This window comes from Serinicoccus sediminis (assembly GCF_004153545.1).
GTDB lineage: Bacteria > Actinomycetota > Actinomycetes > Actinomycetales > Dermatophilaceae > Ornithinicoccus > Ornithinicoccus sediminis_A.
Genome location: NZ_SDVA01000006.1, coordinates 1 through 208894, shown reverse-complemented (window position 1 = coordinate 208894; position 208894 = coordinate 1). Strand labels below are relative to the sequence as shown.

At 73.8% G+C, this 208894-nt stretch carries 191 protein-coding genes, 6 tRNA genes and 1 riboswitch; of the genes, 57 read left to right on the top strand and 140 right to left on the bottom strand.

Annotated elements, in window-relative coordinates:
* Positions 1–226 (bottom strand): hypothetical protein (locus EUS26_RS07950; RefSeq protein ID WP_130012888.1); only part of this gene is annotated, 226 nt, incomplete at its 3' end.
* A gap of 197 nt (positions 227–423) precedes the next feature.
* Complete coding sequence (locus EUS26_RS07945; protein ID WP_130012886.1) at positions 424–1311, bottom strand: hypothetical protein; 888 nt, start codon at positions 1309–1311, stop codon at positions 424–426.
* 150 nt (positions 1312–1461) lie between these two features.
* On the opposite strand from EUS26_RS07945, the gene EUS26_RS07940 reads away from it, so the two are divergent.
* The 5 genes from EUS26_RS07940 to EUS26_RS07920 all read left to right on the top strand — a co-directional run bounded on the left by EUS26_RS07940 (position 1462) and on the right by EUS26_RS07920 (position 8852).
* The gene (locus EUS26_RS07940; RefSeq protein WP_202865084.1) at positions 1462–2484 is read left to right on the top strand and encodes a 3-oxoacyl-ACP synthase III; all 1023 of its coding nucleotides are present in this window, start codon (positions 1462–1464) and stop codon (positions 2482–2484) included.
* Positions 2485–2500: 16 nt separating this feature from the next.
* Positions 2501–5257, top strand: a complete 2757-nt coding sequence (locus EUS26_RS07935) for an alpha/beta fold hydrolase (RefSeq protein ID WP_238148858.1) — start codon at positions 2501–2503, stop codon at positions 5255–5257.
* The gene (locus tag EUS26_RS07930) at positions 5257–6240 is read left to right on the top strand and encodes an NAD-dependent epimerase/dehydratase family protein (RefSeq protein WP_165368547.1); all 984 of its coding nucleotides are present in this window, start codon (positions 5257–5259) and stop codon (positions 6238–6240) included. The genes EUS26_RS07935 and EUS26_RS07930 overlap by 1 nt, the downstream gene beginning before the upstream one ends.
* A 196-nt stretch (positions 6241–6436) precedes the next feature.
* Positions 6437–7660, top strand: coding sequence for an acetyl-CoA C-acetyltransferase (locus tag EUS26_RS07925; RefSeq protein WP_130012882.1), 1224 nt, complete (start codon positions 6437–6439; stop codon positions 7658–7660).
* 226 nt (positions 7661–7886) lie between these two features.
* Complete coding sequence (locus tag EUS26_RS07920; RefSeq protein ID WP_130012880.1) at positions 7887–8852, top strand: DUF808 domain-containing protein; 966 nt, start codon at positions 7887–7889, stop codon at positions 8850–8852.
* A 50-nt stretch (positions 8853–8902) separates the two neighbouring features.
* Here EUS26_RS07920 and EUS26_RS07915 read toward each other — a convergent pair whose 3' ends face one another.
* On the bottom strand, positions 8903–9229 hold the full coding sequence (locus tag EUS26_RS07915; protein WP_202865083.1) for a hypothetical protein: 327 nt from the start codon (positions 9227–9229) through the stop codon (positions 8903–8905).
* A 14-nt stretch (positions 9230–9243) separates the two neighbouring features.
* Positions 9244–10140 (bottom strand): Bax inhibitor-1/YccA family protein, encoded by an 897-nt coding sequence (locus EUS26_RS07910; protein WP_130012878.1) that lies wholly within the window; start codon positions 10138–10140, stop codon positions 9244–9246.
* Between the two features lie 160 nt (positions 10141–10300).
* Here EUS26_RS07910 and EUS26_RS07905 point away from each other — a divergent pair, with 160 nt between their 5' ends.
* The 3 genes from EUS26_RS07905 to EUS26_RS07895 all read left to right on the top strand — a co-directional run bounded on the left by EUS26_RS07905 (position 10301) and on the right by EUS26_RS07895 (position 13811).
* The gene (locus EUS26_RS07905) at positions 10301–12787 is read left to right on the top strand and encodes a M14 family zinc carboxypeptidase (RefSeq protein WP_130012876.1); all 2487 of its coding nucleotides are present in this window, start codon (positions 10301–10303) and stop codon (positions 12785–12787) included.
* An 11-nt stretch (positions 12788–12798) separates the two neighbouring features.
* Positions 12799–12872, top strand: a tRNA-Leu gene (locus EUS26_RS07900).
* A 72-nt stretch (positions 12873–12944) separates the two neighbouring features.
* Positions 12945–13811 (top strand): uracil-DNA glycosylase, encoded by an 867-nt coding sequence (locus EUS26_RS07895; protein ID WP_130012874.1) that lies wholly within the window; start codon positions 12945–12947, stop codon positions 13809–13811.
* Positions 13812–13836: 25 nt separating this feature from the next.
* Here the strand turns inward: EUS26_RS07895 and EUS26_RS07890 are convergent, their stop codons facing one another.
* The 8 genes from EUS26_RS07890 to mfd form a co-directional block, all read right to left on the bottom strand.
* Positions 13837–14997: a M14 family zinc carboxypeptidase gene (locus EUS26_RS07890; protein WP_130012872.1), complete on the bottom strand. Its 1161-nt coding sequence runs from the start codon at positions 14995–14997 to the stop codon at positions 13837–13839.
* Between the two features lie 145 nt (positions 14998–15142).
* Positions 15143–16105, bottom strand: coding sequence for a Ppx/GppA phosphatase family protein (locus EUS26_RS07885; RefSeq protein WP_130012870.1), 963 nt, complete (start codon positions 16103–16105; stop codon positions 15143–15145).
* Positions 16102–16725, bottom strand: a complete 624-nt coding sequence (locus EUS26_RS07880; protein ID WP_130012868.1) for a DUF501 domain-containing protein — start codon at positions 16723–16725, stop codon at positions 16102–16104. The genes EUS26_RS07885 and EUS26_RS07880 overlap by 4 nt, the downstream gene beginning before the upstream one ends.
* Before the next feature lie 23 nt (positions 16726–16748).
* The gene (locus EUS26_RS07875) at positions 16749–17288 is read right to left on the bottom strand and encodes an FtsB family cell division protein (protein ID WP_130012866.1); all 540 of its coding nucleotides are present in this window, start codon (positions 17286–17288) and stop codon (positions 16749–16751) included.
* A 157-nt stretch (positions 17289–17445) separates the two neighbouring features.
* A complete protein-coding gene (eno, locus tag EUS26_RS07870) occupies positions 17446–18726 on the bottom strand; it encodes a phosphopyruvate hydratase (protein ID WP_130012864.1) in 1281 nt (426 codons plus the stop codon).
* Positions 18727–18836: 110 nt separating this feature from the next.
* Complete coding sequence (locus tag EUS26_RS07865; protein ID WP_130012862.1) at positions 18837–19856, bottom strand: nucleoside triphosphate pyrophosphohydrolase; 1020 nt, start codon at positions 19854–19856, stop codon at positions 18837–18839.
* Complete coding sequence (locus EUS26_RS07860; protein WP_130012860.1) at positions 19832–20374, bottom strand: hypothetical protein; 543 nt, start codon at positions 20372–20374, stop codon at positions 19832–19834. Before EUS26_RS07860 ends, EUS26_RS07865 begins: the two co-directional genes overlap by 25 nt.
* Before the next feature lie 131 nt (positions 20375–20505).
* Positions 20506–24195, bottom strand: a complete 3690-nt coding sequence (mfd, locus tag EUS26_RS07855) for a transcription-repair coupling factor (protein WP_130012858.1) — start codon at positions 24193–24195, stop codon at positions 20506–20508.
* A 135-nt stretch (positions 24196–24330) separates the two neighbouring features.
* On the opposite strand from mfd, the gene EUS26_RS17530 reads away from it, so the two are divergent.
* Positions 24331–26406 (top strand): TPM domain-containing protein, encoded by a 2076-nt coding sequence (locus EUS26_RS17530; protein WP_165368546.1) that lies wholly within the window; start codon positions 24331–24333, stop codon positions 26404–26406.
* 116 nt (positions 26407–26522) lie between these two features.
* The gene (locus EUS26_RS07845) at positions 26523–27242 is read left to right on the top strand and encodes a PspA/IM30 family protein (RefSeq protein WP_130012854.1); all 720 of its coding nucleotides are present in this window, start codon (positions 26523–26525) and stop codon (positions 27240–27242) included.
* Between the two features lie 288 nt (positions 27243–27530).
* Here the strand turns inward: EUS26_RS07845 and pth are convergent, their stop codons facing one another.
* The 4 genes from pth to glmU all read right to left on the bottom strand — a co-directional run bounded on the left by pth (position 27531) and on the right by glmU (position 31685).
* Positions 27531–28130, bottom strand: coding sequence for an aminoacyl-tRNA hydrolase (gene pth, locus EUS26_RS07840; protein WP_130012852.1), 600 nt, complete (start codon positions 28128–28130; stop codon positions 27531–27533).
* Between the two features lie 95 nt (positions 28131–28225).
* Entirely contained in the window at positions 28226–28912 is a 687-nt protein-coding gene (locus EUS26_RS07835; protein ID WP_130012851.1) for a 50S ribosomal protein L25/general stress protein Ctc, read from the bottom strand.
* Between the two features lie 242 nt (positions 28913–29154).
* The gene (locus tag EUS26_RS07830; RefSeq protein WP_130012849.1) at positions 29155–30135 is read right to left on the bottom strand and encodes a ribose-phosphate diphosphokinase; all 981 of its coding nucleotides are present in this window, start codon (positions 30133–30135) and stop codon (positions 29155–29157) included.
* Positions 30135–31685 carry a bifunctional UDP-N-acetylglucosamine diphosphorylase/glucosamine-1-phosphate N-acetyltransferase GlmU gene (gene glmU / locus EUS26_RS07825; RefSeq protein ID WP_130012848.1) on the bottom strand — a complete coding sequence of 517 codons (1551 nt, stop codon included), beginning with the start codon at positions 31683–31685 and terminating at the stop codon, positions 30135–30137. Before glmU ends, EUS26_RS07830 begins: the two co-directional genes overlap by 1 nt.
* Positions 31686–31777: 92 nt before the next feature.
* Between glmU and EUS26_RS07820 the strand changes: the two genes are divergently transcribed.
* The 3 genes from EUS26_RS07820 (at position 31778) to EUS26_RS07810 (ending at position 33172) form a co-directional block, all read left to right on the top strand.
* Positions 31778–32386, top strand: a complete 609-nt coding sequence (locus EUS26_RS07820) for a TetR/AcrR family transcriptional regulator (protein WP_130012918.1) — start codon at positions 31778–31780, stop codon at positions 32384–32386.
* 60 nt (positions 32387–32446) lie between these two features.
* Positions 32447–32525, top strand: a tRNA-Gln gene (locus tag EUS26_RS07815).
* Between the two features lie 143 nt (positions 32526–32668).
* Entirely contained in the window at positions 32669–33172 is a 504-nt protein-coding gene (locus EUS26_RS07810; protein ID WP_130012847.1) for a MarR family winged helix-turn-helix transcriptional regulator, read from the top strand.
* A gap of 120 nt (positions 33173–33292) precedes the next feature.
* On the opposite strand, the gene EUS26_RS07805 is transcribed toward EUS26_RS07810, so the two are convergent.
* The 8 genes from EUS26_RS07805 to EUS26_RS07770 all read right to left on the bottom strand — a co-directional run bounded on the left by EUS26_RS07805 (position 33293) and on the right by EUS26_RS07770 (position 42937).
* Positions 33293–35179, bottom strand: coding sequence for an ABC-F family ATP-binding cassette domain-containing protein (locus tag EUS26_RS07805; RefSeq protein ID WP_130012844.1), 1887 nt, complete (start codon positions 35177–35179; stop codon positions 33293–33295).
* Positions 35179–36192, bottom strand: coding sequence for a 4-(cytidine 5'-diphospho)-2-C-methyl-D-erythritol kinase (locus EUS26_RS07800; protein ID WP_130012842.1), 1014 nt, complete (start codon positions 36190–36192; stop codon positions 35179–35181). Before EUS26_RS07800 ends, EUS26_RS07805 begins: the two co-directional genes overlap by 1 nt.
* Positions 36193–36235: 43 nt before the next feature.
* Entirely contained in the window at positions 36236–37147 is a 912-nt protein-coding gene (gene rsmA / locus EUS26_RS07795; RefSeq protein WP_130012840.1) for a 16S rRNA (adenine(1518)-N(6)/adenine(1519)-N(6))-dimethyltransferase RsmA, read from the bottom strand.
* Positions 37148–37181: 34 nt separating this feature from the next.
* Positions 37182–38027, bottom strand: coding sequence for a TatD family hydrolase (locus EUS26_RS07790; RefSeq protein ID WP_130012838.1), 846 nt, complete (start codon positions 38025–38027; stop codon positions 37182–37184).
* 19 nt (positions 38028–38046) lie between these two features.
* On the bottom strand, positions 38047–39876 hold the full coding sequence (gene metG / locus EUS26_RS07785; protein WP_130012836.1) for a methionine--tRNA ligase: 1830 nt from the start codon (positions 39874–39876) through the stop codon (positions 38047–38049).
* Between the two features lie 251 nt (positions 39877–40127).
* Positions 40128–41534: a hypothetical protein gene (locus tag EUS26_RS07780; protein ID WP_130012834.1), complete on the bottom strand. Its 1407-nt coding sequence runs from the start codon at positions 41532–41534 to the stop codon at positions 40128–40130.
* Positions 41527–42009, bottom strand: a complete 483-nt coding sequence (locus tag EUS26_RS07775; protein ID WP_165368545.1) for a SigE family RNA polymerase sigma factor — start codon at positions 42007–42009, stop codon at positions 41527–41529. Before EUS26_RS07775 ends, EUS26_RS07780 begins: the two co-directional genes overlap by 8 nt.
* 85 nt (positions 42010–42094) lie before the next feature.
* A complete protein-coding gene (locus tag EUS26_RS07770) occupies positions 42095–42937 on the bottom strand; it encodes a peptidoglycan-binding domain-containing protein (RefSeq protein WP_130012830.1) in 843 nt (280 codons plus the stop codon).
* A 216-nt stretch (positions 42938–43153) separates the two neighbouring features.
* On the opposite strand from EUS26_RS07770, the gene EUS26_RS07765 reads away from it, so the two are divergent.
* Complete coding sequence (locus tag EUS26_RS07765) at positions 43154–43765, top strand: DUF4126 domain-containing protein (protein ID WP_130012828.1); 612 nt, start codon at positions 43154–43156, stop codon at positions 43763–43765.
* 144 nt (positions 43766–43909) lie between these two features.
* Here EUS26_RS07765 and EUS26_RS07760 read toward each other — a convergent pair whose 3' ends face one another.
* From EUS26_RS07760 to EUS26_RS07740, 5 genes are all read right to left on the bottom strand, one after another.
* Positions 43910–44338 carry a hypothetical protein gene (locus tag EUS26_RS07760; RefSeq protein ID WP_130012826.1) on the bottom strand — a complete coding sequence of 143 codons (429 nt, stop codon included), beginning with the start codon at positions 44336–44338 and terminating at the stop codon, positions 43910–43912.
* Between the two features lie 117 nt (positions 44339–44455).
* On the bottom strand, positions 44456–45295 hold the full coding sequence (gene rsmI / locus EUS26_RS07755) for a 16S rRNA (cytidine(1402)-2'-O)-methyltransferase (RefSeq protein WP_130012824.1): 840 nt from the start codon (positions 45293–45295) through the stop codon (positions 44456–44458).
* Between the two features lie 20 nt (positions 45296–45315).
* Positions 45316–46062, bottom strand: coding sequence for a succinate dehydrogenase/fumarate reductase iron-sulfur subunit (locus EUS26_RS07750; protein WP_130012822.1), 747 nt, complete (start codon positions 46060–46062; stop codon positions 45316–45318).
* Entirely contained in the window at positions 46059–48047 is a 1989-nt protein-coding gene (locus EUS26_RS07745) for a fumarate reductase/succinate dehydrogenase flavoprotein subunit (RefSeq protein ID WP_130012820.1), read from the bottom strand. Before EUS26_RS07745 ends, EUS26_RS07750 begins: the two co-directional genes overlap by 4 nt.
* A 9-nt stretch (positions 48048–48056) precedes the next feature.
* Entirely contained in the window at positions 48057–48758 is a 702-nt protein-coding gene (locus EUS26_RS07740) for a succinate dehydrogenase cytochrome b subunit (protein ID WP_130012818.1), read from the bottom strand.
* Positions 48759–48854: 96 nt separating this feature from the next.
* On the opposite strand from EUS26_RS07740, the gene EUS26_RS07735 reads away from it, so the two are divergent.
* A complete protein-coding gene (locus EUS26_RS07735) occupies positions 48855–50465 on the top strand; it encodes a dolichyl-phosphate-mannose--protein mannosyltransferase (RefSeq protein WP_130012816.1) in 1611 nt (536 codons plus the stop codon).
* Between the two features lie 39 nt (positions 50466–50504).
* On the opposite strand, the gene EUS26_RS07730 is transcribed toward EUS26_RS07735, so the two are convergent.
* From EUS26_RS07730 to EUS26_RS07690, 9 genes are all read right to left on the bottom strand, one after another.
* Positions 50505–50855, bottom strand: a complete 351-nt coding sequence (locus EUS26_RS07730) for a tetratricopeptide repeat protein (protein ID WP_130012814.1) — start codon at positions 50853–50855, stop codon at positions 50505–50507.
* A gap of 8 nt (positions 50856–50863) precedes the next feature.
* On the bottom strand, positions 50864–52474 hold the full coding sequence (locus EUS26_RS07725) for a PH domain-containing protein (RefSeq protein ID WP_130012812.1): 1611 nt from the start codon (positions 52472–52474) through the stop codon (positions 50864–50866).
* A complete protein-coding gene (locus EUS26_RS07720) occupies positions 52471–52986 on the bottom strand; it encodes a PH domain-containing protein (protein ID WP_202865082.1) in 516 nt (171 codons plus the stop codon). Before EUS26_RS07720 ends, EUS26_RS07725 begins: the two co-directional genes overlap by 4 nt.
* Before the next feature lie 2 nt (positions 52987–52988).
* A complete protein-coding gene (gene argF / locus EUS26_RS07715) occupies positions 52989–53993 on the bottom strand; it encodes an ornithine carbamoyltransferase (protein ID WP_130012810.1) in 1005 nt (334 codons plus the stop codon).
* A gap of 141 nt (positions 53994–54134) precedes the next feature.
* Positions 54135–54207, bottom strand: a tRNA-Ala gene (locus EUS26_RS07710).
* Positions 54208–54269: 62 nt separating this feature from the next.
* Positions 54270–55304: a hypothetical protein gene (locus tag EUS26_RS07705; protein ID WP_130012808.1), complete on the bottom strand. Its 1035-nt coding sequence runs from the start codon at positions 55302–55304 to the stop codon at positions 54270–54272.
* Positions 55305–55506: 202 nt separating this feature from the next.
* Positions 55507–56109 (bottom strand): GNAT family N-acetyltransferase, encoded by a 603-nt coding sequence (locus tag EUS26_RS07700; RefSeq protein WP_238148856.1) that lies wholly within the window; start codon positions 56107–56109, stop codon positions 55507–55509.
* Between the two features lie 20 nt (positions 56110–56129).
* A complete protein-coding gene (gene moaC / locus EUS26_RS07695; RefSeq protein ID WP_130012805.1) occupies positions 56130–56606 on the bottom strand; it encodes a cyclic pyranopterin monophosphate synthase MoaC in 477 nt (158 codons plus the stop codon).
* Positions 56603–57910, bottom strand: coding sequence for a molybdopterin molybdotransferase MoeA (locus EUS26_RS07690; RefSeq protein ID WP_130012803.1), 1308 nt, complete (start codon positions 57908–57910; stop codon positions 56603–56605). The genes moaC and EUS26_RS07690 overlap by 4 nt, the downstream gene beginning before the upstream one ends.
* A 37-nt stretch (positions 57911–57947) precedes the next feature.
* Between EUS26_RS07690 and EUS26_RS07685 the strand changes: the two genes are divergently transcribed.
* Positions 57948–58577, top strand: coding sequence for a 5-formyltetrahydrofolate cyclo-ligase (locus EUS26_RS07685; RefSeq protein ID WP_130012801.1), 630 nt, complete (start codon positions 57948–57950; stop codon positions 58575–58577).
* On the opposite strand, the gene EUS26_RS07680 is transcribed toward EUS26_RS07685, so the two are convergent.
* On the bottom strand, positions 58578–61262 hold the full coding sequence (locus tag EUS26_RS07680) for a penicillin acylase family protein (RefSeq protein WP_130012799.1): 2685 nt from the start codon (positions 61260–61262) through the stop codon (positions 58578–58580).
* 60 nt (positions 61263–61322) lie between these two features.
* Between EUS26_RS07680 and EUS26_RS07675 the strand changes: the two genes are divergently transcribed.
* The 3 genes from EUS26_RS07675 to mscL all read left to right on the top strand — a co-directional run bounded on the left by EUS26_RS07675 (position 61323) and on the right by mscL (position 62993).
* On the top strand, positions 61323–61757 hold the full coding sequence (locus EUS26_RS07675) for an FmdB family zinc ribbon protein (protein WP_130012797.1): 435 nt from the start codon (positions 61323–61325) through the stop codon (positions 61755–61757).
* 40 nt (positions 61758–61797) lie between these two features.
* Entirely contained in the window at positions 61798–62433 is a 636-nt protein-coding gene (locus EUS26_RS07670; RefSeq protein ID WP_130012796.1) for an SAF domain-containing protein, read from the top strand.
* 134 nt (positions 62434–62567) lie between these two features.
* Entirely contained in the window at positions 62568–62993 is a 426-nt protein-coding gene (gene mscL, locus EUS26_RS07665) for a large conductance mechanosensitive channel protein MscL (RefSeq protein WP_130012794.1), read from the top strand.
* A 127-nt stretch (positions 62994–63120) separates the two neighbouring features.
* Here the strand turns inward: mscL and EUS26_RS17310 are convergent, their stop codons facing one another.
* From EUS26_RS17310 to EUS26_RS07645, 5 genes are all read right to left on the bottom strand, one after another.
* Entirely contained in the window at positions 63121–63288 is a 168-nt protein-coding gene (locus EUS26_RS17310; protein ID WP_238148855.1) for a hypothetical protein, read from the bottom strand.
* 77 nt (positions 63289–63365) lie between these two features.
* Entirely contained in the window at positions 63366–66941 is a 3576-nt protein-coding gene (locus EUS26_RS16915; RefSeq protein ID WP_165368544.1) for a DUF4011 domain-containing protein, read from the bottom strand.
* 59 nt (positions 66942–67000) lie between these two features.
* Positions 67001–68263: an MFS transporter gene (locus EUS26_RS07655; protein WP_130012792.1), complete on the bottom strand. Its 1263-nt coding sequence runs from the start codon at positions 68261–68263 to the stop codon at positions 67001–67003.
* Between the two features lie 57 nt (positions 68264–68320).
* Positions 68321–68665, bottom strand: a complete 345-nt coding sequence (locus EUS26_RS07650) for a UBP-type zinc finger domain-containing protein (protein ID WP_130012790.1) — start codon at positions 68663–68665, stop codon at positions 68321–68323.
* Positions 68666–68718: 53 nt separating this feature from the next.
* On the bottom strand, positions 68719–69780 hold the full coding sequence (locus EUS26_RS07645; RefSeq protein ID WP_165368543.1) for an FUSC family protein: 1062 nt from the start codon (positions 69778–69780) through the stop codon (positions 68719–68721).
* Positions 69781–69941: 161 nt separating this feature from the next.
* Between EUS26_RS07645 and EUS26_RS07640 the strand changes: the two genes are divergently transcribed.
* Positions 69942–70418: a GyrI-like domain-containing protein gene (locus EUS26_RS07640; protein WP_165368542.1), complete on the top strand. Its 477-nt coding sequence runs from the start codon at positions 69942–69944 to the stop codon at positions 70416–70418.
* Between the two features lie 56 nt (positions 70419–70474).
* On the opposite strand, the gene EUS26_RS07635 is transcribed toward EUS26_RS07640, so the two are convergent.
* The 3 genes from EUS26_RS07635 to EUS26_RS07625 all read right to left on the bottom strand — a co-directional run bounded on the left by EUS26_RS07635 (position 70475) and on the right by EUS26_RS07625 (position 71886).
* Positions 70475–71086, bottom strand: a complete 612-nt coding sequence (locus tag EUS26_RS07635) for a hypothetical protein (RefSeq protein ID WP_130012784.1) — start codon at positions 71084–71086, stop codon at positions 70475–70477.
* Positions 71087–71205: 119 nt separating this feature from the next.
* Positions 71206–71278, bottom strand: a tRNA-Arg gene (locus EUS26_RS07630).
* A gap of 143 nt (positions 71279–71421) precedes the next feature.
* A complete protein-coding gene (locus EUS26_RS07625) occupies positions 71422–71886 on the bottom strand; it encodes an SRPBCC family protein (RefSeq protein WP_130012782.1) in 465 nt (154 codons plus the stop codon).
* Positions 71887–71971: 85 nt separating this feature from the next.
* Between EUS26_RS07625 and EUS26_RS07620 the strand changes: the two genes are divergently transcribed.
* Positions 71972–72439, top strand: coding sequence for an OsmC family protein (locus tag EUS26_RS07620; RefSeq protein ID WP_130012780.1), 468 nt, complete (start codon positions 71972–71974; stop codon positions 72437–72439).
* A 3-nt stretch (positions 72440–72442) separates the two neighbouring features.
* Here the strand turns inward: EUS26_RS07620 and EUS26_RS07615 are convergent, their stop codons facing one another.
* The 4 genes from EUS26_RS07615 to EUS26_RS07600 form a co-directional block, all read right to left on the bottom strand.
* Positions 72443–75244: an AAA family ATPase gene (locus tag EUS26_RS07615; protein ID WP_130012778.1), complete on the bottom strand. Its 2802-nt coding sequence runs from the start codon at positions 75242–75244 to the stop codon at positions 72443–72445.
* Complete coding sequence (locus EUS26_RS07610; RefSeq protein ID WP_130012776.1) at positions 75241–76512, bottom strand: metallophosphoesterase family protein; 1272 nt, start codon at positions 76510–76512, stop codon at positions 75241–75243. The genes EUS26_RS07615 and EUS26_RS07610 overlap by 4 nt, the downstream gene beginning before the upstream one ends.
* 109 nt (positions 76513–76621) lie before the next feature.
* Positions 76622–76996 carry a fluoride efflux transporter FluC gene (locus EUS26_RS07605; protein WP_238148854.1) on the bottom strand — a complete coding sequence of 125 codons (375 nt, stop codon included), beginning with the start codon at positions 76994–76996 and terminating at the stop codon, positions 76622–76624.
* Positions 76993–77412 (bottom strand): fluoride efflux transporter FluC, encoded by a 420-nt coding sequence (locus EUS26_RS07600; protein ID WP_130012774.1) that lies wholly within the window; start codon positions 77410–77412, stop codon positions 76993–76995. Before EUS26_RS07600 ends, EUS26_RS07605 begins: the two co-directional genes overlap by 4 nt.
* 124 nt (positions 77413–77536) lie before the next feature.
* Between EUS26_RS07600 and EUS26_RS07595 the strand changes: the two genes are divergently transcribed.
* Complete coding sequence (locus EUS26_RS07595; RefSeq protein WP_130012772.1) at positions 77537–78982, top strand: hemolysin family protein; 1446 nt, start codon at positions 77537–77539, stop codon at positions 78980–78982.
* Complete coding sequence (locus EUS26_RS07590) at positions 78979–80079, top strand: hemolysin family protein (protein WP_130012770.1); 1101 nt, start codon at positions 78979–78981, stop codon at positions 80077–80079. The genes EUS26_RS07595 and EUS26_RS07590 overlap by 4 nt, the downstream gene beginning before the upstream one ends.
* 70 nt (positions 80080–80149) lie before the next feature.
* On the opposite strand, the gene EUS26_RS16910 is transcribed toward EUS26_RS07590, so the two are convergent.
* The 12 genes from EUS26_RS16910 to EUS26_RS07530 all read right to left on the bottom strand — a co-directional run bounded on the left by EUS26_RS16910 (position 80150) and on the right by EUS26_RS07530 (position 92578).
* Positions 80150–81010, bottom strand: coding sequence for an SDR family NAD(P)-dependent oxidoreductase (locus tag EUS26_RS16910; RefSeq protein ID WP_165368541.1), 861 nt, complete (start codon positions 81008–81010; stop codon positions 80150–80152).
* Positions 80998–81978 carry an SDR family NAD(P)-dependent oxidoreductase gene (locus EUS26_RS07580; protein WP_165368540.1) on the bottom strand — a complete coding sequence of 327 codons (981 nt, stop codon included), beginning with the start codon at positions 81976–81978 and terminating at the stop codon, positions 80998–81000. The genes EUS26_RS16910 and EUS26_RS07580 overlap by 13 nt, the downstream gene beginning before the upstream one ends.
* On the bottom strand, positions 81975–82739 hold the full coding sequence (locus tag EUS26_RS07575; protein ID WP_130012764.1) for an SDR family NAD(P)-dependent oxidoreductase: 765 nt from the start codon (positions 82737–82739) through the stop codon (positions 81975–81977). The genes EUS26_RS07580 and EUS26_RS07575 overlap by 4 nt, the downstream gene beginning before the upstream one ends.
* Before the next feature lie 180 nt (positions 82740–82919).
* The gene (locus tag EUS26_RS07570) at positions 82920–83804 is read right to left on the bottom strand and encodes a C40 family peptidase (RefSeq protein ID WP_130012762.1); all 885 of its coding nucleotides are present in this window, start codon (positions 83802–83804) and stop codon (positions 82920–82922) included.
* Positions 83802–83948, bottom strand: a riboswitch (cyclic di-AMP (ydaO/yuaA leader). It overlaps the preceding gene by 3 nt.
* Before the next feature lie 215 nt (positions 83949–84163).
* The gene (locus EUS26_RS07565) at positions 84164–84871 is read right to left on the bottom strand and encodes a metal-dependent transcriptional regulator (protein WP_130012760.1); all 708 of its coding nucleotides are present in this window, start codon (positions 84869–84871) and stop codon (positions 84164–84166) included.
* Between the two features lie 49 nt (positions 84872–84920).
* The gene (gene pdxH / locus EUS26_RS07560; protein WP_130012758.1) at positions 84921–85613 is read right to left on the bottom strand and encodes a pyridoxamine 5'-phosphate oxidase; all 693 of its coding nucleotides are present in this window, start codon (positions 85611–85613) and stop codon (positions 84921–84923) included.
* On the bottom strand, positions 85610–86005 hold the full coding sequence (locus EUS26_RS07555; RefSeq protein WP_130012756.1) for a hypothetical protein: 396 nt from the start codon (positions 86003–86005) through the stop codon (positions 85610–85612). Before EUS26_RS07555 ends, pdxH begins: the two co-directional genes overlap by 4 nt.
* Before the next feature lie 61 nt (positions 86006–86066).
* Positions 86067–87893: a gamma-glutamyltransferase family protein gene (locus tag EUS26_RS07550; protein ID WP_130012754.1), complete on the bottom strand. Its 1827-nt coding sequence runs from the start codon at positions 87891–87893 to the stop codon at positions 86067–86069.
* An 89-nt stretch (positions 87894–87982) separates the two neighbouring features.
* Positions 87983–89263: an MFS transporter gene (locus EUS26_RS07545; RefSeq protein WP_238148853.1), complete on the bottom strand. Its 1281-nt coding sequence runs from the start codon at positions 89261–89263 to the stop codon at positions 87983–87985.
* The gene (locus tag EUS26_RS07540; RefSeq protein ID WP_130012752.1) at positions 89260–89736 is read right to left on the bottom strand and encodes a MarR family winged helix-turn-helix transcriptional regulator; all 477 of its coding nucleotides are present in this window, start codon (positions 89734–89736) and stop codon (positions 89260–89262) included. Before EUS26_RS07540 ends, EUS26_RS07545 begins: the two co-directional genes overlap by 4 nt.
* A 231-nt stretch (positions 89737–89967) precedes the next feature.
* Complete coding sequence (locus tag EUS26_RS07535) at positions 89968–90918, bottom strand: hypothetical protein (protein WP_130012750.1); 951 nt, start codon at positions 90916–90918, stop codon at positions 89968–89970.
* 196 nt (positions 90919–91114) lie between these two features.
* Positions 91115–92578: an NCS2 family permease gene (locus EUS26_RS07530; protein ID WP_130012748.1), complete on the bottom strand. Its 1464-nt coding sequence runs from the start codon at positions 92576–92578 to the stop codon at positions 91115–91117.
* An 18-nt stretch (positions 92579–92596) separates the two neighbouring features.
* Between EUS26_RS07530 and EUS26_RS17115 the strand changes: the two genes are divergently transcribed.
* The gene (locus EUS26_RS17115; RefSeq protein WP_202865081.1) at positions 92597–92881 is read left to right on the top strand and encodes a DUF2530 domain-containing protein; all 285 of its coding nucleotides are present in this window, start codon (positions 92597–92599) and stop codon (positions 92879–92881) included.
* A gap of 1 nt (position 92882) precedes the next feature.
* On the opposite strand, the gene EUS26_RS07520 is transcribed toward EUS26_RS17115, so the two are convergent.
* From EUS26_RS07520 to EUS26_RS07505, 4 genes are all read right to left on the bottom strand, one after another.
* The gene (locus EUS26_RS07520; protein WP_130012746.1) at positions 92883–93665 is read right to left on the bottom strand and encodes a DUF3027 domain-containing protein; all 783 of its coding nucleotides are present in this window, start codon (positions 93663–93665) and stop codon (positions 92883–92885) included.
* A 5-nt stretch (positions 93666–93670) separates the two neighbouring features.
* On the bottom strand, positions 93671–94072 hold the full coding sequence (locus EUS26_RS07515) for a cold-shock protein (protein ID WP_130012744.1): 402 nt from the start codon (positions 94070–94072) through the stop codon (positions 93671–93673).
* Between the two features lie 159 nt (positions 94073–94231).
* Entirely contained in the window at positions 94232–95497 is a 1266-nt protein-coding gene (locus EUS26_RS07510; protein ID WP_130012742.1) for an ammonium transporter, read from the bottom strand.
* Positions 95498–95698: 201 nt separating this feature from the next.
* A complete protein-coding gene (locus EUS26_RS07505) occupies positions 95699–96724 on the bottom strand; it encodes an o-succinylbenzoate synthase (protein WP_130012740.1) in 1026 nt (341 codons plus the stop codon).
* A 93-nt stretch (positions 96725–96817) separates the two neighbouring features.
* Between EUS26_RS07505 and EUS26_RS07500 the strand changes: the two genes are divergently transcribed.
* Positions 96818–97228 (top strand): VOC family protein, encoded by a 411-nt coding sequence (locus tag EUS26_RS07500; protein ID WP_130012738.1) that lies wholly within the window; start codon positions 96818–96820, stop codon positions 97226–97228.
* 28 nt (positions 97229–97256) lie between these two features.
* Here EUS26_RS07500 and EUS26_RS07495 read toward each other — a convergent pair whose 3' ends face one another.
* Entirely contained in the window at positions 97257–98444 is a 1188-nt protein-coding gene (locus tag EUS26_RS07495) for a glycoside hydrolase family 26 protein (RefSeq protein ID WP_202865080.1), read from the bottom strand.
* A 69-nt stretch (positions 98445–98513) separates the two neighbouring features.
* Here EUS26_RS07495 and EUS26_RS07490 point away from each other — a divergent pair, with 69 nt between their 5' ends.
* From EUS26_RS07490 to EUS26_RS07470, 5 genes are all read left to right on the top strand, one after another.
* On the top strand, positions 98514–99455 hold the full coding sequence (locus EUS26_RS07490) for a 1,4-dihydroxy-2-naphthoyl-CoA synthase (RefSeq protein WP_130012736.1): 942 nt from the start codon (positions 98514–98516) through the stop codon (positions 99453–99455).
* 86 nt (positions 99456–99541) lie between these two features.
* Positions 99542–100177 (top strand): hypothetical protein, encoded by a 636-nt coding sequence (locus tag EUS26_RS07485; RefSeq protein ID WP_130012734.1) that lies wholly within the window; start codon positions 99542–99544, stop codon positions 100175–100177.
* Entirely contained in the window at positions 100161–101369 is a 1209-nt protein-coding gene (locus EUS26_RS07480; RefSeq protein ID WP_238148852.1) for an AMP-binding protein, read from the top strand. The genes EUS26_RS07485 and EUS26_RS07480 overlap by 17 nt, the downstream gene beginning before the upstream one ends.
* Positions 101370–101388: 19 nt before the next feature.
* Positions 101389–101667: a PLD nuclease N-terminal domain-containing protein gene (locus EUS26_RS07475; RefSeq protein WP_130012732.1), complete on the top strand. Its 279-nt coding sequence runs from the start codon at positions 101389–101391 to the stop codon at positions 101665–101667.
* 10 nt (positions 101668–101677) lie between these two features.
* On the top strand, positions 101678–102553 hold the full coding sequence (locus EUS26_RS07470; protein WP_130012730.1) for a 1,4-dihydroxy-2-naphthoate polyprenyltransferase: 876 nt from the start codon (positions 101678–101680) through the stop codon (positions 102551–102553).
* 218 nt (positions 102554–102771) lie between these two features.
* Here the strand turns inward: EUS26_RS07470 and EUS26_RS07465 are convergent, their stop codons facing one another.
* The 27 genes from EUS26_RS07465 to EUS26_RS07335 form a co-directional block, all read right to left on the bottom strand.
* Positions 102772–103020 carry a DUF4229 domain-containing protein gene (locus EUS26_RS07465; RefSeq protein ID WP_130012728.1) on the bottom strand — a complete coding sequence of 83 codons (249 nt, stop codon included), beginning with the start codon at positions 103018–103020 and terminating at the stop codon, positions 102772–102774.
* Positions 103017–104027 (bottom strand): c-type cytochrome biogenesis protein CcsB, encoded by a 1011-nt coding sequence (gene ccsB / locus EUS26_RS07460; protein ID WP_130012726.1) that lies wholly within the window; start codon positions 104025–104027, stop codon positions 103017–103019. The genes EUS26_RS07465 and ccsB overlap by 4 nt, the downstream gene beginning before the upstream one ends.
* A complete protein-coding gene (gene resB, locus EUS26_RS07455; protein WP_238148851.1) occupies positions 104024–105709 on the bottom strand; it encodes a cytochrome c biogenesis protein ResB in 1686 nt (561 codons plus the stop codon). Before resB ends, ccsB begins: the two co-directional genes overlap by 4 nt.
* Positions 105709–106470: a cytochrome c biogenesis CcdA family protein gene (locus EUS26_RS07450; RefSeq protein ID WP_130012724.1), complete on the bottom strand. Its 762-nt coding sequence runs from the start codon at positions 106468–106470 to the stop codon at positions 105709–105711. Before EUS26_RS07450 ends, resB begins: the two co-directional genes overlap by 1 nt.
* Entirely contained in the window at positions 106467–107120 is a 654-nt protein-coding gene (locus tag EUS26_RS07445) for a TlpA family protein disulfide reductase (protein WP_202865079.1), read from the bottom strand. The genes EUS26_RS07450 and EUS26_RS07445 overlap by 4 nt, the downstream gene beginning before the upstream one ends.
* On the bottom strand, positions 107117–107827 hold the full coding sequence (locus EUS26_RS07440) for a histidine phosphatase family protein (protein ID WP_130012722.1): 711 nt from the start codon (positions 107825–107827) through the stop codon (positions 107117–107119). The genes EUS26_RS07445 and EUS26_RS07440 overlap by 4 nt, the downstream gene beginning before the upstream one ends.
* A gap of 46 nt (positions 107828–107873) precedes the next feature.
* Complete coding sequence (locus tag EUS26_RS07435) at positions 107874–110372, bottom strand: polynucleotide kinase-phosphatase (RefSeq protein WP_130012720.1); 2499 nt, start codon at positions 110370–110372, stop codon at positions 107874–107876.
* Positions 110369–111784, bottom strand: a complete 1416-nt coding sequence (locus EUS26_RS07430; RefSeq protein ID WP_130012718.1) for a 3' terminal RNA ribose 2'-O-methyltransferase Hen1 — start codon at positions 111782–111784, stop codon at positions 110369–110371. Before EUS26_RS07430 ends, EUS26_RS07435 begins: the two co-directional genes overlap by 4 nt.
* A gap of 12 nt (positions 111785–111796) precedes the next feature.
* Positions 111797–113119 (bottom strand): glutamate-1-semialdehyde 2,1-aminomutase, encoded by a 1323-nt coding sequence (gene hemL, locus EUS26_RS07425; RefSeq protein ID WP_130012716.1) that lies wholly within the window; start codon positions 113117–113119, stop codon positions 111797–111799.
* 49 nt (positions 113120–113168) lie between these two features.
* Complete coding sequence (locus EUS26_RS07420) at positions 113169–113642, bottom strand: MarR family winged helix-turn-helix transcriptional regulator (protein WP_130012714.1); 474 nt, start codon at positions 113640–113642, stop codon at positions 113169–113171.
* Positions 113643–113647: 5 nt separating this feature from the next.
* Positions 113648–114640 (bottom strand): porphobilinogen synthase, encoded by a 993-nt coding sequence (hemB, locus tag EUS26_RS07415; protein WP_130012712.1) that lies wholly within the window; start codon positions 114638–114640, stop codon positions 113648–113650.
* Positions 114637–116277, bottom strand: a complete 1641-nt coding sequence (locus EUS26_RS07410) for a bifunctional uroporphyrinogen-III C-methyltransferase/uroporphyrinogen-III synthase (protein ID WP_130012710.1) — start codon at positions 116275–116277, stop codon at positions 114637–114639. The genes hemB and EUS26_RS07410 overlap by 4 nt, the downstream gene beginning before the upstream one ends.
* On the bottom strand, positions 116274–117293 hold the full coding sequence (hemC, locus tag EUS26_RS07405; RefSeq protein ID WP_130012708.1) for a hydroxymethylbilane synthase: 1020 nt from the start codon (positions 117291–117293) through the stop codon (positions 116274–116276). The genes EUS26_RS07410 and hemC overlap by 4 nt, the downstream gene beginning before the upstream one ends.
* Complete coding sequence (locus EUS26_RS07400; RefSeq protein WP_130012706.1) at positions 117286–118656, bottom strand: glutamyl-tRNA reductase; 1371 nt, start codon at positions 118654–118656, stop codon at positions 117286–117288. Before EUS26_RS07400 ends, hemC begins: the two co-directional genes overlap by 8 nt.
* Entirely contained in the window at positions 118653–119318 is a 666-nt protein-coding gene (locus EUS26_RS07395; RefSeq protein ID WP_130012704.1) for a redox-sensing transcriptional repressor Rex, read from the bottom strand. Before EUS26_RS07395 ends, EUS26_RS07400 begins: the two co-directional genes overlap by 4 nt.
* Before the next feature lie 154 nt (positions 119319–119472).
* Positions 119473–119754, bottom strand: coding sequence for a glutaredoxin family protein (locus EUS26_RS07390; protein WP_130012702.1), 282 nt, complete (start codon positions 119752–119754; stop codon positions 119473–119475).
* Positions 119755–119841: 87 nt separating this feature from the next.
* Positions 119842–119940 (bottom strand): 30S ribosomal protein bS22, encoded by a 99-nt coding sequence (locus EUS26_RS07385; RefSeq protein WP_003792170.1) that lies wholly within the window; start codon positions 119938–119940, stop codon positions 119842–119844.
* A 172-nt stretch (positions 119941–120112) separates the two neighbouring features.
* The gene (locus EUS26_RS07380; RefSeq protein WP_130012700.1) at positions 120113–120313 is read right to left on the bottom strand and encodes a helix-turn-helix domain-containing protein; all 201 of its coding nucleotides are present in this window, start codon (positions 120311–120313) and stop codon (positions 120113–120115) included.
* Between the two features lie 251 nt (positions 120314–120564).
* Positions 120565–121755 carry an acetoin utilization protein AcuC gene (locus EUS26_RS07375; RefSeq protein WP_130012698.1) on the bottom strand — a complete coding sequence of 397 codons (1191 nt, stop codon included), beginning with the start codon at positions 121753–121755 and terminating at the stop codon, positions 120565–120567.
* A gap of 30 nt (positions 121756–121785) precedes the next feature.
* The gene (locus tag EUS26_RS07370; RefSeq protein WP_165368539.1) at positions 121786–122325 is read right to left on the bottom strand and encodes a GNAT family N-acetyltransferase; all 540 of its coding nucleotides are present in this window, start codon (positions 122323–122325) and stop codon (positions 121786–121788) included.
* Between the two features lie 76 nt (positions 122326–122401).
* Positions 122402–123205: a pyrroline-5-carboxylate reductase gene (gene proC, locus EUS26_RS07365; protein ID WP_130012696.1), complete on the bottom strand. Its 804-nt coding sequence runs from the start codon at positions 123203–123205 to the stop codon at positions 122402–122404.
* A 5-nt stretch (positions 123206–123210) separates the two neighbouring features.
* Complete coding sequence (locus EUS26_RS07360; RefSeq protein ID WP_202865078.1) at positions 123211–124176, bottom strand: proline dehydrogenase family protein; 966 nt, start codon at positions 124174–124176, stop codon at positions 123211–123213.
* A 17-nt stretch (positions 124177–124193) separates the two neighbouring features.
* Entirely contained in the window at positions 124194–124928 is a 735-nt protein-coding gene (locus EUS26_RS07355; protein ID WP_130012694.1) for an ABC transporter permease, read from the bottom strand.
* Positions 124925–125686 carry an ABC transporter ATP-binding protein gene (locus EUS26_RS07350; protein WP_130012693.1) on the bottom strand — a complete coding sequence of 254 codons (762 nt, stop codon included), beginning with the start codon at positions 125684–125686 and terminating at the stop codon, positions 124925–124927. The genes EUS26_RS07355 and EUS26_RS07350 overlap by 4 nt, the downstream gene beginning before the upstream one ends.
* Before the next feature lie 70 nt (positions 125687–125756).
* Positions 125757–126359, bottom strand: coding sequence for a TetR/AcrR family transcriptional regulator (locus EUS26_RS07345; RefSeq protein WP_130012691.1), 603 nt, complete (start codon positions 126357–126359; stop codon positions 125757–125759).
* Between the two features lie 6 nt (positions 126360–126365).
* Positions 126366–127175, bottom strand: a complete 810-nt coding sequence (locus EUS26_RS07340) for a sugar phosphate isomerase/epimerase family protein (protein ID WP_130012689.1) — start codon at positions 127173–127175, stop codon at positions 126366–126368.
* Positions 127172–128098: a Ppx/GppA family phosphatase gene (locus tag EUS26_RS07335; RefSeq protein ID WP_130012687.1), complete on the bottom strand. Its 927-nt coding sequence runs from the start codon at positions 128096–128098 to the stop codon at positions 127172–127174. Before EUS26_RS07335 ends, EUS26_RS07340 begins: the two co-directional genes overlap by 4 nt.
* Before the next feature lie 125 nt (positions 128099–128223).
* Here EUS26_RS07335 and radA point away from each other — a divergent pair, with 125 nt between their 5' ends.
* From radA to EUS26_RS07320, 3 genes are all read left to right on the top strand, one after another.
* Entirely contained in the window at positions 128224–129639 is a 1416-nt protein-coding gene (gene radA / locus EUS26_RS07330) for a DNA repair protein RadA (RefSeq protein WP_130012685.1), read from the top strand.
* Between the two features lie 105 nt (positions 129640–129744).
* A complete protein-coding gene (gene disA / locus EUS26_RS07325; RefSeq protein WP_130012683.1) occupies positions 129745–130827 on the top strand; it encodes a DNA integrity scanning diadenylate cyclase DisA in 1083 nt (360 codons plus the stop codon).
* 1 nt (position 130828) lies between these two features.
* Positions 130829–131743: an A/G-specific adenine glycosylase gene (locus EUS26_RS07320; RefSeq protein ID WP_202865077.1), complete on the top strand. Its 915-nt coding sequence runs from the start codon at positions 130829–130831 to the stop codon at positions 131741–131743.
* A 9-nt stretch (positions 131744–131752) separates the two neighbouring features.
* Here the strand turns inward: EUS26_RS07320 and EUS26_RS07315 are convergent, their stop codons facing one another.
* On the bottom strand, positions 131753–132874 hold the full coding sequence (locus EUS26_RS07315; protein ID WP_130012681.1) for a lipid II:glycine glycyltransferase FemX: 1122 nt from the start codon (positions 132872–132874) through the stop codon (positions 131753–131755).
* 116 nt (positions 132875–132990) lie between these two features.
* Between EUS26_RS07315 and EUS26_RS07310 the strand changes: the two genes are divergently transcribed.
* A complete protein-coding gene (locus EUS26_RS07310; RefSeq protein ID WP_130012679.1) occupies positions 132991–134037 on the top strand; it encodes a lipid II:glycine glycyltransferase FemX in 1047 nt (348 codons plus the stop codon).
* A gap of 6 nt (positions 134038–134043) precedes the next feature.
* Here the strand turns inward: EUS26_RS07310 and EUS26_RS07305 are convergent, their stop codons facing one another.
* From EUS26_RS07305 to ku, 4 genes are all read right to left on the bottom strand, one after another.
* Positions 134044–135321, bottom strand: coding sequence for a carboxylate--amine ligase (locus EUS26_RS07305; protein ID WP_130012677.1), 1278 nt, complete (start codon positions 135319–135321; stop codon positions 134044–134046).
* A gap of 49 nt (positions 135322–135370) precedes the next feature.
* Positions 135371–136834, bottom strand: coding sequence for a C40 family peptidase (locus EUS26_RS17305; RefSeq protein ID WP_130012675.1), 1464 nt, complete (start codon positions 136832–136834; stop codon positions 135371–135373).
* A gap of 471 nt (positions 136835–137305) precedes the next feature.
* A complete protein-coding gene (locus tag EUS26_RS07295) occupies positions 137306–139831 on the bottom strand; it encodes an ATP-dependent Clp protease ATP-binding subunit (protein WP_130012673.1) in 2526 nt (841 codons plus the stop codon).
* Between the two features lie 245 nt (positions 139832–140076).
* Positions 140077–141021 carry a non-homologous end joining protein Ku gene (gene ku / locus EUS26_RS07290; protein ID WP_130012671.1) on the bottom strand — a complete coding sequence of 315 codons (945 nt, stop codon included), beginning with the start codon at positions 141019–141021 and terminating at the stop codon, positions 140077–140079.
* Positions 141022–141039: 18 nt separating this feature from the next.
* Between ku and ligD (EUS26_RS07285) the strand changes: the two genes are divergently transcribed.
* Both ligD (EUS26_RS07285) and ligD (EUS26_RS07280) read left to right on the top strand, forming a co-directional pair.
* Complete coding sequence (gene ligD, locus EUS26_RS07285; protein WP_130012669.1) at positions 141040–142035, top strand: non-homologous end-joining DNA ligase; 996 nt, start codon at positions 141040–141042, stop codon at positions 142033–142035.
* Positions 142032–142880, top strand: coding sequence for a non-homologous end-joining DNA ligase (gene ligD / locus EUS26_RS07280; protein ID WP_130012667.1), 849 nt, complete (start codon positions 142032–142034; stop codon positions 142878–142880). Before ligD (EUS26_RS07285) ends, ligD (EUS26_RS07280) begins: the two co-directional genes overlap by 4 nt.
* Positions 142881–142966: 86 nt before the next feature.
* On the opposite strand, the gene EUS26_RS07275 is transcribed toward ligD (EUS26_RS07280), so the two are convergent.
* The 6 genes from EUS26_RS07275 to EUS26_RS07250 form a co-directional block, all read right to left on the bottom strand.
* Positions 142967–143308 (bottom strand): histone-like nucleoid-structuring protein Lsr2, encoded by a 342-nt coding sequence (locus EUS26_RS07275; protein ID WP_130012665.1) that lies wholly within the window; start codon positions 143306–143308, stop codon positions 142967–142969.
* A gap of 149 nt (positions 143309–143457) precedes the next feature.
* Complete coding sequence (locus tag EUS26_RS07270) at positions 143458–143667, bottom strand: hypothetical protein (protein WP_238148859.1); 210 nt, start codon at positions 143665–143667, stop codon at positions 143458–143460.
* On the bottom strand, positions 143667–145169 hold the full coding sequence (lysS, locus tag EUS26_RS07265) for a lysine--tRNA ligase (protein ID WP_130012663.1): 1503 nt from the start codon (positions 145167–145169) through the stop codon (positions 143667–143669). Before lysS ends, EUS26_RS07270 begins: the two co-directional genes overlap by 1 nt.
* 70 nt (positions 145170–145239) lie before the next feature.
* Positions 145240–145743, bottom strand: a complete 504-nt coding sequence (locus EUS26_RS07260) for a methylated-DNA--[protein]-cysteine S-methyltransferase (protein WP_130012661.1) — start codon at positions 145741–145743, stop codon at positions 145240–145242.
* Complete coding sequence (locus EUS26_RS07255) at positions 145740–147335, bottom strand: DNA-3-methyladenine glycosylase 2 family protein (protein ID WP_130012659.1); 1596 nt, start codon at positions 147333–147335, stop codon at positions 145740–145742. The genes EUS26_RS07260 and EUS26_RS07255 overlap by 4 nt, the downstream gene beginning before the upstream one ends.
* A 49-nt stretch (positions 147336–147384) precedes the next feature.
* The gene (locus EUS26_RS07250) at positions 147385–148509 is read right to left on the bottom strand and encodes a calcium/sodium antiporter (RefSeq protein ID WP_130012657.1); all 1125 of its coding nucleotides are present in this window, start codon (positions 148507–148509) and stop codon (positions 147385–147387) included.
* A gap of 19 nt (positions 148510–148528) precedes the next feature.
* Here EUS26_RS07250 and EUS26_RS07245 point away from each other — a divergent pair, with 19 nt between their 5' ends.
* Complete coding sequence (locus EUS26_RS07245; RefSeq protein WP_130012655.1) at positions 148529–149578, top strand: SAM-dependent methyltransferase; 1050 nt, start codon at positions 148529–148531, stop codon at positions 149576–149578.
* 4 nt (positions 149579–149582) lie between these two features.
* On the top strand, positions 149583–150752 hold the full coding sequence (locus tag EUS26_RS07240; protein WP_130012653.1) for an NADH-quinone oxidoreductase subunit D: 1170 nt from the start codon (positions 149583–149585) through the stop codon (positions 150750–150752).
* A 109-nt stretch (positions 150753–150861) separates the two neighbouring features.
* Here the strand turns inward: EUS26_RS07240 and EUS26_RS07235 are convergent, their stop codons facing one another.
* The 5 genes from EUS26_RS07235 to ftsH are packed head-to-tail and all read right to left on the bottom strand — an operon-like array spanning position 150862 to position 155741.
* Positions 150862–151365 (bottom strand): DUF3180 domain-containing protein, encoded by a 504-nt coding sequence (locus EUS26_RS07235; protein WP_130012651.1) that lies wholly within the window; start codon positions 151363–151365, stop codon positions 150862–150864.
* Positions 151362–152261 (bottom strand): dihydroneopterin aldolase, encoded by a 900-nt coding sequence (folB, locus tag EUS26_RS07230; RefSeq protein WP_130012649.1) that lies wholly within the window; start codon positions 152259–152261, stop codon positions 151362–151364. Before folB ends, EUS26_RS07235 begins: the two co-directional genes overlap by 4 nt.
* Positions 152251–153093: a dihydropteroate synthase gene (gene folP / locus EUS26_RS07225; protein ID WP_238148850.1), complete on the bottom strand. Its 843-nt coding sequence runs from the start codon at positions 153091–153093 to the stop codon at positions 152251–152253. The genes folB and folP overlap by 11 nt, the downstream gene beginning before the upstream one ends.
* Positions 153094–153100: 7 nt before the next feature.
* Positions 153101–153718, bottom strand: coding sequence for a GTP cyclohydrolase I FolE (folE, locus tag EUS26_RS07220; RefSeq protein ID WP_130012647.1), 618 nt, complete (start codon positions 153716–153718; stop codon positions 153101–153103).
* Positions 153696–155741, bottom strand: coding sequence for an ATP-dependent zinc metalloprotease FtsH (gene ftsH, locus EUS26_RS07215; protein ID WP_420329996.1), 2046 nt, complete (start codon positions 155739–155741; stop codon positions 153696–153698). Before ftsH ends, folE begins: the two co-directional genes overlap by 23 nt.
* 233 nt (positions 155742–155974) lie before the next feature.
* On the opposite strand from ftsH, the gene EUS26_RS07210 reads away from it, so the two are divergent.
* Positions 155975–156796: an LLM class flavin-dependent oxidoreductase gene (locus EUS26_RS07210; protein ID WP_130012646.1), complete on the top strand. Its 822-nt coding sequence runs from the start codon at positions 155975–155977 to the stop codon at positions 156794–156796.
* 81 nt (positions 156797–156877) lie between these two features.
* Here EUS26_RS07210 and hpt read toward each other — a convergent pair whose 3' ends face one another.
* From hpt to EUS26_RS07190, 4 genes are all read right to left on the bottom strand, one after another.
* Entirely contained in the window at positions 156878–157429 is a 552-nt protein-coding gene (gene hpt / locus EUS26_RS07205; protein ID WP_058892107.1) for a hypoxanthine phosphoribosyltransferase, read from the bottom strand.
* Between the two features lie 70 nt (positions 157430–157499).
* On the bottom strand, positions 157500–158498 hold the full coding sequence (gene tilS, locus EUS26_RS07200) for a tRNA lysidine(34) synthetase TilS (protein WP_130012644.1): 999 nt from the start codon (positions 158496–158498) through the stop codon (positions 157500–157502).
* 4 nt (positions 158499–158502) lie between these two features.
* Complete coding sequence (locus tag EUS26_RS07195; RefSeq protein WP_130012642.1) at positions 158503–159648, bottom strand: zinc-dependent metalloprotease; 1146 nt, start codon at positions 159646–159648, stop codon at positions 158503–158505.
* A gap of 47 nt (positions 159649–159695) precedes the next feature.
* A complete protein-coding gene (locus EUS26_RS07190) occupies positions 159696–161234 on the bottom strand; it encodes a D-alanyl-D-alanine carboxypeptidase/D-alanyl-D-alanine-endopeptidase (RefSeq protein WP_130012640.1) in 1539 nt (512 codons plus the stop codon).
* A 91-nt stretch (positions 161235–161325) separates the two neighbouring features.
* Here EUS26_RS07190 and EUS26_RS07185 point away from each other — a divergent pair, with 91 nt between their 5' ends.
* The 3 genes from EUS26_RS07185 (at position 161326) to EUS26_RS07175 (ending at position 163808) form a co-directional block, all read left to right on the top strand.
* Positions 161326–161844 carry an inorganic diphosphatase gene (locus tag EUS26_RS07185; RefSeq protein WP_130012638.1) on the top strand — a complete coding sequence of 173 codons (519 nt, stop codon included), beginning with the start codon at positions 161326–161328 and terminating at the stop codon, positions 161842–161844.
* Positions 161845–162063: 219 nt separating this feature from the next.
* Positions 162064–163593: a DUF3352 domain-containing protein gene (locus EUS26_RS07180; RefSeq protein WP_130012636.1), complete on the top strand. Its 1530-nt coding sequence runs from the start codon at positions 162064–162066 to the stop codon at positions 163591–163593.
* Positions 163594–163734: 141 nt separating this feature from the next.
* Positions 163735–163808: transfer RNA gene (locus EUS26_RS07175), tRNA-Thr, on the top strand.
* Between the two features lie 122 nt (positions 163809–163930).
* Here EUS26_RS07175 and EUS26_RS07170 read toward each other — a convergent pair.
* The 5 genes from EUS26_RS07170 to EUS26_RS07150 are packed head-to-tail and all read right to left on the bottom strand — an operon-like array spanning position 163931 to position 168774.
* The gene (locus EUS26_RS07170) at positions 163931–165505 is read right to left on the bottom strand and encodes an alpha/beta hydrolase (protein WP_130012634.1); all 1575 of its coding nucleotides are present in this window, start codon (positions 165503–165505) and stop codon (positions 163931–163933) included.
* Positions 165506–165542: 37 nt separating this feature from the next.
* The gene (locus EUS26_RS07165) at positions 165543–166706 is read right to left on the bottom strand and encodes a DNA polymerase III subunit delta' (protein ID WP_130012632.1); all 1164 of its coding nucleotides are present in this window, start codon (positions 166704–166706) and stop codon (positions 165543–165545) included.
* The gene (tmk, locus tag EUS26_RS07160; protein ID WP_130012630.1) at positions 166703–167368 is read right to left on the bottom strand and encodes a dTMP kinase; all 666 of its coding nucleotides are present in this window, start codon (positions 167366–167368) and stop codon (positions 166703–166705) included. Before tmk ends, EUS26_RS07165 begins: the two co-directional genes overlap by 4 nt.
* Before the next feature lie 58 nt (positions 167369–167426).
* The gene (locus EUS26_RS07155) at positions 167427–168191 is read right to left on the bottom strand and encodes a MerR family transcriptional regulator (RefSeq protein ID WP_130012892.1); all 765 of its coding nucleotides are present in this window, start codon (positions 168189–168191) and stop codon (positions 167427–167429) included.
* Positions 168192–168234: 43 nt separating this feature from the next.
* Positions 168235–168774 (bottom strand): Lrp/AsnC family transcriptional regulator, encoded by a 540-nt coding sequence (locus tag EUS26_RS07150; RefSeq protein WP_130012628.1) that lies wholly within the window; start codon positions 168772–168774, stop codon positions 168235–168237.
* 173 nt (positions 168775–168947) lie between these two features.
* Between EUS26_RS07150 and EUS26_RS07145 the strand changes: the two genes are divergently transcribed.
* Complete coding sequence (locus tag EUS26_RS07145; protein WP_130012626.1) at positions 168948–170150, top strand: trans-sulfuration enzyme family protein; 1203 nt, start codon at positions 168948–168950, stop codon at positions 170148–170150.
* 13 nt (positions 170151–170163) lie between these two features.
* On the opposite strand, the gene topA is transcribed toward EUS26_RS07145, so the two are convergent.
* Entirely contained in the window at positions 170164–172890 is a 2727-nt protein-coding gene (topA, locus tag EUS26_RS07140; protein ID WP_130012624.1) for a type I DNA topoisomerase, read from the bottom strand.
* 103 nt (positions 172891–172993) lie between these two features.
* On the opposite strand from topA, the gene EUS26_RS16905 reads away from it, so the two are divergent.
* Positions 172994–173773, top strand: a complete 780-nt coding sequence (locus EUS26_RS16905) for a hypothetical protein (RefSeq protein ID WP_165368538.1) — start codon at positions 172994–172996, stop codon at positions 173771–173773.
* Between the two features lie 41 nt (positions 173774–173814).
* Here the strand turns inward: EUS26_RS16905 and EUS26_RS07125 are convergent, their stop codons facing one another.
* Both EUS26_RS07125 and EUS26_RS07120 read right to left on the bottom strand, forming a co-directional pair.
* Entirely contained in the window at positions 173815–175206 is a 1392-nt protein-coding gene (locus tag EUS26_RS07125; protein ID WP_238148849.1) for a DUF7059 domain-containing protein, read from the bottom strand.
* A 107-nt stretch (positions 175207–175313) separates the two neighbouring features.
* Positions 175314–177629: a sodium-translocating pyrophosphatase gene (locus EUS26_RS07120; RefSeq protein ID WP_130012616.1), complete on the bottom strand. Its 2316-nt coding sequence runs from the start codon at positions 177627–177629 to the stop codon at positions 175314–175316.
* Positions 177630–177794: 165 nt separating this feature from the next.
* On the opposite strand from EUS26_RS07120, the gene EUS26_RS07115 reads away from it, so the two are divergent.
* Positions 177795–180113 (top strand): DEAD/DEAH box helicase, encoded by a 2319-nt coding sequence (locus EUS26_RS07115; protein WP_130012614.1) that lies wholly within the window; start codon positions 177795–177797, stop codon positions 180111–180113.
* Between the two features lie 214 nt (positions 180114–180327).
* Positions 180328–180780, top strand: coding sequence for a hypothetical protein (locus tag EUS26_RS07110; protein ID WP_130012612.1), 453 nt, complete (start codon positions 180328–180330; stop codon positions 180778–180780).
* A 276-nt stretch (positions 180781–181056) separates the two neighbouring features.
* Here EUS26_RS07110 and EUS26_RS07105 read toward each other — a convergent pair whose 3' ends face one another.
* From EUS26_RS07105 to EUS26_RS07075, 7 genes are all read right to left on the bottom strand, one after another.
* A complete protein-coding gene (locus tag EUS26_RS07105) occupies positions 181057–181485 on the bottom strand; it encodes an Rv3654c family TadE-like protein (RefSeq protein ID WP_130012610.1) in 429 nt (142 codons plus the stop codon).
* A 221-nt stretch (positions 181486–181706) separates the two neighbouring features.
* Positions 181707–182036: a TadE family type IV pilus minor pilin gene (locus tag EUS26_RS07100; RefSeq protein ID WP_130012608.1), complete on the bottom strand. Its 330-nt coding sequence runs from the start codon at positions 182034–182036 to the stop codon at positions 181707–181709.
* A 32-nt stretch (positions 182037–182068) separates the two neighbouring features.
* Positions 182069–182275 carry a DUF4244 domain-containing protein gene (locus EUS26_RS07095; protein ID WP_130012606.1) on the bottom strand — a complete coding sequence of 69 codons (207 nt, stop codon included), beginning with the start codon at positions 182273–182275 and terminating at the stop codon, positions 182069–182071.
* An 81-nt stretch (positions 182276–182356) separates the two neighbouring features.
* Positions 182357–182836 carry a type II secretion system F family protein gene (locus EUS26_RS07090; RefSeq protein WP_165368536.1) on the bottom strand — a complete coding sequence of 160 codons (480 nt, stop codon included), beginning with the start codon at positions 182834–182836 and terminating at the stop codon, positions 182357–182359.
* 77 nt (positions 182837–182913) lie between these two features.
* A complete protein-coding gene (locus EUS26_RS07085; RefSeq protein ID WP_130012602.1) occupies positions 182914–183756 on the bottom strand; it encodes a type II secretion system F family protein in 843 nt (280 codons plus the stop codon).
* Positions 183753–184793, bottom strand: coding sequence for a TadA family conjugal transfer-associated ATPase (locus EUS26_RS07080; RefSeq protein ID WP_130012600.1), 1041 nt, complete (start codon positions 184791–184793; stop codon positions 183753–183755). The genes EUS26_RS07085 and EUS26_RS07080 overlap by 4 nt, the downstream gene beginning before the upstream one ends.
* A gap of 535 nt (positions 184794–185328) precedes the next feature.
* Positions 185329–186192 carry a Fic family protein gene (locus EUS26_RS07075; protein ID WP_130012598.1) on the bottom strand — a complete coding sequence of 288 codons (864 nt, stop codon included), beginning with the start codon at positions 186190–186192 and terminating at the stop codon, positions 185329–185331.
* Between the two features lie 359 nt (positions 186193–186551).
* Between EUS26_RS07075 and EUS26_RS07070 the strand changes: the two genes are divergently transcribed.
* Positions 186552–187016 carry a phage holin family protein gene (locus tag EUS26_RS07070; protein WP_130012596.1) on the top strand — a complete coding sequence of 155 codons (465 nt, stop codon included), beginning with the start codon at positions 186552–186554 and terminating at the stop codon, positions 187014–187016.
* Positions 187017–187031: 15 nt separating this feature from the next.
* Here the strand turns inward: EUS26_RS07070 and EUS26_RS07065 are convergent, their stop codons facing one another.
* On the bottom strand, positions 187032–187706 hold the full coding sequence (locus EUS26_RS07065; RefSeq protein WP_130012594.1) for an NUDIX hydrolase: 675 nt from the start codon (positions 187704–187706) through the stop codon (positions 187032–187034).
* On the bottom strand, positions 187703–188359 hold the full coding sequence (gene nth / locus EUS26_RS07060) for an endonuclease III (RefSeq protein ID WP_130012890.1): 657 nt from the start codon (positions 188357–188359) through the stop codon (positions 187703–187705). The genes EUS26_RS07065 and nth overlap by 4 nt, the downstream gene beginning before the upstream one ends.
* Positions 188360–188517: 158 nt before the next feature.
* Between nth and EUS26_RS07055 the strand changes: the two genes are divergently transcribed.
* Positions 188518–189195: a Crp/Fnr family transcriptional regulator gene (locus EUS26_RS07055; RefSeq protein ID WP_130012592.1), complete on the top strand. Its 678-nt coding sequence runs from the start codon at positions 188518–188520 to the stop codon at positions 189193–189195.
* Between the two features lie 58 nt (positions 189196–189253).
* Here EUS26_RS07055 and EUS26_RS07050 read toward each other — a convergent pair whose 3' ends face one another.
* From EUS26_RS07050 to EUS26_RS07035, 4 genes are read right to left on the bottom strand one after another with little or no spacing between them, the layout of a single operon-like run.
* A complete protein-coding gene (locus EUS26_RS07050; protein WP_420329995.1) occupies positions 189254–190081 on the bottom strand; it encodes an MBL fold metallo-hydrolase in 828 nt (275 codons plus the stop codon).
* A complete protein-coding gene (locus EUS26_RS07045) occupies positions 190078–190953 on the bottom strand; it encodes an NUDIX hydrolase (protein ID WP_130012588.1) in 876 nt (291 codons plus the stop codon). The genes EUS26_RS07050 and EUS26_RS07045 overlap by 4 nt, the downstream gene beginning before the upstream one ends.
* Position 190954: 1 nt before the next feature.
* Positions 190955–191443, bottom strand: coding sequence for a RidA family protein (locus tag EUS26_RS07040; protein ID WP_130012586.1), 489 nt, complete (start codon positions 191441–191443; stop codon positions 190955–190957).
* 10 nt (positions 191444–191453) lie between these two features.
* Complete coding sequence (locus EUS26_RS07035) at positions 191454–191621, bottom strand: Sp36 family protein (protein ID WP_083518953.1); 168 nt, start codon at positions 191619–191621, stop codon at positions 191454–191456.
* Positions 191622–191722: 101 nt separating this feature from the next.
* Here EUS26_RS07035 and EUS26_RS07030 point away from each other — a divergent pair, with 101 nt between their 5' ends.
* The 3 genes from EUS26_RS07030 (at position 191723) to EUS26_RS07020 (ending at position 196123) form a co-directional block, all read left to right on the top strand.
* Positions 191723–194452 carry a transglycosylase domain-containing protein gene (locus tag EUS26_RS07030; protein WP_130012584.1) on the top strand — a complete coding sequence of 910 codons (2730 nt, stop codon included), beginning with the start codon at positions 191723–191725 and terminating at the stop codon, positions 194450–194452.
* Between the two features lie 196 nt (positions 194453–194648).
* Complete coding sequence (locus tag EUS26_RS07025) at positions 194649–195113, top strand: GatB/YqeY domain-containing protein (RefSeq protein WP_130012582.1); 465 nt, start codon at positions 194649–194651, stop codon at positions 195111–195113.
* Positions 195114–195133: 20 nt separating this feature from the next.
* Positions 195134–196123 carry a metallophosphoesterase gene (locus tag EUS26_RS07020; protein WP_130012580.1) on the top strand — a complete coding sequence of 330 codons (990 nt, stop codon included), beginning with the start codon at positions 195134–195136 and terminating at the stop codon, positions 196121–196123.
* On the opposite strand, the gene EUS26_RS07015 is transcribed toward EUS26_RS07020, so the two are convergent.
* The gene (locus tag EUS26_RS07015) at positions 196114–197559 is read right to left on the bottom strand and encodes an AAA family ATPase (RefSeq protein WP_130012578.1); all 1446 of its coding nucleotides are present in this window, start codon (positions 197557–197559) and stop codon (positions 196114–196116) included. The two genes, EUS26_RS07020 and EUS26_RS07015, sit on opposite strands and share 10 nt — an antisense overlap.
* A 112-nt stretch (positions 197560–197671) precedes the next feature.
* Here EUS26_RS07015 and EUS26_RS07010 point away from each other — a divergent pair.
* Positions 197672–197748, top strand: a tRNA-Pro gene (locus tag EUS26_RS07010).
* Between the two features lie 135 nt (positions 197749–197883).
* On the opposite strand, the gene EUS26_RS07005 is transcribed toward EUS26_RS07010, so the two are convergent.
* Together EUS26_RS07005 and EUS26_RS07000 are read right to left on the bottom strand one after the other, a co-directional pair.
* Positions 197884–199443 (bottom strand): SulP family inorganic anion transporter, encoded by a 1560-nt coding sequence (locus EUS26_RS07005; RefSeq protein WP_130012576.1) that lies wholly within the window; start codon positions 199441–199443, stop codon positions 197884–197886.
* 136 nt (positions 199444–199579) lie between these two features.
* Positions 199580–199966 carry a hypothetical protein gene (locus tag EUS26_RS07000; protein ID WP_130012574.1) on the bottom strand — a complete coding sequence of 129 codons (387 nt, stop codon included), beginning with the start codon at positions 199964–199966 and terminating at the stop codon, positions 199580–199582.
* A 145-nt stretch (positions 199967–200111) separates the two neighbouring features.
* Between EUS26_RS07000 and EUS26_RS06995 the strand changes: the two genes are divergently transcribed.
* The 3 genes from EUS26_RS06995 to EUS26_RS06985 are packed head-to-tail and all read left to right on the top strand — an operon-like array spanning position 200112 to position 202422.
* Positions 200112–200402, top strand: coding sequence for a hypothetical protein (locus EUS26_RS06995; protein ID WP_130012572.1), 291 nt, complete (start codon positions 200112–200114; stop codon positions 200400–200402).
* Entirely contained in the window at positions 200399–202003 is a 1605-nt protein-coding gene (locus EUS26_RS06990) for a peptide chain release factor 3 (protein WP_130012570.1), read from the top strand. Before EUS26_RS06995 ends, EUS26_RS06990 begins: the two co-directional genes overlap by 4 nt.
* A complete protein-coding gene (locus tag EUS26_RS06985) occupies positions 202000–202422 on the top strand; it encodes a MerR family transcriptional regulator (RefSeq protein WP_130012568.1) in 423 nt (140 codons plus the stop codon). The genes EUS26_RS06990 and EUS26_RS06985 overlap by 4 nt, the downstream gene beginning before the upstream one ends.
* A gap of 37 nt (positions 202423–202459) precedes the next feature.
* On the opposite strand, the gene EUS26_RS06980 is transcribed toward EUS26_RS06985, so the two are convergent.
* On the bottom strand, positions 202460–203752 hold the full coding sequence (locus tag EUS26_RS06980) for an MFS transporter (protein ID WP_130012566.1): 1293 nt from the start codon (positions 203750–203752) through the stop codon (positions 202460–202462).
* Positions 203753–203963: 211 nt separating this feature from the next.
* Here EUS26_RS06980 and EUS26_RS06975 point away from each other — a divergent pair, with 211 nt between their 5' ends.
* A complete protein-coding gene (locus EUS26_RS06975; RefSeq protein ID WP_130012564.1) occupies positions 203964–204680 on the top strand; it encodes a polyamine aminopropyltransferase in 717 nt (238 codons plus the stop codon).
* Positions 204681–204888: 208 nt separating this feature from the next.
* Positions 204889–208719, top strand: a complete 3831-nt coding sequence (gene mobF, locus EUS26_RS06970; RefSeq protein WP_130012562.1) for a MobF family relaxase — start codon at positions 204889–204891, stop codon at positions 208717–208719.
* Positions 208720–208894: the final 175 nt, after the last annotated feature.

The window sequence follows — 208894 nt, the reverse complement described above, 5'->3', positions numbered from 1 at the left end:
GGGCGGCACGGACCGGGCCGCGCCAGGCGAGCTCGTCGACGGCGGCGGTGACGGCAGCCTCGTCCGCGGTGGCGGGCAGCACGGCCTCGGCCGGCCCGGGCTGCGGCGGCGCAGCACCCTCGGAGACCAGCAGCAGGCAGGGCAGGGCCCGCTGCGCGCACCACTCCCGGTCCTGCTGCTGCGCGGGCCAGCGGACGACCCGCACAGGCACCCACCCAGAGGTCATGACCACTCCTCGTCTCGACGTGCCGACACCGCCAGTCTGCCCCGGCCGAGGGCACCCCGAGCACCAGATCGGCCCGGATCGGCAAGGGTTCACACGTCGTTCACACGGCGGTCCACCAGACGTCGCGCACCGCTCCCCGGACGCACGACGGGCCGCCCCCGAGCAGGGGGCGGCCCGTCGTGCGGGGCGGGTCGTGGTCAGCCGTCGGTGCCCGGCGTGCCGCCCAGGTCGCCCATCTCCATGACCTGGTCGGCCGGGGGCGCCTCGATCTCCTGCGGCTCGCCCCAGTTGTCCATCATCATCTCCGCGGTCATGCCCTCGAGCTCGAAGCTCAGCTGCCGCATGAGGTTGTCGTCGTCCAGCCACACGTCGTAGACGACCGGCTCGTCCCCGACCGCCTGGGTCATCGCCGCGGCGTCCTCACCGCCGGCCTCGGCGATCGCCTGCGGGTCGACGGTGACCTGGTAGTGGCCCATCTCGGTGCCGTCCACGTCCTCGTCACCGAGGAAGACGACCTGCTGGGCGCCCTCCTCCCACGCCTCCCACTGCGTGGAGACATCGATGTCCTCCATCGCCGCGGCCTGGCCGAGGACGTCCTCCCCGGCCCGCATGTACATGCCCTCCGGCGTGACCCCCGGCATGGCGAGGTAGAGCTCGCCGTCGACGGTGATCATCTCCAGCTCCCCCATCTCCGGCATCGACATCATCATCTGCATGGCTGCCTCGTCCCCACCGAGGTCCACCGCGCCGTCGGCCTGGACGGCCTGTCCGTCGGCCTGCATGTCCATCGTCAGCGTGTAGCTCGAGAGGGTGTCCTCGCCGGGCTCCTGCAGCATCGCCAGGAAGTCCTCGACCGGGATCTCCTCGCCCTCGGCGGCCTCCCCGCCGTCGTCCTCGGACTCGGTCGCGGTGTCCTCGGCGGCCGCCTCGTCCTCGGTCTGCGCCGCCGAGTCCTGCGTGCTCTCCGCGGCCGTCTCCGGCGAGCTCGCCGCCCCCTCCTCCGCGTCCCCGGCGCACGCGGTGAGACCGAGACCCAGGATCCCTGCGCTGACGACCGCGCCCAGGCGCGTCCTCGTGGTGCCCATCTGTCCTCACCCTTCCTGCGATGCCGGCCCCAGCGACCGTCGTGGTAGCACCATCGTGGCACACGGCGCCCGTCGGTTCTGCCCAGCCCGCGGTGCTGTGGTCGAATGGTCGTCTGTCCAGACCCTCCAGCAGAATGCAGGAACCACCACGTGACCGGCAACGCCACCTTCCGGCACCGCGACACCGCCGTGCTGTCCGTCACCGCTGTCGATGCCCCGGTCGTCAAGACCTCGGCCGAGTTCGACGAGGTGATCGGTGACTCCTACACCCGCAACGGGCTGCGCCCCGGCATGCTGGCCAAGCTGGCCGGCATCTCGGAACGACGGTGGTGGCGCGAGGACCAGACCTTCGTCGACGGGGCCGTGCAGGCGGCGCAGGAGGCGATGCAGCAGGCCGGGGTCGACCCCGGCCGCGTCGGCCTCCTCATCAACACCTCGGTCAGCCGGGAGCACCTCGAGCCCTCGATCGCGGTCTCGATCCACCAGGCGCTGGGGCTGCCGACCGCCTGCCTCAACTTCGACCTCACCAACGCCTGCCTCGGCTTCGTCAACGGTATGCAGCTCGCCGCCACGATGATCGACGCCGGCCAGATCGACTACGCGCTGGTCGTGTGCGGCGAGGGTTCGCGGACGCCGCAGGAGCGGACGCTGGAGCGGCTGTCCGGCGAGGACGCCACGGCGCAGGACATCGTCAGCCAGTTCGCCACCCTGACCCTGGGATCCGGCGCCGCGGCCATGCTGCTCGGCCGGGCGAGCGAGCACCCCGAGGGCCACCGCGTCGTCGGGGGCGTCACCCGGGCCGCGACCGAGCACCACGAGCTGTGCATCGGCGACTTCACCGAGATGCGGACCGACGCGCAGGGCCTGCTCGTGGCCGGCATGGGCCTCGCCAAGGAGCTGTGGGCGGACGCCGCTCAGGAGTTCGACTGGAGCGACATGGACCGCTACATCGTCCACCAGGTCTCGCAGGTGCACACCAGCAAGACGGCCGAGTCGCTGGGGCTGGACCAGTCCCGCATCCCCCTGACCTTCCCCACCTACGGCAACGTCGGCCCGGCCGCGGTGGCGATCACCCTGGCCAAGGAGACCGCCTCCCTCGAGCGCGGGGACCGCGTCCTCATGATGGGCATCGGCTCCGGGCTCAACATGACGTGCGTCGAGATCGACTGGTGAGCTGAGGCAGGCAGCCGTGCCCACGCCCGCCCGCACCCCCCGCCTGTCCGCCCACGACCGGGCCCGCCGGTCGGCCCACGACCAGGTGGGGCTGCCCGGGACCGCGTTCCCGGGGGTGGACCCGCGCTGGTCCCGGGTGGTCCTCGCCCCGGACGCCGACGGGATGACCCGCCGTTGGCACGTGCTCGACAACGGCCCGCTGCTGGAGGCCGCCGGCACCCCGGTGCGCGGCACGGTGCTCGCGGTGCACGGCAACCCGACCTGGTCCTACCTGTGGCGCCGGGTCCTGGAGCAGGCCCCGCCGGGGTGGCGGGTGGTGGCCGTCGACCAGCTCGGGATGGGCTGGTCCGAGCGCCCGGGACGCCCGCGCACCCTGGCGCAGCGGGTGGACGACCTCGGCGGGCTCACCGACGCCCTCGGGCTCACCGGTCCGGTCGTCGCGCTCGTGCACGACTGGGGAGGGCCGGTCGGCCTCGGCTGGGCGCTGGCGCACCGCGACGACCTGGCGGCCGTGGTGCTGACCAACACCGCGGTCCACCAGCCGGTCGAGCACGCCGCGCCGGCGGTGATCCGGCTCGCCCGCGCCCCGATGCTCCTCGCCCGGGTCTGCCGCACCACGCCCGCCTTCGTCCGGGCCACCACGGCCCTGTCGCGGCCCGCGCTGCCCAGGGACGTCCGCGACGCCTTCGCCGCTCCCTACGCGAGCGCCCGCCGGCGGGACGCCGTCGCGGACTTCGTGCGCGACATACCGTTCGAGGACGACCACCCCAGCCGGCCCGCGCTCGACGCCGTCGCCGAGGGCGTGCGCGGGCTCGACGTGCCCGCGCTGCTCGTGTGGGGCCCGCGGGACCCGGTCTTCTCGCAGCGCTACCTCGAGGACCTCGTGCAGCGGCTGCCGCACGCCGACGTGCACGTGTGCCCCACCGCCTCGCACCTCGTGCTCGAGGACAGCCCCGAGGCCGTGGGGACGGTCTGGGAGTGGGCGCAGCAGCACGTCCCGGGGCCGGGTGAGGGCGCGGGAGGCACGCGGGACGACCGGTCGAGCCCCCGGCGCGAGGCGACCGGCGACCGGGACGGCTCGCCCCGCCCAGCAGGTGTGGCCACCGTGCCGGTGAGGGTGGACCGCAGCCGTCCGGACGAGACGGCGGTCGTCGAGCTCGGTGGCGCCCAGCCGCGGCGGGTGACCTTCGGTGAGCTCGGCGAGCGCGTGGAGGCCGTGGCACGCGGTCTCGCCGGGCGTGGCGTGCGCCCGGGTGACCGGGTGGCGGTGCTGGTGCCCCCGGGCATCGACCTGACCACCGTGGTGTATGCCGTGTGGCGCCTCGGCGCGGTCGTGGTCATCGCCGACGCCGGGCTCGGCCTGGGCCGCCTCGGGGCCGCGCTGCGCGGCGCCGGCCCGCGGCACGTCGTCGGGGTCGCACCCGCGCTCGCGCCGGCCGCGCCGACGCGGGTGCCGGGGCAGCGCATCCGGGTGGACGGTGCGGGCACCGCCCTCGCCGGGCTCGCCGCCGAGGGAGCCCGCAGCGACGGCCCCCTGCCGGAGGGTCTGGACGAGGACGCCGACGGCGCGGTCCTGTTCACCTCCGGCGCGACCGGGCCGCCCAAGGGCGTCGTCTACACGCGGCGGGCGCTCGGCGCCCAGGTGGCCCTGCTCCGCGACACCTTCGGCTTCGGCCCCGGGGAGCGCTTCGTCGCGGCGTTCGCCCCGTTCGCGCTCTACGGCCCGGCGCTCGGGCTGCCCAGCGCAGTGCCGGACATGGACGTCACCGCCCCGCACACCCTCACCGCCGCGGCGCTGGCCCGGGCCGTCGAGGCGGTCGGGGCCAGCATGGTCTTCGCGGCCCCGGCCGCGCTGCGCAACGTCGTCGCGACCGCGGGGTCGCTGACCGCCGCGGAGCGCGAGGTTCTCGCCCGCCCCCGGCTGGTGCTCTCCGCGGGCGCCCCGGTGCCCACCGACCTGCTGCACGAGGTGCGCGCGGTCCTGCCGGGCGCACAGACGCAGACCCCCTACGGCATGACCGAGGCGCTCCCGGTCGCGACCCACGACCCGACCGCACCGGGCCCCGCCGCGGGTCCGGGGGCCGGGACCGACGGTGAGCACCCGGGGGCCGGGGTCTGCGTGGGGCGCCCGGTGCCGGGTGTCGAGGTCGGGATCGCGGTCCTCGACCCCCTGGGCGTGCCGGCCGAGGACCTGCAGACCGCCCCGGGGGTGGCCGGGGAGATCGTGGTGCGTGGCCCGCACGTCAAGGACCGGTACGACCGGCGCTGGGGCGCGCAGCAGCGCAGCGCCCGGCCCGCGGGGTGGCACCGCACCGGCGACGTCGGCAGCCTGGACGACCAGGGCCGGCTCTGGGTGGAGGGCCGGCTCGCGCACGTCGTCACGACGCCTGCCGGGCCGGTGACGCCCTACCCCGTCGAGGAGCGCGTGCGCAGGCTCGACGGGGTAGCCGACGTGGCCGTGGTGGGCGTCGGGCCCGCCGGCACCCAGCTCGTCGTCCTCGTGCTGGTCCCCACCGAGCGGGGCGGGCCCCTGGCCCGCGCCACCGGGGCACCCCATGGGTCTGCCGCCCTGGCCGCGCCGGAGCTGGCGGCACGGGCCCGGGCCGCGGCCGGGGTCCCGGTGGCCGCCGTCCTGGTGCGCGAGTGGCTCCCGGTGGACGTGCGCCACGCGAGCAAGGTCGACCGCACCGCCCTGGCGGGCTGGGCCGAGGGTGTCCTGCACGGCGGGCGTCGCCGTCGGCGCGGCGGGGCCCCCCGCACGAGGAGCCGCTGATGAGCGGGCCGTCACCTGGCCGGGTGCTGGTGACCGGCGCCAGCGGCATGCTCGGCGGTGCCGTGGCCGACCTGCTGGCCGCGCGCGGCTGGGAGGTCACCGTCATGCAGCGCCGCCCGAGCGGCGGGCGGCACCGCGAGCTGCTCGGGGACATCCGGGACGCCGATGCCGTTTACCGTGCGGTCACCGGCCAGGACGCCGTGGTCCACCTCGCCGCGAAGGTGGACGTCGTGGGGGCGTGGCGCGACTTCGTCGACATCAACGTGCGGGGCACCCGCCGGGTCATCGAGGGGCTGCGGGCCCAGGGCGGCGGGCGGCTGGTGCAGGTCAGCTCCCCCTCGGTGGCGCACACCGGGCGGTCCCTCATCGGGGCCGGCGCCGGCCCGGCCACGCCGATGCGGGCGCGCGGGCACTACGCACGCACCAAGGCGGCGGCCGAGCTCTTCGCCCTGGAGGCGGACTCCGACGCGCTGCCGACCACCGCCGTCCGGCCGCACCTGGTCTGGGGACCGGGCGACACGCAGCTCGTGGGCCGCATCGCCGAGCGCGCCCGGCAGGGGCGGCTGGCCCTCGTGGGCACGGGGACCGCGCTGGTGGACACGACCTACGTCGACAACGCCGCCTCGGCCCTGGTGGCTGCTCTGGAGCGCATCGACGTCGCCCGCGGTCAGGCCCTGGTGGTCACCAACGGTGAGCCGCGGCCGATCGGTGAGCTCGTCGGGGACATCTGCCGGGCCGTGGGCGCCCCCGCCCCGCGTCTGCACCTGCCCACGCCCCTGGCCTGGGGGCTGGGTGCCGCCGTGGAGGGCGCGACCGCGCTGTCCGGACGGGTGCCCGGGGTGCCGACCATCACGCAGCCGCCGATGACCCGCTTCCTGGCGGAGCAGCTCTCGACGGCGCACTGGTTCGACCAGCGCCGCACCCGCGAGGTCCTCGACTGGCGGCCGACCGTGACCATCGACGAGGGCCTCAGTCGCCTCTGAGCCGCGCGCGACTGCAGCGGTCCTGTCGCCTCGTCGGCCGTGATCGGGGCACGACCGGTGCACTCGACGGCAACCACTCACGGCGCTCGGTGGGGCGTGCGCGGCACGGGGAGCGGCACGGCCCCGACCTCTCCCCCGGCGGCGCCGCAGCGCTCACCTAGACTCACGGCATACCGCTCGCGTCAAGGAGGACACCATGGCTGAGGCCGTCATCGTCGCCGCCGCCCGCACCCCCATCGGCCGCGCGTTCAAGGGGTCGCTGACCACCGTGCGCCCGGACGACCTCGCCGTCGGGGTGATCCGCGCGGCCCTGGAGCAGGTGCCCGCGCTCGACCCGACCACGGTGGACGACCTCTACCTCGGGTGCGCCGAGCCGTGGGGCGAGCACGGCTTCAACATGGCCCGGGTCGTGAGCGTGCTGCTCGGGCTGGACTCGGTGCCCGGCTCGACGGTGAACCGGTTCTGCGCCAGCTCGGTCCAGACCACGCGCCAGGCGATGCACGCCATCAAGGCCGGGGAGGGCGACGTCTTCATCAGCGCCGGGGTCGAGTGCGTCTCCCGGTACGCCGACTTCTCCGGCGCCGGAGGCGGCAAGGAGGCGTGGCGCAACCCGCTGTTCGCCGACGCGGTCGAGCGCACCCAGGCGATGGCCGCCTCCAACGAGACCTGGACCGACCCGCGCGAGGACGGCCTGCTGCCGGACGCCTACATCGCCATGGGCCAGACCGCCGAGAACGTCGCCACCTCCCTCGGAATCTCCCGCGAGCGCCAGGACAAGTGGGGGGTCCGCAGCCAGAACCGCGCCGAGCAGGCCATCGCCGACGGCGTCTTCGCCCGCGAGATCGCGCCGGTCACCCTGGCCGACGGCACCGTCGTCAGCACCGACGACGGGCCCCGCCCCGGGGTGACCCTGGAGAAGGTCAGCCAGCTGCAGCCCGTGTTCCGCGAGGGCGGCACCGTCACCGCGGGCAACTGCTGCCCGCTCAACGACGGCGCCGCGGCCCTCGTCGTCATGAGCGACACCCGCGCCGCCGAGCTGGGTCTCACCCCGCTGGCCCGCGTCGTCTCCACCGGGGTGTCGGCGCTGTCCCCCGAGATCATGGGGCTGGGGCCCGTCGAGGCCTCCCGGCAGGCGCTCGCCCGCGCCGGCATGAGCATCACCGACATGGACCTCTACGAGATCAACGAGGCGTTCGCGGTGCAGGTGCTCGGTTCCTCCGACGCGCTCGGCATGGACGAGGACCGGCTCAACGTCCACGGCGGCGCGATCGCCCTCGGCCACCCCTTCGGATCGACCGGCGCCCGCATCTCCACCACCCTCATCAACGCGTTGCAGACCCACGACGGGCAGTTCGGCCTGGAGACGATGTGCGTGGGCGGCGGCCAGGGCATGGCCATGGTCATCGAGCGGCTCTCCTGACGGCCCGACCGGCCCTCCTCGCCTCCTGAGCAGAGAAAGGCCGCCCAGGCAGTGGCTGCAACCCCCGACTCGGGCATCTTTCTCTGCTCAGGTTGCGTCGGGGCGCGGGTCGGCCGGCGTCGGGGGCGGGGTATGCAGCGTGCGCGCACGTCCACGTCGTGCGGCGTCGGGCACCGCCGTAGCGGTACCCTGACGCCGACCGACTCCTGCCCCGAAAGGTGACCTGATGGCCGCCGGCCTCGCCGCCCTGCTCGACGACATCGCGGCCCTCGCCCGCATCGCCGCCGCGTCCGTCGACGACATCAGCGGCGCCGCAGGCCGCGCGGGCGCCAAGGCCGCCGGGGTCATCGTCGACGACGCCGCGGTCACCCCGCGCTACGTCACCGGCGTCGACCCCAGCCGTGAGCTGCCGATGATCAAGACGATCGCCCTCGGGTCGGTCCGCAACAAGCTGCTCTTCATCGTCCCCGCGGTCCTGCTGCTCAGCATCTTCGTCCCCTGGTTGCTGACCCCGATCCTCATGCTGGGCGGCTGCTACCTCTCCTACGAGGGCGCCCACAAGGTGCTGGAGTGGCTCGGCGTCGGGCACGACTCCGCCCACGACGAGCCTGCGGTCGAGCAGGGCCCGGAGGCGGAGAAGAAGGTCACCTCGGGCGCCATCCGGACCGACTTCATCCTCTCCGCCGAGATCATGGTCATCGCGCTCAACGAGGTGACCGACGAGCCGGTGCTCAACCGGGCCATCATCCTCGTCGTCGTGGCCCTCGCCATCACCGCGCTCATCTACGGCGCGGTGGCACTCATCGTCAAGATGGACGACATCGGGCTGAGCCTGGCCCAGCGCGACTCAGAGGGGTCGCAACGGTTCGGTCGCGGCCTGGTGAAGGCGATGCCCATCGTGCTGCGGACGCTGTCGATCGTCGGGGTCGTCGCCATGCTCTGGGTCGGTGGCCACATCCTGCTCGTCGGGATCGACGAGCTCGGCTTCCACCCGATCTACGAGTTCGTCCACCACGCCGAGGAGGTCGTCGCCGGATGGATCCCGGCCGTCGCCGGCGCCCTGGCGTGGCTCACCAACACCTTCTTCTCCGCGATCCTCGGGCTCGTCGTCGGGCTGGTGATCGTCGGCGTCGTGGCCGTGCTGCCGATCGGCAAGAAGGACGACGACCACGCGGAGGCCGGGGCCCACTGAGGCTCCTGCCACCCTTCAGGTCAGGGCGGGCCGCCGCGCTGGGCGGTCCGTCAGGGCAGCCCGCGGCGCAGGGCGGTGAGCCTCTCGGCGAGGTCGGCCACGGGCAGGTCCGCCTGCCGCCAGTCGTAGACCATGACGCGCAGCTGGTCGACCACCACGCCCGGTCCCAGGTCGGGCACCGTCGCCCGCTCCTCACCCACCCGGTCGGCGACCGCGTCGGCGAGCTCCTGCACCACCCCCCGCACCCCGGGGTATGCCGCCTGCGCCCGGTCCAGCGGCAGCTGCTGCCAGCGCCGGACGACCCGCTCGGTCTCGGTGTCGACGACAGCGGACGGCCCGCCGGCAGACGAGCTGCCGGCGGGCCGCATACCGCTCACGTCGTGCGGGGTGCTCAGTCGCTGCTCTGCAGGATCGCGAAGAGCCGCAGGAACTCGATGTAGAGCCACACGAGGCTGGCGACGAGACCGTGGCCGAGGAGCCAGGAGTACTTCTCCGGGGCGCCACCGCCCACCGCGCGGTCGATCGAGTCGAAGTCGATCGCCAGGCTGTAGGAGGCCAGACCGACACCCAGCAGCGAGATCAGGATGCCCAGCGGGCCGCCGTAGAGGCCCCAGCCGTCACCGAAGCCGAGGAAGGAGGCACCCAGGTTGACCAGCAGGAAGACCAGGTAGCCCATCGCGAACATGCCGAAGATGCGCCGGGACTTGCTCGTCACCTTGATGAAGCCGGCCTTCCAGCCGATGAACATGCCGGCGAAGGTCGCCATGGTGGCCACGACGGCGGTCGTCACCACGCCCTCGTAGAGGGCCTCGAAGGTGACGCTGACCGCGCCGAGGAACAGACCCTGCAGCACGGCGTGCGTCACGATGAGGCCGACGTTGACCTTCTTGCTGAAGGCGATCGCGAAGCTCAGGCCGAGCGAGCCGAACATGCCCAGCAGCCAGACCGGCATGGCGAGCCCGGGCCGGGGCCCGACGGCGATCCACGTCGCCGCGGAGACGGCGAGCACGATGCCGAAGAGCATCAGGGACTTGACGACGACGTCGTCCAGCGTGAGACGGCCCGTCTGCGCGGGGCCGGCGGGCGGCTGGTCGTAGAGGTCGCGCAGCTGCTGGTCGGACATGCTCTCGCTCGGGCCGGGCTGGTAGCCGGCGGGGAACGTGGGCTGACCCTGGGGCGGGGCGTAGCCCTGCTGGGCGTAGCCGCCCTGCTGCTGGCTGCCGAAACCGGCATACCCGCCCTGGGCGGCCTCCTTGTCGATGCGGTTGAAGACCGGGTTGACGGCCATGGAACCTCCAAGTAGCTCGGCACCGGGCCCTGCGACCGCGGTGTCTGGTGTCACCAGGATAAACGTGCGAGCGCCCCGGGGGATTCCGGAGCACGAGGCGCGCCTGGTGCGGGTCGGTGACGGCGGCTATCCTGACGTGCGCCCCACGACGAGGAGACCCATGTCACACCGCACCGGCCCGGCCGCGACGACCGTCGCGCTGACCCTGGCCCTCAGCGCAGGCCTGGCCGCCGCACCGGCCCTGGCCGGCCCGTCCGCGCAGGTCACCACCGCCCCCGTGACCGCGCACCCGGTCAGCGACGCGGCCTACCCGCACCAGGACCCGCTGCCGGAGCCGCCGGTGGACGAGACCGACGCCGCCCTCAAGCCCGGTCTCACGGCATACCACGAGATCGCGCCGCGGCTGAACGCCGCGATGGCGAGCTCGGACCGCGTCTCCGCCCAGGTCCTCACCGAGACCCCCGGGGGCCGCCAGGTCTACCTCGTGACGCTCACCGCCAAGGAGAACGCCAACCAGGCGCGACGTCAGGCGGCCTACCGCGACCTCATCACCGAGGACCCGGCGGCCGCGGCGCGGGACCGGCGCCTCGCGCAGCAGTACAAGACCCCGATCTTCGTCAACGCCAACATCCACGGCAACGAGTTCGAGGGCACCGACGCCGCGCTGCGGCTCGTCGAGGAGTACGCCACGAGCAACGACGCCGCGGTGAAGCAGCTGCTCAAGCGCTCCCGCATCCACCTCGTCATCTCGATGAACCCCGACGGCCGGCACGACAACACCCGCCGCAACACCGCCGGCTTCGACCTCAACCGCGACTTCGTCACCGCGACCCAGCCGGAGACCGTCGCCGTGCGCGACGCCCTCATCGCCACCCAGCCGCTGCTCATGCTCGACCTGCACGGCTACGTCAACGGCACCCTCGTCGAGCCGACGACGCCCCCGCACGGGGAGAACTACGAGTACGACCTCTTCATCAAGCACGCCTACCCCAACGGGCTGGGCATGGAGGAGGCGATCAACGGTCTCGGCTACGACGAGAGCGACGGGGTGCGGCCGGTGCAGATCCCGCTGCGCGACTGGGACGAGGGCTGGGACGACTGGCCGCCCATCTTCACCCCGCAGTACGCCGCGCTGCACGGTGCGGTCGCCCACACCATCGAGATCCCGCTGCGCGTCAACAACGCGTCCTACGACCTGCCCGCCGAGGAGCTGCAGCGGCGTTCGGCGATCAACACCGACATCGCCTTCGCGGCCATCTCGGGGACGCTGGAGTATGCCGCGGACCACCGCGACGAGCTGCTCGCCGACCACATCGAGATCTTCCGGCGCGGCGAGGCCGGGGAGCCGCAGACGCCCGTGGAGGTGGGGCTCTTCGACGGCGTCATCGGGCCGGAGGACGTCTACACCACGTCCTACCCGCGCGCCTACGTCATCCCGGTGGGCGAGGGCCAGCGCTCGGCCCCCGCCGCGGCCCGGCTCGTCGACTTCCTCGTCGCCAACGACATCGAGGTGACCCGGCTCGAGCAGGACCGGCTGCTCGCCGGACGGTCCTACCCGGCCGGCAGCTACGTCGTCGACATGCACCAGGCCAAGCGCGGCATGGCCAACACGATCCTCGGGCGCGGCACCGACATCTCCGACCGCGTCGACGCGATGTACGACATCTCCGGGTGGAGCCACGCCCTGCTGTGGGGCGCGGACGTCGACACCGTGCCCGACGGTGACCCGCTGCGGATCAGCGGCGGCCTCGTCGAGGGCGCCGACCCCACCGGGTCCCTGGCGGACAGCGGCTCGGGCTGGCTGGTGCCCATGGAGGACCCGGCGGACGTGCAGGCCGCCAGCCTGCTGCTGGAGCAGGGCGTGCCGGTCGAGCTGCTGCCCGACGGCGCGCTGCTCGTGCCGGCGGACTACCCCTGGGCGGCGAACAACGTCGTGGAGACCTTCGGAGTCGAGCTGGCCGCCGCCCCCGAGGGGGCGTCCGGCGAGGTGCTGGAGGCCTCCGACCGCGTCGTCGGCTTCTCCGGCAGCGCCGAGGAGCGCTGGGCCCTCACCGAGATGGGCCTGACCGTCCAGGAGGTCAGCAGCGCGGCGCTCAACGACGGGCTGGATCTGTCCGACCTGGACGCGCTCTACGTCTCCAGCGGCCTCAGCTGGGCCGACCTGTCCGACGAGGCCCGCGCCGAGGTGCAGGACTTCCTCGCCGACGGCGGCGGCATCGTGGGGCGCGGCGTGGCCGGCGCCCGGCTCAACGACGCCGTGGACCTCGTCGAGGCCACCGCCGTGCGGGGCCGCAGCGACGCCAACGGCGTGGTGCACGTCGAGAACGACCCGGCGAGCCCGGTCTCGGCCGCGGCCACCCCGGAGACCTTCGTCTACTCCCCCGTCTGGTTCACCGGGCTCGGTGACGGCGTGCGCGTCGACCAGCGACTGGGCGAGGAGCCCCTGGTCAGCGGGCACTGGCGGGCCACGTCGGCCGGCGAGGGCGGTCCGGACGCCGCCGCCGGGCAGGCGGTGGTCGTCAGCGCTGAGACCGACGGCTCGCGCGGTGTGCTCTTCGGCACCGAGCCGATGTTCCGGGCGCACCCGAAGGGGCAGTTCGCCCTGGTCGCCCGGGCGCTGCTCTGGGTCGGCGCGGACGCCGGGTAGGCCGGGGCCCGGCCCTCGTAGCCCAATCGGCAGAGGCAGCCCACTTAAAATGGGTTCAGTGCGGGTTCGAGTCCCGCCGGGGGCACCCAGGACGGTCCGTGACCTCCGGCGCCGACCCCCGCTGTGCCGGCCGGTGGGCCCGGGCAGGATGGGGGGTATGCAGCACCGCCCCTCCCCGGACGAGGTCACCCCGGTCACCCCGCGTCCAGGCGACCCCCACCCGGTCACCGGTGAGCCGTTTCCCTCCCCCGTCCCGCCGGGGACGGGCTGGCCGCAGGACCCGGCGCCGGCGGGCACCCGTTCGGCCCGCAGCGAGGCCGGGGTGCGCCGGCTGGCGGCCGGCGCCCGGGACCTGGCCACCCTCGACGCCCGGGTCAGCGTCTGCTCGGCGTGCCCGCGGCTGGTGGCCTGGCGCGAGGAGGTGGCGGGCACCCGCCGCGCCGCCTACGCCGACCAGCCCTACTGGGGACGCCCGGCCCCGGGCCTCGGCGACCCCCACCCGGAGATCCTCGTCGTCGGGCTCGCCCCCGCCGCCCACGGGGCCAACCGCACGGGCCGCATCTTCACCGGGGACCGGTCCGGTGACTGGATCTACGCCGCGCTCCACCGCGCCGGCTACGCCAGCCAGGCCGGCTCCACGCACGCCGGGGACGGCCTGGAGCTGCGATCGGTGCGGATCACCGCCGCCGTGCACTGCGCGCCGCCGGGCAACGCGCCGACGGCGGGCGAACGGCATACCTGCGGGGGGTGGTTGGACCGCGAGCTGGCCCTCGTCGAGCCCACGCTGCGCTCGGTCCTCGCGCTGGGCGGCATCGGGTGGGACGCCTTCCTCACCGCGGCGCGGCGCGCGGGCTGGGAGGTGCCGCGCCCCCGCCCCCGCTTCGGGCACGGCGCCGAGGTGGGGCTGCGCAGCACCACGGGGCGCCCGGTGCGGCTGCTGGGCAGCTACCACGTCAGCCAGCAGAACACCTTCACCGGCCGGCTCACCGAGGCGATGCTGGACCAGGTCATCGCCCGGCTGTGAGCCGGCCGGCGGCGGTGCGGGTGGCTCAGTCGGCCGGCAGGAACACCCGGTTGGGGATCTGCTCGTAGTCGGCCGGGTCGATCTGGCTGATGCTGCCGTCGGCCACCGCCGTCATGAGCCCACGCAGGCCCACCTCCACCTGCTTGGTGAGGTAGCCGTTGCGCTTGTTGCCGTCGTACTGCGTCTGGCTGGAGGTCTCGAAGAGCACGGTCGCGCTCCCGCGCAGGGCGAAGGAGCCGAGCGCGGTGCCCGGCAGGTTGATGTCCTGCGGGTAGAGCGTGAGGTCGCCGAAGCCGGACTCTCCCCGGCCCTGCAGCGCGTCGTAGACCGCGACGTTGGCCCGGCGGGAGGCGTCGTAGTCGAACTCGGGCCAGTCACCGAACTCGCTGGGGTCGGAGATGAACCGTCCGGAGATCGACAGGTGGGACATGTTGTCGGTGCCCTCCTGCTTGTAGCAGGACCACTGGTTGTGCAGGTCCACGAAGTAGTCCACGGTGCCGAACTCCTGCTCCAGCCCGCGGTAGACGTCCCGGGACGTCTGCGCCTCGGGCGTGATGTACCACCCGGTGTCGGCGCTGTCGCCCGGGAAGTCCTCGGGCTGCGGCACGTAGTCGAGGTCAGGGTTGAAGTCGCGGTTCACGTCGAAGCCGGGCACCGAGTCGCGGTAGTTCCAGGCCGGCTCCACCCCCGCGAGCTGCGGGAAGTCCTCGACCACGTCGGCCCACGACATCTGGTTCTGCCGGGTGTCGTTCTCGCCGCCGTCGACGTTGAGCCGGGGGATGCCGACCAGCGTGATGTTCTCCCGCAGCTCGCGGGCCTCCGCGGTGTTGCCACCCATCTCGCGCAGCAGGTTGAGCAGCGCCTGGGTGCCGTGGTTCTCGTTGCCGTGGATCTGGGTCTGCACGTAGATGACGGTGTCACCCTCCCCCACCCGCGCCACGTAGATGTCCCGGCCCTGGTTGCTCTGCCCGGCCACCTCGACGTCCACCCGCCCCTGCGTGGTCCGCTCCAGCCGCTGGACCTCCCGGGTCAGCTGGGAGTAGTCGACGAACGCGGTGTTGTTGTCGCCGGCCTCGGTCCCGCAGTGCGAGTTCTCGGGGATGGCCTGGGCGCTCAGCGGCAGGGCTCCGCCGGCGACGAGCGCGACCAGCGCGGCGCCGGACAGGACGGGGGTGGACTTCCTCATGGTGTCTCCTTCGACGATGGGGGGTGATCCCCACCACATCTGCTACCCGGCGGTAGCACAACCGGAGAGCCCGGACTTGACCAAGTCCTTACCCGCGACCCCGCGGCGGGCGCTCGCGATGCCCCGGGGGCGGGTCCACCTCGCGTCAGGCCAGGGACAGGGCGATGCCGTCGAGGATGTCCGCCTCGGAGGCGCGCACCGTGCGCAGGCCGGAGTCGTGCGCGACCCGCTGGACGACCGTGCGCCAGACGAGGGCGCCGGCGCCGATGACGTCGACCCGCCCCTCGTGCATGTAGGGCAGCTCGCGACGCCGCGAGCGTGGGCTGAGCAGCAGGTCGGTGCAGGCGTCGACCACCTGGTCGACGTCCAGCTCGGCGCCGTGGATGCGGTCCCGCTGGTATGCCGGGAGGCCCAGGGCGTGCGCGGTCACCGTGGTGACCGACCCGGCGAGGCCGACGAGCGTGCCGACGCCGGAGAGGTCGACGGTCCGCGCCACGTCGTCGACGGCCCGGACGATGTCGGACAGGGCCGCCCACACCTGGTCCTCGGTCGGGGGGTCGTCGTGCAGGTGCCGTTCGGTGAGCCGCACGCACCCGATGTCGACCGAGCGGGCCGCCGCGACCCCGGTGCTGCCGGCGTCACCGAGCACGAGCTCGGTCGAGCCCCCGCCGATGTCGACGACGAGGTAGGGCCCCGGGGCGCCCCCGCCGCGGAGCGGACCGGTGGCCCCGGCGAAGGAGAGCGCGGCCTCCTCGTCCCCGGTCACGACCTCGGGCGTCACCCCGAACGACCCGAAGGCCTCCTGGACGCCCGCCACGAAGTCGGCGGCGTTGGACGCGTCCCGCGACGCCGAGGTCGCCACGAACCGCACCTGGTCGCAGCCCAGGTCGCGGCACCGCGCGGCATACCCCTCCGCGGCGGCGAGGGTGCGTGCCATCGCCGCCTCGCCGATCGCCCCGGTCGCGTCGATGCCCTCGCCCAGGCGGACGATCTGCATCTCCCGGGTGACCTCGCGCAGGCCGACCCCGACGCCGTCACCGGGCACGAGGTCGGCGACGAGCAGCCGGATGGAGTTGGTGCCGCAGTCGACGGCACCGACGCGCGTCACGCCGCGGACCCGCCCGCGTGCCCGTCGTCCTCGGCCTCGTCCTCGGCCTCGGGCAGCGGGTGGTGCTTGGGGCAGGAGTCGCACCGCTCGTCGTCGACGGCGGAGACGCCCGAGCAGCAGCCGCCCTCCCACCAGTCGGGCAGGGCCGCGATGGCCTCGTCACCGAGCGGGTTGACACCCGGGCCGGCGGCCAGGCTGTGGGCCACGAGCACGTGCAGGCACTTGACCCGGTTCGGCATGCCGCCCGCGCTGATGCCGGCGATCTCCGGCACGTGGGCCAGCTCCTCGCGCCGTCGCAGGTAGTCGTCGTGCGCCTGGGCGTACTCCCAGCGCAGCCCCTCGTTCTCGGCGAGCCGCTTCGACATGGACTTCATCAGCCCCTCGCTCTCCAGCGTCGAGATCGCGCCGGTGAGCTTGGGGCAGGTCGCGTAGAAGCTGGTCGGGAAGGGGGTGCCGTCCGGCAGTCGCGGCTCGGTGCGGATCACCGTGGGGCAGCCGCAGGGGCAGCGGTGCGCGATGGAGACGACCCCGCGCGGCGTGCGGCCGAGCTGACGGGCGATGACCTCGAGGTCCTCCTCGGTGGGAGGCTCGTCGAGCGTGGTGCGGTCGAGTTCGCTCATGTCCTTCTCTGCGAGCCGTACGCCTACGGCTCCATGGTCTCGGGGAGCCCCTCGTTCGCGATGGTGACCGACTCCCACACCTGGCCGTACCACGGGCTGTCGGCAATCACGTCATCGCTCACCGGGGCCATTCCTGGCAGCGCCTCAGTGTAGTCGCTCCCGGTGTCGTCGATGACCGTGAAGGCGGTCTCGCCCTCCTTGACGAAGCGCAGCCGCTCACGGGCCTGCTGCTCCACGTAGTCCTTGTCGTCCCACCGGGCCAGCTCCTGCTCCAGCGCGGCGATCTCCTCCTCCTCGGCCGCGATCTCCTGGTGCAGGGCGCCGATGTCGGCGCGCTGGCGCAGGTAGCCGGACAGCGCCGGCGCGAGGACGAGGGCCATGACGACGAGCAGCACGCCCAGGGTCAGCAGCCGACGCACGTGCACCGGCGCCTGCCGCTGCGTCGTCGTCGAGGCCGGGCGCGAGCGTCCGCCGGGGCGGGCGGGGGTGCGGCGCGCGGGGCCGGTGGGGCGGCTGCCGGCGCGGGACGTGCGCCGGTCGCGCGGGCCACGGGCCGTGCTCATCGGGCTCCTCGACGGTCGGGTGGGGTGGGTGGGACGGGTGAGGCCAGGGTATGCCTGCGGCCGGGTCGCGACCGGGACGCCGCGCCGCGCCGTGGGCCTCCGGGCATGGCGCGGCCGCCGGGGCGGGTCCGCCCCGGCGGCCGTCGGGTGGCGTCGCTCAGCCGCGGAAGCGCGGGAAGGCGCCGACGCCGGCATACACCGCGGCGTCGTCCAGCTCCTCCTCGATGCGGAGCAGCTGGTTGTACTTCGCGACCCGCTCGGAGCGGGCCGGGGCGCCGGTCTTGATCTGTCCGCAGTTGGTCGCCACCGCGAGGTCGGCGATGGTGACGTCCTCGGTCTCGCCGGAGCGGTGGCTCATCATGCAGCGGAAGCCGTTGCTCTGGGCCAGCGCGACGGCGTCGAGGGTCTCGGTGAGCGAGCCGATCTGGTTGACCTTGACCAGCAGCGCATTCGCGGCGCCGTCGGTGATCCCGCGCTGCAGGCGCTCGGGGTTGGTGACGAACAGGTCGTCACCCACCAGCTGCACCTTGTCGCCGAGCAGGGAGGTCATCTGGGCCCAGCCCTCCCAGTCGTCCTCGTCCAGCGGGTCCTCGATGGACACCAGCGGGTAGGCGTCGACGAGCTCGGCGTAGTACTTCACCATGTCGGCGGCCTTGCGCTTCTTGCCCTCGAAGGTGTACTTCCCCTTCTCGCAGAACTCGCTCGCCGCGACGTCCAGGGCCAGGGCGATGTCGGAGCCCGGGGTGTAGCCGGCCGCCGTGATGGCCTCGAGGATGAGGTCGAGCGCGGCCCGGTTCGACTCCAGGTCCGGCGCGAAGCCGCCCTCGTCGCCGAGACCGGTCGCGAGCCCGCGCTTCTTGAGCACGGCCTTGAGCGCGTGGTAGACCTCGGTGCCCCAGCGCAGCGCCTCGCGGAAGCTGGGGGCGCCGACGGGAGCGATCATGAACTCCTGGATGTCGACGTTGGAGTCGGCGTGCGAGCCGCCGTTGAGGATGTTCATCATCGGCACCGGCAGGACGTGCGCGTTGGGCCCGCCGACGTAGCGGAACAGCGGCAGCCCGGCGGAGTCGGCGGCGGCCTTGGCCACGGCGAGCGAGACGCCGAGGATCGCGTTGGCCCCGATCTCGCCCTTGTTGTCCGTGCCGTCGGCCGCCAGCATCTCGGCGTCGACGAGCCGCTGCTCGGAGGCGTCGAAGCCCAGCAGCCGCGGCTCCAGGTCGTCCATGACGGCGGTCACGGCGTTCTCCACGCCCTTGCCGAGGTAGCGGCTCTGGTCGCCGTCGCGGCGCTCGACCGCCTCGAAGGCGCCGGTGGAGGCGCCGGAGGGGACGGCGGCGCGGGCGACGGTGCCGTCGTCCAGGCCGACCTCCACCTCGACGGTGGGGTTGCCTCGGGAGTCGAGGATCTCGCGGGCGATGATGGCGTCGATGGCAGCCATGTGCGCTCCTTTCGATGGGGCGTCTCGGGTCGTCCGGCAGCACTGGCGGGCTCTGTCGCGGCTCAGCCTAGCGCCGTGGGCGGGGTCCGGCCCGCGCGCGCCCCGGAGCGTCAGCCGGCCCGGCCGCCGACGGCGGCCTCCACCGCCCGGAGGGTATGCCGCAGCGCCCGGTCGGGGTCGACGCCCCGCCCGCGCAGCGCGAGGACGGCGCGCAGCAGCACCGCACCGGCGTCGCCGTCGGCCTCGAGCCGCGCCGCGACGTCCTCGAGCCGCTCCCCCTGCCCGGCCCGGCCCATCCGGGAGGCGACCTTGGCCGCCCGCGCGAGGGACGGCATACCGGCCGGGATGCCGTCGAGCGGGTGCTCGCGCGCCGCCGCGCCCCCGTCGCGCCGCTCCTGCTCCTTGATCTGCTCCCAGCCGCGGGCGACGTCCTCCGCGCCCTCGACCTCCACCCCGCCGAAGACGTGCGGGTGCCGGCGCACCAGCTTGGCGACCAGCCCGGCCGCGACGTCGTCGACGTCGAACGGCTCCTCGTCGTGCTCGGCGGCGACCCGCGCGTGGAAGAGCACCTGCAGCAGCACGTCCCCCAGCTCCTCGACGGCGTGCTCGCGGTCCGGGCCGGTGGCCCCGTCGAGGTCGTCGAGAGCCTCGACGGCCTCGTGCGCCTCCTCGACGAGATAGGGGGTGAGGCTGGCGTGCGTCTGCTCGGCGTCCCAGGGGCAGCCGCCCGGCGAGCGCAGCCGGTCCATGACCGCGACGGCGTCCAGCAGCCGGGAGCCGGGGGTGTCCCAGGAGCCGACGAGCAGCTCCAGGGACGGCGGGTCCTCCTCGGGGAGATGCACCGCCAGCGCCTCGGCGAGACCGGGGTCGCCGTCCGGTGAGCCCACCCACACGACGCGGCCGGGCAGCCCGAGCAGCTCCTCGGCGCGCTGCGCCGGGGTGGCTCCCGTGAGCGCGGCGCGGACCTCGACGCCCGCCGCCGCGACCGCACCGGGGGTGGGGTCGGTCGGGTCGGCGGCCAGCACGTGGTCGGCGGCCCGCAGCGCGTCCCAGGCCGCCGCCGACAGCAGCCCCGGCGCCACCCGGGGAGAGGTCAGCAGCAGGCTCAGCTCTCGGGCTGGACGATCCACTCGGGCACCTGCGGCAGCACACCGTCACCGGCCGGGCTCCACGAGCCGAAGCGCGGGTTGACCTCCACCGGCAGCGCGCCCAGGTCCTCCTGGGTCAGCGTCTGCAGCTCGGCGACGACCGGCGCGAGCTCCTCGTCCGACATCGTGGCCTGGTCGTTGATGAGCGCCAGGTAGCGCTGGGAGCTGACCGCCTGCACGGTGAGGTCACCGGGCTCACCCTCGAGGCCGGCGTCGGCCAGCGAGCTGCTGACCTCGCTGTCGGTCACCTCATAGCTCGTCCCCTCGAACCAGCCGCTCAGCAGGGGGGCGATACCGGCCTGGTAGATCACCGTCGCGGTGTCCACCGGCTCCGGCGACACCTCGCTCAGCTGCTCGGTCGCCTCCTGCACCTCCTGGACGGAGTAGGCGGTGCCGTCGATCACGACACCCTCGGTCATGCCGACGCCGGTGCACCCGGCGACGACGACGACGAGCGCGGCGGTCGGGGCCGCGAGGGGAAGGGAGTATGCGCGCTTCACGGAGCCCATCATCGCACGCACCCCACGGACCACCGGTCGTGCCATGCTCCACCGCGATGGCGTGCACCGGTAGGGGTCCGGCTGGGCGTGCGTGCACGAGCTCCGCCTCCGCGCCGCTCCCGGGGTCGGGCTCAGCCGTTGACGGTGGCGAAGTCGTCGAGCAGGATGCCCCGGACCAGCTGGCTCGCCCAGTCGAGGATGTCCTGGTCGCGCAGCGGCTTGCCGCCCACCGCCGCGGTCTTGGGCATCGGCACGAGGATCTGCCGCAGCGCGGGCTTGATGATCGTCCCCTTGTAGACCCGGGTGAGCCGCAGCTGCTGGCTGTCCCGCAGGTTCTCCACGGGCGCGAACCGGACGAGCTGGCCCTGCACGGCGATGTCGCTGATGCCCGCGGCGCGGGCGACCGTCCGCAGCCGCGCCACCTCGAGCAGGGTCTGCACCGGAGGCGGCGGGGCACCGTAGCGGTCCACCAGCTCCTCGCGGATGAGCTCCAGCCCTTCCTCGTCGCCCACCTGGGCGAGCTTGCGGTAGGCCTCGAGCCGCAACCGCTCCCCCGGGACGTAGTCGTGCGGCAGGTGGGCGTCGACGGGGAGCTCGATCTTGACCTCGGCGGGGGGCGCCTGGCCCTCGCCCTTGAAGGCCGACACGGCCTCGCCGACGAGCCGGACGTAGAGGTCGAAGCCGACGCCCTCGATGTGCCCGGACTGCTCGCCACCGAGCAGGTTGCCGGCGCCGCGGATCTCGAGGTCCTTCATCGCCACCGCGATGCCGGCCCCGAGGTCGGTGTGCGCGGCGATCGTCTGCAGCCGGTCCACGGCCGTCTCGGTGAGCGGCTTCTCCGGGGGGTAGAGGAAGTAGGCGTAGGCCCGCTCCCGACCACGGCCGACCCGCCCGCGCAGCTGGTGCAGCTGGGAGAGGCCGAAGGAGTCCGCGCGGTCCACGATGAGGGTGTTGGCGTTGGAGATGTCCAGGCCGGTCTCGACGATGGTCGTGCAGACGAGGACGTCGAAGCGGCGCTCCCAGAAGTCGAGCACCACCTGCTCCAGCCGGTGCTCGCCCATCTGCCCGTGGGCCGTCTCGACGCGCGCCTCCGGCACGAGGTCCCGCAACCGGGAGGCGACCTTCTCGATCGAGCTCACCTTGTTGTGCACGAAGAACACCTGGCCCTCGCGCAGCAGCTCCCGGCGGACCGCCGCGGCGATCTGCTTCTCGTCGTAGCCCCCGACGAAGGTGAGCACCGGGTGGCGCTCCTCGGGCGGGGTCGCCAGGGTGGACATCTCCCGGATCCCGGTGATGGCCATCTCCAGCGTGCGCGGGATCGGCGTCGCCGACATGGCGAGCACGTCGACGTCCGTGCGCAGGGCTTTGAGCTGCTCCTTGTGCTCGACCCCGAAGCGCTGCTCCTCGTCGATGATGACGAGGCCGAGGTCCTTGAAGCGCACCGTCGAGCCGAGGATCCGGTGGGTCCCGATGACGAGGTCGACCGAGCCGTCCTTGATCCCGTCGACGACCTCCTTGGCCTGCTTGTCGCTCTGGAAGCGCGACAGCGCCCGCACGGTGACGGGGAACTGCGCATACCGCTCGGAGAAGGTCTGGAAGTGCTGCTGGACGAGCAGCGTCGTCGGCACGAGCACGGCGACCTGCTTGCCGTCCTGGATCGCCTTGAAGGCGGCGCGCACCGCGATCTCGGTCTTGCCGTAGCCGACGTCGCCGCTGATGAGGCGGTCCATGGGCACGGTCTTCTCCATGTCCGCCTTCACCTCCTCGATCGAGACCAGCTGGTCCGGGGTCTCGACGAAGGCGAAGGCGTCCTCCAGCTCGCGCTGCCAGGGGCTGTCCGGGCCGAAGGCGTGCCCCTGCGTCGCCTGGCGCGCGGAGTAGAGCCGGATGAGCTCGGCGGCGATCTGCCGGACGTGCTTGCGGGCGCGGGACTTGGTCTTCTGCCAGTCGGCCCCGCCGAGGCGGTGCAGCGTGGGCGCCTCGCCGCCGACGTACTTCGTCAGCTGGTCCAGCTGGTCGGTCGGTAGGTAGAGGCGGTCCCCGGGATGACCCCGCTTGGACGGGGCGTACTCCAGGACGACGTACTCGCGGGTCGCGCCCTGCACCTGACGCTGCGCCATCTCGACGAAGCGGCCCACGCCGTGCTGCTCGTGCACCACGTGGTCGCCCGGGCGCAGCTGCAGCGGGTCGACCTGCTGGCGACGGCGCGAGGGCATCCGGCGCATGTCCTTGGTGCTGCCGCCGGTGCCCTGCTGGCCGGTGAGGTCGGACTCCCCCAGCAGCACGAGCCCGTCCTCGCCGAGGAGGAAGCCGTGCCCCACCCGCCCGGTGCTCACGACGACCCGGTCGGTCGGCAGGGGGTCCTCCCCCAGCGCGTCGAGCCGCTCGAGCACCTGGTGGGCCACCTCGTGCTCGGTCAGCACCTCGCCGACCCGCCGGGCCAGACCGGGACCGTCCAGCGCGACGACGACCGGTCGGCCCCGGGCGAGCCACCCGCGGGCGTCCGCGACGATGGCGTCCACGTCGCTGCGGTAGGCCGTCGCCGGGGCCGAGGGCACGTCCAGGGTGTGCAGGGCCAGCTCGCCGTCGCCGCCGGACGGCTCGCCCGACGTCGCGTCCACGAACTCCTCGAGGGACTCGTCGGCGGCGAAGGCCGACAACGACCACCACGGGCGGCCGGAGCCCAGCGCGTGGCCGCGCATCTCGGCCAGCGACCAGGAGGAGGCCGTCCCGAGCACCTGCTGCAGGTCGATGGGGACGGCCGCGCCGCCCCCGGCCGCGGCGGCCCACCCGGCCTGCATGAACTCCTCGCTGGTGCGCACCAGGTCGTGGGCGCGGGTCCGCACCCGCTCCGGGTCCAGCACGACCACCCCGGCGCCGGCGGGCAGCACGTCGACGAGGGTCTCCATGCCGTCGACGAGCGCGGGCGCGAGCGACTCCATCCCCTCCACCGCGATGCCCTCGGCGATCTTGGCGAGCAGGTCCTCGGCCCCCGGCAGGACGTCGACGAGCTCGGCGGCGCGGGCGCGCACGGCGTCGGTGATGAGCACCTCCCGGCAGGGAGGGGCGTAGAGGCCGTGACCGGCGATCTCCAGGCTGCGCTGGTCGGCGACCTTGAACCAGCGCACCTCCTCGACGGTGTCGCCCCAGAACTCCACCCGCACCGGGTGCTCCTCGGTCGGCGGGAAGACGTCGAGGATGCCGCCGCGCACCGCGAACTCGCCGCGGCGCTCGACCATGTCGACCCGGGTGTACGCCGCCGCGGCCAGGGCCTCGACGACCTCGGTGAGCGGCCGGTCCTCCCCGGCGCGCAGCGCCACGGGGACGAGCTCGCCCAGGCCCCTGACCAGCGGCTGCAGCAGCGCACGGACGCTGGCGACGACCACCCGCACGGGCCCGGTGGCCGGGTCGTGACCGGTGAGGTCGGGGTGCGCGAGCCGGCGCAGCGTCGACAGACGGTGACCGACCGTGTCCGAGCGGGGGCTGAGCCGCTCGTGCGGCAGGGTCTCCCAGCTGGGGAAGCCGGCCACCACGTCGGGGCCGCCGGGCAGCAGCTCGCCCAGCATCGTCACCAGGTCGTCGGCCTCCCGGCCGGTGGCGGTGACCGCGAGCAGGGGCGCCGGGCGCAGGTCCGGGGCGTCCGACGCGGACCCCGCAGCCAGGCCCTCACCCTCTCCGGTCGCCAGCAGCGCCACCAGGGAGGGGTGCATCCCCGGGGCGGCGGACACCTCGACGGCCTGCTCGCCGCGGGCCCGCGCCTCCAGCACGGCGGCGACCTCCGTCTGGGTGCGCAGAGCGGCGAGGAGGGGGGCGAGCGGCATACGGGTGGACCTCACGGGAGAGTCGGGGGAGGACGACGGTCCAGTCTAGGTCCCGTCACCGACGGACCCGGTGCCAGCGGGAGCCGACCACCCCAGGGTGGCGGCCCGCACCCCCGTCGGGCAGGATCAGGAGGCGTGAGCCAGTCGACGCATCGCCCACGGACGCCGCGCCCGGGGGTGGCCGGGCTCCTCGCCGCGGGGGCCGCGCTCGCGCTCGTGCCGGTGGTGGCGGGCAGCGCCGCCGCGGAGCAGCCGAGCTATCTCGAGGAGGCGGTCACCGACTCCGCCGACGTGCTGAGCGACCAGGAGGAGGCCGAGGCCGCCGAGGAGGTCGAGGCGCTGCGCGAGGAGACCGGCCTGCAGCTCTTCGTCGCCTTCGTCGACACCTTCGAGGACGCCTCCGGCGCGACCGTCTCCGGCGAGGAGTGGGCGCGGCTGACGTCGGAGGAGTCGTCCATGGGGGCCGGTGACCTGGTGCTCGCGGTCGCCGTCGACCAGCGCGCCTACGGCGTCGGTGACGCCGGCGACAGCCTGTCGCCGGAGCAGGTCCAGACCGTCCAGCTGGAGGACATCGAGCCGCGGCTGGCGCAGGACGACTGGGCCGGAGCGGTCGAGGGCGCCACCGAGGGCTTCGCCCGGGAGTATGCCGGGGGCGCGTCCGGCGGCGGCGGTGGGACCGACGAGCCGGTGCAGTCGACCTCCTCGGGCGGGCTGGGCGGGGCCTTCCCGCTGCTCTTCTTCGCGCCGCTGGTCGTCGGCGGGGTCGCCATGGCGGTCACCAGCCGCCGACGGCAGCGACGCCCCGACCCCGGTGCCCCCGTGCCGCCCCGCGCGCAGGGACGCAGCCTCCCCGAGCTGCACCGCGAGGCCGCGGAGGCCCTGGTGGGCATGGACGACGCCGTGCGCTCGGCGGGCGAGGAGCTCGACTTCGCGCGGGCGCAGTTCGGCACCCAGCGCACGGAGGCCTTCGCCGCCACCCTGGAGCGGGCCCGCCGGGCGGCCCGCGAGGCCTTCAGCCTGCGTCAGCAGCTCGACGACGACACCGAGGAGCCGGAGAGCGTGCAGCGGGGCATGCTCGCCCGCATCCTGGACCTGACCGGGACCGCCCGGGCCGAGCTCGACGCGCGGACCGAGGAGTTCGCCCGGCTGCGAGCGCTGCAGGACCGGGCCCCGCAGTTCCTCGCCGAGCTGGCCGGGCGGGCGCGGGAGACGCGCGAGCGGCTGCCCGCCGCCGAGCAGGAGCTGCGCGGTCTGGCCGCCCGCCACCCGGCGAGGGCGCTGGCGACGGTGCGCGGCAGCCTCGACCAGGCGACCAACCTGCTGGACTCCGCCGACGGCTTCGTCACCGCGGGACGGCAGTCGCTGGAGCGGGACGACCGCGCCTCGGCCGTGGCCGCGGCCCGGGCCGCCGAGGAGTCCATCGGTCAGGCCTCGACCCTGCTCGACGAGATCACGACCGCCGACGCCGAGCTGCGCGGGGCCGGTGAGGCCATCACCGCCGGGATCGCGTCGCTCTCGGCCGACCTGCAGGACGCCCGTCGGCTGGCCGGCTCCGAGCCCACCGTGGCCCAGGCCGTGCACCGAGCCCGGGCCGCGATCGAGCAGGCCCAGGCCAGCCGCGAGGGCGGCGACCCGCTGCGGGCCCTGAGCGAGCTGGACGCCGCCGAGCACGACCTCGACGCGCTGCTGGAGCCGTTGCGCGAGGCGGACCGTCACCACGCCAAGCTGCGCGGCGACTTCGACGCCCGGGTCAGCCGGGTCGGGGCCCGGCTGCAGAGCATCGACCGGACCATCGCCACCCGGCGTGGTGCCGTCGGCAGCAGCCCCCGCACCCGCATCTCCGAGGCCCTGCGGCTCTACGACGACGCGGTCGCCCGGGCCGAGGAGTCGCCCACCGCGGCCATGCAGCTGCTCACCCGGGCCGAGCAGCTCGGCGAGCAGGCGCTCACCGAGGCGCAGCGGGACGCCGACCAGTGGGGTGGCCCGGGCGGGATCGGCGGGCCGTCCGGGCGCGGCCACCGCGGCATCGACCCCTGGTCGCTCGTGCTCGGCGGCATCCTCTCCGGGATGGGGAACTCGCACCGGCACCGCGGCGGCTGGGGCGGCGGCGGGTCGTTCGGCGGGGGCGGCGGTTTCGGCGGCGGCTCCTTCGGCGGTGGCTCCTTCGGTGGCGGCGGCGGAGGAGGGAGCTTCTCGGGCGGCCGCTTCTGAGCCGGCCCGTCCGCCCGCCGGGGCGAGCGCAACCACCGGCGCTGCGGGCACGTCATACCCTCGACATCTGACCAGCGAGACCCGCGACGTCGCGGGCGGAGAAAGGACGGTTCCACATGACCCAGAAGCAGACGATCCTCGGCCGGGTGGGGCAGCTCGCGCGGGCCAACATCAACGCGCTGCTGGACCGCGCGGAGGACCCGGAGAAGATGCTGGACCAGCTGGTCCGCGACTACACCAACTCCATCGCCGAGGCCGAGGAGGCGGTGGCGCAGACCATCGCCAACGTGCGGATGGCCGAGGGCGACCTGCAGACCGACCGCGAGGCGGCTGCGGAGTGGGGCCGTAAGGCGGCGGCGGCCTCGGCCAAGGCCGAGGAGATGCGCGCGGCCGGCGACCCCGACGGGGCGTACAAGTTCGACAACCTCGCCCGGGTGGCGCTGGGCCGGCAGATCCAGCACGAGGAGGACGTGCGCTCGGCCGAGCCCACCATCGCCCAGCAGAACCAGACCGTCGACCAGCTCAAGGCCGGCCTCGTCACCATGAAGACCAAGCTCGAGGACCTCAAGGCGCGGCGCAGCACGCTCGTGGCCCGGGCCCGCTCGGTCGAGGCGCAGGAGAAGGTGCAGGAGGCGATGTCGTCCATCGACGTCATGGACCCGAGCAGCGACCTGTCCCGCTGGGAGGAGAGCATCCGCAAGCAGGAGGCGATGGTCGCCGGGCGCGCGGAGGCGCAGTCGGCCAGCCTGGAGGACCAGTTCGCCGAGCTCGAGACCAGCAGCGGCGACGCCGAGATCGAGGCCCGGCTCGCGCAGCTGAAGAACCAGGGCGGCTGACGGACCAGGCGGCTGCCCCGGCACGGCTCAGCTCGATGAGCGCAGTGGTATGGCTCAGCCTCCCCACGGGCCCCACCGCTGACGAGCCTGACCTGCCCGCACCCGGATCGGACGGCCTGCACCTCGGGGCCCCGACCACGTATGCCTCGTCAGCCGCACGCGTCACAGCATGCGGGGACATGATCATCCGCACGGGATATCACCCGAGCAGATGGACATGTCCCCGCAGCCAGTGACGGAGGTGTCCAGCGGTGCCTGTGGGACGAGGGCCCCCGAAGGGTGGCCGGTTCAGCGGGCGTGGAAGCGCTGCTGCGTCGCCTCCAGACCCAGCTGGGCCAGGTCGACCACGGCGTCCGCGCCGTCACCGACGAGCAGCTCGGTCTCGACCCGGTCCCGGGCCGGGAAGTCGGAGAGGACCCAGTCGGCCGGGTCCTGACGCCCGGGGGGCCGGCCGATCCCGAGCCGCACCCGCAGGTAGTCCTTGCTGCCCAGCGACTGGCTGATGGAGCGCAAGCCGTTGTGCCCGCCCTCGCCGCCACCGCGCTTGAGCCGCACCTGGCCGGGCTCGATGTCGAGCTCGTCGTGCACGACGACGACCCGCTCGGTGGGCACCTTGTAGAAGGTCGCGAGGCCGGACACCGGCCCGCCAGAGACGTTCATGTAGGTCATCGGCCGGGCCAGGACGGCCCGCGGCCCCGGCAGCCCGCCCGGGGCCGTGCCCAGCCGCACCTCGGCCGCCCAGGCCCGTCCTGCCTTGTGCTGGCGCAGGCTCGTCCCCGCCTGCCGCGCCAGCTCCTCGACGACCATGGCGCCCACGTTGTGGCGGTTGCCGGCATACCTGCTGCCGGGGTTGCCCAGACCGACCACGAGCCACGGGGCCTCAGACATGCTTCCTCGTTCCTGTGCCGACATGGCGCGGCCGCGCCCGGAGGACACCGGGCGCGGCCACGATCACGCTGGGGCGGGCTGCTGCCCGCGGTGGGTCACTCGGAGTCGGACTCGGAGCCCTCGCCGCCCGCGGCGGACTCGCCCTCGTCGGAGCCACCCTCGGCAGCCTCGTCGTCGGACTCCTCCTGCTCGATGCCGGCCTCGGCCTCGGCCTCGGCGAGCTCGGCCTCCGCGGCCTCCTCGGACAGCTGCTGGGAGACATTGACCACCAGCGCCTCCGGGTCGGTGACCAGGGTGACGCCCTCGGGCAGCTCGACCTCGCCGGCCAGCACCTGGGTCCCGGCCTCCAGACCCTCGACCGAGACCATGAGCCACTCGGGGATGCTGGTGATGGGGGCCTCGACCTCGAGCACGGAGTGGTCGGTCGTGACCAGGGTCTCCGGCGCGGCCTCGCCCTCGAGGTGGACGCCCACCTCGACGGTGACCTTCTCGCCGGCACGGACGACGACCAGGTCGACGTGCTCGATGAAGCGCTTGATCGGGTCGCGCTGCACGTCCTTGGCCAGCGCCATGTGCGTCTCGCCCTCGACGTCCAGGGTGAGGACGGCGTTGGCGTGGCGCAGGGCCAGCATGGCGTCGTGGCCCGGGAGGGAGAGGTGCAGCGGCGGGGTGCCGTGGCCGTAGAGCACGGCGGGCACCTTGTCGGCGCGACGGATGCGGCGGGCGGCGCCCTTGCCGAACTCCGTGCGCTTCTCGGCGGGAAGCTTGAGCTGGTCAGCCATGGGTGAGACCTCGTTCAGGGGTATGTGGTGGGTGTGGTCAGGCCTCGACGCGGGACACGGCGCGGGGCAGCACCCACCGTGAGCTCTTCGTCGATGACGGACACCGTGCAGCATCCCTCGCCGAGGCAACGCCGGCCAGTCTATCGCCCGGGCGGGCGGGTCACGAAATCCCCAGCCCTCGCCGTCCTGGACAGGCGTCCCTGGGGAACGGGGCACCAGGACCCTCCGTCCAGAGGGACAGGTCAGGCGCGGCCCTCGAACATCGAGGTGACCGAGCCGTCCTCGAAGACCTCGCGGATGGCCCGGCTCAGCAGCGGCCCGATGGACAGCTGGGTGAGCTTGTCCATGGCCAGCGCCTCCTCCGACAGCGGCAGGGTGTTGGTGACGACGACCTCGGTCGCGACCGAGTTGGTCAGCCGCTCGATCGCCGGCTCGGAGAAGATCGCGTGCGTCGCCGCGATGACGACCTCCTTCGCGCCGTCTCGCATGAGCGCCTCGGCCGCCTGGCAGATCGTGCCGCCGGAGTCGATCATGTCGTCGACGAGGATGCACGTGCGTCCCTCGACCTCGCCGACCACGCGGTTGGCGACCGACTCGTTGGGCCGCTCGACGTCGCGGGTCTTGTGGATGAAGGCCAGCGGCACCCCGCCCAGCCGGTTGCTCCACCACTCGGCGACCTTGATGCGGCCGGCGTCCGGGGAGACCACGGCGAGCTTGCGGTCGCCGTACTTCTCGCGCACGTGCTTGGACAGGATGGGGGTCGCCATGAGGTGGTCGACCGGGCCGTCGAAGAAGCCCTGGATCTGCGCCGTGTGCAGGTCCACGGTGAGGAGCCGGTCGGCACCCGCGGTCTTGAACATGTCGGCGATGAGCCGGGCCGAGATGGGCTCGCGGCCCCGGTGCTTCTTGTCCTGGCGGGCGTAGCCGTAGAAGGGCAGGACCACCGTGATGCGCTTGGCCGAGCCGCGCTTGAGCGCGTCGACCATGATGAGGTGCTCCATGATCCACTCGTTGACCGGCGCCGTGTGGCTCTGGATGACGAAGGCGTCGCAGCCGCGCACCGACTCGTCGAAGCGGACGTAGAGCTCGCTGTTGGCGAAGGTGTAGGACTGCATCGGGACCAGGTGCGTCTCGAGCTCGTCGGCGACCTCCTCCGCCAGGGCCGGGTGCGCCCGCCCGGAGAAGACCATGAGGTTCTTCTCGGTCGTCTTGTGAATGCCCATCAGCTCTCCTGCTCGCTCGGGTCGGGGACGTGGTCGTCGCCGTGCTGCTGCGGTATGCCGTCCGCGTCGCCGTCGGTGGCCGCCTCCGCCGCGCGGTCGGTGGCCGCCTGCGCCGCAGCGGCGGTCGCGGTGCCGGCCCGGCGGCGCGCGACCCAGCCGTCGACGTTGCGCTGCCGCGAGCGGGCCACCGCGATCTGGCCCGGCTCGACCCGGCCCTCGATCGTGGAGCCGGCCGCGACATACGCCCCGTCGGCGATCTCGACCGGGGCGACGAGCACCGAGTCGGACCCGACGAAGCTGTGCCGCCCGACGGTGGTGTGGTGCTTGGCGACCCCGTCGTAGTTGGCGAAGATCGTGCCGGCGCCGATGTTGGCGCCCTCACCGATGGTGGCGTCGCCGCAGTAGGTGAGGTGCGGGACCTTGGCGCCGGGCCCGATGTCGGCGTTCTTGGTCTCGACGAAGCCGCCGATCTTGCCGCCCTCCCCGAGCACCGTGCCGGGGCGGAGGTAGGAGAACGGGCCGACCGTGGCGCGCGGCCCGACGACCGCGTGCTCGGCCTGGGTGCGGACGACGCTCGCTCGGTCGCCGACCTCGCAGTCGGTGAGGGTCGTGTCCGGGCCGACCGTGGCCTCGGCGCCGACGGAGGTGGCGCCGAGCAGCTGGGTGCCGGGGCGGACCACGGTGTCCTGGCCGATGGTGACGTCCGCGTCGATCCACGTGGTGTCCGGGTCCACGACGACGACCCCGTCGCGCATGTGCCGGGTGACGACGCGCCGGTTGAGCTCCTTGCCGAGCGCCGCGAGCTGCACCTTGTCGTTGACCCCCTCGGTCTGCATGAGGTCGGCGAGCGGGTGGGCGACGACGGTGCGGCCCTCCTCGCGGGCGATCCGGATGACGTCGGTGAGGTACTTCTCCCCCTGCGCGTTGGCCTGGCCCACCCGGGTTAGCGCGCTGCGCAGCACCTCGACGTCGAAGGCGTAGATGCCGGAGTTGAACTCGCGGATGTCCACGACGTGCGCGTAGTCGGGGTCGCCCTCCTCGCGGCGGCGCAGCGCGTCCTTGAACTCCATGATCTCGGCGAGCTCGCCGTCCGCGTCGCGGACCACCCGGCCGTAGGTCCCGGCGTCGTCGACGACCGCGGAGAGGAGGGTGACGGCCGATCCGCGCTCCTCGTGCACCCGGGTCAGCTCGAGCAGCGTCTCGCCCGAGAGCAGCGGCACGTCGCCCATGGTCACGAGCACGGTGCCGGTGAGGTCGGCGGGCAGAGCGTCCAGGCCGCACTCGCAGGCGCGCCCGGTGCCGGGCACCTCGTCCTGGTCGGCGACGACAGCGCGGGCGTCGAGCTCGGCCACGTGCGCGGCGACCCGCTCCCGCTCGTGCCGCACCACCACGGCGAGGTGCTGCGGCCCGGCCTGGCGGGCGGCATACATCGCGTGACCGACGAGCGAGCGACCACCGATCCGGTGCAGCACCTTGGGGATCGAGCTCTTCATGCGGGTGCCCTGACCAGCGGCGAGGATGATGACGGCAGCGGGGTGGTGGGTCGTCACGGCACCGACTGTACCTCTGCGCGCGCGGCCCCGGACGCGGCGCTTGGCATGATGGGGGCGTGACCCCCCGTGAGAAGACCTCCCGACACCGGATGACCGGGCCGCAGCGGCGCCAGCAGCTGATCGAGGTGGGGCGCGCCCTCTTCGCCGAGCGCGGCTTCGAGGGCACGAGCGTGGAGCAGATCTCCGAGGCCGCGGACGTCTCGAAGCCGGTGATCTACGAGCACTTCGGCGGCAAGGAGGGGTTGTACGCCGTCGTCGTCGACCGCGAGATCCAGGCCCTGCTGGGGCAGATCACCGACGCGCTCACCGAGCACGAGGGCAACGCGCGGGCGCTGCTGGAGGCCGCCGCGATGGCCCTGCTCGACTACATCGAGACCTCGACCGACGGCTTCCGGATCCTCGTGCGGGACAGCCCGCCGGGACAGTCCACCGGGTCTTTCGCCTCCCTCATCAGCGACATCGCGACCCAGGTCGAGCACATCCTCGCAGCGGAGTTCAAGCGGCGGCGGCTGGACCCCAAGACGGCGCCGCTCTACGCGCAGATGCTCGTCGGGATGGTCGCGATCCCCGGCGGCTGGTGGTTGGACTCGCGCCGGATGAAGAAGGAGGACGTCGCCGCGCACCTGGTCAACCTCGCGTGGAACGGCCTCGCCGGTATGGAGGCCCGGCCCGTCCTGCGCAGCCGGGTCAAGGGCTGAGCCCGACGCTGAGAGCAGCCGGCCGGGGCTCGGCGCCAACCGTTAGGCTGGCCGGTGCTTTCCCCGGTTGCTCTGCTGGTAGGGGCCGCCTGACTTTGAATCAGGATTAGCGACGTAGGTTCGATTCCTACCCGGGGAGCCCCTCCACCCCACCGGGCGCCGCCTGTGGTTGCCCTCCACCCCACCGAGCGCCGCGCCTGGTTGCCCACCACCCCACCGAGCGCCGCGAATGGTTGTCCTGCGCCGGGCCGGCGGCACGGGCGGTCGCCTACTGTGGTCCCCATGAGCGAGGTGCCGGACGACGAGGTCGACCGCATCGTCGCCGCCTGGGGCCGTGAGCGCCCGGACCTCGACGTCAGCCCGCTCGAGGTGCTCTCGCGGGTGTCCCGGCTCGCCCGCCACCTGGACCTCGCCCGGCGCGACGCCTTCGGTGCGCACGGCCTGGAGTCGTGGGAGTTCGACGTCCTGTCGGCGCTGCGCCGCGCGGGCGACCCCTACGAGCTCACGCCCACCCAGCTGGTGCGGCAGACGCTCGTCACCAGCGGCACCATGACCAATCGGATCAGCCGGCTGGTCGAGCGGTCGCTGGTCGAGCGCGCGGCCTCCGAGGCGGACCACCGGTCCACGCTGGTCCGGCTGACCTCCACCGGCCGGGACGTCGTCGACGCCGCGCTGGCCGACCTGGTCGCCGACGAGCGAGGGCTGCTGCAGGGCGTGCCAGCGGGCCGTCAGGCCGAGCTGGCCCAGCTGCTCAAGGGGCTGCTGGCTCCCTTCGACGGCGCCTGAGCACCCGGTCGTTCGGAGGGCTCCTCGCGACGCGACCCTGACGACGCACCACACGCCTGCGGGATCCTCTCCGTCAGCCCGAGATCCGTGAGCCGCCCGGGGCCGGCGTGGCTCGACCGCTCAGCCCTCGGCCGCCTCCGAGGCCTCGAGCCACTCCAGCTCCAGCGCCTCCTCCTGGCCGCGCAGGTCCGCGTCCTGCGCGGTCAGCCGGCCCAGCTCCCCGGGGTCGGTCGCCGCGGCGGCCATCTGCTCGTGCAGGCGCACCTGCTGGGTGTGCAGCCGGTCCAGCGCCTTCTCCACCCGCGCCAGGGTCTTGCGCGCCTCGCGCACCTGCGCCGGCGAGTATGCCGACACCTCGGCGCCCGGGTCGGACCCGGCTCCAGTAGCACCGGTGCCGGCGCCACCGGCCGCGCCGGACGGCATACCCGCGCCACCGCGACCTCCCAGGCCGCGGGCCCCGCCCCGGGAGCGCTCGCGGCGCAGCCGGAGGTACTCCTCCACCCCGCCGGGCAGGTCGCGCAACGACCCGTCGCCGAGGAGCGCGACCTGGCGGTCGGTCATCCGCTCCAGCAGGTAGCGGTCGTGCGAGACGACCAGCAGCGTGCCGGCCCACCCGTCGAGCACGTCCTCCATCGCGGTGAGCGTGTCGATGTCGAGGTCGTTGGTGGGCTCGTCGAGCAGCAGCACGTTGGGCTCGTCCATGAGCAACCGGACGAACTGCAGCCGCCGCCGCTCCCCTCCGGACAGGTCCCCGACCCGCGACTGCTGGCGGCCGCCGGAGAAGCCCAGCCGCTTGGCCAGCGAGCTCGCCGAGACCTCCTTGCCGCCGATGACCGTGAACGAGCGCACCTCGGTGATGGCGTCGATGACGCTCCACCCGGCGACCCGGTCCAGCTCGCGCAACTCCTGGGTGAGGCACGCCATCCGCACCGTCTTGCCGGTCTTGAGCTTGCCGGCGGCCAGCGGGTGCTCCCCCTGCAGCACCCGCAGCAGCGTCGACTTGCCGGCCCCGTTGACCCCGACCACCCCGAACCGGTCGCCCGGACCGATCCGCCAGGTGACGTCGGTCAGCAGGTCGCGCTCGCCGACGCGAATGGTCGCGTTCAGCAGGTCGAGGACGTCCTTGCCGAGCCGGGTCGTCGCGAAGCGCACCAGCTCGACGCTGTCCCGCGGCTCCGGCTCGCCCTCGATGAGCTCGGTGGCCGCGTCGATGCGGAACTTCGGCTTGCTCGTCCGCGCCGGCGCGCCGCGCCGCAGCCAGGCCAGCTCCTTGCGGGCGAGGTTGGCGCGCCGCTCCTCGGTGACCCGCGCGATGCGCTGCCGCTCGACCTTGGCGAGCACGTAGGCCGCGTAGCCGCCCTCGTAGACGTGGACCTCGCCGTCGGCGACCTCCCAGGTCAGGGTGGACACGGCGTCGAGGAACCAACGGTCGTGGGTGACGACGACGAGCGCGTTGCCCGGTTGCGGCCTCCGGCCGGAGAGGTATGCCGCCAGCCAGGCGACCCCCTCGACGTCCAGGTGGTTGGTGGGCTCGTCGAGGACGAGCAGGTCGGGGTCGGCGACGAGCAGCGAGGCGAGCGCCAGGCGGCGTCGCTCGCCACCGGAGAGCGGCCCGACGACCGCGTCCCAGCCGCCGACGGCGCCCGCGTCGGTGCCGCCCAGCAGCCCGTCGAGGATCTCCCGCACCCGGGCGTCACCGGCCCACTCGTGCTCCTGCAGGTCGCCCAGCACGACCTCCCCCACGGTGGCCCCGGGGGCGAGCACGTCGGTCTGGCTGAGCATGCCGACGGTGACGTCGCCGGTGCGGATGACCCGGCCGCCGTCCAGGGTGCGCCGCCCGGTGAGCACCGACAGCAGCGAGGTCTTGCCGCCCCCGTTGCGGCCGACGACCCCGATCCGGTCGCCGTCGAGCACGCCGACGGACGCCTCGTCGAGCAGCACCTGGGTGCCGGCGAGCAGGTGCGCGCGGTCGAGGGTGACGAGGCTGGCGCGGGCGGGTGCCGCCATCAGCCGACCACCGGGCCGAGCGGCCCGGGGCGGTCGGGGTCGGTCCGCGGGCGGGTCGGCTCGGGGCCGCTGCGGTGGTGGACGATCTGCGCCCCCGGCACCGGGCCCACGGCGCGCACGATGTCGCCGGTCGGCCCGTTGGCCGCCAGCCCGACCGACAGGTCGATGGCCTCGGTCTGCGAGCCGACGAGGAAGGCGACGGTCGGCCCGGAGCCGGAGACGAGCGCGCCCCGGGCGCCCAGGTCGAGACCGGCGGCGAGCGCCTCCGCGAGCGAGGGCTGCAGCGACACGGCCGCCTCCTGCAGGTCGTTGCAGAGGGCGTCGGCGACCTCGTCGGTGTCCATGCGGCGCAGCGCGGTCATCAGTGCGCCGGACGGCTCGGGCGCCGTCGCCTCGACCCCGGCCTCCTCGCGCAGCCGGTCGCACTCGGCATACACCTCGGGGGTGGACAGCGAGAGCCCCTCCCCCGCCCAGAGCACCCAGTGCAGCTCGCCGCGGGCGAGCACGGGGGTGACGTGCTCGCCGCGGCCGCTGCCGATGGCGGTGCCGCCGTGCAGGAGGAAGGGGATGTCCGAGCCGAGGCTGGCCGCGACCAGCTCGAGGAGGTCGTTCTCGAAGTGGTCCAGGCCCCACAGCTCGCGGCAGGCGACGAGGGCCGCCGCGGCGTCGGCGCTGCCGCCGGCCATGCCCCCGGCCACCGGGATGTGCTTGTCGATGTCGATGCGCACCGGGTCGACCTTGGCCCTGCGGCCCCGGCGCTTGGCCAGGGTCTTGGCGGCGACCAGCGCGAGGTTGCGCTCGTCGGTCGGCACCTGCTCGCCCCACGGACCGGTGACGTGGACCGACCAGCGGTCCGCCGCCTGCACGGTGACCGTGTCGTAGAGGCTCACGGCGTGGTAGATCGTCGACAGCTCGTGGTAGCCGTCCTCACGCAGCGGCCCGACCGAGAGCCCGAGGTTGATCTTGCCGGGCACCCGGACGGTGACGGAGTGCGTCTGCGTGCCCGTGGTCATGGCCTCACCCTATGTCGCCGTCCCACGACGGGCGCCCCGGGCGTCAGCCCTGCGTGCCGGGGTGCTGACCTGCGGCGGCGTCGGCGATGCGGGTGAAGTCCTCGACGGTGAGCACCTCGCCGCGCGCCCGGGGGTCGACCCCGGCCGCGGTGAGGTATGCCTCGGCCTGCGCAGCCGACCCGGCCCACCCGGCGAGGGCGGCGCGCAGCGTCTTGCGGCGCTGCGCGAAGGCGGCGTCGACGACCGCGAAGACCTGCTCGCGGGTGGCCACGGCCTCCGGCGGCTCCCGACGCACCATCCGCACGAGGCCCGAGTCGACGTTGGGGGACGGCCAGAAGACGGTGCGGCCGATGCGCCCCGCGCCGGTGACGTCGGCGTACCAGGCGGCCTTCACGCTGGGCACGCCGTAGACCTTGCTGCCGGGGCGCGCGGCCAGCCGCTCGGCGACCTCGAGCTGCACCATGACGAGGACGGTGCGCAGGGTCGGGACGGTCGCGAGCAGGTGGAGCACCACCGGGACCGCCACGTTGTAGGGCAGGTTCGCGACGAGCGCGGTGGGCTGCGGGCCGGGCAGCTCGGTCACCCGCAGCGCGTCGGTATGCAGCACCGTCAGCCGCTCGGCGAGGTCCGGGGCGAGCTCGCCCACCGTCAGCGGAAGCTGGGTGGCGAGCGCCGGGTCGATCTCGAGCGCCGTCACGTGCCGGGCCCGCGGCAGCAGCGCCAGGGTCAGCGAGCCCAGGCCCGGGCCGACCTCGAGCACCACGTCGTCCGGCCCGACCCCGGCGGCGCGCACGATGCGGCGCACCGTGCCCTTGTCGATGACGAAGTTCTGCCCCCACTGCTTGGTCGGGCGGATGCCGAGGCGGTCCGCGAGCTGCCGCACCTGCGCCGGCCCGAGCAGGTTCTCCCCGGCCGCCGGGTCGAGGTCCTCCGGTGGGCGCGTCACGACCGGCATCCTCCCACGTCCCCCACCCGTGTCCGGCTCGCGCTCACCAGGGCCCGTAGACCTCTTCGCTGGTGGCCGAGAGGGCCTCGCACAGCTGTGGCACGGAGGTGTTGAGGGTGGCGGCCATGGCGCGGACCGTGAGCGGCACGAGGTAGGGCGCGTTGGCCCGCCCGCGGTGCGGCGTCGGCGTGAGGTAGGGCGCGTCGGTCTCGACGAGCAGGTGCTCCAGGGGGGTGATGGCCAGCGCGTTGCGCAGGCCCTGCGCGTTCTTGAAGGTCACCGTGCCGGCGAAAGACAGGTAGTAGCCGCGCCGCACGCACTCGCGGGCCATCTCCATGTCGCCGGAGAAGCAGTGCAGCACGGTCTTCTCCGGCGCCCCCTCCTCGGCGAGGATGCGCAGGACGTCGTCGTGGGCGTCCCGGTCGTGGATCTGCAGGGCCAGGCCGAGCTCCTTGGCCAGCGCGATGTGCCTCCGGAAGGCGTGGTGCTGGGCCGCCACCCCGTCGGGCCCGGTGCGGAAGTAGTCGAGCCCGCTCTCGCCGATCACCCGGACGCGCGGGTGCCGTGCGAGCTGCCCGATCTCGTCGATGACCTGGTCGAGGTCCCCGGCGGCCTCGTGGCCCGGCGCCTCGTTGGGGTGGATCGCGACCCCGCCCAGCACGGCGGGGTGCTCGACGGCGACCTGCGCCGTCCACCGCGCGGCCGCCAGGTCGCTGCCGATCTGCACGAGCCGGTCCACCCCGACCGCGCTGGCCTGCTCCACGACCTCCTCGAGGGGCGGCACGGGCGCGTCGTCCCGGGAGATGTCGAGGTGGCAGTGGTTGTCGACCACGGAGATCGGCAGCGGGTCGGGGGCCGGGGGACGCCCGGCCTCGCGGTCGCCGCTCATCGGGCGGTCGCGAGCGACGTCATACCGCGGCACCTGCCGTGTCCACCAGCCCGAGCCGGGCGCGCTCCTCCTCGACCACCGAGGGGTCGAGCTTGGTGAAGATCGGCGAGGGCTTGGCGACCGGCGCACCCACCGCGACCGGGCGGTGCTCCCACCGCGGCGCCGTGGAGTAGTCGCCGGTGATGACCGGGTAGTCCGGCCGTGCCGGGTCGTCGAGGTCCGCCACGGTCTCGAGGCGGGGCATCGGCTGGAAGTCGCCCTCGCCGCCGAGCGCCCGGTGCACCGCCGTCGAGGAGTGCGGCAGGTAGGGCGAGAGGATCGTGTTGAGGTCGACCACCGCCTGGGCGAGGGTATGCAGCACGGTCGCCAGGCGCTCCCGCTGGTCCTCACCCTTGAGCTTGAACGGTTCGGTGGTCGAGACGTAGGCGTTGGCCTCGCCGACCAGGCGCATCGCCTCGGCGAGCGCGGCCTTCTGCTTGTGCGAGGCGATGAGCCGACCGACGGTGTCGAAGCCGGCCGCCACCTGCTCCAGCAGCGCCCGGTCGACGTCCTGCAGCTCGCCGGGGCGCGGGACCTCGCCGAAGTTCTTGGCGATCATCGAGGCCGTCCGGTTGACGAGGTTGCCCCAGCCCGCGACGAGCTCGGTGTTGGTGCGCTTGACGAACTCCGGCCAGGAGAAGTCGGAGTCAGCGGTCTCCGGCGCGGCGGCGGAGAGGAAGTAGCGCAGCGCGTCCGGCTGGTAGCGCTCGAGCACGTCCCGCACGTAGATCACGACGCCGCGGGAGGTGGAGAACTGCTTGCCCTCCATGGTGAGGAACTCGCTGGAGACCACCTCGGTCGGCAGGTTCAGCTCGCCGTAGGGCCCGACCTCCCCACCCTTGCTGCCGCCGCCGTTGTGCGCCAGCAGCTCCGCGGGCCAGATCTGGGAGTGGAAGGTGATGTTGTCCTTGCCCATGAAGTAGTAGGTCAGCGCGTCCCTGCCGTTCCACCACTCGCGCCACCGCTCCCCCTGCTCGCCGGGCAGCCGCCGCGCCCACTCGACCGAGGCCGAGAGGTAGCCGATGACCGCGTCGAACCAGACGTAGAGCTTCTTCGTGGGGTTCTCCGCCCAGCCCTCGAGCGGGATGGTGATGCCCCAGTCGATGTCGCGGGTGATCGGCCGCGGCCGGATCTCGGCGAGGATGTTCTGGGAGAAGCGGATGACGTTGGGCCGCCACAACCCGCTGGCCTCCCGGCCGTCGAGCCACTCACCGAGCGCCTCGGCGAGCGCCGGCAGGTCGAGGAAGAAGTGCTCGGTGTCGCGGAACTCCGGCGTCTCGCCGTTGATCTTCGAGCGCGGGTCCCGCAGGTCCGCCGGGTCGAGCTGGTTGCCGCAGTTGTCGCACTGGTCGCCGCGCGCCTCGGCATACCCGCAGATCGGGCAGGTGCCCTCGATGTAGCGGTCCGGCAGGGTGCGCCCGGTGGACGGGCTGAGCGCCACCTGCTGGGTCTGCTCGAGCAGGTAGCCGTTGCGCCAGCAGGCGAGGAACATCTGCTGCACGACCTCGTCGTGGTTCGCCGTGGTGGTGCGGGTGTAGAGGTCGTAGGACACCCCCAGCGCCGCGAGGTCGGCGGCGATGAGCGCGTGGTTGGTGTCGATGAACTCCTGCGGGCTCTGCCCGGCCGCGTCGGCCTGCACGAGGATCGGGGTCCCGTGCTCGTCCGACCCGGACACCATGAGCACGTCGTGGCCCGCCATGCGCATGTAGCGGCTGAAGACGTCGGAGGGGACGCCGAACCCGGCGACGTGGCCGATGTGGCGCGGGCCGTTGGCATACGGCCAGGCGACCGCGGACAGGACATGACTCATGGGTCACCAGTCTAGGTGCGCCCCGGGAGACGTCCTCCCCGTCCCAGGACGACGGAGTGCGGTCCAGGGTCCTCCGCGAGCGTTCACACAGGCCACACGAGCCGCACCCGTCGCACGGTGCGGAGAAAGTCACCGATGCCCGCGATATACCCCCGTCCTCGGTGAAGATCTCCGCAGGTCGGTGCGCGAGTGACGGCTGGGTTCTCTGTGACACCCCCGGTATGCCGGCGCCGCTGCCCCGCCAGCTCGGCTCAGTCGCCGAGCGGCACCACCTGGACCTCCTCCAGGCCCAACGGCTCGGGGTCCGGCGAGTCCTCGTCCGCCACACCCACGTCGACGACCTGCTCCCGCTCGCTCGCAGGCAGCTCGGGAAGCCCGAGGAAGGTCACCGGCCGGCCGTCGACGAGCGCGCGCACCCGCACCGAGGTTGCGGTCGCCCAGCGACCACCGGCGGCGTCGCCGATGCGGACGGCGACCTCCTCCTCGGCAGGCTCCCAACCGCCGACCACGACGAGGGTGCCGCCGACCACCGGGACCACGACGGCTCGCCCGTCCGACAGCTCCTCCTCGACGGACAGTGCTTCGGTGCTGGACCCCTGGTCCAACCAGAGGAAGCCCGCGCGGGTAGACCTCCAGGTGACCGGCGGGTCTCCGACACCGGCCTCGGTCGCCTGGGCATGGACGTAGGACGTGAGCGCCTGCCGCTCCCCGTCGATGACCACCTCGACCTCGGGCGTCGCGGTCCCGTCGCCGACGGCGACCAGGACCTGCTGCCCCGTCAGCTCCGCCGATGCACCCTCGACCCCGCCCCCTCCCAGGACGGCCTCGGCGTCAGGCGGGATGAGGGACACCACCCACGGGGCCGGGGCGTCACCACCACTGATGCTGCCGGCGCCGCCCTGGACGGCATCCACGTCGATGCGATCTGCGTCGTCCGGTCCGTGGACGCCCCACAGGCCGGTCTCCTCATCCGCGAAGACCGTGAAGGCGCGCTCGTCCACCGCGCGTCGGATCGACTCGACCTCGCGACCGGCCAGGGTGGTGACCGCTCCCTCGGTCATGACGTACAGCTCTGCGGGGTCCTCTGACCCCATCCCGGCCGACGCGGCGTACCCGATGCTCGCCCCGCCAGTCTCGGCAGCGCCGCCGGTGCACAGGAGGCACTGGCCTCCCCACGCCACCTGACCCCCCTGCTCGTCGGGGTCGGCGCGCAGCCAGACGGCCACCGTCAGTCCGTCGGTGCGGAACACCTGGACGTCCCCTGGTCCGTCCTGCGCCTGGAGCGGCTCTGGCAGGACCTCCCCGTCGCGCGAGACGACCAGCTCCGGATGCGGCCGTCCGTCCACCGTCCGCAGCTCGGCGTTCCAGGAGGTCTCGCCCGACAACCCGAAGAGGCGGTCGTCCAGGTCGAGCTCTGACCAGGTGACCTCGGCCGGTGCCGTGACTGGGTCCTCACCGAGGGGCGCGACCGCCCAGCCGAACCACAGCACCCCCGCCACGGCGAGCGCCGACACGGCGGCGGCGACCCGACGGCCGCGACGGATCGTGCTGCCCCGCCGCACCACGTCTGCGCGCGACACGTGCAGGGGTGGGGCGTGACCGCCGGCCCGGTCCAGCAGCGCGGTGACCGCGTCGATGTCGTCACGGGCCTCAGTCATGGGACTCCACTCCCTCCAGCAGCTCGCGCAGCGCGCGGCGACCGTTCATCGCGTACTTCTTGACGCTCCCGACGCCCACCCCGAGCGTGCGCGCCGTCTCGGCCTCGGAGAGGTCCAGGTAGTGCCGCAGGACGACGCACTCGCGCTCACGCCGCGGCAGCCGGGCCAGGGCCCGGACGAGGTCGACCGACATCGGGTCGTCGGACGTGGCCCGCTCGGGCACCTCGTCGGTCAGCACCTCGCGGCGGCGCTTGCGCCAGCGGTCGGTGTGGAGGTTGACGATGGTCCGCCGGGTGTAGGCGGCAGGGTTCCCGCGACGCACGCGGGACCAGCGGGCATAGGTGCGCGCCATCGCCTCCTGCACCAGCTCCTCGGCCACGTGCCCGTCGCCGGTGAGCATCCAGGCGGCGCTGAGCAGCCGCGAGGAGCCGGAGTCGAAGAACTCCGCGAACTCCTGCTCGTGCGTGGACCGCATACCGCCTCCTGCTCGACACCCTGTCATCCCCTCAACGGCAGAGGCGGCCAGGAGGTGGGGTCGGGCCCGGTATGCCGTGGCGCCGCTACTCCCCCTTCGGCACCGTGAACGCGCGCCAGGTCAGCGGTCCGACGACGCCGTCGGCCGGCGGGGCGAACATGGCCTGGAAGTCCCGGACCGCGGCGTCGGTGAGGGGCCCGAAGGCGCCGTCCTCGGCGAGCCCCGGCAGCATCGACTGCACCGCCCGCACGTGGTCACCGGTGTCCCCGAGCCGCGCCGTCCGCGTCAGCCCCGGCCAGTCGAGCTGCCCGCACGTCGTCGAGATGAAGGTCGCCCGCTGCGTCTGCTGCCAGGAGCGCATCGCCTCCCCCGTGAGCGGGCCGTAGTCACCGTCCACGGCGAGCGAGGCGCCGTGGTGGTCGAGCAGGTGCTGCACCGCCCGGACCCGCCAGTTCACCGCCTGGGTGTGGCCGACCTTGGCCATGCCCCACACCTGGCTGCCGGCGCGCATCGTCGACAGGAACGACCACGTCTCCCGGCCCGCGAGCCCGTCGATGGTCAACCCCCAGCGCCGCTGGTACTCGGCGACGGCCGCCGTCGTGGCCGGCCCGTACACCCCGTCCACCGCGAGCGCGGGCACGCCGACCCGCCCCGCGGGGTCGAAGCCCTGCACCCCGCGCACCGCGTCGCCGACCGATCCGGGACCGGTGGGCACCACCAGCGAGACCCAGGTCGAGGTGTCGACGTCACCGGTGGACGGCAGACCGTGGTCGGACTGGACGCCCGCGACGGCCGCCGCGGTGAGCGGGCCGAAGAGGCCGTCGACGACGAGGGACGCGCCGCGCTCGCGCAGGAGGAGCTGCAGACCTCGCACGACGAGGGGCGCCTGGTCGCCCTGGCCCAGGTCCCTCCACGGTTCGACATTCATGACACTGCCTCTCCGGCCAGGCAGGGTGCGCCGGCCTCACCGGGTGGGAGCGACGACGAGGCGCCCAGATACCGCACCGCGTCGCGCAGGACCCACGACCGGTGCGCTGCGCACGCGCGGTCCGGGCGCGACGCAGGAGACCGGCGGGAGGTATGCCGCATACTGGACGGTGACGACGGCTCCCGCCGGGCGCCGCGCAAGTCAGGAGGCCACGACGTGCTCGCTGCGCTCACCGGTGCCGGCCTGTCGGCCGCAGCGGGGCTGAACGCCTACATCCCGTTCATCCTCGTCGCGCTCGTCGCGCGGTTCACCGACGTCATCAACCTGCCCCACCAGTACGCGTGGATCGAGTCCAACTGGGCCATCGGCATCGCGGCCGTGCTCCTGCTCTCCGAGGTCGTCCTGGACAAGGTGGCCGTCGTCGACCACGTCAACGACGCGGTCGGCACCTTCATCCGCCCGGCGACCGGCGGGCTCATCTTCGCCGCGACCACCGCGGCCGAGGACTTCGAGCAGGGCTCCGGCTTCATGCAGGACAACCCGTGGGTCGGGGTCCTGCTCGGCATCATCACCGCCGGCATCGTGCACACCGGCAAGGCGGTGAGCCGGCCCGTCGTCAACACCACGACCGGTGGCCTGGGCACGCCCGTGGTCTCCGCCGCCGAGGACGGCGCGGCGCTGACCCTGTCGCTGGTGGCGATCTTCCTGCCGGTGCTGGTGATCTTCCTGCTGCTGCTCCTGCTCTGGGGTGCCGTCAGGCTGTGGCGCCGGGGCCGCCGCCGCAAGGCGCACCGCGACCAGCTCATGGCCGACGCGGGCTACAGCTGACCGAACGACGTCCCCGCCCTCGGCTGAGGCGTGCAGGTGAGCGCTCCAGCCGACGACACGCCCGGCCCGACCGGCCGATGCGCGCACGTGAACGCCTGGGCCGACGACACACCCCCCGGGCCGGCTCGTCCGCGCACGGGAACGCTAGGGCCGGGCCGGTGCCTCGCCGGAGGGTGACTGGACCCGCAGCAGCGCCGCGGTGAGCCCGCACACGGCCGCCAGCATGATGAGGCCGCCGCCGAGCATGAGGATGGACCCCACGAGGAAGAGCCCGGTCTCGTCGAGCCGGCTGACCACGCGGCCCCAGGCATACGTGCCGATGACCGAGCCGAGGAGGCTGGTGATGGCGGCGATCCCGCCCAGCCCGCGGGCACGGCGGGCGTTGACCAGCCATCCCGCGACGACGCCCAGCACCCCGCCCACGCACGCGACGACCGCGGCCCACAGCATGTCGGCGACGCCGTAGCCGGGCTCCGTGGCCGGCAGCACCTGGGTCGTGGCGTAGGCCGCGACGAGTCCCGCGAGCACGCCTCCCACCAGGCCGCCCACGATCGCCTGCCAGTTGTAGGTCATCTCTCTCGTCCTTCGTTCCCGGCCACGTCGGCGTAGCGCCCGGCACAGTCAACCACGAGCCCGCCCCGCCCTCCAGCGTCCTCACCGAGGTCAGCGCGGTTCAGCCCCCGCGACAGGTCAGCGGGAGCGGACGGCCTCGTCGTAGAGCTCCTTGGCGGACAGACCGGTGGCGCGGGCGACGTCCTTGGTGACGTCCTTGAGCCGCTCGCCGGCGGCGACCCGCTCCAGGATCTCGGGTATGACGTCACCCGGGTCCACCCGCGGCGCGTCGGTGGCGGTGACGCCGGCGACGACGACGGTGATCTCGCCCTTGACCCCGTCCTGCGCCCAGGCCGCCAGCTCGGCCAGACCGCCGCGGCGGACCTCCTCGTAGGTCTTCGTCAGCTCGCGGCACACCGCGGCCGGGCGCCCCTCCCCCAGGGTGGTGGCCATCGACGCCAGGGTGGCCGCGAGCCGGTGCGGCGCCTCGAAGAACACCATGGTGCGCGGCTCCTGGGCCAGCCCGGCCAGGACCCGCTCGCGCTCCCCGGTCTTGCGCGGCAGGAAGCCCTCGAAGCAGAAGCGGTCCACCGGCAGCCCGCTGACCGCGAGCGCCATGAGCACCGCCGAGGGGCCGGGCACGCAGGTCACCGGCAGGTCGGCCTCGACGCAGGCCTGGACGAGCCGGTAGCCGGGGTCGGAGACCGACGGCATCCCGGCGTCGGTGACGAGCAGGACCCGCTCGCCGGCGGCGATGCGCTCGACCAGCTCGGGGGTCCGGGACGCCTCGTTGTGCTCGTGGTAGCTGACCACCTCACCGGTCACGGCGATGCCGAGGCGGTCGGTCAGCCGCCGCAGCCGGCGCGTGTCCTCCGCGGCGACCACGGGTGCCTCCGCCAGCTCGGCCAGCAGCCGGGGGCTGGCGTCGCGGCTGTCGCCGATGGGGGTGGCGGCGAGGACCAGCGCGGCATCAGGCATACCCCGGGGCCCCTGCTGGGTCAGTCGCGCCCGCCGTAGCCGGCGCGCCGGTAGTCGGCGTTGAGCTGGCTGATGACGTTGAGCGGGATGCCCTTCGGGCAGGCGCGCGAGCACTCGCCGAGGTTGGTGCACCCGCCGAAGCCCTCGAGGTCGTGCTGCGCGGTCATCTGCAGCACGCGGGCCTCGCGCTCGGGCTGACCCTGCGGCAGCTCGCCCAGGTGGGTGACCTTGGAGCCCATGAAGAGCATCGCCGAGGCGTTCGGGCAGGCCGCCACGCAGGCGCCGCAGCCGATGCACTCGGCCGCCATGAAGGCGCGGTCGGCGTCCTCCTTGGGCACCGGGGTGGCGTGGGCGTCCGGCGCCGAGCCGGTGTTGGCGGAGATGAAGCCGCCCGACTGGATGATCCGGTCGAAGGAGCTGCGGTCGACGCAGAGGTCCTTGATCACCGGGAACGGGTCGGCCCGCCAGGGCTCGATGATGATCTCGTCGCCGTCGTCGAAGCTGCGCATGTGCAGCTGGCAGGTCGTGGTCCGCTCCGGGCCGTGGGCCTCACCGTTGATGACGACGCCGCACATGCCGCAGATGCCCTCGCGGCAGTCGGAGTCGAAGGCCACCGGCTCCTCGCCCTTGTCGATGAGCTGCTCGTTGAGCAGGTCGAGCATCTCCAGGAACGAGCTGTCCTCGCTGACCTCCTCCAGCCGGTAGTCGACCATGCGGCCGTCGTCGGCGGGGCCGTCCTGCCGCCAGATCTTGAGAGAGATCCTCACTTGTAGCTCCTCTGCTTCAGCTCGATGAAGTCGTAGACGAGGTCCTCCTTGTGCAGCACCGGGGCCTCGTCGTCACCGCCCCACTCCCAGGCGGCGACGTAGGCGTACTCGTCGTCGTGCCGCAGCGCCTCGCCGTCCTCGGTCTGGCTCTCCGCGCGGAAGTGACCGCCGCAGGACTCGTTGCGGTGCAGGGCGTCGATGCACATGAGCTCGCCCAGCTCGAGGAAGTCGGCGACACGGCCGGCCTTCTCCAGGCTCTGGTTGAGCCCCTCGGCCGAGCCGAGGACCCGCACGTTGCTCCAGAAGTCGGTGCGCAGCGCCCGGATCTCCTCGATGGCCTCGCGCAGCCCCTCCTCGGTGCGCTCCATGCCGCACTTCTCCCACATGATCTTGCCGAGCGCCTTGTGGTAGGAGTCGACGCTGCGGGTCCCGTCGATGGACAGGAACTTCTCGATCCGGTCCTGCACCCCCTGGACGGCCTCGGCCACGGCCGGGTCGTCCTCGGTGATCTTGGTGAAGGGGCCCTTGGCGAGGTAGTCGCGGATGGTGTTGGGCAGCACGAAGTAGCCGTCGGCGAGGCCCTGCATGAGCGCCGACGCGCCGAGCCGGTTGGCCCCGTGGTCGGAGAAGTTCGCCTCACCGGTGACGAACAGGCCGGGGATGGAGGACTGCAGGTCGTAGTCGACCCACAGGCCACCCATCGTGTAGTGCACCGCCGGGTAGATGCGCATCGGCACCTGGTAGGGGTTCTCCCCGGTGATCTGCTGGTACATGTCGAAGAGGTTGCCGTACTTGGACCGCACCGCGTCCTCGCCCAGCCGCTCGATGGCGTCGGCGAAGTCGAGGTAGACGCCGCGGCGGACACCGTCCACGGCCGGGCCCACTCCACGACCCTCGTCGCACATGTTCTTGGCCTGCCGGGAGGCGATGTCGCGGGGCACGAGGTTGCCGAAGCCGGGGTAGATCCGCTCCAGGTAGTAGTCGCGGTCGTCCTCGCCGATCTCGCGCGGGTCCTTGTCGCAGTCCTCGGCGTTCTTGGGCACCCAGATGCGGCCGTCGTTGCGCAGCGACTCGCTCATGAGGGTCAGCTTGGACTGGTGCTCGCCGGTCTGCGGGATGCAGGTCGGGTGGATCTGCGTGTAGCAGGGGTTGCCGAAGTAGGCGCCCTTGCGGTGCGCCCGCCACGACGCGGTGACGTTGCAGCCCATGGCGTTGGTGGAGAGGAAGAAGACGTTGCCGTAGCCGCCGGAGGCCAGGACGACCGCGTCCGCGAGGTGGGTCTCGACCTCGCCGGTGACCATGTCGCGGGCGATGATCCCGCGGGCCTTGCCGTCGACGACGACCAGCTCGAGCATCTCGTGGCGGGCGAACATCTCGACCGTCCCGGCGGCGATCTGCCGCTCCAGCGCCTGGTAGGCCCCGATGAGCAGCTGCTGGCCCGTCTGGCCGCGCGCGTAGAAGGTGCGGGACACCTGCACCCCGCCGAAGCTGCGGTTGTCGAGCAGCCCGCCGTACTCGCGGGCGAACGGCACTCCCTGCGCCACGCACTGGTCGATGATGTCGGCGCTGACCTCGGCGAGCCGGTAGACGTTGGTCTCCCGGGACCGGTAGTCGCCGCCCTTGACGGTGTCGTAGAAGAGCCGGTGCACCGAGTCGCCGTCGCCCTTGTAGTTCTTGGCCGCGTTGATCCCGCCCTGGGCGGCGATCGAGTGGGCCCGCCGCGGGCTGTCCTGGTAGCAGAACGACTTGACCTTGTAACCCGCCTCGCCCAGGGTCGCCCCCGCCGACGCACCGGCCAGGCCGGTGCCGACGATGATGACCGACAGCTTGCGGCGGTTGGCCGGGTTGACCAGGGCCGCCTCGAACTTGCGGGTGGTCCACTTGTCCGCGATGTCGCCGCCGGGGGCCTTGGTGTCGGTGATCGGGGCACCCTCGCGGTAGATGCCGTCGATGAGCTCGTCGTTGCGGGTCACGGTGTCAGTCATGGGATCCACTCACTCGATGAAGCCGAAGAAGATGGCGAAGGGCGGGATGAGGAAGCCGACGACGATGATGGTCGACAGGGCGATGGAGACGAACCGGATCTGCTCGGCGCGCTTCAGCGAGGTGTTGAGCCCCACCGTCATGGCCGCGCCCCAGATGCCGTGCAGCAGGTGCATGCCGAGGAAGACCATGGCGACGGTGTAGAGCAGGACCGCCCACCACACCTCGAAGCTGCTGATGACCCGCTCGGCGGGGCTCGGGTAGGCACCGTCGACGGTGATCGTCTGGGTGGTGAAGTGCAGGATGTGGAAGACGACGAAGGCCAGCAGCGCCAGCCCGCCCCACCGCATGGCCTTGGCGTAGAACCGGCCGTAGGACACCTTCTTCTTCCCGGCGTACCGCGTCCGGCGCGCCTGCCCGGCCCGTCGCCACAGCGACATGGACGCCCACACGTGCGCCACGACGGAGACGAGGAGCAGGATCCGGGCCACCCACAGGAAGGACTTCTCCGGGAGCATGGGCTCACCGAAGGTCCGCAGGTGGTGGGCGTACTCGTCGAAGGCCTCGGTGCCGATGAGGATCTGCAGGTTGCCGTACATGTGCACGAGCACGAACAGGACGAAGAACACCCCGGTGACCGCGACGACGGTCTTCAGCAGGATGGTCGGCGGCCCCTTGCGGGCCGCAGGCGCGGGAGCGGTTGACGTGGCCACGAGCCTGATTCTAGCGCCCGACCTGCGGCGACCCGCTCTCGGCCCGCGCCGGGCCGCGCACGGTTCCGGCCCGGGGTCACACCTACGATGACCGGTATGGAGTCACTGCGGGCGCGCCTGCTCGGCCCGCCGCCCGCGGAGCTCGCCCGGCAACGGCGCATCGCGGTGGTCGGCGTGCTGCTGGTGACCCTGGTGGGGGGTGCCCTGCGCTTCTGGCGGCTCGGTCACCCCGACCGGCTGGTCTTCGACGAGACCTACTACGTCAAGCAGGCCTGGTCGCTCGTGCGCTTCGGGCACGAGCGCGAGGTGAAGGCGGGGCTCGAGGAGCCGGACGAGCTGTGGAACGCCGGCGACCCCGACGTCTTCGGCAACCAGCCCGACCTCGTCGTCCACCCGCCCGTGGGCAAGTGGATGATCGCGCTCGGGGAGCTCGTCACCGGGCCGGAGTCCCCGGTCGGCTGGCGGCTGTCGGCGGCGACCGTCGGCACGCTGTCCATCGCCGTCCTCGGCGTCTGCGCCTGGCTGATCTGGAAGAACGCGCTGCTGGCCGTCAGCGCCTCCACCCTGCTGGCCCTCGACGGCCACCACTTCGCCTCGTCGCGGATCGGCCTGCTCGACCTCTTCCTCATGTGGTGGGTGCTGCTCGCCTTCCTCCTCCTGCTGCTCGACCGCGAGCAGGGGCGCCGCCGGCTCGCGGCGCGCTGGGGCCCGTGGTGGCAGGCGCGGCACGGGCCGGACGCGCTCGCTCCCCGGTCGGCGTGGGCCCGGGCCCGGCGGTGGTGGGGACCCTCGCTCGGCGTCCGGTGGTGGCGCCTGGCGGCCGGCGTCTGCCTCGGCCTGGCCATCGGCACCAAGTGGTCGGGGCTGTACTTCCTCGCCGTGTTCGGGCTCATGACCGTCGCCTGGGACCTCGGCGCGCGCCGCGCCGCCGGCGCCCGGGACTGGCTGGCCGGCACCGTGGTGCGCGACGGCATACCGGCGTTCCTGCTCATGGTGCCGACCGCCCTGGTGACCTACGTCGCGGGCTGGGCCGGCTGGTTCGCGACCGACGGCGGGTGGAAGCGGCAGTGGGCCGTCGACCACCCCGCCCCGCCCGGCAGCCTCGCGGCGCTGGTCCCGGACCCGCTGCGCTCGCTGTGGGCCTACCACGCCGAGCAGTGGGCCTTCCACATCGACCTGGCCAACGAGCACGCCTGGAGCTCCAACCCGTGGAGCTGGACGGTCCAGTGGCGGCCCACCCTGTTCTACGCCGAGTGGCCGGAGCGGGGCGAGCAGGGCTGCGGGGCGGCCGAGTGCGTGGAGTACATCGCCTCGCTCGGCAACATCGTGCTCTGGTGGGGCGCGACGATCGGGCTGCTCGTCGTCCTCTTCCTGTGGCTGCTGGGCCGCGACTGGCGGGCGGGGGCGGCGCTGGCCGGGGTCGCCGCCGGCTGGTTGCCGTGGTTCCTCTACCAGACCCGGACGATCTACAGCTTCTACGCGGTCGCCTTCGTCCCCTGGCTGGTGCTGGTGGTGGTCACCTGCCTCGCGCTGGTCCTCGGCCCGGCGGACGCCACGGCGCGCCGACGCCGGTGGGGCGCCGTGGCCGTGGTGGGTTACCTGACCCTGGCCGCCGTCGTCTTCGTCTGGTACTGGCCCGTGCACACGGCGATCACCATCCCGCGGGAGCAGTGGCACCTGCGGATGTGGTTCGACTTCTGGACCTGACGTCGCCGCTCGCGGCGCCCCTGCGGGTATGCCGTGCGCTCAGGCCTCCAGGCCCATCGCCTCGGCGATCTTGAGGTGGGGCGCACCCTCCTCGGCGCGCCCGGCGCGCTGCAGGGTCCGGGCCAGGACGAGGTGGGCGTAGGCGTCGCTCGGCCAGCGCTCCACCATCGCGCGCAGCTCGGTCTCGGCACGCCCGAGGCGGGCGGAGTGGTAGTAGCTGCGGGCCAGCAGCAGCCGCACCTGGGCGTTGCCGGGCTCGGCCTCGGCCAACGGCTCCAGGAGGGTGGCCGCCCGGACGTAGTCCTTGGTCTCGAAGGCGAAGGTGGCGCGGTCGTAGCGGGCGTGGTCGTCCACCGCCGCGTCCTCGGGCAGGTCCACGAAGTCACCCATGACCTGCTCTACGCCCGCCAGCCCTCGAGCATTCCCGGGGTCGTGGCGTCGGCGAGGTCGAGGGCCAGGCCGAGCGGGATGTTGGGGGCCACCACGCGCTCCGGGCCAGCCGCGGTCGTGGCGGTCAGGTCGGCCAGCCCGAGCCGGCGCTGGAAGAGGCCCTGGTGCACCACCCAGCCGATGACCCCCGCCCGCTCGAGGACCTCCCGGGTGCGGATGAGCGCCCCGGTCTGCACCACGAGGTGCCGGTCGGTGAGGGCGTGCCCGAGGTTGCGCCACGCCTGCTCGGCGACGACGGCGTTCAGCAGCCCGAGCCCGACGAGGACGGCGAACGGCAGCCACCACGGCCACGTCCCGAACCACCCGACGTCCAGCCACCACGTCGGCACGGCCACGAGCACCGCGAGGACGAGCGTCCCCCACTGCCTGCTCACGTGGATGCGGCGGCGGGCCCGCGGACCGTGCCCGGTGAGCGTCATCGTCAGCGGCCCGTCCTCGTCCAGCAGCGCGTGCCCCACCTCCTGCACGACGCGGCGCGGCGCCGGCGGCAGCAGTCGGGCGGTGCCCTCGCCGCCGACCCCCGTGGCCAGGGCGGTGAGCTCGGCACCGCGCACGAAGCGCAGGAGGAACTGCTCGGTCATCCGGACGCCCCGGACCTTGGTCTCCTCGATGGTCTGGCTGCGGGTGGTGAGCAGGCCCCGGGTGGTCCGGATCTTGCCGCCGGCCTCCCGCACGAGACGCAGGTTCCACCAGTTGAGGACGTAGGAGGCCGTGGAGAGCACCACCCAGCCGAGGACCACGACGACCGCGACGCCGGCGACCAGCACGGCCACCGCCTGCGCCGCGACCCAGCCCCAGGCCTGCTGGGCCACCTCGGTCTCGTCGACCGGGAGCTCGTCGCCGAACTGCGCGAGGACACCGAAGGCCCCGGCCACGACGACGAGGCTGGACAGGCTGAACGGCGCATACCGCAGCCACCCCCAGTCGATGCGCGCCAGCTCGGTGTCCTGACCGCGCCGCGACGCCGACCCGGCGCGGGCCCCGTGGGCCTCCTCCCCGGGCTCCTGCCCGGCGGCGGGGTCGGTCGCCTCCACGTCGGCAGCGGCGGAGCGCTGCAGCAGGTAGACGCGCAGCGCCGCGGCCTGGTCGCGGGTGAGCCCGTCCAGCTCGATCTGGGTGCTGTCGACCCCCGTCCCGACCTTGGCCTTGGTCAGCCCGAGGACGCGGTGGATCGGGGTGGACTCCAGGTCGACGCTGCGGATGCGGTCCAGGGGCGCTGTCAGCACCTTGCGGCTGAGCACCCCGGTGCGCAGCTGCAGCTGCTCGGGGGTGAAGCGGTAGCGGGTGAAGAACCAGGCCAGCACCCCGAAGACGAGCGCGAGGACACCGCCGACCACGACGAACCACAGGCCGACGCCGTTGTCCCCCTGGTTCGCGCCGATGCTGACCAGCACGAGCGGCACGAGCATCGACATGAGCGCCCGGACCGGGTGGACGAGCAGCATGCGGGGGCTCAGCCGCTGCCAGTCCTGCGCCCCACCCACGCCGGGCGGGACCGGCGGCGTGCCCGGGTCCTCGACGGCCAGCGGTTCGCCGGTGGGGGGCGGCAGCGCGGTCACGTCGCGTCGCCGCGCGTCTGCCCGGTCACCCTCGCGAGCTCGGCGGTGACCCGGTCGGCCACGTCGGTGTCGAGGCAGGTCAGCCGGATCGGCCCGGCCGCCGAGGCGGTGGTGACCGTGACGTTGGCGAGCCGGAAGATGCGCATGAGCGGCCCGCGCTCGGTGTCCACGGTCTGCACCCGGGACAGCGGGGCGATGCGCTGGTCGCGCGACAGCCAACCGGTCTGGGCGAAGACGCGCTCCCCGGTCACCTCCCACCGGGTGCGGCGGTAGCGGATGAGCGGCTCCAGCGCCTGCTCCACGACGGTGTAGACGATGACGGCCACGAAGACCGGCCCGAGCCACTGCCTCACCCCGTCGGGCACGAACCAGTAGACCGCGAAGAGGACGGCCCAGACGACGACGGCGCCCAGGAACCCCTGCAGCGCCCAGTAGCGCACCGCCCGGGGGCTCACCTGGTGCGCCGGCTCCTGCAGCGGTGCGTCCGCGGGCAGCGACGAGGGCTGGGTCACCGTCACGCGAGCGTCGCCACCAGGAGCGCCTTGATGGTGTGCAGGCGGTTCTCCGCCTGGTCGAAGACGATGCTGGCCTCCGACTCGAAGACCTCGTCGGTGACCTCCAGCCCACCGGTCAGCTCGGGATACGTGGTCATGAGCTCCTGCCCCACCTGGGTGTCGGTGTCGTGGAAGGCCGGCAGGCAGTGCATGAAGACCGCCGCCGGGTTGTCGGTCGCGTCCATCATCGCGCGGTCCACCTGGTAGGGCAGCAGCAGGTCGATGCGCTCCTGCCAGGCGGTCGCCGGCTCCCCCATCGACACCCAGACGTCGGTATGCACCGCGTCGACCCCCGCGACCGCCTCGCGCGGGTCTGCGGTCACCGTCAGCCGCGCGCCGGTCCGCTCGGCGACCTGCTCGCACAGCCGCACGACGTCCGGGGCGGGCTGCAGCTCGCGGGGTGCGCCGATGCGCACGTCGCAGCCCAGCTTGGCGCCCAGCAGCAGCAGCGAGTGACCGGTGTTGTTGCGGGCGTCACCGAGGTAGGCGAAGGAGGTCTCGGACCACGGCTTGCCGACGTGCTCGCGCATGGTGAGGGCGTCGGCCAGCATCTGCGTCGGGTGCCACTCGTCGGTGAGGCCGTTGTAGACCGGCACCCCGGCATACCGGTGGAGCTCCTCCACCGTGGCCTGGGCCGAGCCGCGGTACTGGATCGCGTCGTACATCCGCCCCAGCACGCGGGCGGTGTCCTTGATGGACTCCTTGTGCCCGATCTGGCTGCTGCGCGGGTCGAGGTAGGTCGTCGCCGCGCCCTGGTCGGCGGCCGCCACCTCGAAGGCGCTGCGGGTGCGGGTGGAGGTCTTCTCGAAGACGAGGGCGATGGACCGGCCGACCAGGCGTCGTTCCTCGGTGCGGGCCCGCTTGGCCGCCTTGAGCTCGGCGGCGAGGTCCAGCAGCGCGAGGATCTCCTCCGGAGACTCCTCGACCAGGGACAGCAGGCTGCGTCCCCGCAGGTCGACGGCCATGGCTGGCTCCTTCGTGGGTCGGGCACGCACGGTGCCGGGTCGTCCGCTCGTGCCGGTCAGCGTAGTGCGGGCGCGGCGGGTCGCGCCCCGGGGGACGAGAAACGGCCCCGCCGTCAGGCGGGGCCGTCTCCGGTTCTCCGGTGGAGCTGAGGGGAATCGAACCCCTGACCTTCTCATTGCGAACGAGACGCGCTACCAACTGCGCCACAGCCCCGTGTGCGAGACCCGACTATACAGACCGGGAGGGCGCCGACCCAAACCCGCGGCGGCGGGGGATCAGCCCACGCGGTCGATGCGCGGGAGGTCCTCGAACTCCTCGTCCAGCGCCATCTCGGTGCCGTCCGCCGGGAGCTCGCGCGCGCCGCTCGAGGGCTGCGGCGCGCCCCGGTAGGCCCGTGCCTTGAGCGTGTAGGTCGGGGGTGGCACCGGGGTGGGGCTCCACGAGCCGGGCGGGGCCTCGATGGCCTCCTCGGCCAACGCGGCCTCCGGTGCGACGACCGGCGCGAGACCCGCCTCCACCTCGTCGATGTCGAACAGGGCCGGGCGGGCCGGCTCGTGGGCGGGCTCGGTGGCCCGGCGGGCCGGGCGGGCGGTGGCGACGCCGGCGGCCGCCCGGGCCTGCGCGGCGAGCGGCGACTCCTCCGCCTGCGGGGTGGTGCTGACCGGCGCGGTGCCGGTGGTCGTGGTGCCGTCCTCGACGACCGGGGGTGAGGTGCGCGCGGGGCGTCCCTGGGAGGCGGTCGCCGGGCGCCGCGACCCGCGCTCGTCCACCGCAGGGGCGAACGCCCGGGCCCTCGACCGGGTGGCGGCGCGGCGGCTGCGGTCGGCCCGGGCGGACCGGCGCACGAGCAGCAGGGTCGCGGCGAGCACGCCGACACCGACGAAGCTCCACCACCACCCGAGCACCGGGCTCACGCCGAGGCAGACGAGGGTGACCATGACGGCCGAGGCGGTGAGCAGCGCCACGGCCCGCAGCCGGGCGGCGCGGCGGGCGTGCCGCACGGCCGGGCCCGGTCGGACGGCGGTGGCACCCACGGGCTGCCGGGCGGGAGCGGCGCTGCCGCCCCTCTTGACGGTGACCTCGGGGCGGGCCGGGCGCAGCGGCGAGACGGTGTAGGCGGCGGGGGCCGGGTCGGCCACGTCGGGCCGGGGCAGCGCCCGGCGGCGCTCCAGGACCCGCATGGCCTCGGAGAAGCGGTCGACCGAGCGGGCGGTCGCGAGGTGCTCGCGTCGGCGCACCCAGTGCTGCACCAGGTAGACCGCCCACACCGCCAGGATGACGACGAAGATGAGGCTGCTGACCGGGGGCACGTGATCACGGTATGCGCCCCGCCAGGGCGATCCGATGAGGCCGCCGGAGTGTCGCGGGAGTTTCTCCTGTGGCGGGCCGGCCGTGCGGGTTCATGGCCCTGTGCTGGCCACCATCGCGCACGACGCGGGGCGCGGCCCCTGAGCTGTGCGCGGTCGTGGCCCTGTGGGGGCTAGGACCGCACACGGGCCCGAGGGGTGCGCCTCAGCCGGCCCTGCCGTGCAGGCGCGCGACGAGCCCGCCGGGGGCGTACCCGCCGGGTCGCAGGTCGCCGAGGAGGACCGCGAAGGACCGGTGGTCGGCCCACCTCCCGTCGACGTGCATGAGGCCGCGCTGCAGCCCCTCCTCGGGCAGGCCGAGCCGGGCCACGACGGCCAGGGACGCGGTGTTCTCGGGGCGGACCGCCACCTCGACCCGGTGCAGGCCCACCTCGAGCAGCGCGTGGTCGACCAGTGCGGCCAGCGCCCAGGTGGCGGTCCCGCGTCCGGTGGCCCCGCGGTCCAGCCAGTAGCCCGCCCACCCTGACCGGCGGGCACCCCACAGGACGTCGAAGAGCTGCATCTGGCCGACGATCCGCCCGTCCACGTCGATGACGAACGGCAGGAGCAGCCCGTCGCGGGCGCCGCGGTCCAGGACCCGCCGCATCGGGTGGAAGGGCAGCGAGCGCGAACGGTCCTCCGGCGCGGTGGACTCCCACGGGCGGAGCCAGGCGGCGTTGCGCTGCCGCAGGTCCTCCCACTCGGCCCGGTCGCCGCGGGTCAGGCCACGCAGGGTGAGCCGGCGCCCGTCCGGCAGCTCGTGACGCACCCGCGTCGGCCAGGCCCAGCTCACTCCTCGCGCACCCAGTCCCCGGAGCGCCCGCCCGACTTCGCGACCACCCGCACACCGGTCACGACGGCGAGCCGGTCGACCGCCTTGACCATGTCGATGAGCGTGAGGGCGGCGACGCTGACGCAGGTCAGCGCCTCCATCTCGATGCCGGTCCGGTCCGCCGTGCGCACCGTCGCCCGGATCTCCACCCCGTCGTCGTCGACCTCGAGGTCCACCTCCACGCCGTGGATCGCGACGGGGTGGCACAGCGGGACGAGGTCGGGGGTGCGCTTGGCGGCCTGCAGGCCGGCCACCCGGGCCACGCCGAGGGCGTCGCCCTTGGGCACGGTCCCCCCGCGCAGCGCCTCGACGGCCTCGGCGGACAGGTCCACCCGGCCCCGGGCGGTCGCCGTGCGGGCGGTCACCTCCTTGCCGCTGACGTCCACCATGTAGGCCGTGCCGTCGGCCCGCAGGTGCGTGAGCCGGTCGGTCATCGCCCGTCCCCGTGCGGCGCCCCACCAGCCCGGTCGCGCTCCGCCACGGCGCGCTCGGCGTCGTCGCTCAGGCGGGCGTCGATCTCGGCGCGCGGGCGCAGCAGGATGAGGTCCACCTCGGACCCGGCCGCGACCTCGGTGGCCTCGGGGTCGGAGACGGCGAGGGCGTCGGCGGTCGCGAGCGGGGCGACGAGGTGCGAGCCGGCCCCGCCCGCCGGGGAGACGGCATACGCCCCCGTGGGGTCCCGGTCCACCCGGACGCGGGTGTAGGTCTGCCGCTCCGGCGAGCTGCGCCACCCCTGCGTGGCGAGACCGGTCGCGAGGCGGCCCCCCTCGCGACGGCCCGCCCGGCGCTGCAGCGCCGGGCGGACGAAGACCTCGAAGCTGACGAGCGTGCTCACCGGGTTGCCGGGCAGCGTGAAGACCGGCACGTCGCGACGCCCGAGCACCCCGAACCCCTGCGGCTTCCCGGGCTGCATCGCCACCTCGACGAACTCCATGGACCCCTCGCCCGTGAGCACCTTCTTGACGATGTCGAACTCGCCCTTGCTCACCCCGCCCGTGGTGATGACGAGATCCGCGTGCTCGAGCTGGCGGTGCACCTGGCGACGGGTGGCGCCCTCGTCGTCCGGCAGGTGACCCACGTGGACGACGTAGGCCCCGGCCTCGCGCACGAGAGCCTCGAGCATGGGCCCGTTGGAGTCGACGATCTGTCCCGGTCCGACCGGCTCGCCGGGTCGAACCAGCTCGTCACCGGTGGACAGGATCGCCACCCGCACGGGGCCGACGACCTCGACCTCGTGCACCCCGGCCGAGAGCAGCGCCGCGATCTGACCGGCGCCGACCCGGCTGCCCGCGGACAGCACGAGGTCCCCGGCGTGCACGTCCTCCCCCGCCCGCCGGATGTTGGCGCCCTCGTCGGGCTGCACCCGCAGCTGCGGCTCGTGCGGATGGGCGTCGGTGTCCTCGACCTTGACGACGGCGTCGGCGCCCTCCGGCAGCGGCGCGCCGGTCATGATCCGCCACACCTGGCCCGGTGCCAGCGTATGTCGCCGTTGGTCGCCCGCCGCGATGTCGCCGGCGACCGGCAGCACGACGGGGCTCTCCGGGGAGGCGCCGTCGAGGTCGGCGCGGCGCACGGCATACCCGTCCATCGAGGAGTTGTCGAAGCGGGGCAGGTCGGCCAGGCTGCGGACGTCCGCCGTGGTGACCAGTCCGAGGGCGCGGCGGACCGGCAGGGTGACGGCGGCGACCGGCTCGATCTGGGCCAGCACGGCGTCGAGGTGCTCGTCGACGGATCTCATGGCCCCACCCTAGGAGCATGCGCCACAATCGGGCCCCATGAGTGGTGCGCTGCCGGCCTTCCGCCCCAGCGGCGACGTGGTCGCCGACAAGGCGGCCTGGCGGTCCCTGGTGCGCGCGGCCCGGCGCGAGCTCGTCCGGGGCTGGGGCGAGCAGGAGCGGTCGGGGGTCGCGCAGGCCCTTGCCGAGGCCGGGGTCGGGCATCTGCGCCGGTATGCCGCGGGCCGGGGCCGCGACGACGTCGCGGGCCTGACGGTCACCGCCTACGAGCCGATGCGCACCGAGCCACCGGTCGACGGGCTGACCGACGCGCTGCGACGCGCGGGGGTCCGGGTGCTGGTGCCGCTGACCCTCGATCGGCCCCGGCTGGACTGGGCCGACCTCGACGACGCGGGCCGGACCCCGCTGGGCGAGGACGCCCTGCGGGCGGTGGACCTGGCCTTCGTGCCGGGGTTGGCGGTGTCGACCGCGGGGGTGCGGCTCGGGCAGGGCGGGGGCTACTACGACACCGTGCTCCCGCGGATGCGCGAGCTCAGCGGGGGCGCTCAGGTCGTCCTGGTGCTGCACGACCACGAGGTCGTCCCACAGGTGCCGGCGGCCGACCACGACGCCGTGGTCGACGCGGTGCTGCGCCCCTCGACGGGGGTGCAGCCCGTCCCGCTGGGCTGATCAGCCCTCGCCGGGCAGCAGGGTGAGCGTCTGCCTGCCGGCCTCGTCGACGGCGGCCCGGGTGAAGGCCCACGGGTAGGTGTCGCCCTCGATCCAGGCCCGGGTCTGGTCGTCGTAGTTGGGGTGGAACGGGTGCCCTGAGGTGCCCGTCTGGTTGACCCACGTGGAGGCGTCCAGGTCCGCCAGGTCGACGACCATCCGCATGGAGGGCGCCGAGGTGACGTCGAAGCTGTCGGTGGCGGCGTCCCAGTTCATCGCGTTGACCATGGCGCTGCTGCCCGGGACGGGGAACGGACCGCGGTTGACGATGTCCTGCACCACTCCGGGCATCCCCTCGTCACCCAGCACCTGGTGCCGGAGGTGGGCCCGGTGCAGCTCACCCCACGTCCAGTCGGCGGGGTCCTTGGAGATCTGCCGGGTGAGGTCGAGGCGCGCGTCGACCAGCGCGGTCCGCAGCACCTCGTCCCGGGACTCGACGACGCCGGGGGTGCGCTGGTCGTCCCACCAGACGCTCTCCGGCGAGGCCATGAGGTCGGCCATGATCTGCATCGACCGGGAGTTGCCGGTCGCGCCCAGGTCGGGCGGCAGCTCGTCGTCGAAGACCGCCTCGAGCAGGTTGTCGTAGACGGCGTAGAAGTAGGCGGCCGCTGCGGTCTGCTCGCCGTCCGCCGGCGAGGTGCCGTCCCAGTCGCGCAGCATGGCCTGCGGCTCGGTGTAGAACTCCCCCTCGAGGTCGACCGCGGTGAGGAAGGGCACGAGGTCGAGGGCGAAGGTGCTGGTGTCGTCCAGCTGGATCTCGTTCATGTCGGCGCTGGTGAGCGGGCCTTCGCCCAGGTGCTGCTGCAGCAGCTCCAGGATGCGCGTCGAGCGGTAGCCCTTGTCGTACTCCGTCGTGAGGAACGGGGTGGTGCCCCGCACGACCGCCTGGTTGGCGGCGACGATCATGCCGTCCTCGGGGTTGTAGGCCGTCGGCAGGTCGTCGAAGTCGACCCACCCGCGCCAGGCGTACTGGTCGTCCCAGCCGGGCGCCGGGTAGTAGCCGGGCGGGGTCGCGTGCGTGGCGCTGCGCCGGACCGGCACCAGGCCCGGCGCCTGGTAGCCGATGTTGCCCTCGGTGTCGGCGTAGAGGAGGTTCTGCGAGGGGACCGCGAAGAGCTCGGCCGCGGAGCGGAACTCCTCCCAGTCGCTGGCCGCGTTGAGGGCGAAGACGGCCTCGGCGGTGCGGGCGGGCTCCAGCCCGGTCCAGCGCAGGGCCACCTCGAAGTCCCGCGACGTGGCGACGCCGTCGAGCGGGCCGTTGTCGCCCATGGCCCCGGCCGCCTCCAGCACGTCGGAGACGATCGGCCCGTGCGAGGTCTCCCGCACCGTGAGCTCGACGTCGTCGCCGCCGGCCACCCGGATGGTCTCGGTGCGGACGTCCATGGCGACGTAGTCCTCGTCCCGCAGGACCGTGTCGTCCACGGTGTCCTCGAGGTAGAAGTCGGTGACGTCGGGGTCGAGGTTGGTGAAGCCCCAGGCGATGGACCGGTTGTGGCCGATGACGACCCCGGGCAGGCCGGCGAAGGTGAAGCCGGTGACGTCGAAGGGGCACTCCTCGCTCAGCTCGCGGCAGTGCAGACCGCTCTGCATCCAGATCCCGGGCTGGGAGATGGCGAGGTGCGGGTCGTTGGCGAGCAGCGGCATACCCGTCTCCGTGTGGTCGCCGGAGACGACCCACGAGTTGGAGCCGATGCCCTCGCCGGAGCCCATGAGCTCGGGCACGGCCGCGAGGGCGGTCGTGGTGTCGGCGAAGGCGTCCTGGGGCGACCCCGCGAGCCACTGCCGCGTCTCGTCCAGGATCGGGCCGTCGGGGGCCACCGGCTCGCCGCGGCCCGAGAGGTCGGCCGCGTCCTCCTGGCCGGGCACCGGCGCGAGGACCGTGCCCCGGGCCCCGCCGCGGCTGTCGGTCACCCCGCGCGGCGAGCTCTGCGGCGGGGTCCACTCGCTGCGGTCCAGGATCGGCGGGTGCTCGTCGTAGGGGTAGTCGGGGTAGAGCGTCTCGAGCTGGTCCAGCGAGACCTGGCCGACGAGGCGCCCGCGCGCCAGCTCGTCGGCGTAGTTGCCGCGCAGGTCCCAGGCCATGGCCTTGAGCCAGGCGAGGGAGTCGACCTCGTCCCACGGGCGGACGGTGTAGCCGGGGGCGCTGGAGGAGAGGAGGACGTACTCCAGGCCCAGGTTCGAGGGGCCGTTGCGGCTGTCGATGTAGGCGTTGACGCCGGCGGCGTAGGCGGCGAGGTAGGTCCGCGCCTCGGGCGAGAGCAGGGACAGCTCCTGCTCGGCGACCCTCCGCCACCCCAGCGTCCGGATGACCTTGTCGGTCTCCAGGCCGCCCTCGCCCACCAGCTCGGAGAGCCGGCCGCTGACGATGTGCCGCCGCAGGTCCATCTGGAAGAACCGGTCCTGGGCGGCGACGTAGCCCTGCGCCCGGAAGAGGTCCTCGGCGGTGTCGGCGTAGATGTGCGCGACGCCCAGGTCGTCCCGGACCACCTCCACCTCGGCGTCGAGACCGGCCACCTCCTGCTCCCCCGAGACCTGCGGGAACCCCCGCCGGGTCAGGCCGACGGCGATGACGGCCGTGGCGACCACGACGACCACGAGGATCGCGGCGACGGGCACGGCCAGACGTTGCCAGAGGGGACGGGGCACGGCCCCCAGCCTAGGTGACGGTGCGCGGGTGGGCAGGGAGGCGACGTAGAATCCCGGCTCGTGCCCACGTATTCATACGCCTGCAAGGACTGCGGCCACGCCTTCGACATCCAGCAGGCCTTCACCGACGACACCCTGACGGTCTGCCCCGAGTGCGAGGGCAGGTTGCGCAAGGTCTTCAGCGCCGTCGGCGTCGTCTTCAAGGGGTCGGGCTTCTACCGGACCGACTCGCGGAGCTCGGGCTCCGGGTCGGGCTCGGGCGGGGGATCCTCCTCCGGCGGGTCGGACAAGGGTGGCTCCGAGAGCGGGTCGGCCTCCGGGGGGTCGTCCGGCGGGTCTGCCTCGAGCGGGTCGGACAAGGGTGGCTCCGGGTCGGGCGGCTCCGACACGAGCGGCTCGGGCGGGGCCCCCTCGTCGTCCCAGAAGGGGTCTGGCGGGACGGCGTCGTCCACATCCTCCGCGGGGTCCGGCTCGTCGTCCACAGGCTCGGCCTGAACCCTGTCCCCGCCGGGGTCCGGCGCCTAGCGTCGCCGGGGTGACCCCACCCGCCGGACGCCCCGCCCGCCGACGACGCGGCAGGCGGCTGCAGCACGTGCGCGCCCTGCCCTCGGCCCGCCGCTGGGTGGCGGCCGTGCTGGCGGCGGCCGTCGTCGGTGGTGGCCTCCACCTCGTCCTGTCCCGGCCCGGGCCGGAGGACGTGCCGGTCGTCGTGGCCACCCGCATGCTCCCCGTCGGCGCCGGCCTGCGGGAGGGGGACACCGAGGTGCGTCGACTGCCGCCGACGGCCCTCCCCGCCGGCGCCCTGGACCACCCGCCCGCGGAGGGCGCGCGGCTGGCCGTCCCGCTGCAGGCAGGAGAGGTGCTGACCGGTGGCGACCTGCGCACCTCCGGGCTGCTCGAGGGCCTCCCGGGGAGGGTGGCCGTCTTCGTGCCGCTGGGCGACGGCGTCGTCGCCGAAGCGCTCGCGGCCGGGGACGAGGTCGACGTGCACTCGCCGGTGGACGGCACCGTGGTCGCCGAGGAGGCTCTGGTCCTGCAGGCCCGTGCCGGGGAGGCGCCGGGGGTGTGGCTGGCCGTGGACGAGAGCACGGCGGGCGCGCTGGCCGCCGCCCGCGGGGCGGACCCGGTCGGCGCCGCGCTGCTCCTGGCGCTGCGGCCGCCCCCTCGATAGGCGCGGGCGGGCGGCCCGGCTCTGCCTATACTCCCTGCCGTGGCGCCAGGGGCCGGGCACGGCGCGGGCCACCCACGTCCGACACCAGCACGTGCGCAGCGGCCTGCCGCGCGCACGCACCGAGAGGAGAGGCCATGCTCACCGGCTTCAGAGACTTCATCATGCGCGGCAACGTCATCGAGCTGGCCGTCGCGGTCGTCGTGGGGTCGGCCTTCGCCGCCGTCGTCGACACCATCGTCTCCAACGTCATCACCCCGCTGCTCAACGCCGCCGGCGGCGCGGAGGTGGAGGGTCTGAAGTTCGAGATCGTCAACGGCCGGCCCGACACCGCGATGGACTTCGCGGCGATCATCAACGCGATCATCGTCTTCCTCATCACCGCGGCGGTCGTCTACTTCGTGCTGGTCGGCCCGATGAACCGGTTCACCGAGCACGTGAACCGCCACAAGGAGGCCGAGGCCGAGGTCGTCTCCGAGGAGGTCGCGACCCTGCGGGAGATCCGCGACCTGCTGGCCGGCCGGACCCCCGGCACCACCACGCCCGCCCCGGACGCCCGGTAGCCCCGCACCTGACGGCACCGGTGCGGCCTGACCGCGCGTCCTGTGCGGGCTGACCGCGCGTCCGGTGCGGCCTGAGCACGCGTCCTGTGCGGCCTGAGCACGCGTCCTGTGCGGGGTGGGGTGGTCGCTAGTCCCAGTGCGGGGGGCGCTGCTCGAGGATCCAGGTGTCACGCGGGTCCAGCCGGGCCGGGGCGCCGCCCCGCCGCCCTCGACCGGCCGTCCCGGGATCCCGGCGACCGGGAGCAGGAGCCTCGTCGGTCTGGTCGGCGGCGGGGTTGGTGGGCGGGGCGACCACGCGGCGACGGGTATGCCGTCGGCGCGGAGGGCGCCCGGGTGCACCATCCCGGGCCGCGGCACCCTCGGTCGCGCCCATCAGCGCCGCGGCTGCTCGCGCAGGGCGTGCAGGACCCGGGCGACCTCGCGCGCCGGGTCGGTGAAGACGTCCGTGGTGCGGACCCGGACGGGGCTCCAGCCCATCCTCGTCAGCTGCTCGTGGCGCAGGCGCACGTCGTCCCTGCCCGGGCCACCGGCGGCGCCCGGCCGGGAGTCGCCGTCGACGGCCACGGCGTAGCGCTGGGGGTCGTCCTCGGCGACGACGGCGAGGTCGACCGCGTGCGGTCCGTGGCCGACACCCTCCCGCACGTCCAGACCCTCGGCCCGCAGCCGGCGCACCAGCTCGGCGAGGACCGCCGAGTCGTGGCCGTGCTCCTCCGCGTCCGGCACCATGGCCCGGGCGATGATGCGCGCGCCGTGGCCGGTCGCCTCCGGCCACGCGTCGACCGGCGTCTCGGTCACGAGGTCGACGCTGCGCCGTGCCGCGGAGAGCACCGCGCCGGCGCTCTCCGGCGCGGCGACGCTCTCCGGCGAGGCCAGCCACACCACGCGGTCCCTCGTCTGCCCCGCCACCCGGTGGACCGGCAGCACGAGGAAGGCCTCGCTGTCCTGCTCGTCGTCGGAGAGCGAGGTCGGCAGGTCACCGCCGCGCATGGCCTGGCGCAGCGCGATCCCCGCGTCCTCGGCGCCGGCGTCGTCGTCGGTGACGAGGAGCAGGCTGCCCGGCCCGGACCGGGCGAGCTTGAGCACCAGCCGTACGGCCGTCTCGACCCGGATGCTGATGTGCCCCTGGACCACGTGCTCCCGCACGGCGGGGTGACGGTGCACGCCGGGGAAGGAGTGCACGGGCCGCGGCATGAGCGGGGCCAACGGCGCGACGAGACCCTGGTCGAGGGCGCGGTAGTGCACCGCCAGGTGGCGGACCGGCAGCACCCCCGACGCGTCCCGCAGCAGGGACGGCGCGGACGTCGTGCCCGGCGCCGCCTCGGCCCGCGGGTCGGCCACGACCGAGAAGTCACGGGGGCCCGGGCCACCGCTGTCGCCGACGATGAGCACCTGGCGGCCACGCGCCAGCGCCGGCGCCGACCGTGCCGTGGTCGTGCGCCCCGCGCGGTCGACGACCACCAGGTCCACCGTGAGGTCCGGCGGCAGGACCGCCGGCACCGCGAGCGGGCTGGTCAGCAGCACCGGGGCAGCGGCCAGCACGACGTCGGGGGCCCTGCTGATGATGTCGCGGGCGTCGACGGCGCCGACCCGGCTCGCGTCGAGCGCACGCTGCCAGGCACCGAGCTGGGAGGCGTGCCCGGTGAGCGTCCGCCGCAGCCGACGCAGCACCGCGCGCCGTGCGCGCAGCGCGTTGCGCTGCAGGTGGGCACGGTCCGCGGCGCGGAAGGACCGCTCGGCCTCCCGGACGGCCTCGCCGCCGACCTGCTGCGGCACGGAGTCGGAGGTCAGGTGGTCGAGCACCGAGCTGCGGTGCACGAAGCGCACCTCGGGCGCGACCCGGTCGGCGGGCACCCCGCGACGGGCCAGGTCGTCGACCAGCTCGCCGAGCCCACGCTCGCGCAGCGGCGCCAGCAGGGGGTGCGCCTGGGCGGCGACGACCGCGCGCTCGGCGCGCGCGTCGAGGCGCACGAGACGCTCCAGCACCGTGTCGAGGTGGGTGGTCGACAGCTCGTGACCGGCCGAGGTCCCGACCAGCACCTGCTCGAGCCAGGCGAGGTCCTCGCCCACGGGGGCGTGCGCGGCCAGCGCGTCGTCCCACCCCTCCGGCGCCGCGGGGCGGGCGGCCTTGCCGGCCACCTCCTCCCACTCGCGACGCTCGTCGCGGGCCATCCGCACCCGGTGGGCGAGGTCCGGCGGCGGGGTGCCGGGACGCAGCTGCTGGCGCACCTGTCGACGCAGCCGGGCGCGCGCCACCGCGCCGGGGCGCTGCTCCACGGCGTCACGGTCCGCGGTCGCGGCGACCATGTCGTCCAGCGGCGCGTCGTAGATGCTCGGGGAGAAGTGGTCGAGGGTCTCGCTCGCCCGCGCGACCAGGCCCAGCCGGTGCGCCCACTGCGCGAGGGTGGCGGGCGGCGGCATGCCCGCGGTCCGGCAGACGGCGTCGGCCTGCTCGCGCGCCGTGCTGAACTCCCCGGCGACCAGTCGCCCCACGATCTCGGTGGCCCGGGCGGCGTCGTCCTCGCTGGTCAGGCGCGCGGCATACCAGGGGTCCTCGGTGCGGGCCGCCGACCAGGCGCCGCAGTCGGCCGCCTCGATGAGGGCGTCGGTGACCGCGGAGAGCTCCTCCTCGGGGAGCTCACCGAGGACGTCGAGCGGCAGCCGCACCCGGGAGGCCGGCGGGTGGTCGAGGGTGGCGAGCGCGGCGAGGTCGTCCTCGGTGCGCGCCAGGCTCAGCGCCCAGGGCGCGTGCTCACGGTGCAGCACCTCCTGCTCGCGGCGCAGCACCGAGAGGGCGTCGGCGCGGGCCGGCAGCGGGTCGGGGCCGAGGTCCGGCTCGTCCTCGCCCGGCAGGTGGTCGAGGGTATGCCGCACCCGGGCCAGCGTCTGCCGCATCGAGGCGGGGTCCTCGGCCAGGTGGAGGCACAGGTCTCCCAGCCCGACGTGCTCGAGGCGCCGCTGCAGGGCCTGCAGGGAGGTGCGGTCCTCCGAGCAGACCATGACCGTGCGGCCCTCCGAGAGCGCACCGACCACGACGTTGGCGATCGTCTGGGTCGCGCCGGTGCCCGCCGGGGTGTCGAGCACGAGGTTGCCCCCGTGGGACACCTCGTCGACGACCAGCCGCTGGGAGGCGTCCGCGTCCAGGGCGCTGAGCTCCCGGGCCGGGTCGTCGGCCCGCTGGGGGTCCGGCGAGGAGGGGGGCAGCTGCACGTCCGCTCCCGCCAGCGCCGCGACGACGTCGTGGGTGGCGAGCGGCTCGGGGTCGCCGGTGTAGGAGGTGACCAGGGGCAGCTTGGCCCAGGGGAAGGTGCTGATGACCATCTGCGGCCCGATGGCGAACCCGGCCATCTCGACGCAGATGTCCTCCAGCGCCCGGTACGTCAACCGGGGGTCGAAGCCGTGGCTCTGCGCGGACAGCCCGGCCAGCAGCGCCGGGTCGGGCTGCAGGTGGGCCTCGCTGCGCAGGTAGTGCTCGAGGACCGGGTTGAAGACGACGTCCTCGTGCAGCTCGAGGACGAAGTCGGAGTGCGCGGCGTCGGTGGGGGTGATGGTGCAGGCCCGCAGCAGGACGGGCGCGCGCGGCGGCACCGGCACCCGGTGCAGCGTCCAGGTCGCGAGCCCGATGGCGAGGAAGCTGGTCTCCAGGCCGTGCTCGCGGCGCATCTCGGTGACCTTGTCGCGGATGCCGCCGAGCCGGCGGGCCGCGTCGGTGAAGGCCACCTGCTCGCGGACCAGGTCCGACAACGGGGTGGGGCGCCCCGACAGCAGCTTGGCGACCCCGCCGGGGTGGGCGAGGTTGAGGTCGAAGGTGCCGGTGAGGGAGGTGCGGTGCCACAGCAGCGTGTTGGCGCCGCCGAGCTCGGCGACCTCGTGGCGCCAGCGCGTGCGGGCACGCTGGACGGCCTCGACACGGGACTCGTCGAGGGTGTTCGGGGGGCGCAGCGAGCTCACCGACACAGGCTAACGACTCCCGGACGTCACGCCGTCCTCCGCCACACCTCGCCGGGGGGCTACACCCCTACCGGGCGGCGCTCGTGCTCGCCCCGCGCCACCGTGTACGCCGCGAGCCCGGCCGCGGCGAGCGCGGCGACCGCGCAGAGCACGGCATACCCGAAGACGTCCATGACGACCCCGGCCAGGGCGCCGCCGAGGGCGGCCGTGAGCCCCATGACGAGGTCGGCGGCCCCCTGCACCGAGGCACGGTCCTGGACGGGCACGGCTCCCGCGACGGTGCCGGACCCGGCCACGAAGGTGCAGGACCACCCCAGGCCGAGCAGCACCAGCCCCGCGGTGAGGCCCGCGGAGAAACCGTCCTGGCTCAGGGCCGACAGGGCGCAGGCCAGCACCAGCAGGCCGACGCCGAGAAGGACGACGGGGCGCGCCCCGAGGCGGTCGGTGAGCTGGCCGGTGACGGGGGCGAGGCCGTACATCCCGAGGATGTGCAGGCTGATGACCAGCCCGATGAGCTCGATCTCGGCCTGCCCGTGCCGCATGTGCAGCGGGGTCATGACCATGACCGACACCATGACGACGTGCCCGACGGTGACGGCCGAGGTGGCCCACAGCGCCGTGGGGGTGGCCGCGATGATCCGCAGCCCGTCGGCCACGTTGCCCTGCCGCCCCGGCGGGCGGTCGGTGTCCACCCCGGCGAGCCGGCGGGCGGTCAGCAACGGGTCGGGGCGCAGCGCGAGGTGCAGCAGCAGCGCGGCCAGGAGGAAACCGGTGCAGGAGAACACCCAGGCACCGGCGAGCGGGGGCAGCCCGAGCGCGCCGGCGACGGCCTTGCCGGGCCCCACCATGTTCGGCCCGAGGACCGAGCCGATGGTCGTCGCCCAGACCACCCAGCTGAGCTGTCGCCCCCGGCGCTCGGGGACGGCGAGATCGGTCGCGGCATACCGGGCCTGGCTGTTGGCGGTGGTCGAGGCGCCGAAGAGGGTGGTGCCGACGAGCAGCAGCCAGAAGGCCCCGACCGTGGTGGCGGTGATGGCCAGCGCGGCCCCGACCCCGCCGACGAGGTAGGCGGCGGCGAGCCCCGCGCGGCGGCCGCGTCGCCCCATGAGCGCGGCCACCGGGATGGTGAAGAGCGCTCCGCCGAGGACCTGCGTGGTCGTCGCGAGGCCGGACAGCGCGTCGCGGCCGCTGACGTCCGCGGCGACGATCGCGCCGACGGCGATGCCGCTGGCCACCCCGATGCCGCCCAGGGTCTGGCTGCCCATCAGGGTCAGCACGGTGCGCGACTGCACCGCGGTGGTGTCGTTCCCCGGCTCGCTCATGCGAGCACTATCGCAGGACCGGGCACGGCCGCCGGTGCGGCCTCCTGCCCGGCCGGGTCACCCGAGGCGGGCGCGCCAGTCCGGTGGCACCGCACCGGCGGGGCCGGGCACGGGTTGGTCCACCGGTCTGCTCGTGGGCGCGGCCAGCTGCGGCCCGGGCACGACCGCACCCTGGCCGTAGTCCCAGAACCAGTCCTCGCCGGGCTCGAAGCTCTGCACGACGGGGTGCCCGGTACCGCGCGCGTGGGCGGTGGCGTGCCGTGCGGGCGAGGAGTCGCAGCACCCGACGTGCCCGCAGCGCGCGCACCGTCGCAGGTGGACCCACCAGCCGCCGCCCTCCAGGCACTCCACGCACCCGGTGCCGCTGGGCGGGACCGTGGTGTCGATCGCCTCGCTGCTCATGCCGCCTCCCGCTCGTGGGGTCACCGAGGTCCCAGGGTATGCCCGTGGGCGCGTCAGCGGGGCCGGACGACCGAGGAGGTCGCCACGTCGTCGACGATGGTGATGACGGCACGCGCCATCTCGATGAGCCCGCCGTAGAGCGGCCAGCGAAGATCGGGCAGCCCCTTGTCGGACAGGTCCGACGCCAGCCGGTCGGCCCGCACGCGGAGCTCCTGGACCTCGGCCTCCGGGTCCTCGATGCGGTGACCCAGCTCGTCGAGCAGCTCGATGAACGGGTCGCGGAAGGCGGGGTCCCACTCCTCCGCGACCAGCGCGGACTCGTAGACGAGCCGGGCCATCCCGCGCACCTGCGCGATCCCCTCCTCCAGCCGGCCGAGGACCCGCGACAGCTCCTCGCTGCTGGACGCGCGCCGGCGCCGCGGGTTGCCCCAGACGCTCTCCCGCGCCTCGTAGACCAGACCCCAGGCGGTGTCGAGCCGCCGGTCCAGGGTGCGGGTGCGGTCCACCCAGTCACCGGTGAGCTGCTCGTCCGCTCGCTCGCGCAGCCCCGCCGCCATGTCCCGCAGCAGCCGGCCGAGACCCTGGTCGATCTCCTCGACCTGCTGCCGGGCACTCTCGTCCCGCAGCGGGGCGGCCGCCACCGTGTTGACGACGAGGGCCACCGCCACGCCGATGGCGGTCGCGCCCAACCGGTCCCCCAGACCGCTCCAGCTGGTGTCGGTGGAAGCGGTGATGACGAAGAGCACGGTGGTCGCGACGGTCAGGCCCTCGTCGCGCAGCAGCCCGACCCGGGCGAAGACCATGGCGAACAGCAGCGCGATCCCCAGGGTGACGGCACCGTGGCCGCCCACCTGGACCGCGAGGAAGCTCAGCACGACACCGACCGAGGTGGCCACCACCGCCTGCATCCCGCGGGAGAGGGTGCGGTAGACGGTGGCGTGGACGGTGAGCAGCGCCGTCCAGGGAGCCAGGAAGGCCTGGTCGAGGCCGAGCAGCATGTCGGCGATGAGCCAGGCCGCCACCGCCGCGAGCACGCTCTTGAGGATCTGGACCAGGTCGCTACGGACGTCGGGACGGCTGAGCCAGCGCCGCACGCGCTGAGGACGGGTGGGCATGGGCATGACTATGACATCCGGGGATGGACCTCACCACCACGGATGCCACCGGATGGACCGGCCGCCTCACCACGCGGTGTCCCCCATGGGTGGGTGCAGGGCCCGCTACGGTGTTCCCGGCCGCGCACACCGTGGTCGGCGACCGACCCGAGAGGACGAGCATGACCGAGCAGACCCCCGCCCTGGTGACCGTCGAGCCGCGGCACGTCGCTGTCGTCACCGGGCTCGGACTCCCGGCGGAGCAGGTACGGGACTTCTTCGACAGCGCCTTCCGGACCATGGGCCTGCAGCTGGAGAGGCAGCACCTGCAGCCGACCGGGCCCGCCTTCGCCTGGTTCCTCACCCCGCCCGGTGAGACGACCGACGTGCAGGTCGGGCACGAGGTCGACGCGGCCTTCATCCCCACGGCCCCGGTCGACACCCTGCAGCTGCCGGGCGGGCGCGCCGTGCAGCTCGTCCACGAGGGGTCCTACGACGACCTCGGCCGGTCCTGGCAGCGGGTGGTCGACTGGGTCCGGCAGGAGGGGCTGGACGCCGAGGGAGGGATGCTCGAGGAGTACCTCACCGAGCCCGGGCCGGACGCCGACCCGGGCTCCCTGCGCACCCGGCTCAACTGGTTCGTCACCCGGGCGGAGTGACGACCTCGGGAGGCACCGCCTGACCACGTGGCCCTCGCACCGGGGGCGGCTTCAGGTCAGCCGGTGGTGTCGTCCTCGTCGACCTCCCGGCGCTGGCGCACGACGGCGAAGGTCGCCGCCCCCAGGACGAGGCCGGCCGCGACGGTGGCGATGGTCGTCGCCGTGCTCCCGAGCAGCTCGGCGAGGAGCACGCGGCTCTGGGACGTCGGGTCGGCCAGCACCACGGCGACGAAGGTGGCCACCAGCGCCGTGGCCAGGACCCCCGGCACGCGCTGCCAGCGGCCGGTCAGCCCCAGGCGCCTGCGCAGCAGCCGACCGGCCTTGAGGATCCGACCGGCCCGGATCAACCGCAGCGCACCGACGACCCGGAGCAGCCGCAGCAGCTGGACCGGGCCCACGGCGAGGACCACCGCCAGCACGACGGCGACGGTGAGCAGGATCAGCCACCAGTTCCGCCGGACCCACGACCGCTTGTCCGAGGCGACGACGAACAGGATCACCGTCTCGGCGAGGAGCACCCCGCCGGTGAGCCAGTTGGTGACGGCACCCACGGTGGCGTAGGGGTCGTCCAGGAGCGTGAGGAAGACCGCCGGGACCGAGGCCAGAGCCGCCACGATCACGGGGAGCGCCAGGCGCTCTTCCCACTCCGCCTCGCGGTCGCGGCTCATCGACTGCCTCCTGCGCTCGTCGGCCGCGTGGCCGCGCATCCGTGCCGGGCACGGGCCCACCGCGACCTGCGGGGTCGGGCGCCCCCGACCGAGGTCCCCCGGGGGCTGATCGCACGACGTGCCCCCGGCAGGATTCGAACCTGCGACACCCGCTTTAGGAGAGCGGTGCTCTATCCCCTGAGCTACGAGGGCGGACCGGTGAGCCGCACCGGAACCTCCCCATGATCTCACGCCTGCGAGCGCGGCCCGGGTCCGGCCGGGACGGATGCGGGCGTGGCCGCACGCGCGACGCCCGCCGCGCGGGAGCGCGGCGGGCGTCGGGTGTGTGGCGGGTCTCAGCCGGTGGTGGCTGCCGCGAGGTTGCCGAGGCTGGTCTCCATCTCGTCCTCGGAGACGAGGGGGAAGCTGACCTTCTTGAGCAGCTCCTTGTCGGTGACCTTGCTCCAGTCGTAGGTCAGGCGGACCTCGGTCTGGTCCGGACCCTGCGGCGTCAGCTCCCAGACCCACTCCCACCCGGGCGGGTCGGTGTCGGCCGGCGCGGTCTGCCAGGCAACCAGCTTGTCCTTGTCGTAGCCGGTGACGTGGTTGTCGGTCTGGTAGTCGCCACCCATGTGGTCACCCGTCATGTTCATCCGGAACGTCTGCCCGGTGGAGGTGATGCGGTCGCCCTGGTCGACGGACTGGACGAAGCCGGAGCCGTCGATGGCGACGTGGTTGTCCGGCAGGGTGAGCACCTCGAAGACGTTCTTGGCGGAGGCGTCGATGGTGCGGCTGACGGTGATGCTCGTCTGATCTGTCATGCCCATGACGCTAACGAGCCGCCGGGGCTGACGCGACCCGAGACCGTCCCGGGCGGCGGATCCTCCGGCGTGGGAGGCTGACGTCATGGCGACGCACACCTACGCGTTGGAGCTCACGTGGACGGGTGACCGGGGCACGGGGACGACCGGCTACCGCGACTACGACCGCTCGGTGCTCGCCCGCGGCGCGGGCCTGCCGGATCTCGAGCTGTCGGCCGACCGCGCCTTCCGGGGGGACCGGTCCCGGTGGAACCCCGAGGTGCTGCTGGTCGCGGCGCTCAGCGAGTGCCACCTGCTGTCGTTCCTGCACGTCGCCGTCACCCGGGGCGTCACGGTCGTGGGCTACGAGGACACCCCCGTGGGCACCATGGAGCAGTCGGGCCTGGGCGGTCACTTCACCGAGGTCCTGCTGAGACCGGTCGTCACGGTGGCGGACGCCGCCCACGTGGGTCTGGTGCCGGAGCTGCACGAGACGGCGGGCGAGGCCTGCTTCATCGCCTCGTCGGTGAACTTCCCGGTGCGTCACGCACCCACGACGCGGGTGGCGGGCTGACCCTCAGGAGGCGGCGAGCCGCACCGTGTGGGCGTCGGGGATCGCGGCGTAGCGGTCCGGGGTGCAGGTCAGCAGGATGACCTGGGCGTCCTCACCGGCCGTGCCGCGGGCCAGGGCGAACACCCGGCCCATCTGCTGCAGGCGGCGGGGGTCGGAGTAGCCCAGCGCGTCGTCGATGACGACCGGCACCCCCTGCGCCGGGTCCACCAGGTGGGCGACCGCTATCCGGGCGAGGATGCCGAGCTGCTCCTTGGCGCCGCCCGACAGCTCCTCGAAGGGCACCGTGGTGCCCTCGAGCGTGCGCGAGCGCACGGTGAGCCGCTCGTCGACGGTGACCGCGAAGCTCGGGCCGTAGACCTGACGGCCCAGCCGTTCCAGGGCGACGGTGAAGGGGCGGACGTAGGCCCGGTGGGCGGACTCCCGGTGCTCGTGCAGGGTGCTGCGCAGGTGACGCACGGCTCGCGCCCGGCGGTCCAGACCCGCGAGACGCCGCTCGGCGTCGTCCAGCGCCGCCTCGGCCAGGGAGTAGAGCTCCTGCCGCCCCTCGCCGGCGGCCAGCTCCACCTGCCCGGTGAGGGTATGCAGCAGCTCGCGCGACCGGTCGAGCTCGCCCCGCGCCACGCTCAGCGCCTCGTGGGCGGCCCGCACGCGCGCGGTCAGAGCAGGGACGTCCGCCCCCCGCACCGCCTCGTCGGCGAGCCGCGCCGCCCCCAGCGCTGCGTCCAGCTCCGCCTGCCGGACCCTGACCTGCTCGACGAGCTCGGCGTCCGGCTGCTCGGACCGTTCGCGGAGCAGGAGCTGCTCCTCCTGGTCCAGGCGCGACCGCTCGCTGGCGAGCTGCCCGTCCAGCCGGTCGAGGGCGGCGCTCACCGCAGCAGCCCGCTCCCGCGCCGAGACGGCCGTCGCGGATGCGGCCCGACGCGCCTCGCGCGCCTCCCGCACCTGGCGACCGGCTGCACGTTCGGCGTCCGCGGCGGCCTGCGCGTCCGCGGCGGCGTGCGCGTCCGCGTCTCCGGGCTGCTGCTCACGCACCCCGGTGGCCGAGGTGTCGCTGGCCTGGTCCGCCACCTCCGCCTCGAGGTCGCGCACCCGCTCACGACACGTCGCCAGCCGGTCCAGCAGGGTCGCCGGCACCTCTCCCGAGACGACGGCCTCCCGCTGGCCGTGGCCGGTGACTCCGTGCGCGGCGAGCACCGAGGTCAGGTCGCGCTCGGCCTGGCGCAGCCGCTCGGCCGCCTCCGCCGTGGCGTCGGCCCGGGTCGAGACCTCGGCGACGCCGGTGCAGCCCAGATCGCCCAGCGCCGCCTCGAGAGCGGCGCGGGCCTGCTCGAGCTCGGCCCGGCGGCGAGGCGCGTCGGGCGAGCGCACGACCACCCGGGCGGCTCCCGGGACGAGCACCTCGAGGTCGTCGGTGGCGCTCGTCTCGGTCCGCGCCCCGGGCTCGACGTCGGTCCGGCCCGGGGTCGCGGCGCCCGAGGGGCTCGCAGAGGTCGCGGGGCCCAGGCTGACCCCGGGGGCGAACGCCTCGACCAGCACCGACGCGCTGGCGGCCTGGTGGCGGGCCTCGAGCACCTCGACCTCCTGCGCCATCCGCTCGACCTGGCGCCGCTGCGCCTCGGAGACCGGCACACGGGGCCTGCGGTCACGTGCCTCGCGCACGCCCCGCAGCTGCTCATCCAGGTCGCGGACGAGCTGCTCGAGCCCGCGCAGCTCCGCGCGACCTCGACCCAGCAGGAGGCGCCGTTCCACCAGCTCACGAGCCGCGCGGGCCTGGTCCAGGAGCTCCTCGGCCGACTCCACGACGCCGTCGGCGGCCACCAGCCCCTCCTGGGAGGACACCAGCGCGGTCTGCGCCGCCTCACCCTCCGCGCCGAGGTCTGCCCGCCGCTGCTCGTGCCCCGCGACCACGTCGGCCAGGTGCGCCAGCCCCTCGAGACGCTGCTGGCGGCGCCGGTGGGCGTGCTGCGCCGACTCGAGGGCCTCCCGGGCGCGACCCCACCGGGCCGCGGCCCGCTCCTGGGCCGCCACGAGCCCCGCGACCTCCGCGGCGGCGTCCTCCTGCGTGCGCAGGTGGGCCTCGGCGACGGCGACCTCCTCCTCGGCGCGTCCCGCGGCGTGCCGGGCCCGCTCCTGGCGGCCCAGCAGGTCCTCGACCTCGACCATCCGCCGGTGCGCCTCGGCCACCTCGGTCTGGGCCAGGTGGTAGGCCTCGATGGCGGTGCGGTAATCACCGGTGGGACGCCCGGTGCGCTCGGTGAAGTACCGGAGGTACTCCTCCTCCACGAGCCCCAGAACCTGCTCCCCGTCACCGTCGTGCAGGTGGGCGTCGGCCGCGGTGTCCAGGGCCTCCTGCAGGACACCGCTGGACATGAGCGGCACCAGCGTCCCGTCGTCGGACTGGGCCAGGCGCAGCGCGTCCCACAGGGTGGTGTCGAGGTGGGCGACGAGCTGCTCCAGGCGGGCCTGGGCGGCCGACCCGGTGAGCTGCTCGGGACGCTCGCCGAGGACCTCGAGCTCGGTGCGCGGGCTGCGCAGCCACTGCTTGGCGAGCCGCACCCGGACGCCGCCGATGGTGAGCTCGGCCTCGACGAACGGGCCCACGTCACGCCCGATGGGCTGCAGGGCCTGCGCCCTGGCGCTGCGGGACGTGGCCTTGAGGTCGAGCAGGCGGTCGAAGGCCTCCAGCAGGGTCGACTTGCCGATCTCGTTGGGCCCCTCGATGACGACCACGCCGCGCTCGGGCATCTCGACCGTGCGCTCGGCGACCCCGCGCACGTCCCGCAGGGTGATCCGGTGCAGCCTCACGACCTGCTCCTGCTGAGCCGGTAGAGCAGCGACAACGCGTCGCGGGCGCTCTCGTCGTCGTCGGCCCGGCCGACGACGAACCCGGCAGCGGCGGCCGACACACCGCCGTCACCGGCGCGGGCACTCCGCGCACTCGTGGCGGACGGCTCCGCCACCGGTGCCCCTTCCCGCGCCGGGGACCCGGCGCCGGCCTGCTCCTGCATCTGGTCGACCGCCGTCGCGAGGTAGCCCCCCAGACCGAGCTCACGCCATACCTCGTCGTCGGAGACGACCACGACCTGCCGGTGCTGCTCGCGCTCGACCAGCGCCCCGAGGTGGTCGCGGTGACGCTCCCGCAGCTCCTCGAGCCGGGCGTGCTGCGCGACGGTGAGGGTGCCGCGCAGGTTGAGGAAGAGGACGGTGCGCTCCTTGGGGTCGAGGGCCCGCAGCTCGTCGTCCAGCGCGTCCAGGTCGGGGTCCCCGTCGACCTCCCGCTCGAGCACGAGGAAGCGCCACGTCGCGACGTGGTGCGCCACCACCCGCACGCGGTCGCCCTGCGGGCGCCCCGGGTCGACGTCGACCACGAGCACGTGACCCGGGTCGACCTCCGACTCCCGGGTCGGCTCCGGCGCGCCCGGGTAGGCGATGTCGTCGCGGCCGGCGACCGCGGTGCGCGAGTGCCGGTCGCCCAGCGCGACGTAGTGGATGCGGCCCTCGTCCAGCGCGGCCGAGAGGGGCGACGTGCGGATGGTCGCGGCGTCGCGCCACTGGGGGTCGTAGTCGTCGACGCCGCCGTGACCGACGAGCACCCGCGCGACGCCGTCGGGGGCGGGCCCCTCCGGCAGCCCGTCGAGGACCTCGCCCACCAGGTCGCGACCGGGGTGCTTGCTCTCCCAGGGAGCCGCCACCAGCTCCAGCCCCGGCGCCACCGCGTGCACCCCGGCGGTGCCCAGCACGTGCACGTGCGGGGGGCACTCCTGCACGAAGACGTCGGAGCGGTAGACCGAGGCCGCGTCCAGCGGGTCGTGGTTGCCGGGCAGGAGGTAGACGGGCACCGGCACCGCCCTCAGCGCCTCCAGGGCTCGGCGCACCGTCTGGCCGGTGAGGTGGTTGCTCTCGAACACGTCGCCGCTGACCACGACCAGGTCGCACTCCTGCTGCGCCGCTACCCGCCCGACGGCGCGGATCGCCTCCACCCGCGCCGCGCTGAAGCGGGCCTGCGCCTCGGGCTCCAGGAAGCGGCGGGTCAGGCCGATCTGCCAGTCAGCCGTGTGCAGCAGGCGCACCATCTCGCCGCCCTCCTCTCGCCTCCGGTCGGGATGTGGTTCCCACCGTAGGAGAGCGCACCGACAGACCTCGGCAGCCGGGGGTCGTGTCGGCGATCCGGCGCCGGGCGTCTCACCCGCCGAGGAGCGCCGCCGTCACCGCCCGGGCGAGCAGGGCCGCCAGGACGCCCAGGGCCAGGGTGAGGCCGAGGTATGCCGCCGCCCGGCCCGGTGAGCGCCGGCCGAGCTGCCAGGTGTGCACCGCGAGGGTGCTCCAGGTGGTCAGCGCCCCGCACAGCCCGGTGCCGAGGAGCAGGAACAGCCAGGGGGCGAGCACGCCGGACAGACCCACGAGGACGCCCAGCGCCGCCGCCCCCACGACGTTGACCAGCAGCACCCCGCGCACCGGCCCCAGGGGAGGCCGCGAGGCGAGGTGCCGCAGCACCGCGCCGACGGCCCCTCCCACGGCCACGCAGAGCACCGCCGCGAGCCCGGGCACCCCGGTCACCGGGCGACCCGCCGCAGGGCCGCTCCCCCGGCCAGCGCGGCCGCGCCGACGCACAGCAGGGCCGTGGCGAGCAGGTAGACCAGGGCGGTCGCCGGCGAGACCGCCCCGAGGACGGCCACCTGCACGGCATACGTCGAGAAGGTCGTGAAGCCGCCGAGCAGCCCGGTGCCCACCCCCGGGCGCACCCACGGGGCGTGCCCGACCCGGTCGTCGTGCACCACGAGCCACGCCAGGGCGGCGCTGCCCAGCACGTTGACGAGCAGCGTGGCCCACGGCCACCCGCCCTGGTCGACCTGCGGCACCACCGCGGCCTCCGCCCCCCACCGCAGCAGCGCCCCCACCGCTCCCCCGGCCGCGACCGCCACGAGGGTCCTCGGGTGCAGGGGGTGCCGTCGGGAGCCGGTGGACGAGGACACGGGCCGACCCTACCCGCGGCCGTACACTGGGCGGCATGGATCGACCGTGCTCTGACGCGCAACCTCCGAGTCCCTGGCCGGGCGGCACCGCCGCCCGGCTGACCTGTGGTGCGGGGGGCGCCACGTGCTGATCGTCGGCGGACTCGTCGTCATCGTCGTCCTCACCCTCATGACGGGCTACTTCGTGGCCCAGGAGTTCGCCTACGTCAGTGTCGACCGGGGGCGCCTGCGGCAGCTCGCTGACGAGGGGGACGCGCCGGCGCAGCGGGCGCTCCGGGTGACCTCCCGGCTCTCGTTCACCCTCTCCGGCGCACAGTTCGGCATCACCGTCACCGCGCTCATGGTGGGCTACCTCGGCGAGGCGCTGCTGGTCCGCGGGCTGACCGAGTCCTACGGCGACGCCGGCTGGCTCGCGCGGGCGGCCCTCATCTCCCTCTTCTCCGTCGCCACCCTGACGTTCTCGACCGTGCTGCAGATGGTGCTCGGCGAGCTCGGCCCCAAGAACTGGGCCATCGCCCGCCCGGTGCCGCTGGCGCGGGCGCTCTCCCGCAGCACCCTGGTCTACCTCACCGTCCTCGGCCCGGTCATCGCGTTGTTCGACAAGGCGTCCAACTGGCTGCTGCGCTCGGTGGGCATCGAGCCGGTGGAGGAGCTCCCGCAGGGGGCCACGCCGGAGGACCTCACCCGGATCATCGCCGAGTCCCACAGCGGCGGCACCCTCGACGAGGACCTGTCGACCCTGCTGGGGCGGGGCCTCGCCTTCCGGGACCGGGTCGCCGAGGAGGTCATGACACCGCGGACGTCGGTCCAGACCATCCAGGCCGACGAGCCGGCCGGGGTCGTGCTCGCGGCCCTGGAGAGCGGCCACTCCCGCTTCCCCGTCATCGGCCGGGACATCGACGACATCGTCGGGGTCATCGGCCTGCACGACCTGCTCGCCGTCGCGCCGCAGGCCCGGCACAGCACCCTCGTGCGGGACCTCACCGACGACGCGCTCATCCTGCCGGAGTCGCTGCCCCTGCCCAAGGTGCTGGAGGCGCTGCGCGACGGCCACCAGCAGCTGGCCGTCGTCGTGGACGAGTACGGCGGCTTCGCCGGCATCGTGACCTTCGAGGACGTCGCGGAGGAGGTCGTCGGGGAGATCTGGGACGAGGACGACGACGACGAGGCCACCAGCGCCGCCCGCGCCGGTGGCGGCTGGGACCTCTCGGCCCGGCTGCGCCTCGACGAGGTCGCCCAGCTCACCGGGGTCGAGCTGCCCACCCACGAGCACTACGACACGGTGTCCGGGCTCGTCCTCGACCAGCTGGGGCGCACGGCCGAGGACGGCGACAGCGTCGTCGTCACCTGGACCAGCCGGGACGGCGAGGGCGAGGAGCACGTCCACCTCGCCCGCATCGACGTCGTGAGCACCCAGCGCTTCGTGCCGGACGTCGTCACGCTGAACCCGATGGTGACCCGGACCCTGGACGAGTGGGACGCGCTCGACGACGAGCAGCGCCAGCACCTCGGCGACGGGCTGGTCATCGCGGCTCCCGCCGACGAGGCCGACCTGGAGGCGGTCCGATGAGCACCACCCAGGCCCTCGTCGTCAGCCTCGTGCTGCTCGTGGCCAACGGCTTCTTCGTCGGGGCGGAGTTCGCGGTGGTGGCCGCCAAGCGGCACCGTCTCGAGGAGCGGGCCGAGGCGGGCAGCCGCGCGGCCCGGGCAGCGGTGGAGGCCTCGCGCGAGCTGTCGCTCATGCTGGCCGGCGCGCAGCTGGGCATCACCCTGTGCACCCTGGCGCTCGGCGCCCTGGCCAAGCCGGCCGTCGCCTACCTGCTCGAGCCGGTCATCCACGCGCTGGGCGTCCCGGACGTGGCGGTGCACGCCATCGCCGTGATCATCGCGGTCTCGATCGTCGTCTTCCTGCACATGGTGGTCGGGGAGATGGCGCCCAAGTCGTGGGCGATCTCGCACCCGGAGAGCTCGGCGATGCTGCTGGCGCTGCCCTTCCGGGCCTTCACCTGGGTCGCCCGTCCGGTGCTCTGGCTGATGAACGCGCTGGCCAACCAGCTGCTGCGGCTCGGGGGGATCGACCCGGTCGACGCCCTCGGCAGCGCCCAGACCCCGGCCGACCTGCAGCTCCTGCTGGCCCAGTCGCACGAGCACGGGGTCCTCGAGGACGCCGACCACCAGATCCTCACCGGCGCCCTGCGCCTGGAGGAGGAGACGGTGGCGTCGGTGATGTTCCCGACCACGCAGGCGGTCACCATCGCGCGCACGGCGACCGCGGCCGACGTGGAGCGGCTCAGCCACCAGAGCGGGCGGTCCCGGCTCTTCGTGGTCGAGCCGACCGGCCGCCAGGGCCAGCAGCGGATCCGTGGGCTGGTGCACGTGCGCGACGCCATCCTCGCCTCCGCGCAGGGCCGTGGCGACCGTCCGCTCGGCGACCTGCTGCAGCCGGTCGCCTCCCTCCCCGCGACGATGCCGCTCATCGACGCCGTCTCCAGCCTGCGGCAGCAGCGGGGCCAGCTCGCCCTGGTGCGGGACGAGCAGGGCCGAGCCGTCGGCATGGCCTCCATGGAGGACATCCTGGAGCAGATCCTGGGCGAGTTCGACGACGAGTCCGACCCCGAGCCCACCCGCGAGCAGGAGCCGGTGGGCGCGCCCGCGGGGCACCGCTAGGGGCCGGCACCGACGACCGCAGCGGTATGGCCCGCGCCCGCCGGCGGTCCTCGTCGCCCGGCCCGCCGGCTCAGCGGTACCGGTGGTCGACCGCCTCGCCCCCGGGCGTCGGGGTGAGGACGTTGCCCGGGCCGTCGCGGTCGTGGTCGACGTCGGGCTCGAGCCCGAAGCGGTCGAAGAGCGGCGTGATCAGGGCGTCGTAGGCCGAGGGCGCCCACCGGTGGCCCCACGCCGTCGCGGCGGTGAGCACCCCGACCCGGCGCAGCCGGCGCGGGCGCTCCAGGACGCGCACCACGCGACGCGCCGCGTGGTCGCTGGAGACCGAGGGCGGGGCGGGCCGGCCGCGCCGACCCTGGTAGGTCCCGGCCTGCACGTAGACGGGCGTGCGGACCGCCCCGAGCCCGACCAGGCTCACGTGCACCCCCGGCAGGGAGCGGGTCTCCACCTGCAGGCACCGGGCCAGGCCGTGCACCCCCCACTTGGCGGTGCAGTAGGACGACATCGTGGGCACCGGGATCTCGCCGAGGAGGGACCCGACCAGCACCAGGTGGCCGCGGTCCCCCGACCGGGCGAAGGCGCGCAGGGACGCCTGCGCCACGTGCGCGGAGCCGTGCAGGGTGGTGCGGACGCTGGCGTCGAACACCTCTGCCGGGACGTCCTCGAACCTGCCGTAGGCCAGCACGGCCGGCGCGTGGACGACGGCGTCCGGGGACGGCATACCGCTGAGGAGGTCGTCGACCGCGGTCCGGTCGGAGACGTCGCAGACGTGGACGGCCACCTGGCCCGCGCCCCGGGCCCGGCACTCCTGCGCGGCGTCGGCCAGCGGTCCCGCGCTGCGGGAGGCGAGGTGCAGGTCCCAGCCGTCGGCCGCGAGCCGGTGCGCCGTGGCCCGTCCCACCCCGCTGGAGGCTCCGGTGATCAGGGCGCGCACTCGTCCTCCAACCGTCGGGCGGCGTCGCCGTGGCGCGGAGGGACGCGCCGTGTCCGGACGCGGTCGAGCGGCCGCCCGGGCCGCACCCACCCGCCGTGCACCTGCTCGCCCCGGACCGGGGCGAAGAGGTTGCCCTCGCTGTGCTCCGCCGGCGTGCGGGTCATCGCGACGGCGTGGAAGACGCGGGTGACGATGGCGTCGAACACGCCGGGGACCACGGTGAAGCCCAGGGCGACCAGAGGGCCGAGCGTGCCGACCATCCGCAGCCGTCGCGGGTGGTCCAGGCAGGACAGCACGGTCTGCGCCACGCTCTCCGGACTGTCGACCGGCAACGGGGGACGGCGCCCGAGCGAGAGCCGGCTGGCGGCGTGCTCGTAGATCGGGGTGTCCACCGGACCGGGCGCCACCAGGCTGACGCGGATGCCGCGATGTCGACGCTGCTCGACCTGCACCGTGCGCACCAGCCCGTGCAAGGCCCACTTGGCGGTGATGTAGCTCGACATGTACGGCGTCACCACCCGGCCCAGGAGCGAGCCGATGACCACCAGGTCACCCCGGCCCCCTCGGGCGTGGAAGTGCTGCAGCGCCGACCGCATGACGTTGGCGGCACCGAGGAGGGTGACCTCCAGCACCCGGTCCAGGTGCTCGGCCGGCAGGTCGCGGAACTCGGCGTAGGCGATGACCCCCGCGGCCTGGACGACCGCGTCCACCCGGCCCGCCTCGGCGAACGCCCGCTCGACCGCGGGACCGTCGGACACGTCGCAGACGACGGTCTCGACCGAGGGCGAGCCGGCTGCGCGGCACCGGCGCGCGGCCTCGGCGAGGGCCGGGGCGGAGCGCGCCAGCAGCACCAGCGGGGTGCCCCGGGCGGCGAGCGCCAGGGCGGTGGCCAGCCCGATGCCGCTGGACCCTCCGGTCACGAGCACGCAGCCCTGCGCCGCGGCGTCCGGGGTCGTTGGGGCGGTCACAGCCGCCGCACCCACGGCAGGCGCAGCACCGGCGTGAGGCGCGGCCAGACCGCGGCCGGCACCATGCGGGCCCCCGTCATGAGGGCGCGCATGCGGCGGGGGAAGACGAGCACGGTGCGGTCCTGCCGCATCCCGCGCACGATCCGCGCGGCCGCGTCCTCGGCGGTGATCTTGAACGGCTGCGGGAAGTCGGCCGCGTCGGTCATCTCGCTGCGCAGGAAGCCGGGGAGCACGGACATGACGCGCACCCCGTCGGTGCGCAGGGAGGCCCGCAGGGCCTCGAGAAGGTTGACCACCGCCGCCTTGGTCGGCCCGTAGTAGTCCGCCCCCGGCACCCCGCGGTAGGCGGCGACCGAGGCGATGCCGACCACGGCGCCGCGGCGCTGCTCACGCAGGGTGGGCAGGGTGACGTCGAGGCACTGGCCCAGGCCGAGGAGGTTGGTGCTGACGTGCTGCTCGAAGGACTCCTGGTCCCAGTCCCGCACGTCCGACACCTGCCAGGTGCCGGCGCAGTAGACGAGGACGTCCAGGCCCCCGAGCGCGGAGCGGACCTGCTCGAAACCGGCGCGCACGCTCTCGGCATCGGTGACGTCGACCGCGACCGGCGTCATACCCGTCCCTGCCGTCAGCTCCTGCAACCGCTCCTGGCGACGGGCGCTCACGGCGACCACGGCGCCCGCCGCGTCCAGCTCCCGGGCCAGGGCCGCCCCCAGGCCGCTGGAGGCCCCGACCAGCCAGCAGCGCGCACCCTCGATCTGCACGACATCCTCCTGGTCCGGGTCTCGGTGGCGCCGCCGCGGCGGTCCCCCACACCGTAGCCAGCGGCGGTCCGACGCGCGCGCCCGGCCGTCCCGGGTATGACGAAGCCCCGGTCCGCACACGGGGTGCGGCCGGGGCTGTCGTCAGGGTGCGGGCGAGGCCCGCGGGGGTGTCGGTGCGGCTCAGCCGACCCGGCCGTAGCCGGAGACCCCGCCGAAGACGGCGCGGTACTGGGTCGGGATGCCCGGGCGGCCCGAGTCGTACATCATGCCGTTGCCGGCGTAGATGCCCACGTGGTAGGCCGGGTAGCCGAAGAACACCAGGTCGCCGGGCTGCGGGTTGCTCACCGGGGTGGCGAAGGACTGCTGCGCGGCAGCGGTCCGGGGCAGCGAGATGCCGGCCTGCGCGAAGATGTAGCTGGTGAAGCCGGAGCAGTCGAAGCCGGTGGCGGGGCTGGTGCCGCCGTGGGCGTAGGGGTAGCCGACGTAGTTGGCGGCGATCCCGGTGATGCCACCGGTCGCGGCGGGCGCGGCGGCCGGCTCCGGCTGGGACTGCGCCGCGGGCTCGGCCGGGGCGGCGGGCTCCGGGGTGGTGGTGCGCTCGTTGGTGCGGCTCGCGCTGGTCTCCTCGCGGGCGGCGACCTGCTCGGTCACCTGCTCCTGCTGCGGCTGCGCCGGGGCGGCCTGCTCCTGCTGCGGCTGCGCCGGGGCGGCCTGCTCCTGCTGCGGCTGCGCGGGGGCGGCCTGCACCGGCTCCTCGACCTCGACCTCGGGGGTGAAGGCGGTGAAGCCACCGATGCCGAAGGAGTCGAGATCGATGTCGGACGGGGCGGCGACGGCCTTGGCCGGACGGTCCACGGTGACCGTGCGGTCGGCGCTGACGCCGGGGCCGAGACGGAGCAGCCCGTCGCGGTCCTGGGGCACCTCGGGTGCTGCGTTGGCCGTGAGCGCCGCGCCGGCCAGCAGGCCGGTCGACGTCGCGGCCACGGCCGCCGTGCGGGTCAGGGTGGTGCTGGTCGTGCGGAGACGACCGGGCCGGCGGTGGCGGCCAGGGGTGCGCTGCGTCATTGATTCCTCCAGTGCCTGCGGGGTGAGCTGTCGGGCTTGGGCTGGAGTGCCCCTGGACCGATGGTGTCGGTCCCGCGCCCCGAGGAACCGCGCACGGCGGTTCCAGAGTTGGGTCCCCCGCTCCTGTCATAGCGGTGTCGAACTGGCCACGGCCCCGGTGTACGCGTGGACAGGACTAGGCAGTCACGCTCGGGGGTCCCCCCAGGGAGGAGGACTCTTCGAGGTTACACAGGGCGGGGACCAAATGTCACGCTCAGGTAACGACGGTGTGGACAACTCGGGTCGTCATGACCCATCACATGGCCTCTGACCTGGGACGATGCCAAGCTTCTTGACCGTTCTTCCAGGTAACGAGTGAGTCATCTCACAGCAACATCAGCGGCGTCCACGACACAGAAGACGTGTCCCGCCACGTCGTGCGGCAGGGAGACGGCTTCGCCGTCCACCGCCTCCACGATGGTCCGGCCCTCCTCGCCCCAGACCACGACGGCGGCCTGCGGGCGGATGCCGGAGTCGAGGAGCAGCCCGAGCACCTCGGGGTCCACCTGGACCGGCTCGCCCAGCCGGGTCACCCGGGCGGAGGTGCGTCCGTCGCGCTCGGCGATCTCGCTGCTGGGCTCGCCCAGCGGCGGCGGGGCGTCCTCGCGCCCGAGCTCGACGAGCCCGGGCACCGGGTTGCCGTAGGGCGAGCACGTGCCGTCCTCGACCAGCTCCAGGATGCGCCGCTCGACCTGCTCGCTCATGACGTGCTCCCACCGGCATGCCTCGTCGTGGACGAAGGCGGGGTCCAGGCCGATGACATCGGTGAGCAGGCGCTCGGCCAGCCGGTGCTTGCGCATGACCCGCACGGCCGCGGTCCGGCCGGTCTCGGTGAGCACGAGGTGCCGGTCCTCGGCCAGCTCGAGCAGGCCGTCCCGCTCCATCCGCGCCACGGTCTGCGACACAGTGGGCCCGGACTGGCCCAGCCGCTCGGCGATCCGGGCGCGCATGGGCAGGACGCCGTCCTCCTCCAGCTCGAAGACGGTCTTGAGATACATCTCCGTCGTGTCGATCAGGTCGCCGCTCACGCCGTCATCCTACGGTCGAGGGCCGACGCACCGTCCCGTCCGCGGGAGCTCACGGCTGCAGCCGTCCGCGCCGCCACGCCGCCGGCTCGTCCAGCCCGCCGGGCGCCACCCGGGTCCACACCAGCCGGTCGTGCAGGCGGTTGCGGCGCCCGCCCCAGACCTCGACCTGCTCGGCCCGCACCCGGTAGCCGCCCCAGTGGGCCGGCAGCGGGACGTCGTCGGCGTCGCCGGTGTCCGGCCACCGCTCCTCGCACCGCCGGTAGGCCTCCTCCAGCGCGGCGCGGTCCGCCACCGGGTCGCTCTGCGCCGAGGCGTGGGCACTGATCCGGGAGCCGTAGGGACGGCTGCGGAAGTAGTCAGCGACGAGGTCGTGCTCGAGCGCCTCGGCATGCCCGCGGAAGCGCACGGCGCGGTACATCGAGGGCCAGGTCAGGGAGATGGCGATCGCGTCGTTCTCGCGCAGCTGCCGGCCCTTGGCCGAGGCCGTGCTGGTGAGGAAGCCGGGGCCCCGGCCGTCGAGGAAGCGCAGGAGCACGGTGCGCACGTCCGGCATGCCGTCGCCGTCCACCGTCGCGACCGAGATGGCCGACGGCTCCGGCACGTCGCCCTGCTCCTCGTGCCGCGCGATCGCGGCGTCCAGCCACGCCTGCACGAGCGGGAGCGGCGCGTCCGGCGCGTCCGCCTCGGTGATGCCCTCGCCGCTGTAGTCGGTACGCCCGCCGAGGGCCTGCCCGCCGCTCACCGCTTGCCCCGTCGCGGCAGGTGCACCGTGCGGCGCAGCTCGTCCGGGGTGTGCCGCTTGCCCGGGTCGGCGTTGAGCAGCAGCGTGTCGAAGGCGGCGTCGGTGTGCGGGTGCACGCCCACCGGCTCGTTGCGCGAGAACACCACCCAGTAGGGGTGGCCGCGGTGGAAGACCTGCTGCAGCGAGCCCTCCACGACGGTGTCGGCGTGGGCCAGGGCGTGCTTGCGCGGGTTGGTGCGGGCCTTGGAGGCCTGGTCCTGCACGAACTTCGTCGCCGGCTCGCGCTGCTTGAGGATCTGGTCCACCACCTGCGGCCCGTACTTCTGCGCCAGGGCGTAGACGACGGGACCGTACTTGATCGCCTGCTTGGCCAACCGTGTCTTACCGGCCACGGGTCCTCCTGCGGGTCTCGGGGTGCATCGTCAGCCTAGGCGGTGCACCGGTGTCGATAGGTCAACGCCCGACGGCATACCCCTGCATCCCGCGCGGGTTGGCGGCCGCGCCCAGCACGCCGGTCTCCGGGTCGCGGCTGACGGCGCACATGCGGCCGAGGCTCCACGGGCCCTGGTCGAGCACCTCGTGGCCGCGGGCGCGGAGGCCGTCGAGCACGTCCTCGCCGAGGCGGGACTCGGCGACGAGGACGCCGGGCTCGCTGGCGCGCGGGTGGAACGAGCCGGGGAAGCTCGTCGTGTGCACGTTGGGGGCGTCCACCGCCTCCTGCAGCCCGAGGCCGCCGACGAGGTGGCGGAGCAGGAAGACGCTCTGCCACTGGTCCTGCTGGTCGCCCCCGGGGGTGCCGCAGGCGAGGACGGGCATGCCGTCGCGCAGCACCATCGTCGGCGTCAGGGTGGTGCGCGGTCGGCGTCCGGGGACGAGCGAGCTGGGCAGGCCCTGCTCGAGCCACATCATCTGCAGCCGGCTGCCGAGGGCGAACCCGAGGTCGGGGATGAACGGGCTGGACTGCAGCCAGCCACCGCTCGGGGTGGCCGAGACGAGCATCCCCCACCGGTCGACGACGTCGACGTGGCAGGTGTCGCCACGGGTGGCGCCGTCGCGCTGCACCGTGGGCTCCCCGGCGGTCGCGTCCCCGGGCTCCACGTCGGCACCCTCGACCTGCAGCGCCTGGGCGGCGACGCGCGGGGTGCGTCCGCCGGGCGACCCGGGTCGCAGCTCGCGGGAGGCCTGGCCGTCGATGAGCGCGGCGCGCTGCGCGAGGTAGTCCGCGGCCAGCAGCTCGGCGACCGGGACGTGCAGCTCGGAGCCCTCCTCGGCGCTGTCGCCGAGCCACGCCTCGCGATCGGCCATGGCCAGCTTCCACGCCTCGACCAGGGTGTGGACGCCCTCGACCGTGTCCAGGTCGACGTCGGAGTCCGGCCCGCCGGAGGCCTCGTCCACCATGGCGAGCACCTGCAGCAGCGCCGGCCCCTGGCCCCACGGGCCGGTCTTGGCGATGGTGTGGCCACGCCACTGCGCGGTGACGGCGTCCTCCCAGGTGGCCTCGAAGGACGCGACGTCGTCGGCGGTGATGACCCCGGGCAGCACGGCACCCCCGCTGTGCCGGTGAGCGCGCCGGGCGAAGGCCCCGATGGCCTCGGCGACGAAGCCCTGACGCCAGGCCCGCAGCACGGCGTCGATGCCGCCCTCACGGGTGGCGCCGCCCTGCACGGCCGCCTGCTCCTCCCCCAGCAGCCGCTCCAGGGTGTCCGCCCAGGCCGGGTTGGTGACGAGGCTGCCCGGCTCGGGCGGCGCGCCGTCCACGAGCCACTGCTCGGCGGAGGTGTGCCAGTCGTCGGCGAACAGCTCGGCCACCGAGGAGATGGTCGCGCTCACCCGCGGCAGGACCGGGTGGCCGTGCCGCGCGTAGTGCAGCGCCGGCTCCAGGGCCTGCCGGGCGCTCATCGTGCCCCGGTCGCGGAGCAGGGTGAGCCACGCGTCGACCGCCCCCGGGACCGCGGTGGCCAGCGGACCGGAGCCCGGCACCCGGTCCAGGCCGGCCCGGGCGAAGTGGTCGGGGGTGGCGCCGGCGGGGGCCGGGCCCTGGCCGCACAGCACCCGCGGCGTGGGGTCGTCGACCGAGGACACGATGAGCGGGAGGTCACCGCCCGGGCCGTTGAGGTGCGGCTCGACGACCTGCAGGACGAAGCCGGTCGCGACCGCCCCGTCGGCGGCGTTGCCGCCGAGCTCGAGCATCCGCATACCGGCCGAGGACGCGATCCAGTGCGTGCTCGACACCATGCCGAAGGTGCCGGTGAGGGTGGGGCGCGTCGTGAACGTCGTCATGATGCCTCAGCCCAGCGTCGCGAGGACGGGGACGAGGATGAGGGCGGCCAGGGCCACCAGGACGACGACGCGTCGGGTTCGGGCGCTCATCAGACCACCTTCTCAGGGAGGGGCTCGGTCATGCGCACCAGGTAGACCGGGCGCGGCCAGGTGGCGCGGAAGCGCAGCCGCAGCTGGTCGTGGCGCATGAGGTAGAGGGTCGCCAGCACCGCGGTGCCGCCGCACATGAGGGTGGCGATGAGGACGGTCGGCCGGGCACCGTACTGCTCGGCGAACCAGCCGAGGAACGGCGAGCCCACCGGGGTGCCGCCCATGAACACCGCCATGTAGAGAGCCATCACCCGGCCGCGGACCGCCTGGTCGACGGTGAGCTGCACCATGGCGTTGGCGCTGACCATGACGGTGAGGGCGCAGAGCCCGGTCGGCACGAGCAGGACGGTGTATGCCGTGAAGCTCGGGGCGAAGGCGAGCGCGCCGGTGAGGACGGCGAAGACGAAGAGCGAGCCGAGGAGCAGCCGCCACCGCGGACGCTCCCGCCGGGCGGCCAGGAGGGCCCCGGCGAGGGAACCGATGGCCATGACCGAGCCGGTGATGCCGAAGTCGGTGACGCCCTTGCCGAAGACCTGGGTCGACATGAGCGCGTTGAAGATCTGGAAGTTCATCCCGAACGTGCCGTGCATGAAGGCGATGACGAGGATGAGCATGATGTCCGGGCGGCCCCGGACGTAGGTGATGCCCTCCATGACCCGCCCCCGCGGCCCGGTGCGCGGCTTGCTCGTGAGCTGGCGGGGGTCCATGGCCAGCAGCGCCACGATGACGGCCACGAAGGTGAACGCGTTGAGGATGAGGGTGGGGCCGGTGCCGAAGGCGGCGATGAGCAGGCCCGCCACGCCGGGGCCGAGCAGCCGGCCGGAGTGGAAGGACGCCGAGTTCAGGCCGACGGCATTGGTGAGCTGCGCCTTGGGCACCATCTCGGAGACGAAGGACTGCCGGGCGGGGGCGTCCACAGCCGCCGCCGTGCCCGAGAGGAACGCCAGCACGAACATGTGCCACAGCTGCATGTGCCCGGTCAGCACGGCCACGCCCATGACCGTCGCGAAGAAGGCCATCGCCGACTGGCTGACGAGCATGACGTTGCGCTTGGAGAAGTTGTCGCTGATGGCCCCGGCCAGCGGGGTGAAGAGCAGGATCGGCAGGAACTGCAGCCCGGTGACGATGCCGAGCGCCTGGGCCGAGTTGTCGGTGAGCTCGGTGAGCACCACCCAGTCCTGCGCGACCCGGCCCATCCAGGTGCCGGTGTTGGAGATGATGGCGCCGGTGGCGTAGATGCGGTAGTTGCGCACCGACAGCGCCGAGAACATCGCGCTCATCGGCCCTCCCCCTGGCGGCCGGCGCGGTCCCCGGCCCGGTCCTCCTCGAGGATCTGCTCGAGGAGGTCGCTCGCCCGGCGCAGCAGGGCCCGGTCGTCCTCGCTCAGCCCCTCGAGCCGCGCGGCCATCCACGCGTCCCGGTGCTCGCGCTCGCGCTCGACGACCTCCCGACCCTCCGCCGTCAGCGACAGCCGCACGAGGCGCCCGTCGTCCGGGTCGGGCGAGCGGACGACATACCCCTGGTCGGCGAGCTGGCCGACGCTGCGGCTCATGCTCGGCGCGCTCACCTGCTCGATCGCGGCCAGCTCCCCGAGGGTGCGCGGCTGCTCGTGCAGCCGGACCAGCACGCTGAAGTGGTGCGGGGCGATGGTGTTGTCGGCGTCGAACCGCACCCGCCGCGCCACCCGCATGCAGGCGATGCGCAGATCGTGCGCCAGGGCGGCGGTGGCTCGGTCGGGGGTGAGGTCAGGCATACGGTCGTTAGTCTAACTCATTACCTGATCTAACGATCAGTCGAGGGGGTATGCCGCCGCCCGCCCCGGAGGCCCTCCACCGACCTGCCCCCGTCAGGTGGACGGCACGCCGGGCGCGGTCGTGGCCCCCAGAGGGCCACCACCGCGCACGGCCCCCTTCCCGACGGCCACCACCCGCCCGGCACCGGACGCCCCACCCCGGGTGCGCAGATCGAGACGCGCGGGTCCTCCTCAGCGCGCCAGCCGTGCGTCGACGGCGACGGCACAGCCCGGTGAGCAGGCCCGCGGACGGCCGGTCCAACCGCGCCGGATCTGGACCAGGGCCACCTCGACCGCGAGCTCGCACGGGCGCAGGACGACGTCGCTCCAACCGGCCCGGAGCATGACCCGGCCCTGCACCGTGCCGCTGCGGTCGCGGGCCCGGTCGAGGTGCACGCGGTCGTCGTGGAACAGCGCCCCGTCGATCTCGACCCCGACACCCCGCTCCGGGTCGAGCAGGTCGAGGTACTGCATCCCCTCGGTCGGCGTGGTCCCTCGGGTGCCGACCAGCTCACCCGACGGGGCCACCGCCACCTGCGGGGTCATGGTGGGCAGACCGTGAGCCCGCTCCACGTCCCGCACGTAGCGCCACTCCGCCACGCTGCCCAGTCCCAGCTCGGCCGCCTCCAGCACCGCCTCGAGGTCGGCCCGCCGGGGGTGGCGCGGGTGGTGGGCCAGCTCGGCCCGGAGCGCTGCCGGGCTCGAGCGGCCCGGTCGGCAGGCCCGCAGCAGCAGCGCCACCATCTCGTCGTCGTCCGTCCGGGGTAGGGCCAGGACGTCGAGGACGCTCTGGTGCAGGCCGGTCACGGGGATACCGGAACGGACCGCCCGGGTCAGCCGCCGTCGACGGCGCACCCGGACGCCGCGCAGGTCCGCACGGAGGGTGCGGGAGGCCGGGATGGCGACGGTGACCACCGGCGGCCTCCGCTCGCTGAGGCCCCACAGGGGCAGGGCGCACTCCTCGCTCGCGACCGCCCCCGCGCCGGCGGCCAGCACCGCTGCGGCCACGCGCTCCTGCCAGGCGACCGGCCCGGAGTGGGTGAGATAGACCCCGCGGTGCATCACCTGCCACAGCCCTCGGGCGACCAGGCCCCTGATCCGCTTGGCCGACCGCCCCTCGGCCAGCGCCTGCTTCCTCGTCACGACCCCCTGCACAGGACCAGCCTGGCAGCGCAGCGGCGCCCTCGGGCCCGTCGTCCACAGGCACCGCTCGCCGTGTGCGGTCGTGGCCCCCGGAGGGCCAGGAGCGCGCACCGTCAGAGCGTCGAGGGAGACCGGACCTCGGCACGACTGCTGTCGTGCGCGGTCGTGGCCCCCACAGGGCCATCACCGCGCACGGTCAGACCCCGAGCAGCCCCCGGATCGGGTCGATGCCGAAGTAGACCAGGAAGAGGACGGCCACGAGCCACATGAGCGGGTGGATCTGACGGGCCTTGCCGCGCACGACCTTGAGCAGCACCCAGGACACGAAGCCGGCGCCGATGCCCGCGGTGATGGAGTAGGTGAACGGCATGAAGACGATGGTGAGGAAGGCCGGGAAGGCGATCTCGAGGTCGTCCCAGTCGATGCCGACGACCTGCTGCATCATGAGGAAGCCGACGACCACCAGCGCGGGCGTCGCGGCCTCGTGCGGCACGATCGCGACCAGCGGCGACAGGAAGGTCGTCAGCAGGAACAGCGCGCCGGTGACCACGGAGGCCAGCCCGGTGCGGGCGCCCTCGCCGACGCCCGAGGCGCTCTCGATGTATGACGTGTTGCTGCTCACCCCGGCCGCGCCACCGGCGATGGCGCCGAGGGAGTCGACGACGAGGATCTGGCGGGTCCGGGGCGGGTTGCCCTCCTCGTCGAGGAGTCCGGCCTCGGCCCCGACCGCGACCATGGTGCCCATCGTGTCGAAGAAGTCGGCGAGCATGAGGGTGAAGACGAGCAGGAACAGCGCGGTGAGGCCGATCGCCTCCACCGAGCCGAGCAGGCTGAACTGCCCCAGCAGCGAGAAGTCGGGCGCGGCGACGACGCTGTCCGGCAGCGCGGGCACCCCCAGCCCCCACCCGGTCGGGTTGGCGCCGTCGGGGGTCTGCGGCCCGATCTCGAAGACCGCCTCGACGAGGATGGCCAGCAGCGTCCCCCCGACGATGCCGTAGAGGATCGCCCCCTGGACCCGCAGGGCCATGAGCGCGGCGATCGCGAAGAGCCCGACGAGGAAGACCACCGTCGGCCAGCCGGCGAGGAAGCCGCCGACGCCGAGCTCGACCGGGACCGGGCCGCTGGCCGGCCGGCGCACGATCCCGGCGTCGACCAGGCCGATGATGGTGATGAACAGGCCGATGCCGACGCTGATCGCCGTCTTGAGCTGGGTGGGCACGGCGCGGAAGACCGCCTCCCGGAACCCGGTCAGCACGAGCACGAGGATGATGATGCCCTCGAGCACGACGAGCCCCATCGCGTCGGCCCAGGTCATGCCGTCGAGGCTGGCGATGCCGTAGGCGACGAACGCGTTGAGCCCCAGCCCGGTCGCGAGCGCCAGCGGGTAGTTCGCGACGAGCCCCATGAGCACGGAGAGCACCCCCGCGACGAGCGCGGTGCAGGCGGCGATGACGGCCAGGTCGCCCCCGGCCAGCAGCTCGCCGGTGCCGTCCGGCACGGTGCCGATGATGAGCGGGTTGAGGACGACGATGTAGGCCATCGTGAAGAAGGTCGCCAGCCCTCCCCTCAGCTCGCGCGCCAGCGTGGAGCCGCGCTGCGAGATCTGGAAGAAACCGTCGAGGGAGCCCGTGGAGCGCGTGTCCCGCGCGGTGGTCGACATGCGCGCTAGCGTAGTCGCGTGAGCACCCACCCCCCGCACAGCGACGACGACGGCCGCACGGCGGTCGGTGGCGGGGGTCGCACCGACACCCTGCGCCCTCCGGAGGTGTCGCTGCGCACCATCACCCTCGTCCGCTGGGGGACGCTCGCCTGGGCGGTCGTGCTCCTCGTGCTGCTCGTGGTCCCCTCGCTGCGCGGCGGCGAGCGCGACTGGTGGGTATGGGTGCCCGTCGCCGGGATCGTGGGCGGCCTGATGGGGTATGCCTACCTGCGCCGCGGCAAGGGCAACGCCGCCGACGCGTGACTCAGCGCTCGGTGAAGACGATCTCGGTCTCGTCGTCCAGCACGGGCGGGTCGACCTTCTCGGTCGGCCGCTGCTCGACGTCGACCTCGCTGTGCGCCCCGCAGCCGAAGTCGAGGGCCACGACCGCGCCGTCGGCGGGCGACCACTCGTTGGCGCAGACGCCGAACACCGAGCGCAGCGCGCCCGACATGGGCACGAAGTAGCCGCAGGTCCGGCAGGGCGCCGGCGCCTTGCGGGCGCTCTCGCTCTCCGGGCCGTGCTCGCCGTCGTGCCAGCGGGTCGCCGCGGCGTCGCGCCCCTCGGCCGACAGCACGCGCGGGCGGCCGAGGCCGAGCTCCCACAGCGCCACCGCGTCGACGTCCTCCTCGCCGGTGGCCTCGAAGCCGGCCTCGAGCCGCGGGTCGTCCTCGACGAAGGCGGTGCGGTCGCCCGGGCCGATGTCGCCCGGGGCGAGGCGCTCGGCATACGGCACCCACTCCGGCGCGAGCATGGCGCCCTCGCCGGGCAGCAGGTGCACCTCGCTGACGGTGGCCTTGCGGGCCCGGGGCACGCGGGACAGGGTGACCGCCCAGCGCCAGCCGGGGTAGGCGGCGGCGGAGCAGGCGAAGTAGTGCGTCGCCAGGCGCTCGGCCTCCAGCACCACCTCGAGGTGCTCGCCCACGGTGCCGGGCTCGGCGATCTCCACCGCCGCCGCGCGGGCCACCTCGACGGCACCGGAGAGCACGGCGTCGCTGCGGGGGGCGCGGGCGGCCCTGAGGGGCCGGGGGCTGCTGGTGGACGGCATCCGGGCTACTTCCCCGCCTCGAACTGGTCGGCGACCGCGCGCAGCGCCTTCGCCATGGCCACCCCGTGGGGGCGGTCCGGGTAGTGCCCCCGACGCAGCGAGGTGGACGCCTGGTCGAGCAGGGTGATGAGGTCCTCGACGACCACCACCATCTCGTCGGCGGGCTTGCGGTCGCGCATCGACAGCCCGCGCGAGACCGAGGGCGCCGGGTCCATGAGCCGCACGTGCAGCGCCTGGTCGCCACGCTTGCCGGCGACGATGTCGAACTCGACCTTGCTGCCGCGCTCCAGGGCGCCGACGCCGTCGGGCAGCGCGGAGCGGGGGACGTAGACGTCGTTGCCCTCGTCGCTGGACAGGAAGCCGAAGCCCTTGTCCTCGTCGAAGAACCTGACCTTGCCGGTGGGCACGGAGCACCTCACGAAGGGTGGGGGGAGATGAACGGGATCACCCGAGGATATCCCGCGGGGCGGCACGGGTCGAATGCCTTCCGCGCCGGGACGGACCGCACCCCCGGCGCCGCAGGGCGGCACCGGGGGTGTGGCCGACTCGCGTGTCGCCCCGAGCGACTAGACGCGGGCCTCCTCAGCGATGGGGTCGTAGGAGGCATCCCCCTCACTGAAGGCGTAGGCGGACTCGCTGTGCTCCGACAGGTCGATCCCGCGCTCCTCGTCCTCCGGGCTGACCCGGAAGCCGATGGTCTTGGCGATGGCGAGGGCGATGATGGTCGTCATCACGCCGGTGAAGAGGAGGGTGAAGACCGTGGCCACGACCTGGGCCACCATCTGGTCCATCCCGCCGCCGTAGAACAGACCGCCACCCTCGCCGTCGACCGGCAGCGCCAGGAAGCCGATCATGACGGTGCCGATGATGCCGGCGACGAGGTGGACGCCGACCACGTCGAGCGCGTCGTCGTAGCCGAACTTGTACTTGAGGCCGACGGCGAGCGCCGAGCCGATGCCGGCGACGACGCCGAGCAGCAGGGCCCCCAGCGGGGAGACGCTGGCGCAGGCCGGGGTGATGGCGACCAGACCCGCGACGACACCGGACGCGGCGCCGATGGAGGTGGCGTGGCCGTCACGGACCTTCTCGGTGACCAGCCAGGCGAGCATCGCCGCGGCCGGGGCGGCCAGGGTGTTGACCCAGATGAGGCCGGCCTCCTCGGCCGAGCCGGCGGCGCCGCCGTTGAAGCCGAACCAGCCGAACCACAGCAGCGCGGTGCCGATCATCACCAGCGGGATGTTGTGCGGCTTGTGGAAGCCCTTGGCGAAGCCGGCTCGCGAGCCGATGACGTAGACCAGGACGAGCGCGGCCAGCCCGGCGTTGATGTGGACGACCAGGCCGCCGGCGAAGTCGATGGCCTCACCGAAGGTGCTGCCGATCCAGCCGTCGGCCGACAGCAGGCCGCCACCCCACACCATGAACGCGAGGGGGCAGTAGACCAGGGTGACCCAGACCGGCACGAAGACCGACCAGGACGCGAAGCGGGTGCGGTCGGCGATGGCGCCGGAGATGAGGGCGACCGTGATGATCGCGAAGGTGGCGCCGAAGCCGATGCCGATGAGGTCGGTGGTGCCGACGTAGCTCGCCAGCCCGAAGTCGGCGGCCGGGTTGCCGACCAGGCCACCGAGCAGCGGCGGGGCCGAGCTCATGCCGTAGCCCCACAGGACCCAGATGACGCCGACCAGGCCGATGGAGATGAAGGACATCATCACCATGTTGAGGGCGGCCTTGGCCCGGGCCATGCCGCCGTAGAAGAACGCGAGACCGGGGGTCATGAGCAGCACGAGCGCCGCAGACACCATGACCCAGACATCGCTCGTCGTGAGTTCCATCGTTCTGCCTCCAAGGAGTGGTGCGGGACGGGCGGCCTCCCAGGGGTCACGTCGTCGGGGTGGGAGGGCCACGTCGAGGTGCCCTCCAGTCAAGACCGGCCATGTTTCAGGACGCCGCGCATCCGCGTAACAACTGTGTTGCGCGTGTTTCCGTTACGTAAATCTTTGGCTGGCAGCGGTGTGCAGGCCGGTGACGGCCGGTCAGAGCAGCGCGTGGGCCCGGGCGAGGCGCTCGCGCCACCACGTCCCGCCCGACGCGTCCGGACCGTCACCAGCACCCATCCGGTATGCCGTGAGCGCGGCCGGGTCGACGCTCTCGCGGGCCGCGTCGGCGCGGGTCACGGAGAGCTCCCCCGCCGCTGGCACGAGCGGCGCGGGCACGACGTCGGCCGCGAGCAGGGCGCCGGTGCCCAGGCCGCAGTCGTGCTCCAGGACCGGCAGGGCGGCGGCGAGGCGCACGCCGAGGGCGAGCCCGACCGAGGTGTCGAGGGCGGAGGACACGACGGCGGGCAGCCCGGCCTGGTCGATGATCTCCAGCGCCCGGGCAACGCCGCCGAGCGGCGCCACCTTGACCACGACCAGGTCCGCGGCACCACGGCGGGCGACCTCCAGCGGGTCCTGCGCCCGCCGGACGGACTCGTCCGCGGCGACGGGCACGTCCACCCCGGCCCGCGCCAGCGCCAGCCGCAGGTCCACCAGCTCGGTGACCGTGGCGCACGGCTGCTCGGCATACTCCAGACCGACCGGGGCCAGGGCGGCGAGCGCACGCGTGGCGTCCGCGACCGACCAGGCACCGTTGGCGTCGACCCTGATCCGCGCCCCCGGCCCGAGGACCCGGCGGACCTCGCGGACCCGGGCGACGTCGTCGGCCAGCTCCTGGCCCGCCTCGGCGACCTTGACCTTCGCGGTCCTCCGGGCGTCGTAGCGGGCGAGCAGCCCCTCGACCTCACGCGCGGGCAGGGCGGGCACCGTGGCGTTGACCCCGACGCTCTCCCGCACGGGAGGCGGCAGCAGCCCCCACCCGGCCTCCACCGCAGCGGCCAGCCAGCGCGCGGCGTCGGCGTCGGCGTACTCGGTGAACGGCGCCCACTCGGCCCACCCCTGCGGCCCCCTCAGCAGCACGACCTCCCGCTGCGTCACCCCGCGGAAGCGCACCCGCAGCGGCAGCCGCACCACGTGCGCGGCCGCGAGCAGCTCGTCCAGGTCCGGGGTCGGCGTCGTGGGCACGACCCCAGGGTAGGCACGGCGACGACGGGTTCGCGGACGGCCGTTGACCGCGGGAGGCAGCAGACTGGGGCTCTCGACCAGGAAGGACGCCCCATGGCACTCAAGTGGTACACCGTCGTCGTCGACTGCGCGGACCCGCAGGCGCAGGCCCGCTGGTGGGCCGAGGCCCTGGACTGGCTCGTGGTCTACGACACCCCCGACGAGGCGGTGGCCGTCCCGCGCCAGGCGATGGAGGCCGCGCAGCACGAGCCGGACCTCGACGCCTGGATGCGGCGCGGCCAGGGTCTGGTCTTCGTGCCGGTGCCGGAGGGCAAGGAGGTCAAGAACCGCCTGCACCTCGACCTCGCGCCGCACACCAGCCAGGACCGCGACGCCGAGATCCAGCGGCTCCTCGACCTCGGCGCCCACCACGTGGACGTCGGCCAGACCGAGGAGGCCAGCTTCACCGTGCTGGCCGACCCGGAGGGCAACGAGTTCTGCGTGCTGTCCAGCCGCGACGGCTGAGGGCTGACCACTCCCTGAGGCGGCGCGGTCAGCAGCCCTCGCCGGGGTGGACGTACCACTCGGGGAGGTCCTCGGCGTACGCCTGCGCGACCCCCGGGGTCCCGGTGGCGCGCCAGTCGACGACGGCGTCGACCTCGGGCTCGTGCTTGCGCCACTCGAACCAGTTGACCATGTGCAGCTGCGGGAAGTCGCGGTGCAGTGCGGGGTCGACGAGCTGGGACCACCAGGCACGCTTGATCGTCAGCTCGTCCGCGCCGCCACCACCCGGACGGAAGAACGCCGCCGTCTCCGGTATGCCGACGGGCTTGCCGCGCTCCTGCGCGTACTCGGCGTAGAAGTCGGGGACGGCCGTCTCGTCCCCGGCGGCACCGTCGTAGCTGCCGGTGAGCTGGTCCACGAACTTGCTCTCCTCGGGCACCTCGTTCTCACCCCACGGGTGCGCGTCGCCCCAGTGGTAGAGCGACATACCGACCCAGTCGACGGCGTCGTCGCCCGGGTAGTAGGGAGCGTACGGGTCGTCGCTCTCGTCGACCGTCCCATCCACGGAGGTGTCCAGCGCCTGATAGGCGTCCGACCCCGGAGACGCGGCGTGCGCGCCACCGGTGAAGGGGTACCCACCTCCGTAGTTCGGTGCCCACATCATGGCGCTGCCCGGAGCCTCGCGGTGGACCGCGTCGGCGACCCGGCGGAAAGCCTCCCGGTAGGCCTCGGGCTGCTGACCCCAGGGGTACCAGGACCCGTTCATCTCATGGGCGAAGCGGACGACGACGGGCACACCGTCCTCGTTGTAGCCGTCCAGGAGGGTGGCGAGCGCACCCACCGCCTCGTCGGTGACGGTGGCGAGCCCGTCGTGCGGCTCCAGCGTGAGGAGCAGCATCCCCCCGTTGTCGCGGACCTGGTCCTTGGCCGCCGTGACGTGCTCCTCGTCCTGCGCCTGGAGGGGAAAGCGCGCGAAGCTCACGGCGACGGCCGGCCGCTCCCCCAGCCGCTCGGCATACTCCGACAGCAGGTCGCGCTCCCAGTCCAGGTTGACCCCGGCCAGCACGCCGGTCGACGGCGCCAGGTCGTCGCCCAGCGACAGGCACGGAGCTGCGGACGCGGACGTCGTCACGGCATCCTCGCCGGCGCCCGGACCGCCGCTGGACGGGACGACGCACCCGCCCACGAGCGCGGTGGCGACGACGGGCAGGGCGAGACGGCTCGGTCGCGTAGACACTACTCAAAAGTAACCGGACCCCCTGACGCCACGGCGGACCGGGGCGGCCCACGGCCTAGGCTGACCCGCGTGAGCGAGCAGACCAGCCAGGCAGGCCAGCCCTTCGACCCCGCGCAGTGGGAGCCGGTCGAGGGCTTCGACCTCACCGACATCACCTACCACCGGCACCGCGAGCTGGGCTGCGTCCGCATCGCCTTCGACCGCCCGGAGGTGCGCAACGCCTTCCGCCCGCACACCGTGGACGAGCTCTACCGCACCCTCGACCACGCGCGGATGACGCCGGACGTCGGGGTGGTCCTGCTCACCGGCAACGGGCCCTCCCCCAAGGACGGGGGGTGGGCGTTCTGCTCCGGTGGCGACCAGCGGATCCGCGGCCGCAGCGGCTACCAGTACTCCTCCTCCCCCGGGTCCGACCCCACCCGGGACGGGGTGGACGAGGCCCGGGTGAGGGCCGAGGGCGGGCGGCTGCACATCCTCGAGGTCCAGCGCCTCATCCGCACCATGCCCAAGGTCGTCGTCGCGGTGGTCGGCGGCTGGGCGGCCGGTGGTGGCCACAGCCTGCACGTGGTCTGCGACCTGACGGTCGCCTCCCGCGAGCACGCCCGGTTCAAGCAGACCGACGCCGACGTGGGCAGCTTCGACGCCGGCTACGGGTCGGCATACCTCGCCAAGATGGTTGGCCAGAAGAACGCCCGCGAGATCTTCTTCCTCGGCCGCGCCTACGACGCGGAGCAGATGCAGCGGATGGGGGCGGTCAACATCGTCGCCGACCATGCCCGGCTGGAGACCGAGGCGGTGCAGGTGGCGCGCGAGGTCCTCGGCAAGAGCCCGACCGCGCAGCGGATGCTCAAGTTCGCGCTGAACCTCACCGACGACGGCCTCATGGGCCAGCAGGTCTTCGCCGGCGAGGCGACCCGGCTCGCGTACATGACCGACGAGGCGGTCGAGGGCCGCGACGCCTTCCTGGAGAAGCGCGACCCGGACTGGCGCTCCTACCCGTGGTACTTCTGAGCCCCCGGCACCGACGGGCCCGACCGGCCCTCCCGTGAGACGATGACCGGGCCGACCACGGCCGCGACCAGGGAGGACCTTCCGCGATGCGACGCCCACTGATGGCCCTGCTGGCCGCCCCCGCCCTGCTCCTCGCGGCCTGCGACGGCGGCGCAGAGGTGGTCGAGACGAGCGAGGACGCGTCCACCACCGACGCGGCCGGCGACGACGACGCGGCCATCACCAGCGCCCCGGACCCCACCGAGGAGGCCGCTGCGGGCGACGACGCCGCCGTCACCAGCGCCGCACCCGACGGGGTCGAGGGTGGCGAGGAGGGCCAGGCGGCCGCCGACCGGGCCAAGGAGTTCCTGCTCGCGCTGGTCGACGCGGACCCGGCCGCCTGCGGCTTCATGCTGTCCTTCACCGACACCAGCCGGCCGATGGAGCAGGTGCCGGAGGACCTCGCGCTGTGCGAGGAGCAGCTGCCCGAGACCATGTCGGCGGCGGTGGAGGCGCAGGGTCTGGGCGAGGAGGGGCGCGACATCCTCGGGGCCATGCAGATCACCGGTGCCGAGGTCGGCGCCGAGGGCGAGACGGCCGTCATCGACGAGGACAACTACTCCGAGCTCTTCGCCGAGTCGATGGGTGACTCGACCATCACGCTGGTCAAGATCGACGGCACGTGGTTCGTCGACGTCGAGCGCTTCCTCGAGACCCCCGAGCCCGGTGGCGACGGACGCTGACGACCTGGTCGTGCCGCCCGGCGCGACCTGGGCCGACCTCGGGCCGCCGCTGCGCAGGCTGATGACCGGAGCCGGCGGTCGACCGGTCGTCGTCGCCACCTCGGGCTCGAGCGGCACCCCGAAGCGGGTCCGGCTGCCCGCGGCCTCGTTGCGCGCCTCGGGCACCGGCACCGCCGAGCGGCTCGGCGGCCACGGCCAGTGGCTCCTCACCCTGCCGACGCACCACGTCGCCGGGCTGCAGGTGCTGGCCCGGTCGGCGCTGGCCGGGACCGAGCCCGTCGAGCTGGACCCCGGGCAGCCGTTCACCGCCGACACGTTCGCGGCGGCCGTCGCCCGGCTCGACACCGGGGCGCGCCGTTACGTCTCGCTCGTCCCGACCCAGCTGCACCGGGCTCTCGCCGAGCCCGCCGGGGTGGCCGCGCTGCGGTGGCTGGACGCGGTCCTCGTGGGCGGCGCGGCGACCGACGCGGCGCTGCTGGGCCGGGCCCGCGACGCCGGCGCCCGGGTCGTGACGACCTACGGCATGTCCGAGACCTGCGGCGGCTGCGTCTACGACGGCGTCCCGCTGCCCGGCGTGCAGGTGCAGGTCACCGACGAGGGGCGGGTCCGGTTGGGCGGCCCGGTGCTCGCCGAGGGCTACGTCGACGACCCCCCGCTCACCGCCCGGTCCTTCGTCACGGACGAGTCCGGCCGGTGGTTCGTCACCGAGGACCGGGGGGTATGCCGTGCCGGCCGCCTCGTCGTCCTCGGCCGGGTCGACGACGTCATCGTCACCGGGGGCCACAAGGTCGAGCCGCGCGACGTGGAGGAGGCGCTGCGGGCGCTGCCCCAGGTCGCGGACGCGTTGGTCGTCGGGATGCCCGACCCCGAGTGGGGCCAGCGGGTGGCCGCGCTGGTCATCTCCGCGCCGGACAGCGCCGCGCCGGACAGCGCCGCGCCGGACAGCGCCGCGCCGGACAGCGCCGCGCACGGCCGGGCGCGCCCCGGCGAAGCCGCATCGGACGGCGCCACCCGCAACCTGTCCGCCGCCCACCTGCTCGCGGCGCTCCGCCGCAGCCTGCCCGCGCACGCCGTGCCGCGGCAGGTCGAGGTGGTGGACGCCATACCCATGCTGCCCAGTGGCAAACCGGACCGGACGGCGGCGCGGCGACTGCTCGACCCGGGTGGCAGAATGGAGCCTCACCTGCACTGACGTGGAAGGAGGTGGGCACGTGCTCCGCGTGGTGATCGCCGTGGCGCTGCTGGCGTTCGTCGTGTTCACCGTCGTCGACGCCGTGCAGACCGACAAGCACGAGGTGCGCGGTCTGCCCAAGCCGGTGTGGGTCGTCGTGTGCGTGATCCTCCCGGGCGTCGGCGGCCTGGCCTGGCTCGTCGCCGGGCGCCCCCGCAGCCTGCTCGACATCATCTTCGGTGACCGGGGCGGACGCTCCGGGCGTCCGCGCGGCCCGCTCGGGCCGGACGACGACCCCGACTTCTTGCGAGACCTGTAGGAGCCCTGCGATGGCAACCCTCGCCCAGTGGATCGAGGGCGCGCGACCGCGCACCCTCCCCGCCGCGCTCGCCCCCGTGCTCATCGGCACCGCCGCCGCGGACGCCCTCGGCGCCGCGGACCTCGGCCTCGCGGTGCTGGCGCTGTGCGTCGCGCTCGGCTTCCAGATCGGCGTCAACTACGCCAACGACTACTCCGACGGCATCCGCGGCACCGACGAGGACCGCGTCGGCCCGGTCAGGCTGGTGGGCCAGCGGCTCGCGGACCCGGCCAACGTGCGCACGGCCGCCTTCGCCGCGTTCTTCGGCGCGGGCATCTGCGGCCTCGCGCTGGTGGCGCTGTCGGGGGCGTGGCTGCTCATCCTCGTCGGGCTGCTCGCGCTGTGGGCCGCATGGCACTACACCGGCGGGGCCAAGCCCTACGGCTACCGCGGCCTCGGCGAGGTCATGGTCTTCGTCTTCTTCGGGCTGTTCGCCGTGCTCGGCACCACGTGGACCCAGGCGCAGACGCTCGACCTGGGGGCCGTCGGCGGCGCCGTCGGCTGCGGGCTGCTGGCCAGCGCCATCCTGGTGACCAACAACCTGCGCGACCTCGAGGGCGACCGGGCCGCCGGCAAGCGCACGCTCGCGGTCCGCATCGGCTTCCGCCGCACCCGTCGCCTCTACGCCGGGTTCGTCGTCGGGGCCTTCGTCGCCGTCCTGGCCGCCGCCCTCGCCCACCCCTGGGCGCTGCTGGGCCTGCTCGCCGCCCCGCTCGCGTGGCGCCCCTACCGGCTCGTCACCGATCCGGACACCTACGGCCCGGCGCTGCTGCCGGCGCTGGCCCAGACCGGCGTCCTGCAGCTGGGGTATGCCGTGGCCCTCTCGGTCGGCCTCGTCCTCTCCTGAGAGCCGCGCCGGCGGCGCTGCGTGTGCGGTCATGGCCCCAGGAGGGCCACCATCGCGCACAGCCCCTGCCCCGCCTGGCCTGCCGACCTGAGCCGCCGAGCCTGCGTGTGCGGTCATGGCCCCTGGAAGGCCACCCGGGCGCACAGAGCCGTCGCCAACGCGCATACCCCCTGACCGCTGCCCGCACGCCCCTGACCGCGGGGCCGCAGCCGTGAGGGTCAGTCCTCCTCGTCGACCCGCTCGTCCTCGAGCTGGGCCCGGCGGCGCTCCATGCGGTCCCCGACGCGCCGCTCCAGCCCGGCCGCGAGCCGGTCCCGGTCGGGGGCGAGCAGGAAGTAGGACACCACCAGGGAGGCCACGGCGGCCAGCACCGCCGACCACAGCACGTTCAGCGTCAGCAGCCGCCCCAGCGCGAAGAAGCCCAGGAAGACCAGCAGCCGCATGACGGTGTAGCGCGCCAGGATCAATTGGCCACCCCCGAGTAGGAGTGCAGACCGGTCATGAGCAGGTTGACCACGGTGTAGTTCACGACGATGCAGGCGAACCCGGCGATGGCCACCCAGGTCGCCTTGCGGGTGGTCCAGCCGGACGTCGCCCGCGCGTGCAGGTAGGCGGCATACACCACCCAGATGACGAAGCTCCAGGTCTCCTTGGGGTCCCAGCCCCAGTAGCGCCCCCAGGCCTGCTCGGCCCAGACCGCGCCGGACATCACCGCGAAGGTCCACAGCGGGAAGGCCACGATGTGCACGCCGTAGGTGATCCGCTCGAGCTTGACCGCCTCCGGCAGCGCCGCGAGCCAGCCCTGCACCCGGCCCTTGCGCTGGGCGGTGTCCCGGAGCAGGTATGCCGTGGCGACCGCCGCGCCGAGGAGGAAGAGCGCGATGGACAGGGTGGCGATCGTGACGTGGATGACCAGCCAGATGTTGTCCAGGGCCGGCATCAGCTGGGACGCCTCGGTGTACCACCACAGCTTGGCCGCGCCGAGGATGAGCAGCACCGGCACGACGACGAAGGCGCCGAGCCAGAGCCGGTCCTTGCGCAGGCTCCACGCGGAGTAGACCACGAGCGCGAAGGACGCCGTGAACAGCGCGAACTCGTACATGTTGCCCAGCGGCGCGCGCGCCACCGACATCCCGCGCAGCACCGTCCCGCCGACGACGAGGAAGGTCCCCAGCCAGGTGAGCTGCAGGCCGACGACGCCCCAGCGGCGACTGGGTGCGGGGGCGTCGGAGGCCGGCGCGAGGACCGGCCCTGGGCTCGTCACGGCAGAGCCGGTCGGCGCCGCGACACCGGCTCCGGCTCCGGCTCCGGCAGCGACCGGGACCTCCTCAAGGGTCGTGCGGTCGGCCCGGCGGGTGCGCCTGGAACCGGTGACCGCGAGGTGCACCGAGAAGGCGAGCATCGCCAACGCCAGCACCACGATGCTGGCCCAGATGGCGAGGTCACTGGCCTGGGCCAGGGAAGCGTTCGTCATACCTCATCCTTGTCTCGCGCGTCGTCCCGCGCCACGTCGGCGTCGCTCGCCCGGTCGGTCTGCACGACCCGGCCACCGACCGCCTCGGCGATGCGGTCGACCAGTCCGTCGACCACGTCGTCCAGGCCGGGGTCGGTGCCCTTGGGCAGGGCGGCGACGCTCAGTCCAGTATGCCGCGAGCCCGGGTCGGCGGGATCGCCCGCACCCGGGTGGACGCGGACGAAGACCCGGCGCCGCCGCACGCCGAGCATGAGCACCAGTCCCACGAGGGCGGTGCCGGCGAACAGCAGGGCCGGGAGACGGCCGGGGTCGTGCCGCACGAGCATGCCGCCCCACCGGATGACGGTCTCGAGCTCGATGGTGCCCCGGTCGCCGGGGATCTCCAGGGTGTCGCCGGGGCGCAGCAGCATCCGGCTCGGTTGGCCGTCGTCCTGCATGACCTGGTCGAGGGTCTCGGTGGGGATGGAGAAGACCGACTGCGAGCGCCCCTCGGGGAAGAGCTCGCCCTCGTAGGCGGTGAGCACCAGGGCCGGGTCGACCAGGCCCGGGAAGGAGGAGGTCATGCCGGCCTCGCTGATGTCCAGGGTCGGCAGGAAGCCGCCGGCGAAGCCCAGCCCCGGGTCGGCGCCGGGCACCTTGATGACGCCGTCCGAGCCGTAGGTGTTGTCCTGCGGCAGGAAGGTCACCGCGTCGGAGAAGAGGATCTCGCCCTCGGGGTCGCGGACGGTGACGACCGGGGCGTAGCCGTTGCCGAGGAGGAACATCGAGGTGCCGTCGATGGACAGCGGGGCGTTGACCCCGAAGTCGACCTGCCGCTCGGTGCCGTCGTCCTCGATGGTGGCCACACCGCGGAAGACCCGCGGCTGGCCGAACTGCGCCCCCTCCGCCTGCGCCTCGAACTGCACGTCGAGGTCGTTCAGCTCCACCGTGAAGGCGGGCAGGTCGGACTCGTCGACGAGCGGGCCGAGGCTCAGGGTGTCGAAGGTGCCCGCCCCGGAGGTCCAGGACTCGCCCTCCTTGATGATGATCTCGCCGCGCCAGCCGAAGAGGTGGCCGACCGCGACGGAGACGATGATGCCGAGCAGCGCCAGGTGGAAGAGCAGGTTGCCGGTCTCCTTGGCGAAGCCCTTCTCGGCGGCCACGACGAGGGCTCCGTCCGGTTCCTCCCGCAGGCGGAACCGCCGGGAGGCCAGCTGGGCGCGCGCCGCGGCCACCACGTCGTCGGGGGCGGCGTCCAGCACGACCCGGCGGTGCACCGGGAGCCGGCCGAGCCGGGCCGGGGTGCGCGGGGGCTGGGCCCGCACGGCCCGCAGGTGCTGCCGCATCCGCGGCAGCACGCACCCGACGAGGCTGATCATGAGGAGCAGGTAGATCGAGGCGAACCAGGGCGAGGAGTAGACCTCGAACATCCCGAGCCGGTCCAGCCAGCGGGCCAGACCGGGGTCGTCGTCGAAGTACTGCCGCACCCGGACCGGGTCGACCCCCCGCTGCGGGAAGATCGAGCCCGGGATGGCGGCGACCGCCAGGAGCAGCAGCAGCGCCAGGGCCGTCCGCATGCTGGTGAGCTGGCGCCAGGCCCAGCGCGCCCAGCCCACCGGGCCGAGGCGCGGGCCGCCGAGGGTGGTGCGGTCCTTGGGGTAGCTCGCCTCGATCCGCTCGCGGCTCTGCTGGTCGGTCGTCATCAGAGCACCGTCTCGAAGTTGCTGACGAGCTGGGCCTGGACCCACGCGGTGAGCCCCGCCCAGACCCCGCTGAGCATGAGCAGGCCGAGCACGACGAGCAGCCCGCCACCGACCCGCTGGATGACCAGGTAGTGGTCGCGCAGCCACCGCGAGGCCACGCTCACCCAGCCGACCCCGGCCGCGACGAGGAGGAAGGGCAGGCCCAGGCCGAGGCTGTATGCCGTGCCCAGCACCACCGCACGACCCACCTGGTCCTCACCCGGCACGATCGAGGTGCCGAGGGTCTGGATGGCGGCGAGCGCCGGGCCGGTGCAGGCGGTGAAGCCCAGCCCGAAAGCCACCCCCAGCAGGGGCGCCCCGGCGAGGCCGGCGGCCGGCCGCCAGCGCAGCTGCCACGAGGCGCCCGGCTGCACGATCATCACCATCCCCAGGACGACCACGACCGCCCCGGCGACCCGCAGCAGCACGCCCTGGTGCTGCACGAGGGCCAGGCCCAGCCCGGAGATGGCCACGCTCATGAGCAGGAACACGGCGGTGAAGCCGAGCACGAAGAGCAGGGCACCGAGCAGCAGACGGCCCCGGCCGGCGTCACCGGGGCGTGCCGGACCCGCCCCGGGACGACCGGGAGCCATGCCCCCGAGGTAGCCCAGGAAGCCCGGGACCAGCGGCAGCACGCAGGGCGAGGCGAAGGACACCACGCCCGCGAGCGCGGCCACGCCCACGGCCAGCAGCAGCGGGCCGGTGAGGACGAGGTCGCTCACCCGGCCTCCCCGTCCCCACCCGCCTCGACGGTGCCGTCGGCCAGGACGTCCTCGACGAGGCTGCGCAGGGTGCTGGCGTCGACCTGCCCGCTGACGCGGGCGGCGAGCCGCCCGTCACCGTCGACGACGAGGGTGGTGGGCGTCGCGACGGCCAGGCTGCCCAGCTGGGCGCGGGTCCGCCCGCCGTCGTCCTGGAGGGAGGGGTAGGGGACGGCGTACTTCTTCTCGAAGGCCAGCGCGTTGGGGATGGTGTCGCGCGAGTTGAGGCCGATGAAGGTCACCGGCTCACCCGCCTCGCGCATCTCGGTCTCCACCTCGACGAGGTCGGGGACCTCCGCGACGCAGGGCCCGCACCACGACCCCCACACGTTGACGACCACCACCTCACCGGCGTGGTCGGCGCTGCTCCACGGCTCGTCCTCCAGCGTGGTGCCCTCCAGCGTGACCTCGTGGTCGCGCTCGGCGACGGCGACCTGCTGAATCGTCCCGTCGCCGGCGACGTAGCCCTTCTGGTCTCCCTGGCGCATCTGCTCGTTGATGCTGGTGCCGTCGTCGTCGCTGCAGCCGGCGAGGGCGAGCGCGAGGGCGGGGACCAGGACGGCTCCCGCCACCCGGCCCACCCTGCGGACGGACGGCGGCGCCTGGCTCACCGGGTCACCTCGCCGGCCTCGCCGGTCACGTCCACCGCGGCGTCGAGCAGGTGGCCGGCGGGCTCGGCATACATCACCCGCACGGGGAGGTGGGCGTGGAAGAGGATGGTCGTCACCGAGGCGAGGCTGCAGCGGCGGCGACGCGGGTGGTGCCAGAGCCGGTTGCCCTCCACCGAGCGGCGCAGCGTCCAGATCGGCAGCTGGTGGCTGACCACGACGCCCTCGTAGCCCTCGACGTCCTGCCGCAGGGCGTCCAGCCCCGCCCGCATCCGGGTGGCGATGTCGACGTAGGGCTCGCCCCAGGAGGGGCGGAAGGGGTTGAGGTAGAGCGGCCAGTGCCGGGGGTCGGCGAGCACGTTGCGGGTCACCCGCTGCCCCTCGAAGGCGTTGCCGCTCTCGACGAACCGCTCGTCGAGGTCGACCGCGAGGTCGTGGGCGGAGGCGATCGGCTCGGCCGTCTCGCGGGCCCGTTCGAGCGGGGAGCTCACCACCCGGCGGACGTCGCGGTCGGCGAGGTGCTCGGCGCTCGCCCGCGCCATCCGCCGGCCGAGGTCGGACAGGTGATAACCCGGCATCCGGCCGTAGAGGATGCGCTCGGGGTTGTGCACCTCCCCGTGCCGCACGACGTGCACGAGCGTGACGGGGGTGCCGTCGTGCAGGGTCCGTGGGGTGCCCTCGCTGGGGGGCAGACCGTCGGCTCCAGACATGCGCGTGATTCTCCCACGTGTCCCTGGGCAGGGCCTGGGACGGATCTCACAGGCGGGGGTCCACCGGCTCCGACTCCAGCGCGAGCACGGCGAAGACCGCCTCGTGCACGCGCCACAGGGGTTCGCCCCTGGCCAGCCGGTCCAGCGCCTCCAGCCCGAGGGCGTGCTCGCGGAGCGCCAGCGCGCGCTTGTGCCCGAGGTGGCGACCCCGGAGGCGCTCCAGGTGCTCCGGAGCGGTGTAGTCCGGACCGTAGATGATGCGGAGGTACTCCTTGCCGCGCACCTTGAGCCCGGGCTGGACGAGCGTGCCGCGCGGTCGGGCGAGCCCGGCCACCGGCTTGACCACCATCCCCTCACCTCCGGCCCCGGTCAGCTCCTCCCACCACCGGGCACCCTCGGCGCAGCTCGCCGCCGACCCAGTACGCACCGGGAGCCGACGGGTCCGGTGGAACAGACCGGGATCGGCCTCGACGAGCCGGTCGGCGACGGCCAGGTGCCACAGGTGGTCCCGGTCGGCGATCCGCTCACCGCCGGCGAGGAGCACCTGGAAGGGGGCCAGACGGACCCCCTCGAGGCCGTCGGTCGGCCAGACGTAGCGCTGCCATGCGATGTCGTAGGCGTAGGCGTCGTGCTCGCGACGGCGGGTCCGCTGCAGCAGCTCACCGACGTCGAGACCCCGTCCGGAGGCGGCCTCCAGGACCTCCCGGGCCGCCGGAAGGGCCAGCCGCGCGGCCGCGCCGACCGCGGCGTACTGCTCGCGCAGCAGGCCCTCGGCCTTGGCCGACCAGGGCAGCAGCTCGGCGTCCAGCAGGAGGTCGCCGGCGCCGAGGTCGTCGTCCAGGCCGGCGCGGGTCAGCGCCGTCCGGACCCGCGCGACCAGCTGGTCCTGCAGCGGCGCCGGGAAGAACGCGCGCCCGGTCCGGGTGTAGACCGCGCCGCCCTCCTCACGCAGGTGCACCACCGCGCGCGAGCCCATGTGCTTCTCCTCGCACACGACCTCCTCGACCCCCCACTCCGCATACTGGGCGAAGGCCTCGTCGGGGTGCTCGAGGTGTCCCTCCGCGCGCGAGCTCGGAACCGGGGCCATCGTCGGCGGCAGGTACGGGACCCAGCGCGGGTGCAGCGCGAACCGGCTCATCACCTCCAGCGCGCCGGCTGCGGCCTCGGCGCTGACGAGCACCCGCCCGAGCTCGGCGGTCTCGACATGGCGCCTCCCGGAGACGTCGGCGAGGCGCAGCTCGTCCTCGCCCCGGCCGGCGACCTCCGCCGTCAGCGGGCGGGCCGGGGTGTAGTGCACTGCCCGTGCCGGGACCTGCACGGTCTCGCGCTCCGGCCACCGCAGCGCCGACAGCCGGCCGCCGAAGACCACCCCCGTGTCGAGGCACAGGGTGTTGTTCACCCACTCGAGCCGAGTGGTGGGGACGTGCCCGTAGACGACCGCCGCACGGCCCCGGTACTCCTCGGCCCAGGGGTAGCGGACGGGCAGTCCGTACTCGTCGGTCTCGCCCGTCGTGTCGCCGTAGAGCGCGAACGCCCGCACGCGCCCCGACGCCCGGCCGTGGTAGGCCTCCTTCAGGCCGGCGTGCGCGACGACCAGCCGGCCGCGGTCGAGGACCCGGTGCGCAACCAGCGCGTCGCACCAGTCGCGGACCTCGTCGCAGAACGCGGCCGGCTCGCGCGCCAGCTCCTGCAGGGTCACCTCGAGCCCGTGGCTGACCTGCACCTTCGCCCCACGCAGCGCACGCACCAGCTTGGCCTCGTGGTTGCCCGGCACCACCATGGCGTGGCCGGCCCGCTCCATGCCCATGACGAGCCGGAGCACGCCGACCGAGCTGGGTCCGCGGTCGACGAGGTCACCGACCGACACCAGGGTTCGGCCCTGCGGGTGCACCGCGTCGACCGGTCGGCCCTGCGTGTCCCGGGTCACGGCATACCCCAGCTCCTGCAGCAGGTCGAGCAGCTCGTCCAGGCAGCCGTGGACGTCGCCGACGAGGTCGAACGGCCCGTGGTGGTCGGTGTGGTCGCTGCGCAGCCTCTCCCGGACCACGGTGGCGGTGTCGACCTCCTCGGGCGAGCCGAGCACGTGCACGCCGCGGAACCCCTCGCGACCCAGTCCGCGCAGGGACTTCTGCAGCTGCCGGTCGTGCCGGCGCACCGGTCCCTCACCGAAGTCCCGGTCCGGACGGTGCCGGTTGCGCTCGATCGCCACGTCGGCGCCCACGTCCAGCACCACCGCCACCGGGAGCACGTCGTGCTCGCGCGCCAGCCGCACCAGGTCGGCACGGGCGGCCCGGGTCACGTTGGTGGCGTCGACGACCGTGAGCAGGCCGCGCCGCAGCCGGACCGACACGAGGTGGTGCAGCACCTCGAAGGCGTCCGCGCTGGCGGACTGGTCGTTCTCGTCGCCGCTGACCATGGCCCGGCAGGCGTCCGAGCTCACCGTCTCGTGCGGTCTGAAGACCCGCTGCGCGAAGGTGGTCTTGCCCGAGCCGGAGGCCCCCATGAGCACGACCAGGCACACCTCGGGGATCCTCAGCTCGCTCATGACTCGTCCTGCCTGCTCAGCAGGGCCAGCTGGGTGGGCGGGCCGAGCTCGGGGTGCTCCTCGCCGACGGGGCGCAGCTCCACGGCGTAACCGTGGCGCTCCCCGACCCCGCGCACCCAGGCGGCGAACTCGGCGCGGGTCCACTCGAAGCGGTGGTCCGGGTGCCGCCGCCCCCCCTTGGGTATGCCGTAGACGGGGTTGTGCTCGACGTTCGGCGTCGTGACGACGACGTGCCGGGGGCGGGCCGATCCGAACACGGTGGCCTCGAGGTCGGGAAGCCGCTCGGGGTCCACGTGCTCGACCACCTCGACCAGCAGCACCGCGTCGTAGCCGGCGAGCACGTCGTCGCGGTAGGTCACCGAGGACTGCCGCAGCGTGATGCGGGCACGCTGCCGCTCCGGGAGCCGGTCCAGCCCCAGGCGTCGCTCGGCCCGGTCCAGCGCCGCCGCGGACACGTCCACACCCAGGATCTCGAGGTAGACCGGGTCCTCGAGCAGGGCGCGCAGGTAGGTGCCCTCGCCGCACCCCAGGTCGACCACCCGGCGAGCGCCGCATTCCTGCAGGACGGCCAGCACCGCCTCCACCCGGGTCTGCCGCAGCGGGGTGGCGGCGTCCGCCTCGGTCTCCGGGTCCGGGACGGTTTCGTCGAGCTCGGTGAGGCGCTCCAGGGCGTCGTCCACGAAGCGTCGGCGCACCCCGAGGTAGCGGCGGGTGATGAGCTCGCGGTCGGGGTGAGCGGACAGCCATCCCTCGCCGCGGCGCAGCAGCTTGTCCACCTCGTCCGGGCTCACCCAGTAGTGCTTCTGGTCGTCGAGGACCGGGAGCAGCACGTAGAGGTGGGCCAGGGCGTCCGCGAGCCGGTGCCACCCGGTGAGCCGGACGTCGGCGTAGGGCGCCTCCCCCCAGTCGACGTCCACGAGGTCACCCGCCAGCGGGGTGGTGCTGCCCTCGACAGTCCAGCCGAGCGGCTCGAGGAGACGCTGCACCAGCGGAAGACCCCGCTCACCCTCGCGGGCACCCCGGGTGGGCAGGGCCGGGATGCGCACCTCGAGCTCCAGCTCCTGGTCAACCAGGTCGGGCCGCGCGTCGCAGCGCCCGTTGAGCGCCGTGCGGAAGGCCTTGCCCAGGGCGACCGAGAGGAGCGAGGAGGCGGCGTAGGGCCGGTCGTTGACGTAGGCCGCGAGGGTCGCGGGCCCAGCGCCCTGAGCGGGCCGGCCGCGGCGCTGGCCACCCGCGATCGGGTCCACCTCGAGGAGGAGGGCGACGGTGCACCGGTCCGGCGACACCTCCGGGTAGAGGACCGTGGCGCGTCCCCCGGGCAGCTCGACCTCCTGGACCCGGTCGGGGTGCTTGTGCAGCAGGTACCCCAGGTCGCTCGAGGCGGGTCCGACGCAGGTCAGGGTGAGGAGCACCGGCTCATCCTGTCAGGCGACCTCGGCCGCGCTCTCCCCGATCGCCCGCACCGCGTGCTCGACCGCCTCGTCGTCGTGGGCGGCCGAGACGAACCACGACTCGAAGCAGCTGGGCGGCAGGTGCACGCCGCGACGCAGCATGGCGTGGAAGAAGCGGCCGAAGAGCGCGGTGTCCTGGTCCTTCGCGTCCTCGTAGCCGGTCACCTGCCCCTCCCGGAAGAACACGCTGAACATCGACCCGGCCCACTGGATGCGGTGGGGTATGCCGTGGCGCGTGAAGGCGTCGGTGACGGCCGCGGCCAGGGTCTCGCTGACCTCGTCCAGGCGCTGGTAGACCTCGTCCGTGCACCGCTGCAGGGTGGCGAGCCCGGCGGCCGACGCGATCGGGTTCCCCGACAGGGTGCCGGCCTGGTAGACGGGACCCTCAGGGGCGAGCTGGGCCATGACGTCGGACCGGCCACCGAAGGCCGCGGCGGGGAAACCGCCACCCATGACCTTGCCGAAGGTGAAGAGGTCGGGCGCGCCGCCCTCGGGGACGCCCTCGAGCCCCAGCCACCCCGAGCGGGAGCAGCGGAAGCCGGTCATCACCTCGTCGCTGACGAGCAGGGCGCCGTGCTCGCGGGTGAGCCGCCGCAGCGCCTCGGTGAAGGCGGGCTCCGGCGGCACCACGCCCATGTTGCCGGCGGCCGCCTCGGTGATGACGGCGGCGATCTCGGGGCCCCGCTCGGCGAAGGCCGCCTCCAGCGCGGGCACGTCGTTGTAGGGCAGCACGACGGTCTCCCCGGCCGCGCTGGCCGGGACGCCGGGGCTGTCCGGCAGCCCGAACGTCGCCACCCCGGACCCGGCCGAGGCCAGCAGCGCGTCCACGTGCCCGTGGTAGCAGCCGGCGAACTTCACGACGACGGACCGTCCGGTGAAGCCCCGGGCCAGCCGGATGGCGCTCATCGTGGCCTCGGTCCCGGAGCTGACCAGGCGCACCTGCTCGACCGGGTCGACCCGGGCCACGATCTCCTCGGCGAGCGCGACCTCCCGGGCGGTGGGCATACCGAAGGAGAAGCCGTCGGCCGCGGCCTCGGTGACCGCCGCCCGCACCTCCGGGTGCGCGTGGCCCAGGATCATCGGTCCCCACGAGCACACGAGGTCGAGGTAGCGGCGCCCGTCGGCGTCCCACAGCCACGGTCCCTGGGCCCGCTCCATGAACCGGGGTGTGCCGCCGACCGAGCGGAAGGCGCGCACCGGGGAGTTCACCCCGCCCGGGATGACGGCGCGGGCACGTTCCAGCAGGGCCTCGGAAGCCGGGGCGGTGTCCGGGTGGGTCACGGGGTCGGCGCTCATGCCGACCAGCGTACGAGGGCGCACGGCCGTCCCGGCCCGGCGGGAGGGCTCAGACGGCGTCGCTGGCCTCGTCGTCGCGGTGCCGGGTGGCCAGGACCACCCGGCGCATGATGTCGCCGTGCTCGACGAGCTCCTGGCGGGTCAGGTGGTCGATGAAGGCCCGGCGCACGCTCTCCACGTGCACGGGCGCCAGCTTCTCCAGCTGACCCCGCCCGGCATCGGTGAGCACGAGGACGACCCCACGCCGGTCCTGCGGGGCGGGGACCCGCTCCACCCAGCCACGCTTCTCCAGCCGGGACGCGGTGTGGCTCACCCGGCTGCGCGACTGCACCACCAGGTGGGCCAGCTCGGCCATCCGCATCTGACCGCCCGGCGCCTCCGACACCATGCTCAGGACCTCGTACTCCCCCAGGGACAGGCCGAACTCGTCCAGGGCCTCCTCCATGAGCAGGCGCACGAGGTGCGAGCCCCGCAGGATCGAGCGCCAGGCCCGTTGTTCCTCGTCGTCCAGCCAGCGCACCATCCCCGTCATCCTCCTAGGAGTCGAGCCGCCTCGGTCGCGTAGTAGGTCAGCACCACCTGAGCCCCTGCCCGGTGGATCGACGTCAGCGTCTCCATCACCATACGGTGCCTGTCCAGCAGCCCGGCGGCGGCGGCCGCCTCGATCATGGCGTACTCCCCGCTGACCTGGTAGGCCGCGACGGGTACGTCGGCGGCCGCGGCCACGTCGGAGAGCACGTCGAGGTAGGGCAGGGCGGGCTTGACCATGACCATGTCGGCGCCCTGCTCGAGGTCGAGGCGCAGCTCGCGCAGGCTCTCCTGCCGGTTGGCCGGGTCCTGCTGGTAGGTCGCGCGGTCGCCGGTGAGCGTGGAGGCGACCGCCTCGCGGAACGGTCCGTAGCAGGCGCTGGCGTACTTCGCGGTGTAGGCGAGCACGGCGACCTCGGAGCGGCCGGCGCCGTCCAACGCCTCCCGGACCACCTGCACCTGCCCGTCCATCATCCCGCTCGGGCCGACGACGTGGGCGCCGGCGCGCGCCTGCGCGAGGGCCATCTCGGCATACACCTCGAGGGTGGCGTCGTTGTCGACCCGCCCGGCCCGGTCGAGCACGCCGCAGTGGCCGTGGTCGGTGAACTCGTCCAGGCACAGGTCGCTCATGAGCACGGTCTCGTCGCCCAGCTCCTCCCGCAGGGTCCGCAGCGCGGCGTTGAGCACGCCGTCCTCGCGGAGCCCCGCCTGCCCGGTGGCGTCCTTGTCCTCCGGCCGCGGCACCCCGAAGACCATGAGACCGCCCACCCCGGCGTCGACGGCCTCGCGCGCGGCCTGCACGACGCTGCGCGGAGTGTGCTGCACCACGCCGGGCATGGAGCCGATCGGCTGCGCCTCGTCGATCCCGTCACGGACGAAGACGGGCAGCACGAGGTCGGCCGGGTGCAGCCGCGTCTGCGCGACCAGCCGGCGCAGCGCCGGGGTGGAGCGCAGCCGGCGCGGGCGTTCGTGCGGGCGGGTGTATGCCGTCACCGGCGGGACCGCGCACGCCGCGGCGCCGGCTTGCGCCGGCTCGGGCGGACGAACTCCTCGCCCTGGGCGTGCGCCTGGGTCATGAGCTCCCGGGTGTGCTCGGCGAGCGCGTCGACGAGGCTCGTCGCGCTGGGCTCGGGGGCCACGACGTCGACCCGCAGCCCGTGCTCCTCGGCGGCCTTGGCGGTGGCCGGCCCGATGCACGCCACCACGGTGTGGGGGTGCGGCTTGCCGGCGATGCCGACGAGGTTGCGGACGGTCGAGGACGAGGTGAAGCACACCGCGTCGAAGGCCCCGCCCTTGATGGCCTCGCGGACGTGGGCGGCGGGCGGGGCAGCCCGGACGGTGCGGTACGCCGTCACGTCGTCGACCTCCCAGCCCATCGCCTCGAGGCCGGCGACCAGGGTGTCCGTCGCGATGTCGGCGCGCGGCAGGAAGACCCGGTTGATGGGGTCGAGCACGTCGTCGAAGGGCGGCCAGGACTCCAGCAGCCCCTGGGCCGACTGCTCACCCTCGGGGACCAGGTCGGGCTCCAGGCCCCACTCCCGCAGCGCCTCGGCGGTGACGCCACCGACCGCAGCCAGCTTGAGCCCGGCGAAGGCACGCGCGTCCAGCCCGAGCGCCTCGAACTTCTCGCGGACCGCGCGCACGGCGTTGACCGAGGTGAAGCCGATCCACTCGTAGCGCCCGGTGACCAGCCCACGGACGGCGCGGTCCATCTGCTGCGGCGTGCGCGGCGGCTCCACGCTGATCGTGGGCACCACGGACGCGCTCGCGCCGTAGCCGGCGATCCGGTCGACCATCGGGCCCGACTGCTCCTTGGTCCGCGGCACGAGGATGGACCAGCCGAAGAGCGGCTTGGACTCCCACCAGGACAGCTCGGCCTGGAGCTCGACCGGGTGGCCCACGACGGCGACGGTGTCCTCACCGAGGTCGACCCCCTCGTCCAGGGCCTCCTGCAGGGTCGTCACCCGGGTCTGCTGCGTGGTGGTCGTGCCGTGCTCGGTGAGCGCGATCGGCGTGTCGCCGGGACGCCCGGCCTGCCGCAGCTGCTGCAGCGCCCGCTGCAGCCGGCCCTGCGCCCCGCGCAGGACGACGGTGACGTCGTCGGCGACGGAGTGCGACCAGTCCACCCCGGGGTCGGAGGCGTCGACGACGTGGACCTGGCCCCGCTGCCCGTCGGGCAGCACCCCGGCGTAGGCCGGCACGGCCCACGCGGCGCTGACGCCCGGGACGATCTCGAAGGCCACCCCGGCGTCGTGGCAGGCGCGGGCCTCCTCGACCAACGACCCGCCGGCGACGTCGTCGGCGAGCAGCCGGACGACCAGGTGCGTGGCGTCGTCGTACCCGCAGGCGGTCCGGACCAGCAGCTTGGACCGGGCGGCGGGGGTGAGCGCCGGGCCCTCCTCGCCGCGGACGGTGCGCAGGATCTCGGTGTCCTCTCGGACCCAGGCGCGCACGTCCTCCTCGCGGTGGGCGGCGTCCACCACCACGACGTCGGCGACCGCGAGGTAGTCCCGGGCCCGCACGGTGAGCAGCCCCGGGTCACCGGGGCCGGCGCCGACGAAGGCGACGCGGGCCGCGCTCGTGGGCGCGGGGGCGGAGGTCAGGTGGACGGGGGCGGCGTCGGTGCTCACAGGTCGGACTCCGGGGTGTGTGACCCGGCGGCGACGAGGCCGGACGGGTCGGGACGGTTCAGCAGGAGCTGCGCCATGGCACGGCCCAGCTCCTCGGGCGCGTCGCTCGCGCCGCTTCTCACGCGTCGCTGGGCCCCGGTGTCCAGGGCGGCGAAGGCGTGCAGGACGAGGGTGGCGGGCCGGGGCCCGTCGGACTGGTGGTCGTCGACGTCGGGGCCCGGCTCGGCGAAGGCGCCGACCGGGGCCGTGCAGCCGGCCTCCAGGGCGGACAGGGCGGCGCGCTCGGCGCTCACGGCGGCCCGGGTGGCGGGGTGGTCGAGGGTGTCGGCCAGCTCGGCGGCGAGGGCGGTGTCGTCGGCGCGGCACTCCACGGCGAGGGCGCCCTGGCCGGCGGCCGGCACCATGCCGTCGAGGTCCAGGACCTCGGTGGCCTCGTCGAGCCGGCCCAGCCGGGCCAGCCCGGCCGCGGCGAGGACGACGGCGTCCACCACCTCGTCCCGGACCATGCGGATGCGGGAGTCGACGTTGCCGCGGATGTCGCGGACCTCCAGGTCGGGGCGCAGCAGGACCAGCTGTGCGGCGCGGCGCGGCGACCCGGTGCCCACCACCGCACCGGCCGGCAGCTCGGCCAGGGTCAGCCCGTCACGGGCGACGAGCGCGTCGTGCGGGTCCTCCCGCTCGGGGACCGCCGCGACCACCAGGCCGTCGGCCGGGGCCGTGGGCAGGTCCTTGAGGGAGTGCACGGCCAGGTCGATCCGGCCGTCCAGCAGGGCGCCGCGCAGGGCGGAGGCGAAGACGCCGGTGCCGCCGATCTCGGTGAGGCTGCGACGGGACGTGTCGCCCTCGGTCGTGACGAGCACCAGCTCGACCTCGCGGCCGGCCGCGCGCAGCCGGTCGGCGACCCAGCCGGACTGGCTGGTCGCGAGCGCGCTGCGGCGGGTGCCGAGCCGGAGCGGCCGCGCGGGGTCCGCGCCAGGGACGGTGCCGGCCACGTGGCCGGGGCGAGGGTCAGTCATCGCTCGTCCCCTCCGTCCGGGGGTCCTGGGCGCGGTCGACCACGCCCAGGGGCGGCGTCGACACGCTGGCGACCTCGCGGCTGTCGAGGTCGAAGAGCTCGCGCAGGGCGCTGGCGTAGTCCGCGGGGACCTCGTCGTAGCCCGCCTGCAGCTGCTTGACCCTGGTGGTCGGGGTGTGCAGCAGCTTGTCGACGACGCGCTGCACGGTCTGCCTGACCTCCGCGCGCTCGTCGTCGGGCAGGTGCGGGAGGCGGTGGTCGAGCCGGCTCATCTCGGCGTCCACGACCCGGGCCGCGCTGGTGCGCAGGGCGGCCAGGGTCGGGCCCAGCCGGGCGGCGTGCCGCTCCGCGAGGTAGCCGGCGACCTCGCTGGTCACCAGCCCACGGACCGCCTCGACGGCGCTGGGCTCGCCGGGGCCGGGGTCGACCCGCTCCTCGGCGGGCCGCTGCAGGTCGGACAGGCCCCACAGGTGGACACCGCGCAGGCGGGTGACGGCCGGGGCGACGTCTCGCGGGAGGGCGAGGTCGAGCAGGACCTCCGGCGCGCCGGTGCGGCCGGCGTCGCTGCGGGCCCGGGCGACCAGTGGCTCGTCCAGCACGTGCCCCACGGCACCGGTGCAGGTCAGCACCAGGTCCGCGGCCCCGACCGCGGGACCGAGGTCGGCCCACGGCAGGGTGCGGACGCCGTGCTGCTCGGCCAGCCGCGCAGCACGGGCAGGGGTGCGGTTGACCACCGTGACGTCGCGGACCCCCTCGCGGACCAGGGTCGCCACGGCCAGGCCGGACATGGCGCCGGCACCGATGACGACGGTACGGGCGGCGCCCAGGTCACCGAGGACCGCGCGGGCGTGGTCGAGCCCGAGGGTGACCAGCGACCGCGAGACGCCGTCGATGCCGGTCTCCGCGTGGGCCCGCTTGCCGACCCGCAGCGCCTGCTGGACGAGGGGGTTGAGGGAGGCCCCGAGGTGGCCGTGGCGCTGGGCCTGGGCGAGGGCCTGACGGAGCTGTCCGAGGACCTGGCTCTCCCCCACCGCCATGGAGTCGAGGCCGCAGGCGAGCTCGAAGAGGTGGGCGACCGCGCGGTCGTCGTAGTGGACGAACAGGTGCTCGGTCAGCTGGTCCCGGGTCAGTCCCCCCAGCTCGGTCAGCGCCGCGCCGATCTCCTCCAGGGCGCCGTGGAAGGTGCCGGCCTCGACGACGACCTCGAGCCGGTTGCAGGTGGACAGGACGAGCGCCTCGTCGACGTGGTCGCCGGCGCGCAGCCGGGCCGCCAGCCGCTCGGCGGCGTCGTCGTCGAGGACGACCTGCTCGAGCAGGGAGATGGGGGCGGAACGGTGGGAGAGCCCCACGACGAGCGCGCTCACGAGGCACCCTCCATCTCGGGCCCGGAGACCGCGATCTCGCGCTGGTGCTGGTGGAAGGTGAGGATCTGCAGCTCGGTGGCGACGTCGACCCGCCGCACGTCGACATCGGCGGGGACCTCCAGGACCCCGGGCGCGAAGGTGAGGATGGAGTGGACCCCCAGCCCGACCAGCACGTCCGCGACCTCCTGGGCCGCGTCCGGCGGGGTGGCCACGACGCCGACCGACACGGGGAGGCCCGGGCGCAGGTCGTCCAGCGACTGCACGGTCATCCCCTCCACCACGGTGCCGACCACCGCGGGGTCGTTGTCGGCCAGGGCGACGACGTGGAACCCGCGGGTCGCGAGCCCCTCGTAGCTGGCCAGCGCCCGACCGAGGTTGCCCATGCCGACGATGACGACCGGCCAGTCCTGGCTCAGGCCCAGCTCGGCCGAGACCTGCTCGGCCAGCCGCGCCACGTCGTAGCCCACGCCCCGCACGCCGTAGGAGCCGAGATGGGACAGGTCCTTGCGCACCTGCGCCGACCGCACGCCCGCCAGGCGGGCCAGCTCCTCGCTGGAGATGGAGGTCCGACCCTGCTCGGCCACGGTGGACAGCGCCTGGAGGTAGCCCGGGAGTCTGCCGACGGTGGCCTCTGGCACACCTCGCCGGTTCGACTCGGCCATCACGGCGGCACCGGCTCCTCTCTGGGTGGCGGGCACCGACCAGGCGGGGGCTTATATCAGACCCTCGTGCACCGATCGGCGCGGACCCCGTCAACTTTAGGCTTCGACCCCGTCATCCTCCAAAACGACGCCCTCCATGGCCCCGGGAGGAGCCCTACCGGCGCCGCGCGGACGACAGGAGGTCGCGCAGCTGTGCAGGGTCGACCTGCCAGCGGGCGACCGGCTCGCCGTCGACGAGCAGCACCGGCAGCTGCGTGGTCCACCGGTCGTGCTCCTGCTCCCCCATGCTCCCCGAGCGGCGCTCCGCGTCGATGTCCCGCACGACGACCTCGGGCACCTGCCGGGCGACCGTCTCGAGCATGACGTCGCACAGGTGGCAGCCGGGTCGGGACAACATCTCCACGCGGGGCCGGCGGGCTCGCGGTCGCAGGCGCACGGCGCCACCTCCTCCAGGGACGACGAGGGCGCCCCACCCGGCGGGCGGGGCGCCTCGGTCACGACGTCGACGGTGTCGTCGAGCGTCCTACTTCTTGTTGCGACGCTGGTGGCGCGTCTTGCGCAGCAGCTTGCGGTGCTTCTTCTTCGCCATCCGCTTGCGGCGCTTCTTGATCACAGAGCCCATGGGGCCATCCTTCTCGTCGTCGGTCCGGGTGGTGCAGCCGGCGGCCCGGTCGATGTGGACGACGGACGGCGCTGCACAGCCCCGTCAGCGTAACGCGACGGGCACCGGGCCCCCAAAAGCCGGGGGTGGGTCGGGCCGGCGGCGCACCGTCGCGCGGCCGGCGGGGCACCGGTCACGCGGTGCCGTGGTAGGACTCCTCGAGGTAGGCGTGCACGGCCTTCTCGGGCACCCGGAAGGAACGGCCGACCCGCACTGCGGGCAGCTCGCCCGAGTGCACCAGGCGGTACACCGTCATCTTCGACACGCGCATGACGGCAGCCACCTCGGCCACGGTCATGAACGTCATCTCGCCGAGCTGGCGCTCATCTGCCATAGGACGCATCCCGTCTCTCATATACGTGCAGGCAGCGCGCGCGGCTTCCCCTCCGGCATGCTGCCTACGTCAGTTGTCGGGCTAACACTAGGGGCAGGAGTGCCAGTTGCGAAAGTCGTGACGACAAATTTGTCCAGCGCGACACGCGAGGTGTGACGAACGGGTCCCACGGTCGTCGTGCGTCCCGTGGTGCCGGCGGGGCGAGGGACCTGCGGGGATCTCCGGCCGCTCGGTCGACGTCGGGGTCCCGCTCAGTCGAAGTAGGGGTCCAGCCCCCACCCCGGGAAGCACGCCCGCCGGGTGGCCATGACGGCCAGGTCGACAGGGTCGTCCAGGTCGTGGCCGTCCTCCCACCGGCCGAACCGGATCTCGCGGCCGCCCCGGTCGCCCATGGCCCGCGGGGCGTCCTGGCCGTACACGTCCTCGACGTGCCTGCGCCAGGACTCGGGGACGGGGGTGGCAGGGTCGACCGGGCGTCCGGTCACCACCCCGATGAGGTGGGTCCAGGCCCGGGGGACCACCTCGACCAGCTCGTACCCCCCGCCGCCGAGGGCGACCCACCGGCCGCCCGCCAGGTCGTCGGCCAGCTCCCTGACCCAGCCGTAGGCGACGGCCAGGGCCTCCATCGAGACCGAGAGGTGGGCCAGCGGGTCGGCGTAGTGGCAGTCGCACCCGTGCTGGCTGACCACGATCTGCGGGTCGAAGGCGCGGGCGAGCGTGGGCACCACCGCCTGGTAGGCCCGCAGCCAGCCCTCGTCGCCGGTGCCCGGGGGCAGCGCGATGTTGACCGCGGTGTCCGGCGCGCGGGGGCCACCGGTGTCGCCGGGGAACCCGGTGCCGGGGAACAGCGCCCTGCCCGTCTCGTGGACCGAGACCGTCATGACCCGGGGGTCGTTCCAGAAGCAGCGCTCGACACCGTCGCCGTGGTGGACGTCGAGGTCGAGGTAGAGGACGCGCTCGGCACCGGAGTCGAGCAGGTCCTGGATGCCGACGGCGATGTCGTTGTAGACGCAGAACCCGGACGCGGCCTGCGGCATGGCGTGGTGCAGGCCCCCGGCGATGTTGCAGGCACGGACCACCTCACCCGACCACACCGCACGGCAGGCGTCGAGGGTCGCGCCCACGGCCAGGGTGGAGGCGTCGTGCATCCCGGCGAAGGCCGGGGTGTCCTCGGTGCCGACCCCTTGCCGCCCACGGGCGGCGGTCGGGTCGAGGGAGGCCTCCCGCACCACCTCGAGCAGGTCACGGGTGTGCACGGTCAGGAGCTCGTCGTCGGTGGCGTGCCGCGCCGGCCGCAGGTGCACGTCGTCGTGGTCCAGCAACCCCAGGTCGGACGCCAGACGGTGGGTGAGCAGCAGGCGGCTGGGGTGCATCGGGTGCCCCAGGCCGAAGTCGTAGCCGGCGTAGCGCTCGTCCCACATCACCCACGACGACGACCTCATGGGCTCACGCTAGACCACGCGGGCCGGCGCTCAGAGCGAGGTCGGAACCCCGGCGGCGTCCCCCAGGGGGTAGACCATCATCATCTCCTCCGACTCGGCGTCCTCCTCGTCGACGCCACGGATGCGCATGGGCCGACGGTCGTCGGTCGGGCGGAAGCCGAAGCTCGAGGCGAAGGCGACGGCACGGCCGTTGTCGGTCCCCACCCAGTAGACGAGCTGGCGCAGGCCGATCTCGCGGCCGACCTTGGCGGCCTTCTCGAGCAGCCGACGGGCCACGCCGGTCCCCCGACGGGCCGGGGCCACCCAGAGGCCGAAGAGCTCCCCCGCGCCCGGGATGTTGGTGCGGTGCCCGGTGCCGACGCTGACGACGCCGACCACCTCGTCCCCGTCCTCGGCGAGCACCCGGCGCGAGCGCTCCATCCGCTCCTGCCAGCGGGAGTCGGGGAACTCGGCCTCCTCCTCGGCGGACGCCACGAACGCCTCCGGGGACTCACGCAGGGCGCGCAGCCTGACGTCCTTGTACGTCGCCCACTCGTCGGGGTCCAGCACGCGTACGTGGATCTCGCTCATAGCTGCCTACTCTTTCACACGCGCCGCGCGGGCTCCGCCGTCACGGGTGAACACTCGGTGACACAGCACCGGGCTCTCAGTCCTCCTGCGGCGACAGCTCGTGCGACCTTCTCGCGGCCGCCTCCATCGCGGTCAGGAAGGCGGCCCTGACCTTGTGATCCTCCAGCGCCCGCAGAGCGGCGACGCTGGTGCCTCCTGGGCTGGAGACCTGTTCCCTGAGCACGGTCGGGTGGGTCCCGGTCTCCCGGATCATCGTGGCGGCACCATACAACGTCTGGACGACGAGCTCGGTGGACGTGTCCCGCGGCAGCCCCAGCAGGACGCCGGCCTCGATCATCGCCTCGACGACGTAGAAGATGTAGGAAGGGCCGCTGCCGCTGATCGCCGTCACGGCGTCCTGGTGCCCCTCGTCCAGGACCACGACCCGTCCGACGTGCTGCATCAGCCCGCGCGCCCGCTCCACCTGCTCCGGGGTGCAGTGCCGCCCCGGGCTCATGGCCGACATCCCCTGGTCCACCAGCGCCGGCGTGTTGGGCATGACCCGGACCACCGAGGTGCCTTCGGGCAGCCGCCTCTCGAGGAAGTCGGTGGTGATCCCGGCCGCGATCGACACCACGAGCGCGTCGGAGCGGACGTGGTCCCGGATCTCCGCCACCAGCGCCGCCATGTCCTGCGGCTTGACCGCCAGGACGACGACGTCGGCTGCGGCGGCCGCGGCCGCGGGGGTGTCGTGCCGGGTCCCGTGCTGGGCCGCGACCTGCTCGGCCCGGGCGGTGACCCGGTCGCTGAGCACGAGGTCGGCCGGCTGGTGGCCGGAGCGGATGAGCGCCGCCGCCAGCGTGCTGCCCATGACGCCGGCCCCGAGGAGCGCGATCGGCACCGCGCTCAGCCCTTGGTCGCCAGGCCGCGCAGGAAGAAGGTCAGGTTGGCCGGTCGCTCGGCCATCCGCCGCACGAGGTAGCCGTACCAGTCCTCGCCGTAGGGCAGGTAGACGCGCATGCGCGAGCCCGCCCCGGCCAGCCGCCGCTGCTCCTCCGGACGGATGCCCAGCAGCATCTGGAACTCGTAGCTGTCCGCCTCCCGCTGCGCCTTGGCGGCGAGCACCGAGGCGATCTCGACCAGCCGCGGGTCGTGCGTGGCGACCATCGGGTAGCCCTGGCCCTGCATCAGGACCTTGAGGCAGCGGACGTAGGCCTTGTCGACGTCGTCCTTGTCCTGGAAGGCGACCGACTCCGGCTGCTTGTAGGCGCCCTTGCACAGCCGCACCCGGGACCCCTCGTGGGACAGGTCGCGGCAGTCCTGCTCGGTCCGGTGCAGGTATGCCTGCAGCGCGACCCCCACCCACGGCCAGTCCTGGCGCAGCTCGGCCAGGGCCGCCAGCGTCGGGTCGGTGGTCGTGTGGTCCTCCATGTCGAGGGTGACCGTGGTGCCGGCGTTGGCCGCCGCCTGGCAGATGGCCCGGGCGTTGTCGAGCGCGATGGCGTGCCCGTCCCGCCCGAGGAACTGGCCGAGGGCGGACAGCTTGAGGCTGACCTCGGCCGCACCGCCCTGGGTCAGCCCCGCCTCCGAGAGCGCCGCGATGAGGCCGAGGTAGGCGTCGCGGGTCGCCTCGGCCTGCGCCGGGTCGGTGGTGTCCTCACCGAGGTAGTCGATGGTCACCTGCCGGTGCGTGTCGACCAGCTCGCCCGCCACCCGGACGGCGTCGGGGGTGCTGTCGCCGGCGACGAAGCGCCTGACGACGTCACGGCTCACCGGCGCCTGCTCGATCACCTGGCGCAAGGTGGTGTTGCGGCTGGCCCCGAGCAACGTCTGGCGCATCAGGGCGGAGGGGTTGAGGTCAGCGAGCTCCATGCGCCCCAGGCTACGCCTCAGGGGGTGCGCCGTCGCAGGGTGAGCGAGGCGAGCCCGAGCGAGCCCGTGACGAAGACGGCGAGCACCGCGAGATCGGCCCCCAGCTCGCCGGCCGGCTCGACGGTGGTGGCCACCGAACCCAGGGCGTCGACGGCGTAGGACAGCGGGAGCACGGCCGACACCAGCTCGAGCGCGCGCGGCATCTCCTCGCGGGGGACGAAGAGGCCGCACAGCAGCAGCTGCGGGAGCACGAGGGCGGGCATGAACTGGACCGCCTGGAACTCGGTCCGGGCGAAGGCGCTGGCGAGCAGGCCCAGCGCGGTGCCCAGCAGCCCGCTCGCGACGGCGACGACCACGAGCCACCCCAGGGGCCCGCGCACCTCCAGGCCGCACACCCAGACCGCGAACCCGGTGGCCACCAGGGCCTGCAGCACCGCCATGGCACCGAAGGCCAGGGCATACCCGCCCAGGAAGTCCGTGCGCCGCAGCGGCGTCGACAGCAGCCGCTCCAGGGTGCCGGAGGTGCGCTCGCCCAGCGTGGTCACGCTGGTCACGACGAACATCACGACGAGCGGGAAGAGCCCGAGCAGCTGGGCCCCCGTGCGGTCGAAGAGCGGGGTGTCCCGGCTCATCCATGCGAGCAGCCCCAGCAGGACGCAGGGCACCACGAGCATGAGCGCCAGGGTGCGCCGGTCGGCGCGCAGCTGCGCCAGCACCCGGGCGGCGGTCGCGGTGGTGAGGGTGGGGTTCATCGACGCCTCCGGTGGTATGCGGGGTCAGGGGCCACCGGGCCGTCGGCGTCGGCCTCGTCGACCAGGTGGAGGAAGGCGCCCTCGGCGTCCTCGGCACCGGTCCGGGCGAGCAGCGCCGGGAGGGTGTCGTCGGCCAGGACGCGGCCCTCGCGCAGCAGGACCAGCCGGTCGCACCGGGCGGCCTCGTCCATGACGTGGCTGCTGACCAGCACCGTGGTGCCGGAGGCGGCCAGCTCGGCGAAGAGTCGCCACAGGCTGCGCCGCAGCACCGGGTCCAGGCCGACGGTGGGCTCGTCGAGGACGAGGAGGTCGGGCCGGCCCACGAGGGCGGCCGCCAGCGAGACCCGGGAGGCCTGGCCGCCGGAGAGGTCGGCCACCCGCTGGTCCACCTGACCGCGCAGGTCGACCTGCTCGAGCACCTGGTCGACCCGGCCCCCGGCCGCCCCGACGAGGGTGGCGAAGTAGCGCAGGTTCTGGCCGACGGTGAGGTCGCGGTAGACGCTCGGGCTCTGGGTGACGTAGCCGACCCGGTGGCGCAGCCCGGGCGACCCGGCGGGCTCACCGAGCACCTCGACCGTGCCCGAGACCTGCGCCTGCACCCCGACGACGGAGCGCATCAGGGTGGACTTGCCCCCGCCGCTCGGCCCCAGGAGGCCCACCACCTGGCCGACGGGAACGGCGAGGTGCACGTCCCGGAGGACCTGGCGCCGTCCGCGCCGCACGCTCAGCCCCTCCGCCCGCACCGCATATTTCATCATGTGATGAAATCTACGCCTGGTGCCGCTCCTGCGCAACGGTCCGGGGAGGGGCGACGGGCGGGGGGACGCCTCAGCGGGGCAGCAGGTAACCCTGCAGCACCGGACCCACCCGCTGCACGAGGACCTCCGGGTCGGCGTCGCCGACCCCCGGCAGCCGCACCACGTAGCGCCCCATCGCCAGGCCCATCGCGGCGGCTGCGGCGAGACCGGCCCGCAGGTCGCGCTCCTCCTGGCCCAGGCCCGGGTCCAGCTCCGAGACCACCCGCCCGAAGATCTCCTGGGTGAGGAACTCACGCACCGCCCGCGCCACCTCCTCGCTGGTGACGATGCTGCGCAACAGGGCCTCGAAGCTCGACCGCCGGGCCTCCCACACCCCCAGGAACAGCCGGACCGCCCGCACCCCGACCTCCTCGCGCGGACCCCGCGCCACCTGCAGCGCCAACGACGTCGGCGGACCGGGCAACGAGACGAGGACCACCGACTGCGCGAAGAGGTCGTCCTTGCCGCCGAAGTAGTGGTGCACCAGCGCCGGGTCCACCCCGGCCGCCCGGGCGACGCCGCGCAGGCTGGTCCCGGCATACCCGGCGCGGGCGAACTCGCCCCGGGCCGCCTCCAGGATCGCCGCCCGGGTGTCCTCACCCCGGCGCGGGCCCCGCCGGGCCTCGGTGGCCACGACCGCTCAGCGCCCCCGCGCGCCCGGGAGGTCGTGCTGCCCCAGGTGCTCGCGGGCGAAGGCCAGCGACTCCGCCAGCGCAGCCTCGCGCTCGGCCGTCTTCATCGTGCGCGTCCCCACCTCCAGGCTCACCACCCCCGGGAAGTCGGTCGCCACCAGATGCTCCAGCACCTCCCGGCACCGCTGGTCGCCGCGTCCGGGGACGAGGTGCTCGTCGCGGAACGAGCCGAAGGAGTCGCCCAGGTGCACGTGCCGCACGCGGTCGCCGAGGTCGCGCACCATGTCCAGGGCGTCCTCACCGGCCGTGGCGGCGTGGCTGATGTCGAAGGTGACGTCGCTGTAGGGGTAGTCACGGGGGTCCGGGCCGGGGAGGTATGCCTGCATCGCCGAACCGCCGGTGCGCCACGGGAACATGTTCTCCACCGCGATGGGGATGCCCCAGCGTTCCTGCCGCTGCGCGACGCCCTCGACGAAGCCCTCGGCATACCCGCGCTGCCAGCGGAACGGCGGGTGCACGACCACGCACTGCGCCTGCACGTCGCGGGCGAGGTCGAGCGCCCGCTCGACCTTTCCCCAGGGCTCCCACCCCCACAGCCGCTGGGCCAGCAGCAGCGTCGGCGCGTGGATCGCGCCGATCTGCAGCTCGTGCAGGGCGGCCAACGCGCTCAGCGCCCCCGCCTCCTGCGTCACCGGGTCGGTCCACACCATGATCTCGACGCCGTCGTAGCCGAGCCGCTCGGCCAGGTCGAACGCATAGGCGGCGTTCTCCGGGTAGACCGAGGACGTGGACAGGTGGACCGGGATGTGGTGCGTCATCGCCCGAGGCCGTCCAGGAAGCGCAGGATGAGGCCCTCTCGCAGCGCCCACGGGCAGACCGCCAGCTCCTCGACGCCGCTCAGCTCCAGCACCGCCTCGAGCACCAGCGCCCCGGCGGCCAGCTGCCGGGCCCGGGAGGCGGAGACGCCGGGCAGCCCGGCCCGCTCGGCAGCGGTCATCCGCAGCAGCCGGGGCGTCAGCTCCGCGAGGTCCTCGAGGCGCAGCACGCGGGGGACGTAGGGCCCGTCCCCGCGGGGGGCGGCGCCGCAGGCCCGGGCCAGCGACCGGACCGTCTTGCTGCTGCCGCCCACGAGCTGGGGGCTCCCCACCTTGGCCAGCGCCGGCTGCGCGGCGGCGACCTCGGAGCGGACGCGCTTGCGCAGGGTCCGGATCTCCGCCTTCTCCGGCGGGTCGTGGGCCAGCTCCCTGCTCAGCCGTCCTGCCCCCAGCGGCAGGGAGACGGCGACGTCGGGGTGCTCGTCCAGCCCCGCGGCCAGCTCCAGCGAGCCGCCGCCGATGTCGACGTTCAGCAGACGCCCGGCGGACCAGCCGAACCACCGGCGGACCGCGAGGAAGGTCGCCCGCGCCTCCTCCTCGCCCGGGAGCACGTCGAGGTCCACCCCGGACCGCTCGCGCACCAGGCCGAGCACCTCGTCGGTGTTGCCGGCCTCCCGGATGGCGCTGGTCGCGAAGGCCAGCAGCTCGGTCGCCCCACGGCTCTCGGCGACCTCCACGCAGTCCGCGACGAACCCGGCGAGCGTGCGGGCCCCGCGGGCGCTGATGTCGCCGTCCTCGGTCAGGTGCTCGGCGAGGCGCAGCTCCACCTTGTGGGAGAAGTCCGGCGTCGGGTGCCCCCCGGGCTGCGCGTCGACGACGAGCAGGTGGACCGTGTTCGATCCCACGTCGACGACACCCAGGCGCATGCGGGCCATGATGCCGCACGCACCCCGGGGGCGTGGCCACGGGAGGGCGCCGGGCCGTCGGCCGCCGCGGACGGACGGGGCCCGGCCGGGCCGGGTCTGTCCGTGCCGACGCCTACCCTGAAGGCGTGGCGAAGGCGAACAGGACGGCATACCGCTGCACGGAGTGCGGCTGGCAGGGCGTGAAGTGGGCGGGGCGGTGCCCGCAGTGCCAGGCGTGGGGCACCGTGTCCGAAGCGGGCGGCCAGAGCACGGTCCGGACCAGCGCCGTGCGCCCCTCCCGGCCGGCCGTGCCCATCGCGGCCGTCGACGCCGACGCGGCGCAGGCCCGCACGACCGGGGTCGACGAGTTCGACCGGGTGCTGGGCGGGGGCATCGTGCCGGGTGCCGTCGTGCTCATGGCGGGCGAGCCGGGGATCGGCAAGTCCACCCTGGCCCTGGACGTCGCCGCCCGCACCGCCCGGGAGGGCCGGTCCGTCCTCTACGTCTCCGGGGAGGAGTCCGCCGCGCAGGTCAAGCTGCGGGCCGAGCGCATCGGCGCGGTGGCGGACACGCTCTACCTCGCCTCGGAGACCGACCTCGCGACGATCCTGGGGCAGCTGGAGCAGACCGACCCGGACCTGCTCGTGGTCGACTCGGTGCAGACCGTGGCCAGCGCCGAGGTGGAGGGGGCACCCGGCAACGTCGGGCAGGTGCGCGAGGTGGCCTCGGCCCTCATCCAGGCGGCCAAGACCCGGGGCACCGCCGCCGTGCTCATCGGGCACGTCACCAAGGACGGCGGCATCGCCGGGCCGCGGGTGCTGGAGCACCTCGTCGACGTCGTCGTCGCCTTCGAGGGCGAGCGGCACAGCCGGCTGCGGCTCGTCCGGGCGGTCAAGAACCGGTTCGGCCCCACCGACGAGGTCGGCTGCTTCGACCTCGGCGACTCCGGGATCACCGGGCTGGCCGACCCCAGCGGCCTCTTCCTGTCCAGCCGCGACCGGCCGGTCCCCGGGACCTGCGTGACCGTCACCCTGGAGGGGCGCCGCCCCCTCGTGGCGGAGGTCCAGGCGCTGGTGAGCGAGGCGGTCGCCGGCTCGGCGCGGCGGACGACCAGCGGGCTGGACCCCTCCCGGCTGGCGATGGTCCTGGCCGTGCTGGGCCAGCGGGGCGGCGTCCCCCTGGCCAAGGACGACTGCTACGCCGCGACCGTCGGCGGGGTCCGGCTCTCCGAACCGGCGGCCGACCTGGCCCTCGCCCTGGCGCTGACCAGCGCCAAGGCCGACCTGGCGCTGCCCGTGAGCACGATCGCCGTCGGGGAGGTGGGACTCTCCGGGGACCTGCGGCCGGTCACCGGCGCACCCCGACGACTGGCGGAGGCGGCCCGCATCGGTTTCACCGAGGCCGTCATCCCCGTCGGCTCGCTCAGCGAGGGCCGGCCGCCCTCCGGGATGCGCGTGCACGAGGTCGCGACGCTCAGCGACGCCGTCGCCCTGGTGCTCGCGGCCGCCCAGGCGAGCGCGGGTCGTGACGGCCTGGCTGGGTCGCTGGTCAAGAATCCATAAAGATCTGCCCGGCTGGACGGGGCGGCCGGTGGCGCCGCCTAGGATCGGCCCAGTGCCCGACGGGTACGACGGTGCCGACAGCTGCGGCGCAGGAGGGAGGCGGGCGTGCCCGAGCGCAACGACGAGGCGCTGCTGCGCGCGACCCTCGGCGCGGTCGCCCCGGGCACCGGTCTGCGGGACGGGCTCGAGCGCATCCTGCGCGGCCGGACCGGTGCGCTCATCGTCCTCGGCAGCGACAAGACGGTCGACTCCATCAGCACCGGCGGTTTCGAGCTCGACGTCGAGTTCTCCGCCACCCGGCTGCGGGAGCTGGCGAAGATGGACGGCGGCATCGTGCTCAGCCGCGACGGCACCCGGATCGTGCGCGCCGCCACCCAGCTCGCCCCGGACCGCACCATCGAGACGAAGGAGAGCGGGACCCGGCACCGCACCGCCGAGCGCACCGCCAAGCAGACCGGCTACCCCGTCATCTCGGTGAGCCAGTCCATGTCGCTCATCGCGCTCTACGTCGGTGACATCCGGCACGTGCTGGAGGACCGCAGCCAGCTGCAGGCCCAGGCCAACCAGGCGCTGCAGACGTTGGAGCGCTACCGCGCCCGCCTCGACGAGGTCAGCGGCTCCCTGTCCGCGCTCGAGATCGAGGACCTCGTCACCGTGCGCGACCTGGCCTCGGTCCTGCAGCGGCTGGAGATGGTGCGCCGGATCAGCGCCGAGATCGAGCAGTACGTCGTCGAGCTGGGGGTGGACGGCCGGCTCATCGGCCTGCAGCTCGAGGAGATGACCGGCGGGGTGGAGCGCGAGCGGGCGCTCGTCGTCCGCGACTACATCGGTGCGGCCGACGGGGGCCGGGACCCCGCGCAGGTGCAGGCCGCGCTGGGGGCGCTGGACAGCACCGAGCTGCTGGACCTCGCCGCCGTGGCGCGCTGCCTGGGCATCACCGTCGTCGGCGACGGCATGGACCACCAGCAGCTCAGCCCGTCGGGTTACCGGCTGCTGCACCGCATACCCCGGCTCCCCGGCGCCATCGTGGACCGCCTGGTGGCCCACTTCGGCACCTTCCAGCAGCTGCTGTCGGCGGGCCTCGAGGACCTCATGCAGGTGGACGGCGTCGGCGAGGCGCGGGCCCGCGCGGTGCGCGAGGGCCTGTCCCGGCTCGCGGAGAGCTCGATCCTCGAGCGCTACTCCTGACGTGCCCGCCCCCGAGACCCTGCACGAGCGCCTGCTGCCCTGGTATGCCGCGCACCGGCGCGACCTGCCGTGGCGGGACCCGGACTGCTCGCCGTGGGGGGTGCTCGTCTCCGAGGTCATGCTCCAGCAGACCCCCGTCGCCCGGGTCCTGCCGGTGTGGGAGCGGTGGATGGCCACCTGGCCCACCCCGTCGGCCCTCGCCGCCGAGCCGGCCGGCGCGGCGGTGCGTGCGTGGGGGCGCCTGGGGTACCCGCGCCGCGCGCTGCGCCTGCACGCCGCCGCGACCGCGCTGCGCGACGAGCACGACGGTGTCGTGCCCGCCGACGAGGGGGTCCTGCGCACCCTGCCGGGCGTCGGCGACTACACGGCCGCGGCGGTCGCCGCGTTCGCCTTCGGCCGCCGCTCCACCGTGGTCGACACCAACGTCCGCCGGGTGCAGGCCCGCGTCGTCACCGGGCTCGCCCTGCCCCCGCCCACCCTGACCCGCGCGGAGACCACGCTCGCCACCCGGTTGCTGCCCGCGGACGACCAGGAGGCCGCCACGTGGAGCGTGGCGGTCATGGAGCTGGGAGCGCTGGTCTGCACGGCCCGCGCACCGCGGTGCGCCGACTGCCCCGTGGCCGACCTGTGCGCCTGGCGGCTCGCCGGCTCGCCCGCGCCCACCGGCCCGCCCCGCCGGGGCCAGGCCTGGGCCGGCACCGACCGGCAGTGTCGCGGCACCCTGCTGCAGGTGCTGCGCGACTCGGCGGCGCCGGTGCCCGGCGAACGGCTGAGGGACGCCTGGCCCGGGCCGGGCGGCGCCGACGAGGAGCTCGCGGCGGCGGAGCTGCAGCGCGAGCGGTGCCTCGACGCGCTGGTCGCCGAGGGCCTGGTGGAGCCGGTGCCCGACGGGCACTTCCGCCTCCCCGGCACCTGAGCCGAACGGTCAGCGGCGGGCGCGCCGTGCCGCCCACCAGGTGCGCGCGTGCGACAGCCGGCCCGAGAGCGCACGTCGGGCGTGCTGGGCACGCGGGACCGCCCCGGCGAGCAGCCGGTAGAGGAAGGGCCGGTGGACCACGTCGACCTCGCCGATGAAGGCGGTGGCACCGCCGTCACCCTTGCAGAAGGCCCGCTTGAAGACGAAGAGGCCGTCGCTGTCGTCGAGCGCGAACACCCCGCCCATGTCGTAGGACTCCGCCCCCTCGCCGAGCCCGCGGACCATGAGCTCGTGGTTCATCACCTGGTTCGGGCCCAGCCGGCGCTTGGTGTCGTTGGAGCCGGCGTAGAGGTAGTAGAGCTTGCCGTGGTAGTCGATGGTCACCGACGCCGCCAGCACGTCGTCCTCGTGGCGGGCGAGCGCCACCCACATCCGCTCCCCGAAGGCCTGCCGCATCCGCCGGAAGTACGCCAGGTCGCGGGCGGTGATCTCGTTGCGGCGCGCCATGAAGCGGTAGGTCTCGTGGAACGTCCGCAGGTCCTCCTCCCCGTCCCCGTAGGTCACCACGACCCCCTTGCGACGCCCGCTGCGGACCCGGTTGCGCAGGCCCGAGTCGTACTTCGCCAGGAGTGCGTCCTCGTCGAGCGTGCGCCCCTCGTCGTCGGTGAGACGGACGACCATGCAGTGGCGCGGCTGGACCAGGTCGTCCTTGCCGGCCCCGACATTCTTGACCACCCATCCCGGCTGGGCCCGCATCCAGGCGTCCAGCCCGGGGCTGAAGGCGACCTCGGGGTCCAGCTTGGTCATGACCGCCCGGTGCCGGTCCACCAGGGGCCGCGCCTCGGCCAGCAGCCGGTGCACCTGATCGGGCCGTTCCCAGTCCACCAGCGGTCCGCGCGGGGCGTAGAGCACCGAGAACCCCCCGGGCAGCCGGCGCACCAGCAGGCTCATCGCGGCGACGATACGGGGACCGTCGGGCCCGTCCTCCTCGAGGTACACCGCCTCCTGGGCCCAGTCGTCCTTGAGGACACCCCAGCACGGGTCCTGGGACGGCGCCCGGTGCGGGTGGGCCCGGACGAACGCGGCATACCGCTGGACGGCGGCGTCGTCGGTGAGGTCCAGGAGGGGCACGCCTCCACCCTAGCCACGTCGGACGGGCCTGCAGCCTGTCCTGCCACCGACCGCCCGGGCAGGGGCCGGGCGGGTCGCCGCCCGGGCGCGGCGGCGGCCGTCGATACGATGCCGCCATGAGTCTGCGCTGGGACACCTATGAGTCGGCCGAGCAGTGGCGCGAGCGCCTGCTGCAGACGCCGGGACGACCGTCGATGTTCCAGACCCCGGAGTTCGCGCAGGTCAAGAGCATGGTCGGGTGGACCCCGAGGTATGCCGACGTCGACGGCTTCCCCATCACCGTCCACGAGCGCCGGGCCCCCGGGTTCGGGAAGGTCTGGTACCTCCCCAAGGGGCCCGGGGTGGACTCCGTGTCCGGCCTGGCCGCGCTGCTGCCGTCGCTGCGCACCGCGGCCCACGACGCCGGCGTCTTCCTCGTCAAGATCGAGCCCGAGCTGGTCGAGTCGCCGGAGACGCTGGGCGCGCTGGACCGTCTCGGCCTGCTGCCCGCAGGACGCATCCAGACCAACAGGTCGACCGTCTTCGTCGACGTCAGCGGGACGCCGGAGGAACTCATGGCGCGGCTGCCGTCCAAGACCCGCAACACCATCCGACGCGGTCTCAAGCAGGGTGTCGTCACCGAGGCGGCGCCGCTCGAGGAGTCGACCTACGAGCGCATGTGGGCCCTGTGGATGGAGGTCGTGCAGGACCAGGGCATCGCGCCGCGCTCGCACGAGTACCAGGTCGCCATGTGGCGCACCTTCTGCGAGGCCGGCCTGGGGCGCGTGTTCATCGCCCAGCACGAGGGCCGGGACGTCGCCGGCGCCTTCGTCACCGTCGTCGGTGACGTCGCGTGCTACCGCGACGGGGCCAGCGTGCGCGAGCGGCCGGTCCGTGGCGGCTCGCACGCGCTGCAGTGGGAGGCGATGCAGTGGGCGCAGGCGCAGGGAGCCACGTCCTACGACATGGCCGGGACGCCGCACTCGAGCAGGGTGGACGACCCGGACGACCCGTACTTCGGCATCGGTGAGTTCAAGCGCAGCTTCAGCAAGGAGGTCACCGACTTCGTCGGTGCCTACGACCTCGTGCTCCGACCGCGCCGGTATGCCGCGTGGGAGCGGATCGGTCATCGCGTGACCGCCAACGTCGTGTCCCGGGGCCGCCCCGGGGCGACGTTCTACTGAGGCGGGTCAGAACCCGGTCGTCGAGGGGCGGGGGTAGAACCGCGCCAGCTTCTTGGTGTGGTTGAGCCGGTTCGCCATGACGTAGGCGCGCCGCCGCCAGTTGCCGCGTTCGTAGAGCAGGGGGTGGACGACGCCGCGGCGGGCCGCGCGCAGGACGCGGCCGCGCAGGGCCCGGTCCCGCACGTAGTAGGGCAGGACGGCGGGGCTGACGATGCTGTAGAGCACCTCCCGGGTGCCGCGGACGGGCTCCCGCTGCACCCCGAGGACGAGGTCGTCCACCATCGCCCCCGCCAGGTCGGCGCCGGCGGCGGTGGCGTAGAAGCTGTTGCGCCCCATCCGCGGGTTGACCTCCATGTAGTAGATCGTCCCGGTGCGGGGGTCCCGCTTGGCGTCGATGTTGGCGAAGCCCCAGTAGTCCACCGCGCCGAGGATCCGTTCGGCGGCGTCCATGAGCTCGGGCATCGGCGTGGTGATCATCGCGATGGGGTTGCCGATGGTCGTGGGGTCGTGCTCCCCCAGCAGCACCTGGGCGGTCGCGACCGCGGTGAGCCGTCCGGTGCGGTCGACGTACCCGACGATGGACAGCTGGTGGGTGTCGTCGCCGGGGATGTGCTCCTGCACGAGGAAGTCCTGGCGCACGCCACCGGCGACCAGCACCTCCACCAGGTCCTGCCACTCCTGCGGGGTCCGGAGGAACCAGACCTTCTGGGCCCCGGGGAACCTGAGGTTCTCGAAGTGCGCGCTGTTGGCGGGCTTGGCCACGACGGGGTAGCTGATGTCGATCGGCTCAGGGGCCCACCCGGGCTCGTCGGCGCCGCCGAAGCGCACCACGGTGGTCCGGGGCGTGGGCAGCCCCAGCCGCTCGCAGAGCTGGCCGAACTGCTGCTTGTCGGCGATCTGCTCGAGGGTCTCGGGCGACATCCGCGGGAAGGCGAAGACCTCACCCAGCTGGTCGGCGTGCTGGGCGATCAGGTCGGTGTGCGAGTCGGAGTTGCAGCCCAGGAGCAGCGGGACGTCCGGCTCGCGCTCCCGCGCCGACCGGCCCTCGGCCAGCAACGTCGCCAGCAGCTCCGCGCGCCCGGTGTCCTGCCCGGCCTCCACCGGACGCAGGATGCGCGAGTGCGCGATGGCGCCGGTCTGGCCGCGCGACACCAGGGTCGTCCGGACGCCGTACTGCTGGTGCAGCGCCCGCGCCAGACCGTAGGTGCCGGGGTCGGTGCCGAGGAAGACGGGCTGGAAGGCCGGGTCCGGGGCAGGCGAGGGCACGGCGACGTCCGAGGGCATACCGCGCATGCTACGTCACGAGCCCCCGCCCACCCGGCGTCCGAGGAGGTCAGCCGACCCCGCTGACCCGCCCGTACCCCGACACCCCGCTGAAGATCGCGCGGTATGCCGTGGGCACGCCCGGCCGGCCGGTGTCGTACATCATGCCGTCGCCGGCGTAGATGCCCACGTGGTAGGCGGGCGAGCCGAAGAAGACGAGGTCGCCCGGCTGCGGGGAGCTCACCGGGGTGGTGGCCGCCTGCTGCATCGCCGCGGTGCGGGGGATGGTCAGGCCCACCTCGGCGAAGACGTACTTCGTGTACCCGGAGCAGTCGAACCCCTCCTGCGGGGTGTTCCCGCCGTACTTGTAGGGGGTCCCGATGTACTTCGCCGCCGTGGTGAGGATCTGCTGGCGCAGCTGGCTGGGCGCCGGGGCGGGCGCCGGGGCCGGGGCCGGGGCGGGCCCGGGGCTCGCGCCCCCGGGGGCGCTCGCGGTCAGGACCGACTCCGCCATGTACTGCGAGCCCGACATCTTGAGCCAGCCGTTGCCGGTGAGGGTGCCGGTGACCCGGGTCCCCCGTGTCTTGCTGCCCACGATGGAGTAGGACGTGGACGGCCCGGAGCGGACGTTGGCCGCCGAGGCGCTGACCCACCGGGTCACCTGCGACGGCGAGGGGGCGGGCTGCTCGCCACCACCGCCACCGGGGTCGCTGCCGGTGAGGATCGTCCGGGAGATGTACTTGCCGCCCCCGATGTCCAGCCAGCCGTTGCTCGTCCACGTGCCCTGGACCTGCGTGCCCTGCCGCATGGTGGTCACCACCGGGTGACCGAGGCCGGGGCCCGAGCGCACGTTGCCGATCGCCGCGTCCATCCACTGGGTGACCCGGGTGGGCGAGGGGGTCGGCTGCGAGCCGCCACCACCGCCACCACCGGGGTCGGAGCCGGTGAGGATCGTGCCGGAGATGTACTTGCCACCCCCGATGTTCAGCCAGCCGTTGCTGGTCCAGGAACCCTGCACCCGGGTGCCCTTGCGCATCGTCGTCACCACCGGGTGGCCCAGGCCGGGCCCGGAGCGGACGTTGCCGATCGAGGCCTCCATCCACTGGGTCACGCCGCTGGGGGCGGGGTCCGGCTGCTCGCCGCCACCGCCGCCACCGCTGACCCGCGTGAGGTTCCAGGCGGCGACGAAGCGGTTCTGGCCGATCTTGAGCCAGTTGTTGGAGGTCAGCGTGCCGGTGAGCTGCGCGCCCTGCCGGTAGCCCCCCACGACGCCGTAGGACGTGGACGGACCGCTGCGGACGTTGACCCCCGCGGCGGCGTCCACCCGCATGGTGACGGTGCTCGTCGGCGCCGGCGTCGGCAGGATGCGCGGCGTGGTCACCGGCGTGGTGGGAGCGTTCGGCAGGAGGGGCTGCTGAGGGAGCTGCGGGGTGGACGGGGCGGCCTGCACGGCAGGCGCCAGGGTCACCACGGGCGCCGCCGCTGCGGTGACGGCGATCATGGTGCGGGACAGGCGACGAGGGCTCAGGGTCATCGGTGATCCATACGTGTGGTGGGACAGGCAGGGACGTGTCCGGCGGCCGGACGAGAGGTGCTGGGGCGGGACGGCCCGCAGTGGGCCGAGAGCAGTGAAACCCACCCCCGTGGGAGCGCGCAACCCCTCCCCCGCAGGTAGGAGTGCATTTGTCGGGGGCATGACAAGCATGTAACTCGTGATGTTCGTCACACCCTCCCAGGGTTTTCGCAGGTCACCCCGGATATCACACGCATGTAGTTCGCTGACCAGCAGTTTTCTCGGATTTCACATGTCTCACGGGCGTCTCTGCGGCCCCGTGACGGTTGTGACACGCGGTCTGCCGAGTGACGGCTGTGAGCGTGTCGGGGCGGAGGAGGGTGGTGGCCTCCGCCCCGGGCCCGTCGCGCCTGCCCGGGAGGCCCCGGACAGCACTGAGGGCGGGGAACGGCATACCTGCCCTTCCCCGCCCTCAGCGGTGCTCTGCGTGCCTCAGCCGGCCTGCTCCTCCACCGGGACGGTGTCGGGCACCTCCGACGGCTTCTCCTGCCCGCGGAAGGTGAAGACCTTGTCGCGGTTCTTGCCCTCGCCGACGGTGTCCTCCACGTCCACGATGACGATCTGGCCGGTGCCGAGCTCGCCGAAGAGGATCTTCTCCGAGAGCTGGTCCTCGATCTCGCGCTGGATCGCCCGGCGCAGCGGCCGCGCACCCAGCACGGGGTCGTAGCCCCGCTTGGCGAGCAGCTCCTTGGCGGCCGACGTGAGCTCGATCGCCATGTCCTTGTCCTTGAGGCGGTCGTCCAGGCGGGCGACCATGAGGTCCACGATCTGGATGATCTCGTCCTGGCTCAGCTGCGGGAAGACGATGGTGTCGTCCACCCGGTTGAGGAACTCGGGACGGAAGTGCTGCTTGAGCTCGTCCGTGACCTTGTTCTTCATCCGCTCGTAGGAGCTCTGGGTGTCCGGCCCGGCCGAGAAGCCGAGCGAGACGCCCTTGGCGATGTCCCGGGTACCCAGGTTGGTGGTCATGATGATGACGGTGTTCTTGAAGTCGACCACCCGGCCCTGGGAGTCGGTCAGCCGACCGTCCTCCAGGATCTGCAGCAGGCTGTTGAAGATGTCCGGGTGGGCCTTCTCGATCTCGTCGAAGAGCACGACCGAGAACGGCTTGCGCCGCACCTTCTCGGTGAGCTGGCCGCCCTCCTCGTAGCCGACGTAGCCGGGAGGCGAGCCGAACATCCGGGAGACGGTGTGCTTCTCGGAGTACTCCGACATGTCCAGGGTGATGAGGCTGTCCTCGTCACCGAAGAGGAACTCGGCCAGCGTCTTGGCGAGCTCGGTCTTGCCGACGCCCGTGGGCCCGGCGAAGATGAACGAGCCGCCGGGGCGACGCGGGTCCTTCAGACCGGCCCGGGTGCGGCGGATGGCCTGCGACAGCGCCTTGATGGCGTCGTTCATGCCGATGATCCGCTTGTGCAGCTCCTCCTCCATGTTGAGCAGGCGGGAGGACTCCTCCTCGCTCAGCTTGAAGACGGGGATCCCGGTGGCGGCGGCGAGGACCTCGGCGATCAGCTCCTCGTCGACCTCGGCGACGACGTCCATGTCACCGTTCTTCCACTCCTTCTCCCGCTCGGCGCGCGCCTGGGTGAGCTTGTGCTCCTCGTCGCGCAGCCGGGCCGCCTTCTCGAAGTCCTGCCCGTCGATGGCCGACTCCTTCTCGCGCTTGGCGTGCGCGATCTTGTCGTCGAACTCGCGCAGGTCCGGCGGTGCGGTCATCCGGCGGATGCGCAACCGGGCCCCGGCCTCGTCGATCAGGTCGATCGCCTTGTCCGGCAGGAAGCGGTCGTTGATGTAGCGGTCGGCCATGGTGGCGGCCCCGACCAGGGCGCCGTCGGTGATGGTGACCCGGTGGTGCGCCTCGTAGCGGTCGCGCAGGCCCTTGAGGATCTCGATGGCGTGCTTGAGCGTGGGCTCGGCCACCTGGATCGGCTGGAACCGGCGCTCGAGGGCGGCGTCCTTCTCGATGTGCTTGCGGTACTCGTCCAGCGTCGTCGCACCGATGGTCTGCAGCTCGCCGCGGGCCAGCATCGGCTTGAGGATGCTGGCGGCGTCGATGGCGCCCTCGGCGGCACCCGCCCCGACGAGGGTGTGGATCTCGTCGATGAACAGGATGATGTCGCCGCGGGTGCGGATCTCCTTGAGGACCTTCTTGAGGCGCTCCTCGAAGTCACCGCGGTAGCGCGAGCCGGCGACCAGGGCACCGAGGTCCAGCGTGTAGAGCTGCTTCTCCTTCAGCGTCTCCGGCACGTCGCCGCGGACGATGTCCTGGGCCAGGCCCTCGACGACGGCGGTCTTGCCGACGCCGGGCTCGCCGATGAGGACCGGGTTGTTCTTGGTCCGGCGGGAGAGCACCTGCATGACCCGCTCGATCTCGTTCTCCCGGCCGATGACCGGGTCGAGCTTGCCCTCGCGGGCGGCCTGGGTGAGGTTGCGGCCGAACTGGTCGAGCACGAGGGAGCCGGACTGCTGGCCCTCCTGCTGGCTGCCGGCGCCGACGCCCGCGGTGGCGGACTCCTTGCCCTGGTAGCCCGAGAGCAGCGTGATGACCTGCTGGCGCACCCGGTTGAGGTCGGCGCCCAGCTTGACGAGGACCTGGGCCGCGACGCCCTCGCCCTCGCGGATGAGGCCGAGCAGCAGGTGCTCGGTGCCGATGTAGTTGTGCCCCAGCTGCAGGCCCTCGCGCAGCGAGAGCTCGAGGACCTTCTTGGCCCGGGGGGTGAACGGGATGTGGCCGGTCGGGCTCTGCTGGCCCTGACCGATGATCTCCTGCACCTGCTGGCGCACGGCGTCCAGCGAGATGTCCAGCGACTCCAGCGCCTTGGCGGCCACGCCCTCACCCTCGTGGATCAGGCCCAGCAGCAGGTGCTCGGTGCCGATGTAGTTGTGGTTGAGCATGCGCGCCTCTTCCTGCGCGAGCACCACCACACGTCGAGCCCGGTCTGTGAACCGTTCGAACATGCTCTTCTCCTCCACTGTGGGCTGCCACCCACTCTACGTGCGTCTGGTCCGGGTCAACGTCCTCATCCACCATCGATGTTCCGTGTTCGCCCCCGGCGCAAAAGCCGTGGGGGCCGCCTCTGCTCGGCGTACGGGCCGACGGGCGCCCCGCGGCATACCGGTCGCATCGTGCGGGACGTGGGCCCGTGCTGCCCGTCCGACGGCACGGGGGTATGCCGTGTGGCCACGGCCCCTCGCAGCTCGGCTCAGCCCGCCTTCTTGGAGGCGGCCTCCTTGGTCGAGGACTTCTTCGACGAGGACTTCGTGGAGGACCGTGCGGAGGACTTCTTCGACGTCCCGCCCGAGCCCTTCGAGGACCCGCCGTCGTCCTCGTCCGCGTCCTTCCCGGAGCCCTCGCCGCGGCCCTTCTTGGCCCGGTCCACCGAGCGCTGCAGCGCCGCCAGCAGGTCGACCACCTCGCCGCTGTCGGCCTCGTCCTCCTCGTCCGGGCTCTCGGTGACCTCTCCGCCGCTGATCTTCTTCTCCACCAGCGCGTCGACGGCCTCCTTGAAGTCGTCGACGTGACCCTCCGGCTCGAAGTCCCCGGACATGGAGTCGACGAGCATGCGGGCCATCGCGACCTCGTCCTTCTTGGGCTCGCTCACCTCGTCGAGGTGGTCGAGCTGGTCGGAGGCCCGGATCTCGTCCGGCCAGAGCAGCGTCTGCAGCACGATCGCCGCGTCGTCCTCGCGCACCCGCAGCACCGCCATGGTCATCCGGCTGCGGACCGACACGGTCACCACGGCGACCCGGTCGGACTCGCGCAGGGCCTCCCGCAGCAGCCCGTAGGCCTTGGCCCCCATGGCGTCCGGCTCCAGGTAGTAGGCCTTGTCGTAGAGGATCGGGTCGATCTGCTCGCGCGGCACGAACTGCTCGACGGAGATCTCCTTGCTGCTCCGGTTGGGCAGGCTCGCGAGGTCCTCCTCGGTGAGCACGACCGTCTTGCCGTCGTCGGTCTCGTAGGCCTTGGCGATGTCCTTGTAGGCCACCTCCTCGCCGTCCGCCTGCGCCACCCGCTTGTAGCGGATGCGGCTGCCGTCGCTGCGGCGCACCTGGTGGAAGCTGAGGTCGTGGTTCTCCGTCGCGGAGTACAGCCGCACGGGCACGTTGACCAGCCCGAACGAGACGGCACCCTTCCAGATCGCTCTCACGCCCCCCAGGATGGACCCATGCGCCCCATGCTCGCCACCCCGGGAGACCTCCCGGCCCGGCCCCCGACGGGCCCGGCGTGGGTGCACGAGATCAAGTGGGACGGCATCCGGCTGCTGGCCGACGTCAGCGAGGGTCGGCTGCGGCTGCTGACCCGCGGCGAGCGCGACATCGCGCACGCCTTCCCCGAGCTGGCCGGCCTGGGCGAGGTCGCCGACGACCTGCTGCTGGACGGCGAGGCCGTGTGCCTGGTCGACGGGCGCCCGTCGTTCAGCCACGTCGTCGAGCGGGTCCACGTGGGCCGCGGTGCCGCGGCGGAGCGCCTGGCGGCGGCCCGGCCGGCCACCTACGTCGCCTTCGACCTGCTGCGCCTCGACGGCCTCGACCTCACCGCGCTGCCCTGGACGGCGCGCCGCCAGGCGCTGGAGCAGCTCCTGGACGACGTGCCCGGGGTCCAGCTCTCCCCCACCTACGACGACGGGGCGATGCTGCTCGCCGCGACCCGGGAGCAGCACCTGGAGGGGGTGGTCAGCAAGCGGCGGGACGCGGCATACCACCCGGGGCGGCGCAGCGCCGACTGGGTGAAGTTCCCGCACCGCGCGCGGGTGTCCGTGGTGGTCGGCGGGTGGCGCCCGGAGACCGGGCGCCCCGGACGGATGGGTGCGGTGCACGTCGGTCTCCCGCTCCGCGGCCCGGACGGTATGCCGCAGCGCGCCGCCGACGGGTCGCTGCGGCTGCGCTACCGCGGCCGGGTCGGCAGCGGGCTGGCCGGGCGGGCGGGTGAGCAGCTGCAGCGCCTGCTGGCCGAGGTGCCCGCCGGGGGCTACCCCTTCGACGCGCCGATCCCGCCCGTCGAGGCGCGCGGCTCCACGTGGCTGCGACCGCAGGTGGTCGTCGATGTCGCGGCCCTCGGCGCCGACGGTCCGGCCGACCGGCTGCGTCAGCCGTCCTTCCAGGGGGTGCGGCCCGACCTGGACCCCGCCGACCTGGCCGTCCCCGGCGAGGGTCCCCGGTGAGCAGCCAGCAGGTGAGCGTGGCCGGCCGCACGCTGCGGGTGAGCAACCTCGACAAGGTGCTCTACCCCTCCACCGGCACCACCAAGGGCGAGGTGCTCACCTACTACGTCACCCACGAGGCGCACATCCTGCCCGAGCTGCGCGACCGCCCGGTCACCCGCATCCGGTGGCCGGAGGGCGTGAGGGGCGCGCACTTCTTCGAGAAGAACCTGCCCTCCGGGGCGCCGGACTGGCTGCCCCGGGTCACGCTGCCCACCCCCGGCTCGTCGCGCGGGCACACCCACCTCACCTTCCCCCTGGTGACCGACCTGGCCGTGCTCGTCTACCTCGTCAACCTCGGCAGCCTGGAGCTGCACGTGCCGCAGTGGCGGGTCGACGAGGACGGCACCGCCCTGCCCCCCGACCGTCTCGTCGTCGACCTCGACCCGGGTCCCGGTGCGGGCCTGCACGAGTGCGCGCGGGTGGCCCTCCTGGTGCGGGAACGGCTGGACGCCGTCGGCCTGGAGTCACGCCCGGTGACCAGCGGGTCCAAGGGCATGCAGCTGTACGCCGGGCTGGAGGGCACCCGCGGCGCGGACGAGGTGAGCGCGGTGACCAAGGCATTGGCCGAGAAGCTCGCGGAGGACCACCCGGACCTGGTGACCGCACGGATGAGCAAGTCGCTGCGGCCCGGAAAGATCTTTCTGGACTGGAGCCAGAACAATGCCGCCAAGACCACCATCTGCCCGTGGTCCCTGCGCGCCCGGGAACGCCCTCAGGTGGCTTTACCCCGGGAGTGGGCCGAGGTCGAGTCCGCGGCCGACGGCACGACGGATCTCGAGCAGATCACGATGGACCAGGTATGAGGCGACTTCTGCCGACGGGCGAGGAAAAGGGGCCGACCTTCCTCTCGAGGAGGAGGCCGGCCCCTTTCCGGGTGTCCGGTCGGGCGTCAGTGGGCCGCCGCGTAGGCGTCCTGGAGCTCCTGGGAGACCCGGCCGCGCGAGCTGACCTTGTAGCCGTTCTCCCGGCCCCACTCACGGACCTTGGCGAGCTCGTCGCTACGACCACCGGAGGCGGAGGCCGCGCCGGCGCCGCGCCGACGGGTCTGGCGACGACCGCCGGCCCGGCGGGCCTGGCCGATCCACGACGCGAAGTCCTCACGCAGCTTCGCGGCGTTCTCGTCGCTCAGGTCGATCTCGTAGTGCACCCCGTCGAGGGCGAACTCGACCGTCTCGTTCGCCTCCCCACCACTGAGGTCATCGACGAGGATGACCTGCACTCGTTGTGCCATTTCTTCTCCTTCGGGCGGGACATGTGACGCTACAGGTTGCGTCGCCCGAGAATACTAGCGGTTTTCCTGCCCGGGGCGAAGTCGGCAAACGACGCGGCGGCATTCCTGGGCATTCCCGATAAATCGCTCCGGCGAGGCACCGGAAATGGTTACTCGGCGGCGTCGGTGCGCTGCGGGGAATCGGTGCGCGCCTGGTCCGCGGCGCGCTCGGCGGCACGGTCCGCCGCACGCTGGGCCGCCCGCTCCCGACGGTCGCCCTCCACCATGTGCTTCATGACGACGTAGAAGAGGTAGAGCAGCCCCGCCGAGGGCAGCAGCGCCGCCAGGATCATCCACCCCTCGTGCAGGAACGCACCCATCACGCCTCCGGCTTGAGGAAGGGGAACAGGATGGTCTCGCGGACCCCGGTCCCGGTGAGCAGCATGAGCACCCGGTCCAGCCCCATGCCGAGCCCACCCATCGGCGGTGCGGCGTACTCCAGCGCCCGCAGGAAGTCCTCGTCCAGCTGCATGGCGTCCGCGTCGCCGCCGGCGGCGAGGAGGGACTGCTCGGTGAGGCGCGCCCGCTGGATCTCGGGGTCGACGAGCTCGGAGAACGCGGTGCCGCGCTCGATCCCGCCGATGACGAGGTCCCAGGCCTCGACGAGACCCGGGGTGTCGCGGTGCGGACGGGCCAGCGGCTGCGCGATGGCCGGGTAGTCGCACACGAAGGTCGGCTGGACCAGGGTGGGCTCCACCACGTCGCCGAAGAGCTCCAGCGCGATCTTGTCCGCGCCCCAGCCGGCCTGCACCGGCACGTCGTGGGCGGCGGCCAGACGACGCAGGTCGTCGACCGGCGTCTCGACGTCGACCTGCTCACCGACCGCCGCGGAGAGTCCGTCGTAGAACGGCAGCCACACCCACTCGCCGTCGAGGTCGATGGACCCGGCCGCGGTCTCGACCTGCCGGCTGCCGACCTCGTCGGCGGCGGCCAGGATCATCCGCCGCATGAGGTCGGCCATGGTGAACTGGTCGCCGTAGGCCTGGTAGCACTCCAGCATGGTGAACTCCGGCGAGTGGGTGGAGTCGATCCCCTCGTTGCGGAAGATGCGCCCGATCTCGTAGACCCGCTCCACGCCCCCGACGACGGCCCGCTTGAGGTGCAGCTCGAGCGCGATGCGCAGGGTCATCGGCAGGTCGAAGGCGTTGAGGTGGGTGCTGAAGGGCCGCGCGTTGGCGCCGCCGTGGATGGCCTGCAGGACCGGCGTCTCGACCTCGACGTAGCCGTCGTCCTCGAGCACCCGCCGCACCGCGCGGGTCATCGCGGCCCGCTTGAGCACCATCTGGCGGGCGTCCTCGCGGACGAGCAGGTCGACGTAGCGCTGGCGCACCCGCTGCTCCTCGGACAGGTCCTTGTGCAGCACCGGCAGCGGTCGCAGCGCCTTGGACGCCATCTGCCACGAGGTGGCCATGACCGACAGCTCGCCGCGGCGCGAGCTGATGACCCGGCCCTCGACGAAGACGTGGTCGCCGAGGTCGACCCACGCCTTCCAGCGGTCCAGCGCCTCCTGACCGACCTCGGCGAGGGAGAGCATGGCCTGCAGCCGGGTGCCGTCGCCGGCCTGCAGCGAGGCGAAGCAGAGCTTGCCGGTGTTGCGGACGAACATGACCCGTCCGGCGACACCGACGACGTCGCCGGTCTCCTCGCCGGTCTCCAGGTGCGCCCAGCCCGCCCGCACCTGCGCGAGGGTGTGGGTGACCGGGAGCTCGACGGGGTAGGGGTCGACCCCGGCCTCGAGCATCGCCTGGCGCTTGCCCTGCCGGACCGCGATCTGCTCGGGCAGGTCGGTCTCGGGCACGCTCGGACGGGTCGGCTCGCTCACCCTCCCAGGGTAGTCGGCGCCGGGCGCACCACCGGCATCGCGTCGCGCGACGCCCCGCCGTCGACCCCGCTCAGACGGGCAGGGTGGGGGCGGTCCGCGACCGCTCGAGGTCCAGCAGCAGCTGCTTGCGCTCCATTCCGCCGCCGTAGCCGGTGATCGCGCCGTCCGCACCGACCACGCGGTGGCAGGGCACGACGATCGACAGCGGGTTGCGACCGTTGGCCAGACCGACGGCCCGCGCCGCCCCGGGCCGGCCGAGGGCCCGCGCCAGCTCGCCGTAGGACCAGGTCCGGCCGTAGGGGATGTCCCGCAGCCGGGCCCAGACCCGCTGCTGGAAGTCGGTGCCCGGGGCGCCGGTCGGCAGGTCGAAGTCCGTGCGCTCGCCCGCGAAGTACTCCCGCAGCTGCCGCACGGTCTCCCGCAGCACCGGGGGGGCCTGCGCCTCGTCGACCTCGGCGCCGAGGTCGTCGGGGGCGTGCCGGTGCTCGGCGAAGAAGACCCCGGTGAGCTGCTCTCCGTCGCTGACCAGGCGCAGGGGCCCGACGGGCGAGTCGGTGGTGAGGTGGACGGTCATGCTGTCTCCTGGGTGGTGGGGGGTATGCCGTCGCCCGGGCGGGGCGGGGGCGCGTGCGTGGGCAGGCGGGCGGCCGCGTGGTCCGAGGCGGCCCAGAGGACGGCGGTGGCGTAGCTGCGCCAGGGCCGCCAGTGCTCGGCGTGCCCGATGAGCCGGGGGCCGGTCGGCAGGCCGGCGGCGGCCGCGGTGACCTTGACCCCCAGGTCGGTCGCCGGGAAGGCGTCCGGGTCGCCGAGCCCGCGCAGCAGGACCATCTCGGCCGTCCACGGGCCGACGCCGGGGAGCGCGAGCAGGGACTCGCGCGCCTCCTGCCAGTCCGTCCCCTGGTCGAGCCGCAGGCCGCCCTCGGCCAGCGCCTGCGCGACCGTGCGCAGCGTCCGCTGCCGGGAGGCCGGCATGGCCGGGAGGTCCTCCGCGTCTGCCGCGGCGACCTGGGCCGGGGTCGGGAAGAGGTGGGTCACCCGGCCGCTCATCGGCTCCGGCAGCGGCGTGCCGAGCGCCCGGACGAGCCGGGCCGTGTGCGTGCCCGCGGCGGCCGTGGAGACCTGCTGGCTGAGGACCACCCGCAGCGCCAGCTCGCCGGCGTCGACGGTTCCCGGCAGCCGCACCCCCGGGTGGTCGCGGACGAGCGGCGCCAGCGCCGGGTCGGCCCCGAGGTGCTCGTCGACGGCGACCGGGTCGGCGTCGAGGTCGAGGAGACGGCGGCAGCGGCCGATGGCGGCACCGAGGTCGGCCACCTCGGTGAGCCGCAGGGTGACGTGCACGTGCCGCTCCCCCTCGTCGCCCGGGCGCAGCACCAGCAGCGCCGGCCCACCGGGCAGCCGCACGGCGCGGGTCAGCTCCCCGTCCGACCAGTCCTCCAGCCCGCGGACCGAGGTCGCGACCAGGTGGCCGAAGAGGCTGGGCACGTGCAGCGGCGGGCGGAAGGGCAGCCGGAGGGAGATGGTCACCGGGGCCCCCGCCCCCGTGGCACCCGACCCGCCCGCCGTCGATCCCGACCCGGTCCCCTTGCGGCGCGCCGCGGCCGCGCGCAGCTCGGAGGGCGAGGCGGCATACACCTCGCGCACCGTCGCGTTGAAGGAGCGGGTGCTGGAGAAGCCGGCGGCGTGGGCGATGTCGACCATGGACAGGCCGGTGCCCTCGACGAGCAGGCGGGCGGCCTGGGCCCGCTGCGCCCGCGCCAGGGCCAGCGGACCGGCGCCCAGCTCGGCATGCACGAGCCGCTCCAGCTGCCGCACGGAGTAGCCGAGCCGGGTGGCGAGCCCCCCGACGCCCTCCCGGTCCACCACCCCGTCCGCGACCAGCCGCACCGCCCGGGCCACGACGTCCCCGCGGACGTGCCACTCCGGCGACCCGGGGGTGGCGTCCGGCAGGCACCTCTTGCAGGCGCGGAACCCGGCGCCCTGGGCCGCCGCCGCGCTGGGGTAGAAGCGCATGTTGCGCACCCGGGGGGTGATGGCCGGGCAGCTGGGCCGGCAGTAGATGCCGGTGCTCAGCACCCCGGTGACGAACCAGCCGTCGAAGCGGGGGTCCCTGCTGCGCACGGCCGCAGCGCAGCGGTCGTGGTCGAGGTGGAGGCGGGAGGTGCGCACTCCTCCATGGTGCGGCACCCGAAGCACGCGGTCTAGCAGGAAAACGACATCACGGCACGGGCTCGCCCGCGGCCACCTTCTCGCGCACCCGGCGCCGCTCGGTGAGCACGCCGACCTCGTAGGTCGCGGTGACGAGCAGGGTCAGGCCGACGAGCGGCAGGACGAAGATGACCATGACGACCTCGAAGCCCTGCAGCGCCTCGTGCCGGGTCGCGTTGAGCACGACGAAAGCGGTGTAGGCGGCGTACAGCAGCACGAACAGACCACCCTCCCAGCGGTTCACGGTGAAGCCGGTGAAGACCACCGGCGCGAGCGCGACCGAGGCGGCGACCATGAGCGGGATGTCGAAGGCGATGGCCGGGAAGGGCACCGGGAGCCCGCCGGAGGAGATGATCGCGGGCACCCCCAGCACGAGGCCGATGTTGGCGATGCAGCTGCCGACGACATTGCCGACCGCGAGGTCGCGCTCGCCGCGCACCGCGGCGATGACCGAGGCCGCCAGCTCGGGCAGCGAGGTGCCGACGGCCACCACGGTGAGCCCGACCACCAGGCCGCTGACCCCGAGCGCCTCGGCGATGTTCACCGCACCCGCGACCAGCAGGTTCGCCCCGAGCACGAGGAGCGCGACCCCGCCGACCACCAGGCCGAGGGCCGGGAGGACCTTCATCGGCTCGCCCTCGCGGGCCGCGGGCGCGCGACGCTTGCGCAGCTCACGGCGCTGCGCCCGACGGCTGACGACGACGGTGAGGACGGTGTGCGCGACCATCGCCGTGAGCAGCACGAGACCCTCGACGGTGGAGATGCTCCCGTCCCGCGCGACGAGCAGCAGCGCGACGGAGAGGCCGATCATGACGGGGACGTCGATCCGCACCAGCTGCTCGCGCACGGCGAGCGGCAGCACCAGCGCCGCGATGCCGAGGATGAGCAGGATGTTGGCGATGTTGGAGCCCACGACATTGCCGACCGCGAGCTCGGGCTGGCCGCCGAGCACCGCGCCGACGGTGACCGCGAACTCGGGTGCCGAGGTCGCGACCGACACCACGGTCAGGCCGACGACCAGCGGGCTCAGGCCGAGGCGGGAGGCGAGGTTGGAGGCCCCGCGCACGAGGAGCTCGCCCCCCACGACGAGCAGGACGAGGCCGCCCACGATCCGGGCGATGTCGAGAAGGTCCACGATGCGGCACCCTAGTGCGATGAGCGCCCCGGCACCTCCCGACAGCGCGACGCCCTGGGACCGGGCGTGGCAGGAGGCGCTCTACGCGGCCGACGGGTTCTACCGGCAGGGAGCGCCCGCCGCGCACTTCGCGACCTCCGCCCGGGGCATCCCGGGGGCAGGCCCGCTGCTCGCCGAGGCGGTCGTCGCCCTGGCGCACCGCCACGGGTGCGACCGGGTCGTCGACGTCGGCTGCGGGCGCGGCGAGCTGCTGGCGCAGGTCCGCACCCTCGACGCGTCCCTGCACCTCACCGGGGTCGACGTCGTCCCCCGGCCGTCGACGCTCGAGGTGGACGCCTGGCTGGTCTCCCCCGGTGGCGCGGCCCTGCCCCGCGGCCTCCGTGACCTCGAGCGGACGCTGGTGGTGGCGCACGAGTGGCTCGACGTCGTGCCCTGCCCGGTGGTCGCCCGCGACGACGCCGGGGTATGGCGCTCGCTCGACGTCGCCCCGGACGGCACCGAGGAGCTCGGCCCGGTCGTGCACGGCGAGGACCTCGCCTGGGTGCGCCGCTGGCTCGACGACGGGCCTGGCCGGGCCGAGGATCGCGCCCCGGACCGGCGTGGCGAGGTGGGCCGGCCCCGCGAGGCCGCGCTGGCCGACCTCCTGGGCCGGGTGCGCAGCGGCCTGGTGGTGGTGGTCGACTACGGCCACACCGCGGACGACCGGCCGCGGGGCGGCACCCTCACCGGCTTCCGCGCCGGCCGCGAGGTCACCCCGGTGCCGGACGGCACCTGCGACCTCACCGCCCACGTCGCGGTGGACGCCCTCCTCGCCTCCCTCGGCACCAGCCCGGCGACGGACCCGCCGCAGCTCGTCCGCCAGCGCGAGGTCCTGCACGACCTGCTGGGCGACCCCGGCCCGCCGGTGCCGCACGCCCTCGCGCGGACCGACCCCCAGGCATACCTCGACGCGTTGGCCCGCCGGGCGGCCCTCACCACCCTCACCAGCGGTGCGCTGGGCGACTTCTGGTGGCTGCTGGTGCCGGTCGGTGCGCAGCCCGGTGACGGGCGCGACCCGGGCATAGGGTGAGGGCGTGAGCACCCGAGACGTGGACGTGACCCTCGGCGCCACCGGTGTGGGCGGCCTGTCCACCACCGAGATGGTGCTCAACATCGGCCCGCAGCACCCGGCGACGCACGGCGTCCTGCGGCTGCGCATCACCGCCGACGGCGAGCGCATCACCGCGGCCGAGCCGGTCATCGGCTACATGCACCGGGGCGCCGAGAAGCTCTTCGAGGTCCGCGACTACCGGCAGATCATGGTGCTGGCCAACCGCCACGACTGGCTCTCGGCCTTCAACAACGAGGTCGGCGTGGCCCTCACCGTCGAGCACCTGCTCGGCATGGAGGTGCCCGAGCGGGCGACCTGGACGCGGACCCTGCTCAGCGAGCTCGGCCGCGTGCTCAACCACCTCATGTTCCTCGGGTCATACCCGCACGAGCTCGGCGCCATCACCCCGATGTTCTACTCCTTCCGCGAGCGCGAGGAGATCCAGGCCGTCATGGAGGAGTACTCCGGCGGCCGCATGCACTACATGGCCACCCGGGTCGGCGGGCTGCTGCACGACCTCCCCGAGGGCTGGCTGGACCGCGTCGACGCGGCGGTCGCGACGGTCCGCGGGCGGCTGCCCGACCTGCTGGGGCTGCTGCTGGGCAACGAGATCCTGCAGGGGCGCACCCGCGGGGTCGGTGTGCTCGACCTCGAGACGGTGCTGGCCTACGGCGTGTCCGGGCCCATCGCCCGCGCCTCGGGGCTGGACGTGGACCTGCGGCGGGACGAGCCCTACCTCGCCTACGCCGAGCTGTTCACCGAGGGCGGCCCCGGGCGGGTGGTGACCCGGGAGGCCGGTGACTGCTACGCCCGGCTGGAGGTGCTGGCCGAGCAGGTCGAGGTCAGCCTCGACCTCGTCGAGGCGTGCACGGCCCGGCTGCGCGAGCTCGGTGCGGGACCGGTGAGCACGAAGCTCCCCAAGAAGCTCAAGGTGCCGGCCGGTGAGCACTGGTTCGCGGCGGAGAACCCGCTGGGCTTCAACGGCTACTACCTCGTCAGCCGCGGCGACACCGTGCCGCACCGGCTCAAGCTGCGCTCCGCGTCCTTCAACAACGTGCAGGTGCTGCGCGAGATGCTGCCGGGCACGGTCGTCGCCGACATGGTGGCGATCCTCGGGTCGATGTTCTTCGTCGTCGGGGACATCGACAAGTAGTTCTGGACATCGCTTTCTGGGACCCGTTCCCCAGAAAGCGATGTCCCGAAGGGTAGGTGGGCAGGACCGGCACGTCCGCCCGCAGACCCGGTGGGCTTCCGGCCGGCCGTCAGCCGTAGGCGAGGTCGCCGTCGCCGACCCCGTCGTCATCGTCGTCGTCGTGCTCGGTCGGCGGGATCCGGCACCACGCCTGGCCGAGGTAGCCGGCCACCGACAGCCCGAGCGCCACGGCGGCGTGCACGAGACCCCACACCAGCTGCGCCCGCTCGCTGGGGACGTCGGCGTTCGGCAGGTGGACCAGGGCGTTCGCGGCATACCAGCCCAGCAGCGCGGCGCCACCCAGCGCCGCCGCCTGTGCCCCGACGAGGGTGCCGCGACCGCGTTGCGGGGACGGGCGCAGGCCCCCCCGGCCCTGCAGGTAGCGGCGGATCTGCCAGCACATGACGAGCACGAGCAGCGCGACGGCGACGAGCGGCACCAGGCCGATCCACGAGATCGTCGGGTAGCCGCCGCCGAGCGAGCGCACCACCTGCAGCAGCAACCAGCTGGCCATGCCGCTGAGCACGGCCACGACGGCACCCGTCCCGCCCCGCACGCCGTCCTGCCCGCTCACCCGGTCTCCTCGACCGGTGCGACGGGCTGCTCCGCAGCAGCGGGTATGAGGTCGCGCACCAGCACGACGCCCTCGCCGACGCGCAGGCTCGCCCCGGGGTCGAGGTCGGCCCAGGGGACGAGGACGAAGGCACGCTCGTGGGCCCGCGGGTGCGGCAGCGTGATCTCCGGGTCGTGGCTGCGCACGTCGGCGCCGGTGGCGGGGTCGCCGTACTGCACGAGGTCGAGGTCGAGGGTCCGCGCCCCCCACCGCACGTCCCGGGTGCGGCCGAGGTCGTCCTCCACCCGGTGCAGGGCCGCGAGCAGCGAGGCGGGCGCCAGGCTGGTGCGGCCCACGGCGACCGCGTTGACGTAGTCCGGCTGCCCGGCGACAGCCTCCCCACCCACCGGGGCGGTCCGGAAGGAACGGGACACCCGCACACCGCGCAGGCCCCGCAGCCGGCGCAGCCGCTGGGCGGCGTGCCGGACCGTCTGCGCCGGCTCCGCCCCGTCCGGGCCGGGCAGGTTGGCCCCCAGCGCGATGACGACGGGCACGTCCGTGCGCCGACGCACCACCACGGCGACGTCGTGGAAGGGCACCCCCACGGGTGCCTGCGGCTTGTGCACGGTGACCTCGACGGACTCGACGAGGGGGCGCGCCAGCACGCGCGCGGCGATCTCCTCGGCGACCGTCTCGACGAGGTCGCGCGGCTCGCCCTGGACCACGGCGACGACGTCGGCGGCCACCGCGCCGTAGTCGACCGTCCTGCTGAGCTCGTCGCTGGCGCCCGCGGGGGCGAGGTCGACCTCCATGGTCACGTCCACGACGAAGTCCTGCCCGTCGCGGCGCTCGTGCGCGAACACCCCGTGGTGCCCGCGGGCCCGCACCCCGGTGAGGCGGATGAGGTCACCGCGCACCGCGGGCCTCCTCCACGAGCTCCCACACGGCCAGCGCGTCGCGGGTCGGCGCCACCTCGTGCACGCGCACCGCCCAGGCCCCGGCCTGCGCGGCGAGCAGGCTCGTGGCGGCGGTCGCGGCGTCACGCTCCTGCGGCGCGCTGGGCTCGTCCGGGAGCGCCTCCCCCGGCCGGGCCGGCAGCCGGCCCAGGAACCGCTTGCGGGAGGCCCCGACGAGCACCGGCAGACCCAGGGCGACGACGCGGTCCAGCCCGGCCAGCAGGGCCCAGTTGTGACCGGCGTCCTTGGAGAAGCCGAGCCCCGGGTCCAGGACCAGCTGCTCCTCCCGCACCCCGTGGCCCAGGAGCACGTCGACCCGGTCGGTGAGCTCGGCGCAGACCTCCCCCACGACGTCGTCGTAGTGGTGGGTGGCAGCGGGGTCGCTCAGCAGCCCGCGCCAGTGCATGACGACGTACCGGGCGCCGGTCTGGGCGACCATCGGCCCCATCTCCGGGTCCCCCAGCCCTCCGGACACGTCGTTGACGAGGACCGCCCCCGCCTCCAGGGCGGCCTGCGCCACGGACGCGCGCATGGTGTCGACGGACACGGCATACCCCAGCTGCGCGAGGGCGGAGACGACCGGGAGCACCCGCTCGCGCTCCTCCTGCTCCTCGGGCCGGCTGCTGCCGGGCCGGGTCGACTCGCCGCCGACGTCGACGACGTCGGCGCCGGCAGCGGCGAGCTCCCGACCACGGGCGACCGCCGCGTCGACGTCCGTGAAGCGACCCCCGTCGCTGAAGGAGTCGGGGGTGACGTTGACCACGCCCATGATCGAGGTGTGCTGCCGCGTCACGACGGCCTCAGCGGCCCATGACGAGGCTCATCGCCTCGGCGCGGGTGGCCTGGTTGCGCAGCTGGCCGCGGACGGTGGAGGTGACGGTCCGCGCCCCGGGCTGGCGCACCCCGCGCATCGACATGCACAGGTGCTCGGCCTCGACGACGACGAGCACGCCGCGCGGGGCGAGGTGGTCGACCAGGGCGTCCGCGACCTGGGTGGTCAGCCGTTCCTGCACCTGCGGGCGGCGGGCGTAGACGTCGACGAGCCGGGCCAGCTTGGACAGCCCGACGACCCTGCCGTCGCGCCCGGGGATGTAGGCGACGTGGGCCGAGCCGTGGAAGGGGACGAGGTGGTGCTCGCACACGCTGTAGAGCTCGATGTCCTTGACGAGGATCATCTCGTCGTGGTCGACGTCGAAGGTCGTGCCCAGCACCTCGCGCGGGTCCTGCCGCAGCCCGGCGAAGATCTCGGCGTAGGACCGGGCGACCCGGGCGGGCGTGCCGCGCAGCCCGTCCCGGTCCGGGTCCTCGCCGACCGCGAGCAGGATCTCGCGGACCGCCGCCTCGATGCGGGGGTGGTCGACCGGTCGGTGTGCGGGCGGCTCGCCCGCCCCGGCCTCAGGCGTGACCGGGGTCGACATGGCCGCCCTCGGGCACCTGGACCACCTCGGACGGGGGGTTCTCCTCCCCGACCTCGGTCAGCGGGTGGTGGCCGTTGGCCATGGCCCGCCGCTCGGCCTCGGTGAGCACCGGGCCCGCCTCGTGGATCGTGCGGGCGTCCGAGGAGAGCCAGACCGGGCGCACCGGGCGCCTGCGGATGTCCTTGAAGACCTCGGCGATCGCGTCGGCGTTCAGCGTCTCCTTCTCCAGCAGCTCCAGCACGAGGGCGTCGAGGATGTCGCGGTTGTCGTTGAGCGCGTGCCAGGCCTCGTCGTGCGCGGCCTCGATGAGCCGGCGCACCTCCTGGTCGACGACACCGGCGAGGTTCTCCGAGTAGTCCCGCTCGTGGCCCATGTCGCGCCCGAGGAAGACCTCGCCGCCGGCCGAGCCGAGCTTGACCGCACCGACCCGCTCGGACATCCCGAACTGGGTGACCATCTTGCGGGCCAGGCCGGTCGCCTTCTCGATGTCGTTGGCGGCGCCGGTGGTGGGGTCGTGGAAGACGAGCTCCTCGGCCACCCGCCCGCCGAGCGCGTAGGCGAGCTGGTCGAGCAGCTCGTTGCGGGTGGTGGAGTACTTGTCGTCGGCCGGCAGCACCATCGTGTACCCGAGCGCCCGGCCGCGCGGCAGGATCGTCACCTTGCTCACCGGGTCGGTGTGGTTCATCGCCGCCGCGACGAGGGCGTGCCCGCCCTCGTGGTAGGCGGTGATCTTCTTCTCCTTGGCGCTCATCACCCGGGTCCGCTTCTGCGGGCCCGCCATGACGCGGTCGATCGCCTCGTCGAGGTCGGCGTCGGTGATGACCTGCTCGTTCTTCCGGGCGGCCAGGAGGGCGGCCTCGTTGAGCACGTTGGCCAGGTCGGCGCCGGAGAAGCCCGGGGTGCGTCGGGCGATGGTCATGAGGTCGACGTCGCCCAGCGGCTTGCCCTTGCCGTGCACCTGCAGGATGTGCAGGCGGCCCAGCATGTCCGGGGCCTCGACGGCGATCTGCCGGTCGAAGCGGCCCGGGCGCAGCAGCGCCGGGTCCAGGATGTCGGGACGGTTGGTCGCCGCGATGAGGATGACGTTGGTCTTGACGTCGAAGCCGTCCATCTCCACGAGCAGCTGGTTGAGCGTCTGCTCGCGCTCGTCGTGCCCGCCGCCCATGCCGGCGCCGCGGTGCCGGCCGACGGCGTCGATCTCGTCGACGAAGATGATGGCCGGGGCGTTCTCCTTGGCCTGTTCGAAGAGGTCGCGGACCCGCGAGGCGCCGACGCCGACGAACATCTCGACGAAGTCGGAGCCGGAGATGGAGTAGAACGGCACGCCGGCCTCACCGGCCACGGCGCGGGCCAGCAGGGTCTTGCCGGTGCCGGGCGGGCCGTAGAGCAGCACGCCCTTGGGGATCTTGGCGCCGACCTCGAGGAACTTGCGCGGCTCGGAGAGGAACTCCTTGATCTCGTGCAGCTCCTCCACCGCCTCGTCGGAGCCGGCGACGTCGGCGAAGGTGACCTTCGGCATGTCCTTGGTCGCGAGCTTGGCCTTGGACTTCCCGAACTGCATGACCCCGCGGCCACCACCCTGCATACGGGTCATCAGCCACAGGAAGAGCGCCAGGATGAGCAGCAGCGGCAGGAAGTTGACCAGGATCGAGACGAAGACGTTCTGCCGGGCCGGGTCGTCGGTCCACCGCTCCGAGGGCGGGTTGGCGTCCAGCGCCTCGATGACCTGCGGGCCGCGGGCGTCGACGTAGAACGCCTGCACCTGGTCGGTCTCGCGCACGTCGTCGCTGGAGAAGGTCTCGCCGTCCTCCAGGGTCAGGTCGATCCGGTCCGGGGTGACGACCGCCTCGGCGACCTTCCCGTCCTCGATCAGCTGCAGCGCGTCGGCGGTGTCGATCCTGCTGTAGGGGCTCTGCGACAGCAGCGAGTACCACAGGATGCCGAGGCCGAGGAAGAGGAAGACCCACATCCACGGGCTGGGCTTGGGCCGCTTGCTGGGCCTGTTGGTCGGGGCAGTGCTCATATCAGTGACGTTCGGGGGCCCACGGGAGTCCCCCGGTCCTCCTGGTCGGTGGTCCGGCAGTGAATCTTCTGCCCGTCAACGCGCGGCAGATGGACAGTGTTCCACCTCCCCCGGGGGCTCCGCCGTCGGGCACCCCCGCCGGGGCTTCGCCCCAGACCCCCACCTCACCAGCACCCTGGTGCGTCCGCTCGTGGCACCCTCGGCGCGCCCGCACCCCGGCTACGGTGACGCGTATGACGCCCCTCGGCCTGATCTTCCCGCCGGACCAGCCCCCGGAGCGGCTGCGGGAGGCGGCCGTGGCCGCGGAGGCGGCCGGGCTGGACGAGCTGTGGCTGTGGGAGGACTGCTTCAAGGAGAGCGGGGTCGCGCCCGCGGCGGCCGCCCTCGCCTGGACCTCGACCCTCCGGGTGGGCATCGCCCTCATGCCGGTGCCTCTGCGCAACGTCGCGCTGACCGCGATGGAGATCGCGACGCTGGCCCGGCTCTTCCCGGGGCGCTTCCTGCCGGCGGTCGGGCACGGGGTGCAGAGCTGGATGGGGCAGACCGGTGCCGGGGTCGCCTCACCCCTGACGCTCCTGCGCGAGCAGGTCGAGGCGCTGCAGAGCCTGCTGCACGGCGAGCAGGTGTCGCGGCAGGGGCGCTACGTCACCCTCGCCGAGGTCGCCCTGGACTGGCCGCCGCAGCAGGTGCCGCCGCTGCTCGTCGGTGCCCAGGGGCCGCGGACCCTGGCCCTTGCCGGCGAGCTCGGCGACGGCGTGGTCGTGGACGTGGTGGAGCACCTGCCGAGGGCGGTGACCGCCGTGCGCGACGCCCGGGCCCGCGCGGGTCGGGAGGGAGAGCCCGACGTGCTGGTCTTCCAGCCCGTGGCCGTCGGGACCTCCGCCGAGGAGGTCGCCGAGCTGGTGCGCGCCCGGGTCGCCGAGGGGGCACGGCGGGTGGCCGTCACCGTGGTCGCGGCCCCGGGCGGGCCCCCGGAGCCCGGCCCCGCGCTCCTGGACGTCGTCCCGGCGCTGGGCCGCGCTCGCGAGCTGCTCGCGGCGACCGGCACGCCCTAGCTGTCGCCACCCTCGTGGCCGGATCCACCTCGTGCCCGACGCGCCCGGCCGCCCGCCCGCGGGCCGGCCGCCCACCGGGGCTCAGCTGTAGACGTGCGGGGCCAGGGTGCCGATGACCCGCAGGTTGCGGTACTTCTCGGCGTAGTCGAGGCCGTAGCCGACGACGAAGGCGTCCGGGATGTCGAAGCCGACGTACCGCGTGTCGATCTCCACCTTGGCGGCCTCCGGCTTGCGCAGCAGGGTGCAGATCTCCAGGCTCGCCGGGCCCCGGGAGCGCAGGTTGGCGCTGATCCACGACAGGGTGAGGCCGGAGTCGATGATGTCCTCGACGATGAGGACGTGGCGCCCGGTGATGTCGGTGTCGAGGTCCTTGAGGATCCGCACGACGCCGCTGCTCTTGGTGCCGGAGCCGTAGCTGGAGACGGCCATCCAGTCCATCTCCGCCGAGCCGGGCAGGGCCCGCATGAAGTCGGCCATGACCATGATCGCGCCCTTGAGCACGCCGACGAGGAGGACGTCCTTGTCGTGGTAGTCGGCCCACACCTCCTCGGCCAGCTCGGCGAGGCGACCCTGGATCTGCTCCTCGGTGTACATCACCTCGGCCAGGTCCTCACCCATGTGCTGTGCGTCCACGCAGCCTGCTCCTTCGTCGTCCGGCGCTGTCGACCCGGGTGGTCACGCGCCCGCGTCGAGGACCATCCAACTATGCCTCACGCCGCACCTGCACCCCCTCCCCCGTCCGGGCGGCCCGCACCCCGCCGGGCAGGTGCAGCGGGCCCTGCCCGCGCCAGTGCGTGACGAGGGCGTCGACCGCCCGCAGGTGCTCGCCGGTGAGGTCGGTGCCGGGGCTGCCCTTCTCCAGCGCCAGCCGGCGCCACAGCCGGGTGCGGACCGCCCGGGGCAGCGCCTCGAGCGCCCCGACCGCCCAGGGCTGCTCCCCCAGCTCGAGGTATGCCGTGTCCGCCAGGGCGCCGAGCGCGTCGGCGTCGTCGCGGGCCAGGTCGGCGGTGCGCGCCAGGTTGGCGGCGAGGCCGGGGCCGAGATCGGCCTCGAGGGTGGCGAGCGCCTGCCGGGCGCGGACCCGCGCGAAGCGGCGGTCCTCGTTGTGCGGGTCGTGGAACGGCGTGAGACCCAGCTCGGCGCAGGCGGTCTCGGTCTGCTCCCGGGACAGCCCCAGCAGCGGCCGGCCGAGCAGCAGCCCCTCGCCGAGGGGGCGCCGGTCGGGCATACCGGCCAGCGAGCGGGTCCCGGACCCCCGGGCCAGGCCGAGCAGGACCTGCTCGGCCTGGTCGTCGCGGGTGTGGCCCAGCAGGACCGCGGAGGCACCGAGCCGGCTCGCGGCTCCCTGCAGCGCGGCATACCTCGCCTCCCGGGCGTCCGCCTCCGGCCCGGCGCCCGTGCTCCCCACGGACACCCGGACCACCTCCACGGCCGACCCGTCCGGGAGCAGCCGGCGGCAGTGCTGCGCCGCCCCCCGCGCGGTCTCCTCCGAGCCCGGCTGCAGCCCGTGGTCGACGACGACCGCGGCGACGGCGTACCCCTCCCGCGGTGCGACGAACCCGGCGGAAGCCACGAGGGCGAGGGAGTCGGGGCCGCCGGAGCAGGCGAGCACCAGGAGCGCACCCGGCTCCGGGCCGGCGTCGTGCAGCCACCGCCGCACTGCGACCCGCGCGGCGGCCAGCGCCGGCGGCGGTCCGGGCACCGGCTCAGCCGTGGACGCGGGCGACCCAGGCCTGCGGGTCGGCGATCTCCGCCGGGCGCGGCAGGGTCTCCGGCGAGGTCCACACCTGGTTGAAGCCCTCGACCCCGACCTGGTCCTGGACGGCGCGGACGAAGATCGCGCCGTCGCGGTACTGCCGCATCTTGGCCTCCATGCCCAGGAGCCGGCGGAGGAGCTTGTCGACGTTGCCGGCGCCCTTGCGCCGTTGGGTGAACTTGCGGCGGATGTCGGCGACCGTGGGGATGACGCTGGGCCCGACCTCGTCCATGACCACGTCGGCGTGCCCCTCGAGCAGCGACATGACCGCGGTCACCTCGGCCAGCTTCTCCCGCTGCTCCGGCGTGGCGACGACCTGGGTGATGTCCTCCTCGCCGCGGATGACGCCGGGCAGGGCGGTGGCGATCTCCATCAGCCGCTGGCCGAGGTCCTCCGGCTCGGGCATGATCCGGGTGCCCATGCTGCGGGCCCGCTCGATGAGGTGCTCGCGCAGCCAGGGGACCGCGGTGAACTGCACGCGGTGGGTCTCCTCGTGCATGGCGACCCAGAGCCGGAAGTCGCCGGGGTCGACCTCGAGCTCGCGCTCGGCCGCCAGGATGTTGGGCGCGACGAACATCAGCCCCGGGGTGCCCTGCGGCGCCAGGTCGTACTGGCCCAGCACCTTGGTGGAGATCCAGGACAGCAGGCCGGCCACCTCGGTGCCGGTCACCTTGGCCGAGATGGCCTGCGAGGTCGCACCGAGGTCGGGCAGCTCCCGCCCGGCGCGCTCGGCCCGGGCCCGGTCGGAGGCGCGCTTCTTGCGGACGACCTCGTCGAGGACGGGCGCCAGCATCGCGTCCATGGACGCGCAGTTGGCGCGGATCCACCCGGCCCGGTCGACGACCAGGGCGTCCGGGGTGCCGGGAGGCGTCGACAGCCGGGCCGTGGTGGCGACCGGGTCCACCGCCCGCGCGGCCGCGGACCTCAGGTCGGCGACCAGCTCGGTGATCTCCCGGCGGCTCGCCCGCGGCCCGGGAGGGGCGAGACGCGCCGCCGCCGCGGCGGCGAAGTCCCAGTCCACGAGGGCGCTGCCGCGCACCTCGTCGACGGCGGGGGCGGTGGTGTCGTCACCGGTGGTGGCGGGATGGTCGCTCATGTGGTGACGGTATGCGCTCGCGCGCCCCGGCGGCGACCCGGGACGGGTCAGCAGCCGCAGCGGGCGAGGTCGGCGACCACCTCGTCCAGCACCGACGCCGCCTCGATCGCCGCGGAACCCTCGTCGATGTCGTCGGCGGTCATGGCATAGACGAGCAGGCGTCCGTCCCGCGTGACGACGGTGCCGGCGAGGGAGCTGACGCCGGGCAGCGTCCCGGTCTTGGCCCGGGCGTTGCCCACGGCCGGGTCGTGCACCTCGAGGTGGAACCGGGTGGCGAGGGTGCCGGTGTAGCCGGCGATCGGCAGGCCGCCGGCGGCCAGCACCTCCTGCAGCCGCGGGTGGGAGCCGTCGGCACCGGCGACGAGCACGTCGGCGACGGCGGCGACCGGGATCAGGGTGCCGTCGGACAGCCCGCTGGCGTCGACGATCCGGACGCCGGTCATGTCCAGGCCGTAGTCGTCGACCATCGTCTGCCGGATCCACGCCGTCACCGACTCCTGGTCCGCGGCCTCGCCGTCGGCCACCGCCGCCTGGCGGGCCAGCTGCTCGACCATGGCGTTGTCGCTCGTCGCCAGCGCCAGGGCCAGCACGTCCCGGGCGGCCGCGGACTCCACGCTCGCGAGCTCGCGCGCCTCCGCCGGCACCTCGACCTCCGGGGCCCGCGTCTCGTCGTCGCCGGCGCCCGCGACCTCGACGCCCTGCTCGGCGAGCGCCTCCCGGAAGACCCTGGCCACCTGCTGCTCGGGCGAGCGGGGCGAGGGGTTGAACGGTCGGGCCCGGTCCCCGGAGCGGCCCAGCTGGACGACCCGCCCGGCGAAGCCCTCCGCGACCCACCGGTCGATCCACGTGGGCACGGCGTCCGGCCCCTCGGCGTAGGTCAGGTCCAGGCTCACCCGGACCGGGCCCTCGGGGGCGTCCTGCCCGTCCCCGCCGGCGAGCGAGGCGGCGGTCTGCCCGGCGAGGTCGGCGATGCCCGCGTGGCCGGCGACGGCCTCCGGGTCCCCGTCGCCGTCGGCGAGGAGCATGTCCCCGCCGGCCACGAGGACCACCTCGTCCGGGTCGGCGCCGGCGACCACCCGGGTGGTGAAGGTGCGGTCGCCCTCGAGGGCGGTGACGACGGCCGCGGCCGCCAGGAGCTTGGTGGTCGAGGCGGGGGTGACGAGGCGCGAGGAGTAGCGGTCGCCCAGCGGCTCGCCGGTCAGCGCGTCCCGGATGGCGACGGCCCGGCGGGTGGTGCCGCCCAGCCAGGTGCTGTCCAGCTCGTCGCTGACCTGCCCCGACACGGCCCCCCGGTCCGGCACCGGGGCCGCGGTGACCGGGCGCAGCGGGCTGGTGGACGCGGCGATCCGCGGGCGCACCTCGCCCGGGGTCGGCGGGGGCTCGGCGGTGACGTCGGCCCGGTCCTCGGGAGCCGGCTCCTGGGTGGCGCCCGAGGCCGGTTCCTGGGTGGCGCCCGCTCGCGCGGTCGCGCCGGCGAGCGGGGCGGACGTCGCCGGCGCGACCACCCCGACGACCACCGCGAGCGCGGCGACCGGCGCGAGGGCATACCGTGGGCTGCGGCGGGGCGTGCTGGCCAGACGTCTCACCGGCGTGTCGACCTCCCTCGTCCACGACCCCCAGGATGAGGGACACTGGTGGCCGAGCCTATGCCGTCCCCCGAGCCAGAGAGAGCACCAGATGCAGTTCGACGTGACGATCGAGATCCCGCAGGGCAGCCGCAACAAGTACGAGGTCGACCACGCGACCGGCCGGATCCGGCTGGACCGCATGCTCTTCACCGCCACCCGCTACCCGGCGGACTACGGCTACATCGAGGAGACGCTGGGCGAGGACGGCGACCCCCTGGACGCCCTGGTGCTGCTGGACGAGCCGACCTGGCCGGGCTGCCTGGTGCTCGCCCGACCGATCGGCATGTTCCACATGCGCGACGAGGCCGGCGGTGACGACAAGATCATCTGCGTGCCGGCCGAGGACCCGCGCAAGCTGGGCATCCAGACCCTGGACGACATCGGCACCCACACCCGGCTGGAGATCCAGCACTTCTTCGAGGTCTACAAGGACCTCGAGCCCGGCAAGTCCGTCGAGGGCGCCCACTGGGCGGGCCGCGAGGAGGCCGAGCAGTGCTACCTCGAGGCCGTGAAGCGGGCCAAGGACGAGGGCATGTCGACGGCCCGCTGGCCGATGCCGCAGCACTGAGCCCACCCGCCGGACCGTCCGCCGGCCCCGGCCGGGCCGAAGGTGGCAGGCCACCTGACCTCCTGCGGAACCATCCGAGGCCTCCCCTCGTCGTACCGGTGCACGGGGCCGACACCCGTGCCGCTCGCGGTACCATGGCCCGCACCGGGCCACCGGCGACGACGACGTCCGTGGCGTGCAGGCGCGCGGCATACGACAGGGGATAGTGGGATGACAACGGTGAACGAGACGACCGGTGAGGTCAGCGAGGGCGGGCGGAAGACGCCGTGGCTGCTCGTGGGCGGGGGTGTCGCGGCAGCCGCTCTCATCGGGGGTGGCACGGCGGCGGCGCTCATGCTGGGTGGCGGCGGGGACCGCCCCGACAGCGTCCTGCCCGGCGACGTCGCGGCCTACGCCCAGGTCGACCTCGACCCCTCGGCGGGGCAGAAGGTCGCGGCCGTGCGCTTCTTCCAGGGCCTGGACGCCGAGATGGACGAGCGCCTGTCCGACGGCGAGTGGCGCGAGTGGGTCTGGGAGCAGATCGAGGAGGAGGGCGACGTCCCCGGTGACGTGTCCTTCCAGGAGGACATCGAGCCCTGGCTCGGGGACCGCGCGGGGATGGTCGTCATGGGGGCCGGCGAGGGTGAGGAGCCGGTGGTCGCCGTCGCGCTGCAGGTCAAGGACGGCGACGCCGCGATGGCCTTCCTCGACGAGCACGTCACGGAGGACTCCGAGGAGGTCGGCTACTACCTGGAGAGCGACTACGTCGTCTTCAGCGAGGCCGACACGATCGAGGCCGTCCGCTCGGCCGCCCAGTCCGGGACCCTGGCCGACAACGACGACTTCACCTCCGACATGGACGACCTCGGCGAGCCGGGGGTCATGGCGATGTGGGCCGACCTGGCGCAGTCCGACGAGATCGACCCCGCGGCCTTCGACCCGAGCCTGCAGATGACCCAGGAGGAGCTCGGCATGGGGGCCGAGCGACCGGAGGTCGCCGGGCGCATGGCCGCCACCGTGCGGCTCACCGCGGACGCGATCGAGATGCACGGCATCAGCCGCGACGTCACCGGTATGGCGTCGCTGCCCGCCGGCGGCAACGCCGACAACCTCGTGACCCAGCTCCCCGCCGACACCGCCGTGGCCATGTCGCTGGAGCACGGCGACGAGATGGTCCAGTCGCTGTGGGACCTCTACGGCGAGGACTACGCCGAGGAGCTGCAGCAGGCCACGGACGCCGCGGCCGAGCAGGGTTTCTCGCTCCCCGACGACCTCAAGGTGCTCCTCGGTGAGTCGATGACCCTGGCCGTCGGGCCGGGCATCGTCGACGCCGTGACCGGCATCTCCCAGACCGACCCGTCGGTGCCCGAGCTCCCCCTGGTCTACCGCGCCACGACCGACACCGCGCGGGCCCAGGAGCTGCTCAACGACAACGGCATGGGCGCCGGGGTGCTCGTGGTCCGCGAGGACGACGGGACCCTCTCGCTCGGCACCGACCAGGCCTACGTCGACGCGGCGGCCGAGGCCGGCGGTGAGACGCTGGGCGACAGCGAGCTCTTCACCCGGGCGGTCGCGGACGCGGACGAGGCCCAGTCGACCTTCTTCGTCGACGTCGCACCCTTCGAGCAGTACTACCTGCCCGAGGTCGAGGACGAGAACGCCCGCACCGCGCTGGAGAAGCTCGCCGCGGTCGGCATCTCGAACGTCACCGAGGAGGGCGGCGACAGCCGCTTCACCCTCCGGATGGTCGCCGACGCCGACGCGGAGTGACCCACCCCCGGGCGACGACCGCCCGGGGCACCGGCAGACCCCCGGTGGCAGGCCCGACGGAGCCGCGCCACCGGGGGTCGCTGGTTTTGGGGGCCCCGAGCAGGTCGGGTATCCTCGTCGAGTTGCCCGGGCGGGTGACACGCCGCCTTAGCTCAGTCGGCCAGAGCGATTCACTCGTAATGAATAGGTCACCGGTTCGATTCCGGTAGGCGGCTCCGCTGCAGCACCCACGACGCCCCCGACCACCGGTCGGGGGCGTCGTCCGTGGTGCGCCGCCTGCTCCAGCTGCGGCATACCCACGGTGCATCTCGTGGGGACACGGGCTGGGCCCGGTCGCTCAGCAGGTGGTGCCGTCGGCCGGGACGGTCCCCTCGAGCAGGTAGGCGTCCACGGCGTCGTCGACGCAGTCGTTGGAGCGGCCGTAGGCGGTGTGGCCGTCGCCGTCGTAGGACAGCAGCACGCCGGAGTCCAGCGTCTCGGCGAGCCCCTCGGCCCACTCGTAGGGCGTGGCCGGGTCGCGGGTGGTGCCGATGACGAGGATGGGGGCGGCCCCCTCGGCCGAGTAGTCCTCGACCGTCTCGCTGGCCTGCGCCGGCCAGTACTCGCAGGCGCCGTCGCCGGCGAGGTAGCGGCCCCAGGTCGGCGACACCTCCTCGAACTGCTCCTCGACCGCGGCCGAGTCCAGGTCCTCGCCGCCGTCCTCGGCCGGACGGTCGAGGCAGTTGACCGCGTAGATGGCCTGCATGCCGTTGCCGTCGTAGCTGCCGTCGCTGCTGCGCGAGGCGTAGAGGTTGGCGAGGTACATGAGCATCGTCCCGTCGCCCTGGAAGGCGAGCTCGAAGGCCTGGGACAGGATCGGCCACGCGTTCTGGTCGTACATCGCGACGATGATGCCGTACATCCCCCAGCCCTCGGTCAGCTCGCCCGCGGCGTCCTCGCCGACCGGGAGCGGCGCGGCGTCCAGCTCGTCGAGGAAGGCGGGGATGCGGGCCATGGCCGACTCGACGTCCGAGCCCAGCGGGCACTCACCGCCGGCGACGCAGTCCTCGACGTAGGCGCGGGTGGCCCGCTCGAAGCCCTCGGCCTGGCCGAGCCCCATCTCGACACCGGTGAGCTCGGGGTCGATGGCGCCGTCCAGCACCAGGCGGCCCACCTGCTCGGGGAACAGCGCCGCGTAGGTCGCCCCGAGGAAGGTGCCGTAGGAGGCGCCGAAGTAGGTCAGCTCCTCGTCGCCGAGCGCGGCCCGCAGCACGTCGACGTCGCGGGCGGCCTCCACGGTGGAGAGGTGGTCGATGAGGTCGGGCGCGTTGTCGCCGCACGCCTGCGCGAAGTCCTCGACCAGCTGCTGGGAGGCCTCCTCCTCCGCGGCGTCGTCCGGGGAGGGGTCGGAGGAGAGGAACTCGTCCATCTGTGCGTCGTCGAAGCAGGTGATGGGGGCGGAACGGGCGACCCCGCGCGGGTCGAAACCGACGACGTCGTAGGCCTCGCGCACCGGGGCGGAGATCGCCATACCGGCGCTCATGGCGTAGTCGACGCCCGACCCCCCCGGCCCCCCGGGGTTGACCACGAGGGAGCCCCGCGCCTCGCCCCCGGCCGGGTCGCGCAGCAGCGCCAGGTCGATGGTCTGCCCGTCCGGCTCGGCGTAGTCCAGCGGGACCGTCAGCGAGGCGCACTCGAAGCCGCCCTCGCAGCCGCTCCAGACCAGCTCCTGGGAGTAGAAGTCCTCGAGCCCCTCCGGCGCGTCCTCGGCGAGCGGGGTGGAGGTGGCGGCCTCCGGCTGGTCGCCCTCCGCGGCGGTCGACGGTGACGAGCTCGCGTCGGCGTCCGCGGGGGCGTCCGCCTCAGGGGCGTCGTCGGTGCAGGCGGCCAGCAGCGCGGCCGCGCTCAGGCCGGCGACCAGCCTCATCGTCATCGAGCTTCGCACGTGGTGTGTCCCTTCCCGTCTCGTCTCACCCCCGGGGCAAGAGCAACCCAATCATCATGGCCTCCAGGACCAGCAGCGGCGCGCCGTTGGCGACGAGCCGCCGGCGCGCCTCGCCGATCGTCTCCAGCGCCCCGAGGAGGCCCTCTGCGGTGAAGGAACGTGCGAGCCGCTCGATCTGCTCCGGCTCGCTGGCGTTGATGCGCTCCACCGACGCGCCGGCCGCCACGAGCAGCGCGTCGCGGTAGACCGAGGCGAGGTCGGTGAGGGCGGCGTCGATGCTGTCGTGCTGCTGCCGCTTGGCCTCCGCCTTGAGCCGGTCGTCGAGGCGGCGCAGGTGGGCCCGCACCGAGGGCGGCTGGGTCCGGGCGGACGCATCGGCCCCCAGCTGCTCCAGCAGGTCGCGCCGCTGCTCCTCCGCGTGGTCGGCCGAGGTCGCCTTGGCACCCTCCCCGGCCTCGTCCACGAGATCCTGCGCGGCCCGCAGGGCGTCGCCCAGGGTCACCAGCGACAGGGGTATGCCGGTGATCTCGCGCCGGCGGGCGCGGGCGTGCTCGTCGGTCGCCAGCCGCCGCGCGATGCCGATGTGGCTCTGCGCGGCGCGCGCCGCGTAGTGCGCCATCGCCGGGTCGATCCCGTCGCGCTCGATGAGCAGGTCGGCGACCGCCCCGGCGGAGGGGGTGCCGAGCCGCACGTGCCGGCAGCGCGAGCGGATGGTCACCAGGACGTCCTCCAGGGACGGGGCGCAGAGCATCCACACCGTGCGTGCCGTCGGCTCCTCGAGGGACTTGAGCAGCGTGTTGGCCGAGTGGTCGTTGAGCCGGTCCGCGTCCTCGACGACCATCACCCGCCACCGGCCGAGGCTGGGCCGCGCCTGCGCCTCGAGCACGAGCTCTCGGGCCTCGTCGACCTTGATGAAGGTCTGCTCGGTGTCGACGATGCGGACGTCCGGGTGGCTGCCGGCCATGACCATGCGGCACGGCTGGCACCGCCCGCACCCCACCTGCTCCGGGCCGCCCTCCAGCTGCTCGCACTGCAGCGCGGCGGCGAAGGTGCGGGCGGCGACCGACCGTCCCGACCCGGGGGGCCCGGTGAACAGCCAGGCGTGCGTCATCGCGGCCGGGTCGCCGGCGGCCCGGCGCAGCGTCTGCACCACCCGGGGCTGACCCACGAGCTGGGCGAAGACGCTCACCGGAGGTGCCCCAGCAGCGGGGTCACACGCTCGCGGACCTGCTCGGCGAGCCGGCCGGCGTCGGCGTGCGCGTCGAGCACGAGGTAGCGGTCGGGGTCGCGGGAGGCGAGGTCGAGGAAGCCCTGCCGCACCCGGTCGTGGAAGGCGTCGGCCTCCCGCTCCAGCCGGTCGTGGACGCGGCCGCGCCGCGCCCGACCCTGCTCGGCGCTGACGTCGAGCAGCACGGTGAGGTGGGGCTGGAGCCCCTCGGTCGCCCACAGCGACAGCGCGCGCACCTCCTCGTGCCCCAGCGCGCGGGCCGCCCCCTGGTAGGCCACCGAGGAGTCGAGGTAGCGGTCGGTGATGACGACCTCGCCCCGGTCCAGGGCGGGCCGGACCACGGTCGCGACGTGGTGCGCGCGGTCGGCCGCGAAGATCAGCGCCTCCGCGCGCGGGGACACCGAGCCGTCCTCACCGTGCAGCACCAGCTCGCGCAGGGTGCGCCCCAGGGCGGTGCCGCCCGGCTCGCGGGTGTGGCGCACGACATACCCCTCGCCCTCCAGCCACTTCCCCAGCCGCGCGGACTGCGTCGACTTCCCCGCGCCGTCCCCGCCCTCGACGGCGATGAACAGACCCCGCCCGGCACCGCGTGCGGCGGTGGTGGGCGGGGTCGGCTCGGTCACGTGGGAAGCCTACGGGACGGGTATGACGTCCCCTCCCGGCGATCCACAGAGCTCCGGCTCACCCGCGGGCGGCGTTGGCGACGACCGCGTCGTGGACGTACTGCGCCAGCCCCGGGGCGATGTCCTCGTAGGTCTTCGTGAACCTCGGGTCGGTGACGTACATCTGCGCGATGGCGGCATGCATCTCCCGCGGGCAGTCGTAGAACCACCGGCAGATCTGCTGGCGGGCCTCCTCCGCGAGCTCGGTGCCGGTCGCCGAGTCGGGCGCCCGCCCCTCGCGCATCGCCGCGACGAAGCGCGCGTTGAGGTCGTCCTGCTCGTCCTTGACCTGCTGCCACTGCTGCGCGGTGTAGCCCGCGGCGCGCTCACGGCTCTGCGTCCACGCCTCGGTGTCACCCCAGCGCTGCTCCGCCTCCACGGCGTAGTCGTCGTCGAAGTCGTCGCCGAAGATCCGCCGCATCTCCTCGGTGCTCACCTGGTTGTCGTTCATCTCGTCCTCCAGTGCTGCGTCGATCAACCGGGTCAGCTCGTGCAGCTGCCCGATCCGGTCCGTGACGCTCGCCCGCTGCCGCCGCAGGTGGCCGACCACGTCGGCGTCCTGGTGCAGCAGCGCGGCGATCTCCTCCAGCCCGAAGCCGAGCCGGCGGTAGACCACGACGTGCCGGAGCCGGGCGAGGTCCGCCGGGGTGTAGAGGCGGTAGCCGGCGAGGCTGCGCCCGCCCGGCACCACCAGACCGATCTCGTCGTAGTGGTGCAGCGTGCGGATGCTCACGCCCACCTCGGCGGCCACCTGGCCGACCGTCCACGTCTCCTGCGTCGTCATCTGCGTCACCCGCCCCAGCGTGCAGCCTCACGGAGCGTGAGGGTCAAGCCTCGTCGGCGGGGCCCTCGTCGGCGGGGCCCTCGTCGGCGGGGCCCTCGTCCTCGGCCGTCAGGGTGCCCCTGCCGCGCAGCGACTCGAAGATGAGGCTGGTCTCGGCGTGCAGCACGCCGGGCCGGTTGGTGAGGTGGTCGAGCACGAAGTCGCGCAGCGCGTCCGCGCTCGGCACCGCGACGTGCACGTAGTAGTCGATGGCACCCGAGACGTGGAACGCGCCGAGCACCCCCGGCAGCAGCGGCACCTCGCGGGTGAACTCCTCGAAGTTGGCGCGCCGGTGGCCGCCGAAGCGGATGGCGATCATCGCCTCGACCGGTCTCGCCACCGCGACGGGGTCGATGTCGGCGTGGATGCCGCGGACGACACCGCGCTCGCGCAGCGACCGGACGCGGACCAGGCAGGTGGACTCGGCGATGCCGACCTCGCGGGCCAGCATGGCGTTCGACATGCGCCCGTCCACCTCGAGCAGGCGCACCAGCGCCAGGTCGGTGTCGTCGAGGGGCTTGTCGTCACGAGGATTCTTCGGCACGGGATCAGGGTATGCCGCCCCTCACCCGGCCGGGCGCCGCGCCGGTCCGGATCGAGGCGCTGATGCTACGGCCGACGCGTGGCGTTCCGGGACGAACATCGTCAGGACGCGGATCGTACCGCTGATCCTGTGGCGTCCTTGAACTTTCGACGCAGTTTCTCCATCATGGCGGTATGGCACTTCCCCGTCCCGACCTCGACACCCGCGCCGTCCATGCCGGCCGCGCCGACCTCACCGCGCTCGGGGTGCACGTCCCGCCCATCGACCTGTCCAGCACCTACCCCCTGCCGGACGTCGAGTCCGGTGGTGAGGCCTACGACCAGATGGCCGGGGGCGGAGCGCGCCTGGACGGGCAGTCGGCCGTCTACCAGCGGCTGTGGAGCCCGGGCGTCGCGCGCTTCGAGGAGGCGCTCGCCGAGCTCGAGGGCGGCGAGGCCGGGGTGGCCTTCGCCTCCGGCATGGCCGCCCTCAGCGCCGTGCTGCTGGCGTGCACGGGCGCCGGCACCCCCCACGTGGTCGCGGTGCGGCCGCTCTACGGCGGCTCGGACCACCTGCTGGCGACCGGCCTGCTGGGCACCCGGGTGACCTGGGCCGACCCCGAGGGGGTGGCCGGGGCGATCGAGGCCGACACCGGTCTGGTCGTCGTCGAGACCCCGGCCAACCCCACCCTGGACCTGGTGGACCTGCGCGAGGTCGTCGCGGCCGCCGGCGACGTGCCCGTCCTCGTGGACAACACCTTCGCGACCCCCGTGCTGCAGCGCCCATTGGAGCTGGGGGCGAGCATCGTCTTGCACTCGGTGACGAAGTTCCTCGCCGGGCACGGCGACGTGCTCGCGGGGGCCGTCGTCACCTCGGAGGCGTGGGCGCAGCGGATCCGCCCGGTCCGCGCCGTCACCGGCGCCGTGCTGCACCCGCTGTCGGCCTACCTCGCGCACCGCGGCCTGCAGACCCTGCCGCTGCGGGTGCGGGCCCAGCAGGAGGGCGCCCAGGTGCTGGCCCGGTGGCTGCGCGGCCACCCCGCCGTGCAAGGGCTCTACTACCCCGGGGCGGACGGCGACCCGCGCCGGCTCATCGGTCGCCAGATGGCCGGCCCCGGCGCCGTGCTGGCGATCGACCTCGGCAGCTACGAGGCCGCCGCCGCGGTCGCCCAGGGCTGCCGCCTCATCACCCACGCCGTCTCCCTCGGCGGGGTCGACTCCCTCGTCCAGCACCCCGCGGCCCTGACCCACCGACCGGTGGCCGCCGAGGCCCGGCCGGGAGCCGGCATCCTGCGCCTGTCCGTGGGCCTGGAGGCACCGGAGGACCTCATCGACGACCTGGAGCAGGCGCTGGCCGTGCTCGCGCGCGGCCAGCGCCCCGTGACCACGTCGGTGTGAGGCGCGGGCCGGCTCAGGACTTCTTGGGCGACGCCTTGGTCGTGCTGCTCTTCTTCGCGGGGGCCTTGCGCGTGGTCTTGGACCTGGTCGCCGGCTTCTTGCGGGTCGTCGGCCCCTTGGACCGCTTCTCCGCGATGAGCTCGAAGGCCCGCTCCTCGGTCAGCGTCTCCGGGTCGTCGCCGCGGCGCAGGGTGGCGTTGGTCTCCCCGTCGGTGACGTAGGGCCCGAACCGGCCGTCCTTGACGACGACCTTGCGGCCCGACACCGGGTCCTCGCCGAACTCCGCGAGCGGTGGCTTGACCGCCCCGCGACCGCGCTGCTTGGGCTGGGCGTAGATCGCCAGCGCCTCCTCGAGGGTGATGTCGAAGATCTGCGCCTCGGTCTCCAGCGAGCGGCTGTCGGTCCCCTTCTTGAGGTAGGGCCCGTACCGGCCGTTCTGCGCGGTGATGTCCACGCCCTCGGCGTCCTGGCCGACGACCCGCGGCAGCGAGAGCAGCCGCAGCGCGGTGTCCAGCTCGATGGTGGCGAGGTCCATGTCGGCGAAGAGCGACCCGGTGCGCGGCTTGACCTTGGCCTTCTTCTTCGCGCCCTTGGCCTCGCCGTCCTCGTCCTCGACCACCTCGGTGACGTAGGGGCCGTAGCGGCCGTTCTTGGCGATGATCTCCCGGCCGGTCTCGGGGTCGGTGCCGAGCACCCGCCCGTCGTCGGCGGCGGCCGCGAGCAGCTCCTCGGCCTTGGCCGCGGTCATCTCGTCCGGGGCGATCTCGTCGGGCACCGTCGCCCGCCGCGGCGTCTCGCCGTCCTCGCCCGGCAGCTCGACGTAGGGGCCGTAGCGGCCGACGCGCACGACCGTGCCGTCGCCGGTCGTCACCGCGGACACGGCGCGGGCGTCGATGTCGCCGAGGTCGGCCACGAGGTCGCGCAGGCCCTGCGTGCTGCTCGCCTGGTCGCCGAAGTAGAAGCGCTGCAGCCAGGCGACCCGCTGCTCCTCGCCGTTGGCGATCTTGTCGAGGTCGGTCTCCATCGACGCGGTGAAGTCGTAGTCGACCAGCCGCGGGAAGTGCTGTTCGAGCAGCTGGGTGACCGCGAAGGCCAGCCAGGTCGGCACCAGCGCCGAGCCGCGGCTGTGGACGTAGCCACGGTCCTGGATGGTGCCGACGGTCGCCGCGTAGGTCGAGGGCCGGCCGATGCCGCGCTCCTCCAGCGCCTTGACCAGGGTGGCCTCGGTGTAGCGGGCGGGCGGGCTGGTCTGGTGGCCCTGCGCGTCGGCCCGCAGCGTCTCCAGCGCGACGCCCTCGCCCAGCTTCGGCAGCCGCATACCCATCGCGCTGTCCTCGCCGTAGCGGCTCTCGTCGCGACCCTCCTCGTAGGCGGCGAGGAAGCCGCGGAAGGTGATGACGGTCCCCGAGGCGGAGAACTCGGCGCTGGAGTATGCCGTGCCGCCGGCCCGGGTGCCCTCGGGCAGGGTGGCGGTGAGCTTGACGCTGGCGGTCGAGCCCTTGGCGTCGGCCATCTGCGAGGCGACGGTGCGCTTCCAGATGAGCTCGTAGAGGGCGTACTCCCCGCCCCGGATCTCCCCGGCCACCTGGGCCGGGGTGCGGAAGGAGTCACCCGCGGGGCGGATCGCCTCGTGCGCCTCCTGGGCGTTCTTGCTCTTCTTGCCGTAGGTCCGCGGGGTCTCGGGCACGAAGTCGGCGCCGTACATGTCCCGGGCCTGGCTGCGGGCGGCGCTGACCGCCTGGCTCGACAGGCTGGTCGAGTCGGTGCGCATGTAGGTGATGTAGCCGTTCTCGTAGAGCCGCTGCGCGGTGCGCATGGTGCTCTGGCTGTTCATCCGCAGCTTGCGCGAGGCCTCCTGCTGCAGGGTGGAGGTGGTGAAGGGCGCGGAGGGACGGCGTGTGTAGGGCTTCTCCGACACCTCCCGGACCACGACGTCGGCCTCCCGGGTGCCGGCGGCGATCGCCTCGGCCGCCGCGGCGTCCAGCTGCACGGCGTTCCTCGTCTTCAGGGTCCCGTCGTCGGCGAAGTCACGGCCGCTGGCGACCTTGGACCCGTCGATGCCGGTGAGCTTGGCCTCGAACCCCTGGCCGCTGTTGCCGCCGGGGGCGAACTCCCCCTCGACGTCCCAGTAGGACGCCACCGTGAAGGCCATGCGCTCGCGCTCGCGCTCCACGACGAGGCGGGTCGCCACCGACTGCACGCGGCCGGCCGACAGCCCCTGCTTGACCTTGCGCCACAGCACGGGTGACACCTCGTAGCCGAAGAGCCGGTCCAGGATGCGCCGACTCTCCTGCGCGTCGACGAGGTGCGTGTCCAGCTCGCGGGTGTCGTTGACGGCCCGCTGGATGGCCTCCTTGGTGATCTCGTGGAAGACCATGCGCCGCACGGGGACCTTGGGCTTGAGCACCTCGAGCAGGTGCCACGCGATGGCCTCGCCCTCGCGGTCCTCGTCGGTCGCGAGGAAGAGCTCGTCGGCGTCCTTGAGCGCCCGCTTGAGCTCGGTGACCTTCTTCTTCTTGTCGGCGTCGACGACGTAGTAGGGCTCGAAACCGTCGTCGACGGCGATGGCGAACTTGCCGTAGGGCCCCTTCTTCATCTCCGCCGGGAGCTCTGAGGGGTTCGGCAGGTCCCGGATGTGGCCGACGCTCGCGTCGACCCGGAAGTCCTTGCCGAGGTACTCGCCGATCTTCTGGGCCTTCGCCGGGGACTCGACGATGACCAGCTTGGTGCCAGGTGCCACGGTTCTCCTTCGCCCCGTGTGCCGCGGATTCGTCGCGACCTCCGACACGGGACCTCGGGCGTCACCGTAGCCCATGGTGAGCCGCGGGCTACGCTGGCTCCCTATGGCGGCGAACGGCACGACCCCGACGAGCGGCACGACCCGGTACGGCGGCCGTGCCCTGACCCGCAGGGCGAGGTCGGCCGCCGTCCTCCTCGCGCTGGGCACGGTGCTGCTCGCGGGCTGCGACGACGACGCGGGCGGGGGCTCGGACGAGGCGGGGTCCGACGCGGGTGCGGCCTCGACCGGGTCGCCCGAGGCCGAGGGCGACGGCTCCGGCGACGGGGCGGACGGCACCGGGGGCGCACCCGACACGCAGCCGGCTCCCCCTCCCACCGAGCCTGCCGACATCGAGCCCGAGCGCGGCGACCGCAGCGTCTCCGAGGACGGCTCGACGATCACCGTGCAGGGCGACCGGGCCGCGTTCGTCACGCCCACCGGCAACCTCGCCTGCGTGCTGAACGGCCCGAGCGCGTCCTGCCAGCTGCTCGACAAGACCTACTCGCCCAATCCCGACCACCTGGTGGAGGACGGGGTCGGCGAGTGCCCGGTCGACACGGCCGACACCATGGTGCTCACCGATGCCGGGGGCGCCTGGACCTGCCCGCCAGAGCCGCTCTCGGGCATCGCCGCCGCCGACCAGGGCGGATGGTGGGCGGACGCGGCCGGGGCGCCGACGACCGGGGTGCAGGACACCGACGCCGCGGTGCTGGAGTACGGCTTGACCCTGCGGGTCGGGGACACCACCTGCCTGTCCTCCGAGGACGGCGTCACGTGCCGCAGCGCCGAGCTGGGCCGGTCGTTCTTCATCTCCCGGGGCGCCTACCGCTTCGGGGCCCTCTGAGGGTCGGCCGTCCGGGTCGCGCGAGGGCTGTCCCGCGCGGGTCAGCGCAGCAGGCCGTCCTTGACCAGCTCGCGCAGGGTCGGCAGCACGGCCTGCTCCACCTCGGCGACGGGGTGCTCGGTGAGCACCGCCAACCCGGAGCACAGCTGGCGCGCGGTGAGCTCGCCGTCGCAGGCGCCCACCAGCCCGGCGGGCAGCGTGTCCAGCCGTACGGCGCGCCCCAGCCCACCACCCTGGCGGACCTGGATGACCTGCGGGTCGGGCTCGCCCGGGCGTCCGGTCCGGACCTCGGTGACGTCGTCGGCGACCTGCCAGGGCGTGTCCAGCAGGTCGTCGTCGCCGTGCTCGGCCAGCCACGTGCGGGCCCGCAGGCCGGTGAGGACCGTCGGCCCCATGGGCGAGGCGACCGGACCGCGGACGTCCATGAGGTCCAGCCACGGCTCGCGCTCCGTGCCGGGCCGCTGCACCGTGACGACGCCGAAGCCGAGCCGCTCGATCCCGCGCTCGGCGAAGTCGTCCAGCCACGCGGCATACAGGTCGTCGAACCCGGCGGTCCCGGGCTGGTGGCCCCCGTCGCGCGCCCAGGTCTCGGCGTAGTCGGCGACGTCCTGCTCCTCCCGCTGGACGACCCAGCCGTCCAGCCCGGTGCCCTCGAACCAGCCACGGACGTGCTCGGTCCAGTCCTCGCCCGGGCGCAGCTCCCAGTTGGCGAGCAGCTGGCCGACCCCGCCCGGCCGCAGGTGGTCCCGCAGGTCGCGCACCAGCCCCGCCACGAGGCTGTCCCCGGCGCGGCCGCCGTCGCGGTACTCGTAGAGCGGGACCCCGGTGCGGCGCGGGGTGATGACGAAGGGCGGGTTGCTGACGACGAGGTCGAACTGCTCCCCGGCCACCGGCTCCAGCAGGCTGCCCGGCCGCAGCTGCGCGTCCACCCCGTTGAGCGCCAGCGTGAACCGGGCGAAGGCCAGGGCGCGCTGCGAGACGTCGGTCGCGACGAGGTATGCCGCGTGCCCGGCCAGGTGCAGCACCTGCACCCCGCTGCCGGTGCCGATGTCCAGGGCCCGTTCCACGCGGGGCCGGGGCGCCCAGCTCGCGAGCGTCGTCGAGGCACCCCCGATGCCGAGCACGTGGTCCGTCGGCAGCGGGCCCCCGGTCGCCATCTCCGAGCGGTCCGAGACCACCCACCACGACTCCTGCTCGGTGGCGTAGGGGCGCAGGTCGCAGGCCGCCGCGAGCACGCCGTCGTGCTCGACCACCAGGCCCAGCCGGAGCAGACCGTCGGCACCGAGCCGGGGCAGCGCGTCGTCGAGCTGCGTGCGCCCGACCTCGCGGCCCAGCGCGAAGAGCCGGCACAGCACGGCGACCGGGTCCGAGGAGCCCTCGGTGACCCGCACCGCGGGCAGCGGCTGCTCGCGGTGCAGCGCCGCCACCGCCACCGGTCCGAGGGCCTCCGCGAGGGCGTCGACGGTGTAGCCGACCTCCTCCAGGTCGGCGCGCAGGCCGAGCAGGAGGGCGGTGTCCTCGACCGAGGGCGGTGGCAGGCTCAGCGCTCGACCGCCGTGGCCGGCACGTCGTCGCTCTCACCGATGGCGATGTCGCGCCGCTTGGACACCACGACCGCGACGACGATGACGGCCAGGGCCACCAGGGCGATCCCCCAGCGGATCAGGTCGTTGGCGCCCTCGCCGTAGGTGAGGCCGATGATGGCGGGGGCGATGAGCAGGGCGACGAGGTTCATCACCTTGATGAGCGGGTTGATCGCCGGGCCGGCGGTGTCCTTGAACGGGTCGCCGACGGTGTCGCCGATGACGGTGGCCTCGTGGGCCGGGGTGCCCTTGCCGCCGAAGTTGCCGTCCTCGACGATCTTCTTGGCGTTGTCCCACGCGCCGCCGGCGTTGGCGAGGAAGACCGCCATGAGCACGCCGGTGCCGATGGCCCCGGCGAGGTAGCCGGCGAGCGCACCCACGCCGAGGCCGAACCCGACGGCGATCGGGGCGAAGACGGCCAGCAGGCCCGGGGTGGCGAGCTCGCGCAGCGAGTCACGGGTGCAGATGTCGACGACCCGGGCGTACTCCGGCTTCTCCGAGTAGTCCATGATGCCGGGCTTCTCCCGGAACTGCCGGCGCACCTCGAAGACGATGGCACCCGCCGCGCGGGTGACCGCGTTGATCGCCAGCCCGGAGAAGAGGAAGACCACGGCGCCGCCGATGAGCACCCCGACGAGGGCGCGCGGGTCGAAGACGAGGAAGGACTGCAGCACGTCCCCGGTGGCGTCACCCGCCGTCTCCAGCGCCTGCAGGATCGCGTCGAGGTAGGACCCGAACAGCGCGGTCGCGGCGAGCACGGCGGTCGCGATGGCGATGCCCTTGGTGATGGCCTTGGTGGTGTTGCCCACGGCGTCCAGCTCGGTGAGGATCTGGGCGGCCTCGCCGTCCACGTCACCGGACATCTCGGCGATGCCCTGGGCGTTGTCGCTGACCGGCCCGAAGGTGTCCATGGCCACGATGACGCCGACCGTGGTGAGCAGGCCGCACCCCGCGAGGGCGACGTAGAACAAGGACAGGATGAGCGATCCGCCCCCGAGGGTGAAGATCGCGAAGATCGCCGCGGCGATGGTCACCGAGGTGTAGACCGCCGACTCCAGTCCGACCCCGATGCCCGAGAGGATGACCGTGGCCGGGCCGGTGAGCGAGGTCCGCGCCACGTCGTTGGTGGGCTTGCTCTCGGTGCCGGTGAAGTAGCCGGTCAGCCAGAGGATGAACGCGGCGAGCACGATGCCGATGACGACCGAGGCCGCGGCGCCCACGGCGGCGTTCACCTGCTGGCCGCCCTCACCCGCACCCAGCAGGTCGAAGCCCCCGGTGACGGAGAGCTCGGTGGGCAGGAAGACGAACGCCGCCGCGACGGAGGCGACCGCCGCGATGGCGGCGGAGATGTAGAAGCTGCGGTTGATCGCGGCCAGTCCGCTCTCCCCGGCCCTGGCCTTGGTGATGAAGACGCCGACGATCGCCGTGAGCACCCCGATGGCCGGGATGACGAGCGGGAAGACGAGCCCGCCCTCCGCGCCGAGCGCCGCCGTGCCGAGGATGAGCGCCGCGACGAGGGTCACGGCATACGACTCGAACAGGTCGGCCGCCATGCCCGCGCAGTCACCCACGTTGTCGCCGACGTTGTCCGCGATGGTCGCGGCGTTGCGGGGGTCGTCCTCGGGGATGCCGGCCTCGACCTTGCCGACGAGGTCGGCGCCCACGTCGGCGGCCTTGGTGAAGATGCCACCGCCCACCCGCATGAACATCGCCAGCAGCGCCGCGCCGAAGCCGAAGCCCTCGAGCACCTTCGCCGCGTCGCCCTGGTAGATGAGGACGACCAGGGCGGCGCCGAACAGGCCCAGGCCGACGGTGGCCATGCCCACCGTGCCGCCGGTGCGGAAGGCGATGCGCATGCCGTCGTCGCGCCCGGTCGTGCGGGCCGCCTCCGCGACCCGCATGTTGGCAGCGGTGGCGAGGTTCATCCCCAGCCAGCCGATGGAGGCCGAGAACCCGGCCCCGAAGATGAAGGCGACCGAGCGCCCGACCCGGACCATCATGTCGTCGGCGGGCAGCGCCAGGAGGAGCAGGAAGGCGACCGCCGCGAACACCGCGAGGGTGCGGAACTGCCGGCCGAGGTAGGCCGAGGCGCCCTCCTGCACCGCCGCGCCGATCTCCCGCATGGCCTCGGTGCCGGGCGAGGCGGCGAGCACCTCGCGTCGGAACATGAAGCCCATGACCAGGGCGACGAGGGCGATGCAGAGCACGACGACGACGATCGAGGTGTCGGCACCCGACAACGAGACCTCGCTCGCTGCAGCGACTGGGGACATGTGTGCCTCCTGGGAGGGCCCGCTCCGTTGCGGGCGAGACGCGGTCGAGACCGCTGGACATCCATCGGACGTGGCCACTGTAATGACCACGCGTCCGCGCGCCTAGCATCCCGTGCCGCGCGGTGCGCGGACCCTGTCGGTCCACCGGCGTAGCGTGGGACGCAGATGGACGACTCGACCCCCGCGGCCTTCGACCCGCAGACCACCCTGGAGCGCCTCGCCGTGGGCGGGCGCGCCGGTCGGCTGAGGCACGTGCGGACGGTGCCCGCCCGCGAGGGCAGGACCGCGCCCTGGCCCCCGTGGTGCGCCGCGCCCGTCAAGGCAGCCCTGCTCGGTCAGGGCATCGACGCGCCGTGGGAGCACCAGGCGAGGGTGGCCGAGCTGGCCCGGTCGGGCCGGCACGTCATCGTGTCGACCGGGACGGCCTCCGGCAAGTCCCTGGGCTACCTCATGCCGGTGCTCACCGCGCTGAGCGAGGGCACCCGGTCGGTGACCGGCCGCGGCGCCACGGCCCTCTACCTCGCGCCCACCAAGGCGCTGGGCGCCGACCAGGAGGCCAGGCTCCAGGACCTCGCGGTGCCGGAGGTGCGGGTGGCGCGCCTCGACGGGGACACCCCGGGCGAGGAGCGGCGGTGGATCCGCGAGCACGCCCACTACGTCCTGACCAACCCCGACCTGCTGCACCACACCCTGCTGCCCGGGCACGAGCGCTGGGCGCCCTTCCTGCGGTCGCTGCGCTACGTCGTCGTGGACGAGTGCCACATCTACCGCGGGGTGTTCGGGGCACACGTCTCCGCCGTGCTGAGACGGCTGCTGCGCGTCGCCGCGAGGTATGGCGCGTCCCCCACCGTCGTGCTGGCCTCGGCCACCGTGGCCGAGCCGGAGCCGCTGGGGCGGGCCCTGCTCGGGCAGGACGTGGTGGCGGTGACCGCCGACGCCTCGCCGCGGCGGGAGACCGTCGTGGCCCTCTGGCAGCCGGACGAGCTCGAGGACGGCCGCCGCCGCAGCACCGTGGGCGAAGCCGCCGACCTGCTCACCGACCTCGTGACGGCTGGAGTGCAGACCGTCGCCTTCGCGCGGTCGCGGGTCGGGGTGGAGCAGGTCGCCTCCCGGGCCAGGGACGGGTGGGCCGCGCGGCTCGGCCCACCGGCGCGGGTGGCGGCATACCGGGGCGGCTACCTCCCGGAGGAGCGACGGGCGCTGGAGTCGGCGCTGCGCGACCGCACGGTCATGGGGCTCGCCGCCACCAGCGCCCTGGAGCTGGGCATCGACATCGCCGGGCTGGACGCCGTGGTCATGGCCGGCTGGCCGGGCACCCGCGCGTCGTTCTGGCAGCAGGTGGGGCGGGCCGGGCGCAGCGGATCCCCCTCCCTGGCCCTGCTGGTGGCCGCGGACGACCCGCTCGACACCTACCTCCTGGACCACCCCGAGCTCATCTTCGAGGCGCCGGTCGAGTCCTGCGTCCTGGACCCGGAGAACCCCTACGTGCTGGGTCCGCACCTCGCGGCGGCCGCCGCCGAGCTGCCGCTCACCCCGGAGGACGAGCGATGGTTCGGCCCCGGTCTGCGGACGCTGGCCGAGCAGCTGGTCGTGGGCGGCGTGCTGCGGGCGCGCCCCACCGGGTGGTACTGGGCGCGCCCGGACCGGGCCAGCGACCACGTCGCCCTGCGGGGTGCGGGGCAGACCGTGCAGATCGTGGACCAGCGCAGCGGGCGGGTCCTCGGCACGGTCGACGAGGCCCGGGCGCTGAGCACCGTGCACGAGGGCGCGGTCTACGTCCACCAGGGCGAGCCCTACGTCGTGACCGCGCTCGACCTCGAGGGCTCGGTCGCCCTGGTGGTCCAGGGTGACCCCGGCTGGTCCACCCGTGCGCGCAGCGAGAGCACCTTCCGCATCAGGGCGCGGCACACCGAGCTGACCTGGGGGTCGGCCACCCTCTCGCGGGGCCGGGTCGAGGTGACCACGCAGGTCACGGCGTTCCAGCGGGTGCTGCCCGACGGGTCGGTCATCGGCACCCATCCGCTCGACCTGCCCGCTCGCACGCTCGTCACCCAGGCGGTGTGGTGGACCCTGCCCCAGGAGGAGCTCGCCCTGGCCGGGCTGGCCGAGCAGGACGTCCCGGGTGCGCTGCACGCCGCCGAGCACGCCTCCATCGGCATGCTCCCGCTGCTCGCGACGTGCGACCGCTGGGACATCGGCGGGGTCTCGACCGCGCTCCACCCCGACACCGGGCTGCCGACGGTCATGGTCTACGACGGCTACCCGGGCGGCGCCGGCTTCAGCAGCCGCGCGTTCGAGGAGGCCGTCCGGTGGCTGTCGGCAACCCGCGACCTCGTCGAGAGCTGCCGCTGCGAGGCGGGCTGCCCGGCGTGCGTGCAGTCCCCCAAGTGCGGCAACGGCAACGAGCCGCTCGACAAGGCCGGCGCGGTCGCCGTCCTCGAGCACCTGCTGAGCGAACGCTCGGTCGTCGTGCCGAGCCGCTGACCCCGCCCGGCTGGCTGCCCGCCCGGCTACGGGGCTCGGGCCCGTCTCCTCTCGACCGGCTGCACCGCACCGCCTTGGTGCGGTGCTGGAACACGTCTCCTCTCGACCGGATGTCCCACCCGGCCGGAGGGTCCTCGCTGCGCTAGTGTCGGCCCGGACGGGGAGGCCCCGTCGTCGTGGTCATCTGCGAGCCTGCTCCTCGAAAGGATCTGCCATGGTCGTCTTCGGAGTCGTCCTGCTGCTCGTCGCGCTGGCCGTCATCATCTACATGTGGCTCGCCACCCGGGGCATGGACCCCGTCCAGATCTCCTACGGCGTCCTCAACGTGGATCTCACCCCGATCTGGCTGTTCGCCATCGGCGGCATCGCCCTGGCCGCCGCCACCAGCGGGCTGTGGCTGCTCGCGGTGGGCACCCGCTCCAAGGCACGCCGGGCCCGCGAGGTCCGCGAGCTGCGCCGGCAGGCCAAGGACTCCGACCGACGTGCCGAGCGGCAGCGGGACGCCGACCGCCTGGGCAGCTCGGACGACAACCGGCAGCGCACGGACCCGGCCCGCACCGAGGACCGCTCGTCGACCCCGATCCTCCCGCGCCAGACCCCCGGCAGCGGCAGCGGCACCGGTCAGGGCGGCACCACCGGGCGCCCCACGACCGGCCCCGGAGCCTGATCCGCACGCCCCGGCGCTCCTGCCCGGCTTGCGTGAGCATGCCGAACTCGAGTGTGCGCGATGGTGGCCCTCAGGGGGCCATCACCGCGCACAGTCCCCGCCGCGGCTTCATGCACCGTGTGCGTTCGTAGCCCTCACGGGGCCACCACCGCGCACAGCCCCCGCCACCCCGTGAGCACCGTGCGCCTCCGTGGCCCTCACAGGGCCACCACGGCGCACAGTCGGCGGCGGTCTTCTGCAGGCCATCAGCGCACGAGGTAGGTCGCTCTCGCGTGCTCACCCCGTCCGGGCCAGGGAGGCCCCTGCCCGGGCCGTCACGTCGACGGTCCACCGGGTTCCTGCCACGGCCCGGTGCACCTCGAGGGTGACCTCCGGCAGGGGCGAGACTCCCCGACGCGTGACGGCGCAGCCGCGCACCTCCACGCCGTGCTGCTGGGTGACGCGCGCGGCCAGCGCGCAGGCGGCCGTGTCGTCGACCCCCTGCACGAGCTGGCCCGCGGCCGCCAGCGCGCCCAGGTCGGCAGCGGTCCGCGCCTGCTGGCCGGCGACCAGGACCGCGACCAGCCCCAGGGCCAGCACCAGGATCGTGACGAGGCCGGCCACCACGCCGATCGCCATGACTACAGCCGAGCCGCGTTCGTGGTGGGCCCGGCGCGATCCGCAGGATGAGCCTGCCCCGGCCTGGACGCAGCTCCGCTCCACCATCGCCCGGCCGTCGCCCAGACGTCTCTCCGGCGAGACACGCTCCAGGCCGACGGGCAGCGGCGGGTCGTGCTCCTCCCCAGCCGACGTAGCCGGGCGGCGCCCGTGGCCGACCCACGATGACGGGGCGTCCTCCCTACCGATCGACGGCGTCGGTCGGTGCCCCTGGCCGCCCGGCGGGGGCAGCCGCTGATGCCTCCTCCCCCGCGGCCCGCCCTCACTCCTCACGGTCGCACCCCGGGCTCCCAGACCGCCTCCGCGGTCGCCACCGCGCCGGGGAGACCGGGGAGGAGCCGGTCGCGGGCCTGCGCCTCGACGACCACCCGCACCCCGACGGCGTCCTCCTCGACGGCGACACTGGCCCCCTGGGGCGCCCGCTGCAGGGCCGCGTCGCGAACGGCGTCGGTGGCCTCGCCACGGGACGCGGCGCGCGCTGCCACGCGCGCCGCGTCCTCGCACCGGACCTGGTCCACCCCCAGGCTGAGGGCGGTCAGGCAGATCGCGAGCACCAGGAGGATCGACGGGACGGTGAGGGCCAGCTCGGCGCTGACCATCCCCCGGTCGCCACCGCGATGCCCGCGACGGGTCACAACGACACCGACAGCGCGGTCGTGATGACCGACGTGACGACCCCCTGCACGGCCCCGGACTGCAGGATCGCCAGCAGCACCGCGGCGAAGGCGCAGGCGGCGATCGTGCCGACGGCGTACTCCGCGGTGGTCATCCCGGCCTCCCGGCGCTCCCGCAGCTGCCGCACGGCGGCCGCGAGAGTGATGGTGGTGTTCTTCTTCATGGGTTCCCCTCCTTGTGGGTGGGTGCGCCTCACGGCGAGACGCACGCCTGGGTGACCGCGTGCGGTCAGCTGATGGGGCCCTCACCAGGACAGGTCCCGGACGAGGGCGAGGACGAGGGGCACGACCGTGCTCAGCACGAACCCGGGCAGGAAGGCCAGCCCCAACGGGACCACCAGCCGGACCCCCAGCCGCGCGGTCGCGACCTCCACCCTGGCGACGGCGTGACGCCGCAGGTCGGTGGCCGCCTGCCGCAGTGCCGGCCCCGGCGCGACCCCGGCGAGCGCAGCGATCTCCATGCTCAGCCGGGCGGCACGCCAGCGAGGGCCGGCCGCCTCCCAGCTGGGCGCCGGGTCCAGGCCCAGCATCAGGTCCTGCCCCACGCCGTCCAGCTCGTCGCGCAGCGGCGGGGGCAGGACCGAGGCGACCTGGCGGGAGGCGGACCCCAGGGAGCTGCCTCCCTGCAGGGCCAGCGCCAGCAGGTCCAGCGCCTCGGGCACCCCGGCTGCCGCGCCGGCGCGCGCCGCCGGGTGTCGCCGGACCCGACGGGGCGTCCAACGCACCGGGGTCGGAGGCCACCACAGCAATGGGACGGTTGCGGCAGCCGCGGTCAGCAGGACGAGGGTCCACGCGGCCGGGGTCACTGGGCGCTCCTCAGCACGTCCGCGACGAGGCGGCGCACCAGCACCTGGCCGAGCACCAGTAGGGCGGCACCCGCGGCCAGGCAGGTCCAGGCGGCGGGCTTCGCGTACAGCACCGTGGGTGGTACGCCCAGCACCGCGGCGAGGGCGATCCCTGCGAGCGGCAGGCAGGTCAGCACGGTCGCGGTCGCGCGGGCGTCGGCGCTGGCCGCGTCCACGGCGCTCTCCAGGCGTCGACGTTCCCGTGCCACGAGGGCGCTGACCCGCAGGGCCTCGGCCAGCGGCGCACCCGAGCGGGCCGCGACCGTCCAGGCCCGCGACACCGCGCCGAGGGTGGGCGTGCCCGACCTGCGCGCCAGCCGTTCCCAGGCCGGCGCCAGGGGATCACCCTCCCGTGCGGCCCGGACGACGATGTCCCACTCCGGGCTGCCGCCCCGTGGGTGTGTCACGGCGCGGTCCAGGGCGAGACCGACCGCGCGGCTCGCCGGCAGACCGCCCTCCAGCGCCGCGGCGACGGTGTCGACGACGTGCAGCTCCTCGACGTCCGGGGCCAGCCCCGGCGAGCGCAGCCGGCGGGCGAGCACCCGCCTGGCCGCCTTCAGCCATGCCCCGGACCTCCGGGCCGGCCCGTCAGCCGGACCAGCGCTCGGCAGGGCTGCTCTGTCGCCCGCACCGGCGTCCGGGCGGGCTGACCCGTCCCCCGCACCGGCCCCGGCGCGGGTCGGCCCGTCCCCCGAACCAGCTCCCGGGTGGGCAGGGCTCCTCCATATCAGCACGACGGCAGCGGCCAGCACGGCGAGCGTCAGCAGCTGGCCGGTGACCGGCCCGGGCAGCGCCGTCACACCAGCTCCTCGTGCGCCAGGCCGATGCGGCGGGCGAGCTCACGGCACGCAGGACCGGCTGCCCAGGAGCCGGGGCCACCTGTCAGCGCGGCGACACACTCCAGCCCGTCCTCCCTGGACCGCAGCATCGCCACCTCGCGCAGCCGGCGGCGACCGTCGGCGTCCCGGTCGAGGTGCAGGACCACCTCGATGGCGCTGACGAGCTGCGCGCGCACCGCGTCACCGGACATCTCGGCGAGAGCACCGAGCGCGGTGAACCGGGCGACGACGTCACGAGCCGTGTTGGCGTGCACGGTGCCGCACCCGCCCTCGTGCCCCGTGTTGAGGGCGGTCAGGAGCTCGCGCACCTCCGCACCCCGCACCTCTCCCACGACGACCCGGTCGGGCCGCATGCGTAGCGACTGCCGCACGAGGGTCGTCATCGTCACCTCGCCACGCCCCTCGATGTTGGCGGCCCGGCCCTGCAGGTGCACGACGTGGGGGTGCCGGACCCGGAGCTCACGGACGTCCTCGACGACCACGATCCGCTCGCTCGGCGCGCAGCGCGACAGCAGCGCCCCGAGCAGCGTGGTCTTGCCCGTGCCGGTGCCGCCGCTGACCAGGAACGAGACCCGGGACCGCACCACGGCCTCCAGGACCCGGGCGGCCGACGCATCCAGGGCACCCCAGGCGGTCAGGTCCTCCAGGCGGGGCACCTCGGTCCGCGGCACCCGCAGGCTCAGGTGCGCCCCGCCGTCCACCAGGGGCGGGAGGAGGGCATGCAGCCGCAACCCTCCTGGCAGCAGCCCGTCCACCCACGGGCTCGACTCGTCGAGCCGTTGGCCGGCCAGGGCTGCGAGCCGGACCGCGAGTCGACGCACGCTGCGGTCGTCGTTGAGGCGGGCCGAGGCGCGCTCCGCCCCTCGACCCCGGTCGACCCATACCCCGGCCTCCCCGTTGACGAGCACATCGGTGACGTGCGGGTCCTCCAGCAGCGCAGCGAGCGGCCCCAGTGCGGCCAGGAGGTCCGGCCCCGTCGGACGCGTCGGCGTGGTCATGCCCCGACCTTCGCCCGTGCGCTCCGGGCTGCGCCAGGCAGCGCCAGCGATCTGTGGACCGGGCGTGATGCAGGCCGACCATGTGGACCATGCCGCCGGAGCATCGCCCGTGGGCTCGCGAGGGGGTCACGACACGTGACGGTGCTCGCGGACGGAGGGGGAAAGGGGACGGCCCCGGCGGGGGGAGCCGGGGCCGTCGGTGTCCAGGATCAGGGGGGGATGACCCTGAACACCCGCGCTGCAACTCTTTCGAGGAGCGCTGTCCGACCAGTATGCATGACTGACGAGGCGCGATGCAAGCTGCGGAGGGCCTGTCGGAGCGTGTCGGAACGGACCTCGGGCAGGGCACCCGAGCCGTGGCGAGCGACTGGCTCACGAGCGCCGTCCGCAGCGGCTCGAGGTGGGCGTGGTCAGCCGGTCAGAGACGCGGCCCATGGACGTGGTGAGCCGGCCCGGGACGCCGACCATGGACGTCGGGAGCCGGCCCGGAACGCCCGTCGCGGGCAGTGCCTCCGGGACCAGCACCACGTCGTCGTCAGCCCAGACGCCCCGCACGGACGGCGTCGGCGACCCGACCCCCCTCGGCAGCGCCGCGCACGACGGCTTCGGCACAGTGCTCCAGCCACAGACGCACGCCGTCCTGCGTGCCGGAGGCGTAGGCGACCAGGGCGCCCCGGTAGTCCTGACCGGCCCGGTCGGCGTGCCCGTGCTCCGGCACCGCCACCCCGGTCGGGTCCAGTCCCGACACGCGGAGCACGACGCGCTCCACCGCCCTGGCCACCAGACCGTTGCCGACGACGAAGGGCCGCGCCACGACGATCTCCGCGTGCGCGACCGCGGCGACGAGCAGGGCGGGCTGACGACCGGTGGGGACGGCCTGCAGCAGACCGTGCACCGCCTGCAGCCGGGCTCGAGCGGCGTCGGCGTCCGGCGCGTCCCCCAGCACCGCCACCCCCTCGCCGGGCTCACCCGCCCCCCGGGGCCGTCCCACCTCGTGCTGGGCGACCAGACCTGCGGCCGCGGCGGTGTGCAGACCGGCCAGCAGCTGGGCAGGTGCACCCAGCTCGGCCTGGGTCACCCTCTCGGTCCGGGCGGTGACCCGGGCGGCGGCGCGGACGGTCCGCCAGAGCGGGTCGGCGTCGGGTGCGTCCGCGAGGGCGCCGCGCATCAGGTCACGGACCACCGACACGCTGCCCTGCGACCCGGCGGGCTCGGCCCCCTCCAGCAGGGCCGACGCCGTGGCTCCCCGGACGCGGGACTCGGCTGCCGCCTCGGCCGTGCGACGGCGCAGCCCCTCGTGCCAGCACAGAGCGGTGCAGGCCTCCCGTGCACGGTCCATCCCCTCCTGCACGCCGGGGAGGGCGGCCAGCGCCTCGAGGGCGTCCTGCGGAGTGCTCATCAGGTCACCCTAGGACCCGCCGGCACCCAGGCCTGCATGGCTTCCTCACCCCTACGGGGGAGGCATTCTGACCAGCGGAAACACTACTGGGAAGTCTTTAACAAATCTTTGCCAAAAGTGGTTCAGGGCACCGCCGGCCCACTGGCAGACTGGACACATCGACCCAGGAGCCCCCTCCTCGGAGGGCGCGGCTCTGCCGGCTGTCACGGGACCGGTTGTCGACACGAGTGCCCGCTCGGCACTGAACAGGGGGTGCCGGGCGGGCACCGTGCTGTCCGGGAGCGGGTGGGTCCCGGCTGACCACCGATGCCGGTCCACCGATCCTGCGCCACCCCGGCGACCGGGATACGATCGGCCGCATGTCAACTCCCGCCAAGACCGACAGCACCGCACCGGCCACGTCCGCCGACAAGCGTTCGCTCGGTCAGCTCGTGTCCGATGTGACCCTGGACGTCTCGCAGATCATGCGGGGTGAGATCGAGCTCGCCAAGGCCGAGATCAAGCAGGACGTGACCCACGCGGGCAAGGGTGCCGGGATGTTCGCCGGGGCCGCCCTGTTCGGTCTCTACGGCCTGGGCCTGCTCTTCCTCGGCCTGGCCGGGGTCCTCGCCATCTGGCTGCCCTGGTGGGCCTCGCTGCTCATCGTGGCCGCGGTCCTGTTCGTCGTCGCGGGCATCCTCGCTCTCGTCGGCAAGGGCCAGGTCACCAAGGTCAACGGCAAGCCGGAGAAGGCCATCCGCGAGGGCAAGGAGACGGTGGAGACCGTGAAGGCCGCCGCCCAGGGGCAGCACCGCAGCGCCGCGCTGGAGACCGCCCGCGACTGACGCCCGCGACGCCGGTCAGAGCTCGAGCTGCCGGGTGGGGGCGTCGGGCCAGTCCGGTGCGATGCCGGCGAGGTCCAGGATGCGGTCCAGCAGGCCCGCCGTGAAGCCCCACACCAGTAGCCCCTCCACCTCCCACGCCGGCCCGACGAAGCCGCTGGGGTGGTGCACCCGGAAGCGTCGCGCAGGGTCGACGAGCTCCCGCACGGGTGGCTGCAGGACCCGCGCGACCTCCCTCACGTCCTTCGCCCACAGCGACGACGGGTCAGGCGTGCGCCACCACGCCAGCACCGGAGTGACGTCGTAGCCCGACACCGGGATGTGGAGGGTGGGCAGCTCGCCCAGGACCTCGACCCCCGACCCGTCGAGGCCCACCTCCTCGGCGGCCTCACGCAGGGCCGTGGCCACCGCGTCGACGTCGCCCGCCTCCGTCCCGCCGCCGGGGAAGGCGGGCTGGCCCGCGTGGGAACGCATCGTGTGGGCGCGCTCGGTGATCACCACCGTGGTGGCCTCGGGGTCACCCGGGTCCTCGACCCCCGGCGCGAACAGCACCAGGACGGCGGAGCGACGCCGTCCTCCCTCCGGCGGCGGCAGGAAGCGGCTGAAGCGCTCGCCGGGGAGGCTCGGGATCGTCGCGACGAGGTCGCTCAACCAGGGCGGCGGGGGCCAACCGCCGGTGGGCTGCTCGCTCACCGCCGCGGCCCCGGGCGCACCAGCCGCGCCGCAGCCACCGGGTCGGTCTCCCCCTCGCCGTAGGCCGGGCAGAGGCGAGCCACCGGGCAGGCACCGCACGCCGGCTTCCGGGAGTGGCAGGTGCGTCGGCCGTGGAAGATCAGGACGTGCGAGAGCATCGTCCAGTCCCGGCGGGGGAAGAGCGCGCCCACGGCGTGCTCGACGGCGACCGGGTCCGTCTCCTGCGTCCAGCCGAAGCGACGCACCAGCCGGCCGAGGTGCGTGTCCACGGTGATGCCGGGGACGTCGAAGGCGTTGCCCAGCACGACGTTGGCGGTCTTGCGACCCACGCCGGGCAAGGTCACGAGGTCGGCGAGGCGGCCGGGCACCTGCCCCCCGAACCGCTCCACCAGGCCCGCGCCCAGCTTGAGCAGCGACTCCGTCTTGGCCCGGAAGAACCCGGTCGGCTGGATGATCGTCTCGACCTCCGTGCGGTCCGCCGCGGCCAGGGCGTGCGCGTCGGGGTAGCGCGCGAACAGCGTCGGTGTCACGCCGTTGACCCGCACGTCGGTCGTCTGGGCGGACAGGACCGTGGCCACGAGGAGCTGGTAGGCGTCCTCGAAGTCCAGCTCGCACCGCGCGTCCGGGTAGTGCTCGTGGAGCAGGCGGTACATCTTGCGCGCCCGGCGGGTCAGCGCCAACGGGCTCTCCCCCGTCGGCGTCTGCGGGCCGGGCCCGGCGGGTTGGTCGTCGACGCTCACGCCTCCACCCTACGGTCGGGGGCCGACACACCCGGACCTCATTCCGTCGCTGGTCATGGCACCATGAGGCGGTGGACCGGCACGTCGTGATGAAAGCACCGCTGTTCGCCGCACTCGACGGCGCGACGGCCGACCGGCTCATGGACTCGATGAGCCCGCGCCGCCTCGCCAGGGGGGACGTGGTCTTCCACGAGGGGGACCCGGGGGACTCGCTCTACGTCATCACCAAGGGCAAGGTGAAGCTCGCCCGCGCCTCGGCCGACGGCCGCGAGAGCCTGCTGGCCGTCCTGGGGCCGGGCGAGATGTTCGGCGAGCTCAGCCTCTTCGACCCGGGCCCGCGCCTCACCACCGCCTACGTCGTGTCGGACACCGAGTTCATCTCCCTCGGCAACGACGCGCTGCGCGCCTTCCTCGGCCACCACCCGGAGGTCGCCATGCAGATGCTCGCCGGGCTGGCGCACCGGCTCCGCAAGACCAACGAGGGGCTCTCCGACCTGGTCTTCACCGACGTGCCGGGCCGGGTCGCCAAGGCGCTGCTGGACCTCTCCGACCGCTTCGGTCGCCGGTCGGAGGCCGGTCTCGTCGTCTCCCACGACCTCACCCAGGAGGAGCTGGCGCAGCTGGTGGGCGCCAGCCGGGAAACGGTCAACAAGGCGCTGGCCGACTTCGCCCAGCGTGGCTGGGTCATCCTCGGCGCGAAGGCGGTCACCCTCATGGACGTCGACCGGCTGCGTCGCCGGGCCCGCTGACCCACCGAGGACCCCTCCCGCTCCGCGCGCCTCGCCCCGGCCCCCTGCGGGGGAGGGTTCAGTCGTCGAGCTCCCCCAGGTAGTCCAGCTGCGCCAGCACCGACAGGCGTGCCGCCGGCCACACCGCGCGCGGGGTGTCCGCATACACCGTCCCCACCACCCGGTCGGCGAGGTCACCCGGCCCCGCGTCGTCCTCCGCCCGGACCCGGGCGACCGCCTCGCGCACCTGGTCCAGCCGCTCGTGACGGTGCCGCCAGTAGTGCTCCACGACCCCCGCCGCGTCCGGCACCACCGGGCCGTGACCGGGAGCGATGCTGGTCGCGGTCCCGGCGCCGGTCAGGGTGCGCAGCCGCTCCAACGACTCCAGGTATGACGTGAGGTCGCCGTCCGGGTAGGCGACCACCGTGGCCCCCCGGCCGAGGACGGTGTCCCCGGTCAGCAGGACCTGCTCGGCCGGCAGCAGGAAGGACAGCGAGTCGGCGGTGTGGCCGGGTGTCGGCACGACGAGCAGCTCCAGCCCGCCGACGACGAGACGCTCCCCGTCCTCGAGGTCGTCGTGGCCGCCCCCGTACCGTCGCACCGGGGCGCCGGTGAGCCGCGCCCACCGGTCTGCGGACTCTGCGTGGTCGGCGTGCCCGTGCGTCAGCAGCGTCATCACCACCCGGGCGTCCCGCTGCGCGACGTGGTCGAGCACGGCCGCCAGGTGCGCCTCGTGCATCGGACCGGGGTCGACGACGACCGCCTCGGCGCTGCCGGGCTCGAGCAGCACCCACGTGTTGGTGCCCTCCAGCGTCATCGGAGAGGGGTTCGGGCACAGGACCGCGTGGGCCCGCTCGCCCCAGGCGCCCCCCTGCCAGGACGGGTCGGCCGCCCCACCCGGTCTCACGGCACCGCCTCGTGCGACGGCGCCCGCATCCACAGCCGGCCGCCGTGCTCGACGGGGACGGGCAGGACCTTCGGCACCGGCGCCCGGTGCCGCAGCCACCCGTCGAGGTCCGCCACCCGGGCGAGCTCCTCGACCATGACCTGCGTGGGCGGCAGCAGCACGTCGCGACCCTCCTGCTGGGCCTGCAGGATCTCGGCGGGGGTGCGCCACCCGGCGACCGCGGCCTCGGTGCTCTCGTCGTCGGCCACCTGGCCGGTCGGCATCCGGGCGGCCAGGAAGCGGGTGTCGTAGCGGCGCGGCTCGCACTCCGGGGTCACCCAGTGACCGCGCAGGCTGAGCAGGTCCGTCCTCAGGACGAGACCGTGCCGGGCCAGCACCTGGGCGAAGCTGTGGGCGCGGGACAGCAGGCCGGCCCGTTCGCGACGCCATACCTCGTCGCGCAGGTCGTCGACCACGGTGTCCGGCGAGCGGCCCGCCAGCAGCACCCCGCACTCCTCGAAGACCTCGCGGGCCGCGGCGGTGACCAGCTCCCGGGCCGCGTCCTCGTCCGTCCCCAGCTGCTGCGCCCACGCGCTGACGTCCGGCCCCGCCCAGGGCACCTCGGCGTCGGCGTCGCGCGGGTCCACGCCGCCCCCCGGGAAGGCGATCATGCCGGCGGCGAACGCCATACCGGCAGCCCGCCGCAGCACGAAGACCTCGAGCCGCGGCTCCTCCCGCAGCAGCATCACCGTCGCCGAGGGTCGCGGCGCGGCCACGTGCCGCTCCTCGGGAGGAGCCGCCAGCCAGGCGCGGGAGTGCCGCGCGACCGCCTCGGGCACGGCGAAGTCGCGGTAGGCGCTCGCGCCCCGCCCGGCGCCGACGTCCCCCGGCACGTCAGTCCCGGACGGCGACGACGACCTCTACCTCGACGGGGGCGTCGAGGGGCAGGGCGGCGACACCGACGGCCGACCGGGCGTGCACGCCGGCCTCGCCGAAAGCGTGGCCCAGCAGCTCGGACGCACCGTTGACGACCGCAGGCTGACCGGTGAAGGCGGGGTCGCTGGCGACGTAGCCGACGACCTTGACCACCCTGGTGACCCGGTCGAGGTCCCCGACGACCGACCGGATCGCGGCGATCGCGTTGAGCGCGCACACCCCGGCCAGGCGCGCGGCGTCCTCGGCGTCGACCAGGCCGGGCCCGTCGCCGACCTTGCCGGTCAGCTCCAGCCGGCCGTCGACGAAGGGCACCTGCCCGGAGGTGAAGACGAGGTCGCCGTGCTGGACGGCGGGGACGTAGGCGGCGACCGGCGCGGCGACCTCGGGCACCCGGTGCCCGAGGTCGGCCAGCCGGCTCTCGACGGCGCCCTGGCGCGGGTCGGTCACAGCGGCCCGCTCAGGCGTTCTTGGGACGCTTGAGGTAGGCCACGAGGTTGGTGCCGTCCCCCGGCCCCGGCACCACCTGCACGAGCTCCCAGCCGTCCTCGCCCCACTGGTCGAGGATCTGCTTCGTGGCGTGGATCATGAGGGGAACGGTCGCGTACTCCCACTGCTGCACAGTCATGGGCCGACCCTACCGGCCGGGACCGTCGCGCGGACCGCCCGCCCGCCGGGGCGGCGGCGTGGGTCGGGGACCTCCCAGTTTCTTCACGTACCGTGTCTGGTATGCGCTCTGCTCTCACTGTCGCACGGGTGACCTCCCTGCTCGGGGTCTTCCTCGCCGTCTCGGTCCTCATGGGGATCATCGGCGCCGGTCTGCTGGCGCCGGTGGTCGGGGCCACCGGGCTCGCCGCCCGGGAGAGCGTGAGCATGTTCGAGGAGCTGCCGGGCGACCTGGAGCAGAACCCGCTGGCCCAGCAGTCGCGCATCCTCGCCGCGGACGGCACCATCCTCGCCACCCCGGCGACGCAGAACCGCATCATCGTCGAGAGCGACGAGATCAGCCAGAACATGAAGGACGCGCAGGTCGCCATCGAGGACGAGCGCTTCTTCCAGCACGGCGGTGCCGACGTCGAGGCGCTGGCGCGGGCGGTGGTCCAGAACACCACGACCGACACCACGCAGGGTGGCTCGACCCTCACGCAGCAGTACATCAAGCTGGCGCTGCAGCAGCAGGCGATCAAGGAGGACGACGCCGCGGCCTACGCGCAGACGCAGGCCCGCTCGGGGATGGAGGGCTACGTCCGCAAGCTGCGCGAGCTGAAGTACGCCATCACCCTCGAGGAGCGGCTCACCAAGGACGAGATCCTCGTCGGCTACCTCAACCTCGCGTTCTACGGTGACAACGTCTACGGCGTCGAGGCGGCCGCCCGGCACTACTTCAACGTCAACGCCGAGGACCTCACGGTCTCCCAGGCGGCGCTGCTGGCAGGGGTCGTGCGCTCGCCGAGCAACACCAACCCGGTGGCCAACCCCGAGCTGGCCCAGGCCCGGCGCGACGTCGTGCTCGGCAACATGCGTGACCAGGGCATGATCACCGAGGAGGAGCTGGAGGAGGCCCGCTCCCAGCAGGTCGAGGACATGCTCGAGATCCGGGACAGCCAGCGCTCCTGCCTGCGCTCGGCCAACCCCTACTTCTGCGACTACGTCGAGGCCTGGCTGCTGGAGCAGCCGGCCCTGGGCAAGACCCGGGACGAGCGGCTGGAGAACCTCACCACCAACGGGCTCACCGTCCAGACCACCCTCGACCTCGAGCTCTCGGGCGAGATGAAGGACATCCTGCGGGACGCGACCCCGCGGGGCAACGAGTACTTCCTCGGCTCGGCCGCCAGCGTCGTGGAGCCCGGCACCGGCAAGATCCTCGCCTTCAACCAGTCCTCCCAGTACGACCTGGAGGGCACCAACGACAAGGTCCGGGAGACCTCGGTCAACTGGAACGTCGACAACGCCTACGGCGGCCCCGGGGGTATGGCGATCGGCTCGATCGCGAAGGCGTACACCTTGGTGGACGCGCTGGAGAAGGGCGTGCCGGTCGAGGCCGACATCCGGGTGCGCGAGCCGGAGGACAGCACCTTCGGCAACGTCTGGCTCGAGGACCCGGAGGACCGGCCCACGTCATACCCCCCGGCCGACGAGGTCTTCCCGGCCGGCATCTTCTTCCGCGACGACTTCGACGAGGGCTGCACGATCGGCGAGGACCACTGGGCGGTCCGCAACGCCAACGACGAGAACCACGTCGACGAGATCACCCTGCGCAAGGCGTCGGCCCTCTCGGTCAACACCGCGTTCGCCACCCTCGCCTCGCAGGTCGGGACGTGCGACATCGCCGAGACCATGACCGAGATGGGCCTGCACGCCGCCAACGGCCAGGACTACGGGCTCGACCCCGGCAACGCCGAGACCACCCTCGCCCCGTCGCTGGTGCTGGGCGCCGACACGGCCAGCCCGCTCACCGTGGCCGCGTCGTACGCGACCTTCGCCTCGGGCGGCATCTACTGCCCGCCGGTGCCGGTCACCCAGGTGCTCGACGCCGACGGCGAGGAGCTGCCGCTGGAGCTGCCGGAGTGCGAGCGGGTCATCGACGAGGACGTCGCGCTCGGCGCCGTGGAGCTCCTGGAGGGCGTCGTCAGCATGGAGGGCTCGGGCTGGCAGGCCATCCTGGACGACGACCGTCCGGCCGGCGGCAAGACCGGCACCAACAACGACTCGACCAACACCTGGTTCGCCGGGTTCACCCCCCAGCTGTCGACGGCGGTCTTCGTGGGCAACGTGCCCGCCGGCGCCCGCTACGACGACGACCTCGTCGACATCACGATCAACGGCCGCTACATCGAGGGTCCGCTCTTCGGGTCCTCGCTCGCCGCGCCGACGTGGAAGCGGATCATGGAGGTCGCCTCGGAGGGCATGGACGTCGAGGAGTGGGACGAGCCGTCCAACGAGATCCTCAACGGCAAGCGCGTGACGATCCCCCGGGTCGTCGGACTTCCGGTCGACGAGGCGCAGGAGCGTCTGGAGGACGCCGGTCTGACCGGCGCCGTCGTCCGGGTCGCCTCGAGCCGCCCCGAGGGCACGGTCGTCTACACCACCCCGGGGGTGGGGTCCTCCGTGCGGACGTCCGACCCCCTGACCCTGCACGTGTCCAACGGGATCCAGCAGGCCGCGGCACCGCCACCGGCACCCGCGCAGGCGGCCCCGCGGCAGACCCAGCCGCAGCCGCCTCCCCCGCCGCAGCCGCAGCCCTCTCCGTCCCCGCAGCCGCAGCCCTCTCCGGAGCCGGAGCCCAGCCCCGAGCCGGAGCCCGAGCCCGAGCCGGAACCCACCCAGGATCCTGAGCCGGCACCGGCCCCGACGCCCGGCCCGCCCGACGAGCCGCCGGGCACCGACCCGCCCGGCCAGGACGACGACGGCAACGGCGGCGGCAACGGCGGCGGCGGCAACGGCAACGGCAACGGCTGATCTCGCACAGGACGCGTCGCCAGGTCACACCGGACGCGCCGCCAGGCCGCACCGGACGCGCCGCCAGGCCGCACCGGACGCGCCGCCAGGCCGCACAGGACGCGCCGCCAGGCCGCACCGGACGCGTGACAGGCGACCACTCACGGCCTCCGGAATCCCGCAGAAGGTTCCCGGCCGGGGTGAGACACTGGCGGACATGACCGAGCAGACCGGCCTCAAGGCCACCCTCCAGCAGGACCTCACCGCCGCCATGCGCGCGCAGGACAAGGTGCGGGCGGGCACGCTGCGCATGACGCTCTCCGCCGTGACGACCGAGGAGGTCGCCGGCAAGCAGGCGCGCGAGCTCTCCGACGACGAGGTGCTCCGCGTCATCACCAAGGAGGCCAAGAAGCGCCGCGAGGCGGCCGAGGCCTATACCGGGGCCAACCGTCCCGAGCTCGCGGCCCAGGAGGAGGCCGAGCTGGAGGTGCTGGAGGCATACCTGCCCGCCCAGCTCAGCGACGAGGAGCTCGACGAGCTCGCGCGCGCGGCGGTCTCCGAGACCGGCGCCACCGACATGCGCGGGATGGGCGGGGTGATGAAGGTGCTGCAGCCGCGGGTGGCCGGCCGCGCCGAGGGTGGCCGGGTCGCCGCCGCGGTGAGGCAGGCGCTGGGCGCCTGAGCGTCCCCGGCGCGCACCCGATGACGACCTCCTCCGTCCGCCGATCGCTCGGCACCACCCTCGCCGCCGGCTCGGTCGTCGGTGCGGGGCTGGTGGCCTACGCCACCTGGGTGGAGCCGCGGTGGTTCGCCCTGCGGGAGCAGACCGTGCCCTGCCTACCGCCCGGTGCGCCCGATCTGCGGGTGCTGCACCTGTCCGACCTGCACCTCGTGCCGCGGCAGGCCCGCAAGCGCGCCTGGGTCCGTGGCCTCGCCCAGCTGGAGCCCGACCTCGTGGTCCACACCGGCGACCACCTGGCCGCCCTGGACGCCGTGCCGGCTGCGCTCGACACCTACGGTGCCCTGCTCGACCGCCCGGGGGCCTTCGTCCTGGGCTCGAACGACTACTACCCACCCACGGCGAAGAACCCCCTGCGCTACATCAACGACAGCCATCGCAAGGGTGCCGACCTCACCCCGCAGCGGCTCCCCACCCAGGACCTCGTCGACGGGCTCACGGCACGCGGCTGGGTCGACCTCGCCCACCGCCGCGTCCGCATCGAGACCGGCGGGGTCACCCTCGAGCTGGTCGGGACCGACGACGCCCACCTCGGGCTCGACGACTACGCCCGGGTGTCGGCACCGGCCGATCCTGGCGCGGACCTCACCATCGGCGTCACGCACGCGCCGTACCGACGGGTGCTCGACCCGATGGCCGCGGACGGTGCCCGGCTGCTCATCGCCGGGCACACCCACGGCGGGCAGCTGCGGGTGCCGGGGTATGGCGCGCTCGTCACCAACTGCGACCTCGACACCTCCCGGGCCCGAGGGCTGTCCCGCTGGTGGCCGGGTGCGGGCTCGGCCCCCTCACCACGCCGCGCCCGGTCAGCGCGCGGCGCCGTGCCCCCGGGCGCCGCGTGGTTGCACGTCTCGGCCGGGCTCGGCGGCAACCCCTACACGCCGTTCCGCTTCTGCTGCCGGCCCGAGGCGACGCTGCTGACCCTCACCGCGCCTGGGCGCGCTCAGCCGTAGGGGTCGCCACACCCGCCTCCCTCCTCCCAGGCGGTCATCCCCGGTGCCATGGAACCCTCGACGTCTCCGGGCCTGCTGTTGCCGAGCAAGACCCTGGTGAGCTCCTCCTGGCTGGTGAGCAGCCCGTCGAGGGCCTCGCGCAGGTGCTCGTCCCCCGGCTCCTGCGCGGACATCGCCGCCAGCAGGACGGCGCGTCGCACCAGCTCCTTGACGAAGGAGGCTGTCATCCCCTCCGTCCGGTGCGCGGCCTCCGCCAGCGCCTCCTCCCCGAAGGCGAGGTCGGCCTGGTAGAGCTCGAGCAGCCGGCGGCGTCCTGCCTCGTCGGGCAGCGGGATCTCCACCGCGAGGTCCACCCGGCCGGGGCGCTGGACCAGCGCGCGCTCCAGGGCCTGGGCCCGGTTGGTGGTGAGCAGGAAGGTCACGTCGGCGTCGCTGTCGAGGCCGTCCATGGCGTCGAGGACCTCGAAGAGCAACGGACGTCCACCAGGCCCCATGCTCCGGTCCTCGGCGACCAGGTCGCAGTCCTCCAGGACCACGACGGCGGGTTGCAGGGCACGGGCCAACGAGGCGGCCAGCGAGATGTAGCCCAGCGACTCGCCGGCCAGCAGCACCACCGTGTGGTCCGGGCTGCGGGAGACGAGGTGCCGGACCGTGTGGGTCTTGCCGGTGCCCGGCGGACCGTAGAGGAGGAGACCGCGCTTGAGGTGCTGGCCGTGACGTCGGAGGGTGTCGGCGTGCTCGGCGATGCCGCTCACGTGCGCGGTGATCCGGTCGAGCGACCCGTGCGGCAGCACGACCTGGTCCTCGCCGACGTCGGGTCGAGGGAGGAAGGTCACGCCCTGCGCCTCCGGGCCGTACCCCGAGGACTCGAAGGCGATGACCTGCCCCCGCAGCACGCTGCGCTCCAGCGCCACGGCGCGCAGCTCGTCGAGAAGGGCTGTCCGGGTGTCCTCGTCGACGCACAGCAGCTCCAGGGTCCCTCGGTCACGGCCGTACTGCGGGTTGCCCTTGCGCTGCATCACCACGACGGGGTGCCCGGCATACCGGAAGAGGCGCAGACCCAGCCCGATCGCCCGCCGGTGCTCCTGCGGGCCGACCGCGACGGAGACGTAGTCCACCTGGCCGACGGACGCCCGGCCGTGGCCACTGCCCACGAGGTCCCCGAGAGACACGTGATGGCGCATGTCACCACCACCGACCCCCACCTCCGCGGCCTGCGGGTCCCGCCCCGCGACCTCCGCCAGCGCGACGTCCCAGTCGGCGTACCGGTGGTTCATCACCTCCTCGGTCACGACGGCCACGTCGGCGACCGGGGTGCCGAGGTATGCCGTCAACCGGTCCGCGAGCGGCTCACCGTCCTGCGCCCCCATCGAGCGGTGCGCCATCTCCACCAGCTCCGCGAAGCTGTGGAGGAACCCCCTGACGTCGTCGTCCATGCCACCAACCTACGGGTGCCCTCGGACAGTCCCACGGATTTAGCCGCGACGGTCGGCGTGGGCTATCCTTGCGGACGCTGCGTGCGGCCCGGTCGGGCCCGCGCACGAGCCACGGGGTGTGGCGCAGCTTGGTAGCGCGCTTCGTTCGGGACGAAGAGGTCGCAGGTTCAAATCCTGTCACCCCGACCATGGCACGGGAGGGCCGTTGACCTGCGGAAACGCGGGTTCAACGGCCCTCTTTTCTTGCGCTTCGTGCCTTGAACGTGCCTGGAGATCAGGGGGCATGGACGCGGGCGCCCGGTGCCGATTCGGTCGTCCACCGGCTCAGTGCCCGTCCCCCAGCTTGCCCGTGAGCTGTCCGTGACGGGCCGCGGAGGACCAGTTGAGGCCGGTGATCTCGACCTTCTTCCCGAGGCGGTCGTACTTGGTCTGGACGGCGTCCAGGGCGGCGACGGTGGAGGCGTCCCAGATGTGGCTGTCCGAGAGGTCGATGACGACCTTCTGCGGGTCACCGGCGTAGTCGAACTGGTAGGTGAGATCGTTGCTGGTGGCGAAGAACAGTTCGCCGGAGACCTTGTAGGTGCGGACGTCGGGGGTTCCGTCGCCGTCGACATCGGTCTCGATCACCTTGTCGACGGAGGCGAAGTGGGCCACGCGACGGGCGAAGAGGATGATCGCGGCGTTGACGCCAACGAGCACGCCGTAGGCGAGGTTGTGGGTCACGACGGTGACCACGACGGTGAGGACCATGACGAGGTTCTCGCTGTAGGGCATCTGGCGCAAGGTGCCCGGGTGGACGCTGTGCCAGTCGAAGGTGGCGACGGACACCATGATCATGACGGCCACGAGCGCGGCCATCGGGATCATGCCGACGGCCGGTCCGGCACCGACCACGAGGGCGAGCAGGAACACCCCGGCCAGGAAGGTCGAGATCCGGGTGCGCGCGCCGGAGACCTTGACGTTGATCATGGTCTGGCCGATCATCGCGCAGCCGCCCATGCCACCGAAGAAGCCGGAGGCGAGGTTGGCCACGCCCAGGCCCCAGCTCTCGCGGGTCTTGTTGCTGTGCGTGTCGGTGACGCCGTCGACGAGCTTGGCGGTCATCAGCGACTCGAGCAGGCCGACCAGGGCCATGGCCAGGGCGTAGGGGCCGATGATCTGCAGGGTCTCCAAGGTGAGGGGCACGTTCGGGATGAACAGCTCGGGCAGCGAGCGGGGCAGCTCGCCCTGGTCGGAGACGTCGGGCAGCTGCCAGCCGGCCGCCCAGGCCAGGGCGGTGATGACGACAATCGCGACGAGCGGGGCGGGGACGGCGGTGGTCAGGCGCGGGAGGCCGACCATGATGAGCAGCCCCAGGGCGACCATGGGGTAGACCAGCCAGGGCACGTCGATGAGGTAGGGGATCTGGGCCATGAAGATGAGGATGGCCAGGGCGTTGACGAAGCCGACCATGACCATGCGGGGGATGAACCGCATGAGCTTGGCCACCCCCAGGACCGCGAGCACGATCTGCAGCACACCTGCGAGCAGGACGGTAGCGATGAAGTAGTCGAGCCCGTACTCGCGGGCGACCGGGGCGATGACCAGGGCGATGGCCCCGGTCGCGGCGGTGATCATCGCCGGGCGGCCGCCGACGAAGGCGATGGTGACGGCCATGACGAAGCTGGAGAAGAGTCCGACCCGCGGGTCGACCCCGGCGATGATGGAGAAGCTGATCGCCTCGGGGATCAGTGCGAGGGCGACGACGAGACCGGCGAGCACCTCGGTCCGGAGCCGGCGGGGGTTGCGGAGGGCAGCGCGGGTGGAAGTCTCCCGCTCGCCGGCCTCGGGCACCACGTGGGTATGGGGTTCGGTGGCGACCGTGGTGGTGGTCGGCTCGGTCATGGGGCTCCTCGGGGCATAGCGGGATCAGGTCGAAGAATTTGGGGGCGACGGCGGCGTCAGCAGGGGGCGGGCACAGGGCATCAGGGCCCGGACACCGCAGCAGCGATGGCTGCACGCCATCGCTGCGTCATCAACTCTACCGCAACGTTAGACTAGGTCGCATGTTCTCCCCGTCGTCCACGACCTGCCCCTCCTGCGGCAGCGACGACCAGGTGCGCGGCCGGCCGGACCGGGAGGCGGGTGACGTCGAGCTGACCTGCACCCGCTGTGGGACGTCGTGGTGGCGCGGAGGACGGCGGTGCGCGACCTGCGGCGGTGAGGACCTGACCACCCGTCCGCAGGTGATGCGACGCCACTCCCGCGGCACCCAGCTCTCGATCATGGGCTGGCGTGATGTCGTGCTGTGCCACTCCTGCGACACCGAGGTCATCGAGTCGGTCGGCACCACCGACACACCGATGGCCGAGGAGTGCGTGTCGGCGGCAGTCGTCGACCGCCACGCCCCGGCACCCGCGGTGCGCACACAGACTGGCGGACCTGTCCAGCGACCCTCGTGCCCGAGATCCCCGGATGCCCCGGCACGGGTCGGGGACCGCAGAGTATCCCCGCCACGACCCGTCCCGGCCGCAGTCCCTCTGCCGGCCCCGCCCACCACGGTCCGACAGGCGTTGCAGCGCTCGCAGGAGCAGCTCACCGACCAGGGCACCAGGCTCGACCCCACCGTCGTGCTGCTGCTGGGCACCCGCCTCGGGTCCACCACACGGCTGGACGCCCTGGAACGCTCCGGTCACGACCCGGCGGCGGTGGCCACCTGGGTGCGTAGCACCTGGGGGTCTGCGGACACGTCGGGTGACGCGCGGCATACCCTCACCACCTTGGCCGACCACTGGCTCGCCTCGGGGTGGACCACCACCGACCTGGCCGCCGCCCTGCGGTTGCCGGAGGGGCGCATCACATGAGTCCGACCACCCCGACCACCGTGGAGTCGGAGGCCGCGCGCCGTCGCACCTTCGCGGTCATCTCTCACCCGGACGCGGGCAAGTCCACCCTCACCGAGGCGCTGGCTCTGCACGCCCGCGCGATCGCCGAGGCCGGCGCCGTCCACGGCAAGGGCTCGCGCCGCGGGGTGGTCTCGGACTGGCTGGACATGGAGCAGGCCCGGGGCATCTCGATCACCTCCGCCGTGCTGCAGCTCACCGTCGACGATGTGGTGCTTAACCTGCTCGACACCCCCGGTCACGCCGACTTCTCCGAGGACACCTACCGGGTGCTCTCGGCCGTCGACTGCGCCGTCATGCTGCTCGACGCCGCCAAGGGTCTGGAGCCGCAGACTCTCAAGCTGTTCGAGGCGTGCCGGGCGCGACGCACCCCGGTCATCACCGTCATCAACAAGTGGGACCGCCCTGGCCAGGAGCCGCTCGGGCTGCTGGACGAGATCGAGCAACGTCTCGGGATCGTGCCGACACCGCTGAACTGGCCGGTCGGCATCGCCGGGGACTTCCGCGGGGTGCTGGACCCGGCCACCGGCGCCATGACGCAGTTCACCCGCACCCCGGGCGGTGCGACCCTGGCCGGACGGGAGAAGATCCCTCCGGACGAGGCGGCGCGCCGGCACGGACCTGACTGGCGCACAGCGGTGGAGGAGCTGGAACTGCTCACCTCCTCCGGGCAGGTCCACGACCAGGACAGCTTCCTCGACGCGCTCGCCACGCCGGTGCTGTTCACCGCGGCCGTGTTGAACTTCGGCGTCGCCGAGCTGCTCGACGCGGTCCGCAGTCTGGCGCCTCCCCCGCGCCCGTGGCTCGACGTCGACGGGCTGGAGCGGCCGGTCGACGGTCCCTTCTCCGGGTTCGTGTTCAAGGTGCAGACCGGCATGGACCCCGCGCACCGGGACCGGGTCGCCTTCATGAGGGTCTGCTCCGGGCGGTTCGAGCGCGGCGTGGTCCTCACCCACGCGGGTACCGGGCGGCTGTTCCCGACGAAGTACGCCCAGTCCGTCTTCGGCAGGGAGCGCGAGACGATCGACGAGGCTCACCCCGGCGACGTCGTCGGGCTGGTCAACGCCCAGGCCCTCAGCGTCGGGGACACCCTCCACGAGGGGGCGACGGTGCGCTACCCGCCGTTGCCGCGCTTCGCGCCCGAGCACTTCGCCGTCGTGCGACCGAGGGACACCGGCCGGTCGAAACAGTTCCGTCGCGGGATCGACCTCCTCGACCAGGAGGGGGTGGTGCAGGTCCTTGTCTCCGACCGCCGCGGCGCCCAGGCTCCCGTCCTCGCCGCCGTCGGCCCGATGCAGTTCGAGGTCGCCGCCCACCGCCTGGAGCACGAGTTCGGCGCCCCTGCCGTCCTCGAGTCGCTCGACTACGAGGTCGCCCGCCGCACCACGCCGACGGCTACCCCGGTCGTGGACGGCAAGCACGGGGCCGAGGTGCTGCGCCGCACCGACGGAACCCTCGTCGCCTTGTTCACGAACAAGTGGCGCCTGAGCACGATCGAGTCCCAGCTGCCGGACGGTAGCCTGCTCCCCATGTTCCGCGCCGACAGACCGGGGCCCTCATGACCGATGCCGCGGAGTCTCTCGTCCACATCGGGGAGGTCGCCGAGCGCACCGGGCTGTCGCACCGGACCATCCGCTACTACGAAGAGATGGGGCTGGTCGAGCCCGCAGCCCGCACCGAGGGCGGCTTCCGCCTCTACGACGAGGCCGGCATTGAACGGCTCTTGCTCATCATGCCGATGAAACCGCTCGGCTTCTCCATCGAGCAGATCGGGGATCTCTTGCGCGCACTGGACGCCCTCGCCGACCCCCACAGCAGCGAGCACGACAGGACCGCCGCCCACAGCCTCGTGGCTTACACCCGCGGTGTGGCCCAGGAGCGCATCGCCGAGCTGAAGGCCTCCACCGCCAAGGCCGAGGCCTTCACCCGCAGGCTCGGTCGGGTGCACACCTCACCGGCGTCCGGCCCTACACCTGGGTGAGCACCGAGGGTCCCTCCTTCTTCGCCCGTCTGCTGCTTCAGTGTTGCGGCTGGTCGGTCTTGGCTGACACGGGTGCGGGTGGGTGCAGCACCACGCCGGCGGCGGCCACGGCCAGCGGCATGAGGGCACACAGGAGGACCACGACGCGGTAGGAACCGGTCAGATCGTGCCCGAGCGCGAAGAGCAAGGGCCCGAAGGCGGTCGACCCGACGCCCACGGACGCCACGAAACCTCGGATCGCCCCCAGGTGCAGCAACCCGAAACACGCCGGCACCGCCGCCGCCTCCGTGATCCGGATGGCTGCGCTTGCCGCACCGATCGTCACGCCGAAGGCGACCGCTGACCAGCCCGGGCTGACGAACGTGAGCCCCACCAGCGCTGCCGAGTGCAGACCCATGGACAGCGCCACCACGACACGCACATCGACCCGGTCGATCAGGTGCCCGACCAGCAGCGTCGCCAGCAGCCCAGCAACCGTCTGCGGAAGAAAGTTGGCGGCGGCTGCAGCGCTGGACAGCCCTCGCTCCCCCAGGATGCTGAACTGGTGGAAAGCGACCGCGGTGGTCAAGAGTCCCGACACGGCCACGCCAGCCGTGAGAACCCAGAAGTAGGGGTGAGCGAAGGCCTGGCGGCGGGTCATCCCCCACCGCGGTGGCGTCGGCGAGTCCCGCTCGGGACGGTCGCCGTCCGGCAGCTGACTCAGCTGGGCCGGGTCATCACGGATCCCCCAACCGGCCACCGGGAGGACGATCAGCCAGACCAGCAGGCCTAGCACCACCCATGCCACCCGCCAGCCCTGGGTGCTGATCAGCAGCTCGGCCGCGAGCGGGACCAGTGCGATGCCGGCGCTGCCGACGGCCGACACCAGCCCCAGGGCTCGACCGCGGTGCCGGTCGAACCAGTGGGCGGCCACGGTGGTCGCGGTCAGACCCAACGCCCCCTGACCCAGCGACCTGATTCCCATGAAGCCCAGGAGCAGACCCAGCAGACCTCCGATCAAGGACATGGCCACCAGGACCGCGCCGAAGGCCGCGCCGATGACGAGCATGCACCGGCGGGCCCCGAAGTGGTCGACCAGGCGGCCGATCCTGGGCAGGACCAATGCGCCGGTGAGGGTGCCGACCAGATACGCCGTCGAGATGGTCGCCCGGTCCACGCCGAGGTCGGCGATCATCGGGTCCACGAAGGTCGAGACGCCAACTGTCTGCCCTGGCCCGGTGGCCACCAGGACCACGGCGGCGAAGGCAGTGACATGCCAGCCGTAGAAGCCCCCCGGGGTTCGGGCACCCGGTCGTGACCGCACCCCGCGTACTTTGTCGGCACGGGTCATCACAGATGAGCCTCCTGAGGTCGGGACGATGTCAGCAGTCCGATGGCGGACCACTGACCTATGGGTGACGCGCGACCTCGGCGCAGGCGCGGGCCGGAACGATCAGGCCGGGCAACCCTACCGAAGCGTCAGAGTAGACTCACCCTGCCCCTGTGGTGGGAATGGACGACAGCAACCAGGGCACGAGCAGCATGACCAGATCGGACATCACATGAGCGCACGTTTCGAGGAGCTGGCCTGGGCCCGCACACCCATCGGCGACGTGAGCCTGCGTCGTCGGCGCGAGCCGGTCACCGGGACCGACGTGCATGAGGTCAAGCTCGGTGACGAGTTCCTCATGTCCAGCATGTTCACCGTCTCCGAGGAGGAACTCGCCCGCCGGGCCCTCGCACGGATCACCGGAACGAATATCCGGGTGGTCGTCGGCGGCCTCGGTCTCGGCTACACCGCTCGGGCCGTCCTGGAGGACCAACGGGTCAGCGAGCTCACTGTCATCGAGACTCTTCAACCGGTCATCGACTGGCACCAAGAGCACCTGGTCCCGCTCGGTGAACAGCTCACCACCGACCCGCGCTGCCGGCTCCTCCACGGGGACTTCTTCGCCATGTCGAGAGATGGTGGCTTCCACTCGGACCCTGTGGCCATCCCCGTGGACGCCATCATCGTCGACATCGACCACTCACCGCGCCATCTACTCGCCGACGACAGCACCTCCTTCTACCAACCGTCGGGTACCCAGGCCCTGGCTCGTCTCCTCCGCCCCGCAGGCGTCTACGCACTCTGGTCCAACGACCCGCCGGACGAGAGCTACCTAGAGATGCTGCGACCCGAGTTCACGGACGTGCACGCCGACATCGTTACGTTTCCCAACCCGCTACAAGGCGGACAGTCCACGAGCACGGTCTACCTGGCCACCCGCCCAGCGTGACGGCGACGCCCGCTCACCCCTCCCTCGTCGGCACCTTCGCGCGACATAGTCGCGGAACCGCGCGCAGCCGCAGACGCGTCCAAGGGATATCGAGCACTCACCAGGACGTCACCCGCCCCACCTGAGGAACACACCTGGTGCACTCGGTGAGGTTCGTCCCGAAATTGGTGAACGCCCGCGCTGGGGATCGCGGCTTTTGGTAGGTGTGATGACGTTGCACAAACTGGCCGCGGGGAGTGGGTACACCTACCTGACGGGCCAGGTCGCCCAGCACGATGCGACGGAGCGCCGGCAGGCCGGGTTGGCGTCGTACTACGAGGAGAAGGGTGAGGCGCCGGGGCGGTGGCTCGGGGCCGGCCTGGCCGGGCTCGACCTGCAGCCCGGGGACGTGGTGACCGAGGAGCAGATGCGGTTGCTGTTTGGGCAGGGCCGCCACCCGCGCTCCGGTGAACCCCACGCGGCAGCGAACGGGTGGGGCGGGTTGGGGCGGGCGTTCCCGACGTTCGAGGAGACGACCTTGCGGCAGGTCACCGCTCGTGCGTTCAGCGAGCACAACACCGCCAGGGGTCTGGCGTGGAACGCTCCGATCCCGGCGGACGAGCGGGCGCGGATCCGCACCCGAGTCGCCCGGGACGTCTTCGTGGAACAGCTCGGTCGGGCACCGGTGGACGAGGACGAGCTGACGAGGTTCGTCGCGCGGGCGTCGCGGCCGGCGCAGGTGCCGGTGGCGGGGTTCGACCTGACGTTCTCGCCGGTGAAGTCGGTCTCGACCCTGTGGGCCCTCGCCCCTCCGGAGATCGCCCGCCAGGTGCAGGCCGCGCACCGGGACGCGGTCCGCGCGACCCTCGCCGTGCTGGAGAAGGAGGTCGCGTTCACGCGGGTGGGCAAGGGCGGGATCCGGCAGGTGCCCGTGGTCGGGTTGGTGGCGGCGGCGTTCGACCACCGCGACTCGCGGACCGGGGACCCGGACCTGCACACCCACGTCGTGGTCTCGAACAAGGTCCAGTCGCTGCCGGAGGAGGGCGGACGGTGGTTGACGTTGGACGGGCGGATGCTGTTCAAGGCCAAGGTCATGGCCTCCGAGCACTACAACACCCACCTCGAAGCGGGCCTGACGCAGCGACTCGGCGTCGCGTTCGTCGAGCGTCCCTCACCGCAGGGGAAGCGTGCGGTGCGAGAGATCGAGGGCATCGACCCCGTGTTGCTGTCTACGTGGTCGTCGCGGCGGGAGGCGATCGAGGCCCGGCAGCGCGACCTGGCCACCGCGTTCCGGGATGCTCACGGCCGGGCGCCGACGGCGGTGGAGTCGTTGGCGTTGGCGCAGCAGGCGAACCTGGAGACCCGCCCGGGCAAGCACGAACCCCGCTCCGAGGCCGAACAACGCCGGGCCTGGTGGGCGCAGGCCACCGCCGTGCTCGCCCGGCAGGGGCGCAACCCGGAGGGGATGGTCGAGGGCGCACTGGGGGCGGGGCGGGGGCGCCCACCGGAGAGCCGGGGGCGCACCCAGGAAGATGGCCCTCATCTGGGTATCGCCCCTGGTCCGCGGCTGGGGGCGCTGCCGGGGCGCCCACCGGTACAACGCCGCAGGGCGGTGCGTCCGCAGATCCTCGCGTCGCGGGTGGTGTCGGTGCTGGAGGGGTCGCGGGCGACGTGGCAGGTGTGGCACGTGCGCGCCGAGACCCAACGCCAGCTCCGCGCCGCCCACGTCCCCCTGGACACGCTGGAGGAGCACGCCCGTGAGGTCGAACGGTGGGTCCTGGAGGGCTTCTCGGTCCCGGTCGGGGTGCCGCCGGAGCTGGGCGAGCCGGGGGCGCTGCGCCGCCCGGACGGCCAGTCAGCTCACACCGTGCACGGCAGCCAGGCCTACACCTCAAAGGCAATTCTGGCTGCCGAGGACGAGTTGCTGTCCCTCGCGCTGCGCCGCGACGGCCGCCAGACCGGTGCCGACACGGTCGAGACCGCCCTGGCCGCCGCGAACACACAGTGGCCGGGCCTGGACCGGTCTCAGGCCGCGATGGTCCGCAGCCTGGCCACAAGCGGGTGCCGGGTGCAGGTCGCTTTGGCACCGGCCGGCGCGGGCAAGACCGCGGCGCTACGTGTACTAGCACGCGCGTGGGAGGCCTCCGGCGGCACCGTGCTGGGTCTGGCGCCGACCGCGGTCGCCGCCGACGAGCTCGGCCGGGCCACTGGCATCCCCGCCGACACCCTTGCCAAGCACCTCCACGACCACGTCACGGCAGGTGCCTCAGCCGGCAAGGATCCACCGCCCACCATGGGTGGTGCGGTGGGGCCGGGGACGCTGGTGGTCATCGACGAGGCCGGGATGGCCGGCACCCGCGACCTGGCGGCCGTGGTCCGGCACGTCATAGACGCCGGCGCCAGTGTGCGCCTGGTGGGGGATGATCAGCAGCTGGCCGCGGTCGCGGCCGGTGGGGTGCTCCGGGACCTGGCCGAGCAGGGTCACGCTCACGGCACCACCGCCACGCTGACCGAGCTGCACCGCTTCACCGACCCCGCTGAAGGCGCAGCCACCCTCGCGATCCGCGACGGCGACCCCGCCGCCCTCGACCACTACGTCGACCGCGACCGGGTCCACACCGACGACACCGAGGACGTGACCGACGCCGCATACGCGGCCTGGAAGGCCGACCAGAAGGCCGGGCTGTCCAGCCTGCTGCTGGCCGCGACCCGGGACACCGTGCGCGAGCTGAACCACCGCGCCCGCCAAGACCGCCTCGACAGCACCGTGAAGCCGTCAGGGCGCGAGGTGACCCTGGGCGACGGCACCCGTGCCAGTGCCGGTGACACCGTGGTCACGCGCCGCAACGACCGAACCCTAGGCCCGGGGGACGGGTCGTGGGTCAAGAACGGGGACCGGTGGCGGGTCACCGCCGTCCACCCCGATGGGGGCGTCAGCGTCCAACGCCACCACGACGACGGAGCGAGGAAGCCCGCAAGCTTCGTTTTACCGGCCGGGTATGTGGCCGAGCACGTCCAGCTGGGGTACGCCAGCACCATCCACGGCGCCCAGGGCGCGACCGTCGACACCACCCACACCGTCCTCACCGGCACCGAGACCCGACAGGCCCTGTACGTCGCCCTCTCCCGCGGCAGAGCCACCAACCACCTCTACCTGACCACACCCACAACCACCGGTGACGGTGTCGGGCTGGAGGTCCAGGACGTGGCCGTGGAGCCGCGACAGGTGCTCACCGACATCCTCGCCCGCGATGGCCGCGCCCACTCGGCCACGACCACCAAACGCGGCGACGCCGCCCAGCTGCTGCGCCAGGCCGTGCTGGCCTACCAGGACGCCCTCCCGGTCCTGGCCCAGCACCACCTCGGGCACGAGCAGATGACAGCCCTGGACGACGCCCTCGAACGGTGGATGCCCGGCCTCACCGACCAACCGGCATACCCGCACCTGCGCGGCCAGCTCGCGCTGCGCTGGGTCGACGGCACCCCACCACAGACCGTCTTGCGGGACGCGACCTGGTACAGCGCAAGCCAATCACTCGGCGAGGCCGACGACCCCGCCGACGCCCTCGCCTGGCGCATCGCCGGCACCACCCCACCGTCGTACCGGGACGCGCCCCTGCCCTGGCTGCCCGCCGTCCCACCAGTCCTCCGCCAAGACCAAGAGACGGACGCCTACCTCGACCGGCTCACCCAGCACATCGACGACCTTCAGCACCGCGTCACCCACGAAGCACAGCAGGTCGACGCGACGGGACGGGCGCAATGGCGACGGACATTGCCCCCGAACATTCACGACCAGCTCATCGGCGACCTGGCCATCTGGCGAGCCGCCCACAACATCCCACCCAGCGAGCCCAACCCGACGGGGCCGCAGACCAAAGAACCCCAGGCAGCCAGGCACCAGTCTCGGCTCATGCACCGGCTGGCAGAACCGTCACCCGTGTCCTCTACCGCCACCGCAGACGCGGCCAGCGACAGGCTCCGGTCCGGTCAACGACTGGCCGAGCGCCAACGACTCCATGACAGCGCTTCCCGGCAACCTCGTGGTCCGTCACGCTGACCGTATCCACCACGAGAGTGCGGAAGGGCACGGTCGATACATCACTGTCATGCTTGATATGTGGGTGATCTTCTCGGTCACTGGCGGAGCATTGTTGCTCTCGTCGATATACTCGAGGAGGAGCCCTGATGGATGCTCGTACGCCGTGTCTGATTCCGCCTGGCCGTCCGGCGGG

Coding starts and splice junctions, on each gene's coding strand:
- EUS26_RS07945 (WP_130012886.1), bottom strand. CDS start 1,311: ATGGGCACCACGAGGACGCGCCTGGGCGCGGTCGTCAGCGCAGGGATC.
- EUS26_RS07930 (WP_165368547.1), top strand. CDS start 5,257: ATGAGCGGGCCGTCACCTGGCCGGGTGCTGGTGACCGGCGCCAGCGGC.
- EUS26_RS07925 (WP_130012882.1), top strand. CDS start 6,437: ATGGCTGAGGCCGTCATCGTCGCCGCCGCCCGCACCCCCATCGGCCGC.
- EUS26_RS07920 (WP_130012880.1), top strand. CDS start 7,887: ATGGCCGCCGGCCTCGCCGCCCTGCTCGACGACATCGCGGCCCTCGCC.
- EUS26_RS07910 (WP_130012878.1), bottom strand. CDS start 10,140: ATGGCCGTCAACCCGGTCTTCAACCGCATCGACAAGGAGGCCGCCCAG.
- EUS26_RS07905 (WP_130012876.1), top strand. CDS start 10,301: ATGTCACACCGCACCGGCCCGGCCGCGACGACCGTCGCGCTGACCCTG.
- EUS26_RS07895 (WP_130012874.1), top strand. CDS start 12,945: ATGCAGCACCGCCCCTCCCCGGACGAGGTCACCCCGGTCACCCCGCGT.
- EUS26_RS07890 (WP_130012872.1), bottom strand. CDS start 14,997: ATGAGGAAGTCCACCCCCGTCCTGTCCGGCGCCGCGCTGGTCGCGCTC.
- EUS26_RS07880 (WP_130012868.1), bottom strand. CDS start 16,725: ATGAGCGAACTCGACCGCACCACGCTCGACGAGCCTCCCACCGAGGAG.
- EUS26_RS07875 (WP_130012866.1), bottom strand. CDS start 17,288: ATGAGCACGGCCCGTGGCCCGCGCGACCGGCGCACGTCCCGCGCCGGC.
- eno (WP_130012864.1), bottom strand. CDS start 18,726: ATGGCTGCCATCGACGCCATCATCGCCCGCGAGATCCTCGACTCCCGA.
- mfd (WP_130012858.1), bottom strand. CDS start 24,195: ATGCCGCTCGCCCCCCTCCTCGCCGCTCTGCGCACCCAGACGGAGGTC.
- EUS26_RS07845 (WP_130012854.1), top strand. CDS start 26,523: ATGACCCAGAAGCAGACGATCCTCGGCCGGGTGGGGCAGCTCGCGCGG.
- pth (WP_130012852.1), bottom strand. CDS start 28,130: ATGTCTGAGGCCCCGTGGCTCGTGGTCGGTCTGGGCAACCCCGGCAGC.
- EUS26_RS07835 (WP_130012851.1), bottom strand. CDS start 28,912: ATGGCTGACCAGCTCAAGCTTCCCGCCGAGAAGCGCACGGAGTTCGGC.
- EUS26_RS07830 (WP_130012849.1), bottom strand. CDS start 30,135: ATGGGCATTCACAAGACGACCGAGAAGAACCTCATGGTCTTCTCCGGG.
- EUS26_RS07820 (WP_130012918.1), top strand. CDS start 31,778: ATGACCGGGCCGCAGCGGCGCCAGCAGCTGATCGAGGTGGGGCGCGCC.
- EUS26_RS07810 (WP_130012847.1), top strand. CDS start 32,669: ATGAGCGAGGTGCCGGACGACGAGGTCGACCGCATCGTCGCCGCCTGG.
- EUS26_RS07805 (WP_130012844.1), bottom strand. CDS start 35,179: ATGGCGGCACCCGCCCGCGCCAGCCTCGTCACCCTCGACCGCGCGCAC.
- EUS26_RS07800 (WP_130012842.1), bottom strand. CDS start 36,192: ATGACCACGGGCACGCAGACGCACTCCGTCACCGTCCGGGTGCCCGGC.
- rsmA (WP_130012840.1), bottom strand. CDS start 37,147: ATGCCGGTCGTGACGCGCCCACCGGAGGACCTCGACCCGGCGGCCGGG.
- EUS26_RS07790 (WP_130012838.1), bottom strand. CDS start 38,027: ATGAGCGGCGACCGCGAGGCCGGGCGTCCCCCGGCCCCCGACCCGCTG.
- metG (WP_130012836.1), bottom strand. CDS start 39,876: ATGAGTCATGTCCTGTCCGCGGTCGCCTGGCCGTATGCCAACGGCCCG.
- EUS26_RS07780 (WP_130012834.1), bottom strand. CDS start 41,534: ATGACTGAGGCCCGTGACGACATCGACGCGGTCACCGCGCTGCTGGAC.
- EUS26_RS07775 (WP_165368545.1), bottom strand. CDS start 42,009: ATGCGGTCCACGCACGAGCAGGAGTTCGCGGAGTTCTTCGACTCCGGC.
- EUS26_RS07770 (WP_130012830.1), bottom strand. CDS start 42,937: ATGAATGTCGAACCGTGGAGGGACCTGGGCCAGGGCGACCAGGCGCCC.
- EUS26_RS07760 (WP_130012826.1), bottom strand. CDS start 44,338: ATGACCTACAACTGGCAGGCGATCGTGGGCGGCCTGGTGGGAGGCGTG.
- rsmI (WP_130012824.1), bottom strand. CDS start 45,295: ATGCCTGATGCCGCGCTGGTCCTCGCCGCCACCCCCATCGGCGACAGC.
- EUS26_RS07745 (WP_130012820.1), bottom strand. CDS start 48,047: ATGACTGACACCGTGACCCGCAACGACGAGCTCATCGACGGCATCTAC.
- EUS26_RS07735 (WP_130012816.1), top strand. CDS start 48,855: ATGGAGTCACTGCGGGCGCGCCTGCTCGGCCCGCCGCCCGCGGAGCTC.
- EUS26_RS07730 (WP_130012814.1), bottom strand. CDS start 50,855: ATGGGTGACTTCGTGGACCTGCCCGAGGACGCGGCGGTGGACGACCAC.
- argF (WP_130012810.1), bottom strand. CDS start 53,993: ATGGCCGTCGACCTGCGGGGACGCAGCCTGCTGTCCCTGGTCGAGGAG.
- moaC (WP_130012805.1), bottom strand. CDS start 56,606: ATGACCGACCGGCTCACGCACCTGCGGGCCGACGGCACGGCCTACATG.
- EUS26_RS07690 (WP_130012803.1), bottom strand. CDS start 57,910: ATGAGATCCGTCGACGAGCACCTCGACGCCGTGCTGGCCCAGATCGAG.
- EUS26_RS07685 (WP_130012801.1), top strand. CDS start 57,948: ATGAGTGGTGCGCTGCCGGCCTTCCGCCCCAGCGGCGACGTGGTCGCC.
- mscL (WP_130012794.1), top strand. CDS start 62,568: ATGCTCACCGGCTTCAGAGACTTCATCATGCGCGGCAACGTCATCGAG.
- EUS26_RS07655 (WP_130012792.1), bottom strand. CDS start 68,263: ATGAGCGAGCCGGGGAACGACACCACCGCGGTGCAGTCGCGCACCGTG.
- EUS26_RS07650 (WP_130012790.1), bottom strand. CDS start 68,665: ATGAGCAGCGAGGCGATCGACACCACGGTCCCGCCCAGCGGCACCGGG.
- EUS26_RS07645 (WP_165368543.1), bottom strand. CDS start 69,780: ATGCCCACCCGTCCTCAGCGCGTGCGGCGCTGGCTCAGCCGTCCCGAC.
- EUS26_RS07640 (WP_165368542.1), top strand. CDS start 69,942: ATGACCGAGCAGACCCCCGCCCTGGTGACCGTCGAGCCGCGGCACGTC.
- EUS26_RS07635 (WP_130012784.1), bottom strand. CDS start 71,086: ATGAGCCGCGACCGCGAGGCGGAGTGGGAAGAGCGCCTGGCGCTCCCC.
- EUS26_RS07625 (WP_130012782.1), bottom strand. CDS start 71,886: ATGACAGATCAGACGAGCATCACCGTCAGCCGCACCATCGACGCCTCC.
- EUS26_RS07620 (WP_130012780.1), top strand. CDS start 71,972: ATGGCGACGCACACCTACGCGTTGGAGCTCACGTGGACGGGTGACCGG.
- EUS26_RS07610 (WP_130012776.1), bottom strand. CDS start 76,512: ATGGTGCGCCTGCTGCACACGGCTGACTGGCAGATCGGCCTGACCCGC.
- EUS26_RS07590 (WP_130012770.1), top strand. CDS start 78,979: ATGAGCACCACCCAGGCCCTCGTCGTCAGCCTCGTGCTGCTCGTGGCC.
- EUS26_RS07570 (WP_130012762.1), bottom strand. CDS start 83,804: ATGACGCAGCGCACCCCTGGCCGCCACCGCCGGCCCGGTCGTCTCCGC.
- EUS26_RS07550 (WP_130012754.1), bottom strand. CDS start 87,893: ATGACGACGTTCACGACGCGCCCCACCCTCACCGGCACCTTCGGCATG.
- EUS26_RS07545 (WP_238148853.1), bottom strand. CDS start 89,263: ATGAGCGCGATGTTCTCGGCGCTGTCGGTGCGCAACTACCGCATCTAC.
- EUS26_RS07540 (WP_130012752.1), bottom strand. CDS start 89,736: ATGCCTGACCTCACCCCCGACCGAGCCACCGCCGCCCTGGCGCACGAT.
- EUS26_RS07530 (WP_130012748.1), bottom strand. CDS start 92,578: ATGTCGACCACCGCGCGGGACACGCGCTCCACGGGCTCCCTCGACGGT.
- EUS26_RS07520 (WP_130012746.1), bottom strand. CDS start 93,665: ATGCCGTCCACCAGCAGCCCCCGGCCCCTCAGGGCCGCCCGCGCCCCC.
- EUS26_RS07510 (WP_130012742.1), bottom strand. CDS start 95,497: ATGGAACTCACGACGAGCGATGTCTGGGTCATGGTGTCTGCGGCGCTC.
- EUS26_RS07500 (WP_130012738.1), top strand. CDS start 96,818: ATGGCACTCAAGTGGTACACCGTCGTCGTCGACTGCGCGGACCCGCAG.
- EUS26_RS07485 (WP_130012734.1), top strand. CDS start 99,542: ATGCGACGCCCACTGATGGCCCTGCTGGCCGCCCCCGCCCTGCTCCTC.
- EUS26_RS07470 (WP_130012730.1), top strand. CDS start 101,678: ATGGCAACCCTCGCCCAGTGGATCGAGGGCGCGCGACCGCGCACCCTC.
- ccsB (WP_130012726.1), bottom strand. CDS start 104,027: ATGACGAACGCTTCCCTGGCCCAGGCCAGTGACCTCGCCATCTGGGCC.
- resB (WP_238148851.1), bottom strand. CDS start 105,709: ATGACGACCGACCAGCAGAGCCGCGAGCGGATCGAGGCGAGCTACCCC.
- EUS26_RS07440 (WP_130012722.1), bottom strand. CDS start 107,827: ATGTCTGGAGCCGACGGTCTGCCCCCCAGCGAGGGCACCCCACGGACC.
- EUS26_RS07435 (WP_130012720.1), bottom strand. CDS start 110,372: ATGAGCGAGCTGAGGATCCCCGAGGTGTGCCTGGTCGTGCTCATGGGG.
- hemL (WP_130012716.1), bottom strand. CDS start 113,119: ATGAGCGCCGACCCCGTGACCCACCCGGACACCGCCCCGGCTTCCGAG.
- EUS26_RS07420 (WP_130012714.1), bottom strand. CDS start 113,642: ATGGTGCGCTGGCTGGACGACGAGGAACAACGGGCCTGGCGCTCGATC.
- hemC (WP_130012708.1), bottom strand. CDS start 117,293: ATGACTGACCCTCGCCCCGGCCACGTGGCCGGCACCGTCCCTGGCGCG.
- EUS26_RS07395 (WP_130012704.1), bottom strand. CDS start 119,318: ATGGCCGAGTCGAACCGGCGAGGTGTGCCAGAGGCCACCGTCGGCAGA.
- EUS26_RS07385 (WP_003792170.1), bottom strand. CDS start 119,940: ATGGGCTCTGTGATCAAGAAGCGCCGCAAGCGGATGGCGAAGAAGAAG.
- EUS26_RS07380 (WP_130012700.1), bottom strand. CDS start 120,313: ATGGCAGATGAGCGCCAGCTCGGCGAGATGACGTTCATGACCGTGGCC.
- EUS26_RS07375 (WP_130012698.1), bottom strand. CDS start 121,755: ATGAGGTCGTCGTCGTGGGTGATGTGGGACGAGCGCTACGCCGGCTAC.
- EUS26_RS07370 (WP_165368539.1), bottom strand. CDS start 122,325: ATGAGCGAGATCCACGTACGCGTGCTGGACCCCGACGAGTGGGCGACG.
- EUS26_RS07360 (WP_202865078.1), bottom strand. CDS start 124,176: ATGGAGCTCGCTGACCTCAACCCCTCCGCCCTGATGCGCCAGACGTTG.
- EUS26_RS07355 (WP_130012694.1), bottom strand. CDS start 124,928: ATGAACCCCACCCTCACCACCGCGACCGCCGCCCGGGTGCTGGCGCAG.
- EUS26_RS07350 (WP_130012693.1), bottom strand. CDS start 125,686: ATGATGAAATATGCGGTGCGGGCGGAGGGGCTGAGCGTGCGGCGCGGA.
- EUS26_RS07340 (WP_130012689.1), bottom strand. CDS start 127,175: ATGACGCACCACATCCCGGTCCACCTGTCCACGTCCTCGGTCTACCCG.
- EUS26_RS07335 (WP_130012687.1), bottom strand. CDS start 128,098: ATGCGCCTGGGTGTCGTCGACGTGGGATCGAACACGGTCCACCTGCTC.
- EUS26_RS07310 (WP_130012679.1), top strand. CDS start 132,991: ATGAGTCTGCGCTGGGACACCTATGAGTCGGCCGAGCAGTGGCGCGAG.
- EUS26_RS07305 (WP_130012677.1), bottom strand. CDS start 135,321: ATGCCCTCGGACGTCGCCGTGCCCTCGCCTGCCCCGGACCCGGCCTTC.
- EUS26_RS17305 (WP_130012675.1), bottom strand. CDS start 136,834: ATGACCCTGAGCCCTCGTCGCCTGTCCCGCACCATGATCGCCGTCACC.
- EUS26_RS07295 (WP_130012673.1), bottom strand. CDS start 139,831: ATGTTCGAACGGTTCACAGACCGGGCTCGACGTGTGGTGGTGCTCGCG.
- ligD (WP_130012669.1), top strand. CDS start 141,040: ATGCGCCCCATGCTCGCCACCCCGGGAGACCTCCCGGCCCGGCCCCCG.
- EUS26_RS07275 (WP_130012665.1), bottom strand. CDS start 143,308: ATGGCACAACGAGTGCAGGTCATCCTCGTCGATGACCTCAGTGGTGGG.
- EUS26_RS07270 (WP_238148859.1), bottom strand. CDS start 143,667: ATGGGTGCGTTCCTGCACGAGGGGTGGATGATCCTGGCGGCGCTGCTG.
- EUS26_RS07260 (WP_130012661.1), bottom strand. CDS start 145,743: ATGACCGTCCACCTCACCACCGACTCGCCCGTCGGGCCCCTGCGCCTG.
- EUS26_RS07245 (WP_130012655.1), top strand. CDS start 148,529: ATGAGCGCCCCGGCACCTCCCGACAGCGCGACGCCCTGGGACCGGGCG.
- folE (WP_130012647.1), bottom strand. CDS start 153,718: ATGTCGACCCCGGTCACGCCTGAGGCCGGGGCGGGCGAGCCGCCCGCA.
- ftsH (WP_420329996.1), bottom strand. CDS start 155,741: ATGAGCACTGCCCCGACCAACAGGCCCAGCAAGCGGCCCAAGCCCAGC.
- EUS26_RS07210 (WP_130012646.1), top strand. CDS start 155,975: ATGACGCCCCTCGGCCTGATCTTCCCGCCGGACCAGCCCCCGGAGCGG.
- EUS26_RS07195 (WP_130012642.1), bottom strand. CDS start 159,648: ATGAGCGACCATCCCGCCACCACCGGTGACGACACCACCGCCCCCGCC.
- EUS26_RS07185 (WP_130012638.1), top strand. CDS start 161,326: ATGCAGTTCGACGTGACGATCGAGATCCCGCAGGGCAGCCGCAACAAG.
- EUS26_RS07170 (WP_130012634.1), bottom strand. CDS start 165,505: ATGACGATGAGGCTGGTCGCCGGCCTGAGCGCGGCCGCGCTGCTGGCC.
- EUS26_RS07155 (WP_130012892.1), bottom strand. CDS start 168,191: ATGACGACGCAGGAGACGTGGACGGTCGGCCAGGTGGCCGCCGAGGTG.
- EUS26_RS07145 (WP_130012626.1), top strand. CDS start 168,948: ATGGCACTTCCCCGTCCCGACCTCGACACCCGCGCCGTCCATGCCGGC.
- EUS26_RS16905 (WP_165368538.1), top strand. CDS start 172,994: ATGGCGGCGAACGGCACGACCCCGACGAGCGGCACGACCCGGTACGGC.
- EUS26_RS07120 (WP_130012616.1), bottom strand. CDS start 177,629: ATGTCCCCAGTCGCTGCAGCGAGCGAGGTCTCGTTGTCGGGTGCCGAC.
- EUS26_RS07115 (WP_130012614.1), top strand. CDS start 177,795: ATGGACGACTCGACCCCCGCGGCCTTCGACCCGCAGACCACCCTGGAG.
- EUS26_RS07110 (WP_130012612.1), top strand. CDS start 180,328: ATGGTCGTCTTCGGAGTCGTCCTGCTGCTCGTCGCGCTGGCCGTCATC.
- EUS26_RS07105 (WP_130012610.1), bottom strand. CDS start 181,485: ATGGTGGAGCGGAGCTGCGTCCAGGCCGGGGCAGGCTCATCCTGCGGA.
- EUS26_RS07100 (WP_130012608.1), bottom strand. CDS start 182,036: ATGGTCAGCGCCGAGCTGGCCCTCACCGTCCCGTCGATCCTCCTGGTG.
- EUS26_RS07095 (WP_130012606.1), bottom strand. CDS start 182,275: ATGAAGAAGAACACCACCATCACTCTCGCGGCCGCCGTGCGGCAGCTG.
- EUS26_RS07080 (WP_130012600.1), bottom strand. CDS start 184,793: ATGACCACGCCGACGCGTCCGACGGGGCCGGACCTCCTGGCCGCACTG.
- EUS26_RS07075 (WP_130012598.1), bottom strand. CDS start 186,192: ATGAGCACTCCGCAGGACGCCCTCGAGGCGCTGGCCGCCCTCCCCGGC.
- EUS26_RS07070 (WP_130012596.1), top strand. CDS start 186,552: ATGTCAACTCCCGCCAAGACCGACAGCACCGCACCGGCCACGTCCGCC.
- nth (WP_130012890.1), bottom strand. CDS start 188,359: ATGTACCGCCTGCTCCACGAGCACTACCCGGACGCGCGGTGCGAGCTG.
- EUS26_RS07035 (WP_083518953.1), bottom strand. CDS start 191,621: ATGACTGTGCAGCAGTGGGAGTACGCGACCGTTCCCCTCATGATCCAC.
- EUS26_RS07030 (WP_130012584.1), top strand. CDS start 191,723: ATGCGCTCTGCTCTCACTGTCGCACGGGTGACCTCCCTGCTCGGGGTC.
- EUS26_RS07025 (WP_130012582.1), top strand. CDS start 194,649: ATGACCGAGCAGACCGGCCTCAAGGCCACCCTCCAGCAGGACCTCACC.
- EUS26_RS07020 (WP_130012580.1), top strand. CDS start 195,134: ATGACGACCTCCTCCGTCCGCCGATCGCTCGGCACCACCCTCGCCGCC.
- EUS26_RS07015 (WP_130012578.1), bottom strand. CDS start 197,559: ATGGACGACGACGTCAGGGGGTTCCTCCACAGCTTCGCGGAGCTGGTG.
- EUS26_RS07005 (WP_130012576.1), bottom strand. CDS start 199,443: ATGACCGAGCCGACCACCACCACGGTCGCCACCGAACCCCATACCCAC.
- EUS26_RS06990 (WP_130012570.1), top strand. CDS start 200,399: ATGAGTCCGACCACCCCGACCACCGTGGAGTCGGAGGCCGCGCGCCGT.
- EUS26_RS06985 (WP_130012568.1), top strand. CDS start 202,000: ATGACCGATGCCGCGGAGTCTCTCGTCCACATCGGGGAGGTCGCCGAG.
- EUS26_RS06980 (WP_130012566.1), bottom strand. CDS start 203,752: ATGACCCGTGCCGACAAAGTACGCGGGGTGCGGTCACGACCGGGTGCC.
- EUS26_RS06975 (WP_130012564.1), top strand. CDS start 203,964: ATGAGCGCACGTTTCGAGGAGCTGGCCTGGGCCCGCACACCCATCGGC.
- mobF (WP_130012562.1), top strand. CDS start 204,889: ATGACGTTGCACAAACTGGCCGCGGGGAGTGGGTACACCTACCTGACG.